225 protein-coding genes, 8 pseudogenes and 3 other annotated features (2 of these 236 only partly in view) are annotated in these 230,686 nt (G+C 32.9%); of the genes and pseudogenes, 50 read left to right on the forward strand and 183 right to left on the reverse strand.

Annotated elements, in window-relative coordinates:
- The 18 genes from AB8U03_RS00380 to mraZ form a co-directional block, all read right to left on the reverse strand.
- A protein-coding gene (locus AB8U03_RS00380) for a 5'-methylthioadenosine/adenosylhomocysteine nucleosidase (RefSeq protein WP_369702565.1) crosses the window boundary here: on the reverse strand, nucleotides 1-16 show its 5' end (the start). Its footprint begins 683 nt before the window's first position; only the first 16 of its 699 coding nucleotides appear in the window; the start codon lies at nucleotides 14-16; its stop codon lies off the left edge, out of view.
- 155 nt (nucleotides 17-171) lie between these two features.
- On the reverse strand, nucleotides 172-870 hold the full coding sequence (locus tag AB8U03_RS00385; protein WP_369702566.1) for a DivIVA domain-containing protein: 699 nt from the start codon (nucleotides 868-870) through the stop codon (nucleotides 172-174).
- 15 nt (nucleotides 871-885) lie between these two features.
- Nucleotides 886-1,662 carry a YlmH family RNA-binding protein gene (locus tag AB8U03_RS00390; protein WP_369702567.1) on the reverse strand — a complete coding sequence of 259 codons (777 nt, stop codon included), beginning with the start codon at nucleotides 1,660-1,662 and terminating at the stop codon, nucleotides 886-888.
- A 17-nt stretch (nucleotides 1,663-1,679) separates the two neighbouring features.
- The gene (locus AB8U03_RS00395) at nucleotides 1,680-1,946 is read right to left on the reverse strand and encodes a YggT family protein (RefSeq protein ID WP_369702568.1); all 267 of its coding nucleotides are present in this window, start codon (nucleotides 1,944-1,946) and stop codon (nucleotides 1,680-1,682) included.
- A 50-nt stretch (nucleotides 1,947-1,996) separates the two neighbouring features.
- Nucleotides 1,997-2,455: a cell division protein SepF gene (locus AB8U03_RS00400; protein WP_369702569.1), complete on the reverse strand. Its 459-nt coding sequence runs from the start codon at nucleotides 2,453-2,455 to the stop codon at nucleotides 1,997-1,999.
- 12 nt (nucleotides 2,456-2,467) lie between these two features.
- Nucleotides 2,468-3,133, reverse strand: coding sequence for a YggS family pyridoxal phosphate-dependent enzyme (locus AB8U03_RS00405; protein WP_369702570.1), 666 nt, complete (start codon nucleotides 3,131-3,133; stop codon nucleotides 2,468-2,470).
- 149 nt (nucleotides 3,134-3,282) lie between these two features.
- The gene (locus AB8U03_RS00410; RefSeq protein ID WP_369702571.1) at nucleotides 3,283-4,008 is read right to left on the reverse strand and encodes a DUF881 domain-containing protein; all 726 of its coding nucleotides are present in this window, start codon (nucleotides 4,006-4,008) and stop codon (nucleotides 3,283-3,285) included.
- A 10-nt stretch (nucleotides 4,009-4,018) separates the two neighbouring features.
- Nucleotides 4,019-4,360, reverse strand: a complete 342-nt coding sequence (locus tag AB8U03_RS00415; RefSeq protein WP_369702572.1) for a small basic family protein — start codon at nucleotides 4,358-4,360, stop codon at nucleotides 4,019-4,021.
- 20 nt (nucleotides 4,361-4,380) lie between these two features.
- A complete protein-coding gene (locus AB8U03_RS00420; protein WP_369702573.1) occupies nucleotides 4,381-5,103 on the reverse strand; it encodes a DUF881 domain-containing protein in 723 nt (240 codons plus the stop codon).
- Nucleotides 5,104-5,117: 14 nt separating this feature from the next.
- Entirely contained in the window at nucleotides 5,118-5,891 is a 774-nt protein-coding gene (locus AB8U03_RS00425) for a cell division protein FtsQ/DivIB (RefSeq protein WP_369702574.1), read from the reverse strand.
- A gap of 185 nt (nucleotides 5,892-6,076) precedes the next feature.
- On the reverse strand, nucleotides 6,077-7,189 hold the full coding sequence (spoVE, locus tag AB8U03_RS00430; RefSeq protein ID WP_369702996.1) for a stage V sporulation protein E: 1,113 nt from the start codon (nucleotides 7,187-7,189) through the stop codon (nucleotides 6,077-6,079).
- An 86-nt stretch (nucleotides 7,190-7,275) separates the two neighbouring features.
- Nucleotides 7,276-8,229 (reverse strand): phospho-N-acetylmuramoyl-pentapeptide-transferase, encoded by a 954-nt coding sequence (gene mraY, locus AB8U03_RS00435; protein ID WP_369702575.1) that lies wholly within the window; start codon nucleotides 8,227-8,229, stop codon nucleotides 7,276-7,278.
- Nucleotides 8,230-8,265: 36 nt separating this feature from the next.
- On the reverse strand, nucleotides 8,266-9,660 hold the full coding sequence (locus AB8U03_RS00440; protein ID WP_369702576.1) for a UDP-N-acetylmuramoyl-tripeptide--D-alanyl-D-alanine ligase: 1,395 nt from the start codon (nucleotides 9,658-9,660) through the stop codon (nucleotides 8,266-8,268).
- A 116-nt stretch (nucleotides 9,661-9,776) separates the two neighbouring features.
- A complete protein-coding gene (locus AB8U03_RS00445) occupies nucleotides 9,777-11,234 on the reverse strand; it encodes a UDP-N-acetylmuramoyl-L-alanyl-D-glutamate--2,6-diaminopimelate ligase (protein ID WP_369702577.1) in 1,458 nt (485 codons plus the stop codon).
- A gap of 147 nt (nucleotides 11,235-11,381) precedes the next feature.
- Nucleotides 11,382-13,181 (reverse strand): stage V sporulation protein D, encoded by a 1,800-nt coding sequence (locus AB8U03_RS00450; RefSeq protein ID WP_369702997.1) that lies wholly within the window; start codon nucleotides 13,179-13,181, stop codon nucleotides 11,382-11,384.
- A 51-nt stretch (nucleotides 13,182-13,232) separates the two neighbouring features.
- Nucleotides 13,233-13,721 (reverse strand): septum formation initiator family protein, encoded by a 489-nt coding sequence (locus tag AB8U03_RS00455; protein WP_369702578.1) that lies wholly within the window; start codon nucleotides 13,719-13,721, stop codon nucleotides 13,233-13,235.
- An 18-nt stretch (nucleotides 13,722-13,739) separates the two neighbouring features.
- A complete protein-coding gene (gene rsmH, locus AB8U03_RS00460; protein ID WP_369702579.1) occupies nucleotides 13,740-14,669 on the reverse strand; it encodes a 16S rRNA (cytosine(1402)-N(4))-methyltransferase RsmH in 930 nt (309 codons plus the stop codon).
- A gap of 20 nt (nucleotides 14,670-14,689) precedes the next feature.
- The gene (gene mraZ / locus AB8U03_RS00465; protein WP_369702580.1) at nucleotides 14,690-15,118 is read right to left on the reverse strand and encodes a division/cell wall cluster transcriptional repressor MraZ; all 429 of its coding nucleotides are present in this window, start codon (nucleotides 15,116-15,118) and stop codon (nucleotides 14,690-14,692) included.
- Between the two features lie 299 nt (nucleotides 15,119-15,417).
- Here mraZ and ychF point away from each other — a divergent pair, with 299 nt between their 5' ends.
- A complete protein-coding gene (ychF, locus tag AB8U03_RS00470) occupies nucleotides 15,418-16,515 on the forward strand; it encodes a redox-regulated ATPase YchF (RefSeq protein ID WP_369702581.1) in 1,098 nt (365 codons plus the stop codon).
- Nucleotides 16,516-16,588: 73 nt separating this feature from the next.
- On the opposite strand, the gene AB8U03_RS00475 is transcribed toward ychF, so the two are convergent.
- Complete coding sequence (locus tag AB8U03_RS00475) at nucleotides 16,589-18,919, reverse strand: AAA family ATPase (RefSeq protein ID WP_369702582.1); 2,331 nt, start codon at nucleotides 18,917-18,919, stop codon at nucleotides 16,589-16,591.
- A 232-nt stretch (nucleotides 18,920-19,151) separates the two neighbouring features.
- On the opposite strand from AB8U03_RS00475, the gene AB8U03_RS00480 reads away from it, so the two are divergent.
- Nucleotides 19,152-19,559, forward strand: coding sequence for a hypothetical protein (locus tag AB8U03_RS00480; RefSeq protein ID WP_369702583.1), 408 nt, complete (start codon nucleotides 19,152-19,154; stop codon nucleotides 19,557-19,559).
- A 78-nt stretch (nucleotides 19,560-19,637) separates the two neighbouring features.
- On the opposite strand, the gene AB8U03_RS00485 is transcribed toward AB8U03_RS00480, so the two are convergent.
- From AB8U03_RS00485 to AB8U03_RS00500, 4 genes are all read right to left on the reverse strand, one after another.
- Complete coding sequence (locus AB8U03_RS00485) at nucleotides 19,638-19,988, reverse strand: PqqD family peptide modification chaperone (RefSeq protein ID WP_369702584.1); 351 nt, start codon at nucleotides 19,986-19,988, stop codon at nucleotides 19,638-19,640.
- Nucleotides 19,978-21,897 carry an OPT family oligopeptide transporter gene (locus tag AB8U03_RS00490; RefSeq protein WP_369702585.1) on the reverse strand — a complete coding sequence of 640 codons (1,920 nt, stop codon included), beginning with the start codon at nucleotides 21,895-21,897 and terminating at the stop codon, nucleotides 19,978-19,980. The genes AB8U03_RS00485 and AB8U03_RS00490 overlap by 11 nt, the downstream gene beginning before the upstream one ends.
- A 163-nt stretch (nucleotides 21,898-22,060) precedes the next feature.
- Nucleotides 22,061-23,524: an aminoacyl-histidine dipeptidase gene (locus tag AB8U03_RS00495; RefSeq protein WP_369702586.1), complete on the reverse strand. Its 1,464-nt coding sequence runs from the start codon at nucleotides 23,522-23,524 to the stop codon at nucleotides 22,061-22,063.
- 337 nt (nucleotides 23,525-23,861) lie between these two features.
- Nucleotides 23,862-26,414, reverse strand: a complete 2,553-nt coding sequence (locus AB8U03_RS00500; protein ID WP_369702587.1) for a calcium-translocating P-type ATPase, PMCA-type — start codon at nucleotides 26,412-26,414, stop codon at nucleotides 23,862-23,864.
- A 278-nt stretch (nucleotides 26,415-26,692) separates the two neighbouring features.
- On the opposite strand from AB8U03_RS00500, the gene AB8U03_RS00505 reads away from it, so the two are divergent.
- On the forward strand, nucleotides 26,693-28,327 hold the full coding sequence (locus AB8U03_RS00505; RefSeq protein WP_369702588.1) for a putative manganese-dependent inorganic diphosphatase: 1,635 nt from the start codon (nucleotides 26,693-26,695) through the stop codon (nucleotides 28,325-28,327).
- A gap of 70 nt (nucleotides 28,328-28,397) precedes the next feature.
- On the opposite strand, the gene AB8U03_RS00510 is transcribed toward AB8U03_RS00505, so the two are convergent.
- The 33 genes and pseudogenes from AB8U03_RS00510 to AB8U03_RS00670 form a co-directional block, all read right to left on the reverse strand.
- Nucleotides 28,398-28,796, reverse strand: coding sequence for a hypothetical protein (locus tag AB8U03_RS00510; RefSeq protein ID WP_369702589.1), 399 nt, complete (start codon nucleotides 28,794-28,796; stop codon nucleotides 28,398-28,400).
- A gap of 82 nt (nucleotides 28,797-28,878) precedes the next feature.
- Complete coding sequence (locus AB8U03_RS00515; RefSeq protein ID WP_369702590.1) at nucleotides 28,879-29,664, reverse strand: flagellar basal-body rod protein FlgG; 786 nt, start codon at nucleotides 29,662-29,664, stop codon at nucleotides 28,879-28,881.
- 34 nt (nucleotides 29,665-29,698) lie between these two features.
- Nucleotides 29,699-30,466 carry a flagellar basal-body rod protein FlgG gene (locus AB8U03_RS00520; RefSeq protein WP_369702591.1) on the reverse strand — a complete coding sequence of 256 codons (768 nt, stop codon included), beginning with the start codon at nucleotides 30,464-30,466 and terminating at the stop codon, nucleotides 29,699-29,701.
- Nucleotides 30,467-30,662: 196 nt separating this feature from the next.
- Entirely contained in the window at nucleotides 30,663-31,148 is a 486-nt protein-coding gene (locus AB8U03_RS00525; protein WP_369702592.1) for a hypothetical protein, read from the reverse strand.
- Between the two features lie 25 nt (nucleotides 31,149-31,173).
- On the reverse strand, nucleotides 31,174-31,905 hold the full coding sequence (locus AB8U03_RS00530) for a FliA/WhiG family RNA polymerase sigma factor (protein WP_369702593.1): 732 nt from the start codon (nucleotides 31,903-31,905) through the stop codon (nucleotides 31,174-31,176).
- Nucleotides 31,906-31,908: 3 nt separating this feature from the next.
- Entirely contained in the window at nucleotides 31,909-32,580 is a 672-nt protein-coding gene (locus tag AB8U03_RS00535; protein ID WP_369702594.1) for a flagellar brake protein, read from the reverse strand.
- Nucleotides 32,581-32,594: 14 nt separating this feature from the next.
- Nucleotides 32,595-33,473, reverse strand: coding sequence for a MinD/ParA family protein (locus tag AB8U03_RS00540; RefSeq protein ID WP_369702595.1), 879 nt, complete (start codon nucleotides 33,471-33,473; stop codon nucleotides 32,595-32,597).
- Nucleotides 33,467-34,648, reverse strand: coding sequence for a flagellar biosynthesis protein FlhF (gene flhF / locus AB8U03_RS00545; protein WP_369702596.1), 1,182 nt, complete (start codon nucleotides 34,646-34,648; stop codon nucleotides 33,467-33,469). Before flhF ends, AB8U03_RS00540 begins: the two co-directional genes overlap by 7 nt.
- Nucleotides 34,648-36,663 (reverse strand): annotated as a pseudogene (gene flhA / locus AB8U03_RS00550) (flagellar biosynthesis protein FlhA). Before flhA ends, flhF begins: the two are co-directional and overlap by 1 nt.
- 55 nt (nucleotides 36,664-36,718) lie before the next feature.
- Nucleotides 36,719-38,542: a fused FliR family export protein/FlhB family type III secretion system protein gene (locus AB8U03_RS00555; RefSeq protein WP_369702597.1), complete on the reverse strand. Its 1,824-nt coding sequence runs from the start codon at nucleotides 38,540-38,542 to the stop codon at nucleotides 36,719-36,721.
- A gap of 39 nt (nucleotides 38,543-38,581) precedes the next feature.
- Nucleotides 38,582-38,851 (reverse strand): flagellar biosynthesis protein FliQ, encoded by a 270-nt coding sequence (gene fliQ / locus AB8U03_RS00560; RefSeq protein WP_369702598.1) that lies wholly within the window; start codon nucleotides 38,849-38,851, stop codon nucleotides 38,582-38,584.
- 11 nt (nucleotides 38,852-38,862) lie between these two features.
- Nucleotides 38,863-39,639, reverse strand: coding sequence for a flagellar type III secretion system pore protein FliP (fliP, locus tag AB8U03_RS00565; protein WP_369702599.1), 777 nt, complete (start codon nucleotides 39,637-39,639; stop codon nucleotides 38,863-38,865).
- Entirely contained in the window at nucleotides 39,629-40,042 is a 414-nt protein-coding gene (gene fliO, locus AB8U03_RS00570; protein WP_369702600.1) for a flagellar biosynthetic protein FliO, read from the reverse strand. The genes fliP and fliO overlap by 11 nt, the downstream gene beginning before the upstream one ends.
- Nucleotides 40,043-40,078: 36 nt before the next feature.
- Nucleotides 40,079-40,606, reverse strand: a complete 528-nt coding sequence (locus AB8U03_RS00575; protein ID WP_369702601.1) for a flagellar basal body-associated FliL family protein — start codon at nucleotides 40,604-40,606, stop codon at nucleotides 40,079-40,081.
- A 43-nt stretch (nucleotides 40,607-40,649) separates the two neighbouring features.
- Nucleotides 40,650-40,844 (reverse strand): flagellar FlbD family protein, encoded by a 195-nt coding sequence (locus tag AB8U03_RS00580; protein WP_369702602.1) that lies wholly within the window; start codon nucleotides 40,842-40,844, stop codon nucleotides 40,650-40,652.
- Between the two features lie 354 nt (nucleotides 40,845-41,198).
- Entirely contained in the window at nucleotides 41,199-42,197 is a 999-nt protein-coding gene (locus tag AB8U03_RS00585) for a flagellar hook-basal body protein (RefSeq protein WP_369702603.1), read from the reverse strand.
- A gap of 105 nt (nucleotides 42,198-42,302) precedes the next feature.
- The gene (locus AB8U03_RS00590; protein WP_369702604.1) at nucleotides 42,303-42,707 is read right to left on the reverse strand and encodes a TIGR02530 family flagellar biosynthesis protein; all 405 of its coding nucleotides are present in this window, start codon (nucleotides 42,705-42,707) and stop codon (nucleotides 42,303-42,305) included.
- A gap of 18 nt (nucleotides 42,708-42,725) precedes the next feature.
- The gene (locus tag AB8U03_RS00595; protein WP_369702605.1) at nucleotides 42,726-43,529 is read right to left on the reverse strand and encodes a flagellar hook assembly protein FlgD; all 804 of its coding nucleotides are present in this window, start codon (nucleotides 43,527-43,529) and stop codon (nucleotides 42,726-42,728) included.
- Nucleotides 43,530-43,556: 27 nt separating this feature from the next.
- Entirely contained in the window at nucleotides 43,557-45,038 is a 1,482-nt protein-coding gene (locus tag AB8U03_RS00600; protein ID WP_369702606.1) for a flagellar hook-length control protein FliK, read from the reverse strand.
- 59 nt (nucleotides 45,039-45,097) lie between these two features.
- A complete protein-coding gene (gene fliJ, locus AB8U03_RS00605) occupies nucleotides 45,098-45,535 on the reverse strand; it encodes a flagellar export protein FliJ (RefSeq protein WP_407064933.1) in 438 nt (145 codons plus the stop codon).
- Between the two features lie 16 nt (nucleotides 45,536-45,551).
- On the reverse strand, nucleotides 45,552-46,859 hold the full coding sequence (gene fliI / locus AB8U03_RS00610; RefSeq protein WP_369702608.1) for a flagellar protein export ATPase FliI: 1,308 nt from the start codon (nucleotides 46,857-46,859) through the stop codon (nucleotides 45,552-45,554).
- Between the two features lie 31 nt (nucleotides 46,860-46,890).
- On the reverse strand, nucleotides 46,891-47,658 hold the full coding sequence (locus tag AB8U03_RS00615; RefSeq protein WP_369702609.1) for a FliH/SctL family protein: 768 nt from the start codon (nucleotides 47,656-47,658) through the stop codon (nucleotides 46,891-46,893).
- On the reverse strand, nucleotides 47,642-48,658 hold the full coding sequence (gene fliG, locus AB8U03_RS00620) for a flagellar motor switch protein FliG (protein WP_369702610.1): 1,017 nt from the start codon (nucleotides 48,656-48,658) through the stop codon (nucleotides 47,642-47,644). Before fliG ends, AB8U03_RS00615 begins: the two co-directional genes overlap by 17 nt.
- 5 nt (nucleotides 48,659-48,663) lie before the next feature.
- Nucleotides 48,664-50,244, reverse strand: a complete 1,581-nt coding sequence (gene fliF / locus AB8U03_RS00625) for a flagellar basal-body MS-ring/collar protein FliF (RefSeq protein ID WP_369702611.1) — start codon at nucleotides 50,242-50,244, stop codon at nucleotides 48,664-48,666.
- A gap of 15 nt (nucleotides 50,245-50,259) precedes the next feature.
- Nucleotides 50,260-50,643, reverse strand: a complete 384-nt coding sequence (gene fliE / locus AB8U03_RS00630) for a flagellar hook-basal body complex protein FliE (protein WP_369702612.1) — start codon at nucleotides 50,641-50,643, stop codon at nucleotides 50,260-50,262.
- Nucleotides 50,644-50,660: 17 nt separating this feature from the next.
- Entirely contained in the window at nucleotides 50,661-51,092 is a 432-nt protein-coding gene (flgC, locus tag AB8U03_RS00635; RefSeq protein ID WP_369702613.1) for a flagellar basal body rod protein FlgC, read from the reverse strand.
- A gap of 11 nt (nucleotides 51,093-51,103) precedes the next feature.
- Nucleotides 51,104-51,505: a flagellar basal body rod protein FlgB gene (gene flgB / locus AB8U03_RS00640; protein ID WP_369702614.1), complete on the reverse strand. Its 402-nt coding sequence runs from the start codon at nucleotides 51,503-51,505 to the stop codon at nucleotides 51,104-51,106.
- Between the two features lie 454 nt (nucleotides 51,506-51,959).
- Nucleotides 51,960-52,817 carry a flagellin N-terminal helical domain-containing protein gene (locus tag AB8U03_RS00645; RefSeq protein WP_369702615.1) on the reverse strand — a complete coding sequence of 286 codons (858 nt, stop codon included), beginning with the start codon at nucleotides 52,815-52,817 and terminating at the stop codon, nucleotides 51,960-51,962.
- A gap of 48 nt (nucleotides 52,818-52,865) precedes the next feature.
- Nucleotides 52,866-53,339: an Ig-like domain-containing protein gene (locus AB8U03_RS00650; RefSeq protein WP_369702616.1), complete on the reverse strand. Its 474-nt coding sequence runs from the start codon at nucleotides 53,337-53,339 to the stop codon at nucleotides 52,866-52,868.
- Between the two features lie 70 nt (nucleotides 53,340-53,409).
- Entirely contained in the window at nucleotides 53,410-53,544 is a 135-nt protein-coding gene (locus tag AB8U03_RS00655; RefSeq protein ID WP_369702998.1) for a cell wall-binding repeat-containing protein, read from the reverse strand.
- Nucleotides 53,545-53,863: 319 nt separating this feature from the next.
- Complete coding sequence (locus AB8U03_RS00660) at nucleotides 53,864-54,205, reverse strand: hypothetical protein (protein WP_369702617.1); 342 nt, start codon at nucleotides 54,203-54,205, stop codon at nucleotides 53,864-53,866.
- 133 nt (nucleotides 54,206-54,338) lie between these two features.
- On the reverse strand, nucleotides 54,339-54,674 hold the full coding sequence (locus AB8U03_RS00665; protein ID WP_369702618.1) for a single-stranded DNA-binding protein: 336 nt from the start codon (nucleotides 54,672-54,674) through the stop codon (nucleotides 54,339-54,341).
- A gap of 177 nt (nucleotides 54,675-54,851) precedes the next feature.
- The gene (locus tag AB8U03_RS00670) at nucleotides 54,852-55,223 is read right to left on the reverse strand and encodes a VOC family protein (protein ID WP_369702619.1); all 372 of its coding nucleotides are present in this window, start codon (nucleotides 55,221-55,223) and stop codon (nucleotides 54,852-54,854) included.
- 235 nt (nucleotides 55,224-55,458) lie between these two features.
- Between AB8U03_RS00670 and AB8U03_RS00675 the strand changes: the two genes are divergently transcribed.
- Together AB8U03_RS00675 and AB8U03_RS00680 are read left to right on the forward strand one after the other, a co-directional pair.
- A complete protein-coding gene (locus tag AB8U03_RS00675; RefSeq protein WP_369702620.1) occupies nucleotides 55,459-56,196 on the forward strand; it encodes an MBL fold metallo-hydrolase in 738 nt (245 codons plus the stop codon).
- The gene (locus tag AB8U03_RS00680; RefSeq protein ID WP_369702621.1) at nucleotides 56,183-56,935 is read left to right on the forward strand and encodes an adenosylcobinamide amidohydrolase; all 753 of its coding nucleotides are present in this window, start codon (nucleotides 56,183-56,185) and stop codon (nucleotides 56,933-56,935) included. Before AB8U03_RS00675 ends, AB8U03_RS00680 begins: the two co-directional genes overlap by 14 nt.
- 99 nt (nucleotides 56,936-57,034) lie before the next feature.
- Here AB8U03_RS00680 and dut read toward each other — a convergent pair whose 3' ends face one another.
- A complete protein-coding gene (gene dut / locus AB8U03_RS00685; protein WP_369702622.1) occupies nucleotides 57,035-57,466 on the reverse strand; it encodes a dUTP diphosphatase in 432 nt (143 codons plus the stop codon).
- A 183-nt stretch (nucleotides 57,467-57,649) separates the two neighbouring features.
- Between dut and greA the strand changes: the two genes are divergently transcribed.
- Nucleotides 57,650-58,111 (forward strand): transcription elongation factor GreA, encoded by a 462-nt coding sequence (gene greA, locus AB8U03_RS00690; RefSeq protein ID WP_369702623.1) that lies wholly within the window; start codon nucleotides 57,650-57,652, stop codon nucleotides 58,109-58,111.
- Nucleotides 58,112-58,167: 56 nt separating this feature from the next.
- Here the strand turns inward: greA and AB8U03_RS00695 are convergent, their stop codons facing one another.
- Entirely contained in the window at nucleotides 58,168-59,547 is a 1,380-nt protein-coding gene (locus tag AB8U03_RS00695; protein ID WP_369702624.1) for a D-serine ammonia-lyase, read from the reverse strand.
- A 169-nt stretch (nucleotides 59,548-59,716) separates the two neighbouring features.
- On the opposite strand from AB8U03_RS00695, the pseudogene AB8U03_RS00700 reads away from it, so the two are divergent.
- From AB8U03_RS00700 to AB8U03_RS00710, 3 pseudogenes are all read left to right on the forward strand, one after another.
- Nucleotides 59,717-59,954: pseudogene (locus AB8U03_RS00700) on the forward strand (ABC transporter ATP-binding protein); the annotation flags it as partial.
- 25 nt (nucleotides 59,955-59,979) lie between these two features.
- Nucleotides 59,980-60,078 (forward strand): annotated as a pseudogene (locus tag AB8U03_RS00705) (ABC transporter permease); the annotation flags it as partial.
- Nucleotides 60,075-60,278 (forward strand): annotated as a pseudogene (locus AB8U03_RS00710) (winged helix-turn-helix domain-containing protein); the annotation flags it as partial. The pseudogenes AB8U03_RS00705 and AB8U03_RS00710, both read left to right, overlap by 4 nt.
- Before the next feature lie 15 nt (nucleotides 60,279-60,293).
- Here AB8U03_RS00710 and AB8U03_RS00715 read toward each other — a convergent pair.
- The 8 genes and pseudogenes from AB8U03_RS00715 to AB8U03_RS00745 all read right to left on the reverse strand — a co-directional run bounded on the left by AB8U03_RS00715 (nucleotide 60,294) and on the right by AB8U03_RS00745 (nucleotide 69,603).
- Entirely contained in the window at nucleotides 60,294-60,944 is a 651-nt protein-coding gene (locus tag AB8U03_RS00715; RefSeq protein WP_369702625.1) for a DUF3786 domain-containing protein, read from the reverse strand.
- A 455-nt stretch (nucleotides 60,945-61,399) separates the two neighbouring features.
- Complete coding sequence (locus AB8U03_RS00720) at nucleotides 61,400-62,086, reverse strand: HesA/MoeB/ThiF family protein (RefSeq protein WP_369702626.1); 687 nt, start codon at nucleotides 62,084-62,086, stop codon at nucleotides 61,400-61,402.
- 2 nt (nucleotides 62,087-62,088) lie between these two features.
- Nucleotides 62,089-62,313 carry a MoaD/ThiS family protein gene (locus tag AB8U03_RS00725; protein ID WP_369702627.1) on the reverse strand — a complete coding sequence of 75 codons (225 nt, stop codon included), beginning with the start codon at nucleotides 62,311-62,313 and terminating at the stop codon, nucleotides 62,089-62,091.
- A gap of 101 nt (nucleotides 62,314-62,414) precedes the next feature.
- Nucleotides 62,415-64,238, reverse strand: a complete 1,824-nt coding sequence (locus AB8U03_RS00730) for an aldehyde ferredoxin oxidoreductase family protein (protein WP_369702628.1) — start codon at nucleotides 64,236-64,238, stop codon at nucleotides 62,415-62,417.
- A 271-nt stretch (nucleotides 64,239-64,509) separates the two neighbouring features.
- Nucleotides 64,510-65,544 (reverse strand): annotated as a pseudogene (locus AB8U03_RS00735) (sigma-54 interaction domain-containing protein); the annotation flags it as partial.
- A gap of 156 nt (nucleotides 65,545-65,700) precedes the next feature.
- A pseudogene (locus AB8U03_RS18070) lies at nucleotides 65,701-65,874 on the reverse strand (PAS domain S-box protein); the annotation flags it as partial.
- A 579-nt stretch (nucleotides 65,875-66,453) separates the two neighbouring features.
- Nucleotides 66,454-68,364, reverse strand: coding sequence for a molybdopterin biosynthesis protein (locus AB8U03_RS00740; RefSeq protein WP_369702630.1), 1,911 nt, complete (start codon nucleotides 68,362-68,364; stop codon nucleotides 66,454-66,456).
- 12 nt (nucleotides 68,365-68,376) lie between these two features.
- On the reverse strand, nucleotides 68,377-69,603 hold the full coding sequence (locus AB8U03_RS00745; RefSeq protein ID WP_369702631.1) for a molybdopterin molybdotransferase MoeA: 1,227 nt from the start codon (nucleotides 69,601-69,603) through the stop codon (nucleotides 68,377-68,379).
- 603 nt (nucleotides 69,604-70,206) lie between these two features.
- On the opposite strand from AB8U03_RS00745, the gene fdhF (AB8U03_RS00750) reads away from it, so the two are divergent.
- The 6 genes from fdhF (AB8U03_RS00750) (at nucleotide 70,207) to AB8U03_RS00775 (ending at nucleotide 74,337) form a co-directional block, all read left to right on the forward strand.
- On the forward strand, nucleotides 70,207-72,312 hold the full coding sequence (fdhF, locus tag AB8U03_RS00750; RefSeq protein ID WP_369702632.1) for a formate dehydrogenase subunit alpha: 2,106 nt from the start codon (nucleotides 70,207-70,209) through the stop codon (nucleotides 72,310-72,312).
- A gap of 44 nt (nucleotides 72,313-72,356) precedes the next feature.
- Complete coding sequence (locus AB8U03_RS00755) at nucleotides 72,357-72,428, forward strand: iron hydrogenase small subunit (RefSeq protein WP_369702999.1); 72 nt, start codon at nucleotides 72,357-72,359, stop codon at nucleotides 72,426-72,428.
- Between the two features lie 5 nt (nucleotides 72,429-72,433).
- Nucleotides 72,434-72,952: a 4Fe-4S dicluster domain-containing protein gene (locus AB8U03_RS00760; RefSeq protein WP_369702633.1), complete on the forward strand. Its 519-nt coding sequence runs from the start codon at nucleotides 72,434-72,436 to the stop codon at nucleotides 72,950-72,952.
- A 301-nt stretch (nucleotides 72,953-73,253) separates the two neighbouring features.
- On the forward strand, nucleotides 73,254-73,439 hold the full coding sequence (locus tag AB8U03_RS00765; RefSeq protein ID WP_369702634.1) for a hypothetical protein: 186 nt from the start codon (nucleotides 73,254-73,256) through the stop codon (nucleotides 73,437-73,439).
- A 58-nt stretch (nucleotides 73,440-73,497) separates the two neighbouring features.
- On the forward strand, nucleotides 73,498-74,028 hold the full coding sequence (locus AB8U03_RS00770) for a hypothetical protein (protein ID WP_369703000.1): 531 nt from the start codon (nucleotides 73,498-73,500) through the stop codon (nucleotides 74,026-74,028).
- Nucleotides 74,029-74,175: 147 nt separating this feature from the next.
- Nucleotides 74,176-74,337 carry a UBA domain-containing protein gene (locus tag AB8U03_RS00775; RefSeq protein WP_369702635.1) on the forward strand — a complete coding sequence of 54 codons (162 nt, stop codon included), beginning with the start codon at nucleotides 74,176-74,178 and terminating at the stop codon, nucleotides 74,335-74,337.
- Nucleotides 74,338-74,523: 186 nt separating this feature from the next.
- Here AB8U03_RS00775 and AB8U03_RS00780 read toward each other — a convergent pair whose 3' ends face one another.
- Nucleotides 74,524-74,757, reverse strand: coding sequence for a M28 family peptidase (locus tag AB8U03_RS00780; protein WP_369703001.1), 234 nt, complete (start codon nucleotides 74,755-74,757; stop codon nucleotides 74,524-74,526).
- Nucleotides 74,758-75,296: 539 nt separating this feature from the next.
- Between AB8U03_RS00780 and AB8U03_RS00785 the strand changes: the two genes are divergently transcribed.
- The gene (locus AB8U03_RS00785; protein WP_369702636.1) at nucleotides 75,297-77,324 is read left to right on the forward strand and encodes a thioredoxin domain-containing protein; all 2,028 of its coding nucleotides are present in this window, start codon (nucleotides 75,297-75,299) and stop codon (nucleotides 77,322-77,324) included.
- A 72-nt stretch (nucleotides 77,325-77,396) separates the two neighbouring features.
- Here AB8U03_RS00785 and AB8U03_RS00790 read toward each other — a convergent pair whose 3' ends face one another.
- Complete coding sequence (locus AB8U03_RS00790; RefSeq protein ID WP_369702637.1) at nucleotides 77,397-77,960, reverse strand: DUF3867 domain-containing protein; 564 nt, start codon at nucleotides 77,958-77,960, stop codon at nucleotides 77,397-77,399.
- 176 nt (nucleotides 77,961-78,136) lie between these two features.
- On the opposite strand from AB8U03_RS00790, the gene AB8U03_RS00795 reads away from it, so the two are divergent.
- From AB8U03_RS00795 to AB8U03_RS00815, 5 genes are all read left to right on the forward strand, one after another.
- Nucleotides 78,137-78,649, forward strand: a complete 513-nt coding sequence (locus AB8U03_RS00795) for an RNA polymerase sigma factor (protein ID WP_369703002.1) — start codon at nucleotides 78,137-78,139, stop codon at nucleotides 78,647-78,649.
- The gene (locus AB8U03_RS00800; RefSeq protein WP_369702638.1) at nucleotides 78,646-79,104 is read left to right on the forward strand and encodes a hypothetical protein; all 459 of its coding nucleotides are present in this window, start codon (nucleotides 78,646-78,648) and stop codon (nucleotides 79,102-79,104) included. Before AB8U03_RS00795 ends, AB8U03_RS00800 begins: the two co-directional genes overlap by 4 nt.
- Entirely contained in the window at nucleotides 79,085-79,615 is a 531-nt protein-coding gene (locus AB8U03_RS00805; protein WP_369702639.1) for a hypothetical protein, read from the forward strand. Before AB8U03_RS00800 ends, AB8U03_RS00805 begins: the two co-directional genes overlap by 20 nt.
- The gene (locus AB8U03_RS00810; protein ID WP_369703003.1) at nucleotides 79,608-79,907 is read left to right on the forward strand and encodes a LiaF transmembrane domain-containing protein; all 300 of its coding nucleotides are present in this window, start codon (nucleotides 79,608-79,610) and stop codon (nucleotides 79,905-79,907) included. The genes AB8U03_RS00805 and AB8U03_RS00810 overlap by 8 nt, the downstream gene beginning before the upstream one ends.
- Nucleotides 79,908-80,009: 102 nt before the next feature.
- Nucleotides 80,010-81,281 carry a DNA recombination protein RmuC gene (locus AB8U03_RS00815; RefSeq protein ID WP_369702640.1) on the forward strand — a complete coding sequence of 424 codons (1,272 nt, stop codon included), beginning with the start codon at nucleotides 80,010-80,012 and terminating at the stop codon, nucleotides 81,279-81,281.
- Between the two features lie 51 nt (nucleotides 81,282-81,332).
- Here the strand turns inward: AB8U03_RS00815 and AB8U03_RS00820 are convergent, their stop codons facing one another.
- On the reverse strand, nucleotides 81,333-81,488 hold the full coding sequence (locus AB8U03_RS00820; protein WP_369702641.1) for a hypothetical protein: 156 nt from the start codon (nucleotides 81,486-81,488) through the stop codon (nucleotides 81,333-81,335).
- Between the two features lie 197 nt (nucleotides 81,489-81,685).
- Here AB8U03_RS00820 and AB8U03_RS00825 point away from each other — a divergent pair, with 197 nt between their 5' ends.
- Together AB8U03_RS00825 and AB8U03_RS00830 are read left to right on the forward strand one after the other, a co-directional pair.
- Nucleotides 81,686-83,380, forward strand: coding sequence for a sensor domain-containing protein (locus AB8U03_RS00825; RefSeq protein WP_369702642.1), 1,695 nt, complete (start codon nucleotides 81,686-81,688; stop codon nucleotides 83,378-83,380).
- Nucleotides 83,361-85,040, forward strand: a complete 1,680-nt coding sequence (locus AB8U03_RS00830) for a response regulator (protein ID WP_455423793.1) — start codon at nucleotides 83,361-83,363, stop codon at nucleotides 85,038-85,040. Before AB8U03_RS00825 ends, AB8U03_RS00830 begins: the two co-directional genes overlap by 20 nt.
- A gap of 48 nt (nucleotides 85,041-85,088) precedes the next feature.
- Here the strand turns inward: AB8U03_RS00830 and AB8U03_RS00835 are convergent, their stop codons facing one another.
- Nucleotides 85,089-85,730, reverse strand: coding sequence for a DUF2271 domain-containing protein (locus AB8U03_RS00835; RefSeq protein WP_369702644.1), 642 nt, complete (start codon nucleotides 85,728-85,730; stop codon nucleotides 85,089-85,091).
- Between the two features lie 75 nt (nucleotides 85,731-85,805).
- On the reverse strand, nucleotides 85,806-86,558 hold the full coding sequence (locus tag AB8U03_RS00840) for a DUF434 domain-containing protein (RefSeq protein ID WP_369702645.1): 753 nt from the start codon (nucleotides 86,556-86,558) through the stop codon (nucleotides 85,806-85,808).
- A gap of 396 nt (nucleotides 86,559-86,954) precedes the next feature.
- Between AB8U03_RS00840 and AB8U03_RS00845 the strand changes: the two genes are divergently transcribed.
- From AB8U03_RS00845 to budA, 4 genes are all read left to right on the forward strand, one after another.
- Nucleotides 86,955-88,208, forward strand: a complete 1,254-nt coding sequence (locus AB8U03_RS00845; RefSeq protein ID WP_369702646.1) for an NRAMP family divalent metal transporter — start codon at nucleotides 86,955-86,957, stop codon at nucleotides 88,206-88,208.
- Nucleotides 88,209-88,368: 160 nt separating this feature from the next.
- The gene (locus tag AB8U03_RS00850) at nucleotides 88,369-89,244 is read left to right on the forward strand and encodes a DUF6282 family protein (RefSeq protein WP_369702647.1); all 876 of its coding nucleotides are present in this window, start codon (nucleotides 88,369-88,371) and stop codon (nucleotides 89,242-89,244) included.
- A gap of 163 nt (nucleotides 89,245-89,407) precedes the next feature.
- Nucleotides 89,408-89,866 (forward strand): DUF441 domain-containing protein, encoded by a 459-nt coding sequence (locus AB8U03_RS00855; RefSeq protein WP_369702648.1) that lies wholly within the window; start codon nucleotides 89,408-89,410, stop codon nucleotides 89,864-89,866.
- A gap of 117 nt (nucleotides 89,867-89,983) precedes the next feature.
- Nucleotides 89,984-90,700, forward strand: coding sequence for an acetolactate decarboxylase (gene budA, locus AB8U03_RS00860; RefSeq protein ID WP_369702649.1), 717 nt, complete (start codon nucleotides 89,984-89,986; stop codon nucleotides 90,698-90,700).
- 75 nt (nucleotides 90,701-90,775) lie between these two features.
- On the opposite strand, the gene AB8U03_RS00865 is transcribed toward budA, so the two are convergent.
- The 6 genes and pseudogenes from AB8U03_RS00865 to AB8U03_RS00890 form a co-directional block, all read right to left on the reverse strand.
- The gene (locus AB8U03_RS00865) at nucleotides 90,776-92,803 is read right to left on the reverse strand and encodes a methyl-accepting chemotaxis protein (RefSeq protein WP_369702650.1); all 2,028 of its coding nucleotides are present in this window, start codon (nucleotides 92,801-92,803) and stop codon (nucleotides 90,776-90,778) included.
- A 339-nt stretch (nucleotides 92,804-93,142) separates the two neighbouring features.
- Nucleotides 93,143-93,385: pseudogene (locus AB8U03_RS00870) on the reverse strand (GDP-mannose 4,6-dehydratase); the annotation flags it as partial.
- The gene (locus AB8U03_RS00875; RefSeq protein WP_369702651.1) at nucleotides 93,373-93,762 is read right to left on the reverse strand and encodes a NifB/NifX family molybdenum-iron cluster-binding protein; all 390 of its coding nucleotides are present in this window, start codon (nucleotides 93,760-93,762) and stop codon (nucleotides 93,373-93,375) included. The gene AB8U03_RS00875 and the pseudogene AB8U03_RS00870, both read right to left, overlap by 13 nt.
- A gap of 171 nt (nucleotides 93,763-93,933) precedes the next feature.
- Nucleotides 93,934-94,200 carry a late competence development ComFB family protein gene (locus AB8U03_RS00880; protein WP_369702652.1) on the reverse strand — a complete coding sequence of 89 codons (267 nt, stop codon included), beginning with the start codon at nucleotides 94,198-94,200 and terminating at the stop codon, nucleotides 93,934-93,936.
- 268 nt (nucleotides 94,201-94,468) lie between these two features.
- The gene (locus AB8U03_RS00885) at nucleotides 94,469-95,176 is read right to left on the reverse strand and encodes a flavodoxin family protein (protein ID WP_369702653.1); all 708 of its coding nucleotides are present in this window, start codon (nucleotides 95,174-95,176) and stop codon (nucleotides 94,469-94,471) included.
- 12 nt (nucleotides 95,177-95,188) lie between these two features.
- Nucleotides 95,189-95,743, reverse strand: coding sequence for a PadR family transcriptional regulator (locus AB8U03_RS00890; RefSeq protein WP_369702654.1), 555 nt, complete (start codon nucleotides 95,741-95,743; stop codon nucleotides 95,189-95,191).
- 156 nt (nucleotides 95,744-95,899) lie between these two features.
- Between AB8U03_RS00890 and AB8U03_RS00895 the strand changes: the two genes are divergently transcribed.
- Together AB8U03_RS00895 and AB8U03_RS00900 are read left to right on the forward strand one after the other, a co-directional pair.
- Nucleotides 95,900-96,529 carry a YhbD family protein gene (locus AB8U03_RS00895; RefSeq protein ID WP_369702655.1) on the forward strand — a complete coding sequence of 210 codons (630 nt, stop codon included), beginning with the start codon at nucleotides 95,900-95,902 and terminating at the stop codon, nucleotides 96,527-96,529.
- Between the two features lie 18 nt (nucleotides 96,530-96,547).
- Nucleotides 96,548-97,270, forward strand: coding sequence for a polymer-forming cytoskeletal protein (locus tag AB8U03_RS00900; protein ID WP_369702656.1), 723 nt, complete (start codon nucleotides 96,548-96,550; stop codon nucleotides 97,268-97,270).
- 194 nt (nucleotides 97,271-97,464) lie between these two features.
- Here the strand turns inward: AB8U03_RS00900 and AB8U03_RS00905 are convergent, their stop codons facing one another.
- The 3 genes from AB8U03_RS00905 to AB8U03_RS00915 all read right to left on the reverse strand — a co-directional run bounded on the left by AB8U03_RS00905 (nucleotide 97,465) and on the right by AB8U03_RS00915 (nucleotide 100,554).
- The gene (locus tag AB8U03_RS00905; protein WP_369702657.1) at nucleotides 97,465-98,556 is read right to left on the reverse strand and encodes an ABC transporter substrate-binding protein; all 1,092 of its coding nucleotides are present in this window, start codon (nucleotides 98,554-98,556) and stop codon (nucleotides 97,465-97,467) included.
- A 121-nt stretch (nucleotides 98,557-98,677) separates the two neighbouring features.
- On the reverse strand, nucleotides 98,678-99,463 hold the full coding sequence (locus AB8U03_RS00910; protein WP_369702658.1) for an ABC transporter ATP-binding protein: 786 nt from the start codon (nucleotides 99,461-99,463) through the stop codon (nucleotides 98,678-98,680).
- On the reverse strand, nucleotides 99,460-100,554 hold the full coding sequence (locus tag AB8U03_RS00915) for a FecCD family ABC transporter permease (protein WP_369702659.1): 1,095 nt from the start codon (nucleotides 100,552-100,554) through the stop codon (nucleotides 99,460-99,462). The genes AB8U03_RS00910 and AB8U03_RS00915 overlap by 4 nt, the downstream gene beginning before the upstream one ends.
- Before the next feature lie 1,342 nt (nucleotides 100,555-101,896).
- Here AB8U03_RS00915 and AB8U03_RS00920 point away from each other — a divergent pair.
- From AB8U03_RS00920 to AB8U03_RS00940, 5 genes are read left to right on the forward strand one after another with little or no spacing between them, the layout of a single operon-like run.
- Nucleotides 101,897-102,817: an ABC transporter permease gene (locus tag AB8U03_RS00920; RefSeq protein WP_369702660.1), complete on the forward strand. Its 921-nt coding sequence runs from the start codon at nucleotides 101,897-101,899 to the stop codon at nucleotides 102,815-102,817.
- A gap of 11 nt (nucleotides 102,818-102,828) precedes the next feature.
- Entirely contained in the window at nucleotides 102,829-103,743 is a 915-nt protein-coding gene (locus tag AB8U03_RS00925) for an ABC transporter permease (RefSeq protein ID WP_369702661.1), read from the forward strand.
- Nucleotides 103,744-103,758: 15 nt separating this feature from the next.
- On the forward strand, nucleotides 103,759-104,778 hold the full coding sequence (locus tag AB8U03_RS00930; RefSeq protein WP_369702662.1) for an ABC transporter ATP-binding protein: 1,020 nt from the start codon (nucleotides 103,759-103,761) through the stop codon (nucleotides 104,776-104,778).
- Entirely contained in the window at nucleotides 104,768-105,754 is a 987-nt protein-coding gene (locus AB8U03_RS00935; RefSeq protein ID WP_369702663.1) for an ABC transporter ATP-binding protein, read from the forward strand. Before AB8U03_RS00930 ends, AB8U03_RS00935 begins: the two co-directional genes overlap by 11 nt.
- A 55-nt stretch (nucleotides 105,755-105,809) precedes the next feature.
- On the forward strand, nucleotides 105,810-107,459 hold the full coding sequence (locus AB8U03_RS00940; protein ID WP_369702664.1) for a peptide ABC transporter substrate-binding protein: 1,650 nt from the start codon (nucleotides 105,810-105,812) through the stop codon (nucleotides 107,457-107,459).
- A 169-nt stretch (nucleotides 107,460-107,628) separates the two neighbouring features.
- On the opposite strand, the gene AB8U03_RS00945 is transcribed toward AB8U03_RS00940, so the two are convergent.
- Together AB8U03_RS00945 and AB8U03_RS00950 are read right to left on the reverse strand one after the other, a co-directional pair.
- Nucleotides 107,629-107,751 carry a HepT-like ribonuclease domain-containing protein gene (locus AB8U03_RS00945; RefSeq protein ID WP_455423794.1) on the reverse strand — a complete coding sequence of 41 codons (123 nt, stop codon included), beginning with the start codon at nucleotides 107,749-107,751 and terminating at the stop codon, nucleotides 107,629-107,631.
- The gene (locus AB8U03_RS00950) at nucleotides 107,742-108,155 is read right to left on the reverse strand and encodes a HEPN domain-containing protein (RefSeq protein WP_369702665.1); all 414 of its coding nucleotides are present in this window, start codon (nucleotides 108,153-108,155) and stop codon (nucleotides 107,742-107,744) included. The genes AB8U03_RS00945 and AB8U03_RS00950 overlap by 10 nt, the downstream gene beginning before the upstream one ends.
- Nucleotides 108,156-108,637: 482 nt before the next feature.
- Here AB8U03_RS00950 and pepV point away from each other — a divergent pair, with 482 nt between their 5' ends.
- Nucleotides 108,638-110,029, forward strand: coding sequence for a dipeptidase PepV (gene pepV / locus AB8U03_RS00955; protein ID WP_369702666.1), 1,392 nt, complete (start codon nucleotides 108,638-108,640; stop codon nucleotides 110,027-110,029).
- A gap of 140 nt (nucleotides 110,030-110,169) precedes the next feature.
- On the opposite strand, the gene AB8U03_RS00960 is transcribed toward pepV, so the two are convergent.
- The 7 genes and pseudogenes from AB8U03_RS00960 to mntA all read right to left on the reverse strand — a co-directional run bounded on the left by AB8U03_RS00960 (nucleotide 110,170) and on the right by mntA (nucleotide 116,559).
- The gene (locus AB8U03_RS00960) at nucleotides 110,170-110,922 is read right to left on the reverse strand and encodes an IclR family transcriptional regulator (RefSeq protein ID WP_369702667.1); all 753 of its coding nucleotides are present in this window, start codon (nucleotides 110,920-110,922) and stop codon (nucleotides 110,170-110,172) included.
- 49 nt (nucleotides 110,923-110,971) lie between these two features.
- Nucleotides 110,972-112,948, reverse strand: a complete 1,977-nt coding sequence (locus AB8U03_RS00965; RefSeq protein WP_369702668.1) for a YjhG/YagF family D-xylonate dehydratase — start codon at nucleotides 112,946-112,948, stop codon at nucleotides 110,972-110,974.
- Between the two features lie 860 nt (nucleotides 112,949-113,808).
- Nucleotides 113,809-114,501, reverse strand: a complete 693-nt coding sequence (locus AB8U03_RS00970) for a GDSL-type esterase/lipase family protein (RefSeq protein ID WP_369702669.1) — start codon at nucleotides 114,499-114,501, stop codon at nucleotides 113,809-113,811.
- A gap of 425 nt (nucleotides 114,502-114,926) precedes the next feature.
- Nucleotides 114,927-115,325 (reverse strand): nucleotidyltransferase substrate binding protein, encoded by a 399-nt coding sequence (locus tag AB8U03_RS00975; RefSeq protein ID WP_369702670.1) that lies wholly within the window; start codon nucleotides 115,323-115,325, stop codon nucleotides 114,927-114,929.
- Complete coding sequence (locus tag AB8U03_RS00980; protein ID WP_369702671.1) at nucleotides 115,312-115,629, reverse strand: nucleotidyltransferase family protein; 318 nt, start codon at nucleotides 115,627-115,629, stop codon at nucleotides 115,312-115,314. The genes AB8U03_RS00975 and AB8U03_RS00980 overlap by 14 nt, the downstream gene beginning before the upstream one ends.
- A 118-nt stretch (nucleotides 115,630-115,747) precedes the next feature.
- Nucleotides 115,748-116,159, reverse strand: a pseudogene (hepT, locus tag AB8U03_RS00985) (type VII toxin-antitoxin system HepT family RNase toxin).
- Complete coding sequence (gene mntA, locus AB8U03_RS00990) at nucleotides 116,152-116,559, reverse strand: type VII toxin-antitoxin system MntA family adenylyltransferase antitoxin (RefSeq protein WP_369703004.1); 408 nt, start codon at nucleotides 116,557-116,559, stop codon at nucleotides 116,152-116,154. The pseudogene hepT and the gene mntA overlap by 8 nt, the downstream one beginning before the upstream one ends.
- A 404-nt stretch (nucleotides 116,560-116,963) precedes the next feature.
- On the opposite strand from mntA, the gene AB8U03_RS00995 reads away from it, so the two are divergent.
- From AB8U03_RS00995 to AB8U03_RS01010, 3 genes are all read left to right on the forward strand, one after another.
- Nucleotides 116,964-117,449 carry a cell wall-binding repeat-containing protein gene (locus AB8U03_RS00995; protein ID WP_369703005.1) on the forward strand — a complete coding sequence of 162 codons (486 nt, stop codon included), beginning with the start codon at nucleotides 116,964-116,966 and terminating at the stop codon, nucleotides 117,447-117,449.
- 115 nt (nucleotides 117,450-117,564) lie between these two features.
- The gene (locus AB8U03_RS01000; RefSeq protein ID WP_369703006.1) at nucleotides 117,565-117,714 is read left to right on the forward strand and encodes a cell wall-binding repeat-containing protein; all 150 of its coding nucleotides are present in this window, start codon (nucleotides 117,565-117,567) and stop codon (nucleotides 117,712-117,714) included.
- 107 nt (nucleotides 117,715-117,821) lie between these two features.
- Entirely contained in the window at nucleotides 117,822-118,511 is a 690-nt protein-coding gene (locus AB8U03_RS01010; RefSeq protein ID WP_407064931.1) for a DUF5050 domain-containing protein, read from the forward strand.
- A 225-nt stretch (nucleotides 118,512-118,736) separates the two neighbouring features.
- Here the strand turns inward: AB8U03_RS01010 and AB8U03_RS01015 are convergent.
- The 43 genes from AB8U03_RS01015 to AB8U03_RS01225 form a co-directional block, all read right to left on the reverse strand.
- A protein-coding gene (locus tag AB8U03_RS01015; RefSeq protein WP_369702672.1) for an IS5 family transposase occupies nucleotides 118,737-119,506 on the reverse strand; the annotation gives its coding sequence in 2 pieces (ribosomal slippage) (nucleotides 118,737-119,179 and nucleotides 119,179-119,506; 771 coding nt in all).
- Between the two features lie 66 nt (nucleotides 119,507-119,572).
- Nucleotides 119,573-119,797, reverse strand: a complete 225-nt coding sequence (locus AB8U03_RS01020; protein WP_369702673.1) for a type II toxin-antitoxin system HicB family antitoxin — start codon at nucleotides 119,795-119,797, stop codon at nucleotides 119,573-119,575.
- 80 nt (nucleotides 119,798-119,877) lie between these two features.
- On the reverse strand, nucleotides 119,878-120,885 hold the full coding sequence (locus AB8U03_RS01025) for a dTDP-glucose 4,6-dehydratase (RefSeq protein WP_369702674.1): 1,008 nt from the start codon (nucleotides 120,883-120,885) through the stop codon (nucleotides 119,878-119,880).
- Between the two features lie 183 nt (nucleotides 120,886-121,068).
- Entirely contained in the window at nucleotides 121,069-122,043 is a 975-nt protein-coding gene (pseG, locus tag AB8U03_RS01030) for a UDP-2,4-diacetamido-2,4,6-trideoxy-beta-L-altropyranose hydrolase (RefSeq protein ID WP_369702675.1), read from the reverse strand.
- 2 nt (nucleotides 122,044-122,045) lie between these two features.
- On the reverse strand, nucleotides 122,046-122,747 hold the full coding sequence (locus AB8U03_RS01035) for a hypothetical protein (protein ID WP_369702676.1): 702 nt from the start codon (nucleotides 122,745-122,747) through the stop codon (nucleotides 122,046-122,048).
- 267 nt (nucleotides 122,748-123,014) lie between these two features.
- Nucleotides 123,015-124,031, reverse strand: a complete 1,017-nt coding sequence (locus AB8U03_RS01040) for an SDR family NAD(P)-dependent oxidoreductase (RefSeq protein WP_369702677.1) — start codon at nucleotides 124,029-124,031, stop codon at nucleotides 123,015-123,017.
- Between the two features lie 25 nt (nucleotides 124,032-124,056).
- Nucleotides 124,057-124,902, reverse strand: a complete 846-nt coding sequence (locus AB8U03_RS01045) for a class I SAM-dependent methyltransferase (RefSeq protein WP_369702678.1) — start codon at nucleotides 124,900-124,902, stop codon at nucleotides 124,057-124,059.
- Nucleotides 124,903-125,007: 105 nt separating this feature from the next.
- Complete coding sequence (locus AB8U03_RS01050; protein ID WP_369702679.1) at nucleotides 125,008-125,751, reverse strand: crotonobetainyl-CoA--carnitine CoA-transferase; 744 nt, start codon at nucleotides 125,749-125,751, stop codon at nucleotides 125,008-125,010.
- A gap of 32 nt (nucleotides 125,752-125,783) precedes the next feature.
- The gene (pseI, locus tag AB8U03_RS01055; protein ID WP_369702680.1) at nucleotides 125,784-126,845 is read right to left on the reverse strand and encodes a pseudaminic acid synthase; all 1,062 of its coding nucleotides are present in this window, start codon (nucleotides 126,843-126,845) and stop codon (nucleotides 125,784-125,786) included.
- A gap of 90 nt (nucleotides 126,846-126,935) precedes the next feature.
- Nucleotides 126,936-127,685, reverse strand: a complete 750-nt coding sequence (locus AB8U03_RS01060; protein WP_369702681.1) for a cytidylyltransferase domain-containing protein — start codon at nucleotides 127,683-127,685, stop codon at nucleotides 126,936-126,938.
- A gap of 19 nt (nucleotides 127,686-127,704) precedes the next feature.
- Nucleotides 127,705-128,274, reverse strand: coding sequence for a GNAT family N-acetyltransferase (locus AB8U03_RS01065; protein WP_369702682.1), 570 nt, complete (start codon nucleotides 128,272-128,274; stop codon nucleotides 127,705-127,707).
- 57 nt (nucleotides 128,275-128,331) lie between these two features.
- On the reverse strand, nucleotides 128,332-128,787 hold the full coding sequence (locus tag AB8U03_RS01070) for a hotdog family protein (protein WP_369702683.1): 456 nt from the start codon (nucleotides 128,785-128,787) through the stop codon (nucleotides 128,332-128,334).
- A 1-nt stretch (nucleotide 128,788) separates the two neighbouring features.
- Nucleotides 128,789-129,013, reverse strand: coding sequence for an acyl carrier protein (locus AB8U03_RS01075; protein WP_369702684.1), 225 nt, complete (start codon nucleotides 129,011-129,013; stop codon nucleotides 128,789-128,791).
- Nucleotides 129,001-130,812: an HAD-IIIC family phosphatase gene (locus tag AB8U03_RS01080; protein ID WP_369702685.1), complete on the reverse strand. Its 1,812-nt coding sequence runs from the start codon at nucleotides 130,810-130,812 to the stop codon at nucleotides 129,001-129,003. Before AB8U03_RS01080 ends, AB8U03_RS01075 begins: the two co-directional genes overlap by 13 nt.
- 384 nt (nucleotides 130,813-131,196) lie before the next feature.
- Nucleotides 131,197-131,481, reverse strand: a complete 285-nt coding sequence (locus AB8U03_RS01085; RefSeq protein ID WP_369703008.1) for a cytidylyltransferase domain-containing protein — start codon at nucleotides 131,479-131,481, stop codon at nucleotides 131,197-131,199.
- Complete coding sequence (locus AB8U03_RS01090; protein WP_369702686.1) at nucleotides 131,472-131,744, reverse strand: cytidylyltransferase domain-containing protein; 273 nt, start codon at nucleotides 131,742-131,744, stop codon at nucleotides 131,472-131,474. Before AB8U03_RS01090 ends, AB8U03_RS01085 begins: the two co-directional genes overlap by 10 nt.
- A 14-nt stretch (nucleotides 131,745-131,758) precedes the next feature.
- Complete coding sequence (locus tag AB8U03_RS01095) at nucleotides 131,759-133,015, reverse strand: motility associated factor glycosyltransferase family protein (protein ID WP_369702687.1); 1,257 nt, start codon at nucleotides 133,013-133,015, stop codon at nucleotides 131,759-131,761.
- Nucleotides 133,016-133,034: 19 nt separating this feature from the next.
- Nucleotides 133,035-133,382: a hypothetical protein gene (locus AB8U03_RS01100; RefSeq protein ID WP_369703009.1), complete on the reverse strand. Its 348-nt coding sequence runs from the start codon at nucleotides 133,380-133,382 to the stop codon at nucleotides 133,035-133,037.
- 69 nt (nucleotides 133,383-133,451) lie between these two features.
- Nucleotides 133,452-135,242 (reverse strand): motility associated factor glycosyltransferase family protein, encoded by a 1,791-nt coding sequence (locus AB8U03_RS01105; protein WP_369702688.1) that lies wholly within the window; start codon nucleotides 135,240-135,242, stop codon nucleotides 133,452-133,454.
- 81 nt (nucleotides 135,243-135,323) lie between these two features.
- Complete coding sequence (locus AB8U03_RS01110; RefSeq protein ID WP_369702689.1) at nucleotides 135,324-136,145, reverse strand: flagellin N-terminal helical domain-containing protein; 822 nt, start codon at nucleotides 136,143-136,145, stop codon at nucleotides 135,324-135,326.
- Between the two features lie 164 nt (nucleotides 136,146-136,309).
- On the reverse strand, nucleotides 136,310-136,651 hold the full coding sequence (locus AB8U03_RS01115; RefSeq protein WP_369702690.1) for a hypothetical protein: 342 nt from the start codon (nucleotides 136,649-136,651) through the stop codon (nucleotides 136,310-136,312).
- Nucleotides 136,652-136,698: 47 nt separating this feature from the next.
- On the reverse strand, nucleotides 136,699-138,726 hold the full coding sequence (fliD, locus tag AB8U03_RS01120; protein ID WP_369702691.1) for a flagellar filament capping protein FliD: 2,028 nt from the start codon (nucleotides 138,724-138,726) through the stop codon (nucleotides 136,699-136,701).
- 43 nt (nucleotides 138,727-138,769) lie between these two features.
- Entirely contained in the window at nucleotides 138,770-139,165 is a 396-nt protein-coding gene (gene fliS / locus AB8U03_RS01125; protein ID WP_369702692.1) for a flagellar export chaperone FliS, read from the reverse strand.
- A gap of 132 nt (nucleotides 139,166-139,297) precedes the next feature.
- Nucleotides 139,298-139,600: a hypothetical protein gene (locus tag AB8U03_RS01130; protein WP_369702693.1), complete on the reverse strand. Its 303-nt coding sequence runs from the start codon at nucleotides 139,598-139,600 to the stop codon at nucleotides 139,298-139,300.
- Between the two features lie 77 nt (nucleotides 139,601-139,677).
- A complete protein-coding gene (locus AB8U03_RS01135; RefSeq protein ID WP_369702694.1) occupies nucleotides 139,678-140,064 on the reverse strand; it encodes a flagellar protein FlaG in 387 nt (128 codons plus the stop codon).
- Between the two features lie 34 nt (nucleotides 140,065-140,098).
- Nucleotides 140,099-140,314 carry a carbon storage regulator CsrA gene (gene csrA, locus AB8U03_RS01140; protein ID WP_369702695.1) on the reverse strand — a complete coding sequence of 72 codons (216 nt, stop codon included), beginning with the start codon at nucleotides 140,312-140,314 and terminating at the stop codon, nucleotides 140,099-140,101.
- Nucleotides 140,315-140,746, reverse strand: coding sequence for a flagellar assembly protein FliW (gene fliW, locus AB8U03_RS01145; protein ID WP_369703010.1), 432 nt, complete (start codon nucleotides 140,744-140,746; stop codon nucleotides 140,315-140,317).
- Nucleotides 140,747-140,883: 137 nt separating this feature from the next.
- Nucleotides 140,884-142,302 carry a flagellar hook-associated protein FlgL gene (flgL, locus tag AB8U03_RS01150; RefSeq protein WP_369702696.1) on the reverse strand — a complete coding sequence of 473 codons (1,419 nt, stop codon included), beginning with the start codon at nucleotides 142,300-142,302 and terminating at the stop codon, nucleotides 140,884-140,886.
- A 66-nt stretch (nucleotides 142,303-142,368) separates the two neighbouring features.
- Nucleotides 142,369-144,255, reverse strand: a complete 1,887-nt coding sequence (gene flgK / locus AB8U03_RS01155; protein ID WP_369702697.1) for a flagellar hook-associated protein FlgK — start codon at nucleotides 144,253-144,255, stop codon at nucleotides 142,369-142,371.
- A gap of 172 nt (nucleotides 144,256-144,427) precedes the next feature.
- Nucleotides 144,428-144,841, reverse strand: coding sequence for a flagellar protein FlgN (locus AB8U03_RS01160; protein ID WP_369702698.1), 414 nt, complete (start codon nucleotides 144,839-144,841; stop codon nucleotides 144,428-144,430).
- A gap of 35 nt (nucleotides 144,842-144,876) precedes the next feature.
- Nucleotides 144,877-145,149 (reverse strand): flagellar biosynthesis anti-sigma factor FlgM, encoded by a 273-nt coding sequence (locus AB8U03_RS01165; protein ID WP_369702699.1) that lies wholly within the window; start codon nucleotides 145,147-145,149, stop codon nucleotides 144,877-144,879.
- Between the two features lie 333 nt (nucleotides 145,150-145,482).
- On the reverse strand, nucleotides 145,483-146,667 hold the full coding sequence (gene fliY / locus AB8U03_RS01170) for a flagellar motor switch phosphatase FliY (protein ID WP_369702700.1): 1,185 nt from the start codon (nucleotides 146,665-146,667) through the stop codon (nucleotides 145,483-145,485).
- Nucleotides 146,660-147,655: a flagellar motor switch protein FliM gene (gene fliM, locus AB8U03_RS01175; protein ID WP_369702701.1), complete on the reverse strand. Its 996-nt coding sequence runs from the start codon at nucleotides 147,653-147,655 to the stop codon at nucleotides 146,660-146,662. Before fliM ends, fliY begins: the two co-directional genes overlap by 8 nt.
- 27 nt (nucleotides 147,656-147,682) lie before the next feature.
- Complete coding sequence (locus AB8U03_RS01180; protein WP_369702702.1) at nucleotides 147,683-148,084, reverse strand: chemotaxis protein CheW; 402 nt, start codon at nucleotides 148,082-148,084, stop codon at nucleotides 147,683-147,685.
- Nucleotides 148,085-148,271: 187 nt separating this feature from the next.
- A complete protein-coding gene (locus AB8U03_RS01185) occupies nucleotides 148,272-148,634 on the reverse strand; it encodes a response regulator (protein ID WP_369702703.1) in 363 nt (120 codons plus the stop codon).
- A 31-nt stretch (nucleotides 148,635-148,665) separates the two neighbouring features.
- Nucleotides 148,666-149,265 carry a chemotaxis protein CheC gene (locus AB8U03_RS01190; RefSeq protein ID WP_369702704.1) on the reverse strand — a complete coding sequence of 200 codons (600 nt, stop codon included), beginning with the start codon at nucleotides 149,263-149,265 and terminating at the stop codon, nucleotides 148,666-148,668.
- 11 nt (nucleotides 149,266-149,276) lie between these two features.
- Nucleotides 149,277-151,349, reverse strand: a complete 2,073-nt coding sequence (locus AB8U03_RS01195; RefSeq protein WP_369702705.1) for a chemotaxis protein CheW — start codon at nucleotides 151,347-151,349, stop codon at nucleotides 149,277-149,279.
- A 12-nt stretch (nucleotides 151,350-151,361) separates the two neighbouring features.
- The gene (locus AB8U03_RS01200; protein ID WP_369702706.1) at nucleotides 151,362-152,129 is read right to left on the reverse strand and encodes a CheR family methyltransferase; all 768 of its coding nucleotides are present in this window, start codon (nucleotides 152,127-152,129) and stop codon (nucleotides 151,362-151,364) included.
- Between the two features lie 4 nt (nucleotides 152,130-152,133).
- Complete coding sequence (locus AB8U03_RS01205; RefSeq protein ID WP_369702707.1) at nucleotides 152,134-153,246, reverse strand: protein-glutamate methylesterase/protein-glutamine glutaminase; 1,113 nt, start codon at nucleotides 153,244-153,246, stop codon at nucleotides 152,134-152,136.
- Nucleotides 153,247-153,268: 22 nt separating this feature from the next.
- Nucleotides 153,269-153,757 carry a chemotaxis protein CheD gene (locus tag AB8U03_RS01210; protein ID WP_369702708.1) on the reverse strand — a complete coding sequence of 163 codons (489 nt, stop codon included), beginning with the start codon at nucleotides 153,755-153,757 and terminating at the stop codon, nucleotides 153,269-153,271.
- Nucleotides 153,758-153,787: 30 nt separating this feature from the next.
- Nucleotides 153,788-154,234 (reverse strand): chemotaxis protein CheW, encoded by a 447-nt coding sequence (locus tag AB8U03_RS01215; protein ID WP_369702709.1) that lies wholly within the window; start codon nucleotides 154,232-154,234, stop codon nucleotides 153,788-153,790.
- An 83-nt stretch (nucleotides 154,235-154,317) separates the two neighbouring features.
- Nucleotides 154,318-156,267, reverse strand: coding sequence for a DUF342 domain-containing protein (locus tag AB8U03_RS01220; protein WP_369702710.1), 1,950 nt, complete (start codon nucleotides 156,265-156,267; stop codon nucleotides 154,318-154,320).
- A gap of 23 nt (nucleotides 156,268-156,290) precedes the next feature.
- Complete coding sequence (locus AB8U03_RS01225) at nucleotides 156,291-157,118, reverse strand: aminotransferase class IV (RefSeq protein WP_369703011.1); 828 nt, start codon at nucleotides 157,116-157,118, stop codon at nucleotides 156,291-156,293.
- Nucleotides 157,119-157,345: 227 nt separating this feature from the next.
- Between AB8U03_RS01225 and AB8U03_RS01230 the strand changes: the two genes are divergently transcribed.
- Nucleotides 157,346-157,990, forward strand: a complete 645-nt coding sequence (locus AB8U03_RS01230; protein WP_369702711.1) for an HAD-IB family hydrolase — start codon at nucleotides 157,346-157,348, stop codon at nucleotides 157,988-157,990.
- Nucleotides 157,991-158,100: 110 nt separating this feature from the next.
- On the opposite strand, the gene AB8U03_RS01235 is transcribed toward AB8U03_RS01230, so the two are convergent.
- From AB8U03_RS01235 to AB8U03_RS01250, 4 genes are all read right to left on the reverse strand, one after another.
- Nucleotides 158,101-158,454, reverse strand: a complete 354-nt coding sequence (locus AB8U03_RS01235; RefSeq protein WP_369702712.1) for a DUF1292 domain-containing protein — start codon at nucleotides 158,452-158,454, stop codon at nucleotides 158,101-158,103.
- A gap of 245 nt (nucleotides 158,455-158,699) precedes the next feature.
- Nucleotides 158,700-162,206 (reverse strand): pyruvate:ferredoxin (flavodoxin) oxidoreductase, encoded by a 3,507-nt coding sequence (gene nifJ, locus AB8U03_RS01240; RefSeq protein WP_369702713.1) that lies wholly within the window; start codon nucleotides 162,204-162,206, stop codon nucleotides 158,700-158,702.
- Nucleotides 162,207-162,603: 397 nt separating this feature from the next.
- Nucleotides 162,604-163,029 (reverse strand): flavodoxin, encoded by a 426-nt coding sequence (locus AB8U03_RS01245; protein WP_369702714.1) that lies wholly within the window; start codon nucleotides 163,027-163,029, stop codon nucleotides 162,604-162,606.
- 216 nt (nucleotides 163,030-163,245) lie between these two features.
- Entirely contained in the window at nucleotides 163,246-164,310 is a 1,065-nt protein-coding gene (locus tag AB8U03_RS01250) for an undecaprenyldiphospho-muramoylpentapeptide beta-N-acetylglucosaminyltransferase (protein ID WP_369702715.1), read from the reverse strand.
- Nucleotides 164,311-164,627: 317 nt separating this feature from the next.
- Between AB8U03_RS01250 and AB8U03_RS01255 the strand changes: the two genes are divergently transcribed.
- Nucleotides 164,628-165,431, forward strand: a complete 804-nt coding sequence (locus AB8U03_RS01255; protein ID WP_369702716.1) for a TrmB family transcriptional regulator — start codon at nucleotides 164,628-164,630, stop codon at nucleotides 165,429-165,431.
- Between the two features lie 102 nt (nucleotides 165,432-165,533).
- Here the strand turns inward: AB8U03_RS01255 and arcC are convergent, their stop codons facing one another.
- From arcC to AB8U03_RS01325, 14 genes are all read right to left on the reverse strand, one after another.
- The gene (gene arcC / locus AB8U03_RS01260) at nucleotides 165,534-166,505 is read right to left on the reverse strand and encodes a carbamate kinase (RefSeq protein ID WP_369702717.1); all 972 of its coding nucleotides are present in this window, start codon (nucleotides 166,503-166,505) and stop codon (nucleotides 165,534-165,536) included.
- A 49-nt stretch (nucleotides 166,506-166,554) separates the two neighbouring features.
- Nucleotides 166,555-167,976: an arginine-ornithine antiporter gene (gene arcD, locus AB8U03_RS01265; RefSeq protein ID WP_369702718.1), complete on the reverse strand. Its 1,422-nt coding sequence runs from the start codon at nucleotides 167,974-167,976 to the stop codon at nucleotides 166,555-166,557.
- Nucleotides 167,977-168,049: 73 nt separating this feature from the next.
- Nucleotides 168,050-169,051: an ornithine carbamoyltransferase gene (argF, locus tag AB8U03_RS01270; RefSeq protein WP_369702719.1), complete on the reverse strand. Its 1,002-nt coding sequence runs from the start codon at nucleotides 169,049-169,051 to the stop codon at nucleotides 168,050-168,052.
- Between the two features lie 74 nt (nucleotides 169,052-169,125).
- Nucleotides 169,126-170,394 (reverse strand): arginine deiminase, encoded by a 1,269-nt coding sequence (gene arcA, locus AB8U03_RS01275; protein WP_369702720.1) that lies wholly within the window; start codon nucleotides 170,392-170,394, stop codon nucleotides 169,126-169,128.
- Between the two features lie 603 nt (nucleotides 170,395-170,997).
- Nucleotides 170,998-171,459 (reverse strand): arginine repressor, encoded by a 462-nt coding sequence (locus tag AB8U03_RS01280; RefSeq protein ID WP_369703012.1) that lies wholly within the window; start codon nucleotides 171,457-171,459, stop codon nucleotides 170,998-171,000.
- Between the two features lie 43 nt (nucleotides 171,460-171,502).
- The gene (recJ, locus tag AB8U03_RS01285; protein ID WP_369702721.1) at nucleotides 171,503-173,281 is read right to left on the reverse strand and encodes a single-stranded-DNA-specific exonuclease RecJ; all 1,779 of its coding nucleotides are present in this window, start codon (nucleotides 173,279-173,281) and stop codon (nucleotides 171,503-171,505) included.
- Between the two features lie 71 nt (nucleotides 173,282-173,352).
- Nucleotides 173,353-174,591: a M16 family metallopeptidase gene (locus tag AB8U03_RS01290; RefSeq protein WP_369702722.1), complete on the reverse strand. Its 1,239-nt coding sequence runs from the start codon at nucleotides 174,589-174,591 to the stop codon at nucleotides 173,353-173,355.
- A gap of 53 nt (nucleotides 174,592-174,644) precedes the next feature.
- Nucleotides 174,645-175,205, reverse strand: coding sequence for a DJ-1 family glyoxalase III (locus AB8U03_RS01295; protein WP_369702723.1), 561 nt, complete (start codon nucleotides 175,203-175,205; stop codon nucleotides 174,645-174,647).
- A gap of 221 nt (nucleotides 175,206-175,426) precedes the next feature.
- The gene (glpK, locus tag AB8U03_RS01300; protein WP_369702724.1) at nucleotides 175,427-176,917 is read right to left on the reverse strand and encodes a glycerol kinase GlpK; all 1,491 of its coding nucleotides are present in this window, start codon (nucleotides 176,915-176,917) and stop codon (nucleotides 175,427-175,429) included.
- A 123-nt stretch (nucleotides 176,918-177,040) separates the two neighbouring features.
- On the reverse strand, nucleotides 177,041-177,604 hold the full coding sequence (locus AB8U03_RS01305; protein WP_369702725.1) for a glycerol-3-phosphate responsive antiterminator: 564 nt from the start codon (nucleotides 177,602-177,604) through the stop codon (nucleotides 177,041-177,043).
- A gap of 35 nt (nucleotides 177,605-177,639) precedes the next feature.
- Entirely contained in the window at nucleotides 177,640-178,347 is a 708-nt protein-coding gene (locus AB8U03_RS01310) for an MIP/aquaporin family protein (RefSeq protein ID WP_369702726.1), read from the reverse strand.
- A gap of 748 nt (nucleotides 178,348-179,095) precedes the next feature.
- On the reverse strand, nucleotides 179,096-181,960 hold the full coding sequence (locus AB8U03_RS01315) for a DNA topoisomerase IV subunit A (protein ID WP_369702727.1): 2,865 nt from the start codon (nucleotides 181,958-181,960) through the stop codon (nucleotides 179,096-179,098).
- 178 nt (nucleotides 181,961-182,138) lie between these two features.
- A complete protein-coding gene (locus AB8U03_RS01320; protein WP_369702728.1) occupies nucleotides 182,139-184,094 on the reverse strand; it encodes a DNA gyrase/topoisomerase IV subunit B in 1,956 nt (651 codons plus the stop codon).
- 377 nt (nucleotides 184,095-184,471) lie between these two features.
- On the reverse strand, nucleotides 184,472-185,560 hold the full coding sequence (locus tag AB8U03_RS01325) for a glycosyltransferase (protein ID WP_369702729.1): 1,089 nt from the start codon (nucleotides 185,558-185,560) through the stop codon (nucleotides 184,472-184,474).
- 189 nt (nucleotides 185,561-185,749) lie between these two features.
- Here AB8U03_RS01325 and AB8U03_RS01330 point away from each other — a divergent pair, with 189 nt between their 5' ends.
- From AB8U03_RS01330 to AB8U03_RS01345, 4 genes are all read left to right on the forward strand, one after another.
- Entirely contained in the window at nucleotides 185,750-186,328 is a 579-nt protein-coding gene (locus AB8U03_RS01330) for a zinc dependent phospholipase C family protein (protein ID WP_369702730.1), read from the forward strand.
- A gap of 135 nt (nucleotides 186,329-186,463) precedes the next feature.
- Nucleotides 186,464-187,339, forward strand: a complete 876-nt coding sequence (locus AB8U03_RS01335; RefSeq protein ID WP_369702731.1) for a hypothetical protein — start codon at nucleotides 186,464-186,466, stop codon at nucleotides 187,337-187,339.
- Nucleotides 187,340-187,445: 106 nt separating this feature from the next.
- Complete coding sequence (locus tag AB8U03_RS01340; protein ID WP_369702732.1) at nucleotides 187,446-188,183, forward strand: ABC transporter ATP-binding protein; 738 nt, start codon at nucleotides 187,446-187,448, stop codon at nucleotides 188,181-188,183.
- Entirely contained in the window at nucleotides 188,176-188,925 is a 750-nt protein-coding gene (locus AB8U03_RS01345; protein ID WP_369702733.1) for an ABC transporter permease, read from the forward strand. The genes AB8U03_RS01340 and AB8U03_RS01345 overlap by 8 nt, the downstream gene beginning before the upstream one ends.
- Nucleotides 188,926-188,943: 18 nt before the next feature.
- On the opposite strand, the gene AB8U03_RS01350 is transcribed toward AB8U03_RS01345, so the two are convergent.
- The 9 genes from AB8U03_RS01350 to AB8U03_RS01390 all read right to left on the reverse strand — a co-directional run bounded on the left by AB8U03_RS01350 (nucleotide 188,944) and on the right by AB8U03_RS01390 (nucleotide 196,370).
- Nucleotides 188,944-189,354: an arsenate reductase/protein-tyrosine-phosphatase family protein gene (locus AB8U03_RS01350; protein WP_369702734.1), complete on the reverse strand. Its 411-nt coding sequence runs from the start codon at nucleotides 189,352-189,354 to the stop codon at nucleotides 188,944-188,946.
- Between the two features lie 40 nt (nucleotides 189,355-189,394).
- Nucleotides 189,395-190,471 (reverse strand): ACR3 family arsenite efflux transporter, encoded by a 1,077-nt coding sequence (arsB, locus tag AB8U03_RS01355; RefSeq protein WP_369702735.1) that lies wholly within the window; start codon nucleotides 190,469-190,471, stop codon nucleotides 189,395-189,397.
- A 19-nt stretch (nucleotides 190,472-190,490) separates the two neighbouring features.
- Nucleotides 190,491-192,236 carry an arsenical pump-driving ATPase gene (arsA, locus tag AB8U03_RS01360; protein ID WP_369702736.1) on the reverse strand — a complete coding sequence of 582 codons (1,746 nt, stop codon included), beginning with the start codon at nucleotides 192,234-192,236 and terminating at the stop codon, nucleotides 190,491-190,493.
- Nucleotides 192,236-192,607 (reverse strand): arsenite efflux transporter metallochaperone ArsD, encoded by a 372-nt coding sequence (gene arsD, locus AB8U03_RS01365; RefSeq protein ID WP_369702737.1) that lies wholly within the window; start codon nucleotides 192,605-192,607, stop codon nucleotides 192,236-192,238. The genes arsA and arsD overlap by 1 nt, the downstream gene beginning before the upstream one ends.
- A 26-nt stretch (nucleotides 192,608-192,633) precedes the next feature.
- Complete coding sequence (locus tag AB8U03_RS01370) at nucleotides 192,634-192,972, reverse strand: ArsR/SmtB family transcription factor (RefSeq protein ID WP_369702738.1); 339 nt, start codon at nucleotides 192,970-192,972, stop codon at nucleotides 192,634-192,636.
- 182 nt (nucleotides 192,973-193,154) lie between these two features.
- Nucleotides 193,155-193,655 carry a GNAT family N-acetyltransferase gene (locus AB8U03_RS01375; protein WP_369702739.1) on the reverse strand — a complete coding sequence of 167 codons (501 nt, stop codon included), beginning with the start codon at nucleotides 193,653-193,655 and terminating at the stop codon, nucleotides 193,155-193,157.
- Between the two features lie 36 nt (nucleotides 193,656-193,691).
- Nucleotides 193,692-194,513, reverse strand: a complete 822-nt coding sequence (gene arsM / locus AB8U03_RS01380; protein ID WP_369702740.1) for an arsenite methyltransferase — start codon at nucleotides 194,511-194,513, stop codon at nucleotides 193,692-193,694.
- Between the two features lie 24 nt (nucleotides 194,514-194,537).
- Entirely contained in the window at nucleotides 194,538-194,984 is a 447-nt protein-coding gene (locus AB8U03_RS01385; RefSeq protein ID WP_369702741.1) for a MarR family winged helix-turn-helix transcriptional regulator, read from the reverse strand.
- A 237-nt stretch (nucleotides 194,985-195,221) separates the two neighbouring features.
- Entirely contained in the window at nucleotides 195,222-196,370 is a 1,149-nt protein-coding gene (locus AB8U03_RS01390) for a DEAD/DEAH box helicase (RefSeq protein WP_369702742.1), read from the reverse strand.
- A 427-nt stretch (nucleotides 196,371-196,797) separates the two neighbouring features.
- Here AB8U03_RS01390 and cooS point away from each other — a divergent pair, with 427 nt between their 5' ends.
- On the forward strand, nucleotides 196,798-198,678 hold the full coding sequence (gene cooS / locus AB8U03_RS01395; RefSeq protein WP_369702743.1) for an anaerobic carbon-monoxide dehydrogenase catalytic subunit: 1,881 nt from the start codon (nucleotides 196,798-196,800) through the stop codon (nucleotides 198,676-198,678).
- Nucleotides 198,679-198,800: 122 nt separating this feature from the next.
- On the opposite strand, the gene leuB is transcribed toward cooS, so the two are convergent.
- From leuB to fdhF (AB8U03_RS01470), 15 genes are all read right to left on the reverse strand, one after another.
- Entirely contained in the window at nucleotides 198,801-199,865 is a 1,065-nt protein-coding gene (gene leuB, locus AB8U03_RS01400) for a 3-isopropylmalate dehydrogenase (RefSeq protein WP_369702744.1), read from the reverse strand.
- Nucleotides 199,862-200,356 (reverse strand): 3-isopropylmalate dehydratase small subunit, encoded by a 495-nt coding sequence (gene leuD, locus AB8U03_RS01405; RefSeq protein ID WP_369702745.1) that lies wholly within the window; start codon nucleotides 200,354-200,356, stop codon nucleotides 199,862-199,864. The genes leuB and leuD overlap by 4 nt, the downstream gene beginning before the upstream one ends.
- Nucleotides 200,356-201,618, reverse strand: coding sequence for a 3-isopropylmalate dehydratase large subunit (leuC, locus tag AB8U03_RS01410; protein ID WP_369703013.1), 1,263 nt, complete (start codon nucleotides 201,616-201,618; stop codon nucleotides 200,356-200,358). The genes leuD and leuC overlap by 1 nt, the downstream gene beginning before the upstream one ends.
- Nucleotides 201,619-201,775: 157 nt before the next feature.
- Nucleotides 201,776-203,320: a 2-isopropylmalate synthase gene (locus tag AB8U03_RS01415; protein WP_369702746.1), complete on the reverse strand. Its 1,545-nt coding sequence runs from the start codon at nucleotides 203,318-203,320 to the stop codon at nucleotides 201,776-201,778.
- A 132-nt stretch (nucleotides 203,321-203,452) separates the two neighbouring features.
- Nucleotides 203,453-203,655: a binding site (T-box leader), on the reverse strand.
- A 67-nt stretch (nucleotides 203,656-203,722) separates the two neighbouring features.
- Nucleotides 203,723-203,918, reverse strand: a binding site (T-box leader).
- A 68-nt stretch (nucleotides 203,919-203,986) separates the two neighbouring features.
- Entirely contained in the window at nucleotides 203,987-205,753 is a 1,767-nt protein-coding gene (locus tag AB8U03_RS01420) for a methyl-accepting chemotaxis protein (RefSeq protein ID WP_369702747.1), read from the reverse strand.
- 365 nt (nucleotides 205,754-206,118) lie between these two features.
- Entirely contained in the window at nucleotides 206,119-206,454 is a 336-nt protein-coding gene (locus AB8U03_RS01425; RefSeq protein ID WP_369702748.1) for a cytochrome C biogenesis protein, read from the reverse strand.
- A 100-nt stretch (nucleotides 206,455-206,554) separates the two neighbouring features.
- On the reverse strand, nucleotides 206,555-207,430 hold the full coding sequence (locus AB8U03_RS01430) for an NAD(P)-dependent oxidoreductase (RefSeq protein ID WP_369702749.1): 876 nt from the start codon (nucleotides 207,428-207,430) through the stop codon (nucleotides 206,555-206,557).
- Nucleotides 207,431-207,461: 31 nt separating this feature from the next.
- Nucleotides 207,462-208,331 (reverse strand): DUF1002 domain-containing protein, encoded by an 870-nt coding sequence (locus AB8U03_RS01435; RefSeq protein WP_369702750.1) that lies wholly within the window; start codon nucleotides 208,329-208,331, stop codon nucleotides 207,462-207,464.
- Between the two features lie 317 nt (nucleotides 208,332-208,648).
- On the reverse strand, nucleotides 208,649-210,064 hold the full coding sequence (locus tag AB8U03_RS01440) for a transglutaminase domain-containing protein (RefSeq protein ID WP_369702751.1): 1,416 nt from the start codon (nucleotides 210,062-210,064) through the stop codon (nucleotides 208,649-208,651).
- Between the two features lie 20 nt (nucleotides 210,065-210,084).
- Nucleotides 210,085-210,528 (reverse strand): GNAT family N-acetyltransferase, encoded by a 444-nt coding sequence (locus AB8U03_RS01445; RefSeq protein WP_369702752.1) that lies wholly within the window; start codon nucleotides 210,526-210,528, stop codon nucleotides 210,085-210,087.
- A gap of 80 nt (nucleotides 210,529-210,608) precedes the next feature.
- Nucleotides 210,609-211,778, reverse strand: a complete 1,170-nt coding sequence (locus AB8U03_RS01450; RefSeq protein WP_369702753.1) for an ABC transporter permease — start codon at nucleotides 211,776-211,778, stop codon at nucleotides 210,609-210,611.
- Nucleotides 211,779-211,792: 14 nt separating this feature from the next.
- The gene (locus AB8U03_RS01455) at nucleotides 211,793-212,455 is read right to left on the reverse strand and encodes an ABC transporter ATP-binding protein (RefSeq protein WP_369702754.1); all 663 of its coding nucleotides are present in this window, start codon (nucleotides 212,453-212,455) and stop codon (nucleotides 211,793-211,795) included.
- Between the two features lie 50 nt (nucleotides 212,456-212,505).
- On the reverse strand, nucleotides 212,506-213,438 hold the full coding sequence (locus tag AB8U03_RS01460) for an efflux RND transporter periplasmic adaptor subunit (RefSeq protein WP_369702755.1): 933 nt from the start codon (nucleotides 213,436-213,438) through the stop codon (nucleotides 212,506-212,508).
- Between the two features lie 121 nt (nucleotides 213,439-213,559).
- A complete protein-coding gene (locus tag AB8U03_RS01465) occupies nucleotides 213,560-214,738 on the reverse strand; it encodes a cation:proton antiporter (protein ID WP_369702756.1) in 1,179 nt (392 codons plus the stop codon).
- Nucleotides 214,739-214,786: 48 nt separating this feature from the next.
- Nucleotides 214,787-214,842: a sequence feature (sodium ion sensor (DUF1646 type); this cis-regulatory element may regulate processes involved in with the transportation of sodium ions), on the reverse strand.
- 68 nt (nucleotides 214,843-214,910) lie between these two features.
- The gene (fdhF, locus tag AB8U03_RS01470; protein WP_369702757.1) at nucleotides 214,911-217,049 is read right to left on the reverse strand and encodes a formate dehydrogenase subunit alpha; all 2,139 of its coding nucleotides are present in this window, start codon (nucleotides 217,047-217,049) and stop codon (nucleotides 214,911-214,913) included.
- 192 nt (nucleotides 217,050-217,241) lie between these two features.
- On the opposite strand from fdhF (AB8U03_RS01470), the gene AB8U03_RS01475 reads away from it, so the two are divergent.
- Together AB8U03_RS01475 and AB8U03_RS01480 are read left to right on the forward strand one after the other, a co-directional pair.
- Nucleotides 217,242-218,195, forward strand: a complete 954-nt coding sequence (locus AB8U03_RS01475; RefSeq protein WP_369702758.1) for an NAD(P)-dependent oxidoreductase — start codon at nucleotides 217,242-217,244, stop codon at nucleotides 218,193-218,195.
- 110 nt (nucleotides 218,196-218,305) lie between these two features.
- Nucleotides 218,306-219,061 (forward strand): TSUP family transporter, encoded by a 756-nt coding sequence (locus tag AB8U03_RS01480; RefSeq protein ID WP_369703014.1) that lies wholly within the window; start codon nucleotides 218,306-218,308, stop codon nucleotides 219,059-219,061.
- A gap of 74 nt (nucleotides 219,062-219,135) precedes the next feature.
- On the opposite strand, the gene AB8U03_RS01485 is transcribed toward AB8U03_RS01480, so the two are convergent.
- Nucleotides 219,136-219,654 (reverse strand): nitroreductase family protein, encoded by a 519-nt coding sequence (locus AB8U03_RS01485; RefSeq protein ID WP_369702759.1) that lies wholly within the window; start codon nucleotides 219,652-219,654, stop codon nucleotides 219,136-219,138.
- Between the two features lie 179 nt (nucleotides 219,655-219,833).
- Here AB8U03_RS01485 and AB8U03_RS01490 point away from each other — a divergent pair, with 179 nt between their 5' ends.
- The gene (locus AB8U03_RS01490; protein WP_369702760.1) at nucleotides 219,834-220,403 is read left to right on the forward strand and encodes a xanthine phosphoribosyltransferase; all 570 of its coding nucleotides are present in this window, start codon (nucleotides 219,834-219,836) and stop codon (nucleotides 220,401-220,403) included.
- A gap of 97 nt (nucleotides 220,404-220,500) precedes the next feature.
- Here the strand turns inward: AB8U03_RS01490 and AB8U03_RS01495 are convergent, their stop codons facing one another.
- Together AB8U03_RS01495 and AB8U03_RS01500 are read right to left on the reverse strand one after the other, a co-directional pair.
- Nucleotides 220,501-222,348, reverse strand: coding sequence for an ABC transporter ATP-binding protein (locus tag AB8U03_RS01495; RefSeq protein ID WP_369702761.1), 1,848 nt, complete (start codon nucleotides 222,346-222,348; stop codon nucleotides 220,501-220,503).
- A 3-nt stretch (nucleotides 222,349-222,351) separates the two neighbouring features.
- On the reverse strand, nucleotides 222,352-224,076 hold the full coding sequence (locus AB8U03_RS01500) for an ABC transporter ATP-binding protein (RefSeq protein ID WP_369702762.1): 1,725 nt from the start codon (nucleotides 224,074-224,076) through the stop codon (nucleotides 222,352-222,354).
- A gap of 138 nt (nucleotides 224,077-224,214) precedes the next feature.
- Here AB8U03_RS01500 and AB8U03_RS01505 point away from each other — a divergent pair, with 138 nt between their 5' ends.
- Complete coding sequence (locus tag AB8U03_RS01505) at nucleotides 224,215-224,601, forward strand: hypothetical protein (protein ID WP_369702763.1); 387 nt, start codon at nucleotides 224,215-224,217, stop codon at nucleotides 224,599-224,601.
- Nucleotides 224,602-224,665: 64 nt separating this feature from the next.
- Nucleotides 224,666-226,189: a cardiolipin synthase gene (gene cls / locus AB8U03_RS01510; protein WP_369702764.1), complete on the forward strand. Its 1,524-nt coding sequence runs from the start codon at nucleotides 224,666-224,668 to the stop codon at nucleotides 226,187-226,189.
- Between the two features lie 59 nt (nucleotides 226,190-226,248).
- Here the strand turns inward: cls and AB8U03_RS01515 are convergent, their stop codons facing one another.
- From AB8U03_RS01515 to bioD, 6 genes are all read right to left on the reverse strand, one after another.
- Nucleotides 226,249-226,992, reverse strand: a complete 744-nt coding sequence (locus AB8U03_RS01515) for an AIR synthase related protein (protein ID WP_369702765.1) — start codon at nucleotides 226,990-226,992, stop codon at nucleotides 226,249-226,251.
- Nucleotides 226,983-227,468, reverse strand: a complete 486-nt coding sequence (locus AB8U03_RS01520; RefSeq protein WP_369702766.1) for an ECF transporter S component — start codon at nucleotides 227,466-227,468, stop codon at nucleotides 226,983-226,985. The genes AB8U03_RS01515 and AB8U03_RS01520 overlap by 10 nt, the downstream gene beginning before the upstream one ends.
- 162 nt (nucleotides 227,469-227,630) lie before the next feature.
- On the reverse strand, nucleotides 227,631-228,293 hold the full coding sequence (locus AB8U03_RS01525; protein WP_369702767.1) for a LysM peptidoglycan-binding domain-containing protein: 663 nt from the start codon (nucleotides 228,291-228,293) through the stop codon (nucleotides 227,631-227,633).
- A 223-nt stretch (nucleotides 228,294-228,516) separates the two neighbouring features.
- Nucleotides 228,517-228,885, reverse strand: coding sequence for a carboxymuconolactone decarboxylase family protein (locus tag AB8U03_RS01530; protein ID WP_369702768.1), 369 nt, complete (start codon nucleotides 228,883-228,885; stop codon nucleotides 228,517-228,519).
- Nucleotides 228,886-229,115: 230 nt separating this feature from the next.
- Entirely contained in the window at nucleotides 229,116-230,465 is a 1,350-nt protein-coding gene (gene bioA / locus AB8U03_RS01535) for an adenosylmethionine--8-amino-7-oxononanoate transaminase (protein WP_369702769.1), read from the reverse strand.
- Nucleotides 230,466-230,488: 23 nt separating this feature from the next.
- On the reverse strand, nucleotides 230,489-230,686 hold the end of the coding sequence (gene bioD / locus AB8U03_RS01540; protein ID WP_369702770.1) for a dethiobiotin synthase. It continues 528 nt past the right edge of the window; the window shows 198 of its 726 coding nt (coding positions 529-726); its start codon lies off the right edge, out of view; its stop codon occupies nucleotides 230,489-230,491.

Below are 230,686 nucleotides of genomic sequence, written 5' to 3' on the forward strand. Positions count from 1 at the left end.
TAATTCCAATAATCATAATGAATTACCTCCTTTTATTCGTAAAATTATACAGATCCGCGCATTACATATAATAGCATATATAAACCCATAACAATTGTCAACTTTTACAATTCACAATAGCTTTCTCTATACATAAACAAAAAACCCACTCTACTCTTTAGAGTGGTGTTTCTATCCTTTAATAAAAAAATTTTTAATTTCAGCCAACTCATCTTCATCTGTCAAAGTATCATCTTTGTGACTTTCTGGCTTATCTTTGTCATTACCGTCTTCTGAGTTATTTTTATCTGATTTTAAAGAAGTATCTTCACCATTTTGATCTACTTTTTCTATTTCCTTTTCCTTTATGGGAATATCTTTTTGAGAAATATCATCTAAAGAATACTCATTTAACTCATAACCTATGTCGTAATTTTTTACAAAATCCTTTTCCATGTCATCAAACATTTCCAATTGGGTTTTCATAAAATTTCTAAACTTAGTTCTAAATTTTCCAAATTCCTGCTTTACTCTCTCAAATTCATCATTAATTTGAATAACATCACTGTGAGCTTTATCTATTATCTTTTGAGCTGCATCATTTGCATTTCTCATTATAAACTCACTTTCCTTTTTAGCATTTTCCTTAGCCTGTTCAGAAGCATTCTGAGCTAATAAAAGAGTATTTTGTATGGTATTTTCCATTTTGGTATAGTGATTTATCTTATCCTCTACAGACTGAAGTTTTTCCTTTAAAAAAGAATTTTCTTTATGCAGTGACTCATAGTCCTCTGCTATCTTATCTAAAAATTCATCCACTTCATCTACATTATATCCTCTAAGACTTTTTCTAAATTCTTTATTTGTTATTTCCACAGCGTTTATCTGCATGCTTGGCACCTCAAATCAACTAAATTTTTTTACAAGAAGTTTGCACCGACCACTTCCAGTCAATCCTGTTTTTCCATCAATTTTAAACTTTCCATAACCTCTTATGGTTATTACACAATAGTCGTTTATCAATTTATCCCTCTTGCCTACAGGCAAATAGTCTAAAAGGACTCTTCCTTGCTTGATCACTTCCTCAGACTTGTTCCTAGATAAATTACAGAGAGAACTCACTAAACAGTCAATTCTAAGAGATGACACACTTAAAACGTAAGTTTTAAAACTGTAATTGGGAATTTCACTTGTAGTAATATCCATTTCATTTACTTCACAGGGGCATTTTCCTATACTATTTAAATTCATCTTTACATAATCACTTATATCTTCACAGATAGATAAATAACATAGATCCTCTTTCTTCAGTATCAAGTCTCCAAACTTTTCTCTTTTAATTCCAAGAGACATTAAACTTCCCAAATAATCTTTATGCTCTAACCTTGCAAATTTTGATTTACATTGTATTTCTACTAATTTTACAGGGTAATGTTCTATGGGTTTTTCTGAAAATGCCAGCATTCTCCTCTCAGCATCTTCAAATATACCATAATTGTAAATATTCAATTCAATTCCTTCACTTAAATCATTTAATGTTCTCCATACATTGGGTGTATAAAATTCCGGCATATATACAACCCTGTGACTTTTCACTGCTAAAACTATTTTATCATATATAGGTAATATATCATTTTCACTGCAATAACAAAATTTATTTATAAAATCATTCTTTTTTATCATCTTTTTATTTATATCCCCTAAAGTATAGAAAATACAATACCTCTTACTATGTCTATTATAAGAAAAGCTATTATAGGAGAAAAATCCAAGGCAAGTCCCGGCATAAGTTTCTGCTGAATTATCCTTCCAGGTTTCATAAGTGGTTCAGTAAATACATGTAAAAGATCTGTAAATGCATTACCTCTTCCCGGCATCACCCACGATAAAATTACATCTAATATAATAGCACCTTCCAAAAATCTAAACAAAAGAGATATTGCCACAGCTAAGGTATTGCTTATCATTTTTGCCTCCAAAAATACTTATTTTAAACATCATATATTTCTATTATTGTCTACTTCCAGCCAAATATTCCTTTTCCCGACAACTCATTTTTTAAATCACTACTAACTTCTACACTAGATGGTGAAAGTATATATACCCCTTTTTCAATCTCTTCCAAATCTCCACCTAGAGCATAACTTGCCCCCCCCATAAAATCAAGAAGCCTCTGAGCTATCCTGGTTTCAAGTCCTGTAGTATTTATAACTATAATCTTTCTGTTTTTAAGTTCATCACATATATCTGCTGCTTCCTCATAAGTAGTTGGTTTAACTATTTTCACTTTAGCCGATATGGTAGTATGTATACTTACGACTTTATTCTGTCTCTTAGAATTTACAATAGGATCTACTCCCTCAAAATCATTTACAGTTTTTCTGCCCTGCTCTTGATCTATTTCTTCTATATCTTCCTCTAAATCATCTTCAAGACCTAAAAATCCCATCATCTTATTTATCATCTTGTTGGCCATAAAAAATACCTCCTATTTATTATAATTTCTCTTTCCAAATATTCCTTCTCCAATTCTTACTAAAGTTGATCCTTCTTCAACTGCAATTTTATAATCATGAGTCATTCCCATAGATAATATATCCATACTTATATTGTTAAATTTTCTTTTTTTCAATTCATCAAAAATGGACTTCATTTTTTTAAAATAATGTCTGCAGCTTTTCTCATCACCTTGTGGAATTACAGCCATCAATCCCTTCACTTTAACACTTGTACAAGTTTCACAAGCCTCTATTAAATTTTCTAAATTTTCTACATATATGCCGGTTTTATTTTCCTCACGCCCTATATTTATCTGAATTAAAGTATTCGCAATTAATTTTTCTGATTTATAGTGTTTTTCCAGTTCATTTAGAAGCCTTATACTGTCCAAAGAGTGAATGAGATAAATCTTACCCACTATATATTTTACTTTATTTCTCTGAAGATGCCCTATTAAATGCCACCTTATGTCCTTAGGGAGAACAGGTTCTTTATCCATAAATTCCTGCACCTTGTTTTCCCCAAAATCCCTGATACCCGCATCATATGCACTTTGTATATCTTCCACAGGCTTAGTCTTTGAAACGGCCACTAAGACAACTTTTTTTTCATTTAAATTTTCCTCTATATCATTTAAATTTTCTTCAATTGACAATAATACCGTCTCCTTTATTATTAAACACAATTACACACATAATGTTATTATTCTCCATAGAAATTAAAATTCCTTCAAAAATTAATTATTTTTTTAATTATTTTAATATATACGGTACAATTTAATGGTATAATTTGTAAAAAAACAATTTAATTTTTATTTTTCATAAATTGTATCTTGTAATCTCCATTGTATGCTGGTATTTCTATCTTATTTGATTTAGTTACTTTCACCACTATTTTTCTAGTCATCAATATTTTTAAATAATTTTCATTGGATATCATATAATTATAGAGCACATCTTTATTTCCTATGGCATCAATTGAAAAAGGTGAAGCAATTTTTACTCCATTTACCCTTAAAAATGGTCCACTACAATAAATTTCAGAAGTATCTACTATCCTGTGTCCATTTATAGAAATAGCCTCCGCTCCTGCATTTTTCAAATCATTTATTACCTGTATCACATCAGTATTATGTACAAGTTTCATTTGATACTGAAAAGCATCAAGTCCATCTTCCATCACCGCATCATTTAAAAATATCTTTATTCCCTGTCCTTCTACAGCTACTTTACCAAGTTCCATATTATTCTGATTCAATTCTTGATTTATTTCAGTTACAACCTGAGTTTCATTCTGCTCATTGTCCTTATATTTATTGAGCTTATTGTAATTATCCCTGTACTGTTCGGACAGTGCTGATATTTGATTATAAAGTTGATTTTTATAGTTATATGCATCCTGATATTGCTTTGCACTTAAAAACACCCTTTTACTAGTATTTCCCTTTACAAAACTCATGTTCATAGATATCAATATACCTATAATTATAGAAGCTATAAAAACAAAAATATTGGCTTCATTGTTTTTCATTCCATTCACCTCATCGATGTGGCTTGTTCTTTTCTAATAATAGTCTCCTTATAATTGCAAAATTATCAAATATTCTTCCTCCAAAAACTATAACTGCCGCCAAATATATAGGTACCCCCAATTTGTCTCCCAAATAGGCAAGCCCTGCTGCAAGTACTGCATTTCCAAAAAACCCTGATATAAAGATATCAGCTTGAAAACTTTTTGACAGGCTAGCTCTTATAGCTCCAAACACAGAATCCAAACAGGCCAAAATTGCCACTGACATATAGGGTGAAAACTTATCTGGAATATTCACATTCCAAACCACTCCTATAATTATTCCCAATATAAGACCAATAAACGCTATCATGTTTTTATCACACCTTTAAATTATTCTTTTACAGGTTTGGCATATTCAAAATCATATGCCCTATTGTATTTTTTTATAGTTATATTATCTGACTTTTGAAATTTAACATCGCATATATTTTTTATGTCTGTAAAAACCTCTGGGAAACTCATATCACTGTATAGTAAATTTTTATCTCCTATAGCTTGTATTACTATTCTACTAGATGGTGATATTTTTTCATCATTTATGAGTATATAATTTCCTGCAGTCCTTATACCAGTTCTGGAAACAATCCTTATATCATTTATGGATATAGCTTCAGCTCCTGCAAACCTGAGTTCATTCACCAAATAAACTAAATCCTTGTCGGTTATATGATTATCAACACTGCTGTTACCCCCAAATAGATTATTATTATTAGGGGTAAGGTATACAACTATTCCAGGTCCATCTACATCTACTTCCCCTGTAAGTATTCTGGTATTCTCCAACTGCTGTAAAATATTTTTTGTAGAATCACTCTTGCTTGCCGCTGCATCCTCATAATCTTTTACTTTATTTTGAAGTTCATTTACCTTTGTTTCAAGAGCTTCCTTTTCCTTTTTATACTGTTCTATTGTCACCGTAACATCTGTATTGTTTTGATCACTTAAATTTAAAGTATTGTCCTGTTTCATTAACACTCTAAATTGATAGGCAAGCATAAATCCAAGTATGCAACACACTAAAGCAACACTAATTTGTGAGGCAAATTTACGCATTTTATTTTATCCTCCTACTTATCAATAAAAAATACAGGATTGCCATCGAATCTTACATCTATATATCCCTTAGCACCATTTAACTTTTCTTCCAATAATATATTCAACGCCTTGTTCATCTTTTCATTCATATTCCCTTCACTGCCTAGCTTTATATACATATTATTAAAATATGCTTTAATATCCAGTGAATCACTTACATCCACAGAAGTAAGTTCAGCAGGAAATTTATTATTTTCAATTATATTTCCTAAGGCAGTTATAGCTTTTATTTTTCTTTCATCTTTTTTATTATCGATAGCTTTACCTATATCCGTTTTAGTATAATCAATTCCATCCAATTTAACTAAATGCATATTATTTATATTATCTATTTTTTGAAGTAAAATACCATTTTCATCTATAACATAATACTTATTATTATTTTCACAGTAAAATACTGCCTCTCTTTCCTTAACATTTATATTTACAGTAGTAGGAAGTTTTCTGCTTATCACCACATCTTTTATATATGGATTACTTAATATACTGTTACTTGCATCTTTTAAATTAATATAAAATATATTATTTCCTATATTTATCTTAGAACTATTTACAATATCAGTGCTTAAAACATTCTTATTTCCATATACTTTAATATGCTGTATATTAAAATAAGGCATTTTTAAACAAAGTATAAAAAATAACGCTACTAAAAATACCATAAGAATAAGAGCTCTTTTTATTTTTCTTTTTTTTCGTCTCTTTAAAATCATATCATTATCTATCTTTACCGAAAAATCACCCATCTCCTACCAACTCACTTTATAATTTAAATGTAAAATACTATAAGATATATATATATTAACACTTAATAAAATTAATTTCATTAAAATAATCATTAATTTTTTATATATTTTTTCTTACAACAATATTAATCAATAAAACATTTTTCCAAATAAACATAGCATTACAAATTTTGCAATGCTATGTTTTATCCATATTCGCTTTGCCTTGATATATTCAGAAGCACTCCCATTGCTATCATGTTGATTACAAGGGAGGATCCGCCATAACTTATAAAAGGTAATGGGACACCTGTTACTGGCATAGAGCCAGTTACAACTGCAATATTTATTATGGCCTGTACTGCAATAACTGAAGTTATTCCAGTAGCTAGAAGTGTACCATAGGTATCTTTTGCTTTTATGGCAACTACAATTCCTCTCCATACAAGTACTATAAATAATATAACAATAAGTGTACATCCTATGAGCCCCAATTCTTCTCCTATAATGGAAAATATAAAATCATTATGAGGTTCAGGTATGTAATAACATTTTTGTCTTGATCTTCCAAGACCCACTCCCCATATTCCCCCTGAGCCCATGGCCAAAAGGGATTGAATTAGCTGGTATCCATTGCCTTTAGGATCAGCCCAAGGGTTCAAAAAGCTTGTAAATCTAGCCATTCTATAGGGCTCAAATATTATTCCTGCTATCCCTCCAATTGCAACTAATCCCACCACTCCAATCATATGAATAATTCTGGCCCCGGAAACATAAAGAACTATCATTGTAACTATCATTATTACAGCAGCTATACTTAAGTTTTTTTCTGCAAATACCAGACCTGCATAAAACGCAGAAACTAAAAGGTATGGAATAACTCCATAGAGCATAGTTTCTATTTTTCTTCCACCTTTTAGTTCTATACTTTTAGCCATATACAAGACTACAATATACTTTGCTATTTCAGAAGGCTGAAATCCAATAGAACCTACTCTTATCCACCTCTGAGCACCTTTAGTTGATTCAAAGGCAAATACCGCCAGCAAACATATTATAGATATTATCATAAGCAACTTTGTATATTTTTTTATATTTTTGTAATCAAACTTTATGGTAAAAAACATAAAAAATGTACCTATTATTGCCCATAATCCCTGTCTCTTCAAATAGAACATGCTATCTTGTGTACTTTTATCAAAAAACGCCTTGTAAGAACTTGCACTATAGACCATTACCACTCCAATGGCTACTAATAACATTATAGTTGAGAACAGTATAAAGTCTATAGAACCCATTTTAGTCTTTGACTTGCTAATTTTCATAAAAATCCTCCTAGATTATTACTGCTAAGGCTGACAAAAGCATAGGCTATTTCATAACTTTTTATTATTAATGTTTTCAGCTATAGAGATAGAAATCCAAATAAACACAATATTACTGTAACTATACAAAATATAGAAACCACTTTAGTCTCATGCCAGCCTGAAAGTTCAAAATGATGGTGTATCGGTGCCATTTTAAAAATTCTTTTGCCAGTAAGTTTGAAGGAAACCACCTGAAGTATAACAGATATTGTCTCCATTACATATATTCCACCAATTATTATAACCAATAACGGAAGTTTTAATATCATGGCCACTGCTGCCACAGCACCACCTAATGCCAGTGAACCTGTATCCCCCATGAAAATTCTTGCAGGAAAGGCATTATATCTTAAAAATCCTAAAAGCGCTCCTGCTAAAACTGCACAAAAAACAGCTAATGTAATGTGACCCATAGCAAAACTTACTAAAGCCAGAAAAGTCATCACCAGCAGTGTAACGGAAGTAGCCAGTCCGTCAAGACCATCTGTTAAATTTACAGCATTTGTAGTAGCCGCAAAATATACTATTATAAATGGAATATAAAATTTTCCTAAGTCCCAGGTCTTATGTGCAAAAGGTACTATTATAGATGTACCTATATAAGGATTATTGGCAGAATAACAGGCAAATATTCCAGATACGGCCAATAATAATATCATTTTCTGGTAAGCTCTAAGACCTAAATTCCTTTTTCTCACTATTTTTAAAATATCATCAATGGCTCCAATTACTCCAAATGCCACAAAAGCATACAAGACTATCATTGCCTCGTCTGAAGGATTTTTTACCAAGATTGCCATGGTTATAAAAGTTGCCAATATGAATATTATGCCTCCCATGGTTGGTGTTCCAGCTTTCTTAAGATGGCTCTTTGGACCATCTTCCCTTATGCTCTGCCCAAATTTAAACTTATGGAGAATTGGAATCAAAATAGGTCCTTCTAAAATTGCTATTAAAAATGCTATGAGAACAGAATATATTAATCTATTCATACTATATTTGCTCTAAATTAATAGAGCTTTCACCTCCTAACAACTGCTGTTTTTCTTTAGTGCTTCTGCTATAGTTTCAAACTTCATAACTCTTGAAGCTTTTACAAGTACGGTATCCCCTATTTTAATATATTTATTTAAAAGGAAATCCAGAACCTCTTCTTGTTTATTAAAAAGCATAAATTGTCCATTTTTGTTTATAGACTTAAATCCTCTCTTAAAATCCTCCGCATGATCTCCTAAAGCTATAAAAAGATCTACATTATTTTTTGCCGCATATCTTCCAACTTCTTCATGCATCTTATAGGATGCATCTCCCAGTTCCCTCATGGTTCCAAGCACCACTATCCTCCTATTGGATTTAAAGTCTTTCAAAACGTCTATTGCAGCTTCCATAGATTCTGGATTTGCATTATAGCTGTCATTTATTATATTAAATTTTTTGCCTTTAAATATTTCCATTCTCAGTGCAGTAGTTTTTATATTTTTAAATCCTCTCCTTATTTCCTCATAAGTCATATTTAAAAGTCTTCCACAGGCAACTGCCAGTAGTGAATTTACTATATTATATTTTCCCGGTAAATTCACTGCAAAACTTTCTTCAGTTTCAGTTTTATTTTCACACACTTTAAATCCAATAGAATCTTCATCTACCACCAGGTCATATGCAGAAATATCTGCAGGTTTTTCCACTCCCACTCTCTTTATAATAAATTTATCATCTTTTAACTTTTCAAGTAAATCATTATCTGAATTTATTACTAAAATATTATCTTTTGAAAAGAAATCCGTTATTTCCAATTTTGCCTTTAATATGTTTTCCCTGCTTCCCAGAATTCCTATATGCGCCCTTAGTACATTTGTTATCACTGCAATATCCGGTCTTGCAGCTTTAGCCATATTATGTATTTCTCCTTTACTGTTCATACCCATCTCCAGAACTGCCACTTCATAACTATTGTCCAATTTAAACAACATATGGGGCAGACCTATCTGGTTATTAAAATTACCTTCTGTCTTAAATACCTTAAATTTAGCACCAAGTACAGCTGCAATTATATCTTTAGTGGTAGTTTTACCGGCAGAACCTGTTATTCCTATTATCTTTACATGAAGTTTGCTTTTATAAAACTCAGCTAGATCTAAAAGAGCCCTATTACCATTTCCCACCTGAACTATAGTTGTGCCTTCATTTATTTCATCACTATTAAATCTGACTTCATCTACAATGCAAATAGCAGCCCCTTTTTCACTTGCCTGACCTGCATATTCATTACCATTAAAATTTTCTCCCTTTAGAGCAATAAATATATCTCCCTTTTTCAGCTTCCTGGTATCTGTGCACACATTTTCGTATCCATTGTATTTTCCAGGTAATATAACTTTACCTTTTACTGAATTTACTATTTCTTCAAAGCTCATATACTCCAAAGACAACACTCTCCCTTTTTTAGTTCACAATTCACAGTTTACAATTGACAATCTACAGAATTCAACAATTGTGAAATGACAGCTGTAAATTGTACATTTTCTTATATTGTGAATTGCTAATTGTGAATTGTGAATTCCCTTATAATATCTGCTACTACTTCCCTTTCATCAAAATGTATGGTTTTATCTTTAAGGATTTGATATGTCTCATGTCCTTTTCCTGCTACAACTACCACATCACCCTTATTTGCCATCTTCATAGCCTCTTTTATTGCCTCTCTTCTGTTCTCGATAACGATATAATTATGAGTTTTTACACCTGCCACTACTTCATTTATTATTGACATTGGTTCTTCTGTCCTTGGATTATCTGAAGTTATCACTGCAAAATCAGACAACTCAGTGCCTATTTTACCCATTATAGGTCTTTTGGTATTGTCCCTGTCACCGCCGCATCCAAATACACATATAAGTTTTCCCTTTGTAAATTCCCTGGCGGTTTTCAATATATTCTGAAGTCCATCGGGGGTATGTGCAAAATCCACTACCACTTCATATCCCAAATCATATGATTTAGTAACTATTTCACACCTTCCAGGTACAGACTCCATTGACTCAAGTCCCTTTTTTACAGTACTTAAATCCACCCCTTCACATAAACAGGCTGCTGCACTTCCAAGAGCATTCATGGCATTATACTTGCCTGGTATATTTAAATCTACAGGCTCTGTTTTTTCATTATAACTTATATTAAAATTTATTCCCCTTGAGTGCATATTTAAATTGCTGCCTCTAACCTCAGCCTCCCTATCTATAGCATAAGTAACTTTAGTTCCCCCTGCATCCTTATATATTCTCTCCCCATATTTATCATCTATATTTATTATAGAATTAAAAGTATTTTGAAACAAAATAAGTTTAGCCCTGTAGTAGTTTTCAAAAGTTTTGTGAAAATCCAGATGATCTCTTGTTAAATTAGTAAATATTGCCTGGGAAAATTTCACTCCATATGTTCTATCTAAATACAGTGAATGGGAGGAAGTTTCCATAACACAGTAATCCACAGCTTCATCCACCATTTCTTTAAATAACTTCTGAAGCTCCAGGGATTCCGGAGTAGTTCTATGAGAAGGTATTTTTTTGTCTCCCACGTAATTGGCTATACTTCCTATAAGTCCTACCTTATAACCTGCAGTTTCCAATATGGACTTTACCATAAATGTGGAGGTAGTCTTGCCATTGGTTCCTGTTATACCTATTATCTTCATCTTTTTAGAAGGATTATCATAATAGTTTGATGAAATAAGTGCCAGTGCTTTTCTCGTATCCTTTACCTTTATCATAGTACATTCAGGAACAGATTCCAGATTTTCACTTAATACAATTGCTGATGCTCCATTCTTAAAAGCATTATCTATATACTTGTGGCCGTCAGTAACATACCCACGGATACATACAAAAACATCTCCTGTTTTCACTTCTCTTGAATCATACTGTACTTCCCTTATGTCTAAATCATCATTTCCTCTAACAACTTCATATTCCACATTATTCAATAACTTTTTTAAATTCACAATATCAACTCCCTAGTTACAAATTATATACAAAATACACACAGTCTACACATAGTATTGGCATGCAATATCATAAATTTATAATAATATTGCATGCCGCAACTAATTTCAATTATAATTTTTAAGATGCTGTCTGTAAAGGAAATTTTAATCATTCTGGTTTTCATTCTGGGCATTGCTCTGACTGCTGGTTTGATTAGAATCCTGAGGTACTGCATCTCCCTTTATTGCAAGATAATTAAATATATCCGTAAAAACCTGTTTTGCAGTTGGTGCAGCTGTCTGTGCTGCATAGTAATTGGATGGATCCGGTTCATCTACAGAAACAAGCACTGTTACCTTAGGATCACTTGCCGGTGCCATACCTGCAAATGAAGCCACATATTTTCCAGGCTGATATCCTCCGACCCCAGCTTTTTGTGCCGTTCCAGTTTTACCTGCTATATGATAGCCACCTATAAAGGCATTCTTTCCTCCTCCTTCAGAAACCACCGTCTCCAGGTATCCCCTAAGCTGTGCTGCTTTACTTGAATCCAATATTTTTTGAGTATTAGCTTTAACATCATATGTCTTATCTACAATTTCTTTACCACTGTTTTCATCATAATGTTCTATTTGTTTCATAACATGAGGAGTAATTAGATTTCCTCCATTTGCCACTGCATTAAAAGCTTTTAAATATTGAACTGCAGTCACCGTATTAGCCTGGCCAAATGAAATAGTGGCAAGATCTACATCACTTATATCCTGTGTTTTTTTCACTATTCCCCTTGCCTCACCTGGTAAATCTATGCCGGTTTTTTGTCCAAAACCAAATTTGTGTATATAATCATTTAACTTTTCTTTTCCTATTTTCTTCCCAAGTTCCGCAAATCCCACATTACAAGAATTTTTCAATATGTCCCCAAAGCTTTGTACCCCGTGTCCTGAAGTCTTCCAACAATGTATGACCCTTTTTCCTATAGTTATACTTCCATCACATGAAAAAGTGTCATTTGGACCTACAGAATTGGTTTCCAATGCAGTTTGGGCTGTTACCACCTTAAATATGGAGCCTGGTTCAAAAGTATCACTAACTGCCCTGTTCCTCCATGTTTTTTGCAGCTCGTCATAGGATTCGCCCTTTATCCATGGATCATTTGGATTATAATCCGGCTTATTTGCCATAGCCAATATCTCTCCATTTTTAGGATTCATCACTACTATAGAAACTGCCTTTGCCTTGTAATCATTAAGAGCCTGTTCAGCCGATTTCTCCGCAAAATGCTGAATCATCTCATCTATAGTGAGAACTATATCTTTTCCATCTACAGGCTTTGTAAATTCCGAAATAGTATAAGGTAATTCCTGGCTCTTTCTATCCAGTTCTGCAATCCTGCTTCCTGGAGTTCCTGCCAATTCCTTATTGTAATAAAGTTCAACTCCAGTCAATCCTACTCCATCTGAATTGGTATGTCCCATTACCTGGGCTAAAAAATTATTGTTTGGATAATACCTCTTAGTATCCGAAGATACCAGTATACCATTCAAGTTCAGGTTTCTCACTTTATCCGCTGCTTCTTTTTCTACTCTTCTCTTTAAAGTTGCAGAACCAATTGGAAGCCCTCCCGGCAAGGTCTTATTTAATATTTTAGATACATCATTTTTGTCCATGGAAAGAATACCAGCAAGTTCCCCTGACAATTTATCTTCAGATATTTTTTTCTCTTCCATGGTTTGTTTTAAAGTATTCATATCCAGATCAACTCTGTACACATTGGCACTTACAGCTAATTCATTCCCACTTCTGTCTAAAATTTTCCCCCGCTTTGCATCAATCTTCACGTCACTTGTCCATTGAGCTACAGCCATAGATTTAAGTTCAGATGATTTATATATCATTACATAACCCATTCTACACACCAATAAAAAGAAAGCTAAAAATAGGAAACTAAAAGCAATTATCATTCTTTTTCTGATAATAACTCTATCCCTATATTCCCTCTTGTACAAAATTACTTACCTCCATATTAATTGCTTCAACTTATTTAATATCCCTTTTTGTGTTTTTATCTTATCTGTATTCACCTGATTTTTTATAATTGGTTTATTTAAATTTGTATAAACCGCATTTCCCTTATCTGGTACTACCATATTAAGTTTGCTTTCTGCATTTTTTTCTATATATTCTAGATTATCATACTTTACCAATTCTACTGTTAAATTTTCATTTTGTCTATTAATATCACTTATATTACTTTCCACTGAATTCAATTCAGTTTGCATATTATATATTACGGAATATCTATATATGAGAGTTAATCCAATTATGAAAAACACACAGATATTTAAGAGTACTTTAAGTTTCTTTTTTACCTTTTTCTGTCTACTTATATTTTTCTTTTTATGTATATTTCCATCAGTTTTTTCATAAGGCTTGTACTCTGGTTGTAAGACGGTATTGCCATTTATCATATTTTCTTCATTCATCACTATCACTTTATTCACCCCACCTAAACTTTAGAACTAAATTTTTTCAGCTGTTCTCAATTTAGAACTTTTACTTCTTGGATTCTTTTCCATTTCTTCTTGTGCAGGTATTATTGGTTTTTTATTTATAATTTTTATAACAGGTTTCTTATTACATACGCAAATGGGAAAATTCGGTGGACAAGTACATGGATTTTCTAACTTTCTAAACTTGGATTTCACTATCCTATCTTCTAATGAATGGAAGGTTATAACAGATATTCTTCCGCCCATATTCAATCTTTCCACACTATCTTCCAATGCCTTATCCAATATTTTAAGCTCTTTATTAACTTCTATGCGTATACCCTGAAAAGTTCTTTTTGCCGGATGGCCGTCCCTTTGAAACTTTAAAGGCACTGACTTTTTTATTATGTCAACTAATTGTAAAGTTGTACTTACTGGCCCCTTTTCCCTCTCTCTTACTATAGAATTTGCTATTCTATTGGCAAATTTTTCTTCACCATAGTCTTTTAGGACCCTATAGAGCTCTTCTCTTTCATATTTGTTTACCACTTCATAAGCAGAAAGAGAACTCTCCCTATTCATTCTCATATCCAGGGGGGCATCTTTCATATAGCTAAAACCCCTGTCTGGATTATCAAGTTGATAAGAAGAAACTCCAAGATCCATAAGTATACCGTCTACCTTATCTATTTTAAGTTCCTTTAAAATTTCCTCTACATAATAAAAATTACTGCAGACATACGTCACATTTTTAAATTCTTTTAAGTTTTCCTTTGCTGCATTAATTGCTGAAATATCTTCATCAATTCCCACAAGTCTTCCACTTCCAGATAATTTTTTTAATATTTCCCTTGAATGTCCTCCTCCTCCTAGTGTGCAATCTACATATGTTCCATTTTCCATAATATTTAAGCTATCTATAGTTTCCTGTAAAAGTACAGGTACATGTCTAAATTTCATAAAATATGTCCTCCATTTTGCTATATTCCAAGTTCACTCAACTGTTCTGCTATATTGTCAAAATCTATATTAGAATTATTGTATTTTTGCCAGCCTTCTCTGCTCCATATCTCCACTCTATTTGATACCCCTATACTTACTATTTCCTTATTTATACTTGCATATTCCAAAAGTGACTGTGGCATAACAATTCTTCCCTGTTTATCAGGTTCCATTTCATTTGCACCAGAGAAAAAAAATCTTACAAAAGCTCTGGCATTTTTATTAGTAAATGGAAGGCCCTTTAATTTTTCCTCCAAAACATGCCATTCGCAAAGCGGAAAAGCATAAAGACATCCATCCAACCCCTTGGTCAATATAAACTTTGCTCCTAATTCTTCCCTAAATTTAGAAGGTATAATTATTCTCTTCTTGCTATCCAGAGCATGATCATATTCACCTAAAAACATTATCGCACCTCTTATTGTTATTTCGCTCCACTTTAAACCACTTTAGACCACTAATTATTTATTCTATATTAACATAAAAATTCCTTCTTTTTTTAATGTTTTTAATATATTTTTTAAATCTATTAAACTATGAATATTTGCGATTTTTTACCATATTTCCCCATAAAAATATTTTATTACTATTAACCGATTCAGCCCGTTATTTATTGCTTTCATTGAAATAATTTTTTCTGTAGAGTATAATTTATAAAGGATTTTATATTTAGTTAATTATAATTTTAAGAAGGGAATGTACATAGATGAAACTTGGAATTGTTGGACTGCCGAATGTTGGTAAAAGTACTCTATTTAACGCAATAACAAAGGCAGGAGCAGAATCTGCTAATTATCCATTTTGCACCATAGAACCAAATATAGGAGTAGTTAGTGTACCAGATAAAAGATTAGATGTACTTGAAAGCATGTACAATTCAAAAAAAAAGGTATATACAACTATTGAATTCTATGATATAGCAGGCTTGGTAAAGGGTGCCAGTAAGGGAGAAGGCCTGGGAAATAAATTTTTATCCCATATAAGGGAAGTAGAAGCCATCGTTCATGTAGTCAGATGTTTTGAAGATGAAAATGTGGTTCATGTAGATGGCAGTGTAGATCCTATTCGTGATATTGAGACTGTAAATCTGGAACTTATATTTTCAGATTTAGAGGTTATGGACAGGAGAATAGAAAAAATATCAAAATTAGCTAAAAGTGGAGATAAGCAAGCCAAAGCTCAATATACCTTCATGTTAAAAGTAAAAGATCATTTGGAAAAGGGTAAACCTGTGCGAACTATGGAATTGACCGAAGATGAAAATGAACTTATAAGCGAATTTTTTTTGCTTACAACTAAACCGGTACTTTATGTAGCCAATATTTCCGAAGATGATTTGACTTCGGGAAATTCAGAAAACAAATTTGTAAAAAAGGTGAGAGAATATGCAAAAAGTGAAAATTCCCAGGTGATTGTTATTTCTGCTAAAATAGAAGAAGAGCTTTCTGCTTTGGATGACGATGAGAAATCAGAAATGTTAAATGAATATGGTTTAGCAGAAGCTGGTCTTGATAAATTGATCAATGCCAGTTACAAATTGCTTGGTCTTATGAGTTTTTTAACTGCAGGTGTTAAAGAAGTACGAGCTTGGACTATAAAACGTGGTACAAAAGCGCCAGAAGCTGCTGGTAAAATACATACAGACATACAAAAGGGCTTTATAAGAGCTGAAATTGTATCCTATGACAAGCTCGTCGAATGTGGTTCAGAAGCAGCTGCAAAAGAAAAAGGCTTTTATAGACTTGAGGGCAAGGATTATGTCATGCAGGACGGGGATGTAGTCAATTTCAGATTCAACGTATAACAACTTGATATGAAAATTTTTAAAAATTTTGCAGTAGATTGATACAAATGAATCTACTGCATTTTACTATTGGTTAATTTGATGCCTTTCTCTTCCTATCAGATGAATATTTTTTCAATTCCTTTTTAGCTGCACAAATTACAGTATCATAATCTGTTCCCATAAGAACCTCCACTGCATCTTTCAAATTACACATACAATATATATGAAAATTTTCTTTTACTATTTCCTGCTCAACTTCATCATTTAATACCAATCCATTTGTATTTGACTGTGGTATCAGTACCCCTTTTTCCCTTGTATTATCTAATATTTTACATATCTTGAAAAAGCCTTCTATTTTTTCATTTATCCCGCCTACAGGTTGTACTTCTCCAAATTGATTTATAGAGCCGGTTACTGCTATATTTTGCTTAATTCCTATTTTAGTAAGAGCAGATATGATACTTATAGTTTCTGCTACAGAGGCACTATCACCATCTATTTTTCCGTATGTCTGCTCAAAACTCAGATAAAAATCCACGGGTATTTTCTCATAACCCCCTATTAGACTTTTTATACAGCCTCTTAAAATATTTACAGATTTATTGTGAATTTTGCCGCTTAAATCACTTTCTTTTTGAATATCCACAATATTTCCACTTCCCTTTAAACAGGAGCAAGTTATTTTTACGGGTTTACCCAGACTAAAATAACCTGTACTAATGACAGAAAGGGCATTTACCTGACCTATTACTTTTTCCCTTACATCTATAAATATTTGACCTTCTCTATACATGTCTTTTATTTGTTTTTCCACCATCTCTTCTTCATAAGCTGCATTTAAAATATCACTTTTATCTATGATTTCCCTTCCTCCTTCAGAAACTCTATTGTCAGAGATCATCAGGATCTTTTCTAGTTTATAGTCGTCCATAAATAATTTATTTCTATCTTCAGCCTTCTTAGATAAAACCCTTGCCAGTTCCACTATTGCCTTTTCATTAACTGGATGCAGCCTATTGTTCTTGTATATAGAAAAAACTTTTTCCAGGAATATTGCCTTTGTATTTTTATCTATTTTTAAAAGGGATTTATGCTCTCCCCTTAATTTAAACATCTTCTTAAAATCTTCATCATAATTGTAAAGCAAATCATAGGTTCCATAATCTCCTATAAGTATTATCTTCTCACTGAATTTTATAGGTTCCGGTTTCAATCCACTTAAAGATAATAACTCTAAATATCCCCTGTTATAATTCAAATCAACTTTACCACTTATAATGGATTTTTTTAAATAATAATAAGCCCCCTTATTATTTAAAAGATCACTTACCCGAAGTATTAAACACCCCCCATTGGCTTTTAAAAGCGACCCTGGAGCAATAAGACTTACATCTGTAATATAATTTCCATTCTTATTTTCATATTCTATACTTCCAAGTAAATTATTTACGCTGGGATCCTCTTCGAATATTATAGGAGGTTTATCTTTTTCACTATTGTCTACCAATACATTTACTGAATATCTATAAATTATCTTCATTATATTCTCTTTGTCATCTTCATAACTTATGGAATATATTTTTTTTATTTCACTTTCTATATTGCCGCATACCTGATTTAAAAATTTTAGAGCTTCTCCATCTCCGTTAAACATTTTTAAATATTCTTCTTTAATTTCTTTTGTTTCCTCTTCATAATATTCGTCTAAAAGGAGTTTAATTCTCTCAATCTGGCTCAGTTCAATATTCTTTAATTTTTCCAATACCTTTTCCGCACTACTTTTTAACAAGCTTACTTTATTTAGTATTTCCTCCTTATCTTTCAATTTAAGTAGATCGTATTCTTCTTCATTCATCACTTTTCCTCCTTCTTTCAAAGGAATAAAGCTAAACCCACTTTCAGTAATTTTTAAACTAAACCCTTCACTCTCACACATTTCAACAACTTCATTTATCAAATCACTTCGTTTTACCTGAAGATCTTTCTCCAAAATCTCCTTTTGTTTATTTGCGGAGTCATTATAGAATTCATAAGTGAATTTAAAATATGAATTTTGTATTTTATTTAACATATATTTTAACTTTTTCCCCTTGCCTGCTGGCAAAAACAACGTTTTTGGCATTCTACCGTCTTTAATTACTATATAACATATATCCTTTAGATCACCTTTATTTCTTATAATTCTACCTATAAAATTCATAATATTTTCAAGTCTATCTTTTGAAAAGTTTTCTATAATATATACATTATATCCCTCTTTATTTATATTCAATGCAGTTTTAATTTTCTCATATATTTCTCCATATTCGGATTCAAAATTAAGTCCATCATATAGATCATCCCTATTATCAAAATTAAAATCCACATCATCCAATTCAAAATTATATATGATTTCCTCTTTAGATAGTTCTCTATTCATATTTCTCCTCCTTTTAAGTGCTTAATATAATAGTATTCTTTAAAGTCATATTTAGGAACGAATTTTAAAAATAAGTATATATATTGCCTATATGCAAACTATAATAAAAATTACTTTATATTTTAAAAACAAATATACTATGGTATAATATAATCAAATTTTTTATACGATTTCTATAGAAAATTCACACTTACTTATATCAAAATAAAGTAATAAAGGAGTTAGTATATACATGAGTTTTAAAGAAAAAATTGCGCAATATTACACAAAATCTTATTTAAAAAAATATGGTGACAGATTGACACAGGTACAAGGTACTGTAATATCTGTTAAAATAAAGAAAAAAACTATATTATGGATATTTAATAAATTGACAGTAACCCTTTTAGTAAGACCTGAGAGAAGCAGAAATATAGTGAGGTGTTCCTACCTGCGAAAAAAGTGGTTTAAAAAGCCTGAATTTATACCTGTAAATCAGGGAAACTTGGTTTTAATTCAAGGCCTTAAAGGTAAAAGAGGAAAGGAAAACAGGGAATATGTGGAGCTTATCAATATAAGGAATATGACCACTAAAAAAGACCTCGTACCTATAGAAGGTAAAGTACCTAAAGTACAGAGAAAAGTTCAACGATTTAAATAATTTACTCTAAATTCAAGCATTTTAAACTTAAGTAATGCAAATAAAGATGGCAGCTGCAATATGCTGCCATCTTCTTTATTATAAATTTGTTTTTTCTATATAGTGACAATTAACATCAATATGATTTAAAAATAGCAATAACCTTTCATAGATTGGATGAATTTTATCACCATACTTTACTTCTAGATCTTTTCCAATATCTTTTACAGTTTTATTACCATCTATTTGTAGAAACACATAACTTCCGTACTCATCCATAGTAATTTTTTTATATCCCGGGATTCTAAATTTAAGCTTTCTCAAAAACCTTTGGATATTGTGATCTTGTTTTTCAAGTATAGTCACAATATGGTCTTTATCAACTTCATATTCCAAGTTATCCTGGATTTTAAATATTATATTTAAAACTTCTTCATTGTTATTCATCATTTTTCACTTTACTTTTCAGTATAGGTATGGCGGTGGCTATTACAAGAACTATCAACATTACAAATGCCATTCCATTAGTAGCCGCAAATCCGCTTGGACCATTTCCTTTTACAATGCCTGATACTTGAAGTATTATACCAATAAGTCCTATTATAGATCCACCGGCAACAAGTCCAGATGATAAACTTACACCGTTAGAAATTTTGGCTTCTTTTTCTTTCTCAGTTTTAGAAACTTTTTCTACAAATAAACGAATGAATGCACCTATCAATATTATAGAAGTAGTAGATATAGGTAGATAAAATCCTATTGCAACTGTCATTACGGGAAGTTTTACCAAGAATAAAACAGCTCCCATAACAACACCAACAATTATCATGACCCATGGTAATTTATTTGACATTATACCTGCAGTCAACGTTGACATCAAATTAGCCTGAGGTAATGCAAAAGGTACCTTATCACCAGTCATTGCAAGCTGACTTGAAAGTAATAATATGACACCAGTAACTACTGCAACACCAACTACACTAGCTATGGCAAAATATTTTTGCATTTCATTCTTGTCACCGCCAACTATAAAAGTAACTTTTTGTGATTGACTGTAACCACCAGCTGCAGCTATGGCAGTAACTATAAATGTACCAAATAACAGTAGGGATCTGTTATCTCCAATATTTTTCCATCCCATTCCCACAAATAATAATGTCACAATAACTATAGAAGCTATAGTCATACCAGATACAGGAAGGTTTGAAGTTCCTATAGTACCAGTTAAACGACCAGAAACTATAACAAACAGCAAGGACAACAATAGTGATAAAATAGAAGCAGCTACTGCCATTAATATGTTACCACCAGATACAAGAAAACCGCCTATAAAACCTATTAATATACCACCAAGTAATATCAGGTTTTCAGCAGATGAACTGCCACTGCCCTTTGAAGACTTGGCATTAAGAGTTTCCTTTATAGAAGACCCTATAGTTGGTATAAGTTTTACAGCACTTATCAATCCGCCAGAAAGCATCATACCTGCCCCGATATATTTTACATAACTACCTGCTATATCTTTAACCTGCATAGCATTTACAGCAACATGGGGATTATTCCATACAGATGGACCACCTTGCCCTAGAGAGGTAAAATAGCCTATTAAAGGCATAATGGCAAAATTAGATAATATAGAGCCAGCAAACATAGTCAAAGATACTTCTATACCAACTATAAATCCTATACCTATTAATAGAGGGTTAACTTCAACTTCAAATTTCCATTTGTAGAAGGACTCGTTTACATAACTTATAACATTGTTAGCCACATTTAGAAATGAACTAGTTAAAACAGTTATAGCACCGCCTATTCCAAATCCAATTCCCATGTACTTGATTGATTCTTTAGCACCTTCTGAAGCAACAAGTGTTTCAGATATAGCCATTGACTCAGGATACATTAACTTACCATGTTCTTCAACTATTAAATAATTGTAAACAAGGGAAGCTATTCCTATACCAAATAGTGCTCCACCTACACCAACAACAAAACCTTCTAAGAAAGAAACTTTTGAACCTATCAAAAGGATTGCTGGTAAAACAAATATCATACCACTAGCAATAGATTCTCCACCACTTGACATACCTTGAACTAAGTTTTTACCAAGGATACCTTTTTGTTTAGCAAATATAGTTATAAATACGGAACCTAATATAGAACCAGGTATGCCGGCGGCAACTGTAAGCCCTGCTTTCATACCTGAATAAGCAGTAGATGCTGCAAATAGCACAGCCAGCAAAATACCGATTATTAACACAGCAACATTTCCACCGGATTTAGAACCACTGGAAATGTACGGGACATAATCTTTACCAGATATGCCTCCATAGGCACCTTTAGATAATTTTTTATTCATGAATAATATGTACCTCCTTTTATAGTCTTACTTAATATTTTTACAGTTATACTTAATAATTATAGCATAATTATTGTATAAATTCACTTTCCAATTTTCATAATACTTATATTGGGTATTTTCATAGTAAAACAAATATCCATTAGCAGGTGCTTTTCTCTTATTACTTAAGAGCTTTTAGTATTTCTACTAGATATTTCCATGTTCTCTGGGTGGAAGGTATACTCAGATGTTCGTCTGCAGTATGAACTCCAAACATAGTTGGTCCAAAAGATATCATATCCAGTTGTCCATTAAACTTCTCTTCAAAAAGCGCACATTCAAGTCCTGCATGAATTGCAGTTACCAAAGGCTTCTTCCCAAATAACTTTTCATAAACATCTATAAAAATTTCTCTTATTTTGGAATCGGAATTATATTTCCATTCTGGATAAGCTGATTCCGCAACTACTTTTCCATTGGTGAGATTGGCTATAGCAGTTATGGTATCAAATATATTTTCCTTTATACTTCCCACAGAACTTCTTATTGAACTTATGATTTCAACACTATTCTCCTTAGTTTGAACTATTCCTAAATTCAAGGAGCTTTCTACCAGACCTTCTATATCCATACTCATACTTTGAACTCCATTTGGAACAAGGTACAGGAAATTTATCACATTTTTTGTAGTCTCATTATTCAGGGCTTTCTTTGGCTTTTCCCCTGCAGTTTTTAAATTAACTTTTAAATCTGGATCTGCCTTCTTGAATTCCTCTTTAAAAATTTTTTCAAAACTGAAAACTTGTTCCTTCAATAAGGATTTATCCTTATTATTCACACATATAACAGTCCGTGCTTCACGGGCAATGGCATTTTGTTTTGAACCTCCATTTATGGAACTTATATTGAAATTTATTTTAGAACTCAGACCCTTAAGCAAACGAGCTAACAACTTATTTGAATTAGCTCTGCCCTTATGTATTTCTGCTCCCGAGTGACCACCTTTTAGTCCCTCAATTTCAATTACAAAAGCATCAAAATTTCTATTCATATCTTCCCAAATTATTGGAATGTTGGTTCTTGACGAACATCCACCGGCACAACTTACAAGCAACATTCCCTCTTCTTCTGAATCTATATTTATAAGTGTCTTACCAGACACATTCTTGGGATCCAGCGCCAGTGACCCATCCATTCCCGTCTCCTCAGAAGTAGTAACCACTAATTCAATTGGTGGATGAGCTATACTCTCCGATGCCAAAATTGCTAGTCCCATAGCAACTGCTATGCCATCGTCTCCTCCAAGAGTTGTACCTGTTGCATATAACATGTCATCTACTACCCTCAATTTAATTGGATCTTTCATAAAATCGTGTTCTATTCCAGATTTTTTCTCGCAAACCATATCCATGTGTCCCTGAATTATTATACCCGGACTGTTTTCATACCCCCTGGAAACCGGTTTTTTTATAATTACATTTAATGCTCTATCTTGTATAACATCCAAATTATGTTTTTTTGCAAAAGAAACCAAATAATCACTGATTTCCTTTTCATTCCCCGAGCCTCTCGGAATATTGCTAATTTCTTCAAAATACTTGAATACTTCAACAGGTTCAAGGTTTTCCAATGTTCTATCTCCCATTTATAATCTCCTCCTAACTTAAAATGTTCATTTTAAGTAAATATTTTTATAGTATTACTTAACTATATTTCAACATAAAAACAGTAAAAAATCAATACATGTAATTATTTGATTTTTCAATATCTTTGTATCTTTATTTAGCTTCATACTCTACTTTATATTAGACACATAACAATATAACAATTTACAATGAGTTTTTATTACAATTTAATAAATATCAATGGTTTTTCAACATCTAATAAAAACTATGAAAAATATTTAGGAAATTAGAATTGCTTTCAGCAATTCTAATTTCTTATTCTTCAGTTCTATCCATTGATTCCAGTACATTTCAGATTTAAGCAATATTTGACTTAAAATATAGATACAAGCTATTCATAAATGCAATTATGCCGGAGAAAAATAAAACTATGAACCACTGTGAGATAATAAGTGGTGAAGTATGAAACACCATCTGCAAAAACGGTATATAGATTGTACACAAAAGCATGGCTATAGATGTAGCAACTGCGGCTAAGAGATATATATTGGTGAATACATTTATCTGGAATATAGAATGTTTTTCAGATCTGCATTCAAATACATGTATGAGCTGAGATATTATAAGAGTACAAAGTGCCATGGTTCTTGCTGTTTCCAGTCCAAATCCCAGATATAGTCCTATTACAAAGGCAAGCACTGTACATACTCCAATAAGAGCTCCCCTTACAATGATCTTTTCACTAAGTCCTCTTGCAAATATACTTTCATTTTTAGCCCTGGGCCTTCCTTTCATTATATCCCCTTCTGGAGGATCCACTCCAAGGGCTATAGCCGGAAGTCCATCCGTCGCTAAATTTACCATGAGTATTTGTATAGGTAAAAGAGGTGTCTCCAGGGCGAATATGGAGGTCAAGAGCATGGTTAAAACCTCTCCCAAATTACAGGATAACAAATATCTTATAAATTTTCTTATATTGTCATAAATAACTCTTCCTTCTTCTACTGCAGCTACTATGGTTGTAAAATTATCATCTAGAAGTATCATGGATGATGCCTCTTTAGTTACATCCGTACCTGATATTCCCATACAGATTCCAATATCCGCTTCCTTTACTGCAGGAGCATCATTTACCCCATCTCCTGTCATAGCCACAATATTATCCTTAGCCTTAAAAGCTTTAACTATTCTAAGCTTATGTCCTGGATTAACCCTTGCAAATATAGAAACCTGCTGTATTTTACTAGAAAGTTGTCTATCACTTAGCTTGTCTAATTCCTCTCCTGTTATTACCTGAGATTGTGTTTTACATATGCCCAATTCTTTTCCAATGGCAAAAGCTGTATTTTTATGATCCCCCGTTATCATGACAGGCCTTATACCCGCCAACTTACACTTTAGCACAGCATCTTTTGCTTCTTTTCTAGGCGGATCTATAATTCCAGCTATCCCTATAAAGATCAAATTATTTTCCAGCGACTTTCCGGCAGCCACCCCACTGTCCTTGTAAGCACCGGCTATGCACCTCAAGGCATCAGAAGTCATATTCTCCACTGCCCTTAAAGCCTTATTTTTTTCACTGGAAGTAAAAAGCTTAACCTCTCCTCTATCCAATATATATTTACATCTATTTATTACCCTTTCTGGTGCTCCTTTTACATAACATACCTTTTTAGAACCTTCTTTCATTATGACAGACATCATTTTTCTGTCAGAGTCAAAAGGTATGTCATAAATTCTCTCAGCTTTGTCCATGAATTTTTTCAGAGTCTTTCCATCTTTGAAAAATGCTTTTATTAGAGCCGTTTCCGTAGGATCACCCATAAGCGCTTCTGAAATGTGAACTTTTTTTATGTCAAAATTAAAATCATTGCAATATGTAAAAGCTTTTTTCATAGTCATATTTTCAGGAAAAACCTCTCTATCAGCTTTATGCATTTTTCCGTTAAAATACAGTGCCTTTACAGTCATCTTGTTTTCAGTAAGAGTGCCTGTCTTATCACTGCAAATTACAGAAGTACATCCTAAAGTCTCCACTGCAGGTAATTTTCTAACAAGGGCATTTCTCTTTAACATCCTGGACACCCCAAGAGCCAGTGCAACAGTAACTATAGCTGCAAGTCCCTCAGGAATAGCTGCTACTGCCAAACTCACTCCAACTAAAAACATTTCATATTTATCCTGTCCCCTCCAAACACCAGTTAAAGTTACTATAATACATATGGCAATGCATATAACCACCAGTACTTTTCCCAGAGACGCCAATTTTTCCTTAAGGGGAGATCTGTCTTTTTCAATGTTCTGAAGCATACCTGCTATTTTCCCCATTTCGGTCTTCATACCCGTTTGCACTACTTTGGCTTTTCCCTTTCCTTTAATAACTATAGTCCCCATGTATACAGAATTATTTTTTCCAAAATTACTTTTTCCCACACCTTCAGATTCCCCCGTTAAAAGGGATTCATCCACCATAAAATTACCTTTAGATAATAGGATACAATCTGCAGGTACCTTGTCTCCAGACTCCAGAAATACCACATCACCTACTACCAGCTCCTGGGCATTTATAATTTTAATTTTGCCGTTTCTAAGCACCCTTGAAGTAGGGGAAGCCAATTCTTTTAAGGTTTCTAAAGATCTTTCGGTTTTAAACTCCTGTGCAAAACCCAATATGGCATTCATAATTATAATAATAAGTATGGTTATTGCATCTGCCTTTTCTCCCATAAATCCAGATATGACAGTGGCTACTATAAGAATCCAGGTTATAAAATCATTGAACTGAGAAAAAAATATTTTTACAGGAGATATTCCCTTTTTCTTTTCAATGGTATTAGGTCCATATTTTTTTAACCTTCTCTCTGCTTCAACTTGCGTCAGACCACTTTCCAGCTCTCTTTCATTAATCAATTTTATCCCTCCAAAGTATTTATTCTCTCTATGTTAATTAAATATATGCCTATTTTACATTCCATTATGACAGTTTTGAGCAAATGCACAGCTTACAATTCACAATGCACAGTTCACAATTTCTTATGGCAATCTAATGTTTATACAGTTAAATATGTGGATATAATTAATAGCTAGTGGATAATTGGTCTAAATTTTGCTATAATATTTATATTAATCCATGACAATGATTTTATATACACATATTGTTTTATACATATACTTAGGAGGAAAAATTTATGAATGATGTTGTATACATTACAGGGCATAAAAATCCAGATACAGATTCCATATGCTCTTCAATAGCTTATGCAGAATTCAAAAACAAAATGGGAGTTAATGCAATTCCCATAAGATTAGGAAATTTAAATAGGGAAACTAAATTTGTACTGGATTATTTTGAGGTTAAGCCCCAAAAACTAGTGGAAAATGTTAAGGCACAAATTTCTGATTTAAATATCGACAGTGTAAACCCTATATCCCCGGAAACATCTCTTAAAACAGCTTGGGCAATGATAAGTAAAAACAGTGTAAAAACTCTTCCTGTTGTAGATGATGATGATAAATTAATAGGTATTGCATCTCAATCCAATATAACTTCCTGTTATATGGACATATGGGATGCCAATGTAATAGAGAAAAGCGGTACTACTCTTGAAAACATACTTGATACTCTTTCCGCCAAATGCATATATGCTGCTGAAGAAAACCCTAAATTCAATGGTAAAGTCATAGTTGCTGCAATGCAGCCTGAAAGCATTGGAGAAATACTGGAAAAGGAAGATATAGTACTTTGCGGAGATAGGTTGGATGCACAAAATGTAATATTGAATTCCAGAGCTTCACTTATGATAATAACAGGTAATCATGAAGTAGATGAAAATATAATAAAAAAGGCCAAGGAAGTAAATTGTTCAATTATAATCACACCATTTGATACATTTACAGCCTCCAGATTGATACCTCAGAGCATTCCCGTAGGCTATGTTATGAAAAAGGATGACATATTGTCTTTTAAAATTTATGACTTTATAGATGATGTAAGGGATGTCATGCTTAAAACCAGGTATAGGAGCTATCCTGTAGTTGACTCTGAAAATAAGGTTATAGGAAATATTTCAAGATATCATTTAATATCTCAAAACAAGAAAAAAGTGATACTTGTAGATCACAATGAAAGATCTCAATCCGTTCGCGGTCTTGAGGATGCAGAAATACTTGAGATATTGGATCATCATAAAATAGGAGACGTACAAACCGGTTCACCTATATATTTCAGAAATGAACCAGTAGGTTGTACTGCTACCATAGTAGCTTCAAGATTTTTTGAAAATGGAATAAGACCTTCTCAAAAAATTGCAGGTCTTTTATGTGCTGCTATAATTTCGGATACTCTGTTATTTAGATCACCTACTTCTACAGATCTGGATAAGCTAATGCTAAAAAGATTATCAGCCATAGCAGGTATAGATCCTGAAGTTTTTTCTAAACAGATGTTTAAAGCGGCTTCTTCTCTTGAAGGAGAAACTCCAGATGAAATATTAAATCAGGATTTTAAGATTTTTAACATCTCCAATACAAAAATAGGGGTTGGTCAAGTTTCTACCACGGATGCGGAAGGGTTCAAAACTATAAGAAGTGATGTTGTAGCTTCTATGGAGTCCAAATGTAAAGATGAGAATTTTGATCTCATAATATTTATGGTAACCAACATACTAAAGAGCGGCTCTGAATTAATTGTTGTGGGAGAACATCAGGATATAGTTTCTAAGGCCTTCGGAATAAACCTAAATGATGGAAGTGCTTATATTCCAGGTATTCTTTCAAGGAAAAAACAAGTCATTCCACCACTTACTGCTGCCTTGTCTTCATAGAATTGCATTTTAAAAATTTGCTATAAAAGGATAAAAGACCTGGGGGAAAATACCTTCAGGTCTTTTATCCTTAATCTTCAATTTCTGACATATTCACAGTTCTTATCTTAGCTCCACATTCACTATTATCTACAAACCTTTCCTTTTTATCTATATTTTCATCTTCTGGCTCTGCATTTACGGATTCCTCTTCTTCCAGGTCTAAGTCATCCACATCATCATAAGGCTTGTAATACCCCGTCATTTCCTCTGGTTTACTATAAGGTGGTGGATATGTTGGGGGGGATGATTGCATATAATCCATTTGATACATACAATTCATGCATGGGTTTGAATTATTTAATACCATTGGGCACATTCTATACATATTAGGTGGATACATATCCTGCATAGGATAATCAACATCCCAATCATACATGTCATCTTCTCCAATATATTCATTGGAATCCATAATCGGACATCTGTACATACTATAACTCCTCCTGAAAATATTACATCTATACATTATATGTAGATACATCCCATATGTTTACATAAAAGTTTAAACACAACTATCTTTTCATGCTATTTATAAGTCCCCACATTTCATCTGAAGTTGTAAGTCCCTTGGATGCAAGTTCAAAAGACCTTTGAGCAAGTATCATATCTGTCATTTCCTGCCCCAAGTCTACATTTGACTGCTCCAGATAACCCTGAATTATATTGGCATTTCCATTCAAATTCATTTGAACATTATTTTCAGGCACATACAAATTATCCCCAATGGATCTCATAGTGTCTTGTCCCACAGTATTGTACACGTTTATTTTACCATATAATATACTACTGCCATTTATATTCATATATATCTGCCCTTTTCCATCTACGGTAAAGTTATTGTCCTTAAACACTGTACCTGAATTAAAAAGAGCGGTGCCCTCAGGAGTTAAATTTACTTCCAGCTTATTTCCATCTGCATCAACTAAATTTCCCCCTGCATCCACACTAAAATTACCTGCTCTCTCATAAGCCGATGTACCATTTGGAAGAGCAACCCTAAAAAAACCTTCTCCATCTATTGCCATATCTGTTTTCAATCCGGTTTCCCTAATGCTTCCCTGGGAGGTATCTCTAATCCATTCTGTAGTTTTTACCCCTGTTCCATTAATTGTATTTGTTCCATCTGGATTAGTGGGATATCCTGTCCTGTTTAAAGTTTCATATACCAGATCCTGAAAATTTACATCTTCCTTTTTATATCCAGCTGTATTTACATTAGCCATATTGTTGGATATGCTATCCAGCTTTTCCTGTTCTGCGTTCATGGCACTTCTACTATTCCATATAGCTCTAAGCATTACAAAACCACCCTTCTCAATTGTTCTTTAGATTTTATACTTTTCCCACTTCATTTACAAGTTTGTCTAGAGTTTCATCAATTGATTGTACTGCCTTTTGATCCGTTTCAAAACTCCTCATAGTCGTAAGTAAATCGGACATTGCATTTACTACATTTACATTGGATTTTTCCAGTGAATTTTGCCTTACTACCGCATTGGACTCCACGGGATTTGCACCTGTATATAAATTATCTCCAACTTTAGTTAAGGTATCATAATTATTAAAATCCACCGTGTAAATTTTATACCTCTGAACTCCATCTATACTTATATTTCCGTAATTATCCGAGGTTATACTCCCACCACCTACATTTATAGGACCTAGATTTCCAGTTTGAGTATCTCTGCCTATAACGTTGTTCCCTGAATCATCTACCAGCATTCCATTTACATTTACATGAAAATGCCCATCTCTAGTATAAAACTCATTCCCATCAGGTCTCTGGACAGCAAAAAAGCCTCTTCCATCTATGGCAAAATCCGTAGGTGTACCAGTAGATTCTATAGTCCCCTGAGTAAATCCAGTATTAACTGAATCTATTCCACTTCCTAAACTTATAGCTCCTATTACATTTCTTACATTTTTACCTGCAACCATTTTATCATAATTCTGCAAAAGTACATCATTAAATGGCTTTACAGCCAGGCTGTCTTCTTTAAATCCCACTGTATTTACATTGGCCAAATTATTGGTTATTACATCCTGCCTTGCCTCTTGGGTTATCATCCCTGATACTGCTGTGTAAAAACTTCTAATCATTTATTTTCACCTCCGTTATTGATTACCTTCATCTCATCAGGATATTGCATTCCCATGGATCTAGCCTTATCCTCAATTTGACTTTTACTCATTTGATACTGAATTTTAACTCCACTCATAATAAAGGTAGCTAACAAAATGCCTATACCTATACCTATCAATACCTTTCTATCACTAAAAAAATCAAAAAAGGCCTTTACTTTGTGTATAATTCTTTTATTAATAGAACCTCCCCCTTGCCAATACCAGTTTTTTTACAAATTTCATCTACAGACATATTTTTATGAAGTAAATTTCTTATTTCATCAATTCTAATATTATTGACATCCTCAGTATTAACCTTCTCAGCTTCATGCTTTTTTAACTTATCTTCATTATTGGTTTCTGAGACAGGTTTCTTAGAATTAGATTCTTTATTTACTTTCTTTCCTAATCTATCATATAAAATTATTTTATCCATGTTATTCTTATTTTCATTTTTTAAGCTTTCAATTTCTCTTTGAAGTTCAAATACCGTTTCTGCAAATTCTTTTCTTATTTTTCCAATTTCTATCTTATAATCTTCCATCTCATTTTGCTTCACATTCAATTGTCCCTGAAAAGACTTTTTCTCCTTTAAGACAGCATTTAAATTTAACGCTATTAAAATTATTCCCACTGCAATTAATATAATTGAAGCCATAAAAATTTCCTTTCTGTAAAAACCATTACTTATACATATATTTTAATTTCATCATAGCCTTTCTCAAATGCATAATTGCCCTGCCGTGGAGCTGGCATACCCTGGATTCCGACACATTTAAAATATGTCCTATTTCCTTTAATGTCAATCCTTCATAATAATATAACGTAAGGACTAAATTATCTTTCTCATTTAAAATTTCTAAAGCTTTGGCCAAATACTCTAATTTTTCTTTTTCTTCTAAACTCTTTTCAGGGCTTGGACTTTTAGTATCCTCTATAGTTCCCATGAGAGGAATATCGTCATCATCCGAAAATATTAAATCCTCCAATGATACTATAGATATATAATTTATATAATTTTCAATCTCCATCATTTCCTTTAGGGATATATTGAGTTTATTTGCTATTTCAATACTTCTGGGTTCTCTGCCCAATTCCTTCTGAAGAGATTCCACGGCCCCATTATATTTATTAAGCTTATCCATAGATCCCTTGGAAATAGGACTATTTCTTCTCAGCTCATCTATCATTGACCCTTTTATTCTTATAGATGCATAAGTAGAGAACTTCATTCCTCTATTTTTATCAAATTTGCTTATTGCATCCATTAAACCCAGCATCCCATAACTGACTAGATCTTCATACTCTATATATTTGGTTTTTCCGATTATAACTCTAGAAGCAATGTATTTTACCAGAGGAAGATATTTTTTCACTAATTCTTCTTTTATATTCAACTCATTTGCCAAAGCCATATTTTATTCCTCCTTTGCTCCTTTTTTTATATGTTCTCTCATTATCTGAAATAGCACCCTTATGATTCTCTCCCTGTTAATCTTGTCCAAATCCGTAAAAGCTAATCCAACAACAAGCTTGGAATTATCCTGGTTTCTGCTAATTCTAACTACCCTTCCCTTTATAGTTAAACTGTCATCTTCCATGGGAATGGTCACCATAATGATATCATCCATTTTCAATTCATATTTTAAGTTGTCATCTACAATTATTTTCATCCCACCACCGCTCATATCCAAAGAGCAGGCTTTAAATACATTCACTTGATTGTTTAAATTATGCAAATCCTTTTCTAAAGGTACCATGGCACAGAGTACATCTAAAATCAATGGAACCCTTACAAAATTTCTTCTCTGTACAATCTCTATTTTACTAGGTTTTTTTATCATTATTATAAGTATTTTTTCTATCTTACGTCCTATAACTACAGTGTGAAATTTATATATGTTTTTTCCTGCATAGTATATTGCATCTACTCTATCTCCTTTTTTGAGAGCTACATATCTATGATTATTTACAGGTATATTTATACCTATATGATCATCTGAAAGGTCTTGAATATTGCTCTTATAGGTTTCTCCATCTATCTCTATTTCAATCCTGCTATTAACTACAAACTCAATATTACATTTCACTTTATCCCTTCTCTCTATGAAAAAACATCAAAAATTTTTTTAAATAGATCCTGAATACCATTTCCCTTTTCAACCCTTTTATTTCCAATTAATTTGTTGGCTATAAAGTTTATATCTCTGGAAATTCTTGAATTAGGATAACTTATTAAAAATGGACTTTGCTCCCTTACAGCTTGTATAAGCCTTTTATCCTCTGACATACTCCCTAAATATTCAACGTCAATATTTAGGAATTTATTTACCACATTGTTGAATTTATTAAAGGTTTTTTTACCTTCTTCCATTCCCATGACTTTATTCATAATAACTTTTACTTTATCTTTCAATTTAAAATAACTTACAGCTTTAACCAGACTATATGCATCTGTAAGAGATGTAGGTTCTGGTGTGGTAATTACAACAACCTCTTCACAACAAGTAATAAACCCAAGCACATCTCTATTTATCCCTGCCCCTGTATCCAATATTATATAATCCAGATCTTCTAATAGAGATAGTTTCTTTATAAAATCTTGCCTTTGAGATTTTGTTATCTCATCAATCTTTGATATTCCCGTTCCACCAGGAAGTAATTTTACTCCAAAAGGCCCTGTTATAAGAATTTCCTTTATATCCTTGTTTCCAAGAATCACATCATACACGCTGTACTTTGGTAAAAATCCCATGAGCACGTGATCATTTCCCATACCCATATCCGCATCAAATATCAAAACCTTTTTTTTCATTCTCTGAAGCGCTATAGCTGTATTAACTACAAAATTACTTTTTCCAACTCCTCCTTTACCTGAGGTAACTGTTATTATTCTAGGTTTTGCAGTATACTGTACAGCATTTTTTTTTACCTTTTTATCTTCCAAAGCCAACTTTCTCAATTTTTCAGCCTGATCTAGCATATAATATCCTCTCCTAGTACAAGCTTTGTTAATTCTTCAGAACTCATAGTTTTTATATCTTCAGGTACATTTTGTCCTGTGGTGACAAAGCTTATGGGTTTTTTAGCCGATTGCAGAATATTTAATATGGAACCATAAGTACAGGTTTCATCTAGCTTTGTAATTATTATGTCATTATAATTCAGCTGACTATATCCATTTATTATTGCATCTATATCCCTGTTTTTTGTAGTACAGCTTATTACTAAATGTATATTATCTGTTTTAATTTTATCTATAAATGCCCTCAACTCTGATATCTGCATTTTATTTTTGCTATTTCTGCCTGTGGTATCTATTAAAATAGCATCACAATCTTTCATATTCTGAACAGTTTTTTCCATATCCTTTATAGTAAATACCACCTTAAATGGTATATTCATTATATCTGCATAAGTTCTCAGCTGCTCTACTGCCCCTATTCTATATGTATCTATAGTTATAAGCCCAATTTTTTTCTTTTCAATAAGGGCAAGCCTCCCTGCAAGCTTGGCAATGGTAGTGGTCTTGCCTACACCCGTAGGTCCTATCAATACCACTGCGTTGGAAAGTTCCTTATTATCCACTTTTATCATATTTTGCACTACTTCTTTTAACTTTTCTTCATCTTTCCTATCATCTTCCATAATATTTATACTGCTCAATATCTTTTTTGTTACATTCTGATTTAAATCACTGTTTTCAAGTTTTAATTGGAGCTCGCTTTTTCCAACATTTCCATAAGGGTTACTCATGATTTTATTTAACATACCCTTCATCTGTTGTACTTCTTTTATTAAATCATCATTATTTTTTTCCACTATACTATTTTCATAAAGGCTATTTGTTCTAGTAGAATTTTGTTCCAAATCAATATTCTCAGCTTTGGTATCTTTTCCATCCACATCTAATAAATTATTTTTCATACCATCGTTTACTATTTTCTTTATGGTTTTAATGCCATAATTCATATTGTCTTCTCTTTTTTTATTGTCCACGGCAGCAGTTACCTCTAGGATTTTTTTAGAAAAAAATCCTAGTATTCCCTTTTTTCTAATTTTTCTCTGACTTATAATGACGGCCTCACTGCCAAGTTCGTATTTGATCCTGGTAATAGCTTCATTCATACTATTAACTTTATATTTTTTAATAATCATTATATTGAAACCACTCCTTCAGTTTTTATCTCCACATCATTTGGTATCTCGTTTAGTGATAATACATTTACTGATGGAAATACCATCTCAATTAATCTTCTGAAAGGTGCCCTTATTTTTGGTGAAACCAAAACTATAGGCTGATTTTCATAAAAATAAACTGAGTCCAGCATTTTTCTAAGAGACTTCAATATCTTGCTTGTAATATCAGGATCTATAGCAGGAAAAGAGCCCTGCATGGATTTTTGAATATTGCTTCCTATTAATTTTTCTAGATCTTGAGACAGTGTAACTACAGTAATTTCTCCCTTGTCATCTATAAGTGAATTACATATACTTCTTCCAAGTTAAAATCGTACATATTCCGTTAATAGTTCTATATCCTTCGTATTCCTTGAATTATCCGCAAGAGATTCCATAATAGTCACCATATCTTTTATAGATACTCTTTCTCTCAAAAGATTTTGCAGCACCTTTTGGAGTTCTCCTATGGTCAATAAGTCAGGTATGAGTTCTTCCACTACAGTAGGATACTTTTCTTTAACAGAATCCACAATAAGTTTAACTTCCTGTCTCCCCAGTAGCTCATAGGAATGATTCTTAATAGTTTCCGTCAGATGGGTTACCATAACTGTAGTAGGATCCACCACAGTTAATCCTTTAATTTCTGCTTCTTCCCTTTGATCCTTATTTATCCAGATAGCTGGAAGACCAAAAGAGGGCTCAACTGTACTTATACCCTGAATGTCACTATTGGAATTAGTAGGATCCATACATAACAGCATATTTGGCATAAGCTCACCTTTAGCTACTACTGTACCCCTTATCTTTATTACATAATCATTGGTTTTAAGCTGCAAATTATCTCTGATCCTAATAGGTTGTACTACTATTCCCATTTCAATGGCACACTGCCTTCTCACTGAAGTTATCCTCTGAAGAAGATCCCCTCCTGAACTTTCATCCGCCAATGGTATTAAACCATATCCTATTTCTATTTCCATAGGTTCTACAGATATAAGGTTCATAACATTTTCAGGTTCTTTGTTTTCTATTTCAGTCATTTCCTGATTCTGCATTACTTCATGCTGAATGTTTTGTTCCCTTTCATCTTTATACAATAGGTATGCTGCTATAATACAAGCTATTGCAAGTATAAAAAATGCCATATGGGGAAGACCAGGTATCATGGCCAGAAACAAGAGTACTGCACCAGCTATGGCTATTACCTTTGGAAATCCAAATAACTGTCTTACGGCCATGGTTCCAAAATCTTCATCACTTCCAGAACGGGTGACAAGTATACCGGAGGCTGTGGAAATAAGAAGTGCCGGAAGCTGGGATACAAGCCCATCTCCTATGGTCAATTTGGTATAAGTCTGGGCAGCTTCTGAAGCACCCATACCTTTTACAACTATACCCATAATTATTCCGGCTATTATATTTATCACCACAATTACCAGGGCAGCTATGGCATCACCTTTTACAAACTTAGAAGCTCCATCCATGGCTCCGTAAAAATCCGCTTCTTTTTGAAGCTTTGCCCTTTTATCCCTTGCTCCCTTTTCATCTATCAAGCCTGAATTCAAATCTGCATCAATGCTCATCTGCTTTCCTGGCATTGCATCCAGTGTAAATCTGGCTGAAACTTCTGCAACTCTGTTGGCACCATTTGTTATTACAATAAATTGTATGATAATTATTATTAAAAATATTATTATTCCAACTACATAACTTCCACCAACTACAAATTCTCCAAAAGAATTTATAACTTCTCCTGCATAGGCATCCCTGAGTATCAGTCTTACAGAAGAAATATTAAGAGCCAATCTAAAAAGTGTAGTTATTAAAAGCAATGTGGGAAATACCGAAAATTGCAGTACTTCTGTAGTAAACATTGTCAAAAGTATTATAATTATAGACAATGTTATATTAAATGCAATTAATATATCCAGTAATTTTGCTGGAAGCGGAATTATAATCATAAATACTATCATTATAATCAACAGTGCCATAAGTATATCCACATTATCTTTTAACTTAAATCTCTTTCTGCTTCTTTCCAAAATATCACCTCATCTTGTAAACCAAGGCCAATATCTCTGCTACTGCCTGGTACATTTCCGCAGGAATTTCCCTATCAATATCCACCTCATCATACAAGAGCCTTGCAAGAGGCCGATTTTCAATTACAGGCACATCATTTTCCTTAGCTACTTTTTTTATTCTAAAAGCTACTGCATCCAATCCTTTTGCAACCACTACAGGTGCATCACTTTTGCCATCTTCATATTTAAGAGCCACAGCCACATGGGTAGGATTTGTAACTACTACTGTTGCCTTTGGGACTTGCTGCATCATCCTTCTCATACCTATTTCTCTCTGTTTTTGTTTTATCTTGTTTTTAATTTGCGGATCTCCTTCATCTTGTTTATATTCTTCTTTTATTTCCTGTTTGGACATTCTAAGATCCTTGTTATATTGAAAGTTTTGAAATATGTAATCTATAATAGCTATTATGAGCATTATCATGGTCACTCTGAAAAATATGTTCACCGTAAGTTTTGATATAGCTTTAACAACACTTTCAAAATTTAAATTACTCAATGTCATTATATATACATAATTGTCCCTTATAAATTTATACCCTACAATTCCAACTACAATTACTATAAATGTATCTTTAAAAAGCTCCATTACAGATCTCATGGAAAACATTCTCTTGAGTCCATTTACAGGATTTAATTTGGACAAGTCAGGCTTTAGGGGGTGACTTGTTACAATTCCTCTGGTCTGAAGCATATTTGCTATAACTCCCATAAGCAATATGGGGACAGCTATAGGCAGAAATATAATTCCCAATCTCCATACAGTTATAAAAGCTATTCTCTGAACACTTTCATAATTTAAAGAAGTTGTGAGATAATTATTAAAAAATGCCACCATAATATTTTTCATCTGAGAACCTACATACCCCCCCGCGATAAGTATAACCAGCGTAGAAGCTAAAAGAGTAAGCGCAAGAGCTACTTCCTTACTTTTGGCAATCTGCCCTTTTTTCCTGGCATCACTTTTTTTTCTGGGAGTAGCTTCCTCGGTTTTATCGTCAGAGGCAAATATTATGAGCAGGGGCAGTGTATGATAAAATCCTCTTATGGAATCCGGTATGGCATAAAAAGTTTTTTCCATAATCTGTAGAAATATAGGAAGTGCAAAGCAAAAGGAAGCCATACCCACCAATATTTTTATGGGAAGCCCAAGTATCATTATGTTAAGCTGGGGAACAGTTCTTGCAACAAGGGACATTGTTAAATCCGTCATCAAAATTATAAGCAGTACAGGCACTGCTATTTTTAATGCTATAGAAAAATATGTTATAAAAGCTTTTATTATAATGTTGATAGATCCCTGTCCCAAGAAAAAAGTTCCAAGCTTTATGATGCTAAAACTCTCCAGCAAGGATTTTATAAGCATATGATGGCCATCTACTGCAAGAAAAACCACCATGCCAAGCCAATACATAAGGCGTTCTAAAAGTGTAGACGTACTATTGGAATTTGGATCAAACATACTCATCATAGAAAGCCCTATTTGTAAATCCATATAACTACCTGCGATTCTAAATGCCGTAAAACACAAACTCACCAGGAACCCCAACGTGAGGCCTGCGGCAGCTTCATTTACACAATTATATATAAATGGGATGGTATTGTTTATAGTATTTACAGTGGAATAATCTATACCTGGCAAAAGTATATAAGCCATAACCAAAGTCAATCCTACTTTAACCGTATCTGGAGTACCGCTGGGAAAAAATATGGGAATCATTATAAAAAAACAAAACATCCTAATGCTTACAAGTACTAAAGCTGTAAAATACAGTGTATTTATCAAATTACTCCACTCCATAACTATTAACTATTAACTCTTAGTTTACTGAGTTATATGTGCTATATATGTAAAAATTCTTTCGGTAAAACCCACTATTTGATGAAGCATCCAAGTTGCAGTAAAAAGTCCCACTACGGCAATGGCAATAAGTTTAGGCACAAAGGTAAGTGTCTGCTCCTGTATCTGAGTGGTAGCCTGAAATATACTTATTATAAGACCTACAAGTATTGAAACTATCAGAATAGGTGCTGAAATTAAAAGTCCCGTCTGTATTGCATCTTTTATAATACCCAATACCATATTTTCACTCATCTAAATTCACCTCACGAAAAACTTATAATTAGAGATTTTACAAGTAAATACCATCCATCTACCATGACAAATAAAAGAAGCTTAAAAGGCAGTGATATCATTACCGGAGGAAGCATAAACATTCCCATGGACATAAGTACACTTGACACTACCAAATCTATTATCATAAAAGGTATATAAAGCAAAAAACCTATTTGAAAAGCAGTCTTCAATTCGCTTATCATATAAGCTGGGATCACCACATAAAGGGGTGCATTGTCTTTTGTAACCTTATAGTTTAACTTGGCATTATCCACAAACAACTTGAGATCTTTTTGTCTTGTCTGTCTCAGCATAAAATCCCTCAAAGGTTTTGCTCCCGTTTCTATGGCCTGTTCTTCAGTTATCTTATTATTCAAATAAGGCTGTATGGCCGTAGAATTTATCTTCCCGTAAACAGGTAGCATTATAAATACTGTAAGAAAAAGAGCAAGTCCTATTAATACTTGATTGGGGGGAGCCTGCTGAGTTCCCATGGCACTCCTTAAAAATCCAAATACCACTATGATTCTTACAAAGCTTGTCATCATCATTATAATTGAAGGAAGCAGTGTGAGTATTGTCAGTACTATAAGCAATTTTATATTACCTACATATTGCTGCGGTGTAGAAGCGTTATCTACAGAAACATTCACATTTGGTATTGGAAAATCAGTAGAAGCTGCTTGTACACTAAAACCTGTTAAAATAATAAAAGCAAATATCAAAACTGAAATAGTTATAATACTTTTACTGTGCTTATTGTTCATCTTTATCTTCCTTTTTTAATTTAAGTTTTTTGTCTAAAAAATTGTGGTTAGTCTTTTTCAATAAATTTTCAAGACCACTTTTTGTATATAAGTCCTTTAAATTTTTATATTCATATACATTTTTTGCGCTCTCGATTTTTGATATCTCCTCTTTAGCTAACTCACAAACTATTTCAATTCTGCCACTTGCAGATGAAACCACATATCCCTTTTCACCCATTTTTACTACAAATAGGCTGTTTTCTTTGGAAAGCTGGGTTCTTTCAAGTATATTTATATATTTGCTACCTTGAATACTTTTAAGCTTTCCTCCTCCATATTTCGCAAAAATATATATTAGAAAAATTATGAAAAGCAGTGATATAATTATTTTAAACAGCATCCACCAAAATTGTAAATCCATCTAAATTTCTCCATTTCCAATGGAATTTATATACTCTTACTGGGTCAGTATATCATCAAAGTATACATTATTTAATTTTCCCTTTTCCAGCATAGGGTTTATTTTTTGAATAATTTCCATCTTTATATTATCCATGTATTTAGGATTTATATCAGATACCTTTTTAGTTCTCAAAATATCAATAACAGCATCTCTTATCATGGGTTTTTTATCAGTAAGCTCTGCAGATAATTTTTTATCATCATACCCAAGAAATACACTTATTTTTAAATAGTTTTTTCCACCCTCATCTGCCAGATTCACTGTAAAATCACTTAAATCAAAGGTGTAGTCAGAAACAACCTGCTGCAAATAGCTTGAATTACCACCTCCTTGATTTGATACCTGTTGAGTTTGCCCTAAACTGCTGTTTTGCGAAACTGCACTTGAATTCTTACTACTGTTTTTTAAAAACTTGTTGTACCCGAAATAAGCTCCTGCACTGATTGCAATCAAAAGCAAAAGAGTTGTTAAAACTATCTTGAAACTTATTCCGCTCTTTTTTTCCACTCTGTTTTCCATCATGCTCTCTCCCTTCAAAATATTATGTAAAAAATATAGGATACTTTTATTTAAAATCTCCCCTGTATATTTTTCTCTTATAATCTATAACCCTTCTAATTATCTCATCATTGGATTCCTGTACTATGTACTTGTTTCCATTTGTGAGAGTAATGACACTTTGAGGAGTTTCCGTCAATTTTTCTATGTGATCCGCATTTATAACAAATTCCTTGTCATTTAATCCTGTAAGTTTTATCATAGAAACCTCCTTAAAAATGAAGACAGTATTTTCAATAAAACATTTTTCTCCACCTTTTTATAAATTTTAGCATCATTGGACATAAGATACAATAAAAAATTCATAAAAATAGTCTAAAATAATATATATAATTTGTTATAAATATCAAGGGTATGTAAATATATCTTTGTAGAGAAATGCTATAAATTATAATTTCAATTCAAAATTTTATCCCATGGCTGCCACCGCTAACGCCCAAACTTTTTTAAGTTGGGAATAAGCACTGCTACGCCCCTGGATAAGTTCTTCTAAGGTTCAGATGAGAAAAGCATTCCCTATGCTCAAGCTCACCTGAACCTTAGAATCACTTTATTATTATCTCTTCAAACCTATCAGGGTCTGGAGTATATCATCGTCTGTAGTTATTATCTTTCCATTTGCCTCAAAAGCTCTGCTGGCTATTATCATATCCGTAAACTGCTGTGCCAGATCTACATTTGACATCTCCAGCATACCCTGTGCTATTTTTCCATAACTTCCGCTGTTGTCATTTGTTGTATCACCTTTCCCGCTTCTCACTGTAGGCTGTCCTGAGTTTGCAGATGTGGAGTAGAGATTTCCACCCTCTTTTACAAGTCCGCCTTCATTTTGAAAGGACACCATGGCTATCTGCCCCAGGGCAGCTGTAGTTCCATCTGAAAGCTGTGCAGTTATATATCCATCTGATCCTACAGAAAAAGCTTTTACTTTTGCTGTACCTACATAATCCGGAATAGACAATGGCACCAATTTGCTTGTAACTGCATTTGCGCTGCTTGCATTGGCATCCTGGAATCCTATCGTATTCTGCGTACTAGGGTCTGAAGCATAATTTATAGTGGCATTACCCACCTGATATCCCATAACCCTGTGCCCATCCACCGTCAATAAATTTCCCTGGGTGTCCAGAAAGAAGCTTCCGTCTCTCGTATAAGAAGGATCTATATTTCCTCCTCCCAATACACCGTTAGTAATTGTAGTTCCAACACCACCAGAAGTCTGCCCTGCTACTGTACCTGTACCCACTACAAAATATCCCGTACCATCTATGGCAAAATCAAGATTTCTGTTTGTAGTAGCCATACTTCCTGTACTGAAATCCGTACTTATACCTGCTACTTTTACTCCAAGACCGCTCTGCTTTCCGTTGACTCCGCCGGTACTGTTGCTGGGAGCACTCGGATCCGAAAGATTCTGACTTATCATATCCTGAAAATTCATGCTCTGGGATTTGAATCCCGTGGTAGATGAGTTCGCTATGTTATTTCCTATTACATTTAACTTCTGTTGGTTAGCTCTAAGTCCGCTAATACCTGAATACAATGATGGTAGCATATATTTACCCTCCAATTTAAATTTAATATGTTTATTTAATATGTTTTCCCTGCTTCCTTCGCTCCACAGAGACCGGCTTCCACTAAGGTCCAGCCGATTTTACATTTACACTATTACCATACTGTCTATATTCGTAAATACATTCTCATTTCCTGAATTCTTATCAAGAGCTGTAATCACAGTCCTGTTTTTTATAGAAGTAATGAAAACTGTATCCTTATAAAGCAGTGCTGACTCACTGCATCCCTTGTTGTCAGCCCTATTTATGGCAGAATTTATATTTTTCATGTCATCTTCATTTAAATTTATATTTCTGTTCTTAAGTCTTTCTGCCGCATGATTTGATATAATAAAACCATTGGTCTTATCTATTTCACTATTAAGGGTATCTTTAAAAGATATTTTCCCCGAAGTATTTTTTGTATCATTTGTCCTGGTGCTTTTTTCATTATATATTTGAGACAAATCCTCAGCAAAGTGCAATTTGCCATTAACAACCCTATAACCCATGGATATCATACTCGTTTCTTAGGAATTTTCCACATTCAGAACTTCATCAAAATAAAAATCCTTAGTTTGTCCATCTTCTGTTTTTATGGTCACAGTTACTCCACCTGTTCCCCTAGATACAGATTGAACAACTCCACTATAATTATTTCCGCTGTCATCTTTTTCATTAATGTCAACTTTTTTGCCTATAAGGGAAGTGGCATTTAATAACATCATATTGTTGGTAGTTGGATCAAACATATCACCTAAATCGTCAACTTTTGCTATATCATCTATATTAAAAAGCTGTGTTTTGTCTGTAACATTTCCATTACTGTCTGTATCTTTACCCACTACTACATTTAGGTCTATTTCGTCACCATTTTTCACTACTCCCATTACCTGTCCGTTGGATAAATTACCCTCTGAATTTAAATCACTAAAAGTGACATACTTATTTATAAGGGAATTGGCAGTATTTAACTTATTTGAACTATTCAAATTTGCCATCTGCTGCAGTGATGAAAACTGTGCCAACTGGCTTACATATTCTGTAGAGCTTTGGGAACTGCTGTTTGTTGGATCCTGATTTGCAAGTTCTGCGGCCAGTATTTTTAAAAACATGTTTTCATCTATGTCCTGCCCTTGTTTTACTATTTTAGTGCCATTGGTAGTTCTAGTTGGATCCTGGGCGGATACAATTGAATCTGAAGAGCTTGTTGTATCATCTGTATTAGAGACACCGGACTCATCACCACTGACTGTACTAGCTGCCGAAGTTTTACTAGCTTGATTAAATAAATTGTAACTTTGATTTATTCCATTATCAATTGATACTGACATTGCCTGCCTCCTTCTGTGTAATTTAGATTAAGCCAATATGTTAACATTATTATCATAATAATAATCATCTTCAGGTACTTCTTCTTTTCCGGATATATTGTCTACAGACAGCTCCTTATTTTGCCTGCTGCTGTCCTGCTGTTGTCCTTTTTTACTTTCATCTCTAAAAAAAGTGGCATCCTCATTGTACAAATTCAAGGAAAAACTCTGAACTTTTATATCATTTGTCTGGAGCTTGTTTGACAAATCCTGTAAATTGGAATTTAAGAGATTGTAGGTATCCTTGGTGGAAGCTGTAATCGCTGCTTTAAGCTTTCCTTCTTCCATAACCAGATTTATGGTGATCTCCCCTAATTCCTTGGGATTTACCTTTACGGTTAATTCCTTAATATTGTTCACATCCATATACTTCAAAGTCTTTATTATATCGGAGTCTAAAGAACTTTTATTTATGACTAAATTTTTCAGGTTTTCTACAGTATTATCTGCATTTATACTTGAAAATTGGGACATGAAATTAGCAACTTTGGAAATCTTATCTCCAGTCCCACCTTCCATTATCTTTTTCAATGTTTCATCTTCATTGCCGGTAAAAGCTCCACTGCTCTTATCTCCAGATTTACCAGAATCATTTTGAGAGATATTTTCATCCTGGGAAACTACTATGGTATTGCTTAAATTTGCCTGACCTTCCTGATTTATATCCTGCACCTTGAATCCAGGTAAATTGACGTTCAGCTTTTCTTCTTGATTACTTAAATTCATCTGCCCTGCTAGTGCAGAATTTATCTCATTTTTAATCTTATTGTATACACTCTGTTGTAAATTTTGTTCATTGGATAGATTGGATAAAATACTGCTGCTGAGTTTTTCAGTTAATTTTTCACTGAATTCCTGGTTAGCTCCTAGCTTTTGTAAAATATCAGAAAGCTCCCCTACATTTTTCTTCACTATTTTATCCACTATGTTTTCCTCAGGCAAATTTTTGTTCTGTGCTGTATTTTCTTCTATTATTGATTGAAGATTTTTTAAAATCTCACTGCTTATTTTACTACCTATTTTATCGCTTATTTTATCTACAAGCTCATCATCAGTTCCTTTTAGATTTTCTTTATCAGGAAGCAGTATATTAATCAGATACATTAAGCTGTTTTCATCTATATCTCCTTTGGAAACCTTATCCTCTAGCTTTTTTATATCATCGTCACTAAATCCTGCCTTTTTTAAATCTTCTTTCAGCTTCTCATCTAAATTTTCTTTTTTATTTTCAATGTCCTCATTAGCAGAAACTTTATCATCAGATGATCCGCTGGATACCCTACCATGAGATATATTTTTATCTGAATTCTGGGTTTGGGAGGCTTTTGTAATATCCTGTGAAGATTTTTTTAAAGTACTTTTAAAATCACTGGAATTATCTGCCTGAGACTTAGCGGCATAAGTATCGGATGTAGTACTATTCAGATTAGCTGCGGTACTAACTGATGGTGTAAAATTTATATTTACCAACTATTTTCACCTCCCTTCCATACATATGTATTTGAAAATAACAATCTATTTTAAAATTATTATCTTGCACCTAAATTTCTAATAAATCCATAAAGAGCAAATTCATCATTTAATTTCTGTTCAATTCTGTTTTGCTCTTTCACAAAAGCTCCATATCCTTTGTCTTTTAATATCTCTACAGTTTTTCTGTCAATTTGCCTTTGTTTTAATTTGTCTCTTTTTTCATCTACAATTTTTTCTTTTTTATTTAAATCCTTGGAAGTCTCATTTATATTATAATCTAATGCATTTATGTAAATATGTGTTATCTTCTGATCTATGGCAGATGCAGGAAGAGGCCTGTTTTTATACTTGTTATAATTCTCTTCTAATTGGGTAAGCTTCTCTTTTATCTCTAGCCTTTCACTCTGGGCCTTTTGAAATTCTATTTTGCTTTCATCTTCTTTATCAATTCTCATATCCAAAAGCTTCTGTAATTTAAACTTGTATTTCATCAGTTTCTCCTCTCTTGTTCTAATTAAACATATTTCTAAGTCTATCTACACTATTCTGCAAGGTAGAATGTTCATCCATTTTTTGTTTCAAATAATCAGTTATATTGTCATAATATTTTATTGCCATGTCCACATTTTTATTATTACCCTCAACATAGGCACCTATATTTATTAAATCTTCCGAATTTCTATATGTAGATAACATATCTCTTGCAAAAGAAGCACTTTTTCTGTGCTCTTCTGTAGTTACTTCAGGCATAAGCCTGCTTATACTGGCCAATATATCTATAGCTGGATAGTGATTTTTATTGGCCAACGTCCTGGATAATACTATATGACCATCCAATATGCTTCTGACTGCATCTGCAATGGGCTCATTTAAATCATCTCCGTCTACAAGGACCGTATAAAAAGCAGTTATAGAGCCCTTATCTGACATCCCTGCTCTCTCCATAAGCCTTGGAAGTTTTGCAAATACGGAAGGAGTATATCCTTTTGTTGCCGGAGGCTCTCCAACAGCAAGTCCTATTTCTCTTTGAGCCATGGCAAACCTGGTAACAGAATCCATCATAAGTATGACTTTTTTACCTTTATCTCTAAAATATTCTGCGATAGCCGTAGCCGTAAAGGCACCCTTTAACCTAACCAGTGCAGGTTTGTCAGAAGTAGCACATACTATAATGGATTTTTTCAATCCCTCTTCTCCCAGATCCTTTTCTATAAAATCTCTTACTTCTCTTCCTCTTTCACCTATAAGGGCTATTACATTTACATCTGCTTCCGCATATCTTGCAATCATACCAAGCGTTGTACTTTTTCCTACTCCACTTCCTGCAAATATGCCAATTCTCTGTCCTTCTCCACAGGTTAAAAAACCGTCTATGGCTCGTATACCCGTAGAAATGGCATGACTAATTCTCTTTCTCTTCAATGGATTCGGCGGTTCTGCATCCAATTCATAAAAGCTGCCATCACATATTGGCTCTCCTTCAAGGGGATTGCCAAGGCCATCCAAAACCTTTCCAAACAATTCCTCTGAACATTCCACATTTAAATGTCTTCTTTCAGGTACCACCCTGCAGCCTGGAGAAATTCCAGTAAGTTCCCCAAGAGGCATCAGTATAACATCATTTTCCTTAAATCCAACAGCTTCGCAGGTAATTTTATGATTTTCCTCATTATATATAGTACATACCTCTCCTATAAAAGCCTTTATTCCTTGAACTTCTATAGTAAGTCCTATGACTTTTTTCACAGTTCCCTCCTGATATGTAAAATTAGCCTCACCTATTTTTCTATTTAACTCCCGAAAGTTTAAGTTTATCATCAAATCATCACCTTTATAATGGGGGAATCCATTATTTTACGTCCTTAAATATATCCTTTAACTTTTTTATAGCTATATCCACGGATAAAATAACCTTTCCATTATCTCTTTCTATAATCACATTGCCTTCTTCTATAGTTTCATCGGGTATTATAAATATATCTCCTTTAAAAGGTAATTGTTGCTTCCATATGTTAGCTTGTTCTCTAAACTCATCACAATATTTTTTTCTGCTCTTTATAATAAAAGTTTTAGAATTTTTGACCTGGGAGAGTGCATTAAATACCATATTGTTCAAACTACTTTTATCTTTAATTTCCCGTTTTAAAATATTTTCCACGGCATTTATTATAAATTTTTTAATTTCATCTTCCTCTTCCAAAAGATACCTGTTTCTTTCCTCCACAGAAGCTTTTAAAATAGCATCCGCCTTATTTTTTATATCTTCACCCTCAATTTTGGCCTTTTCTATATTTTTCACATATCCTTCATCATAGGCCTTTTTGAAGCCTTCATCATGTCCACTTTTTATTCCGTCTTCATAACCCTTTTTATTTGCGCTATTATATGCTTTTTCTTGAATTTCCTTAGCTTCAATATTGGCTTTGGAAAGTATCTTTTCTCTTTCTTTTGCAGCACCTTCCATCATGGTTTGTATTAAATTCTCATAATCACTCATGGATGAATTGCTGCTGTTTTTACTTTTTTGAGGAGAATGTTTTTTAAATACCGTGACTATATTTTGGGTGCCACTTTCATTTATGCTGTCACCTTTTATGATTTTATACGATGATAGCATCTTCTCCACCTCTTGCCATAACTATTTCTCCTGATTCATCCAGTCTTCTTATAATATTTACAATGCCCTGCTGGGCTTTTTCTACATCCATAAGTCTAACAGGCCCTAAGAATTCTATATCTTCCTTTAATGCTGAAGAAGCTCTCTTGGATTGATTTCTAAATATGGATTCAGCCACCTCTTCAGAGCATCCTTTAAGTGCAAGGGAAAGATCTTTTGAATCCACTTCTCTGAGCACCCTTTGAATGGATACATCATCCAATGTAACAATATCTTCAAATACAAACATAGATTCTCTGACCTTTTCTGCCAGTTCCGCATCTTCTTTTTCCAATCCTTCTGTAATATTTTTCTCAGTAGTTCTATCCACTTGATTCAATATGTCTACGATAGTCTGAACACCGCCAATTACCTTCATATCAGACTTCACTACAGAAGACAACTTATCATCAAGAACTTTTTCTATCTCCTTCACCACCATATGGGAAGTAGTACTCATTGTTGCAATTCTATAGGACACTTCAGCTTGTACACTTTCAGGAAGTGATGAAAGTATCTGCCCAGCTTTATCTGGTTGAAGATAACAAAGTATAAGAGCTATAGTCTGGGGATGTTCATCTGATATTATATTTAAAAGCTGATGAGCATCCGCCTTTCTAGCTATGGCAAATGGTCTAAATTGCTGGGTTGCTTCTGTAACCTTATCCAATATTTCAACAGCCCTTTGGCTTCCAAGAGCCTTTGACAAAAGATTTCGAGCATACTCTATGCCACCTTCCAGTAAATAATCCTTTGCCTTATTCATTTGCATGAATTCCTGAAGTATTTCCTTTTTTTGATCCGATTTTACCGAACTGATATTGGCTATTTCATAAGTTATCTTTTGTATTTCAGCTTCTGGCAATTTTTTAATTATCCCGGCAGCTGCTTCTGGTCCAAGAGTTATAAATAATATGGCAGCCTTCTGTACTCCAGTTAATTTCTGATTGTCTCTAGCCATTCTTATCACCTCTCATCTTCTGCTAACCATGATTTTATTATGTCTGCAACCTGCTCAGGTTTATTTTTAGCATATTTCTTTATTTCATTTTCCACATGAGTATCTTCATTTTCTGTTTCAAGCTCTACAGGACTAAATTTAGGTTTTTCTCTAATCTGTGTACTATCACCTACAACTTCATCTATACCCTGAGACTCAATTTCGTCATCAAACAATTCATCTTCCTCATGTTTTCTTCTCCAAAGTATCACTCCAACTATAACAGCAATTACTGCTGCTGCAATACCTCCTATAATGGCAAATAACTTGTTTCTCTGTGCCTGTTGTTCTGCTTTTTGCATGGCATCCATATCTTTCTTTGCATTATCTTGGGCCGTTGTATCAAAAGGTATACCCTCTACACTTATAGTATCTCCTCTATTGGCATCATAGCCTATAGCAGAAACTGCAAGGTTTCTTATAGAAGTGCTAGTAGCATTATCCACATTTCCATCCAATGCTATGGAAGTAGTAAGCCTTTTTACACTTCCCGGTGCCTTTACGGTTTTTTGCTCTACTTTGGATACATCATAATTTCTCGTAACCTCATTGTCGGTAGAATTACCATTATTTCCGGTAGTAGTAGTGGTATTACTCATATTATTGTCAACAGGGCTGCTGCTTGCATTATTTGTACCTCCAGTATTTGTACTGTTTACCGTATGCTCGCTTACCACCACATTTTTGGGATCATAAGTTGTAGAATCCTGTTGTACTGCATCAAAATCCAGATCAGCATTCACTCTTACCTGAACTTTACCTTTACCATATACAGCCTCCAACATACTTAAAAGCCTTTGCTCCATATCTTTTTCATATTGCTGTTGAAGCTGCTGCTGTTTTTCAGCAGGTACAGTACTATCTGCAGTACTGTCTGTACTTTGATATAAATTCTGGGATAGCAAATTCAGTTTGTCATCTATAACTTGTACATTTTGTTTAGGTATATTTTTTACGCCTCCGGATATAAGCGCCACCAATGCTTTTACCTGATCCTGGCTTAATTGCTGTCCCGGCTTTAATTTTAAAGTTACAGAAGCACTTCCCGGCTGAGTGTCTTTTACAAATTCAGTATCATCTGGAAGTACAAGATGTACTCTGGCATCTTCCACCTCTGGAAGAGATTTTATAGTTCTTTCCAATTCTCCCTGAAGTGCTCTCTGATAATTTATTTTAATCTCAGCATCCGTAGTGCCCAAATTGCTTTTATCAAATAATTCAAATCCCTGACTTCCATTGGTTAACTGCACTTCTGAAAGCACCTTCATCCTATCACTATCCACTTCATCTTTAGGTACCAAAATTGAATTTCCCTGTACTTTAACATCTACTTTGTCAGCTTGAAGTTTTTTATACACTGCTGCTGAATCGGTATCGTTCATATTTGAAAAAAGGACTGCATATTTTGTCTTTCCAAGAGATACTCCTCCAAATATAATTGCTGCTACAATCCCTACAGCTATAACTCCAAAAGCTATCTTTTTATTTTTGCCTAGTTCTTTCCACTTACCTATTAAATTTTTAAAAAGTCGTGATAGCTTACCCATCAATTAGCACTCCTTCTATAACTGTGTTCTATTCAATTCCTGATATGCATCTACAAGTTTATTTCTAATCTGCACTGCGAGTTCCAGTGACATCTTAGCCTGTTCTGTATCCAGCATAACATTATGTATATCTGTTCTATCACCTTTTACAAGTCCTTCAGTGCTGTTGTCTGCCTGTACCTGCTGACTGTTTACTTCATCCAATTTATTTTTCAGCATGGATGCAAAATCAGATATGTTATTGCTGCTTTGATCTACATTACCATTTATGCTGTCATCATTTGATATGGTATTATTTAGATTATTGTCAATTATATTACTGCCGCTTACGTTACTGCCCTGTGCAGATTTATTAAAATCAAATATGCTGCTGTCAGGTACATATTCATTTATCTTCATACGTATTGTTCCTCCCTTTATTTCCCTATTTCCAAGGCTTTTGAAAACATGCTTTTTTCTGCATCAATGGCACTTACATCTGCTTCATAGGACCTGGTAGCCACCATCATGTCTGACATTTCATTTAATATGTTTACATTAGGCATGGACACATATCCATTTGCATCTGCATCCGGGTTAGTAGGATCATATACTCTTTTAAATGGAGAAGAATCCTCAACCACACCTACAGCCTTCACACCCATGGGCACCTGTTCATATTGTCCATTTTTATTCAGCTCATTATTCAGGTTTTCCTGAAACACCGCCACTTTTCTTCTATATGGCTGTCCATTAGCCCCTCTTGTAGTTTCTGCATTAGCCATATTAGAGGCTATAGTATCCATTCTGAGCCTTTCTGCCGAAAGGCCACTGGCACTTATTCTTAAAGTATTAAAAGCTTGAATCATACTCCATCCCCCTATTTCCCATCTATTACATATTGTTTCATAGACAATCTACTATTTATCTGGGTTACAAGTGCATTGTACATGAGGGCATTAGCTGACTGATTTACCATTTCATTATCAATATCCACATTGTTTCCATCTTCCCTCATACTCGTGCTATTATCCGTTTTCACATCTACGGCACCATAATCACTGCCTATCTTCATATGTTTTTCATTATCTGTTTTAAGTTCCAAATCATCCATACTTTTTTTTAGGGATTCTTCAAAAGTAACATATTTCCTCTTATATCCCGCAGTATTTATATTAGCTATATTATCAGCCGTGGCACTGCTTCTTGCTTGGGATGCATCCAACCCCTTTTGTAATAAATTGTATACTAATTCATCATTCGGTAACTGAGATATATTCAATTTATCGTTTTCTCCTTTCTATATTATTTTATGTATTTACTTTTATAGCTATTGGTAAATTTTCTACAAAGAAAATTTATTTAATCTTATTTTATTTTTAATTAAAATTATTTTTTAACATAACCTATATTATCACAAAATTATATGTTAATGCTATAATTATATGAAATTTTTTCTAATTAATATAAATTTTTATTAATTATCAAAATTTACGATATTATAATACAATTTTCGCAAGAATATTTAGAATATTTCTCCTTTTTACCGTTAATATTATGCACCATGTATATACTATTCTATATTTCTTTATTTTCTACTACTTATGTTATACTCATGTTATATTTACGTTATTTTATATAGGAATTTGTTTATTTTGTTTTCAGCAAAAAACAACAAGGGACTTGCTTAAAAGTAGAATATATCTACTTTTAAGCAAGTCCCTTGTTGTGAAAAATCACACTCTCACATTTTCCAATATTTTCAGTACATCCTGAGGAAGTTTATTAGCCTGAGCAATCATAGCATTAGATGCCTGTACAATTATATCTTCTTTTGAATAATTAGTTATTTCTTCTGCCATATCCGCATCGCTTAAATTACTGTCGGCATCAGTCATTTGATTGGTTAAATCCTGCATATTGTAATAATTGGTTTCAAATCTGTTCTCCAGTGCACCATATTTGCTTCTAAAAGAGACAATCTTGTCTAGAGTTTTATCTATTGCACCTAATGCATCGTCTGTATTTCCGTTCAATATATCTTTTCCATTTCCACTCTTAATGGAATATAAATCTGAAATTGCGCTATCGGCACCATTGGTCAGATCAAGCTGCGGTATATCGGCACTTTCCCCTGCATTGGCTCCTATAGGCATACTTAAGGTTTTGTCCGGACTTACCTGACCTAATAATTTTAGTCCGTTGAATTCTGTCTGATCTGACATAGTACTTATTCCATCCAACATCTGATCTATTTCATTCTGTATTACATTTCTATCCGATTCAGTAGTTGTCCCACTTCCAGCTTGTAGTGTAAGCTGTCTTACCCTCTGAATCATGCTGGTAATTTCCTGAAGCCCGCCTTCTGCAGTCTGCAGCATACTCACACCATCTTGAACATTCCTGGCTGCAGATTGAAGGCCACCTATCTGCAATTTTATATTCTGACTTTGTACCATTGCACTTGGATTATCTTTTGCACTATTTAGTTTATATCCACTGGATATTCTAAGTGAATTTCCACTTTGCCTGTTTAAAGCCTGACTTTGAAGTAAATTCATGGTCAAGGCCGGCATATTATAGCTTATTCTCATAAAAATACCACTCCTCTTATTTACATTAATTGTCCTGTATAAAATTTCTTATATAACTGTCAACATAAATTTCACTTTTTTATTATACTTCTCTACAGTACCTGGGAGAGAATAATTGCTTCCACTGGATATTTGCTTGGAAATATCATCAATTTTAATGGGTATGGGTTTCACAATTAATGTGGCTGTAACTTGCTTGTCACTTACGTCTATTTTACCATACAAAATAAATTTACCCGGATTTGACGTGTTTACTTTGGACAAATTCCAACTTACAGGCACATCTTTTACAACACCTGTATCAGAAATTACGAGTACAGTGGCTCTTGGAACATATTTATCATTTTGCCATATGGTATCTGTAAAGTTATTAACATAGGATACAGATAGAGGAATTGATTTTAATGTACTTTCAAGATTATAATTTACAGCTGCACTGCCTCCAAGTATTTTCATATTGCTTACAATTTCAGATTTCAAAAAATTATAAGTCGTATTTGGTACATAATCATCTACAAACACTATAGGAGAAGCTGTTTGAGCAGCAACCGCAGAGAGGCTACCAATGAATCTGGAAAATCTTTATCAGAAGCTACATATACCGTAGCGGAGCTGCAGACAGTACATCTGGAAAGTTTTCACCATTTACTAGTACCACATAATCACTTGATTCCTTCCAGCCATCCTCACAGACTTTAGCTGCAGTTTCATATCTGTCTGTACCTATGTATCATGTATCTGTCCGTCTGAACCTGTGCATGTACTTCAGTAAAACTAAAACTTACTATAAAAGCTGCTAATATACCTGCCATCTATAATTTTTTACCTTTAAGTGCATTAAAAAATTTAATGTCTTTCATGTATATTTACATTCTCCCTTCTGGATTTCCTTATCGTTATTTCCAAAATAAACATATTTCTAATTTTATTATCGGAGGTCCCTATAGAATGCTTTAGGAAAAACTTTAATACACATTAATTATTTATACAACTCTATTTTAAACGCCAATACATATAATTAACAGCTCTTTAATAAATCATATATATCATATAGTTCTGTCATACGGCTCTATTTTTACATACATTCTAAACAATTCCAATGCTTGTTCCTCGCTTATTTGTCCGCTGTCTAAATTACGATATAATATATATAAGTTAGCATTCATACTCGGATCTGTACTTTTGGTTTCCTTCATCTTTTCAAATATTCTCTCCTTGAGAGAAATATTATTTCTATTAAGTTCTTCTTGTAAAAAATTTAATATTCTCTCCACTTCTTTTCTTGTAGACTTTTCTCTAGTACTTATTTTTATATTTTTTAATCCTGAAATCAACATATCTATACAATTTTTATCAATAAGTATTTTTTCTGACTTGTCACTTGCCATAAAGATCCCACCCCTTCTTAAATTACACTTTATTAGACAGCTTATCTTATTTTATATTTTACCAATTAAGCCAATATAATGTCAAAGGTGAAACTTATTCAAGTTTCACCTTGTTTATGAACATAATTTAAAATCAAGCTAAAGATTCCTCTTTATATTCTAAAAATTGAATTTTATCTGCATCAACAATAGTGGAAAACTTTTTGACTCCATCCTTTACATAGCTTTTAGTGCTTATTTTGCCATTTACGCCCAGGAGTCTGCCTTTTTTCAGATATGGATACAATTTGTCTCCCCTGTTGGTCCAATAGGAAATTGAAATAAAATCCGCTTCTCTCTCCCCGCTGCTGTTTAGAAAATCTTTGTTAACAGCTAAAGTAAACTTGATTACGCCTCTAACATTATTCTCCATCTTAATAATTTCTGCATCTTTAGTCAACCTTCCAATAAGAGTAACACTATTCAACACCTTTACCTCCCTGTTAGTTTTTTCTGTAATTATGTCCCCGGAAAAAGGTCTTATTCAATGTAAACTCTTATTTTCAATAACTTTTTTATATTTTATTTCATAACTACCATTTACATCATCCCCAGCTTCTTCAAAATGGGGGATGATAAACAATTCTACATCCCTGAATGAATTCTTCTAAGATTCAATGGGTAAAATTTCAGTCCAGTAACCGTCAGGATCAGCTATAAAGTAAAGACCCATCTTTTTATTTTCATAACATATACATCCCATTTTTTTATGATACTCATGTGCAGCTTTTAAATCATCCGTCCTAACAGCCATGTGAATTTCGTTGTCTCCTAGATTATAAGGCTCCCTTCTATCCTTAAGCCAGGTAAGTTCTATCTTATAATCTTTTACTCCATCTCCCATAAAAACCAGTGTAAAACTTTTATCATCTGCTTCCTTTCTTTTAACTTCTTTAAAGCCGAGAGCCTTTTTATAAAATTCTATACTCTTATCCAAATTTAATACATTTATATTGTTGTGGTCAAATACAAATTTCATAATCCATCATCCTTTCATATTTGCAATTCAAGTTCTTTATCCCATTGCTATCATAACCAATACCCAGCCCAGCTTTGTAAAATTGTGACAAACATATGATCAAATCCCACCTGAATCTAAGAATCACTTTACACAATTATATCCTATATTCTCACATATGTTAACTAAATTGTAAAAATTGTTTTTCCTTATGATATAATAAAAATAATTTAAAATTATAAGGTAGGTGAAATACATGAATAACTATAAAATTAAAATTCATTATCTGTACCACAGCGGCTTTGCCATAGAGACCTCATCACATTTTTTAATATTTGACTACTATAAGGACTCCTTTGATTCCTGCAAACACACTTTAGAAAATGGCCTTATTTCAAAGGACCTTATAAAAAATAAAAAAAATGTATTGGTTTTATGCTCTCATAGACATCCTGATCATTTTAACCCGGTTATACTAAAATGGCAGGAGGTAAATCCTGATGTAAATTATATCTTGAGCAGCGACATAAAGATTAAAAATCCTCCTGAAAATTATCACAAATTATCTCCTTATGAAAGCTTAAATTCAAACAATGTATATATAAAAGCTTATGGCTCCACAGACATAGGAATTTCATTTCTAATAAAAGTAGATGGGATTACTATATTTCACGCTGGAGATCTAAACTTATGGTACTGGAAAGAGGATTCAAGGGAAGAGCAAAAATCCGCTGAGAAAAATTTTAAAAGGGAGATAAAAAAGATAAAGGGAGAAAATATAGATTTTGCATTTTTCCCTGTGGATCCAAGGCTGGAGGAATACTACTCTTTAGGAGGAGAATATTTTATAAATGAAATTCACCCTGTGTTTTTCATACCAATGCATTTTTGGGACAATAGCTATATAACCAAAAACTTTGCAGAACTTACAAAACATTCTTCCTCAAAATGCCTTATTATAAATCATAGAGGACAGACATTTGATTTTACGTAGAAAGGATGCAAAAATGATAGATCTTAATAAAAACTTAGACTTAAATGATGCCAAGTTAGAAGTAACTGAAGATCATGTACACATTGAATTTTCAAGACCAGTGGAAATATTGAGTTCTGCTATATTAAATGGCGGTTTTACTGAGGCCAGCAATATAGTAAATATGAAAGTTCGTCAAAATAAAGATGCAGACAGCCATAAAACATTTCTTCCTCCGAAAGTTACCATTAAAGAATATATAAAATCCAAAAAATGGCATGGCAAATCTGTGGGAATGATGACTGCAGCTAACATGAAATCTTTTAGAACCTGTTCAGCAGTTCATGACAATGTAATTGTACAGAGTTTTATTACTATGGGAATATCCAATGCACGAAGAGCAGGAGATGCTGCTGACTGGAAAAGTTTTAACTCCTACAGTCCCAAGCCCGGCACTATAAATATAATTTTAGGTACAAATGCCAAATTATCCAGGGCAGCCATGGTAGAAGCCATTATGATTATTACAGAAGCAAAAACTTGCATAATGCAGGATTTCAACATATTAAGTTCTGTAAGCAAAAAGACCGCTACTGGAACAGGGACAGACTCCTGTGTGGTTTTCACAGGCACAGGTGAAAATATAGATTATTGTGGGAAACACGTTTTAATTGGTGAAATGGTGGCCAATGTAGTTTTAAAATCTTTAAGGGACTCTTTATCCGAAATAATCTCCTGGGGTAAAACACAGTGGATATAGAATTTAAAGCTCAAAGTTCAGATATCAGAATTCAAATTTGGTAGATTTTCGGTTAGTACCGAAAATCATCCTCATTTGATATTTATTCTTTCAACTTTTCTATTCCATTCCCGTAGATCCGAACCCCTTTTGGCCTCTTTCCGTATCACTTAATTCATCTACCTCTTCTATACAAACCTGCTCTACAGGTTTTACAACCATTTGAGCAATTTTCATGCCCTTTTCCACTAAAAATGGTTTCTCACCAAAATTTATCATAAGTACTTTTATTTCACCCCTGTAGCCTTCATCTACAGTTCCCGGTGAATTCAAAAGGGTAATGCCATATTTTAAGGCAAGTCCACTTCTTGGCCTAACCTGAGCTTCCGTATTTGCAGGAAGTTGAATTTTTATTCCAGTAGATACAAGCTTTCTTTCCATAGATCTTATAAGTGTTTCTTCCACTGAAAACAAGTCAAGTCCCGCATCCCCACTATGAGCATAAAATGGAATTTTTGCTTCTTCATTAATTTTCTTTACCAATAATTTCATAAGTCATACCTCATCTTTTTTTATATAGTTCCAATTCTACTAATAAAATACCACCAAAACTAATAAAAGACAAATGAAATCTAATAATATTATCCCAATCATATATAATTTCCAAATAATATATGGAAATTATATGCCATGAATGTTATTATCTATATAGCAATTATAAGAAGGTGTATGATTATGTACAATTACCTTACTGAAGAGGCCATAGATAAGTTAGAAGAGGAAATCGAACACAGGAAAGTAGTAGTTAGGCACAAAATAAATGATGGTTTAAAAGAAGCCCGTGCCCAAGGAGATCTAAGTGAGAACTTCGAATACAAGGCTGCCAAAAGGGACCGGGCTCACAATGAAAGTAGAATAAGATATTTGGAACGAATGATAAGAACTGCGAAAATAATAAAAGATACCACTTCAAAAAATCAAGTTGGAATTGGTAAAACGGTGTATTTGAAATTCTCTCAGGAAGACGAAACTGAAAAGTTTAAAATAGTAACTACCATAGAAGCAGATCCAATGAATAATAAAATAAGCATAGAATCCCCGTTAGGATCTGCAATATACAAACATGCCATAGGTGATAGTGTTACTGTAAAATCACCACAGGGCCAGTATTGTGTCAAAATTGAAAACATAGATTAAAACCATCAGTCCAATGTTATTAAATATATTTATCAATAACATCGGACTGTTTTAATCTAATTATCAGCAGATTTTTTATCTAAAATATTTTTTCCCCTTTTATAATAAGATTCCATTACATCTTTTGGAACCATACTTCCACCTGTGGCCCAGGCAATGTGGTAGGAATTATTCATTTTATCTTTCAAATTATTATCCTCTATATAATTTCTCCCAGCTTCATTCTTAAATAATTGAGCTGGACCTGAAACTCCCGCCAGTGCAGAAGGTTCCAGTGAAATATTTTCTGAATCTATCATGGTCTTTAAAAGCATATACAGCTTTTCATCCTCTACTGTATAACATCCACTCATCAGATTTTCCAAAGTTTTCCCCACAAACCCTGAAGGTCTGCTAACAGCAAGTCCGTCTGCTTCAGTAACACCGTCAATTCCAAAGTCCTGAACACATATTTTATTGTGCAAGCCTGTCATAAGTCCAAGAAGCATGCAGGGTGAATGAGTTGGTTCGGCAAAAAAACAATGAATATTGTCTTTAAACACCAGCTTTAACCCAAAAGCAACTCCTCCTGGACCGCCTCCCACTCCGCAGGGAAGGTAAACAAACAGCGGATGGTTTTCATCAATGGCAACATTAATTTTCTCCAACTGATTTTTCAGTCTGTAGGCGGCCACTGCATATCCTAAAAACAAATTAGTGGAATTTTCATCATCTACGAAATACATTTTTGGATCCAGAGATGACTGTTTTCTGGCTTCTACTATGGCTTTGCTGTAGTCCTCTTTATATTCAATTACAGTAACTCCTTTACTTCTAAGAAGATCTTTTTTCCACTGCCTGGCATCAGCTGACATATGCACATATACCTTAAATCCAAGTTTTGCACTCATTATACCAATACTCAGTCCTAAGTTCCCGGTTGATGCCACCGCAATAGAGTATTTAGAAAAAAACTCCCTGAATTTATAACTGTCAATAATTGAATAATCATCTCTTTCATTCAACATATCATTTTGCGCAGCCAGAGCTTCTGCATGTTTTAAAACTTCATAAATACCTCCTCTTGCTTTGATTGATCCTGAAATAGCAAGCTGATTGTCACATTTCAATAGCAATTGGCCCAAAATTTTCTCATTAAATATATCTTCCATCTTATTCTGCATATCAGGTATTTTAACAACTGGAGATTCTATAATTCCCTTTGTTTTTTGAGTTTCCGGAAAAACCTTTGCTATATATGGGGCAAATCTTTTCAGCCTTCTTTCTGCATCTCTTACATCCTCTTCTTTAAGTGAAATGTTTTTTACAGTTTCTTCAAATTCTTCATGCTTGGGATTTACCCATAATACCTCCTCTGTTGAAACAATCTTATTAATTAATGGAAACTGTTCTTCCCACTGTTTTATAGTTTTTCCCTGGATAATTTTATTTTCCATGATGAACCCTTCTTTCTTCAATAATCGGATAAACTTATTATAATACAAATACTATTCCTTAGAAGTAATATTCTTTGATTTTTCATTTTATCTAAACTCCACTGACAATAAAGTTTAGATTTTGTTTATAATTAGTTTAGGTAAAATAGATATATATTTTTTAAAATATAATGTGGAAGGTATGATTGATGTGAGAAACATCATAAAAAATATGTTACAAAAAAAACAACACCACCTTTTTTATCTCAAGCCACCTCATTCATGATATCGAACTGACCTGCACACGAATTGGAGTACTGTACAGTGGAAATCTCATCAATGTGAATACCACTAAAAACATATTGAGCAATTATGCTTCTCTAGAGAATTATTTTATCAGTGATATGGAAAAAAACGGAACAATTTAAGGTAACTTTAATGAATGATCAGGGTGGTTCGGGTTCAGAATTTCCGCTGTTGGTTCTTTCCATGCTCACAAACACAATACTTCCTCTTTTTATAGCACTCATTACCATAGACAGTTTTTCCGGCTGCACTATATGGCTGAAAATCCCAACAGGGTATTTAGCAGGGAGGAATTATTTGAAAATATATGGGGACTTGACTCCATAGGGGACAACGCTACCGTCACAGTACACATAAGAAGAATAAGAGAAAAGATAGAGGTTAGCCCTTCCCATCCTCAATACATAGAAACAGTTTGGGGAGCAGGGTACAGGCTAAGAAGTTGACTCAATTGATATTATTTATTTTAATATTTCTTCTGCTCTTTCAATCAATTTTTCAGCTGCCTTGGGACATAATGAGGCCAGGTCCTCTATATGGACTTGCTCTGATGCAGAAGAATCAAAGAGTATATTGGCCGAAGCTCCAAATTCTTCATCTGCCAGCCATAAAATCAAAATAACAGGTACCTTTGGAAATACGTTGAGTTGTAACCCCAAATCCCCGAAATCCACTTTTTTCCCACCCATATCAATTCCAGCTTTTAAGAATAATTCACCCTTGTTTCCAAAAAACTCTGCTAATCTTTTCATACCCCTGTCTGCAAAAAAATTGTAGGTATCCCCTACTCCCTTTATCTCCCTATAAGGTACCCATTTGTTAGACAGTTTACTATTACTACATCTGCAAAGATAGCTCATAATTAATATCTTGTCAAATAAAACATTCTTATCTTTAGAAAATGTATTATCCTTTTCATTTTTTAAACTTATATGTCCCTGAGGATATGAAATAATATACTCTCTATTAAAATAAGTTAAAATAAACTCCCCTTTTTCCGAATCATATTGTGCTCCACTTTTTTCAGCCACTTCTTCTGGATGACGTTCACCAAATTTCTTACATAAATTTTTATAGCAGATCTCATAATTATCTTCTCTAATTTCTTTCATATAAACATCCCCTTTCCCTAATATATTCCATATTTTAAAACTCATCTTATATAAATTATTATACTATACCAACAGACCTTTGGGAATAAATTCTTAAGCACTTCATCCCTTTTTATTCCAGTCCCTTCAGTATATCATCTGCATTTACATCTATCTTTACATGAGCCCATTTTTACCAACTAAATCCTCCATACTGCTGCATTTTTAATTCTTTTCTTAAGTGAATATTTAGTATTTCTAATACATTCATACTTTTTCTCCTTTTAAAAATACTTTATACTTATTATTACCAGCTATACATACATAAAAATAACGTACCTAGATTTGATTTACACAAACCCAGGTACGTTCCCTGTTAAAATCAATAGCACCTACCCTAAAATCTACAACAGCCTCTCTCTTTCTTCTCTGCACAAAAAATTTTATACCTCTATCATACAAGCCTTTATAATTCTCTACTCCAGTGGAACTATATCATACTCGGCTGCTAGAAGATCTATAAAGGCCATCTTTTTTCTTAGAAGTTCTCCTCTCCTTAAAAGAAGTTTTATCACTTCACTTGCTTCAATTGAGGCTGCTAAAGCTGGTGTGAATGATGGATTACCCATTTCCTTTTCAATTCCCTTAGATGTTTGTTTGTCCATATTATAAATCTTGTTTAAGGTATCATCCCCCGGGAATATAGTAGTAACTTGAGCATACCATCCTGCTATGGCTCCATGAACCATTGGTATATTGAGTTTTTTACAGCTGCGTTGAAGTAATAATCTTGCTGGTATGCTGTCAAGAGCATCTACTACTACATTGTGATTATTTAAAATACTGCAAGCAGTATCTTTCGTAAGCATTTTTTCTAATGCTCTTACCTTTATTAGTGGATTTACTTTTTCCATTCTAGTCTTTGCTTCTAGTGCTTTGCTAAGTCCTATGGTGTCTGTATTAGAAAGTATCTGCCTATTCAAATTAGATTCCTCAAATACATCTCCATCTACTGCAGTAATACTTCCTATCCCTATCCTTCCCAGCATCTCAATGACATAACCACCAATTCCTCCACAGCCTACAACGCAAACTTTAAAATTCTTTAAGTTATCATTTTCTTCCTCTGACAGGGTTTTCATATTTCTAACATAACGTTCCAAATTTAACCGCCTCCTACTGGTGGAAACAATGATAAGACATCATTGTCTTTAAGTTCTGTATTTGCTTTACCATCTCTACCATTTATAAGTAAAATAGCAACTTCTTCTTCATTAATATTTATCTTTTTAAATATATCCGCAGGTGTTACAGATTCGTCAAATTCTAAAAACAATTTTTTATCTCTATCTTTTCTAAAGTAAGCAAATAATCTAACTTCTATTTTCAAGCTAACACCTCCCTTGTTTAAGAAAATAGGCTTCATATACAGAAACAAGATGTGTTTTTTAATACATGAAGTCTAATCTCTAATTTATCTAGTGAAGCAAACTAAAACTTACCTACATATTCATCTAATCCTAATTTCTTTAATGTTTCTTCTGTAGGTATACCTTCTTTGCTCCATCCTCGTACTGAGTAATATTCAGGAAGAAGAACATCTAACCTATGAACTTCTCCTTTTGATGGGCCATCTGGAATAGGAGTCTTTAAAAGTCTCTTTGGTAGAGTATCTTGGCTGCTGTCTATCCCAGCTTTAAGATTAAATAGTTTCTCAAGAGTCCAAATTCTGTCTCCTGCCTCCAGCAGTGAATCTGCATCGTAAGTAGTTCCTCCAACTACTGCATTATACATATCTACATAATCTTGTATTCCTAATCCAAATGTGGTAAATATACATAATCCTAGAGAGTCGATTACAGCAGTTAAATCATGAAATAATTTGGCATAAGCTGCTTTACCTTCTAATGCAAATCTATCAAGCTTTTCTGGATAACCTAATATTTCAGGATTAATCATATATCCTTTAATATGGCATCCTCCTCTGTTGTTAACTGCGTAAGTAATACCATGTCCCTGTATTCCTCTAGGATCATAAGCTGGAAGTTCCTGTTTTTTTACCGTCATGGAATATTCTGTTGCATCATAGGACTCACAAAGTCTATAGGAACCATCTGACATCTTGTCTCCAAATCCTTCCTTATACACCATCTTCTTTATCCAGCCAACCATAGATTTTGTATCACCCCATTTGAGAGACAAATTATCTCCAGCTATTTCTTCATCTTTTATGATTCCTCTCTGATAAAGTTCCATAGCTGCAGCAATTGTTGCACCACAACTAATGGTATCAACTCCATATTCATTGCACAACATATTTGCTTCATTTATAGCATCTAAATCATAGGAATCACAATCAGAACCAAAACACCACAGTGTTTCATATTCAGGTCCACCACATTCAGTACCGTCTTTTAATCTAACCCATCTTCCACAACCTATAGGACAGCTGTAGCAAGGATTTTTCCTTACTAGTTGGTTAGCAGTGAGAGTTTCTCCACTTATTTTATCTGCTTGATCAGTATAAGATCCCTGGAAGTTTTTTATTGGATGTACCCCATTTTCATTTATTATATTAACTAATATAGCTGTACCATAAGTTGGTAAACCTTGTCCAGCTACCGGATCATTTTTTAGTATTTTCATTTTTTCCATACAAACTTGTTTTACTTTTTCTTTATCAGCTAAATCTACTTTTCCAGTTCCTTTAACTACAATAGCCTTTAAGTTTTTAGATCCCATAACTGCACCAACACCACCTCTTGCTGCAGTTCTATCCACATCATTCATAACTGCAGCCATAAGAGACAATTTTTCACCAGCTGGTCCGATACATAATACTTTTGATTTGTTTTCAGTAATTTTTTGTAATTCCTTTGTAGTTTCTGATGTAACTTTTCCCCAAAGCTGTGATGCATCCTTAATTTCTACCTTATCATCTACTATTTCAATATAAACTGGTAAATCAGCTTTATCTTCTACTATTATCATATCCCATCCAGCTTTTTTTAAGTCCACTCCCCATTTTCCACCTGAATTTGAAATTGCTATAGTTCCTGTAAGAGGTGCTTTAGTAACTACCATAAATCTTCCACTAGTTGGCACTGGAGCTCCAGTTAATGGACCTGTTACAATTATAAATTTATTTTCTGGAGATAATGCATCTATTTTAGGATCTATTTCATCAAATAAAGTTTTAACACCCAATCCCCTGCATCCTATGAACTTTTTAGCTTTATCTAAATCTAAATTTTCTGACTTACAAGTCCTCTCTTTTAAATTGATTCTTAATACTTTACCATTATAACCGTACATTAAAAATCCTCCCAAAAATATATTTGTATAGATTGTTAACTCTATAACTGAACTTATATAATTTATAAACTCGGAATTACTCATTGATCACTGAGGTATATCAGATATAAAATTTATAATCTGATGTTGTAATTGGTTTAGCTATAATGTTAACGATCTATACATGTAGCAAGAACTGCGCCAAATATTTTTACCTATGCCAATCATACTCATTTCGCCATTTTAGGTCTCATGTAAACGATTATTGTTCCAAAGAGGATCCGCAGCAGTGTTACATTTTGGAATTGTGCTCCAATGTGGAACAGTAAATATTATATTTCTTGATTTTTCTGTAAAGAGTGTTCCTTCCTATACCCATAGCCTTGGCAGCTAAAGTGACATTTCCCTTAAACTTTTTTATTACATTTTCTATATGTACTTTTTCTAAATTCTCGAGGTTCATATTAAGCATAAAATCTTCATCATAGTATATATTATAACTGCCTCCTCTTTTGCGCTCTTTATATGAGCTTTCTGTCTCAATAACACTCTCATCTACATGCTCAATATTTATGAAAAATTCAATAACATTTTCTAATTCTCTTATGTTTCCAGGCCAATCATATTGTACTAATTTATCCATTTGAGCATCATTAATTTCCACTTTTCTTTTATTTAATTTTTTGCTTATTCTATTCATATAATAGTCAATTAATAGACAAATGTCGTCTTTTCTATCCCTTAAAGGAGGAAGATGAATAGGAAGAACATTTAATCTATAAAATAAATCTCTTCTAAAATTTCTATTTTCAACTTCCTCCTTCAAATTTTTATTTGCAGCTGCAATTATTCTAACATTTATGGGTGTTTGCTTGTATCCCCCGATCCTTACAATTATTTCTTCTTCTATAACTCTTAATAGCTTTACCTGCATTTCAACAGACATTTCACCTATTTCATCTAAAAAGATAGTTCCATCATTTGCCATTTCAAATTTGCCTGGATTTCCTCCCTTTTTAGCTCCTGTAAAAGCACCTTCCTCATATCCAAAAAGTTCAGACTCTATAAGTTTTTCCGGGATTGCACCACAATTAACAGCCATAAAAACATTTTCTTTTCTATCACTGTAATTGTGTATAGCCTGAGCAAAAATTTCCTTTCCTGTACCACTTTCTCCTGTTATTAATATAGTAGACTTACTATTAGCTATCTTTTTAGAATACTCTATTATATTTAAAAAGTTTTTATTTTTTCCTATTATTTTGTCAAAAGTATATATTGCCCTACTTTTTAACCGCTTTTCTTCTAATTTTCTTTCCTTTTTTATTTTTTTAAAAACAACTATGATTATGCTATCATCCATTTTTTCTGTGTATAATGCATATATACTTAAATTTAATTTAAGTATATTGTTAATAGATTTTATGCTAGTTTCTATATTCTCTCGAATATTTGTATTATCCATTATATTACTCCAGTTATCTACCATATCTTGAATATTCATATCCATTATCGACTTTCGACTATATCCAGTAATTTGTAGTAAACCAGTGTTTACAAATTTAATTTTCCCATAGATATTACAAATTATAATACCTTCAGAAATAGATTCAATAAATCCTTCAAAGCTTTGTTTACTAGTATTGAGGTTTATCATAACAATTGAATTTCATCTCCTGACTTTATCCAACCAGAACTTAATACTCTTGCAAATATAATTTCTTTTAGCATAATACAGCCTCGTAAATTTCTTATTTTGCAGCCTTATAACATTCTTTGTCTACCTGAGTCACTTCTAAAATTACTTCTCCAACTTTGATTTTTTCCCCAAGAGGAATTAGAAAATTCGTTGTACGAACAATCTATCTATGAATGTTCATCATCCAATTTACCTAGAAAATCCTCCTTCATAAATAATTATGTTAAAATATTTATAAAGCATAAATTGTGCCAGATATAATTATAAAAAAACACTTAATAACCAACAACATATACAATGTACTGATTATCAAGTGTTCATAGTAAATGAATCAATAATATTTTTTTGTTTCATACCAAAACGTTCAAATAATAAGCAATATATTTATCTATATCACCAAAATGTTCAAAAAAGATACAATATCATCATTTTATCTTAAAAAAATGGCCAAATAACAAACAATAATATTTTTTATCTTTAAAAAATGTTCGAATATAGAGCAATTAACCTATAATTCAGGATTTGCTTACTTATTAACTACTTAATTAGTACTATTTTTCCCATATTTGGGTACTCATATCCTCCAAGTCTGTCTAATTCTTTTAAAAATGTATCGCTCTTCATAACATCAATCAATTCTTTAATTGTTTCCATTTTTAAATATTCTTCAGGTACTGCAAAATCGTATTCTTCATTGCATACTGGAATAAAATCAAGTCCCATTATTTTTGCTGCTGAATATATCCCAAGGCCACAATCTACATCTCCACTAGCCACTGCTGCTGCTACAGACAGATGGGTAAATTCTTCTCTTTCATATCCATTAATATCGTTTGGTGAAATATTTAACTCTCTTAAATAATAGTCTAACAGTAATCTTGTTCCTGCTCCCCTTTGCCTATTTACAAATCGGACACCTTTTTTTGATATATCTGAAATTTGCTTAAGTCCCAATGGATTTCCCTTTTGGACCATAAGGCCTTGGATTCTATTTACTACTTTTATTATAGCTATATTTTTATCTTTTAAGTATTTATTAATATAGGAAATATTGTACTCTCCGCTTTCCATATCCAATAGATGAATTGGGGCAATATGTGCTTCTTCATTTTTTAACGCCATTATTCCACCCATACTTCCAACATGAGCTGAAGACAAATAATAATCAGGATTTTTTACATGGAGTAAGTTAGAAAGTACATCTAATATAGGATCGTGACTGCCTATGCACACAATGGTATTTTTAATTTCATCTATATTTTTCATAAGGCTTATTTGCACTTTAGTTCCAGCTTCCATACCTTCTACGTTTTGTGGAACTTCTAATATTCCATCTGCCATTACCAGAGACATGGTAGCTCCTGCTCCCCTTGAAAGTGGTGTGGCAATAAGTTTATCTTCTACATATCCCAATTTGATTCTTACAAATTCTAAATATTTTAGAGAAGACATAATTCTTCTTGATAAAATTGCTTCTACCGTTTGTTCTTTTTGCTGGTTCATTCCCTGATATTCTTCTATAATTTTTTTAAGGACTTTATCCATTATAAAATAGGCTGAGACTGGATATCCAGGAATTCCAAGCACTGGTTTATTCTTAACTTTTCCCATAATAACAGGTTTCCCTGGCTTTATAGATACACCATGCACATAAACTTCTCCTAAATCAGATATAACGTCACTTGTATAATCTTCTCTTCCTGCAGAAGAACCTGCATTTATTACGACTATATCACATTTTGAAGCAGCCTTTTCTAAAGTTTCTTTTAATATTTCATAGTTATCTTTTACTATACCGTATCTCTTTGGTATTCCCCCATATTCGATTACCTGTGCACTAAATACCCTTGAATTAAAATCAATTATATCTCCAACTTTGAGATCCGTTCCCGGATCAACTAATTCAGTACCTGTTGGAATAATGCCTACCAAAGGCTTTTTATAAACTTCAATAATATTTACCCCTCCAGCTAACATCGCACCTATATCTACCGGCCTTACAACATGACCAGAAGGTACAATAAGCTGGCTTTCAACTATATCTTCACCTAATGGCCTTATATGCTGCCAAGGCGCTGCACTTTTATATATTTTAATTCTATTTTCATCTATTTTTACTATGTCTTCTACCATTATTACACAGTCATATTCTTTAGGAATTGGATCTCCCGTATCTACCAGTAAATAATTTTTTCCTTCTTCTAATATAATAGGTTTTTTTTCAGAAGCTCCTATAGTACTTGAGCTCTGAAGCGCAATGCCGTCCATAGCAGAACAATTATAAAATGGGGAGGATATTTTTGAATAAACTGCTTCTGAAGTAACTCTCCCCAGACATTCATCTGTGCTTACTGACTCCTTATTTAAAAAAGAAGATTTTATATTATCGAAATATTTTTTTAGCGCTTCTTTTAACTCATAATTTAATAAATATACTTTTTGTGTCATAAAAAATCACCCCTAAAATTTATAAACATATACTTTTTGATTTTCAGAAATTCCTTCTACGTTTTTATCAATCTTTATATAACCCCATGCCTTCGTAAATCCACTTATAGTCGCTGATTTAGTCAAAACAGGTACAGCTGTATATTCACCTTCCATATTATCTATAATAACTGGAAGATATTCTTCTCTTCCTTTAGCTTTATGATAATTTGTACTGAATTTGCAAGGAATAGGATATTCTATTTCTTGTAAATTCATCATTGTATGAAGAACATATCTAACCAATATTCCATAAACTACAGCACAAGAAAGTGGATGACCAGGGAGTCCAAATATAGGTTTATCTTTTACCCTACCAAGTATAGTAGGCTTACCGGGTTTTATGGATATTCCATGAAAAAGCATTCCGGGATTTCCAAGTTCCTCAATAACCTTTGCAGTTTCATCTTTCTTTCCTACGGAACTGCCTCCAGATACAAGTACTATATCACATTCGTCTAAAGCTTTTTTAACAGTTTCAAATAATGTTTTATAATTATCTTTAATTACTCCATACAGTATAGGTTGTCCACCATCTTCAATAACTGAAGAATAAATAAGATATGAATTAATATCCCTAATTTCACCAGGACGCGGCTGTTTTTCAGGTGCAACAATTTCATCCCCTGTGGAAATTATTCCAACTCTCGGCTTACAAAATACAGGTATTTGGGTAATTCCTAAGTTTGACATCATACCTACGCTGTAAGGTGAAAAAAGTGTTCCGCGTTTAAGCACACTTTCACCTAGTTCCACATCCTCGTCCTCATTTAATACATTTTCGCCAAATGAAATCGATTTATTAGCAAGTATAGTTGCATCATCCATTTTATCAGTATATTCGATCATAATAACACTATCAGCTTCCTTTGGAAGCATTCCCCCAGTAGGTATATAAATACATTCTCCTGGAAATTCTAAGGATTCAACAGGCATTTCACCCATTTTAACTTCTCCTCTTAAATTAAGTATAGAAGGCATGCTTTCACTAGCACCCTGAAGATCTTTAAATTTAACAGCATATCCATCTACCATAGATCTTTTAAAACCTGGTATATTTGAAGATGATATAATATCCCTAGATAATATTCTGCCATTGCATTCCTTAATATCTACTAATTCTGACTCTAAATTTAATTGAAAATTAGAATCTATAATACGTTTTGCTTCTTCTACAGATACTACATTATAAAGATTCATAATAACCTCCCATTTGATATACTTAAAGATATGTTAGTAAATACTTAATTTTAATACAATTAAGTATTTATATTATTATACATCCAATTATTTTAATTTTATATAATTTCGCATAAAATATATATGGTAATTCCATCTTCGTTATATATTTAGACTAATTATAATAATAATGTTCAATTTGTTACAGTTTACAGTAAATTAATTTTATGATAAAGTTACATTAGAATGTGATTCAATAAGGATTAATAAAGTTTTGAATATTATAGATTTAAGTACTATAGAAATATATGATTCATGAAATCATTTTCACTTAGATTGTTTTATGCTATAATATTTATAGGAATAATTTCCACTAAATTACGATATTTTAATATTTTTAGCTAATTGCATCATATTATTTTCAAAATAAATTTACTATACTAAACCATTAAAGATTTTTATTTTTTTAATGGTTTAAATCATATTATTATATGGTAAGCGTAGGTAAAAAATTTTAATTTAATTAAAAAGAAACATCCTAGATTTTAGGCATAATATTAAATTGTGTGGAAGTACACGCAAAAGGCTGAAATGCCCAAGCTTAAAGAAAGGAGTGTACAAAGTATGAAAAGTATACTAACTACTTGTCCTTATTGTGGAACAGGCTGCACCTTTTTCTTAAATGTAAAAGGTGGAAAAATTGTTAGTGTAACCCCAGATGATGATGTGAATTCAGTAAACCAAGGTAAACTTTGCTCAAAAGGACGTTTTGGTTTTGATTTCGTACATCATAAAGACCGCTTAACTAATCCTTTGATTAGAAAAGAAGGCAAACTGGTTGAAGTTACCTGGGGAGAAGCAATTGATTTTATTGTTTCTAAAATCAAAAAAACTTTAAAAGAATATGGTTCTGACAGTATGGCAGCTTTTAGCTCAGCACGATGTACTAATGAGGAAAATTATCTTATGCAAAAATTAATGCGTGCAGTGATTGGTACCAATAACGTCGACCACTGTGCTCGTTTGTGACACGCTCCTACAGTGTCTGGTCTAGGCACAGCATTTGGCAGTGGAGCAATGACAAACTCAATACACGAACTTGATGAAATGAGACCTAAAGATGCTATTTTTGCTATTGGTACAAACACTACAGAATGCCATCCTATAATTGGTGTTAAAATGTTCAAGGCTAAAGAACGCGGTACTAAGTTAGTAGTGGCTGATCCCCGCAAAACTGATATGGCATTACATGCTGACGTTTGGCTGCGACTTAAGCCAGGTACAGATGTAGCACTTTTAAATGGAATGTCAAATGTCATACTTACAGAAGGTTTGGCTGATGAAGAATTTATTGCTAAAAGAACTGAAAATTTTGAAGTTTTCAAAACAGTTGCAATGAAATTCACCCCAGAGTATACAGCCAACATAACACATGTACCAGCGGAAAAAATACGGGAGGCAGCAAGAATTATTGCTAAGGCTGATAATACTGCTTATTACTATACCATGGGTATTACACAGCATACTACAGGTGTTGATAATGTACTGTCTGTAACTAATTTGGCCATGCTTACTGGTAATATGGGTAGAGCTAAAACAGGTGTTAACCCTCTTCGTGGTCAAAATAATGTACAAGGTGCATGCGACATGGGAGCTCTTCCTAATGTCTATACTGGATACCAGTCAGTAACTAATCCTGATGCGAAAGCAAAATTTGAAAAAGCATGGAATGCAAAATTAAGTGATAAAGTTGGACTTACTATTCCATCTATTTTGAATGCAATTGCAAAGGATAAGATCAAAATGCTGTATGTATTTGGTGAAAATCCAATGCGCAGTGATCCTGATATAAATCATGTGGAACACTGTCTAAAACATTTGGACTGTTTGATTGTTCAAGATATCTTCTTAACTGAAACAGCTGAAATTGCTGATGTTGTTCTTCCAGGTGTATCCTATGCTGAAAAAGACGGAACTTTTACTAGCACTGATCGTACAGTCCAGCGTATTCGTAAGGCTGTAGAGCCAATAGGTAACAGCCTTCCAGATTGGGAAATATTGAGAAATATTATGAAGGCAATGGATTATCCAGCAAATTATAGTTCTCCTGAAGATATATTTGATGAAATGAGATCTTTGACAGCAAGCTATGCTGGTATTACTTATAAACGACTGGAGAAAGGTGGCATTACATGGCCATGTCCTAATGAAAGTCACCCTGGCACACCTATTTTGCATGTAGGTAAGTTTTCTCGAGGTTTGGGTAAGTTTTCTCCAATTGAGTATCGAGAACCTGCCGAACTTCCTGATAAAGAATATCCACTGATGCTGACTACTGGACGTGTTGTTGCTCACTATCATACAGGGACTATGACGCGGCGTAGTTGGGGATTAAATGGTGTGGAACCTGAAGGATTTTTAGAAATTAACCCTGAGGATGCAAAAAATCTTAATATTGAAGACGGTGATGAAATTACTGCAGCAACACGACGCGGATCGTTAATTACAAAAGCACTAGTAACAACCAGAGTACCAGTCGGGCTAACGTTTATTACTTTCCACTTTACCGAGAGTCCAGGTAATATTTTGACTAACAGTGCAGGAGATCCTATTACTGAGACACCCGAACTTAAAGTTTGTTCCGTAAAAGTAAAGAAATTAGATTTCTCAGATTTCGGATGTCAAAAGCGCAAGATTTTTCGTAAAAAAAATATGTGTAAAGAAGCTTAAAGATCAATTATTTTATAGCCAAAAAAACATATGGAATCCAGAAAATTTATAAAGAATTTCCGGTAGAAGATGATATTCATCATTTGCTCCATACCACATATACCCCAAGGAGGTAATTATATTGAATACCTTTGTTGTTGCAAATCCTAATAAATGCATTGGATGTAGGTCTTGTGAAATTGCCTGTGCAGTTGCACATTTAGATATTAGTGTGGTTGCTGCAGGATCTGCAGGTGTTCCTTTTTCACCTCGTATCAATCTAGTACGGGCAGAAAAAGCTACCGTGCCGATACAATGCAGGCAATGTGATGATTCACCTTGTGCAACTGTTTGCCCAGTGGGTGCAATTGTTCATCAAGAAAATAAGATTGTTGTAAAAACAGAATTATGTATTGGATGTAAAATATGTATACTTGCTTGCCCATTTGGTGCTATGGATATGGTTCCACAATACAAAAATAGCCATAAACAGACACAGAACTTAAGTGTAATTTCTAAAGAAGGAAATCAGAATAAGGAAGTTATGGCAGCACATAAATGCAATTTGTGCACGGGAAGACCTGAAGGTCCAGCTTGTGTAGAAGTTTGTCCAGCTGATGCCTTCGTCATAGTTAATCCCGAAGTTACAAGTTATAAATGACAGTATTAAAAATAAGCACTGATCCAGTACTTTAGGAGTTGCTAGAAAATAAAATCATATAAAAATGAAATCGGTTTTGGGCAAACGTACCTAGATTTAAGTAAATCGAATCTAGGTACGTTATCGTATAAAGGATTTCTAAGTTTGATACAAATCATAATTAAGATTATAAAGGCGTTATCTTTTAAGAAAAATCGTTATCCAGGGATGTAGTCGCTCTTTACTATCACTTTGAATAAAATAGGAGTATTAGAGCGGGTAGTCATCGGATAAATAAATATATCGGAAAGGTAGGAATAAAATGGAAAAGGATATTATATTGGGAATTATAGAGAGCCACTGCAAAATACAACAGGATAAGAAATGTCTAGCATGTTCTGATACTTATAAAATAGCAGAAAAATTAAAAATAAATGTTTCGGATATAGGAAAGCTATGCAATGAGAATGGAATAAAAATCATAGGTTGTCAGCTTGGTTGCTTTTAAAGCAATAATTGATAGAGAGGTGAGCAAAATAGTGACTAGGAAGCATAATATCCCCAATATGATTTTAATTGGTTCAACTGCTAGAAATAGTGGAAAAACTACTCTTGCTATTTCAATAATAAATAAATATAAATTAATTAGACCAGTGGTAGCACTAAAAGTAACGACCATTCAGGATAAAAATGGAAAATGCATACATGGAGGAGAAGGCTGCGGGGTGTGTTCAAGCTTAAAAGGAAATTTTGAGATAACGGAGGAGTTAAATTTATCCAGCAATAAAGATACTTCTCTATTATTAGCTGCAGGAGCAGAGAATGTTTACTGGTTAAAAACATTGAAGAATAATATATACGAAGGATTTAAAGAATTTATTACCCAAATACCTGAAAATGCTCTTATAGTATGTGAATCAAATAGCTTGCGAAAAGTTGTTAATCCAGGTGTTTTCGTTATGATAAAAAATACCCAAGACAGTCAAATGAGAAAGTCAGCAAGTGAGGTTATAGATCAAGCTGATATAATTATAGAAAATAATTTTAATGATAATTTTGAAAAAGTAATAAAAAAAATAGACAATATAATTAATTGATGAATGTAGTAGTTGCGTAAAAAAATTTGTGTAACTAATTTCTAATGAAATTCTAATCTTTCACTAATTGTCTTCCAATTATTCCCCATTACTATATAGACATAAAGAAAATTCATTATTGAAGAATAGTTATGGTGAGGAATTAAAATGACAATTTCAATTGAACAGATTGATTCATTAAGAAAAAGAGCAAATGTAAATTATAAAAAAGCTAAGGAGGAACTTGAAAAATGTAACGGTGATTTGGTAGAGGCACTTCTATATTTGGAAGAACAGAACAAAATCAAGCCTGGTTATGATTTTTCGTAAAGCAGGCTTAAATTTTCCTCTGTTCGAGAACATCCATAGATTTATATGAAATGAAGTAGAGGACTTTTACAAGTGAACTGTCAGTTAAAAATATACTCCTAATTTTATGAATTTTCCCAAGTTGATAGTAGCCTTAGATTTTTTAATACAATTTACCCAATAGAAAATTTATATCAATGGAGTATATTATATATATTGTGATGTAATCTGTTCAACAAATGCATGACTTCCTACTGTGGCTTCTTCTTCCCCGTTAAAAGCACAAAAAATTATATCTTCATCAAAAGGTTTTTGTTTAGCTTTTTCTTGTAATCCATTGGCTATTTTTATTAAGGCAGATACACCAGAATCATTATCCAAAGCACCTCTAATAAGTTTTCCGTCTACATATCCTAAATGGTCAAAATGGACTGATACTATTCCCTCTGTATTTTGTCAATACTTTTGATACTGATTTATGATAACAGTTTACGCCAGTGGTGGCGGTAGTGGTTCAGCCGCTGTTTATATTTTCCACTGTAAATTTATTACTTTTTATATCATACTTGCAGATAAACCGTTCATTTTTATAACCCACTAACATTATATTATATTTTTCTAGTAAGTCCCACACATGGAAACTATATCTGCTGTCCTCTGCCATGTCCCTTCTATACTGATTCAATAACGACTCATTAATTTTAAAGCTACCTTTTATATATTCATTTAATAACTTTACAATATCTAATTGGTTCTGTAAAACTTTTCTTTATGCTCAAAGACTATTTCATGTATAACAGACCATCTAGTCGTATCTATAATGAAGTCCTCTAATGCACAATAAGGTAACTCCATGTCCAAAGAAAAGAGAGAGCCGATTAAAAAAGTCAGCTCTCTTTCTTTGTTATCATATTTTTAGGGAGTGAAAACACGTTATCTGGTTATACTATATTTATAACTATTTAAAAGGAGGTGGTCTTGTGAACCCAACAAGTACACCCAATAGATTAATAAATGAAAAATCTCCTTATCTGCTTCAACACGCTTACAATCCTGTAAACTGGTATCCCTGGGGTGAAGAAGCTTTTACAAAAGCCAGAGAGGAAGATAAGCCTATATTTCTCAGCATAGGTTATTCCACCTGTCACTGGTGTCACGTATTTTCCAGGGAAAGTTTTGAAGACAAGGATGTATCTGAAATATTAAACAATAATTTTGTTTCCATAAAAGTTGATAGAGAAGAAAGACCTGATATCGACAATGTTTACATGAAAGCCTGTCAGCTTCTTACAGGCAGCGGTGGATGGCCGCTTACAATTATCATGACTTCGGATCAAAAACCCTTTTTTGCGGGAACCTATTTCCCAAAAGATGATATAGGTGAGACTTTAGGTCTGACAAGTATCTTAAAATACCTGTCCACGGCATGGAAAGATAGTAGATCCCAACTTTTACAGGCCGGTAATTCTATAATGAATTCAATAGCTGAATCAAATAAAACTCCTGTAAAAGGACCTTCAAGAGATATACTGGAAAAAGCTTTTTCTGAATTCAAGCATAATTTTGATAATCTATATGGAGGATTTGGTGGTTCTCCAAAGTTTCCCACTCCCCATAATTTACTCTTTCTTCTAAGATATTTCTACATGACTAAAGATGATTTTGCACTTGAAATGGTAGAAAAAACATTGGACTGCATGCAAAAAGGCGGCATATACGATCATATAGGTTATGGATTCAGCCGTTATTCTGTAGATAGAAAATGGCTCGTACCACACTTTGAAAAAATGCTGTATGACAATGCACTTCTTACTATAGCCTATGTAGAAGCTTTTCAGATAACAGGCAACAAGAAATATTCTGAAACTGCAGAGGATATACTGACTTATATTTTAAGAGACATGACTTCAAAAGAAGGTGGATTTTATTCTTCAGAAGATGCAGATTCTGAAGGCGAAGAAGGTAAATTTTATATATGGTCCATGAAAGAAATAAAAGAAGTATTGGGGGAAGAAAATGGAGATAAATTCTGTCATTACTTTAACGTAACACCTTCAGGCAATTTTGATGGTAAAAACATACTTAATTTAATTAACTCTCCTATTCCAGAGGGAGATGTACAATTTATAAAAAGCTGTAGAAAAAAATTGTTTAGTCATAGGGAAAGCAGAGTACATCCACATAAAGATGATAAAATTTTAACTTCCTGGAATGGACTCATGATTGCAGCTATGTCTATAGCCGGGAGAGTTTTAAACAATAAAAAGTACACTATGGCGGCAAAAAATGCAGCCGATTTTATCTTTAAAAAATTAATTGGGAAAAAGGGACGTTTACTGGCACGCTACCGTAAAGGAGAATCTTCTCTTTCCGGCTATTTGGATGATTATGCCTTTCTAATATGGGGATTGATAGAATTATATGAATCAACTTATAATCCGGAATACCTGGAAAAAGCTTTGGATCTAAATGAAGATCTGTTTAAATTTTTTTGGGATGAAAAAAACGGAGGTTTTTTCCTGTACGGCAACGACAGCGAACAATTGATCATAAGGCCAAAAGAAATATACGATGGTGCTCTTCCCTCCGGTAATTCCGCAGCCGCATTAAATCTGCTGAGACTGTCACATTTGACTACGAGCTATGAATTTGAAGATAAAATTCGGCAGTTATTTAAAAATTTTGCTGATGAAGTAAATGGTTTTCCCATGGCATATTCCTTTTTACTATGCGGGCTGTTGTTTTCCAAACATCCCACTAGACAAATTATTGTATCAGTTGGTGATAATACTGAGGATACCAAAAAAGCAGTAGCTATAATAAATAAAAAGTATAATCCATTTTCCATTTCACTTTTATACTCTCATCTAAATGAAAATTTAGTAAATATTATTCCCTCCATTAAGGATTACCTTGCTATTAGAGGAAAAACCACTGTGTATATTTGTGAAAACTTTACCTGTCAAAAACCTATTACAGATATAAATCTGCTGGAAAAGATGTTGTAAATACTTAAAATAATAAAAATATAAAAACCCTGCATATAAAAATATATCACTGCAGGGCTATTGCCCTTGCAATCAATATTCAAAAGTTCCCACATTTTCGCACAGGGATATCTGAAGCTTTTTATCTTTTACTACCTTTTTATAAGAGCATAAAAATTCATTCAACTCTGGATCCTGTAAATTTATTTTTCCCTGACTTTTTAAAATAACTTTTTCCTCATTTATAAATACGATGAGATCATTTAAAGAGCTTTTTATATTATATGTAATCATGGCGACCCTTCCTATGCTCTCCTTATATTTTTCCTGAAAACTCAATGTTTTTCTCAAGGTTTCATAATCAGGGCTTTTATCTAAATGTGGCATCTTAATTCCCATGCTGTTCATCTGTTTTTCTATATCTTCCATATTAAATCCATATCTTTTCATAAGTTCCTTTTGAATGTTAAATAATTTTTCCTGGGATATATTGTTCTTTTCCATATATTCCTGAATATCTTTATAAAAATCTGCCATGGAAAGCTTCCCTTGAGACATATCATAGGAAAGTTCATACACATAATCCTCAAATTTTTCCACATCTTTCTCTCTTGCCTTGTTCTTAATATCATTAAATTTCACAATTCTATCACTCATAAAAATTCCTCCTCATAAAATACTTTAATATATGAACTAAAACCTTTTATATATTAATCTTATCAAAATTCACAATATAATACTATAAATTCACATAAAATATACAACTTGTAATTTAATATTGAAGTGTTTTTTATTTCTAAATCGTTATATTAAATGTAAGGCTAAAAAAGGTGGTGATGATTATTCAAAGGGAACAGTTTGAAAATTACATAAATCAATATGGACGTTTAATCATTACTATCTGCTTATCTTTTACAAAAAATTATTTTGATGCGGAGGATCTAGCACAACAGACATTTTTATCCGCCTATAAAAACATTGAAAAATTTCATGGAGAAAATTTCAAAGCCTGGCTGACCACAATTGCAGCCAACAAATGCAAGGATTATATTAAAAGCCCTGTGAGGAAAGTAGGCACCTTATCCAAGGAAGATTATGAATGCCTAAAGGATCCCCAAAATTCACCAGAAGACATTACCATGAACAAGTATACGGAAAATGACATATATAACCTATGCAATAGATTAAAAGAACCTTATAGAACTGTGGCTGTAAATTATTTTTTCAGAAACATTAAGCTTTCTGACATGGCCAGGGATACAGGTGAAAATTTAAAAACTTTACGAACACGTCTATACAGAGCAAAAAAACTACTCAAAGTCTTATGGAAGGAGAGGTTTTTATGAATAAAATACTATTTGATAAAAATGGACACTTAACGGAGTCAGCATTAAAAGTCCTTAAAGAAAATTCTTTAAAAAATGATGAGTTTTTCTCAATATTAGAGCATATTTCTCACTGTGAAAAATGTTCTGCTAATTTTGCAGACAGCTTTAACAACAATGAACTTGCCAGGATTCCATTAGGTTTTGAGGAGGAAGTAAAAAGTAAGATAACAAGAAAGCAAAAAAATAATACTCAATTTTTCTTTTATTCCCTGAAAGTTTCCATTGCAGCCTGCATGGCGCTTATGATTGTCTTTTCCGGTACATTAAATTTTATTGCAAACACAAGAATAAAAACCATGGAGATTGCCCCCCCAAATTTAAGTATAATAAATTCAATCAATAATGGACTTGGTAATTTTTCCAACAAAATAATCAATATGGAGGTATTTAATAATGAGAATAAAAAGAGGTAATTTTTTAACATTTATTTTTTCCCTTTTACCAGGGGCAGGTCATATGTATATAGGTTTTATGAAGATGGGAATATCATTTATGTCCATGTTTTTCTTTATAATATTTATTTCGACTTGGCTTCACATAGGCCCACTGTTGTTTTTTTTGCCACTGATTTGGTTCTATTCCTTTTTTGACTGCATGAACAAACAGTATCTGCCAGATGAAGAATTTTCACTTTTAGAAGATAATTATTTATTTTCTTTTGACAAACTTATGACCCTAGACAAAGATTTATTTAAAAGGCGCAGATTGTTTGTAGGGATATTGCTGCTTCTACTGGGGATTTATTTAATATGGATTAATATTATGCGCATTCTAGTAAGTTATATTCCAAATGCACTATACAATGTTATAAATAACCTGACAGCAATTGCTCCCCAGATAATTGTAGGAATATCAATAATCATAGTTGGTATAAAGCTTATTGCAGGTAAAAAAAGGGAGAGTGATAGTGATGATAATGCTTAAAAACCGCAGAGTAGGTACGCTTACCGCCGGTATAATATTGGTCATATTTGGAGTACTGTTTTTACTCCGTCTAATATTTCCAAATGTAAATTATCTTATAATAATATCCTTATGGCCCCTTATATTAATTTTTTTAGGCATTGAAATCATTGCAGCCTACATAATAAATGAAGAGGAAAAAATAAAATACGATACCGGTGCAATAATTCTCACAATAATTCTATCATTATTTGCAATGGGTATGGCTGGTGTGGAATTTATGATGGCTCACTATTCACAGTTTAAAATATGATTTTAAACTGTGAATGCAATATATTAAATCCATGAAATCTATTTATTTTCCAACGAAACAATATTATAATAAATACAACAGTTTGTTACTTGGAGGGGTTTTATGGAAATTGTTACTGTAATACTTATAATAATAAATGTGTTGTTAACGTCTATATTAATACTTAAAAGAAATGCCAATACAGATTCAAAAAATATTTCAGATCTATATAGATCCATAAAGGACATTTTTATAAATATAAACTCTACGATAAAGGATGAATTTTCAAGGAACAGACAGGAAACCAGTTCCTCAAGGACTGAAAGTAATATTGAACTTTCCAATACTCTTAAAAATATTTCTGATATACAAAAAAATCAACTTGACAGTTTTTCCAAACAGCTTTTATCCCTTACAAACTCTAATGAAGAAAAGCTCAACAAAATGAGGGAAACAATTGAGACAAGAATTTTAGGACTACAAAATGAAAACAGCAAAAAACTTGATGAGATGAGAAATCTGGTTGATGAAAAACTCAATGAATCTCTTGATAAAAAACTTACAACTTCTTTTTCTTCAATAAGTCAAAGGCTTGAAATTCTCTATAAACAGCTTGGTGAAATAGGAAGTCTTGCAAATGGTGTCAATGATTTGAAAAGAGCTCTTACAAATATAAAAGTAAGGGGAACATTCGGAGAAATTCAGCTGCATTCCATACTTGATGACATTTTAACAAAAGAACAGTATGAAACAAATGTGGCAACCAAAAGTGGGAGTAACGAAAGAGTTGAATTTGCCATTAAAATTCCATCAAAAGATAAAAAAAGCTCATATATATATCTTCCCATAGATTCAAAATTCCCCCAGGAGGATTATCAAAAATTATTAGATGCTGAGGAAGAAGGAAATAAGCTATTGGTGGAACAATCAAAAAAAGCTTTGATTACCAGGATAAAGTCTGAGGCTCAGGATGTAAACAAGAAATATTTGGATCCTCCAAATACAACTGATTTTGGTATTATTTTTCTTCCTACAGAAAGCCTTTATTCGGAAGTGGTGAAGGAAGCCGGTTTAATGGAACAGCTGCAAAAAAATCTTAAGATTATAATAACTGGACCATCTACAATATCAGCTTTTTTAAATAGTCTTCAGATGGGCTTCAGGACCCTGGCAATCGAAAAACGTTCCAGTGAAGTCTGGGAATTACTAGGTGCTGTTAAAACTCAATTTTCAAAATTTGGTGATATTCTTGAAAAAACCCAGAAAAAACTTCAAGAAGCAAGCAATACCATAGAAACAGCTTCAAGGAAATCCAGAACCATAGAAAGAAAATTAAGATCCGTTGAAGAATTGCCCATAGATAAAAGCACCACTATATTAAAAGAAGAAGAATGATTTAAGCTGTTTAATATTACTATTTTATTAACTGTGCAACCCTGTCCTTATCTAAATTTGAGCTTTGAGAATACAGTGCTTCAGTGGCATTTTCAAGAATAATATTGGAATGTTTATACTAGTGGTTTCTTCTAATCTATTATTCTTTTTACCATGTATATTCATTATCTTATTTTTACTAATCACATTTGAAACAAGGTTAATCATTTTCTCTTTTCTCCCTTCCATTTAATTTTATTATCGTGTACTATAAAATAATCCTTAATATTTTAAAGATACCTAATTTTTATTCAAATAAGGATGATATAATATATTATAATAAATTTATTTGTATTAAATGTAGATAATAAAGTATTTTCCCCCTAGCCTTCAATATTAATTTGTCAAACTGAAAGGAGGTCAATATGTATATTTATAATGAAGGAAATGAACAAATCTATTTAAGAGCCTTAAAGGGAGCTGATATAGCAATTTGGGAGTGGAACATGGAAAATAACACATTATTTCTGTCCAATAATTTTACAAATATAATTGAACATACTGGAATAGATTTTAAGGATCTATGGGATTTTATTCAAAAAACTGCTGTTGAACCTGATAAGGTAAGTGCCAAAAATGATCTTGTTTTTTTTATCAATGGAAATACCTCCATATATAAAAGCGAGTTTAGGATTTCAACCAATAATGGGAAAATCAAGTCCATCCTTATTAAAGGAAAGGCCATCAAGAATCCACAGGGTAAGATCAGGTTGATATCCGGATCAATAAATGATATTACTGAAAAAAAATCATTGGAGGAGCATATTAATTATCTGGCATATTATGATTCTTTAACAGGTCTTCCAAATAGATTTTTGTTTGTAAATGATCTCAGGACAGCTTTAATAAATTCTCAGAATGGCTCATTAATATTTATGGATATTGATGACTTCAAACTGGTTAATGATACTTTTGGGCATGATTATGGAGATCTGTTATTGGTAATTTTCTCTCAACTGATAAATTCATGTATAAAAGACCTGGGAAAATTATATCGTTTAAGCGGAGATGAATTTATAATACTCATCAATAAATATAATTCTTACAATAAATTATCAGAATTATGCTATCATATATTTAATTATTTAAAAAAACCATTTGAAGTTAAGGGTGACAAGATATATATAACCATAAGTATGGGTATTACATTATTTCCAGAGGACAGCCATGATATAAATGAATTATACAAATACGCTGATTTAGCACTATACCATTCAAAAATTAATGGTAAAAGCACTTTTACTTTTTTTCAGCATGAAATATTTAATTCATATCGCAGAAAGGTCAATATAGAACAGGAACTTAAAAATGCTGTAAAAAACAATGAATTCCATATGCTATATCAACCACAGGTAGATATCATAAAAAACCAAATAATAGGATTTGAATCTCTATTAAGGTGGCAAAACGCCAAACTTGGATTTGTTTCTCCAGCAGAGTTTATACCCATAGCGGAAATGACAGGAAATATTGTAGAAATAGGTGATTGGGTATTAAATTCCGTATGTAAAACCATTTATGAGATGAAATTAAAAGGTCATGAATTGAAAAAAATATCAGTAAACGTTTCTCCTATTCAACTAAAAAAAGTTGGTTTTGCAGATAAATTTGTAAATATATATAAAAAATATGGCATTTCACCTTCCCAACTTGAAATTGAAATAACAGAAGGTACATTGATTGATTTATTTTCATACAAGATTAAAACAATAAATGAGCTTCTGAAAAAAGGGGTTAAAGTTTCTATAGATGATTTCGGAACCGGCTATTCTTCACTTAATTATTTAACTGTTCTGCCTATAAGTACAATAAAAATAGATAAATCTTTCATTGATAATATCTATCATCAAAAAAATAAAGTTATAATAAATTGCATGGTTAATTTATCAAAATCATTGAACTATGAAATAATTGCTGAGGGAGTAGAAACAAAAGAACAGCTGGATTTGCTCTCTGAAACCGGATGTAATATAATTCAGGGATATTATTTCAGCAAACCACTTACTATAAATGAAGTTGAAAAAACTTTAATGAAAAAAGATGGCTTTGGAGGAGTTTAAATTGGGAAAACCAACAAACAACAATACTCAGGACAGCTTTATAATAAGCAAAAATGCATTTGAAAACTCTAAAAACATAATATTATTGGTTAGTTTAAAAGGTAAAATACTATATGCCAATAAAAAAGCAGTGAAATGTTATGGATATTCAAAAACGGAATTACTATCAATGAGTATATTTGACTTAAGAGCTTCAGATAAAGCAAATTATATAAATGTACAACTTGAAAGAGCAAAAGCTGAAAAAATAGAATTTCAAACTATACATTACAGAAAAAACGGTTCAAGCCTTCCTGTTGAAGTATCCTATATTAAGATTCAGTCAAATTCAAAGATATTATTTTTAACCGTAATAAATGATATTACAATTAGAGCAAAGAAAGAGCAGGAACTAAAAAATAAATATGAAGAACTTTCTTCTATATATGAGGAACTGGCAGCTACAGAAGAGGAACTAAGAACTAATTATGAGGAATTGAGCAAAGCTAAATTACAGGCAGAAAAAGCTAAAATAGAAGCAGAAAGTGCAAACAAAGCCAAAAGTCAATTTCTGGCCAATATGAGCCATGAAATCAGGACTCCATTAAATGGTATTATAGGAGCTATTGAATTACTGGGATTAATGAAGTTAAAAAAGGATGAAAAAGCATATATTGAAATATTGAGGGATTCATCAAAACACCTATTAGATATAATAAACAATATTCTAGATATATCTAAAATAGAATCCGGAAATATCGATCTTTGTATAAAAGTATTTAATTTCAAAAATATGATAGATATATTTATAAGAGAAGTTTCATCTGCCTGCAAAAAGAAAAACATAGAGTTTACTTATTTTATAGATTCACTTATACCTTATAAAATGGCTGGTGATGAATTAAAATTAAAACAGGTATTGATAAATCTATTCAATAATTCGCTTAAATTTACAAATAGGGGTAGAATAATTTTCAGGGTTACACTGATATCCCAGATAAATGAAAAAATAATTCTTAAGTTCTCCATAGAGGATACGGGTATTGGGATCAAGAATGAATTTAAGCAGGAAATTTTCAAGAAATTTTCTCAGCAGGATATATCGTATAACAAGGATTATGCAGGTACCGGTCTTGGACTTTCAATATCAAAAGAACTGGTAAAAATCATGAATGGGGACATATGGTTTGAAAGCACAGAAAATTTTGGAAGCACCTTTTATTTTACATCGGAGTTTTTACTGGATTTTAGTGAACCAGCTAATAAATTTTCTGCTAATTCAGATATAGCTATTACGGTATCACCAGAAAAAATAAATAAAACCATTCTGATAGTTGAAGACAACGATATAAATATGCAGATAACACGTGATATGATAAAAAATTTAAGGTATAGTTATATATGTGCATATACTGGAAAACAAGCACTGGAATTTTTGGGGAATACTGCTGTGGATTTAATACTTATGGATATACAGATGCCAGAATTAAATGGACTTGAAACCACAAGAATAATCAGGAAAAATGAAGTTCATACTAAAAATCACATACCTATAGTGGCAATGACCGCATATAGCATGTCAGGTGACAGAGAAATGTGCATTGGAAATGGTATGGATGACTACATTGCAAAACCTTTTTCAATACACATATTAAAAAACACCATAAAAAAGTTCTTATGATAATAGGAAATAGGTTGCCAAAAGCAGTCTATTCCCTATCCAATATTTTTAGTTTTTGGGTGTAAATACAGCAGATACATTTTCTATTAAATCGCCTTGGCTTTTAGCATTTTTAGGAACATATTCAGCTCTTGCCGTAGATTCACTCCTATTATTTCCAACTTCAATTTGACCTTTCCATATAACCCTGTTTTCCCAGTAGATATTTCCCTCCACAAAATAAAAATATTTTCCTGGCTTTATAGCTTTTCCATTCTTATCCGTACAATCCCAGGTAAGATCAATTACTCCCGGTTTTTGTGTTGCACCACTGACAGAATCCACTTCACTTTTTGAGGCATTTTTCCAATTGGATTTTTTAATCCATTCAGGAAGAGCTTGTTGTCTTTCGGAATATCCTCCTGTAGCTACAAATTTAGTGGCATAAATAGATCTTACGTAATTGCCCTTTTCATCCTCTATCCATACAGCTAACTGGTTGCTGGCCAATTTAGGTATTTTGCTGAGGTTATATTGGATTTTTACAGATCCAGGCCCCTGCTCAGATGTGCCTTTTTTACTATTTGTAGAAGCTTCATTAGTTTGTGAAGTATTTTTTTGTGAATTTATATTATTCTTTGCGCCACATCCACTTAATAATACAAATAATGCTACAACTAAAACCATGATTCTAGATTTATCTTTTCTCATTTCAAATCCACCTCTTACAATAATATAACTTTACATCAATATTTTATCACATTTGTTCAAACTTAAACATAATACCTACTGTATATCATAAAGACTATCTTTATATTTACCGCTTAAATTTATTATATAAGCACCTGGTATGTGGTCCTCTATAATAATCCTGGCAAAATTACACCAGCTAGAACACTCATCAAGTATTATGGAATCACTTGTTATTATCCCCTCTTTTTTATATAAAAAAGAATCCACTGCATCCATAAGGTTTACTTCTACATAAGTATTCCAATTTATGGAATGTTCCAATATGAACTTTTTTAATCTCCCCGAATTTGATACACCTCTGTCAAGTAAAAAGTTAGCACTGCAAACATGAATGTCATCAAGTTCTTTTCCTATTGCATCTAATGCATACTGAGTTTTATCAATAATGCCATAAGTGCCTCTAAGTCCTGCTAAGTCCCTAAAAGCACCATCATTACACAGTATTACAGGTGCTCCTGAAAGTGCCGTCTCCAATGTAATAATCAAATTAAACCCATCTATATACAAAGAGTTGTTTTTTAATGAATCCGGACAGATACACTTTTCTTTTCTTATTTTGATTTTTTTATCCGATGCAGTTGAACGCCTGAGGGCATCTCTCTGTCTGGAAGAAAACTGATAATGATTTCCCACCATTTCTAAAACAGAACGCCCGTTATAACCTCTGTCAAGAAGCCATTTTATTTCTTGTTGAGCTTTTTGAAGCTTTAAAACAGCCTCTTTTGAAAACCATCTGCCATCTTGCGGATCAATTCCCCTGTTGACTATCTTTAATTTTTTACACATTATTATATCCCCTACAATGAACATAGACATGATTCATCAATATCTATTTTACCCTATTTATTAAGGTGAATGTGTTTAATTTTAATATTATTCTATCTTATTTTCCTCAAAGGCATGTTATAATTAAAAAGTGTATTTTTATAAAAGATTATGAAAAGTACTATTTTCCTGTTGTAGAAAATAATTGAAAAAATAAATATTTGGTAGTATACTGTATGTATTTAATGAAATCGATTTCTACAGTATGAAAATGCAAGCTGAAATTTTTTGAGTTTTGCTAAATCAACATAAAGTACTTTTTAAACTTAACAAGATGGGAGAGGCGCTATGAAAGATAGATAACTAGTATTTTTTATTATGAGATTCTTAAAAGTATAAAGATAAGGGGGGCTATAAATGTCTGACAATAAAAATCAAAATAGTCTTGCTAAAAAAGTTACAGATGAAAAGACAAAAAAAAGTATATTATGGGGTGCCACATTTTTTACTGCAACAACATCAACAGTTGGTGCTGGATTTCTAACCCAGACAGCTCAATTTGCTCAAGATTATAAATTGTCACTTATTTTAGTAATTATCATGGTGTTTGCCATAAATATTTTCACACAAATTAACGTGTGGCGTATACTATGTGTTTCAAAGTTAAAAGCACAAGACATTGCAAATAAAATTGTACCTGGTCTGGGATATCTAATTTCCTTCCTAATATTATTAGGAGCCATAGCCTTCAATATAGGCAACATTGGCGGCACAGCCCTGGGATTCAGCATCTTGTTTGGAATTAATTTTAAAGCAGGATATTATCTAGCCGGTATTGCAGCTATAGTTATATTTTTATCTAAAAATATAGGTAGAGCATTAGATCAATTTTCTAAAGTAATAGGTATCATCATGATATTCGTTATTTTCTATATGACTATAGTAGTTCTCCATGGTAATGCAACAAGTACCACATTGACTTTGAATTACGGAACTGTATTTCCAAAGAATCCATCCACTTTGTTGTTTCCAACTATCACTTTAATGGGAGGAACAATAGGAGGTTTTATCTTATTCTCCGGAATGCATCGTTTGATAGATGCAGGAATTGATGGCGAAGAAAATCTAAAGGGAGTTGAAGGATCTGCCATTTCTACAGTAGCCATTACAACAGTTATCAGAATTATGCTGTTTCTAGTTACTTTAGGTGTGGTGGCCAGAGGTATAAAACTTGACCCAAGCAATCCGGCAGCATCAGCTTTTAAATATGGCGCTGGAAATCTGGGGTATATGTTTTTTGGAGTGGCTATTTTGTGTGCGGCAGTTACATCAGTTGTAGGAGCTTCTTATACCACAATTTCTTTTTTTAAAACACTGAATCCTTTTGTAAATAAGCATGAAAGAATACTTACAAGTATTATAATTGCTATTTCCACATTTATAATGACCATATTAGGTAAACCTGCTAAATTACTCATAGTTGCAGGATCCTTGAACGGTCTGATCATTCCCATAATGCTTATTATGATTCTGATAGCATCCAGAAGAAGGGATATTGTAGGGGATTATAAGCATCCAAAATGGCTATTTGTAGTTGGTATTGTTATAGTTGTAATTACCTCTTATGCAGGTATAGAATCATTAACTAACATTAAGGCACTATTTATGTAAATATAAAGTATACAAGCTTCAAGCTGCTAGGTTTATTCTAGTTGTAAAAGCTATTCAGAATAAAAAATATTGAAAACAATATTTTAATGGTATATAATTGCTTGCTAAAGACAAAATGATTTAAAAAATATTATTAATATAAGGAGAGGTGCGTCAAGATATGAAATGTGAGACTAATGGGTTAAAGGGAATACCTGACTTGAATATGAAATGTGATGATAATGCATTAAGAGGAGTAATTGATATGCATATTCACACATTTCCCGACATTAAGGAAAGACGTTTAGATGATATAGAGCTTGCAAAAGAAGCAAAAAGAGTAGGGGTACAAGCTATCGTAATAAAATCTCATGTTGTACCTACTATGGACAGGGCAGCAATTGCAGAAAAAGCAGTACCAGGAGTCCATGTATTTGGCGGCATTACTTTAAATACACAGGTAGGAGGATTGAATCCTGCAGCAGTCCAAAACGCTATTTCAATGAATGCAAAAATTATATGGCTGCCTACAGAATTTTCGGCAAACGACAGAAAACAAAAGGGAAAATCAGATGGCATCGAGGTATTAGAAAATGGAACAGTTGTACCGGAACTTATTGAGATTTTAAAAATGATAGCAGAAAAGGATGTAATCATGGCCACTGCACATCTATCACCCTATGAGACAAGAGTAGTGGTAGAGAAAGCAAAGGAATTAGGAGTTAAAAAAATTGTTGTCACTCATCCAGAATGGCCTTCAGTAAATATGGGTTTAGATGACCAGAAAGCCCTGTCCAAATATGGTGTATATTTTGAAAGATGTTACGCAAGAGTAGTCAATGGAAAATGGGTAAAAAATTTAACAATGAATTTAAAAGCTATTGAAGCCATTGGCTATGAATCTACAATTGTATCAACAGATGCAGGACAAGTTGAGAATCCACTATGGAGTGAAGAACTGCTTGATTATATATTGTTCTTACATAAATCCGGCTTATCTGATAAAGCTATTGATAAAATGACAAAAGAATATCCTTCAAAATTATTGGGTCTTTAATAATTATAATTGGAATGAGTATAGATTTGTATAAAAATCTATACTCATTTTCATTATTTGAGTTAATGTAAATCAACATATTTTTTAACTTATAGTAAATTGACTTAATTGTCACTCATAATACAATATCATGGATCATATATTAGTTGAGGAGATGATTATATTGGAATCAACTGTTATATTAATTATAATATTAGCAGCTGCAGTTATTGGGAAAGCCAATTCTGTAGCCACAGCTACCTGTATACTTTTACTTTTAAAACTTTTAAATATTGATAAATATATATTCCCATCACTAGAAGAAAACGGTGTTTTTTGGGGAATAGTCATACTTGTCGCTTCTATCTTAATTCCAATAGCAAATGGGAATGTAAAATACATAAATATTAAAAGCGTATTTACATCATGGCTTGGAATATTTGCTCTTGCAGTATCCCTTTTCACCACCTATTTAAGCGGTCTAGGGATGCAATATCTGACTGTACAAGGTCACAGTGAAGTCATGCCAGCTTTAATATTAGGTGCAATAATTGCAGCGGCATTCTTAGGGGGAGTTCCCGTAGGTCCACTGATAACCTCTGGAATAATTGCATTGGGATTAAAAATTTTTCACAAAACTTAAATGTAAAAGTCCACTTCTTCAGCATCAACGTTTCCTAACATAACTTTCTGTGCCAGATCTCTCATTTTTAAAAGTTTAGACTCCATAATATGATATAATTATCTTGAGGTGAGTATAATGGATGAATCAAAGGTTCCAAACCATATATATCAAATGTCCACAATAAATGCATTGGTTTCAGGGTTGTATGATGGATGCATCTCATTAAATAAACTTCTTCAAAAGGGCAACTTTGGAATAGGTACTTTTAAGGGCTTAGATGGCGAATTGACTCTATTAAATGGTGATTTTTATAGAACCAGACCCGACGGAAGTGTTTATAAATGTATAAAAAATGTATCCGTTCCATTTGCTGTGGTTACTGAATTTGAAAAATATGACATATGCAATATAAAAGATTGTAACTGCTATGATGATATAAAGAAAAAACTTGATAACCTTATAGAAAGTAAAAATATATTTTATGCTTTTTATATGAAGGGTACATTTAAACATATGAAAACAAAAACCGTAGTAAAGCAAGAATTGCCCTATAAACCTATGGTGGATGCTATTAAAGATCAACATGTTTTTGAATATAAAGACATTGAAGGAGATGTAGTTGGGTTTAGATGTCCCTCATTTGTTGAAGGACTCAATGTACCTGGATATCATTTTCATTTTATAAGCAGGGATAAAAGGGTAGGCGGACATATAAGTGATTTTTCAATCAAAAATGCAGATATTCTTATACAAAAATGTTCCTGCTTCAGAATGGAACTTCCAGATAATAAATACTTTTACAACATGGATATTACAGATAGAAACAGTGAAATAAAAAAAGTGGAGAAATAGAATAAATGGGGTCTGACCCCCCTCATCCCCCATTTAGACTTAATAGGAGAAATGGTATCTGACCCCACAACACACTTAAGCTACATTAAATTTTTTAACGGAATCTGACATACCTTTTGTCATATTACTTAATTTATCAGCAGAAGATGAAATTTCCTCTGTAGATGCACTCATCTCTTCAGAAGTAGCTGATATCTCTTGTGTTGAAGCTGATATCTGTTCTGCCACAGATGATGCACTTTCAAGCTTTTCAACTATCTTATTTTTTTCACTGTCAATTTTAGAAGCTGAATTATGCACTTCATTCACTTTAGAATTTACAGTCTTGACAGCCTTGGCGATATCTCTAAAAGCTTCAATAGAAACTCCAACGGCATCTATTTGTTTACTTAATTCCTCATTCATCAGTCCTGTAGATTGTACCATCAATTTTGTATCACCAGATATGTTTCCTATTAAAATGCTTATATTTTTAGCAGATTTTTTAGATTGTTCGGCCAATTCTCCTATTTCATTTGCAACTACAGCAAAACCTTTCCCTGCCTCTCCAACTCTGGCAGATTCTATTGAGGCATTTAAAGCCAGAAGGTTGGTCTGATCCGCTATGTCGTTTATAATATCTATAATACTGTTTATCTGTTTTATACCCTTATCCAAATTATTAATCTTTTTCAAAAAATCTTTAAATGAACTACTGACATCGTTAATTGAACCTTTTACAATTTTCATCTTATCATTACTATTCACAGACATTCCATTTATATCTCCAATATTTTTATACACTTCCTGTATGGATTCCACAATATTTTCAATTTCCACTGCAAAATCATTTACTATTGAATTGATTTTTACCAAATCCTCTGCTTGAGATTCAGCTCCCTTAGCTACCTCCTGTATGGAGTCTGCTACATTTTGTGAAGAAGATGCCATTTCCTCTGAAACTGAAGATAAATTGATGGATTGTTCTTCTACATCTGTAGAATTATTTTTCACATTTTTAATTATATCAGATAAATTTTGAATCATCTTGTTAAAACCAATACTTAACTTTCCTATTTCATCATTTCTTGATATGTCCGACCTTACAGTAATGTCCCCTTCGGATGCCTTATCCATTAAAGCCAGTAATTTTCCAAGAGGCACAGTAATGCTTGAAGAAAACTTTAATCCAATTAAAATAGCCAGCAATACTGTAATTACTCCAATTATACAGTTTATAAATAAAATATTTCTCGTGTCTTCATTAACCTCACTCATACTCTGTGACGTAGCTAAGATCCATCTGACACCTGGTATTACAACATATCCTGATAATCTTTCATCTCCATTATATTTATATAGTTGCACATCACTTTCAACATTTTGCCCATTTTTTATTTTATCAGCCACCTGCTTTATGATACTGTTCTCCACCGGTTTTAATATTTTATTTTTATCCGGATGAGACAACATTATACCCTTATTGTCCACCATATAGACATATCCTGTAGAACCAAATTTTATCTTAGATAGACTTTTAGTAAAAAAGTCAGTATAAACAGTGTCACCCACAACAGCTATAACCTTTCCATTTTCATCTTTTACCGGAGCTGTAAAAACAACCACAGGTTTTTTATTTATTTTTGAAAGTATAGTATCACTTACATATTCTTTACCTGACATTGCCTCTTTAAAATAGTCTCTATTGCTCAAATCCACTTTTATATTGTCTGGATTGCTATCACAAATCACTATACCATCAGGATCAATTAAAGAAAGGTGTTCATGATTTTGAAGCCGTTTAAATTTTTTTTCCAATATTAAATCAGCAGGACTTTTATCATAACCATAAGCATTCAGAAAATCCTGACGGCTTCCCTGCTGTCTTTCTTTAGCCGCATCTATAATCTCATTCTCCTGTGACAGCATATATACCTGATCTTGTTCATTTTTTACAATATCACTTATATGATTTGAAACCAGACTTGCACTTATGGACATATTACTCTTGCTTTTTTTTAGCATTGATCTGGAATTCCAAAAATAAACTGCTGAACTTATAATAACTACTGGAATGATTACTATAAGCAGTATAAACAACGGCATCTTTTTTCTAATATCCATATTACTACCCCCGTCTTTCCATGACTTAGATTAAATTATTTACTACAAATTTTACGATGAAAATAGATCTTGAGCCAATATTTTTTACTTAAATCAAACAGACTGTTGATATTTTTTCACGTAATATTAATTATAATTTTTATTAATGGTGCTTGAAAAATTTAGTCACATCACCCCTATCTTTACAATTTAATTTATTATCGTATAATAATGGACAATCTTTAAAGGACTTAAGTTCAGAAAATTTCACAATTCTTCAACTCAAGTCCTTGCAGAAGTTATTTTTTTAATATTTTTTTACTGTTTTTTCATGTGAATTTACATCCCTAGGGCAATTTTCTACTTCAAAAGCTTAGTTTCCTCTATCTGCTTTCTAGTTTCTTCAATACCCTGTTCCAGTGTATACTTAGGTTCCCATCCAATGAGCCTTTTAGCTTTAGAATAATCACATTTAAGTTTCATAATTTCACTTTGATGAATGCGCTTTACATGATTTATTTTAACCTTATTATTGCTTATAATATCTGCAAGTTCATTTATAGTAACATCTCTTCCTGTACCTGCATTTACTATTTGTGATGACTGCAGCTGTGCTCATGTTCACCGCAGTCATGACTGTTATCATGATGGTGATTGCACTCTATATTAGGATTGTAATTGAGCTTTCCTGCAATATAATCTTTTACAGCTTTATCTGCACTACCAGCAACCCCACCAAAAAGTTGAATACCGTTTTCAACAAGAGCATTTTTGGCACCGCCGCCGATGCCTCCGCAGATCAATATGGAAACTTTTAGAGATTTAAGTATAGTTACTAATGCACCGTGTCCTCTGCCGTCTGTAGAAACAGTTCTGCTGTCAACAATTTCATTGTTGGTCACCTCGTAAATTTTCAATACTTTAGTATGACCGAAATGTTGAAATACCTGTCCGTTTTCATAAGGTACTGAAATAATCATGGTTTTTCTCCTCCTATATTTATATATGGCGAGTATATAGCATGGTTTGTGTTAAGCAATTTTTTACTGCTAATCACAGCATTTAATCTCATTATTTGCTTACAAACAACTGCTTTTTATTATTTAGAACATTGTCTTAGAGAAACGTAATTTATAAGGCTGATAAAATTTTTAACAGTGATGCAATGGATTTTTAGATACAATATTTATGGCTAAAGCTATTTCCTTTACTATATTTGTATTAAATTCCTCTGAAAGCTGGTTTATCTTAGTATATAATAGTCCTTTTTCACTGGATATATATTTGGGTGGGAGATTATTAAGTACTATAGCTTTTATGTCATCCATGCATTTAGGGCATTTACAAATATCATCATAATTTTCTAATATCTTAGGCATTAATTTATCTACTATATCCTCCATATAGTTTTTAATCAATTATCTCACCTCTTCATTCTTAGTTTCTAAAAGTATTTTTTAAGTTGTTCTACCCTATCCATGGAATCAACCTCCCTTTGAGCAGAATATTTCGTGTGGCAGGCTATACTTTATTATTTAATCTTTAACCCTACTGCTTTATTATAATCCATATCACTCATCCTTTTCCATAACAAAATTTATCCCATGGCTATCATTGCTAAGATCTCCCACTTTTGCAGAGAATTATAGAAGAGCAGCTAATTAACTGCTCCTTTTTCAGCTGCAGCTATGATTTCTTTTTCCAGCTGATATTCGCAGCACTTACGTAGATTCGAGTATTTATGATATCCCTGTCAAGCACAGACTGCGTGTCAACATTTATATGTCCCTGGTTTACCACTTCCTCTCCCGCATCTTCCAATGCCACAAAGAAAGAAGAGTACAATTTTTTCAATATTTTATTTTCAGAAACAGACTCCAATATTCCTCCCTTGTCGCATAAAATTGAAGCGGCAAGCTCTCCACCTGTCATAACCTTGAAGGTTTCCAAAAGTCCTGAAAAATTATATTTCCCAGGGAAACCACAATTTGAAATGAGCACTGTACGGGTAGAATTTTCACCAAACCGCCTAGGATGGGTATATATTTTACCATTTTTAACTATCCTGCTGCTATTTAATGGAAGCATACGATCCATAAAATCCTTCATTATGCCGGTTACAGTAAAATAATACAGCGGAGTGGCATAAACCATTATGTCAGATTGCACTATCTTTTCAAGAAGCTCTTTCATATCATCTTCATGAATACATTTTCCAGGAGTTTTTGTCCAGCAGGTAAAGCACCCTGTACAATGATTTATCTTCTTATCTTTTAAATAAATTGTCTCCACATCTGCCCCTGCCCTGCTGCACCCTTTTAAAAAAGGTTTCAAAACCACCTCCGTATTTCCATTTTTCCCTCTCGGACTTCCATTAACGGCTAGAACTTTCATACAACATCCTCCTCACTCCATGGATTTTAATATTTCAATCGTATCTTCACACCATTTTATTTTTCCCTCTGAATCATTGATTCCAAAATTAAGGGTAATAAGCCACAATGATAAATTATTATCACCTATTTTCTCCCTGTTTTGCTTCAAGTAGTTTTCAACCTCTCTGTAATGTTTGAGATGAAATTCACATTCACTTTTAATCCTGCTTACCTTCTCTATAATATTCTGAACAGGTATATTCTTTGACCAGAATATCTTTAAAAGAAGCTCAGATCTTAAAGGTTCCTGCTCAGCTGGAAGCATAAGCCACTTTCTGAGCTCTTCTCTACCTTTTTTTGTTATGGAATACACATTTTTAGAAGGTCTTCCCTGTGACTGCTCAACCTTCTTTGTTATGAGTTCCTCTTTCTCCATTTTCTGAAGTACAGGATATATATGTCCATAGTTTTCATTCCAAAAATGGCTTATGGAGGAATCACAAAATTTCTTAATGTCATACCCTGAACCGGACATTATACTTAGAACTCCCAAAAGAGCATATTTGGTCTTATTTACTTTTGCCAATCAACTTCACCTCTATTTTTTTATATATCATTGTGATATATTATTTTAATTATTATATCACAGTGATATATAAAGTCAATTATAAATTTTCTTGACTGCATAACAATGTTATGTTACACTGATTTTATTCAAGAAGTTATTGAGGAGAATGAGGCCATGGAAGAAGAAAATTTAATTTCTAAAAAAGATTTACTAAAACTAATGGATATTTCCTATGGACAACTATACAGATGGAAAAGAAAAAAGTTGATACCAGAGGAATGGTTCATAAAAAGATCAAGTTTTACAGGACAAGAAACATTTTTTCCAAAGAATAAAATATTGGATAGAATAAAAAAAATTAAGAACTTTAAAGATGGTGTATCTTTAGATGAACTCGCGGATATTTTTTCTCCAACTTTTTTTGAAATATTTCTAGAAGAAAAAGATATGTTGAACCAGAACATTGTTTCAAAGCAGACAATATCTCTGTACAAGAGTATGCATAAAAAAATAACTGGATTTTATTTTAATCAGATTTTATTTATGACTATTACAGACAAGTTCATAAAATCGGGTAAAACAAGTTTGGAAGAAGCTAAATTGATACTTGATACTTTGGAGAAAAACTATGAAAATTTTGACGGTAAATATTTTGATGTAGTACTTATAAGAAAACTTGGCATAGGAATATGTCTTCTTATGAGGATACCGAATGAAATATATATTGAAGATGAAGCAGTTCTCGTATTAAAAATAAATACTGGAGAATGTGTGGAAAAATTAAAATCTAAATTGATATTATAAATGAGAGGGAGTATTAAAATGGAGAATAAATTATCGGATATGAAAATCTCTGGATCAGGATCAATAAGCGGCGGAAGTTATAATGAAGTAAAAATCAGCGGTTCAGTTAAAATAGATGGGGATATAAATTGTAATTATTATAAATGTTCAGGCTCTTCCACTGCAAAGGGAAATGTAAAATCCAGGATAATTGGGATCAGCGGCAGCACTAAAATATGCGGAAACCTTGATTCAGAAGAAATGTCTGTAAGTGGCTCTTCCCATATACTAGGTTATGTAACTGCCAAAAAAGTTAAGGTAAGTGGTTCAACACATATAGAAAATAATTTAAATACTGAAGATGTGCAAATATCAGGTTCAATATCCATAAATGGTGACTGTGAAGCAGAAAATTTTAATATAAGGGGAAATTTTAATATAGGTGGATTATTGAATGCAGATGATATAGATGTAGAAATGTATGGAAAATGCAGAGCCAAAGAAATAGGTGGCGAAAATATACAGGTAAAAGCAGGATCAAGCAATTTTTTTATTAAAATGATAAATTTGTTCTCCAATTATGCAAGACTTGTAACAGATGTAATTGAGGGAGACGATATTTATCTTGAAAATACAGATTCCAAAATAGTAAGAGGAAATAATGTTGTAATAGGACCCAATTGTAATATTGAAAGAGTTGAATATAGAAACACGGTGGATATAGGGGAAAATTCCAAAACCCTTTGCAAAAAGATAGATTAGAGAAGTGATTTACACAGATAATCATGACCATCAATTAGCTATAAGACTAACTGATGGTCAATTCAATCATTCCAATTCTTGCTCATAACCCTTCAATGCATAAAATTCCGATGCAGCTTTATTTTTAAATTCTCGCATAGAAATTAATTAATGCGCAACCTGCCGGAAAGATTTATGAGACAAAGTCGAACTTTCTAGTCGGGAGCTTGTCCGTTTAAAATTTTATTTGCTTCTTCACTTGTAAGATTGTAATTTAAGAAAGATTTATAGAAATTTTGTGTCTCTTTTACCATGTCCAAATCTCTAAATTCATTAGGATGCAAAGTTTTTGACGCCCATTGTATTTGAAGAGCCTCTTCTGCGCCATATCTATCCCATAAAAATGCTCCTGTAGGATTTATGTATACCTTTTTATTTTTAACAGCATTTATCTGACTCCAGACTGAATTATTAGAAAGCTTGTTTATTTCAGAAACAGCACTTTTTCTGTCATCAGTTGTATTGCTTCCAACTATTATAACATCTGGGTTCCATTTAAGTATCTGTTCCATAGATGCATCCTTCATATTGCCGTCTATGTCAGAAGCTGCTACATTAACACCACCAGCGGCTTTTATCCAGGAATCTATTATAGTATTGCGCCCATCTACTGTAAGTGGTGAAAAAGATATTATATGTAATACCCTTGGCTTTTGTCCATCGGGAATTTTAGAAGTTCTATCTGTTACCATTTTCAATTTGCTATCTAAATAAGAATTATAATCATCTGCTTTCTTTACAGAATCGCCTCCAAGAATTTCCCCTGTCAATTTGACAACCTTTTTCATACTGTCAAAATCAGTATAATTCAATTGAACAGCAGGTACTCCTAATTCTGTCAATTTATTTTTTATTTTAGAATTTGTAGGCATAAATATGATATCAGGTTTTTTGTTTAAGAGCTGTTCCGTATTTACCGTAGAATTTGTAAATACAGTAGTTGCATTTTTCATATGAGGATTAACTTTATAGAGCCATGGCACTGATTTTGGAGTAGAAATAGTGGCCACTATTTTATCTCCTGCGCCAAGCATAGTTATCATTTCGTTGTGAGCTGGCCATGAATCTGCTATTTTATTTATCTTATCTGGAATCTTTACCTTTTGCCCTACGGAATCTGTAATTATCCTTTCTTTAGGTTTTTGGCTGTCTGAACTTGTACTGCTCTGTCCGCATCCTGCCAGCAGAAAAACTGCTGAAAATACAGCCACAGCCAAACTTCTTAATTTCCCCTTGTTCTTTAACATAATCTCCCACATCCTTATTAAAAATATATATTTTAATTATAGCACCCCTGAAATATCAAATGGATATTGATTCAAGAAGCACAAGAATTAATCAAACCTAACAACAAAGATATCTGCCATATTAATCTTCCATTAATGGCAAACAAGTTTTGATTTCATATCCATTATACAAGCTTGCAGTTATAATTTTTACATTCACGCCGTAAGCTTCTTTAAGATTCTTTTCAGTAACAATATCATCTGCATTTCCCACACTGAATTTATTACCTTTTTGCAAAAGAGCTACTTGAGTAGAGCACAAAAATGCATGATCAGGAAAGTGAGAGGTCATTATAATTGTCAGTCCCTTTTTAGCAAGCTTTGAAATTTGCCTTAGCACTCTTATCTGGTTTCCAAAATCCAAATTGGAAGTTGGCTCGTCCATAATAAGAATATCCGGCTCCTGGGTAAGTGCCCTTGCAATTAGAACCATTTGTCTCTCACCTCCACTTATCTCAGTATAGATTTTATCCTTAAGATAGCTTATCCCAAGCATTTCTATATTGTTTTCTGAAATTTCTATATCTTTACGACTTGGAGATCCCATTGTCCCAATATGAGCTGTCCTTCCCATGACAACCACATCTCTAACTGTAAATGGAAATGGAGTAGTATGAGCCTGAGGTACATAACCTATAGCCTTTGCCAATTTTTTTCTATTCCAATTACTTATATTTTCATTATCTATTCGTATTTCACCTGATTTTAATTTTAAGAATCTTAAAATAGCTTTAAAAAGGGTGGTTTTTCCTGCGCCATTAGGGCCAAGAATACATAGTACTTCTCCAGATTTTACAGTTAAAGATATTCCACTTACTATAGTTTTTGCTCCATATCCACAGGATAAATTCTTTATATTCAAAATCATATCCAACCTCTTCTCCCTTTTACAAGTAAATATATGAAAAATGGTGCCCCTATTAAAGATGTAAGTATTCCAAGCGGAATTTCGGTAGTAAATATTCCCCTTGCTATATCATCAACCAGAAGTAAATATATACTTCCTATGAGCATGGATGCAGGCAGTGCCACTTTATAATTAGGCCCCACAATCATCCTTGCTAAATGTGGTATTATGAGTCCTACCCATCCGATTATTCCTCCTATAGACACAGATGCAGCTGTAACCAAAGTAGAACAAACTATTACGATAGCCCTCATCTTATATGTATTTATACCAAGAGAACTTGCCTCCTCGTCTCCAAAAGAAAGTACATTTAAATTCCACCTTAAAATAAGCAGTGGACCCAGGCCAATAATCATTGGAACAATTATAATCAAAACATCACGCACAGTCACAGTAGAAAGTCCTCCCATAAGCCAGAATGTTATTTCCGGAAGCTTGTTCTCCGGATCACCCACATATTTAATTATAGATATAAAAGCCTGGCAAAGACTTGCTATAACCATACCAGTAAGTATAAGACTTAATACCGAACCCTCTCCTCCTCGATTTATTGCCGAATTAATACCCAATGTAACAAGTACTGCTGCTAGTCCAAATATAAATGATATAATCTGGACTTCTATAGAGCTAAAAGAAAATAAAAGACCTATAGCTGCACCAAGACCGGCTCCTCCCGATGCTCCAAGTATGTCTGGAGCTACCATTGGATTTCTAAATAATCCCTGATAAGCCGATCCAGCTGCAGAAAGGGCACAACCTATAAGCATGGCTGCAAAAATTCTAGGCATCCTGACCTTAAATATTACATTTTCTACATTAGGCCCATAGGCCGTGGCAGCTCCTGTTATTTTAGCATAAAATACATTTATAATTTCAGAAATTGGTAATGTGTAACTGCCAATAGTAAAAGAAAATAAAAATACAATTATAAGCAACATTAAAAATGTCCAGTTTGCATAAAATCTTTTATTATTTGATTTAGTTTTCTCTTTTATCGTATTTTTTCCTATTTTTATAATCTTTTCTAAAGAAAGATCTAAATCTTCTTTCATTAGTATTCGCACCCTCTTTTTATAATATAATTAACCTTAAGCTTAATTCTAAGTTCTCCATTTATATGAACGTTTTCAAAAGCCTTAACTTATATATTACCCAACAGGATTCCTCCTGAATATGACCCTGTCGATTTTGACAACATGCTCTTTTACGAAATATAGATAATAATTTTATAAGAGATTTGAAAAATTTAGAATTATTTTCCTTAATATAAGCTTTGATACCTGTAATATCAGTAATTATATCTTTGAAAATGTAGGATTTAATTGTTGCCAAATGAGTTCAGTGATATGACTAAGTAATTAAAAATCTATGACACTACGTAACATTATATAACATAATGTTATATAACACAACAGTTCTAAGATATATTTATACAAATTCTGTGCATAATTACATTTTACAGGATATTTATTTAGTATGGTCTTGAAGGAATGGTTCTCAACGTCTGGACAGCTGACTCAATCTGCCCCGGATTATTCAATTTACTAGAGAATTACTTATATCTATTTTACCATCTTACTGGAAATGTTGATATTAATTTTTTAATTTTCGTACATCCTGCCGGGGAGGTCTTGGAATGGTATACATCTGTAATGCTGGGGGTCATGACAAAATGGTCAATGCAGAATCCGGTGCTATTATCCTGATACCTATATTGAAAAAACTCACTGCACTCTGCTGAAATATCTTCATTGCCTTTTTAGCACTGTATCTTCTACTTTATTATAATCCATATCACTCATTCCTTAAAAGGGTTCTATTCTGAGGAATGCTTCCCCAGATATGATCACTTTTTTAAAACACAGTTACCCGTTTATTGACTTAATAGTAATTTTATGGTATTATTATAAAAATATAAAATTGCAAGTTGAATTTTGTGTTTATTCATCAGGTAATTTTAAGCTGAATGTTTTATACATATCGTTTTAGGTCGGGGAATCCAAATCTTGCTTTTTAAAAATCAATAATTTCTCTTAAAAGATAGGGTGGTGATTTCTCTATCCGACATTATACCTTTATTGGCATTACGCTATATTTAATATGTGCTGGAGTTTTTCTATGCATAAATTTTGTTAGTAATTAACTAACAAAATGAGTTGAATTAATATTATTGCTTACACTTGAAATACATTGTGATAAATATTGCAAATATAGAAAACTTACAATCAAGTGATTCTTGAGTTCATATGGAGTTTGCCCATAAGAAATGCTTCTCGTATCTGAACTTTAGAAGAACTCATCCAGATGTGCAACAGTGCTTATCCCCACTTTACAAAGATGGGGGGTATTAGCAATGGCAGCCATCGGATAAAATACATAATTGGGGGTTAGAAAATGCCAAAATATATTTTAAAAAGATTGATTTACAGTATTATTACAATCTGGATAGTAATATCAATAACTTTTTTACTAATGCATTTGATTCCAGGCGGTCCTTTTGATGATGAAAAAAAACTTCCACCACAGATTAAAGCTAATCTAGAAGAAAAATTCGGATTAGACAAGCCACTCAGTATACAGTACACTGCATATCTAGATGATGTACTACATGGTGATCTTGGTCCGTCCATGAGATATGAAGGTAAAACTGTAAATGAGGTAATATTTCAATCATTTCCTGTATCCGCTAGAGTAGGATTACTAGCCATACTTTTTGCATTAATATTCGGCCTGCTTATGGGAATAACCGCTGCCCTGCATCAGGGAAAGTGGCATGACAGCCTAGCAATGCTCATATCAACTATAGGAGTAACTGTTCCCAACTTTGTAATGGCTACTTTCTTTATTTATTTTTTTGCGGTTAAATTAGGTTGGTTTCCAGCAGTGGGATTGGACAGTCCTTCAAGTTATGTACTCCCGTCTATTGCTCTTGGCGCATATTCCATGTCATTTATAGCCAGGCTATCAAGATCCAGTTTACTTGAGGTAATAAGACAGGATTATATAAAAGTAGCAAAGGCAAAAGGTCTATCTCAAAACAGAATAATATATAAACATGCCTTAAAAAATTCTCTCATACCCATAGTTACCTATATTGGTCCATTATTTGCCGGAATACTTACTGGAAGTTTTGTAGTTGAAAACTTATTTGGAATACCCGGTCTTGGAAGAGATTTTGTCCAAAGTATATATAACAGAGATTATACTACTATATTAGGTATCACTATATTTTATAGTGCATTTTTAATACTATGTAATTTAATTGTAGATATATTATACGTTATTATTGATCCAAGAATAAAACTTGAATCCTAGGAGGTTAGGGTATGGAATTACTAAAAAGTGAGTTTGAAAAAGTATCAAAAAAGGAAAAGGAATCAGAAACCCTAATAAGACCAACCATGTCTTATTGGCAGGATGTATGGAGAAGGTTAAAGCTCAATAAACTGGCTATGGCTGGTTTAATATTTGTAATTTTTATCACTCTGCTGGCTCTATTGGGTCCAATATTTTCAAAATATAATTATTATAGTCAGAATTTAAATGGAGCAAATTTGCCGCCAAGCGGTGCTCACTGGTTCGGCACAGATAAATTTGGAAGGGATGTTTTTATAAGAATATTATACGGAGCAAGAATTTCTCTTACTGTAGGTTATGTTGCAAGTTTATTGGACATAATAATTGGAATATTATACGGAGGAATAGCAGGTTATTTTGGCGGAAAAATAGATAACATAATGATGAGAATAGTGGATATTCTATACTCTATTCCCATGACAATTTATGTAATACTTTTTATGGTGGTATTTGGTGCTGGGCTCAAAAGCATAATAATAGCTTTGGCAGTTGCATTCTGGCTTACCATGGCAAGAATAGTAAGGGGGGAGATAATGTCATTAAAACAGCAGGAATTTGTTCTTGCTGCAAAAACCCTTGGGGCGTCCTCTGCCAGGATAATTTTTAAACATCTGATTCCAAACTGTTTGGGTCCAATAATTGTAACTCTAACCCTCTCAGTTCCAGAGGCTATATTTACAGAATCATTTCTAAGTTTCATAGGACTTGGTGTATCAGCCCCAATGGCCTCCTGGGGAACTTTGGCCTCTGATGCTCTAGATGGCTTCCAATTGTATCCACTTCAATTGTTCTTCCCATCTATAGCCATATGTTTAACTATGCTTGCATTTAATTTATTAGGTGATGGATTAAGAGATTCTCTAGATCCTAAAATGAAAAAATAATAGGGGGATATGTAAATGGATAGATTACTTGACGTAAATGATCTGCACACATCTTTCCAGACTTATCTAGGTGAGGTAAAAGCAGTGAGAGGAGTATCCTTTCATCTTGATAAAGGTGAAGCTCTAGGAATAGTTGGAGAATCCGGAAGTGGAAAAAGCATAACCATGATGTCAATTATGAAGCTTCTCCCGGAAAATGGGAAAATAACGGCAGCTAATATAAAATTTTCAGATAGAGATTTAACAAAATTAAGTGATAAAGAAATGGAAAGTATAAGAGGAAATGATATTGGAATGATTTTTCAGGATCCTATGACTTCCTTGGATCCTGTTTTTAAAATAGGCTCTCAATTAGAGGAACCACTCATAAAACATAAACATATAAGCAAAGAAGATGCAAAGGAAAAAGTTATTGAAATGTTAAAATTGGTTGGAATATCTAGTGCTGAAAAGAGAATAAACCAATATCCCCATGAATTCTCAGGTGGTATGAGACAAAGAGCAATGATAGCTATGGCATTAATTTGCAATCCAAAACTTTTAATTGCAGACGAGCCTACTACAGCTCTTGATGTAACAATACAGGCACAAATACTTGAGCTCATGAAGGATTTAAAAACCAAATTGGGTATGTCTATAATTTTAATAACACATGATCTCGGCGTTGTAGCTGATCTATGCAGCAGAATAGATGTAATGTATGGTGGAATGATTATTGAAAGAGGAACCACAAGGGACATATTCTATAATTCAAAACATCCATATACATGGGGCCTTTTAAAAAGTATACCAAATCCCCAGGAAGATATAAAGCAAAGACTTAGACCAATAGATGGGACTCCACCAGATCTATTAAAACCCCCGATCGGTTGTCCTTTTTCTCCAAGATGCGAATATGCCATGAAAATATGTTTGAATAGGATGCCAGAAGCTTTTAAAATAGATGATAACCATTTTTCTTCCTGCTGGCTTAACCATCCAAATGCACCTAAAATAGATAAAATAAGCGGAGGAGATATAAAAAATGGGAAATAATAAACCACTTATTGAAATAAAAAATCTTAAAAAGTACTTTCCTGCAAAAAAGTCATTCTTTGGAAAAGTAACAAGCAATGTCAAAGCAGTAGACAACATATCTTTTACCATAAACAAGGGGGAAACTCTAGGGTTAGTTGGAGAATCCGGATGCGGTAAAACCACTACAGGAAGAACTATAATCAAATTATACGAGCCAACCGACGGACAGATAATATACAATGGTACAGATATATCCAAGCTTTCTAGCAGCAAAATGCTACCCTACAGGAGAAAAATGCAGATGATATTTCAGGATCCATATGCATCTCTTGATTCAAGAATGACAGTAGGTGACATAATAGGAGAATCCATAGATATTCACAATTTAATGAAGGGCAGAGAAAGACATGATAGAATTCAATATCTTTTAAATAAGGTAGGATTAAATAAAGACCATGCAAGCAGGTATCCACATGAATTTTCAGGTGGACAAAGGCAGAGAATAGGTATAGCAAGGGCTCTTGCAGTTGAACCTGAATTTATAGTATGTGATGAACCCATATCCGCTCTGGATGTATCAATTCAGGCACAGGTAGTAAACATGCTTGAAGATCTTCAGGATGATTTGGATCTTACATATTTGTTCATAGCCCACGATCTATCCATGGTAAAACATATATCCACAAAAATTGGAGTAATGTACCTTGGAAAAATGTTAGAGATGGCGGAGAGCAATGAATTATACAAAAACCCTCTTCATCCCTATACCAAGGCACTGTTATCGGCGATACCAGTGCCTGATCCTGATATGTCAGCTAAAAATAAGAGAATAATGCTTGAGGGAGAAACCCCTTCTCCAATAGATCCTCCACCAGGCTGTAGGTTCAGGGACAGATGTAGATATGCCATGAAAAGATGTTCTGAGAAGAATCCTGAATTAAAGGACATGGGTGATGGCCACTGTGTGGCTTGCTGTCTGTATGATGATATATAGATGTTTATATTGCATAAACATATTATATACTAAAATTTTTTTAGGGAGGGCTATTATGTTAAAGAATAAGTTTAAAATTCTAGCAGTTGCAATGTCACTTACATTTGTAGGCTCATTGTTTGTTGGCTGTGGAAATTCCAAAAGCGGCACAAGCTCAAATGGTAAAAGCACTATAAAAGTAAATATTGGTGCTGAACCCAGGACAATTGATCCCGGATTGAACAATTCAGTTGAAGGCGCCCAGGTAATTTGTAATGCTTTTGAAGGCTTGACAAATTTAGATAAAAATGAGAAACCAATACCTGGCGTTGCAGAAAAATGGGATATATCAAGCAATGGGCTTACTTATACTTTCCATTTGAGGAAAAACGCAAAATGGTCTGATGGAAAAGCTGTTACTGCAAAAGATTTCGAATATGCATGGAAAAGAGCTCTGAATCCAAAAACTGCTTCTCAATATGCATATCAGTTATTCTATTTAAAAAATGGTGAAGCTTATAATGAGGGCAAATCCAAAGAAGATCAGGTAGGTGTTACTGCTAAAGATGATTATACACTGGTAGCTACACTTGAAAACCCTACCCCTTATTTCTTGTCACTTACATCTTTCCCTACTTATGATCCTGTAAGGAAAGACGCAGTTGAAAAAAATCCAACTAGTTGGGCTACAAAACCAGATACTTATATATCAGATGGTCCATACAAGCTGGTTGAATACAAATCAAAAGACAGTTTGAACTTTGAAAAAAATTCCGATTACTGGAACAGCAAAAACATAAAGATAGATAGAATAGAATTCAAAACTCTAGAAAATGCAAGCAGCTATTATGCGGCATTCAAGACAGGAGAACTGGACTTAATCGATAAACCACCTGCTACAGAAACTCCTAATCTGTTAAAGAATGGGACGGCAAAAGCCTATCCGTATTTAGCAACCTATTACTACGATATGAATTTATCACCACAGGCTAAAAGCATCAATCCTGATGCAGCTAAAGCACTAAGTGATATAAGAGTTAGAAAGGCATTGAATTTGGCTATAGACAGAACTTCTATAACTAAAGAAGTGACAAAATCCGGTGAAATACCTGCTACCTCCTTTGTACCTAAGGGTACCAGTGATTCAAACGGAGAGGAATTTACAAATAAAGAATATCTTCCAAAAACTGCAGATATACCACAGGCTAAAAAACTGCTGGCTGAAGCTGGTTATCCTGGTGGAAAGGGATTCCCTCAAATGGAAATACTATATAACACAATGCAGGGACATCAGAATATAGCACAGGCAATTCAGGACATGTGGAAAAAGAATTTAGGAATAAATGTCACCCTCAAAAATGTTGAGAGAAAAGTTCATCTGGCTCAACTTCAAAACCACCAGTTTATGCTGGGTAGAGATGGCTGGACAGCTGATTATAATGATGCCATGACATTCCTTGATATGTTCACAACTGGAAATGGTAACAATATGACAGGATATTCAAATACTAAATATGATCAGCTGATAGCCCAGGCTAAAGCAGAACCTGATAAGGCTAAGAGAGCTAGTTTAATGCATCAGGCAGAAGATCAACTGATGATTGATTTACCAATAATACCAATCTACTACTACACTGAAGTTGTATGCATGAATCCAAAGCTTAAAGATGCCCATATATCAAATTTAGGTTTCTTTATTTTCAGGGATGCACATCTTGATAAATAATTGATAATAATATTGTTTTACCTTCAGACATACTATAATATCTAATATATTCACATTTATGCAAGCTAATCCATAAAGTTAAAATAAATTATTAAAATATTATAGGATAAACATGCATTGCACACGCAAATATATGTTTATCCTATAATTTTCTTTCTCAGTGAGCTTGCTACTTAAGGTTAAGCATTAGCTTGGAAAACCCTTTTAAATCATCTATATGATTTTCAATTATAGCCCTCACTATGTCTAAATTCACAGTTTGATAATCATGGACAGCTATATTTATCCGCACATTGATGAAATTCTTTCCTGATTGAATAATTTACTGACTTCATTACATATTGAAAGAATTTTATCTGAATCCAATAACTCTAAAATATTGCCATCATAACTTTCAAGAGAGCAAAGATAAGCATTAAATATTGGATCAAGGGATCTTATTTCGTCATCCAGGAATGAAGGAACATTAACAACCATTTCTGCACTATCCACAAGATATCCGTAAGTATGCCCCTTAGGCATTACACCATATAAATTGCAGAGAGCAACCAGATAGCATTCAAGCGCCATCGAAGCTATATTAAATATAATAACAGAATCCTTACCTTCACGCAAAAACTGCTCTGCTCTGTGGTGAAAGCCCTTGGCACTTTTGTAACTTTCTTTAAAATCTTCCAGATTTATTTTACTGTCCATTATTACGATCCTCCCTAAATAAATTTTACAGTCATTCGCTTATATTTTTAAATATATCCGTGCTATTTTATCACAAATATTTTTATACTATTTTTTTGATTATATTGTATCATTTATTCATTGTCAACATTTTTATTAGCTACTTGTCAATTAAATTTATATAGCACGACAGATCTGCTTACTGTAAAATTAAAGCATATGTCCTGCGGATTTTTTCAAATTTAACAGTTCACAAAAACACCTATTTCTAGGGATTTAATCTTTTACATTTTCCTATTTTGTCAGAAAATTAGATAAAATTTATCATGCAGAACAAGTTTATTCAATAAAAAATTCAAGTATATTGAAAAAAGATAGAAAAGGGTCTACAATAATCTTATGAGATAAATTATGTAAAAAACAACAATATAACATTTACATACTTAAAATAATAAAATTGAGATTACTCTTTATAAAGGGCATCAAGAATAGGAGGAATATAAATGGAATTTAACAAAAAAATTGATGAAATGAAAGAAGAGTTGGTTAAGGCAACTCAAGAAGTAGTTAAAATCAAAAGTACTCAGGATGACGGAAAAGCAGGTATGCCTTTCGGCGAAGGCGTTGGAAAAACGCTGGACAAGGCTCTTGAAATTGCAGCTGACCTTGGATTCGACACATATAAAGAAGAAGATGGATACTATGGATATGCAGAATATGGTGAGGGAAAAGATTATGTAGCAGTTCTGGGACATATGGATGTGGTACCGGAAGGAGATAATTGGATTCACCCACCTTATGGGGCAGAAATTCATGAAGGCAAGATTTTTGGAAGAGGTACTTTGGACGATAAAGGGCCAACAATTGCAGCTCTTTTTGGATTAAAGGCTATAAAGGATCTTAAAATACCACTTTCAAAAAAAGTTAGGGTTATTTTTGGAACGAATGAAGAGACAGGAAGTTCCGAAATGCATGTTTATAATAAAAAAGAAAAGGCGCCAGTATCCGGATTTACACCAGATGCCATGTATCCACTTATAAATGCTGAAAAGGGTATAAGAAGATTTCACGTTGTTAAAAAATTAAGTCCTTGTAATTGCGGAATTGCAATCAAATCATTAAAAGGCGGAATAAGACCTAACATGGTTCCTGATAAATGTGAAACTGTAATAGTTACAAAAGATACAGAAAATATTGTTAAAGCAGTAAAGGAATTTGCAGATAAAAAAGGCTATAATATGAAAGCTGAAATTGTAAACGATAATGTAGTTTTACACTTATTTGGAGTGGGAGCTCATGGAAGTATGCCTGAATTAGGTAAAAATGCTGTAATGCAGACTTTTGACTTCTTAGGAACTGTTGCAAAGGGATCTTGTCCTCTTGCAGACTATATAAACTTCTTCAATAAATATATTGGATTTGAAACAGAAGGTACTTCGCTTGGAATAGCTTGTGAAGATGAACCATCAGGAAAATTATCGCTGAATGTAGGAGTTGCCGAAATCAATGAAGAAATGGCAAATTTATGGATAGATATAAGATATCCTGTTACTATGAAAGGTGAAAAAATAATGGACACCCTTTCCAAGAAATTTGGGGAATGCGGTGCAAAAATAGAAAGAGTAGAAGCTGATGAACCTCTTTATTTCCCGGAAGATAGTAAATTGGTTAAAGTTCTTCTCAAGGTTTATACTGAGCAGACGGGTAAGGAAGGAAAAGCTTATGGAATAGGCGGAGGAACTTATGCCAAGGAACTTCCAAATATAATTGGGTTTGGACCAATATTCCCTGGAAAACCAGATCTTGACCATCAGGCTAATGAATATATTGAAATCGAAGATCTAATAATGAATGCTAAAATATATGCTCATACAATATATGAACTTGCAAAATAGTTAGGGATGTGGTACTAGGTATACATTTGTGTGAAAACTAAATCTATACCCATTAGGAAATGTCAGTGGATTTGTGTAAAAACCAAATCTACTGACATTTTTTCCTGCTTATTTCATCTCCGAATTTATCCAATTGAGATTTAACCAAAATTAACAGAATCAATTTTTTCTTTTGCTTTTAACAATAATTCAACTGCCAGTTTATTTTTTTCCTCAGTAGCTCGAAAGGTTGGAATACTTATACTAACAGCTCCCATAATTCTCCCCTTTGAAGTTAAAGGGACAGCATAACATCGTAAAAATTTTGTCACTTCCTCAACCTCTAATGCCACATTAGTTTCTCTAATTTTCTTTAATTGATTTTCTAAAACATTAAAATCCGTTATAGTATTTTTCGTAATGGCCTTTAAGCCATCAGGATAAAGTGATTTTATTTCTTCAATCTTGTGTTGACTTAATAGAGCTTTTCCTAAAGCTGTACAATACGCCGGTATTCGTTTTCCTACACGGGAAATAAGGCGGATATCCATATCTTTTACAGGATCCTCTTTTAATACATATAGTACATTGTTTCCGTCAAGAACCCCCATTTGACAGGTTTCATCAATATTACCTACAATATCCTTCATTATTTTTTGTATAAACTCTATCATATATTTATTTCGTGAATAAAGAGATGTCCCGATACAAAAAGCAGAAATTCCAATTGAATATTTTAAAGAATTTTTTTCAAGAGAAACAAAGTTACGTTCCAACATTGTCTGCATAATAGGATAAAGAGTACTTTTAGGTACATTAATTGCTTCAGAAATCTCCGTTAAGGTTAACTTTTTAGGACTGATTGACAAAAAATTTAATATATTTAAAACTCTTTCCGTTGGTTTATGTGTCATATTACACCCACCATTCCAATTTTTATAAAAATTTATTACATAAAAATAATTATTGTTGTTTAGCCAGTGCTTTTTTACCTTCTTCAAGAACTTCAATAATTTTGTCTACATCATATACGCTTCCGCTCCAAGTTCCGCCACTAACGGATTGAAGTGCCGCCCATAATCTTGTATCATCTGGAAGATTTGAATCAGGTTTAAGATCCGGATGGGGTTCACGTGCTTCTAGTACTTTAGCTGCTTCTTCATAAGAAAGTTTTTTATCCTCAGTCCCAATAAAATTAATTGATCCCTCAAGCTTATTGGTGTCAACTATGATTTCAATAATATCACCATCACGCAATTTTCCCAGAGGACCTCCTGCCAATGCCTCAGGTCCTACATGTCCAAAACAAGCACCTGTAGAAACACCGGAAAAACGTGCATCTGTAATCAGGGAAACATGCTTACCAAAAGGTAATTGTTTTAAAGCAGAGGTTAACTGATATGTTTCTTCCATTCCTGTTCCCATTGGACCTCCGCCCATGACAACCATTATGTCTCCAGCTTTAATCCTTCCAACATCTTTAAGTGCTTTAATAGCTGACTTTTCGGAAGTGAAAACTTTAACCTTTCCAGTATGTCTAAATACTCCATCATCATCTATGACAGATGGATTAATAGCTGTTGATTTTACTACCGAGCCTTCAGGAGCAATGTTCCCTACAGGGAAAGTTACCGTTGATGTTAACCCTCTTTCTTTTGCCTTACTTTGGCTCATTATAATTTCATCAGGATTAACTCCATCCACTTCAATCAAACGTTTTCTACATTGTGTACGTCTTTCAGATTTTTCCCACCAATCAAGGTTAGCTCCAAGTGTTTCTCCTTTAACAGTAAGAACATCTTCATGCAGCAGTCCCAGTTTTCTCAAATGAAGCATAACTTCAGGAACTCCTCCTGCTAAAAATGCACAGACTGTTGGGTAATTAATCGGTCCAATAGGAAGAACACTTACTAAACGAGGCACTTTCTTATTAATTCTTGCCCAGTCTTTCACAGTAGGAATTTTGCAATTGGCAGCATGTGCAATTGCCGGCAGATGAAGAAGCAAGTTGGTTGATCCTCCGAAAGCAGCATGAACCACCATGGCATTTTCAATTGCCTTATCTGTAATAATATCCTTGGTGGTTATTCCATTGTCATCCATATCTAAAACTGCCTTGGCTGACTGCTTAGCAATTTCTTCCCATATCGGCTGACCTGAAGGTGCTAAAGCAGAGTGAGGCAATGCTATTCCCAATGCTTCAGCGATAACTTGGGAAGTACCAGCTGTTCCCAGAAACTGACATCCGCCACCAGCAGAAGCACAAGCTTTACATCCCAGTCTTAAAGCATTCTCTAATGAAATTTCATTATTGGCAAATCTGACCCCAATAGTTTGAATAGTTCCTGCATCTTCCCCTTCTACAGGTTGAAGCGTTGCACCACCAGGGACAATAATAGTTGGCAGATCATGCATAGATGCTAGTGCCATCATCATGGAAGGCAGGCCTTTATCACATGAAGCCACTCCAATGACTGCCCGGCGTGTTGGCAGTGAGCGAATTAAACGTCGAAGTACTATTGCCGCATCATTACGATAAGGTAGAGAATCAAACATTCCTGTTGTACCCTGGCTACGTCCGTCACACGGATCCGTCACGTATGCAGCATAAGGAACACCTCCCAGTTTTTTGATTTCTTCAGATGCTGCTCTTACTTGTAATCCTAATTCAAAGTGGCCTGTATGTAATCCCAATGCAATTGGAGTGCCGTCATTATCACGAATTCCACCTTGATTACTAAGTATTAATACATCCCCGCCCAAGAGTTTAGATGGTTCCCATCCCATACCAGCATTTAAAGTCATTCCGAATATATTGCCGCTGGGTAAAGTTCTCAATAGTTCGGGGGTAAGTGGAAGTGAACCATCCGGCCCTTCTGCATGAGTGTGGATCTCATATAATGATGTTTCTTCTTTGTCGTAAATCGATTTCAATGACATAACTAATCCTTCCTCTCTATAATTTAAAATTATTTTGATAGTTTAATTAACAAAGCATGTTGGTCAAATAGTAATTTTTAAGAAATTACAGGAGTTAAAAATTTAGCTTTTTTCACGTATTATCTCTCCTTTAATAAAAATCAGATTAGATTCAAAGTGTATTTTGCAATTGACTATATAATTTTGCACATATAGACAATTTAATAATTTGTGAATATATTTCTTTTCCATTTAATTCGTATATACGAATTAAATTTGTTTATACGAATTATATAATTAATATTATCACAATTTTTTATCATGTCAAGGTAGTAATCCAGTATTTCTCGTAAAAATTAAAAATATTTATGAGGTTTTTTATTGTAGTTATGAATAGGAGTAAATTTTTTCTCAGAAGTTTAGCACAAAAAAATTTTTTAAAGCATTAATCTGTTAATCAATAACGATTTGGATTATTATAAGAAAAGTTATAAATTATGATTTTTACTGGAAATTATTACAGAAAAAATTTGCAAAGCAAAAGCACCCTTTTTATAATAGGCTGCCTAAAACTAACTTAAAAGGTATGTTATTGTCAATTAAAGTTGGCAAAAGTACCATCTATATAATTAAAAAAATTGTTCAAATTTAGGTAAATAAAATATATGGGAGCAGAGTATCCTGTAATAAATATCCTATGGAAATGGAGTTTGATTTTAGCTATTACGGAACTTAATATAAATTCAAAAAATGTAGAGATTGTTATTTTGACAATTTTAAATTTATGCTAATCATCTTAGTAGCAATTTGCCGCACCATTGAGCCATTAATTGACTTATATCCAAATTTCAATAAAATTCAAGATATATTTACACTATTTATCAATAGACATATTGATAAATTTGTTGCTTCCATATTAAGTATCCCCGACCATTTAAATGTGTTCCGTCATAAGTATATTTGCTTGATAATTTATTATCTTTTACAAACTTGTCAAACAAATCGATATATATAATTTTATTGCCACTTAATTTTCGCAATTCTTCATTTAAGAATTTAACATCTCTGTTGGATCTAATGTTATTGTTGGGCAAAATACTTTCAACATAAATGGTTGTATCTGGAGAATCCATTCTTATTTCATTTAAAATCTGTTTATAGTTGTCTAATATATATGATGGCTCTTTCTTATGTAAAACATCATTAATTCCTATCATCAAAAATATTTTTTCAGGATGTCCCCTGGTGATTGTGTTCAACCTATTTAGGATACCATTTGTAGTATCCCCGTCAATACCTCTATTTTTTATATTGGGGTTATTAAATAACTCTTCCCATTCGGATCTATTTGTAATACTGTCTCCTAAAAATACAATGTCTCCACTCTTTATATTTAAAGTTTCAAATTGACTTTGTTTTGCTAAATAGTATGTATTTTTTATGATATTCCTATTTACATTCTCTCTTTGTAAAATCTGTGTTCTATGACTTTTATAAATTGCATGTATACCAGAAAATATAAAAAATATATTCAATAGTACAGATATAAAGCATATAATATTCTTTTTTCTCATCTTCAGCCTCCATATTAATTGCAGTGTTTAAGAGAAATCATTTTTTATAGTATATCTAATATGCAAGCAATTGTCCAACATGAAAATTAAAATTAATTTTCTTTACCCATATGACAGCACACCTCAATGCGACCTTCCGATCATTGCCTCAACCAATTCACTATTTTCCACTTTATAAATTATTATTTTGTTGTCTCTCACTGTACTACTGACATCCAGAATTTAGCACCTTCAGCTTCACCAATCCATATACCTAAAATATCTTTATACCCTTTCATATCAAGTGTATTGTTTAAAACAAATTAAATATTTGTTTTAACTCACTATATTTTTATATAATAAAAAACAGCCTTATAAGGCTGAAAATGTCAGAACAATGTTTTAAGTTCATCGCTGGTTTCTATAAAAATGTCTTTCAAAATATTCTAACTTAAAATTGTTTCAAATTTTACGACAAGCATATTTAGCAATTTTATATGACGAGTTTTTATATTATTGAATATTTCCAAGGCAAGTTTTTCATCATACACATGAGAAGTTCTATTTCTGTCAAGCATCATAGTTATCCAATCATCTCCATCTGTAATAAGTCCCTGTTTAAATGCCAATCTTATAGTACTTCTTGGACTTGCAGCACCTTCTATACCCTCATATTCCAGATAGGATTTCATGAATTTCCAGCTAAGTTCAAATGTAAATTCAAACCTCTGGATAACTGCATCAACTAAAATATCACTGTTATCTTCCAATTCACTTGCTTCTTTCAATCTAAAAAAAGCTTTTTTAAAGTCTCTGAATCTCTCTATAACTCTATCTGGCAACATAAATTTCAATTCCCTCTTTCTCTATATTATTTCTCAATTCTTTTTTTGATATATTTTTCATATTTAATAAATCAAAAGTAAAAGCTGTATTCAGTTCATTTAATTCATCACAAATAAAATTAAAATCTCTAAATGTCATATTACTTCCTGAAACAGCTATGTCTATATCAGAATTATACTTGTAATCTCCTCTTGCCCTGGAACCAAAAATAACTGCCCGCTCTACACCTTTGGATTTCGAAAATATGCCTTGAATTTGTATTAACAATTCTTTTTTTATCCCCAATTTTTCTTCAAGTTTCAAAGAATCACCTCACTTAATTTTCTCTTACTTATTTCATCTCCAAATTTGCTTAAAAGTGCATACAGCATACTTATGCAATCAAGCTTTGTCTGCCTGTCTTCTATGTTTTTTGTCAGTTCTACTTACTGTAAAATTGAAGCATATGTTCTGCGAATTTTTTCAAATCATATATGTGCTTTTCAATTATTTCCTTCACTATAGACAGATTTACAGTCGGATAATCATGTACTGCTATATTTCTAAATCCAACCATAGATTTTAAATTATTCATAAGCTCCTTATCTATAATATTATTTTGAAATAATACTTCAAATGCATCCCTGCTATTTTGTGGAATACCAAGTTTTTTTTTCGGAAACTATATGCATTGCCAAATCTATAGAAGCCTCACAGGCCCTTTGAATATTTAAAATTATAGAATCCTGTTTAGTATAATTTTTCAAATTTTCAAGGTTATTTTTATATTCTTCATTTATCCTATTTATACATCTTTCAATAACAGATATTTTGTTCAATATCGCATCATTCATATACATGTCCTCTCTTTTTTATATTTTTTAATATTATTTCTCTCTCTTCATTTAATATAGCATAATCTTTAAATGCATACATTTCAAAATAAGCCCTTCTTTTATTATCACTGCAGTATATATGTTCGCCTTTAGCTATTACCTGAACTTTAAATACAGTAGATGCTTTTTTTAAATCAATCAAATCAACATCTCTTTTTAATATATCTGCAAGTTTTTGTGACAACATAAATATTTCGTAGTCAGAAGTTTCAATATCACTAATAAATGCAATGTCAATGTCACTATCTCCTCTAAATATTCCATTTACACTTGAACCAAATAAGTATATCAAATATGGTTTTATATTTTCTATAAGAAATGATATTATCTTATCTATACTGTCTTTATCTATATTCAATGAATTCACCTCACTTATAAAATACAAATTTCTGTCCTTCCACTTTATTATAATCCATATCACTCATCTCTTTCCATAATAAAATTTATATTTTTATTATGGGCATAAAAGGATTGGTCTATTCAAACGTTTGTTCTCAATTTATTCATCACCTCCCAGAGTCTTTTGTGTCACTCCACTATATCCCACTTAATCCTTATGTTCCATATTTAAATACTTTAAATGAAATGTTAATATACTGTTAACTGTCAATTTTACAGTTCAAATAATTTATAAGGCGGATTTCATTAGAATGCTAAAAATGACTAAACTTTTAAGCTGTATACTAGGTTTTTTAATACTAAGCATTTCATCTGCGTGCCTTCCAAATTAACATAGTTTTAGCTTCATCTAAAATTACTAGGATTTATGGAAATGACAGATATAAAACAAGCATGGAAATATTAAATTCCGGATGGGAAACATCAAAAAATCTTGTACTAGCTAGTGGTGAAGATTATCCTGATGCACTGTGCTCTGTTCCATTGGCAAAGAAGCTATCCGCACCAGTTCTCTTAACAACAAAATCAGAAATAAGCAATGAAGTAATCAATAAAATAATTCAATTGAAAGTGGAAAACCTATTTATCATTGGCGGTGAAGGAAGTATCTCAAAAAATGTTGAAGATACTTTAAAGAGAGAAACCAATGTAAATATTGTAAGGCTATTTGGAATCACAAGGTATGAAACTTCCATGGCAGTGGCCAAATATATGTACTCCAATTTTAATATGAACAAGGAGATTGTAGTTACATCAGGTTTAGGTTTTGCTGATTCCATATCAGTTGCTCCCATAGCAGCTCAAAAAGATATGCCAATCTTATTGACTGATAAATACCTTTTCAGATAATAGTAAGGACTTTCTGAATAAAAATAGTATTATAAAAACTTATATAATTGGCGGCTCCGAAGTCATCAGTGAAAATGTTGCTAAGAATTATCCTTCACCAGAAAGAATTTGGAGAATAGATAGATATGAAACAAATTTAAATATTATAAATCACTTCAACAGCGATGATATAAATAAAATTTACGTAGCTTCAGGAGAAAACTTTCCGGATTCACTGTCCGGTGCAGCGGTGCAGCTCTTGCCGGAAAAGATTCCTCTTTTATAGTTCTAACTCCAACTTCCCCGAATAATGCAACAAGAAGTCTTGTTTACAATGTCTGGAGAAAAGATTCCAGTACAAGCAATGTGATAATTTTAGGTGGAATATATGTAGTGTCAGATGATGTTGTGAAACAACTTACAACAAAAGAGCTGGACTTTACCGGTAATATAATCAATGGAGCATTAGTTTCCTACAATAATGGCAACACATATTACTACAATCCACAGGATGATACATATCATCAGTTAAGTGCTGATAATACAACAGATGGAACTAGGGAAGAACATGTGGATTTAAATATAAAAGACCCCTATATCGTAGACCACGGCTATCCTTTCTGCATAAAAGATGGTCGGATATATATGAGTATTACCGAAATATCTGCTTCTCCTCCTAATAAGCCTGAATTTATAATGGCAAATCTTGATGGAAGTGATATAAAGATAATTAAAGAAGATAATTTGTCAAGATTTCAACCTGTAGACAATTGGATTTATTACAGTGATTCCAATGGTATTCATAAGATAAAAAATGATGGAAGTGAAGACACTTTATTGACTACATTTCATTATACTAATAATGAAATGTACAGTATAAATGTATTTAATGATTATATATATTATACACTTACGTCTTTTAATGAGGAAGGTAAAAGTAATGACGGACTCTATCGGATGAATCTAGATGGCAGTAATATAATAAAAATTTCTGATAAAGCAACTGATTATTTGTTTGCTGTCCCTGGTTGGATTTACTTTTATAAAAACAGTCAGGTATTAAAAGTAAAAATTGATGCTTAAAATTTCACGATTATCATTATGAAAATAATTTTTTAGAAGATGGAAATAGTTTCTATCAGACAATCAAATGGCTATGGGGGTTTTCTTCATAGCCATTTGATTCACCTACTTTTACTATCTGCCACTCTAATCTGTATTAAAGAGCATAACGATTTTCTTAAATAACCTTAGAAAAAACTTTTACAGTATTAACTAGGGTGTGTCTGAAAACAATGTAGCAATAGACTACTTAGACAAAATAAAAATAGCAGCAATATAAACAAAAGCAAGGAAAGAATCAGCAAGCTTGTCACAACGAGTTGCAATTCTTCTAAAATGTTTGATTTTATTAAAGAAACATTCTACTAAATGACGTTCTTTATACAGCCACCAGTCACAATCCCACGGGTTTTTTGCATTGGATTTTGGTGGAATAGTATATGAGGCCTTCTTGGAAGTAATATATTCTCTAATTTCGTTTGTACCGTATGCTTTATCTGCCAAGATATTGCTATCTTTTATATCAATGTTGGAAAGAACATCTACAGCCTGTGTACTGTCGTGTAAATTACCAGATGATAATTGAAAATAGATTGGATTACCAAGCCCGTCAACAACTGCATGAATTTTTATGGTATGTCCACCACGGCTTAGTCCAATATGCTGTTTTGTTTCGATATTTATAGCCCCTTTTTAGCACCAGCACTATGCTGGTGAGCTTTTATACATGTTGAGTCAATGCTTAAATTTTCATAATCTGCCTCTGAGGTTAATTCTCTAAAAATTGTTAATAAAGTACCATCATTACGCCACTTACAAAAACGACTGTATACAGTCTTCCATGAACCAAAGCGTTCTGGCAAATCACGCCATGCTGCACCACTTCTTGCAATCCATAGTATGGCATTAAATATAAGTCGGTTATCTTTTGGAGGTCGTCCTGTTTTTGCTATTGGAATTAAGTTTTTTATTTGATCCCATTGTTCATCTGATATTTCATAACGCTTTTGTGCCATATTTGCAACCTCCGAGTTTTTTGTTTTATTTTACCTAAAACTCGATTTTTGCACAATATTTAGTTTTCAGACACGATCTAATATGGCCACTTGATCTTTCTTTAATTCTATTTTATTAATTTTAGTAGCTTCAGGTATGTCAACTTTATCTTGATATAAATCAAATAAACATAATTTTAACGCATCCTCTGCCATTATATATGCTTCCTCTAACGTTTCTCCATAGGTTATTATTTCTTCAAAATCAGGAAAACTTACATTATAATCATTTTCCCCCATAGTAGTTACCACTGCAGGAAAAACATATATATTCTTATATAATAATTATTAAAAATTCTTTCAACGCTTTCATTTTATCCAAAACTCTAAAATTACTTTAAAAGTTTGGTTCCCATAATCCACTTTCTAGTTTCCTTTAATCCCTGCTGAAGAGTATATTTAGGTTCCCATCCAATAAGCCTTTTTGCCTTAGAATAATTACACTTCAATTTCATTATTTCACTTTGCGGGTGAATGTGTTTTACATGATTTATCTTTACTTTGTTATGAACTATAATATCTGCAAGTTCATTTATAGTAACATCTCTTCCTGTACCTGCGTTTACTACTTGACCATTTACTTTTTCCGAATATCCTGAGGCAACTATAAAGTCAGCACAGTCTTTTACATAGAGAAGATCTCTCGTCTGCTCGCCAGAACCGTATATATTTATATTCCTGCCGTGTAGCACATTATTTATAAATATGGCCACAACTCCACCTTCCCCTCCAGTTTTCTGAAAAGGTCCATAAGTATTAAATGGCCTTATTACAACAGTTGGAAGTCTATAGGCATTATAATATGAAAGTACCATATTTTCAGCAGCTATCTTGCTGCCGCCATAAGGCGAAACAGGTTTCACAGGATGATTTTCAGGAATTCCTTCATTCCCAGATACATCATATACCATACACGTACTCATAAAAACCACTTTACAAGGATAAGTATCCTCTTTGGAATCAAGAATCCAGCCGTTTCCATCTGTTCTGCCATTTTTCCCAAACATCTGCATCTTGGCCCTTTCAAGTATATTGAAAGTTCCAACTACATCATTGAAAAAAGTAGTCTCCGGATCATCAATGCTATCTTGGACATTTATTGAAGCTGCGAGATGATATATTATATCAAACTTATCTTTAAACACTTCATCTAACTTGCTTTTATCTCTTATATCTCCACCTATAAATTTAAAATTGGAATTGTTTTTAAATTCTTCTATATTTTCAAGTCTCCCATTGGACAGATTATCCATCACTGTAATTGAATGATTTTCACTTAACAATTGTTTTACAACCCAGCGGCCTATAAATCCTGCCCCTCCTGTTACAAGTATATTCATATACAATCAACCTCCTTAGATTTATATATAATTTATTGAGAATGTATCTAAATTACTACAATCCATTAGTTAAATATTACTTGTCTGTAATTCTGTTTGCATTAGGCAATATATGTAATATCCTTTTTAATTCCAAAAATAGACTGCCAAATTGGCAATCCATTCAATAAAACTATATGAATACTAATTTCTAAATTTACTGTTTAAAAAATCAGCTATCCTTTTGGCACCACATCCATCTATAATCTTTTGCCCCTTAATAGATCTTTGTTGTCTCAAAGTACAATCATTACATAAAGCAATCAGCCTATTTTTGAATTCACTTTCATTTAAACTGCTGTACCACCCCAGACTTTCCACCATATTCATATCACTTAATTTTTTGGATATACTGAATTGGTTATTAGCAATTACAACACTTAGACAAGGTACTCCACCGGCAAGAAATTCATATATACTGCTACCGGAAGCAGATACAGCCAAATCACATTTCTGCATTACATCTGCCATATTTGCATGAAAATAAAATGTCACATTATAAAAACTTATATTCTCAAAATATTTTATGTTCTTAAAAGAAGGCCCTATAATGACATGAAAGTTAAACTTTAGATCCGTTATCCAATTGGTAATAGCTTTGGTAAACTCAACAGGATCTGACCCTCCCATTGTTATCATTATATCCTTAACCTGCCTATTAATGTGCTTTCGTGGTATATTTCTAAATTCATTCCTTAGCATAAGATATTTTAATCCAAGCAATTTATATTTTTGCTTATAAATAAAATCATCTGCATTTATATTCTGATTTACAACCAAATCTACAGGATAATCAAAAGAATTTACATCATCTATATAAGCTGTATGTTTTACAAATTTTTTTGTAGCAATAAAATATTTCTCATTCACATCATAGCTGTCAGTTATAAGCACATCTGCATTTAAATTTGGCAACACCGCTAAAACGGTATCTTTAAAAGCATATACCTTAAATCCATTTTTCTCTATTTGAATTATTCCACTTTTATTTTCTATGCTATCCTTACATATATAAGATACTTCATTTTTTAGTGATAGTTCCTTTGCAAGCACCAGGGTCCTCATTATATGACCCATACCTATTTTAGTACCGCCTTCTGCCCTAATGGCTATTTTCAAATTCAGCCTACCTCCTTTATACTATCTTTAAATTCAGTACAATGGAGAAAAGTTTTTACTACCTGCTGAGATTTACTATTATTCATATAAATAAGAGCAAGAATGAAATTATACTCCAGTGAACTCAAGTAATATCTTTTATACTTTTCTATTATCACAGTTTCACTAAACTTATTCAAATTTAAAAGTGCATAACCATAACTTTCAACTAAATCTTCTGCATATTCATAATTGAAATTATCTACAGATAGAATAGACCTTTTAAAATATAAAACAGCTTTCTTATAATTCTTTTCTAAAAAATAGCTTTTGCCAAGCTGATAATTAATATAGGGATCTTTCTGATCTTTTATAAGTTCTTCTTTTAACATTAATATATTTCTATAGATTTTGTTTGTCCTTTTTAAAACTTCCCTAAAATACCCTATATGATCTATTGTAATATCAATGTTTGAAGTATCATAATTTATTTTATTTTTACGAACCACTTGTTCATGTATTGTTCCTGAATAACAAAAACTATTTTTATTAAACAACCTGCTGATTCTCTCAATATACCTTCTTTTACCATAACTATGCTCATATTCGTTGACTTTCTTTAATCTTCCAACTTTAGACTGATTGTCACTACAATTACAAAATTCAAGTATGGAATTTCTGTCAAATTGCTTCACTATTTCATCTGCATCCAGTACTAAAACCATTCATTATTAGCTCTTGATATTGAGAAATTCCTTGCTTTTGAAAAATCATTACACCAATTATAATCAAACAGCCTATCTGTATACTTAAGTGCTATATGCCTGGTCTTATCAGTAGAACCTGTATCTAATCTACAACTATAATTTCATCTACGAGATTTTTTATGCTGCTGAAACACATATTCAAGGATTTTTCTTCATTTTTAACTATCATACATAATGAAATCATATACTTTTCATCTATTAAAAATATTTTACTATTATTCTATTCTAAATAAGATTTTCACTGGATAAAAGCCTCCTTACTTCTTCCTTGGTTATAGGTACAGTATCAGATGAATTATAACTTCCTGCCTTGACCTTTTTTTCTGACTTATAATATCCATTCAATTCATCCGTATAAGTATTAGGTATAACTGCATACATACTTCCTAAATCATAAGCAATTTGTGATTCTTCATAAGTCATAAGCTCTTCAAATTTTCTCTCACCTGCCCTTAATCCTATATTTTCTACATTTACACTACTTAAATCAATATGAAGCTTTTTACAGGTTTCCTCAATTACAACTTCTGCTAAATCAAATAATCTTATAACAGGCATCTTGAGTACAAATGCTTCTCCACCATGAGATTTCTCAGCTGCATCAATTATGAGTGAAACAGCCTGGTATAATGTCATCATAAACCTGGTCATATTTTTGTCCGTAACGGTTATATTTCCCCTTTCAATTATCTGTTTCTTGAAAAGCGGAATAACTGACCCGCGAGAACCCATGACATTTCCAAACCTAACTGCTGTAAATCTTGTCCTAACCTTTCCCTTACTGAAATTAGCTGCCTGTACTAATTTTTCAGCCAAAAGCTTGGTAGCCCCGTAGGTATTGGTAGGATTTATAGCTTTATCAGAACTTGTAAAAAGTACAGAATCCACATTATTGTATACAGCAGCTTTTATAACATTTTCCATTCCCTGCACATTTGTTTTAATAGCCTCGGTTGGATTGTATTCGCAAGAAGGTACATGTTTCATGGCAGCAAGATTGAATACTATATCTATTCCATTCATCGCCCTTTCAACTCTGTCATAATCTCTAACGTCACCTATCAAATATCTGAACTGTGATATATGGTCAAGTTCTTTTTCCATTATAAATTGCTTGTACTCATCTCTGCTGAAAATTCTTATAACATTAGGTTTTTGAGTCAATAATTCTTTTGCAAGCCCTCTACCTATGCTTCCCGTTCCACCTATTATAAGAATATTTTTATCCGTATAGTATCCCAATTTTATCCTCCAAATTATATTTGGTTTAATTTAATATACCATAAATAATTATATTTCTTCCAATTCCTATATTACAGAAAGAATTATATAATTTCCTTCTTAAATTATTGGTAATTGATAATTCTAATTTTTTCCGTTCTTCATGGCATATTTTACCTATATTTCTATTTTTTATATAATCTTTACCCATAAATATAAATAATTCCATTGGAAAATCTACAGTTTTATTAATAATTCTAAATCCATAAAATTCTAGTATATTCGTTAAAGATTCAAGATTAAAATAATTTATATGATCAGGTATAGCAACCCAATATTTACCTTTATTAAAATTTTTACATAATTCCAATTGCAATTTATTAAAATCATTAGGAACTTTTATACGAATAATTCCTTTTTTGTTTAGCATTTTTTTGCATATTTCAATAGCCTTTAATGGATCTATTAAATGTTCCAATACGTTTGTTAAGTTAATAATATCAAATTTTCTATCATTGCTTTCAAAATCATATATACTACAATTCTCAATTTTTAATCCTATATTTTTACTTTTTTTGCAAGCTATTAGTGAAGGTTCTATTCCAAATGTATCATAACCTTTTTCTTTCATATAACTTAAAAATTTACCCATTCCACAACCTATATCTAACAATTTACCCTCTAATAAATATTCATTAAATATATCATATGCATCTTTATATTCTGTTTTTTGAAGCCAAATAGTATCCTCATCGTCAACTTTATTATTAATATTCTGAGTTGCTTTATAATAATCTTTCACATAGAAATTGTTTAATTCATCTCTTGAAGGAATAGGATTTAATTTTCTATATCCAAATTTTTTATTATAAATAACCTTATACTCTTCCATTATATTTCTCCCAACATATTAATTATTATATTAAAAAATTTATTTTTACAAATGTATTTAATTTCCTATTATAAATTTATCACCAAAATTATTTCATAAAATCTTTCATTCTATAACAATATATGATTGTAAAGGACTTAAAGTTGATCTCCGAATTCTATACTTATTAAGTCCAAAAACTTCTTTCAAAGCTAAAGTCTCGCCCTGAAAATTATGATAATTTAATTCATCAAACCCTATTATACTACCTTTTGTTAAATGGTCTTTTATAGCTTCTAAGCATTCTTTAGTAGGTCTATATATATCAAAATCAAAATATGCAAGTGCAATAATAGTTTGGGGATTATCCTTTAAATATTTATATATAGTTTCAGTAGCATCCCCTTCTACCAATTCATATTTTTTTATATGTGAGATTGGACTTTCACTCTCATGGTGATCAAGTATTTTTTTAAGATATTTTTTATAATTATCTGTAACAGAATAAGCTCCTTCAACAATTACATTGGCCTTTCCATCTTTATCATCCAATGACTTAAAACCATTAAATGTATCAAAGCCTATAATCTTTCTATTATAATTAAACGGTTCATACATACCTCTAAAAGATTCAAATAAAGCCAAATTTTGACCCCACCTTACACCAAATTCAATCACTACTCCATGAGTATTAATAATTTTTTTATATAATTCATTCATAAATAATATTCTAGATAAATTTTGCCTGCTTATAAATAATCCTAAATTATTCATAAGTTCATCATCAGGTATTGGGCAAGACTTAAACATATTTAAAAATTTACTTCTATTAGAAATCTCTTCATTATTTGAATTACTGTCTACTATCATAATTAACATCTTCCTCTACGTATATATAAATTTCAATAAATATTTTCAATTAATTCCCACTTTAACGGAGTCCCTTTCTCAATATCACATCTTGCCTTTCTACCAAGTACATCATAGATATATTTGGGTTCTATTCCAAAACTAGGTCTTATACTTCTCACATTGTCTTCTGTAAACATTTCTCCTGCCTTCATATCTCTAACCACAAAAAGACTCCTGGAATGTTCCCTACTCTTAATTTGTTTTTCCGTAAGTTCATAACTCACACTTCCAAGGGCCTTTTCCATATCCCTTATATCCTTCACCATCTGACAAAATTCCTTCGGTTCCATGGAAAAAGCTGAGTCGGGACCTCCCGCCGCTCTATCAAGGGTGAAGTGCCTTTCCACCACTTTTGCCCCCAGTGCCACAGCTCCCAGAGATACCGTGTGTCCTAGAGTATGGTCAGATATACCAACCAATGTATTAAAAGTGTTCTGCATATTGGGTATTGTCTTCAAATTTATATCTTCCAGCGAAGAGGGATATTCAGATGTGCATTTTAAAAGTATTACATCATTGTTACCTGCTTTTCTGCAAGCATCCAGAGCTTCCTGGATATCTCCAAGTCTTGCTATACCTGTAGATATTATAACAGGCTTTCCCCTTGAAGCCACATACTCTACAAAGGGTATGTCCGTAATCTCAAAGGAAGCTATTTTGTAGGCAGGTACCTTTATTTTTTCCAGAAAGTCCACAGCAGATCTGTCAAAAGGTGACGAAAAACATATCAAGCCTTCATCTTCTGCTATTTTCTTCAGTTTCGGCTGCCAGTCCCATGGAGTATACGCCTTCTGGTAAAGCTTATAAAGTGTTGTGCCATCCCATATGGTGCCCTGTTTTATCTGGAAATACTGGTTGTCACAGTCCAGCGTTATGGTATCAGGGGTATAGGTCTGAAGTTTGACTGCATCCGCCCCTGACTTTTTTGCTTCTTTTACAAGCTTGACTGCATTATTAAAATTCTGGAGGTGGTTTGCAGAAAGTTCTGCAATTATAAAAGCGGAACTGCTACTGTCAATTATCTTATCTTTTATTCTTAAATTTCGGTTCATAAATCCTCCGTATTATACCTTAATTTGTTATTTATATGTATATTATCGTAGATATATAAAAAAACTTAGACATAGATCTAAGTTTTTACACTATTTTTGAATAACATTTGAATTTATAGTTGATATTTCAGGATTTTCGTCTAAATACTCCACTATTTGTCTTGAAGACACATATTCATCCCTAAAACGTTTATATATATTCTCTACCAATTTGAAATCCTCCATAGTATCCACACACAGCCTGTAATTTTTGTTATATAAATCACTTCCGTATACATGTCCTACTTTAAATTCATTGGGATGCTTGTACATATAATATGTAACATGCTCCTTATACATGTTAATGGCTGTTCCATCTGACTCATTGGCTTCCATACCGCAGACAATATTGTATATCCTGTCCAGCGATTCCTTGGTGAATATCTCCACATCAAATCCCCTTATAAAACTGTCAGGTACATCCAGCCTGACATAATCATAATCATTCATTTTAAAATAGGTTACAACATGGTCCACTATATCTGGATCTATAAATGGACAATCACCTGTAATCCTTATTATTATATCTCCTTCATATATATTAGCAGTATCTCTATATCTTTTAAGTACATTAGATTCATCTCCTCTAAACACATTATATCCATCATTTTGGACTATATTTACTAAGGGATTTTCTCTCACTTTATCTGAGGTTGCAAGTACAATTTTATCTATATACTTGCTCTCACTTAACCTATCCAATGTATATAGTATCATAGGTTTTCCAAGTATAGATCTTATAACTTTTCCAGGCAATCTTTCAGAACCCATACGTGCCTGAACTATGCAAAGTATTTTCATATGTATTCCTTTCTCAAAATTATATTTCACCTATTTTATCTAATGGTAAAATAAAATTTATAATTCCTTCAATTTTATTTTTTTTATTTTCCCACATTTCCTTATTTATCTGTTGATAATATATATTAAATATCTTGTCCTGAGTTTTTATTACCTTATTCAAACCCCTAAAGCCAAATTTTGAATGGAGATTAATCACTTTTTTATTTGATACTTTACTTCTACAAAATATATACTTTACTTTTAATTTATTAAATCCATAATTTAATACTGAATATTCCAATATTACACCAAGCCCACCATTTACAAATTTTTTATCAATTAAATAATAACCGAATTCTAATGAAGTATTTTCATGAAAAATATCAAGGCTTACTACACCAACAGGATTATTATCATAAGAACATACATAAACTCTCTTATCATTTCTAATGCTTAGATTTCGCAAAAAGTTCTTGTGATCTTCTTCTGATATAATATCAGAAAAAAACATTTTTTCCCTTACAAAATCTTGATTACGCCAATCTCTTAGCTTATTCTTATAATTTATGTCTAAATCTAAAATATTTTTATAATTGATTAATTTCATTATACAATTCCTCTTTCAAAAAATAAATTATATTTTCAGTTAAATAATTTGCATTTTTTATTTTATAGAATTAAAATTATCAAATATAATCTGAACAATGCCTTTGCCTGTAAATATAAGTTCATCACTATTTCTATACATTTTAGTTTCTATCACTAAAAATTTAGTTGATTCTATTTTATTTATAACTTTTCCTACTATTTTTACAGTATCACCTATATAAAAGGCTCTTCTAAAATTTGATTCCTGTTTTATGCATATAGAAGTGCCTCCGGGAAGATATTCACCATAAAGTCTCGATAAAAAACCATTTAACATAAATCCATAACCTATCACATCATCATAATTAGTACGTTTGGCTATAAATTTATCGTTGTGTACAGGACTAAAATCCTCAAATAAGTCTCGAAATTTTACATGTCTATTCATATCGATATTTTCATAGAATTCAACTTTATCTCCAACTTTTATCTCATCAAAATTCTTGTCATTGCATAAATGTCTTTCTCCCATACTATTCTGCCTTTCTCATAACAATTTGTTCAAGTACCTTATAGGAATCTGCAGATTCCATCTCTTTCATGGTGAGCTTAACATTCAATTTACTTTCTATCTCAGAGACAATGAGAAGATGGTTAAAAGAATCCCATTCTTCACAATTATCTCTTGTAAGATTTTCATCCACTCTGTCAATATCTACACAAAGTACATCAGCTACAATAGTTCTTAGTTTTTCCACTGCATCCATCCCCCTTGTTCATTCAATTTTACATCAATATAATCTGGATAATCTATATCTTTACTAAAATCATATATATATTCCTTTATACCATTTTGCCTATGTTTTTTCACAAAACTATACTTGTCATATAGCTCTTCAACCAGCTTATTTTTAGCTGTTGGCATGAATTCACCTTTTATAAATTTTACACCATTTTCCTTTGCCATATCAATTATTATCTTAATTATTACATCTTCTATCCGCCTTCCAATAACCCTGCAGCTCATAAGAAAAGTATCTATTGACCACGTATTTTTAGATATATTTATTATAACTGCAGCAACTATCCCATTATCTGAGAATTTATCCTTTACCCTGAAAGATATCACTTTGTAATTATCGCTGTCCATAAACTTTTTAATATCTTCCTCAAAATACCTTCTAGTAGTCAAGTTAAATTGATTCGTCTTCTGCGTCATCTGGGAAACTCGTGGAATATTGGAATAATCATCTACATAAAATTCTATTTTCATTTTTAGTGCCTTTAAATAATCATCAATAGAATAAAAACTCTTTTTCATTTCACTGCGCTTCCTCTGATAGTAATATTGCTTTGATTTTTCCATATCCTCTTTAGTAAGCTGAAAGGTGTTAAAATCATCCATATTTTTCAAGACATCAACATACTGTTCAGGATCACTCGGAAGGCAAATGGAATGTACCTGTGGTATGGAAGTCTGCACCATATCAATATTAACCGGATCGTCATCTATAAACATAATACTATCAAGCCCTATATTTATTTCTTTAGCAATTTCATTCAAATTACTTACTTTATTCTGCCAATTTATCCTTACAGATGCAAAATTTTTTTCCTTAAGCACCATATATGGATTATTTTTTATAACTTCCATGGCATCCTCATAGTTATTCTTACTGTTTAAGGCAAGAATAACTCCCCTTTTGTTTAATGCCAGCAAATACTCTTGAAATTCGTAAAAAGGTCTTCCCTCAGGTGTTGGACCAAGCTTTATACCATCTGCACCGACTTCGCCTATAATTCCACCCCAAAGTGTATTATCCAAATCCAGCACTATACATTTTCTAGTAAGAGACATCATAGGTTTTATATATTTCATATATTCATCACAAAGATATGGAATACAATCAAATTTTAATTTTACATCTGCAAGATAGTACATCTTATTATCACATAAATTAGCTTTTCCAAATTTACTGCAAAATGCATCATAATCAAATATATAAGTTACAGTATCTTTCTTATAGTACTCTCTTAATTTACAATTTAATTTTTCAATAGATTCAATAAATCCAAAATCTTGTTTTTCATCTAAGATTCCAAAAGGTGAATAAATTGGAACCTCAAAATTATGAACTATTATTTTAGTCTTCAGCCTAGATTTTATACTCTCTATGAGCTGCTGAATATAAGTAAATTTTTCATTTATCAACTCAATTCTACCATTGTCATCTATTTTATCAGGAATAAAATAAAAATCTCCTAATATAGACTGTATGTCAACAAATAATATAGTTAAATCCGGATTGAACTTATAGAATTCACTATTTTCATTTATTATATCCTGAGCATATTGACAATAACCACACTCATAAAATCCAACATTGATACCTTCACTGCAACATTTAGATATTAAAGTTTCCTTTAAAAATTTTGTAGTAAAACTAGACAGAAAAGCAATCTTAATCTTTTTGCTACACTTTTCCAAGATGCCATTTTTTTGAATATTCCTATATTCATTTATATAACAATTTATAGCCTTATTGTTTAAATTCATATTCCTATCTCCATAAATATTTAATAGACGTTTTTAAAACTTATTACATTTGAATTAGCAATTTATTAGCAATAACTAAAGAAATAAAACTTGAAACTAAAATTCCTGAGGCTGTTCTTTTTTTAAATATTATTGTTTTTGCATATTATTCATCAAAATGTATTGAATCTCTGTCTCCGCTTAGTTTTAAAACTGCTCCATTATATCTTCAGTTATCTTATTTTTAATTGAAGCTTTTTCACCTAATTTATATATTTCTTTCTCTCCCTATATAATTTATAAAACATAAAAAACAGCTATATACTTCATATCTGTTATTAAGAAATTAATTCATATACAAATATTAAAATGAATAGCTACAAAGTTCGTAATAAAAAATCATGCTCATGAATTCAAAAACTTTGTTCTTTTCTCTAAATAGATTATATTTTCTTTATATTTCTTAGTTGTTTCTTTGAAAGTTCTTTTCAACAAACTAAAACTAAACACCTCCGTATCCAATCCTCTTGGATATGTCCTATCTATAGTATTACTTACATAATCATACTTATCCTTATTATTAATATAATATTGTATAATTTTTTCAGTAATCTCACTATCAATAAGAGGACAATCACTGGTAACTCTTACTACAACATCTGATTTATTTTCTTTAGCAGCTAATAATATCTAGATAATACATGTTCTTCTGAACCTCTAAAATATCCAACCAAAGATTTTTTAGCAATTTCAGCTATAATATCATCCTGTTTCTTAGTTGTTGTTGCAATTACTATTTTATCTATGTTTTTTACTCTTTTTAATCTATCAATAACATTCTCAAGCACCGTTTTTCCACAAATATTTTTAAGTACTTTGCCTGGTAATCTTGTGGAACCTGTCCTTGCCTGCATTATGCATACTACATTATTATAATTTTTTTCTATATTCATTATGATATCCTTTCTTAAAAATAAAAAGTCATTTTATTTACCCATTCTTCAAAAGACATTTCTTCTGTACCTTCTATTCTTGCGCCTTTACTACAATTTACAAACCTTACAGAATTATTATCCTGGATTTCTCTTTCTATAGAATATTTAAAATTCATATATCCTGATGTAGTATATAACATTTTACCATCTACACTTTTAACCCTTTTATATAAAGTTTTATCCTGCTGAATACTATTATTAATATATAATTCTTTATAAATTTCATTAAAACCTTCTGTATGACTTTTATCATTTAGGAAAGCCAGATCCTGCCCTAATAAAGCAATATCTTTAGCCCCCAATTTCACTGCAATATCAATAGCTGCCATGGCTACAGTTTTACCTGTATTTATTATAACTTTACTTTCACGTGTGTAATCATTGAAAAAAATATATTTAGGACCATTATAGCTAGATACTGCCCACCTTGAAGCTGTATTTAAAAAGCATAATGGAATATCCAGATTTTCAAAACCTTTTATCTGATACTTAACAATTTCTTGACAATCTATTAAAAATATAGCATCTGGTTTTATTCCCTTATTCATTAAAGTTCTAAGAGAACTACCTGCACAAAATATTTTTACAAGGTGTTGATATTTTTTTAAAACATCTAAATTATAATCTAAAGATGGTCCTGAAGCTGCAATTACTATAGGTTTATTGTCTGAACAATATTTTTTTAGTAACTCATCAATACATGGACATTTTCTGTTTAAATTAACTTTGATGTTTTCTCTCATTATAGTTGCCATCTTCCCTATACCTATTTTAGCTATATCATAATTTTTAAATATCTGCTTTAAATAATTATACCTCTCAGAAAGAACTTTCAGAGAAGGTTTATATATTATGATATCTTCCACATCATCAATTGCTCTCACAAATTTTCCCATGATTTCATGAGAATATCCTAAGTTTAATCTAATTCTATTATCACTTTTTATATCTTCATATAATTTTAATTTATCCGCTAATTTAGTTATTTCATCATCAACATCAAATACATATAACTTACTATTCCTATCCATAAGTTTCATCATAGCCTTAATATGATAGGCAAAAGCTGCACCATATAAAACTATGATTTTATTTTTTAATAATGCACTATTATTCATAGCAAATATGTTGGCTTCTTTATAAGGATCATATTTACTGTGCAATAATACTCCATCAACATATATTGATTTCGCTCCTATTTTGCTATTAATTATATCTAATTTTCTCATTAACCTAATATCCTCAAAATTATGATTTAATACTTTTTTTAATAATAATATGCATATTTTCAAGTGATGGAATTATTTCATATTCAAATAAATCTCCTATTAATACATAATCTTCATTCTCAATAGCTTCTACTACCTCATTTAATTTCTTATTGAATTCAAATAGATCTATTTCTCCTTTTTGAATATCTTTAGTAAGAGTTACAACTTGAACTATCCACTGCAATCCATCAATAACTAAAGGAATGATTTGCAATGCACTATTTTCTTCTCCACTTTGAAATTTTTCAACTGCAGAAGATATTCCACTTTTTAAATTATCCATATATTCATCTGCTGTTTTTAATGCCTCATTTTTTTCATTTATAACATCCATAAATACACCTCTTTATTATTACACCCATCTATCATATAATCGTAATTCATATTATTTTCTTTAAAATTTTTCTATAGATGCTTCAAATAGTGGGATTGCAAAATTTATTCCCTTTTCAATATTTTCATATAGTATTTTATACTTTTTAGCTATCTTCTTTCCTTTGTCGATTTCTTTATCTTCAGAGAACACAATCATATCTTTTCTATACATAGTTTCTAATATCACAGGTTCTAATAAATCATTTATCAAGATAAATTCATCACAATTTTTCTGTATAAATCTATCAAGCTTATCTAATTCATCCATGGTCTTATTTATGTTTATATTTGAATTTTCATTATAATATAAATATAAATTATCTATAAATTTTTTATCTTTTTTTATCTTTTTTATCATATATTCTAAACTTTTTTTATTATTTAAAAGAAATTCTTTTATCTTTTTTCCATCAAGTCTATTTTCTTCACTATCCATTATACTTTTTAATATTCGTTTATCTTTCCCATTTTTCCCATAAACTTTGCCAGAATCTTTTAATGGCATCACCTGAGTGCCCCTTATGTTTGCCCCACCCTCAGTACTGTTTATAAAAGTAATATCTTTATTATACTCTATAAAATCCTCCAGCTTTTCTCTAAACAAATTGAATACACTGTCAGTTTTTATCTTATTTCCATATATATCGTCAGTTAAAGTATACTTTTCTTCCAATTTATAATCTTTGATTTCATCGCCAAAACTAGCAGCCCCAGCATGAAATTTATCATCTGTATACGCCAAATCCTGTCCAATAAATATTATTGTACTGCATCCTATATAAGCTGCAAAGGATGTACAGATATGGGCAACAGATCCCCCCTGATAGAGGCTGTCTATTTTTTTACATAAAAATTCACTTAGTTTTGTATTATGAAGAAATAAAATTTTAGGCCCCTTATAACTATTAATAACCTTGTAGTTAGATGCTTCATGAAAAACCATTGGTATATTAAGGTTAATACAATCTTTAATAAATTCATAATTTATATCAAGTGCATCTAAAATGCATACAAAATCAGGGAAAACACCTATTTTTAAAAGTCCTTTTAAATTTCTAAGTCCTGAAATAAGTATAAAATTTTTCTGTAGTTGTTTTAATTGATCTATATTTTTCTCAAGTGACGGACCCGCTGATATTACTATGGCAGTCATCCCTTCATATATTTTTTTTAAATTATTTATAGGTATGGAATTGGATATGCAGTACATATTTTTTATAGTTGAATAAAAAATAGATCTTGAAATTGATAAACTAGTATTGAACTCTATTAACAAATTACTTCTAACCTTATTTAAACAGTGGAAAAATTCAATACATTCAGCTGAAAATATTTTATCATAACCTGCATATACAATTGGTGTCATATTATATAGATCATTAATTTTAATAAAGCTGTATAAAAAATTTTCAAGTCCTTTTTCAAAATGAGTTAAGTAAATCCTTTCATCACTCAATAAATTACAATAATCTTCATCTAAAAATAGCTTTATTATCTCCAAACTAGGTTCTACAATTAAGATTCTATTTTCATCTTTTACACTTTCAAGCAATGGTTTTATATATTCCCCTGCTCCAAGTCCAAAAATTATTATCAAATTTTGGGAGTTAATATTAACAAGTTTGTCTAAAATGTTATTTATATCCCTGTTAACATTATATTTACTTCCTATGTAGATGTATTTATCACCTTTCTTGAATCTAATAATTTTTTTACTGTCTTTGCTGAATTCTATTCTACAATTATCATAGCTTAAACTTGATTTTAATCTGTGTATATAATTCACAGTATTTTCAGTTATACAATTCATAAATTACCCTCTCCAAAAGCAATAATTAACTGTTTATAAAATAAAGAGTAGATAAAATCTACTCTTTATTTTATAAATAAATTATCTTAAAAGCTGAAGCACCTGTTGTGGCTGTTGATTTGCCTGATAAAGCATAGCTTGAGCAGCCTGGGAAAGAATATTATCCTTTGAGTACTCGGACATCTGTGATGCCATATCAACATCTCTAATTCTGGATTCCGCAGTAGTTAAATTTTCTGATGCAACTCCAAGATTATTTATTGTATGTTCCAACCTGTTCTGATAAGCACCAAGTTTAGATCTTTCACCAGAAACCGTATTAATTGCAGTGTTTATTGTAGTTATCATTGAAGTCAAGGATGCAGCACTTTTTGTATTATCTATTGAAATAGCACCCACTGCCAATGCACTAACATTCATAGTAGCTATAGTTAATGATATTGTCTGATTAGCATTAGCTCCAATTTGGAAAATCATACCGCTAGCAGTTCCATCTAACAGGTTCTTAGTATTAAATTGAGTAGTACTGGCTATTCTGTTTATTTCATTTTTAAGTTGAGTTATTTCTTTACCTATCTGATCTCTATCAGTAGATACATTTGTATCATTTGTTGCCTGTACTGTAAGTGTTCTCATTCTTTGAAGAATTGCAGTAGTCTCATTTAATGCACCTTCAGCTGTCTGTATAAGTGATATACCATCCTGGGCATTTGTTGAAGCTTGATTTAGACCATTTATCTGTCCTCTCATCTTTTCAGATATTGCAAGCCCTGCTGCATCGTCTGCTGCAGTATTGATTCTAAGTCCTGAAGATAACTTCTGCATTGCCTTGCTGGCATTATTAGAATTGATGTTCATATTTCTTAAAGCATTGTTTGCCATAAGATTGTGATTTATTATCATGTTTATTCCTCCTTGATTTTTGTACTGGACATCCTTGTCCAAATTTTTATTTATAATTAAGCTTTGCAGCCAATTATCAAAGCCTAAAGTTCAAAATCATTATTTCCTATTTTTGAACCTTACATTTCATTTATCGCTTACCTATAATTAAACTTTATACTTTTTTATATTTTTTTACTGAATATTTTTGCCGAATTTTCTAAATTTCCATATGCGCTGCTGGCAGCCTTATTTTTTGATATATCTTTCAACTTTTTCTTTATTAAAAAAGCTTTCTTTTTCATAAGTTCTTGTGTTGCATCTTCAATTTCTTTTATGTTAAGCTTCTCATAAACTCCCTTGGCTTCATCGTTTTTATCAGTTCTAGAAAGCAGTTCATTTAAAATACACTGTCTTCTCTGCATTTCACCTTGAAGTGAGTCAAAATCATCTATCTTAAGTAGCCTTATAATATCAGCTGTACAATTTTTGTAATCCGATAGTATTTCTTCAATGGTTTTTCTCATACTAAAATCCCCTTTATATGGTTGTAATAATATCAACAATATTTAGATTAGCCGAGATACATTGAGAGGGATGACTGCTGTGCATTTAACTGTTCCATAGCCGTTTCCAGCTGTGTAAACTGATCATAATATTTAGTCTGATCATTGTTCATCTGGTCTGTCAAATTATTTATAAGCAGTTGCTGCTGATATATTTGATCTGGAAGAGTCCCTGTTCCAGCCCCCCCTGATATACTGTAGTCATCTTGAAGGTTTGCATATTTTGTAAGCGTACCACTGTTATAAGTACTTCCTATTACTCCTACATTATTATTGATTATTTGGCTTATTCTCTGAAATATTCCAGATTGATTAAAATTAGTAGTAGGATCTGTACTATCAGATGTAGTTGTGAAGAGTTTCATTATTTCATCTGCATGATTAGTAAGCGCATTTGTAAATTGCTGGTCATCAGTAATACTGAGCTTTGCTCCCTGTGTGTAATCATTTGAAGTATCAATTCCTATAGCATTTGAACCTATGCTTCCAAAATAAAGTGTTGATACACTTTTACCACTGCTGTCTAAAACAGGAGCATTAAATGCATTTGTAAGATCATTCAAAAGACTTTCTAAATTATCGTCATTTTCAAGTATGCCCTGTTTTGCTTTTGTTTCCCAGTTTGTTATATCAGTAGCACTCATACTACTCTTCTGTGCATCTGTAAGAGGTTGATAATTATAATCCTTTCTTTCGCTTAGCTTGTCCTGTATTTCACCTACCAAATTATTGTATTTATCTATAAAATTTGAAATCAAGTCGTGTACTTTTGAAGTATCCTGGGTAACAGATATACTAGTAGGATTGCCCGGCAGAGTTATTCCCGTGACACTATAGCTAATACCATTTACAATAAAATTATTCGAGGACTCTGTCAAAGTTGTAGCTGTCGATGATCCTGGTGGAGTTATTGAAACCAAGGCATCCTTTCCTTGAGATGAAGCTGCTGATGATCCTACTGCAGGCAACCCCAATGCAGACAACAACCTTCCTCCGGTACTATCTCCAGTTATTGATAAATTTGATATACTTCCTGTAGACGTAGTCTGCAGAATAAATTTACCTGTTATATCATCAAAACTTCCAGTTACAGTTCCTCCTGTAGCATTTTTAATAGCTGTAATTAGATCATTTAAAGTAGCTGTGCCATTGGTATTATCAACGCTTACAGATGTATTTTTACCATTATAACTTAAATTTAAAGTGAGATTAGTATTTAAACTTGAATCCAAGGAAGTTAAATCTGTAGTTAAAGAAGCTGCAGTTAAATTTGTATTTAAACTTGTTATATCGGTTACTCCACTAGCTGTTATTTGCACTTTGCTACTAGTTAATGGAGTAAATTTTATATAGTCATTCTTTCCATCATTTACATATGAAACTGAAACCTTACCACTTAAACCTGTATTTTGACTTATCTGATTATTAATATATGATGCTAAATCTGATACTGTAGTCCCAGTAAATCCCGATAGATCTAGAGGACTCGCATCAGCTGTCCCATCTACACTAAAATTTATAGTTTTACCAGCACCTTTCCAATTATTAATATCAGTAACCTGAAATTCAGTATTTAAACTAGTAGTACTGCTTATACTTGCAGCTTGTGCTAGCTGGCTTACTGATATTTTATAAATCCCTGATGATGCAGTTGCTGCTGCTTTTGCAGTAGCTGTAGTAGGATCTCCACTGGTTGCTGTCATATTATCATAACTTCCCGAAGACAGCAGATAATTAGCACTGTTAGTTATATCAAAATATGCACTCTGCAGATCTTTTACATCTGTTATTATGCTCTGATAGGCTTCCTGTTTCCACTGAATTAACTGCTGCTGCTGCTTTACCTGATCTATTTTAGTCTGATCTGATGTGAGCATCTTCTTTACCATAGAATCTACATCAAGTCCTGTATTAAGTCCTGTGATTCTCAGCATATTTCCGCCGCCGGCACCGGTTGCACCTATTGGCATGCTGCTCGCTGTACTGGTTGTAGTACCTGCCATATTTATTCCTCCTTCTTTCAATTCACAATTCATAATTCACTTTATCAATGCACATTTTACAGTTCACAATGCATAATTACTTTTTCACTATACCTGTTCTAGAAATTTTGTATGCCTGTTCCCATGTATCTCTTACATTCTCTATCAACGGAATTACTTCATCCATTATTGCTGCATCTTTTTTTATATTGGCATCCATAAGTCTTCTAACTATAAAGTCATATACTGCCATAAGAGACTGTCCCCAATTTCCTGCTTTTTCAACATCTAACGTTGCCATTAATTCATAAAAAATATTTTCAGTTTTTACTATATTCTCATGGGCTATTTTTATATTCTTATCCAATAATCCCTGTTTACCTATCTTGGCAAATTTAACTGCACCATCCACCAGCATTAAAAGCAGCTGATCCTTTGAGGCATAGTTTACACTGTTTGTCTTGTAGGTATTATAAGCATTAGCCGTGTACATGTTAACACCACCTTTTTTTAAAGATCAAAGTTCAAATATCAAATATCAGATTTGGTTGATTTTCGGTGTATACCGAAAATCTTCATTATCTGTTATTTGTTCTTTATTCTCTATTCTTTTCTCTTTGTTCTTTTATTTCCTCACGTCCAGTATTGTTCCTCTCTTATCATCTCTTGATATAATTTCTCCTTCTTCTTTGAAGGCTTTCACCTCTACTTCCTCCACTTTACTTGCCTGAACTAATACATGCTTTTTATTTTTTTCCTGTTTATATTTACTGAGCTCTGAACCAAAATTTCCCTGACTGTTTTTTCCTTTATCCCTGTAATCTTTGTTTATTAAAATCTCTCTTTTGTTATGGATTTTGTTAGTGCTTGTAGTTTCTTTTACTCTTCGCCTAACTTCAGGGTCTATTTTATTTAACCTAAATTCCATAATAACACCCCTTTTACTCAATTCACAATTCACAGTTCACAATGTACAATTATATTTTACAATCATGCACTGCATAATCATACTTTTTCATCCATAAAAAATCCAGATAATTCACAGAATTTTTGAATCATATCTATTAATTTTTTCGGAGGTACTTCCAGTAGAACCTTATTGGTATTATCGTCTACTACCTGCACAACTATATCTTTGAATTTTCCATAAATCTCAAATTTTAAATGAGTCTGAGCTTCATCCATAATTTTGTTTGCCTGGTTCACTGCGTCTTTTGCATTGTTAACAACTGTATTTTTTTGTTCTTTATCCTTCGCTACCGAGCTCTGTGATAACCCGGTACCCGAATTATTGTTTATCACAGCTTTATCTCCAGAAATTTCAGTAATTCCACTAGATGTACTTAAATCTAAAGGCATCTGTCCTCCTTGACCCATACCTGTAACTTCCATGCTAAACACCTCTTTATTGGATTTATAAATAAATCTATTTTTTCAATTTTTTAAGCAGACTCATATCTGAAGCTGCTGCACTTTTATTTTCTTTTTCCACCTCATCATACAATTCTTTTCTCAGTATAGTTATATCCCTTGGAGCTGATATAGAAAGCTTCACCGTACCTTCTTCTATTTTTGAAACGGTTATTTCTATGTTGTCACCAATTAGAAATGATTCCCCTTTTTTTCTGCTTATAACCAGCAATCAGACTCCCTCCTTAAAAATTGGGTATTTTATTGAATACTCCTGATTATCCAGTATTATTTGTTCCCCAATTTTTTTATTTATATTTATAACCAGTGGAGCTTTTAGATTTGCCGTTATATTTTCAATTTTTGAACTGAGGGTTACCGTATTTAACACAAGCACATCTTTTTGGCTGTTTATATGAAGCTCTTTAATTTTATTGTCATCCAATTTAAATTCATAATCTTTTACTACATTAAATGGTGAAATCAGTACAAGTCCTATAGCTAAATCTTCAATAGATTGGAGTATATAAAATAATTCATTTTCCTCTGCGGGAAATATAATGTACTTTTTTAAATGTTCCAATCCGGGAATGCCCTTTTTAAAAGCTATTATATCTTTTTCCTCATAATTTCTTACACCATTATACTTTGTCTTTAATTCCATCATTATCACCCTTGCTCAAATATCAAAGTTCAAAGTACAAATATCAATTTTGGTGGATTTTCGGTATATGCCGAAAATCTTCATTATTTGTTCTTTGTTCTCTGTTCTTTTCTCTTTATTTTCTGTTCTCTGTTCTTTTACTTAATATAATCCATAAGCGTAGGCTGCATTATTTTACCTCCGGTCTGCAGGCAGGCCTGATAAATTGTTATCATAGTAGAATATTCTATAGTCTTTTCCGTTATATCTATATCTTCTGTCTTTGAAAGTATATCAGTCATGTCCACCTTTGAAGAAGAGTTTTGACTTGACAGTCCATCCATTCTCTTTTCCTTTGCACCTATCTGTGAATCCACTTTCATTATCTGTTTTGAAGCTGCATCCATATCTGTAAGATCCTGATTTGTAAGCTGTTTTGTTGCTTCATCCTTATTGTCCACCCATGCATAATAATGAGCTGTTCCATCTGAATCTGGTATATTTATCGCATCCGGATCACCTGATACAACCGCAGTGGTACCATCAGCTCTTTTGTCGGACAAAACCTGACCTGCCAAATGATGTTCTATCCTGTCCATAAGTGCAGGTATATTATCGCCTGTACCAGTCCCATAGTTCATTACATCCACTGCATTTGCATTGTAATCCAGGACAACCCCCTGGGATACTTCTATATTCTTTTCAGCTCCTATATTTTCTACAGACATATTTGAAAGTTGCTGTCCAACAGCTCCTGACAAATCAGGTGTAATACCAGTGGAATCTATTTTTATAATATCACTGCTGTTTACAGCTATAAATTTTATATTTCCATCATTAGTCTTTACCACATTTACTTTGTCCTGCAATCCAGAAGTAGATTTTTGTATTTGGGTATTCAGATCCTTTACTACATCATCTATATTTGAATCCGATCCACTTATAGTTATAGGTGTTTGAGCAACCCCATTCAAATTAAAAGTTATAGTACTACTACCCGTTGTCCAATTACCTATATCAAACCCACTTGAAACCACATCTGGAAGATAATTTACTGCATTTCCGTCCTTATCTGCATACTCTATTTTGACACAGCCATCATATTTATCTGTACTGCGAGTTATATCATAAGTTGAAGTGCTTACGGGTTTTGACAATCCTGCAGTACCTCCAAATATATATTCTCCCTTGAAATTCGTATTTAAAATCTGTGCCAGCTGGGATACCTCTTGATTTACTTCATCATTGATCTTGTCCCTTTCATCTTGGGTATATGCTGCATTGCCGCCCTCCTCCAAATTGTTTCTTATATTTCCAATTACAGTATTCAGCTGAACAAGTGCCGTATCCGTAGTCTGCATCCATCCCTGTGCAGCTTTTATATTTGTAGCATACTGATCGTTGTAATCTATAGAACTTTGAAGCTGCATTGCCCTCTGTACATTTACCGGATCATCAGAAGGCTTTGAAAAGTTCTTCATTGAAGACATCTGCTTCTGAATTTTACTTAAATTTGTAAGATTTCTCTGCATATCAGATAAAAAATTATTTGACAACAATTTGTTCGTTACTCTCAAAATGTTACCTCCTTTTTCAAAGTTCAAATATTCATTATTTGTTATTTATACTTTGAACTTTGTTCTTTACTTCTTCAGTCCATTTATCACTACATCCAGCAGGTCATCTATAGTTGATATCATCTTGGCATTTGCCTGATAGGCATGCTGGAACTGTATAAGATTTGTCATCTCTTCATCTATGGAAACTCCTGAAACCGACTCTCTTGACTGGGTATAGCTGGCAAGCTGTGTGGCTTCAGTGCTAACCTGTTGTTTTGCTTCCTGCTCATTCATTCCCACTTTATTGACCAAATCATCAAAATAGTTGTCAATAGTTGAGCCTCCAGTTGCACTTCCTACGGAATACACATTGTTCAAATTGCCATTTGGTGAAAATAAACTTCCAATTAAATCTTTTCTGTCCGAACTTGTGCTTACACTCTGTATGTTCATAAGACTGTTTGCCAGCTGTGCTATAGCTATAGCTCTGTTTCCATCAGTACTGTCGTTGAGTGAATTTCCATTTGAATCATATTTGGTAGCAGCTTTTATCTTAGAAGGATCATTTAAAATAGCTACATTTATAGTTATATTCTGTGCGTTTATATTATTTTCATCTTCTTCAGTATAAGTTGAGGATTCAGGTTTTGCATTTACAAAGAAATTATTTATGCCGCCCTCTGGAGAACCACTGTTGTCTGCGACCCAGCTGCTGCTCTGGCTTATTATGGCATTTACGGAAAGTGCCAGTGACTTTGCAAATTTATTGAGTGAATCCTGATAATCATCTACATTCTGCTGGACTGACATATATCCCTTAAGCTCACCTGTAGGTGGTTTGAAAAGTGCCAGATTGCTGAAATCTACAGGAGAAGCCTCAGAACCAGTATCCTGCCCGTCAAGTTTTATTCCACTACTATTAATCACATTGTTTCCATCAGTATCTTGTGTAACATTATAAGCCATGCCCGTGCTATCAGCCCAAAGCACCCTGCTTTCGTCCAGTTCCTTTGCCTGGGCTGATGTCATATTTACAGTTAAGGTAACTTTATTATCATCTGTAAGGGTGTCACCTTTCTTGTAATATACCACAGTATATTTCCCATCTCCAGTAGTATTATCTTCTGTGGGAGTTATACTTGTTACATAGGAAAAAGTGGCTACATCAGGGCTGTCCTGATTATTGGACTGAATTATATTAAGAGGTTTCCCGTCGGTTCCAAGTGGTGCAGCACCATTGTCATTGCCAACTGAGGCGTCATTTGAAGTGGTCACATCAATTCCATCCAGATCCCTTTGCGTAACGTTTATTCCAAATTCACTGCTGAGATTGTCCAAAAGCAAATCCCTGCTGTCCATGAGATCATTGGGGTTCTGACCTGATATTTTTACATCTTTTATCTGCTGATTTAATTTGGATATTTGAGACAGCATGCTGTTTATACTGACTACCACATTTTTTATCTCGGTATTTGTATTGCTTTTAATACTTGTAAGCTGAGAATATGTACTGTTTATACTATTTGTCAGCTGGTAAGCCTGCTGTGCAACAGTACTGGTATTTTGGGGAGAATTGGATAAATCCTGCCATGAATTAAAAAACTGCTGTATAAGTGAAGAAAGCCCATTATCCGTCGGTTCGTTTAGTGCATTTTCCACCTGTGTAAGATATTTGTCCTTAGCTGTATATTGTCCGCTTACTCCCATCTGTATTCTAACTTGATAGTCCAAAAAAGTATCCCTTATTCTATCTATGGAGGCTACTGTAACTCCTGTACCAAGCTGTCCCGCTGCTGCAGCATTGTTCATGCTTGGCATGGTATAAGGTGTAGTAGTTACCATATCCGCCCTCTGCCTGGAATAACCTTCCGTATTTGCATTTGCTATATTGTGGGAGGTTACATTTATGGCAGTTTGTTGTGAAAAAAGCCCGCTTTTTGCTGTATTGAATATTGAAAATAATCCTGGCATTTAATCAACTCCTTCTTATAAACAAAGATCTAAGAGCAAAGATCGGAGTTCAAATATCAAAGTTCAAATATGGTTGATTTTTGATTTTCGGTATATACCGAAAATCTTCATTATTTGTTCTTTTTTCTCTGTTCTTTTTTCTTTGCACTTTGTTCTTTTCTCTTTCTCTCTACTATCTGTTTTTCCCCAATGCATTGTAGGTTCTAACCGCACCTGCACTTGCTGGGCTGATGGCCCTGAGCATCTGATTTGTAAAACCAAGCCATTGTTTTATAAGTGCCTGGTTTGTATCTTTTTGAAATTGCACTTTTTCCAGCAATTCCACTATATTATCGTATGTCCTTTTCATATTCTCATCCTTTGCCTCTACTATAACTTCCCTCATGGCCTTGTTTTTAGTTATCTTTCTTCTTTCCACTTCCCAAAAAGCCACAGTCTTGCTTTTCTCCTCCAGTACCTTTACTATTTTGTCCAGTTTAAAGACTTCTCTTTTTATAAGGTACTGGTTTTGCTCGTCTAAAGCCTGCAGCAGCTCTTTTAAAACTGAATACTCACTATTCATTATATTCATCAACTGCAGTGACATAAAATTTCACCTCCATAGACCTATATGGAAACATATCATATTTTTCCCTTCATGGCATCCAAGATTTTAGATGCCACTAATTTTTTATCCACATTATAAGTACCGCTTCCCACGGCTTTTTTTATGTTTTCAATTTTATCCTTAGAACTTATGAACTTATCTTCAGGAGAATAAGAGCTTAAACTTTTTCCTGTAGATGAAATTTCAATGGAATCTTTCACACCTATATTTTTAGTTATTCCATGTTCCCTTTTATTCCCTCCGTAAATATTCAATACTTGATTCAGACTGATCCCATTAATTTTCATATTAATACACTCCCTTAAATTAATAGATTCAAATGTTCCTTCTTACTTATTATTAGTATTATCGGGTATATGTATTTAAGGTTTATACTTTCAATAAAAGATAAATAGGTTAATTTAAAGGCAAAGTCCCTTTAAATTCCCACTTTAACGCATATATCAATTTAATTATATTCTTAATTAAAAGAAGCATTCTTAGAGAATGACCTCGTGAAAAAATTAGACAATCCAGGTTCTGAGCCCAGATTGTCTAATTTACTTTTTTTACCACGGGGTCTGACCCGATACCATTTTTTACCACAGGGTCAGACCCCAGATTGTCCAAGATTGTCTCTTTTATCTCAAGGATCTGATTCTCTCCTCGTTGCTTACAATGCCTGTTATCCTGACTCCAAAATTTTCATCCACCACTACAACTTCACCATAAGCTATCTTCTTTCCATTTACCAGTATCTCCACCGGTTCTTCCGCCAGCTTATCCAGTTCTATTAGTGATCCTGTACCCAAATTTAATACATCCTTGATATTTTTTTTGGTTCTTCCAAGTACAACGGATATTTCAAGAGGTACATCCAATATCAAATCTATATTTTTAGGCACAGTTTCAACAGCTTTAGGTTTGCCAAGAGGTTGAAAGGCTGCCTTCTGCACCGGTACCTGCTGCTTGTTTGCACTTGTTTCTATAGGTTTTTCATTTATACTGTTGTGGGCCTGGGTCGCTGAAGGAGACGCTGCTGCAGCTTGTGAGACAGAAGGATTTGAATCTGCTTCACCCTTATTCTCTGAAACTTCAGGTTCAGCAGCAGCGGCCTCTTCCTCATTTTCCTGACCCATCATTATGGAAACCACCTTTTTTGCAGTTTCTACGGGAAACAGCTGCATTATATGGCTGTCCACTAAATTACCTATTTTAAGTGAAAAGGATACTTTAACCACAGGCTCCTCTTCACTTATTCCCTCGGACAGCGGCTTTGTAAGATCATCCCATATCTTGGATGAAGGCGGTGATATATTTACCTCCCTCATAAACATAGTTGCCATGGAAGTAGCTGCAGAACCTATCATCTGGTTCATAGCCTCAGATACTGCACTTATTTCTATTTCACTGAGTTCGGACTTTTTATCCTCTCCCTTGCCGTCACCGCCCATCATAAGGCTTGCTATAACCGCTGCATCCGTCATCTTCATCACAAGAAGATTTTCACCTATTATTCCTTTAGTATATTTAACTTCCAGTGCGATATTTGGGACTTCAAATTCATCTTTTAATTTTTTCAAGGTGGTTAAAGTTACCACAGGAGTAGTTATGTTCACCTGCTGGTTTATTATTGTAGAAAGTGCTGTGGATGCAGATCCCATAGATATATTTCCTATTTCACCCAGCAAATCTTTTTGTACATCTGATAATTCAGTTGTATCCTGAGAGTCTGTTTCTAACGCCGGATCAGTTTTATCTTTTTTATCTTCTCCCCCATTTAAAAGTGCATCTATTTCTTCCTGTGAAAGAAACCCATTACTCATAATTTTCCACATCCTTACTTATAATATCTAGTATCTCAATGCCCATGTTCTTCCCTATTACACCAGGCTTGCCATAACAATATACCTTATTTTCTACCATTAACTTCACGGGACTTTTAACGCTTTCGTTTAGAGACACTACGTCTCCTATATTTAATTTCAAAAATTCTTCCACTGTAAGGCTGGCAGTTCCAAGTAAAGCCGAAAGCTGCATCTCCACTATATTTAACCTTTTTCTAAGCTTCTCTTTAGACTCATTTACTATATCTTCATCACTGTCTTGAAACCAATACTGTACCACCAGCCTGTCCAGTACTTTTTCTATACTCAAATAGGGGATGCATATATTTATGAAAGTATTACTTTTCCCCATTTCTACAGAAAAAGTTATGAGAGCAACGGGATCGTTAGGTGCAAGAGTCTGATTTAATGCCGGATTTGTTTCAATTCCCTCTACTTCTGTTTCCACTGGCATTACATCTTCCCAGGCCAACTTTAAATTTGATATAAGCCCTGTATTCACCACTTTTATAATATTTTTATCTATATCCGTAAATTCCCTGACCTTGTATTTTCCTGCTCCCCTACCCCCCAGAAGCAAATCTATAACTTCAAATACAAATTGAGGGTTTATTTCAAATAGTACTGAACCACTTAAAGGCGGCATTTTAAATATAGTCAATATAGTAGGATTCGGCACAGAGTGAATAAACTCTTCATAGGTTATCTGCTGAACTGATTCTAATTTTACTTTTACATTGCTTCTCACCTGAGCAGTCAAGTAGTTTGAAATTATCCTGGCATAATTGTCATGAATAAGTTCGAGAGTTCTTATATGATCTTTAGAAAATTTCTGGGGGCTTCTAAAATCATAAGGTTTTATCTTCTGCTTTTCCTCTTCCTTAGGCACTTCATCAGGAGTAAGTTCCCCTGCAGACAAGGCAGCTAAAAGGGCATCTATCTCATTCTGTGATAATACATCTGCCATTCTCTTCCCTCATTTCTTGTGAAAATTCTAATTTGAAAGAAGTTTGTCTATATCGATCAGTGTAACTATTCTATCTTCAAGATTTATTATTCCTTCTATATAGGCTCTTTTTCTCTCATCATTTATCTTTTCAATAATATTTTCTTCTAAATCCAAAACTTCATCTACCTGATCTACAGTTATACCTACCAGTTCATCTTCCATTTCAAGTATAATTATATTACTTTCACTTTTATCACTCTTTGGAATATCCATTAAAAGATTTATGTCTAAAAGTGATATTACATTTCCCCTTAAGTTTATAAGTCCTTTTATATACGCTGGTGCCTTTGGAACTTTTGTTATCTCCATGGCATCATTTATACTCTGGACTTTAGCTGTTTCTACAGCAAATTGCTCATTATTCAATCCAAATATAACAACCTGCATATTTACACCTCCATGTGCATACGGGTACACAAACTATGTACTTATAAGCTGGAATATCAAAGCCACAGTTTTATACATCTTTTTAACAAGATTCAACCACAAATTCAATACTACTCAAATATTTCGTTATAAATTACCTTACCTTTATATTGGTTACAAAATTTTTAACTCACGATTTTTCATTTTACTATGAATTTACAACTTTGTTTATTGCCTCAAGAACTCTGTCCGGCTGGAATGGTTTTACAATAAAGTCTCTTGCTCCAGCTTTTATTGCATCCATAACCATGGTTTGCTGTCCCATTGCTGAACACATTATTATTTTGGCACTTGGATCCAGAGCTTTTATTGCCTTTACAGCCTCAATACCATCCATATCCGGCATTGTTATATCCATAGTGACTACATCAGGTCTTTCCTTTTTATATAATTCCACAGCTTTTATTCCGTTGTTTGCTTCTCCTATTATTTCAAATCCATTTTTTTCCAGTATGTCCTTTATCATCATTCTCATAAAAGCAGCGTCATCCACAATTAATATTTTAGCCATTTTTTTCCCTCCAAATTATATACTACTGTTATTATCCTATTCCTAAAGCATTTAAAATTTTCTCAAGGGAGCCGGGCATGGGGATATAATAAAAATGTCCGCTCACCTTGGAGTTGTTTTGCATAAGCAATGTTTCTATATCAAGGACATAGTCATCAAATTGTCCTGATTCTATAAATGTAGTTGAAAGTATTGCCCCCAGCATGTCGCAGGTAACTGCAGGTACTGAAGGTACAACATATAACCCTGTAAATTTAGACATGGAATTCATATAGGAACTAGCTATTATATTGCCCACTTCACATACAACTGAATTTCCCATGTCGTCCAGATAATCTTTTTTTTCGCCCGTAAGCATATAAGTGAGATCCAGTGCAGTATTTTTTTCAAATATAAAAAGTATATTTCCAGGTGCATCACCTAGTATTCTGACTATTACACCTACAACTATTTCATCTCCACCTATACTCTGGAAGATATCCTCAAAAGGCACTATGTTTATGGAAGGCACTGTCATATCGACTTTTTTATTTAAAAGCTGGGAAAGAGCTGTTGCAGCATTTCCTGTACCTATATTGCCTACTTCTTTCAGTGCATCCAATTGTATAGGAGTAAGCTCCTTATAATTCATAATTATCCTCCTTATACCAGGGATGCAACATCTAATATAAGCGTTACAAGTCCATCACCAAGTATTGTTGCCCCCATGTATTCTTTTAGATTCTGCAGTGTTTTTCCAAGAGGCTTTATAACAATTTCTCTCTGTCCCAAAAGTGAATCCACCATGAGCCCTACAGTTTTTTCTCCCACTTTAACTATAACTATATAATTTTTCTTACTATCTGATCTTTCAATTCCAAGTTTATCATATAATCTAATAAGCGGTATCACATTTCCATTATATATTATAACTTCACGGTTGTTTGTTATTTTAATAAGATCATCGCTGTAATCTATAACCCTGTCTACATAGCCAAGAGATATCGCCATGGTTTCATTCCCTGCTCCTATAAGCAGTACCTGAATTATCTGCAGTGTAAGAGGAAGCTTTATTATAAAGGTGGAACCCTTTCCCTCTTCGCTTATAAGATCCACAGTGCCTCCAAGAGAGGATATCTTGGTCTTGACTACATCCATGCCGACTCCTCTGCCTGAGATATCAGTTACTTCCTTATTAGTGCTGAATCCCTGCATGAATATGAGATTTTTTATATCATTATCCGACATTCCATCAGTATTTATACCCATATCCTCCGCTTTTTCCTTTACCCTGTCTACAGGTATTCCACTTCCATCGTCTTCTACTTTTATAACTGCCTTGGTTCCTTCCTGGTAGGCAATAAGTTTTATTTTTCCAACAGGATCTTTTCCCTTTGAAATTCTCTCTTCCTTGGATTCTACGCCATGATCCGCTGCATTTCTAATCAAGTGAATCAGCGGCTCTCCTATCTCATCTATTACTGTCCTGTCAAGTTCTGTATCCGCTCCTTGAATTATAAGTTCCATTTCTTTATCCAATTCTACGGATAAATCCCTTATCATCCTGGGGAACCTGTTAAATACTGTATCCAGAGGAAGCATTCTGATTTTCATGACTAAATCCTGGAGATCAGAAGTGGTTCTTGCCACTTGCTCCAATGTTTCATTCAGCTCAGTCAATTTGTAATTACTGCTGATTTGCTCAAGTCTTGTCCTGTTTATAACCAGTTCAGATACCATATTCATAAACTTGTCAAGTCTTTCAAGGTCTACTCTTACGGATTGGTGAATTTTCTTATGGTTTTCTTTCTTTACAGGCTTTTTATCCTCTTTTTTTCTGGTTCCTGAAGCTGCAGGTTTATGACTTATATTGCTGCTTTGTTCAGCCTGGACTTTGACTTTAGCTCTTATCTCAGCTTCATTGGATGCATTTGCCTGCATCTTCTTTGCTTTTACAGATTTTATATCTACACTTTTTAAATCCACCTTTTCTACTTCAGATACATTAATCAATGTGTCATAAACTTTCTTTTCATCACTTTTAGTCAAAAAGATAAGTTGTATTTCAAATTCAAAGTTTTCATTTTCTATATCCTCTGCACTTGGAATTGACTTTATTATTTCTCCCATTTCTTCAAGATTCTTAAATATAAGAAAAGCTCTGGCTGATTTCAGCAGGGTACTTTCACTAAGATCAATCTTTATTTCATAAGCATTAAATCCCTTATCCCCTGCCTGTTTAACTACATTTATATCATATTCATTCAAGTTTACAGAAGAACTCTCTATATCTTTAACTTTTACTTCATTATCTTCTTTGGTGACAGCATGATTTTGTACAGCAGATTCCTCCTGCGGGTTTCCTGAAATTTTTTCCAGTTGATCTATAATTTCCTCAATGGGTACTTCTTCATCTACTCCTTCTTCTATATTTTTTATCATTTGCTCAAGGGTATCCAGACATTTAAATAAGACTGTAACTACATCTTGAGTGACTTTAAGCTGTCCGTCTCTAAATTCAGATAATACATCCTCCATTTTATGGGTAAGTTCTGCTACTTTGTTGAATCCCATAGTAGCTGCCATTCCCTTTATGGTATGTGCAACTCTAAAAATTTCATTCACCTTATCTATGTTATCTGGTTCTTGTTCAAGCTGAAGCAGTGAATCATTTAATGTCTGCAAATTATCCATTGCTTCCTCCAGAAACATAGACATATATTGTGATGTATCCATTTCTTTCCCTCCTTATAGCTTTCTGTACATAAAGGTAGATGCCTTTTCAAAATCATAATCCTTATAATTGTATATGCTTTCAGTGGCTCCAACAAATAATAATCCTCCTTTTTTCAAGGATTCACTGAACTTTTTATATATTTTATCTTTTATATCCTGATTAAAATATATCACCACATTCCTACATATTATCAAATCAAAATTATTTTCATAGTTATCCAGTATCAAGTCATGCTTTTTGAATGTAACCAAATTCTTTATTTTATCACTTATAATATATTTATCGTCTTTTACTGTAAAATACTTATTTAAATATTCCTTTTTTACATTTTTTATTTCCGATAAAACATATTCACCTTTTTTAGCTCTTTCAATTATAGTATTGTCTATATCCGTTGCTATTACCTTATGTCTTCCCATAGGGCTCAATTCATTTAAATACATGGCAACTGAATATGGCTCAGCTCCAATTGAACAAGCTGCACTCCATATTTTTAAAGAATTATTTTTAGAAAGCAGTTCCTCTTTCAGTTTGACTTTAAGTTCTTCAAATATTTCAGGATTTCTAAAAAACTCAGATACATTTATAGTTATAAAATCAAGAAATTTCTGTCTCTGCATGCTGTCCGCCTTTAAAAGCGCTATATACTCCTCTATGGTCTTTACTCCAACCCTAGACATGAGGCTGTTTATTCGTCTATGCAGCTGATTTGGTTTATATGCGGATAAATTTATGTTGAATTCCCTTAAAACCCACTGCTCAAAATAATCCATATCCATAAGTCTACCTCCTACCAAGCCTTATTATTTTTAATATTTCACTTGCTATTTTATCTATTGGCAGAACCATATCCACTTTGCCGGTAGCATAAGTTGCTTTAGGCATGCCATAAATGGTACAGGTTGACTCATCTTCTGATATGGTAACACCACCATTTTTCTTGATTTCTACAGTTCCATCTGCTCCATCTCTCCCCATGCCAGTTAAAACAACACTTATTATATTCTCTCCGTATACCCTGGAGGCAGATATAAATAATTTATCCACTGCAGGTCTTACGCCCCAAATGGCAGGTTCCACATTTAGATGTATCTTTTTATCTCTCCAAACTTCCATGTGAAATCCACCTTGAGCTATGTAAACAGTATTATTTTCTACATTTGTACCATCCTGTGCCTCCACTACTTTTATTTTGGAATTGGAATCAAGTCTTTCTGCAAAAGCCCTGGTAAATCCTACTGGCATATGCTGTACTACAAATACAGGCACTCCTATATTTTCAGGGAATTCCGTTATGACTGAATACAATGCCTTAGGTCCCCCCGTAGATGCCCCTATTACCACAGCATCTATATTTTTCCTTGTGTCCATTTTATAGTCTTCCGCATCTTCAGCATTTATCTTTATATAATTAGCAGCACCAATTTCTTCACGGCTTTTATTTCTATGTATTATGTGGGAGAACTTTTGCATCTTAGTTATATTTCCATAGGCGGCCTTTATTTTTTTTATCAATTCAATTCTCACTTTGTCTATATCCAGGGATATGGTACCGGAAGGCTTGGGCAAAAAATCAAACGCTCCTGCTTCAAGACATTCCATAGTAAGTTTTGTACCTTCTTTGGAAATACTGCTTAAAACTATTACAGGTACGTTTATATCTCTTTTTTTCAATTCACCAAGGGCCGTTATGCCATCCATCTTTGGCATTTCCACATCCAGAGTTATTATATCAGGCATATTTTTCCTGAAATTCAAGGAGAGCTTATTTAAAAGATCCTCACCATTTCTCGCAGTACCTATAACCTCTATAGAAGAATCATTATCTATCATATCCGAGATTATTTTTCTCATGAGTGCAGAATCATCTACTACTAAAACTTTAATTTTCTCCAAAGTGCTATCACTCCATTAATCTTTAAATTTCTTTTATCCCTATACCCACTGTTTTTATTTTAACCACTCCATCAGAGGTATCAAATATCATGGTTCTTCCCTTATTGCCTCCCAAATCTTCCGCCAATATTGAAATAGAATACTTTTTTAATATATTTTTTACAGCAATACCATTTCTATTGCCTATATCCATAATCATGCTTTTATCCGAAAAGTTGAACATGGACGCTCCCCCTGCTATTTTTGCCCTTAAATTTCTCCTGTTTACACCTAATTTCTCTAATTTTTCTATAAGCAGTGGAACAGCTAAATCAGCAAATTTCAAGGGATTCTTCGCACTGCTGAATTGAGTACTGTCTGGAAGCATTATATGTGCCAGTCCTCCTATATTTATTCTACTGTCATACAGTGCTATACCCACGCAGGAACCCAACCCAATGGTTATAATTTTGTCCGGGGAACTAGCAGTATTCATATCTGCTATTCCTACCTTTATCTCTTTTATCTCCATAAGTATGCAACCTTTCAATTTAAATTAAAATCATATGAGTTCCTTTTCCTCTTCTGTCAATATTTTCGTCAAATTTAAAAATATTATTATCTTTTCATCTATTTTAATAAGTCCCTTAATGTATCTTTTTGATATCCCCGCTACTATTTCCGGAGGTACTTCTATATTATCGGTCTTCACATCTTTTACTTCAGATACAACATCAACTATTATACCTATTTTATTGCCATCTTGCTTTGTGACTATAATTTTAGCCTGATCTTCTTTTTGATGAGAGTTAAGTCCAAATTTTTTAGTAAGGGATATTATGGGAAGAATATTCCCCTCATAGTTTATGACTCCTTCCACAAAATCAGGCGAATCAGGCAGCTTTGTAGTTTCCTCATATCCTAAAATTCTCTCTATCTCCATAATATCCGTGGCATAATATTCTCCATCTATACTAAATATCAATACTTTTATTTCCTTGTTGTCCATTTAAAAATCCTCCTTATTATTGCATAATTATAATACAAATAAACTTAATACAGCATGAGCCTACTAAGTTTAAATTGAGATCTCTACAAAACAAATTTATCTACTACTATAAGCCCTTCCTTCAAGTAAGCATGTACATTCTTACTTGGAGAGTCTAAAATCATTTCCTTGTTTCCCACCTTGAACACAGTATTGTGATAAGCCACATCAGCCCATATATCACCATGACTTTCCACTTGAAGTATTGTAGATACTCCTGCAGTACTTCCCACGGTCTTACACTTGATTCCTATTTTGGATTTCAAAATTCCTCCCCTTGCCACACTTCTCTCGTTTAAAAATTCAATAAAGCCATTGCCTGTAATATTTGATATATACTCTCCTCTTCCTGTCATTATTATATCGCCGGAACTTTTTATATCTGAATCCTGGCAATAAGATATATTTACATTTACAGGAAGTGCGAGTGTATCCTTAAATTCTTTTATTTTATCCTTGACTTTATCCATTAATTCATTTAATTCCGAATAATTTTCTATGCTTATGGGCCCCATCCCCATAAGTTTTGTTCTTATCAACTCAATTATTTCATTTTTTTCGCTTTCATTATCCTGCATATTTAAATCTGCAATTACATTTATACTCAATTTCAAAATGACTTTAAATTTACTTTCCAATAATATTTTTATTATTTCTCCATCCTTTTTATCACGGCCAAGCAAATTGTAGCTTTTTATTTCTTTTACCACATCAATTAATTTAGTCAAGTTTTTGTTTAATTTTTCAAGATGTTCCACAGCATTGATCTTTTTTACATTATCTCCCCCGCCGCATATTTTTGATGCAACAACGCTGCCACCCACAGATATATTGCCTGTTGCATTTATACTCGCCCTTTCCACTTCCTTATCTATAACAAGGTCATTTCCACACTCTACTTCCATTCCTTCTTTTACACTTCCGTGTATAACTATATCTCCCATAAACCTTATACTTCCTGTGCTTAAATCCACATCACCACTGATTTCATGAACTTGATGAACATAAAAAGTATTTCCCTTTACGGAAGGTTTACCATCAATAGCTGCTTCCACTGTATTTTCATCTTTAATAGTACATCCCATTCCCACTTTAAGCTTCAGACGTTTTCCCTTTTTATGCTTTAATATCTTGCCATTTACATCGTATCCATTTTCACCCTGGGTTCCTTCATGTCTTAATGCAATTATATCTCCCTTTTTTACTGAATTTACGACTCCTATGCTTTTAAAGTCTACATTGCCTCCCAGATCTTCCTTCAGATCCGCAAAAGTTTTAAACTTTGACTCTATCAAATCATCCTGTCCATTTACGGGTTCTTTTCCCCTTGCTACAAGTACTTTTTCACTGATTTCTACAACTTTTTTCAAATTTTCTTCTATTATACCATAAACTACTTTATTATTGGATAATTCTTCTTTAATTTCTTTTACAGTATATCTAGTTGGAGATATGCTCTTTAATATTTGAGTTTTCAAACTCAATTTTGGGCTTTCCTCCATGTCTTTCAATGCATATTCATTTTTAGATGTATATTTGATTTCTGCATAGGCCTTCATCTTGTCATCGGAAACATATATATTCAATTCCCTTTTCGGATCATTTTCAGTAAAGATTACTTTTATGTCACTGCGGTCAAAAACTTCACATTTATTTTCAACTTCAACCCCATCTACAAAAATTGATATATTATTACTTTTATAAATTACTGCAGGTTTTCCTTCTACTACAGGATCTTTTACAATTATCTTACCATTCAGCACTTTAGCAGTACCGTTATTTTCATTTATTTTTAAGTTATTATCTTTATCCACGGCTGGTGCCAGGTTTTTCTCACCATCATCCCAAAAAACTTCTATTATTGTTTTCTTTTTAAAAAACGATTTTTTTTGCTTCAAAATCTTATATTTCAACTTGTCCTTTGGCTTATGTAATTCATAACTTGCAGATTTCAAACAATCTTCCAATGAAATTCCCTGAAATATCTTTTTCATTATTTTCCCCCCAATAATAAAGGTTATATTTCTTCAAAATTCCGTATGTCATTTTTTACCTCTTCATCATATGCCTTCATTATTTTAATCAAGATTTTATTATTTGAAGAATTAAATTGAATATTTCCCACTGTTTTCACAGGCAGCACTTTTGGTGAAGTACCAGATATAAAAATTGCATCAACTTTATCTATATTCTTGTAATTCACATTTTCCTCCAGCACTTTTAATCCCAACTTAGTGCAGATCCCTATTATAATATTTCTGGTAGTTCCCGGCAGTACTTCTTTAAGAGGTGCTGTTATAACCTTTTCATTCTTTATCATAAATATATTGGACTTACTTCCTTCAGTTATATTTCCGTTGTTATCCACAAGTATTGCTTCAAATATATTGCTTTCTTTTATTTTTTTATCCACCTCGGTTCTAAATTTCTGGTTTATAACTTTGGCATTTGGATTTTCCCTTTCAATCTGAAAAAAATCAGTATGGACTCCCATTTTATAATCATTTAAAGATGGATAATGATGTTTTACAAAATACGCCAAAAACTTATTGTTTTTGCAAAAATTAAATATAAGTTTTACATTTCCCTCATAAGTTTCATTTATATGTGTCAACTGAAGTATGCTGTCTACGATCTCTTTTCTGGTAAGCCACAGCTTTAAATTAGTAACTTTAGAGGAATTATCCAATCTATCTAAATGTGCTTTTAGAAATAAGGGTTTTCCATCTATTATACGAATCACTTCATATAAGGATTTTCCATTTTCAAGTATATCATCTCTAAATTTTTCTCTACTTCTCACTTCATCATTATACAAAAAAAAGTTATTAAAACATTCACTCATCATAAACTCCCTCTTAAAATCTTATAATAAAATTTAATTAAATATTAATATTAATTATATTTTATCATTATCTAGAATAATTTCCTATATTATTTCAACTCCTTATTTACATTATGGCAATAATTTGTTCATATACAATCAATTATCTTTTCAATAAAGATATTCATATGATATTATTATAGAAAAGAATAAAGTTGAAAGCTTAAGGAACAGATGGGGTGATTTATTTGACAAAGCTTGCTATATTCGATGTGGATTTCACTTTAACCAGACGGGAAACCCTAATGGAATTTTACATATTCATGGTAAAAAAGAATCCAAGACTCATAGTATATGCACCATTTAGCATTATTTCGGCTTTTTTATTTGTAATAAAATTATTTACTGCAAAAAAAGCCAAGGAAAATTTTATTGCCTTTATAAATGGAATAGACGAGGAGGAAATGAAATGCCTGACAGCAGAATTCTATGAAAAAAGAATGTGCAAAATATTTTATAAGGATGGTTTAGATACCATGAAAAGATTAAAGGAGGAAGGTTGCAAAGTATATCTAATTTCTGCCTCTGCAGAATTTTATCTAAAAGAACTGTACAAAATAAAAGAGGTGGATAAGGTAATAGGCACCATATTTTCAATTAAAGATGGAAAACACCATAATAAAATCATAGGCAGGAACTGTAAAGGTGAAGAAAAAGTGAGAAGACTTATGGAGTCTTTAAAAAAAGATGATCTAGAGGTTGATTTCAAAAACTCATATATGTTCTCTGATTCCCTGTCAGATTTGCCTTTATTCAATATTGTGGGGAATCCATATCTTATAAATTACAAGAAAAAAAATGCTCATGATATCAAGGTACTCAACTGGAAGTGATTATTAGAGGGAAAAGAATAAAGAACAGAGAATGAGGATTTTCGGTATATACCGAAAATCTACCAAACTTGTTCTTTGATATTTATTCTTTATTCTTTGTTCTTTTAACTTTACTCTTGTTCCAACTGTTCATAATAAGCTGAAACTTCTTCAAATTCTCCTTCTTCAGGAATAACAAGTTCCCCTGCTTCTCCTTCGCCTTCCACTTTAAATAAATATACGGATTTATTTTGTGGATTTTGAACTATGGCATATTCATTGCCTTTAAATTCAAATCCATCAACTACTTCACATGGAACTACGTTTCCATTTTCATCTTCTAAATCTACAATTAATGCTTCATGATCTCCACAGTCGTCACATCCACAGCCGCAATCATGAACCATTTCACTTTCACCACAATTACAAGTTTCTACTTCATCATCGCAATTACAGTTATGTCCATTCAAATTTTCTTCATTCATAATCTATACCCGGCATTCACCTTTAAGGCGGATATCCTATCAATTTATAACCTAATCTCAAAACTTTCATCTATCCGGCTATAATTTTTAGTCATACTCTTACCGGGATATTCACCTCCTTTTTTATTGTTATGTTCTAATTTTAACCTTAATTCCAATATAATAAAAGCTTTTTTGAAAAATATTTTATTTTAATACTTAATAAAAATGCCGGGCAGCTGAGCTGCCTGGCACTTTAATTTCAATTATTGTTCATTTGCTAGCTTTTTATATCCTTCAATTCTTGTAAATGCATCACTCTTAGTCTTTGCAAATAAAGCATCTGCTTGCTCTGGGAATTGTTTAGCAAGTGAAGAGTATCTAACCTCACCCATTAAGAATTCCTTAAAGTCTGCAGTTGGTTCCTTGGAATCCAAGCTAAATGATTTCTTACCCTCTGCTTTTAATTCCGGGTTATACCTGTAAAGCGCCCAGTATCCACAATCAACAGCTTTTTTAGCTTCTCTTTGGCTCTTGCCCATTCCAGCTTTTAATCCATGATTTATACATGGAGCATAAGCTATTACAAGTGATGGTCCTTTATAAGCTTCTGCTTCTTTGATTGCCTTCAGAGCCTGATTCTTGTCTGATCCCATGGAAATCTGAGCTACATATACATATCCGTAAGTCATAGCCATCATTCCAAGATCCTTTTTCTTTGTCTTCTTACCACTTGCTGCAAATTTTGCTACAGCTGCTGTAGGAGTTGATTTTGAAGACTGTCCGCCTGTATTTGAATAAACTTCTGTATCAAGTACAAGTACATTTACATCTTCACCTGAGGCTAAAACATGGTCTAATCCACCATATCCTATATCGTAAGCCCATCCGTCTCCACCAACTATCCAGTGGGATCTCTTGATCAAGAAATCCTTGTTTTCATAGATTTCATTTAATACAGGGTCATTTCCCTTTTCTTTTTCAAGTAAAGCTATTATTTTGTCAGCTTTTTCTCTTGTACCTTCACCGTTGTCTACATTTTCAATCCAATCTTCAAAAGCAGCTTTTAATTCTCCGCTTAAGTTACCTTTTAAAGCTTCTTTTATACTTAACTCAAGTCTTTCTCTTGTCTGTTTTACTCCGAGGAACATACCCAATCCATATTCAGCATTATCCTCAAATAATGAGTTAGCCCAAGATGGACCATGTCCTCTGTAATTAGTTGTGTATGGAGTTGTCGGTGCTGAAGCTCCCCAAATTGATGAACATCCTGTAGCATTTGATATCATCATTCTGTCACCAAATAACTGGGTTACAAGTTTAACATAAGGAGTTTCTCCACATCCTGCACAGGCTCCTGAGAACTCAAGTAACGGCTGCTCGAACTGGCTTCCCTTTACATTGAATTTATTCATTGGATTATCTTTATGAGATACTGACATAGCATAATCCCAAGCATCTGATTTATATAATTGAGTATCCAGTGGCTTCATAATAAGAGCCTTTTCTTTTGCTGGACATACATCGGCACAATTTCCACATCCTTGACAATCATATGGTGAAACAGCCATTGTAAATTTAAGTCCCTTTGCTCCATTTGCATCTTTAGCTTCAAATCCCACAGGAGCTTTAGCTAATTCTTCTTCAGTTGTAAGAACAGGTCTTATAGCTGCATGAGGGCATACAAACGAACACTGGTTACATTGTATACATTTATCCACTTGCCATTCTGGAACAGATATAGCTATTCCTCTCTTCTCATAAGCTGCAGTTCCTGCTGGGAATGTACCATCTTCCATTCCAACAAAAGTGCTTACTGGAAGTTTGTCTCCATCTTGTCTGTTCATAGGATCAGCTATTTTTGAAATAAATTCAGGAACATCTTTTACTGCTGCCGCTTCCTCTTCTGCATCTTTCCATGAAGCTGGTATATCTATCTTGACTACAGATTGAACACCCTTATCTATAGCTGCATTGTTCATGTCAACAACTTTTTGTCCTTTTTTACCATAAGATGTTACAACTGCTTCTTTTAAATATTTAACAGCATCCTGTACTGGTATAATATCCGCAATTTTAAAGAAAGCAGCCTGGCATATCATGTTTATTCTTCCGCCAAGTCCAATTTCCTGAGCTATTTTAACAGCATTTAATGTATAGAATTCAACGTCGTTATTTGCTATATATTTTTTCATTGAAGCTGGTAATTCCTTTTCAAGTTCTTCTGGAGTCCAGATTGTATTTAATAAGAATTTACCACCTTTTTTAAGTCCTTCAAGTACATTGTATTTATGAACATAGGACTGGTTGTGTACAGCAATGAAATCAGCTTTGTCTATAAGATATGGTGATTTTATTGCTGATTTACCAAATCTTAAATGAGAAACTGTTATACCGCCGGATTTTTTGGAGTCATATGCAAAATATCCTTGAGCATACATATCTGTATGATCTCCTATGATCTTTATAGCACTTTTGTTTGCTCCTACAGTACCATCGGATCCAAGTCCCCAGAATTTACAAGCTGTAGTTCCTGCTGGAGTTGTATTTATATCTTTTCCTACTTTTAAAGACGTGTTTGTAACATCATCAACTATGCTTATTGTAAATCCATTCTTTGGAGCATCTGCCTTTAAGTTTTCAAACACTGGAAGAATGTGTGATGGTAACGTATCCTTGGAACCTAATCCATATCTTCCTCCAACTATAACTGGTTGTCCATCTTTCCCATAGAATGCATTTTTAACATCCAGGTAAAGAGGTTCTCCAATTGATCCAGGTTCTTTTGTTCTATCCAAAACTGCAATCTTTTTAACAGTCTTTGGTATATATTTAAAGAAATGCTCTATTGAAAATGGTCTGTACAAATGAACTGTAAGCAATCCAACTTTTTCACCCTTGCCGGTTAAATAATCGATTACTTCTTCTATGGTTTCACATACAGAACCCATAGCTATTATAATTCTATCTGCATCTTTTGCACCGTAATAATTAAACAGGTGATATTCTCTTCCTGTAAGTTTATTTATTTCCTTCATATAATTTTCAACTATTTCAGGAAGTGCATCATAATATTTATTAGGTGCCTCTCTTTCCTGAAAATATATGTCCGGGTTTTGAGCTGTACCACGAGTTACTGGATGATCCGGATTTAAAGCTCTTCTTCTAAAAGCATTTACGGCATCCATATCAACTAATTTTGCCAAATCTTCATATTCCAACAACTCAATTTTTTGAATTTCATGGGAAGTTCTGAATCCATCAAAAAAGTTTACAAACGGAACTCTTCCCTTTATTGCTGACAGATGTGCTACTGCAGCAAGATCCATAACCTGCTGTACTGAACTTTCTGCAAGCATGGCAAAACCTGTCTGCCTTGCTGCCATGACATCCTGGTGATCACCAAATATATTAAGTGAGTTAGCTGCAACTGCTCTAGCTGTTACCTGGAATACTCCCGGCAATAATTCACCTGCAATCTTATACATATTAGGTATCATAAGTAATAATCCCTGAGATGCAGTATAAGTAGTTGTAAGTGCTCCTGCCTGAAGTGAACCATGTACGGCTCCAGCTGCCCCTGCCTCTGATTGCATTTCCATAACTTTCACTTGCTGTCCAAAAATATTCTTTTTACCTTGAGCCACCCATTCATCCACATGTTCTGCCATTGGAGATGATGGAGTTATTGGATAAATAGCTGCCACATCAGTAAATGCATAGGAAATATAAGCTGCTGCTGTATTTCCATCCATAGTTTTCTTTTTACTCATAAAAATTCCTCTCCTTTTTAGTATTGTAAATTTTAAGTATAAATGATTGTACTTTTTTTAGTTTTTAATACTGATACAGTAATTATATCACAATTAGTACAGCAATTATACTACAAGCAAAAATTTTAATTAAAAAGTACAAAAAATATTTAGTTGTAATTTATTATGTTTTACAATTTTACTATACCTCAAAACGCAAAAATTTTAAATACATAAAGTAATTTTTTTAAAATTTTAAAGCTAATAATTATTTCAGATCCATATAATTCAGATGATAAAAACTATACTACAGATGCAATTTTTTTAAAATACAGTTGCATTTTGAACCCATAAATCAAAAAAGATCATTCACTATTAATATAAATAATCCCTTTGCTTGTCACATCTTTATATGTTTTTATTTTACGAGCAATTTACCTAATTCCCCGGCTTTTTGCAATTGTTCGTTACTAGGTGCCTCTTTAACTGCCAGTTCTCCTACCACCTTGAATCCGTAATCTTCTACAATTTTTTTCCAATTTTTCAAAAAAGCTCCTTCATCCCAGCCATATGATCCAAATAATACAGCTTTTTTCCCCTGTATAGGAAGAAGTTTAAATTCTTTAATAAACGGAGCCATATAATCCTGTTCTATTTTATTGTTATCAAGAGACGGGCTTCCAAAGGCCACAGCATCTGCAGAAGTTACATCTTCCACTTTGGCATCCTGTACATGTTTTATTGTTACTTTTGCTCCTTCGCTTTCTGCTCCTTTGGCAATTTTATCTGCCATCACTTCTACATTCCCACCATTACTCCAATATATTACGGCTACGTTTTTCATATAATATCTCCACCTTTCAATTTTATACAATTTTTCACTTGGATACACTGTTGAATAAATTCCATTTTATTCAACAGTGTATTGTGCCAGTATATATGTATATTTCTACATATTCCCCGTTTTTCCTTCTAAAAATAAAAATAAAAATATTTTTTTCACAAAGTACTTTACTATCTTAAAGTGTAAAGTTCTCATCTGAGCCTAAGAATTGCTTGATTAATTACCATATTTTTCTATCAAATTTATAATTTTGCTTACCCCATGACGGGCGGGACTTGTCTTCATGTTGTTTATGTATTTATCCCTTGATGTATAGAGCTCTTCAATCTTATCCAAAAATACCTTTTGTGTCATTTTCTCCTCCTGCAGTACCATGCTGTATCCGCTTTTTTCAAAAGAAGCTGCATTTAAAATCTGATCACCTCTGCTTGACGTTTTAGAAAGTGGTATAAGCAAATTTGGCTTTTTAAGTGCAAGTAATTCAAATATAACATTTGCACCTGCCCTGGATACAACTATATCTGCTGCATTCATTATATGGGGAAGTTCCCTGTTCAGATATTCAAATTGGATATATCCTTTTCGCATGTTCAGAGCCTTATCTACATTTCCCTTCCCGCATATGTGCACTATATTAAATACTCTCAAAAGCTCATTTAAAGAATTTCTCACTGTATTGTTTATAAATACGGAACCAAGGCTTCCACCTATTATAAGAAGAATTGGCTTTTCATTTTCAAATCCGCATAATCTTCTTCCCATTATTCTGCTTCCATCTAAAAGTTCCTGTCTTATTGGTGTCCCCGTAAGGACAGCATCATGCCCTTTTATACTTTTCAGGGATTCAGGAAATGTAACACAAATCTTTGTACAATAAGGTGCAGATAATTTGTTTGCAAGCCCAGGCGTCATATCCGATTCATGGATAATAACGGGTATTTTATTTAAATGTGCAGCAATAACCACTGGTACTGACACAAATCCTCCTTTTGAAAACACTATATTGGGTCTTTCTTTTTTCATTATGAGTACAGCCTGGAATATTCCCCTCAATACTCTAAAAGGATCCGTGAAGTTTTTCACATCAAAATACCTTCTCAATTTTCCACTTGAAATGACATGATATTTTATTTTTTCATCTTCTATTATTTTTCTCTCAATTCCATTTTTAGTTCCTATATATTGTATTTCATATCCCAGCTCTTTTAATTTAGGGACCAAAGCAAGATTAGGTGTAACATGCCCGGCAGAACCTCCACCCGTCAGTATTATTTTTTTCAAAATATATTTCCTCCCTGTAAATTTATGTTCATAATTTCAATTCAACATCTTAACATAAAATAAATAAAGTATACATTTTTCCATCCTTTAACTTCATTATAGTAATTATTTTTCATTTACACAACTGAAGATAATATATATTTATAAATTAAAATTTATAAATATGTATATTAAAATTAATTCTGTAAAGTCCCTAAATCGCCGTTTTCTATATGTAAGCTTACCTAATTATTATTACAAACAGTAATGACATTTTTAGCACAAATGTGTATAATAATAAATAAATATTTATTACTGATATTATGGAGGTTAATTTAATGGAATTAAAAAATGAACTTATTTCTAAACTGGTTAAAGTAGGATTAAATAAATATGAGGCCATGATATACTTAACTTTATTACAAAGCCAGGAAATTACAGCTTACGAAGCAAGTAAACGTTCAGGTGTACCTCAATCAAAAGTATATGATACCATAAAATCACTTTTAAATAAAAATATAATCACTAAAAATGGATTAAATCCTTCTAAATATATAGCTATATCTTTAGCAGAATTTTTAAACATTTATAAGAATGATACTAATTCTACAATAGATTATCTTCAAAATAATATTAATAATATAAAAGATCTTGCATCTATAAATTATTTATGGCATTTTGATGATACAGAACAAATCAAGACAAAAATTAAATCTATGCTGAAAAATGCTAAAAAATCAATATACTTAGACATTTGGAATACAGATTACAATTATTTTTATAAAGATCTATTGGATGCTAAAAAGAGAGGCATTAAAATGGTTTCCGTACTTTACGGTAAAGTTAACGAAATAGGAGAAGTCTTTTATCATGAAATGGATGGAATGGAAGAAGATGCAGCATTAAATGGAAGATGGTTAAGCCTAGTTGTAGATCATAATGAATGCTTATTTTCCATATTTCAAAATTCCGACACCAGTTATTGTATATGGACACAAAACAAACCTTTTATGCTTGTTACCGAATGTTTTATAACCCATGATATATTTATTTCTCAGATATACTCAAAACATAAAAAAGAATTGGACCAAGAATTTGGACCAAATTTAAAGAAAATAAGAGATAGTCTAGAAATAGGATAGTATAAATTTAAGGAACATTTCTTTTTTTATAATATAAATCATCAAACCAAATAAAGAAACGTTCCCATAAATACAATCTATAATTTAACAAAATTTAATCTCTTATTTAACACTAGAGCACAATACTCTTTTATCTGATGCTTTTATTACTGTACCACTTTTTCCGTTTAATGCCTCTTTAGCTTTATCAAGGGATGCTATTATAGCTTTTCTTCCTTCTTTGGAAGAAACAAATCTCATAGTAGCTTTGACTTTAGGAAGCATGCTTCCTGATGCAAACTGATTTTCCCTTATATACTTTTCTCCTTCTTCCATTGTCATACTATCCAGATTAATTTGATTTGGCTTGCCAAAATTAATTGCAACTTTATCTACTGCAGTTAAAATCATAAGTACATCAGCATTTAAATCTTCCGCAAGTTTTTCTGCTGCAAAGTCCTTATCTATAACAGCTGCTACTCCCTCTAATTCATTTTTCCCACTTTCAACTACAGGTACTCCACCGCCTCCAACAGTAACAAGTATTTGTCCATCATCAAACAGCTTTTTAATGGTATCAATTTCAACTATTTTCTTAGGCTCCGGCGATGCTACAACTCTTCTATATCCTCTTCCTGCATCTTCTTTCATATTATAGCCTTTTTCATCAATAAGTTTCTCTGCATCTTCTTTAGTATAAAAAGACCCAATTGGCTTTGTGGGATTTTTAAACCCCTCATCATCTTCGTCTACAACAACTTGCGTAATTACAGAGGTAACTGATTTATCTATTCCTCTTTTTTGCAATTCACACCTCAGTGCCTGCTGAATATGGTATCCTATCATACCCTGACTCATAGCCCCGCACAAATCAAAGGGCATAGCTGGCGTTACCTTGTTGGCATATTCATTTTGCATAACTATCCTTCCCACTTGTGGTCCATTTCCGTGGACAATTACAATTTGATGCCCTTCTTCAATCATATCTGCCAGACAAATTGATGTATACTTTATTACTTCTAATTGTGCTTCAGCTGTAGCTGGCACTCCTTCTTTCTGCAATGCATTTCCGCCTAAAGCTACCACTATCTTCATTATTACTCCTCCTAAAATCAAATATGCTATTCATTTTGGTAAATTTAAATTATCCTATTGCCAGCTTACCTGTCATCAGCATGACAAATGCACTAATACCTACAACTAAAAAAATCATTGCTATTACTTTTTCATATGATAAAAGCCCAAATTTGCTGTCTTGACCTTTTTCCTTCTTTGATATTACAAATGGAATTATACCTATTGCATAAAGTATAGTTACAAGCAAAATATATTTAACTCCAGCTGCATACACTAGCCATGCGGTATATATACTTGCAATAGATGCAAATATAATATTTAATCCTCTTGCTTTTCCGTTTTTATCATTGATTTCAACCTTTAATCCAAATAATGCACTAAACAAGTAAGGAATCAATATAGCCGAACTAGCAATTGAATATAAAATTTGATAAGTGCCGCTGGAAAATAACGTCAATACAAGTGAGATTTCCACTAATATAGCAGTAATCAATAGTGAATTAGCTGGAGATCCATGTTTGTTTTCTTTAGTAAATATTTTTGGGAATACACCATCTTTTGCTGCTATATACGGAATTTCAGCTGCCAAAAGTGTCCACCCTAGGGTTGCACCAAGTAAAGAAATTATTAAGCCCAAATTTATTACAATTGCTCCCCATTTACCAACAGCGCTTTCGAGTACATATGCCATTGATGGTGTATCCAATTTAGAAATACCTACCCTGTTCATTATTCCTAAAGATAAAACGGTTATCAAAACATATATTATTAACGTTCCCACTAATCCTATAATAGTAGCTTTTCCTATATCACTTCTATTTTTAGCTCTACCTGAAACCACCACAGCCCCTTCAATCCCTATAAATACCCATAAAGTCACCAACATGGTACTTTTGACTTGATTCATAATACTACCCAGACTTGGAGTGGAATTCCCCCAGAAATCCAAAGTAAATATATTTACTTTAAACACAATAATGGCTGCAATTATAAATATGAATATTGGGACTAATTTTGCAATTGTAGTTATTACATTAACTATGGCTGCCTCTTTGATTCCCTTTAATATCAAAGCTTGAATAAGCCATATAATAATAGATGCCGCAATAACAGATACTAAATTATTTCCTTTACCAAATATAGGACAAAAATATCCAATAGCTCCAAACATCATTACCAAATAAGATACATTTCCAAGCAGTGCACTTAACCAATACCCCCAAGCTGAATTGAAACCTATGTAATCTCCAAATCCGGCTTTAGCATAACTATATATTCCACCATTTAAATCCGGTCTTTTCATTGAAAGATTCTGATATACAAAAGCTAATGCTATCATACCAATTCCAGTAATTATCCATCCTATAATGATTGCTCCAGCACTAGCTCCATTGGCCATATCAGCTGGTAAAGAAAATGCTCCCCCTCCGATCATTGAACCAATAACTAATGCTATAAGTGAAAATAATCCCAATTTATTATCTTCCACAAACAAAACCTCCTAAATTATCTTACAAACTATATTGTCATTGAAATGGCAATATAGTTTGTAAATTATTTTATTAATCTCCCAAAGTGGCAACCATGACAGCTTTTATTGTATGCATTCTATTTTCAGCTTCATCAAATACCACAGAATATTTGCTTTCAAAAACTTCATCTGTAACTTCCATTTCTTCCAATCCGAATTTCTCATACATTTGTTTTCCCACTTTAGTCTTTAAGTCATGGAAAGAAGGAAGGCAATGTTCAAATATAACTTTTTCATTTTCTGTTTTCTTTATCATATCCATGTTGATTTGATAAGGCTTTAATAATTTTATTCTCTTTTCCCAAACTTCATCTGGTTCACCCATTGATACCCAGACATCAGTATAAAGAACATCTGCATTTTTTACTCCACTTGCTATATCATCAGTTATTGTTATTTTGGCTCCACTCTTTACTGCTTCTTCTTTACATCTATTCAGCAATTCTTCTGCAGGGAACAATTCCTTTGGTGATACTATTCTAAAGTCCATTCCCATTTTGGAAGCACCAATCATAAGTGCATTTGCAACATTATTTCTTCCATCTCCAGCATAAACAAATACCATCTTGTTATATGGTTTATTTAAATGTTCACCAGCTGTTAAAAAATCAGCTAAAACTTGTGTGGGATGATCTGCATCTGTTAATCCATTCCAAACAGGAACTCCTGAATATTTTGCCAAATCTTCAACAGTTTTTTGCGCATATCCCCTGTATTCTATACCGTCATACATTTTTCCTAAAACTCTTGCTGTATCGGGAATGGATTCTTTCTTTCCCATTTGACTTCCTGTTGGTCCGAGATAAGTAACATAAGCTCCCTGATCCTGTGCAGCAACCTGAAATGAACATCTTGTTCTTGTAGAATCTTTTTCAAATAAAAGGACTACATTTTTTCCCTTTAATGTCTGTCTTTCATTTCCTAGATACTTGGCTCTTTTTAAATCTTTAGCAAGATCAAGCATAAAATTTATTTCCTTTTGTGAAAAATCCATTAATGTTAAAAAACTTCTATTTCTTAAATTAAATCCCATATCAATTTCTCCTTATCTTTATACTTATTTTATTTCATCTTATTATTGCAATTATAATTATCATAATTATAGAATTATAAATCTTCTCTCCAAAATGGCATGCTCATACATCTTGGGCCACCTCTTCCTCTCGATAACTCTGATGATGGAATAATATTAAGTTTTATTCCATACTCTTTCAGCAATTTATTTGTTACATGATTCCTTGAATAAACTACTACTTCACCTGGAGCAATGGCCAGTGTATTAGAACCATCATTCCACTGCTCTCTTGCTGCATGTATTCTATCGCCGCCGCCGCATCTTATCAATGTGATCTTTCTGTCAAGATATTTTTCTAATATTTTTTGAAGCTCGATATTTTGTTTTACTACATTCAGTCCATTTGCTCTGCTATCATTCCTCGTTATTTCATAAACCACTAGAGGGCCTTCAATTTCAGGATGAACAGTAAATTTATCATAATCAACCATTGTAAAAACAGTATCTAGATGCATAAAAGCCCTCGATACAGGAATTTGAAATGCCAAAATAGTTTTAAAATTGCTTTTCTTAAGAAACAATCTTTTACAAACTTTTTCTATTGAAGCTGAATCTGTCCTCTGTGAAATTCCAATGGCTAAAGTTGTATCATTTAATATCAGTTCATCTCCACCTTCTAGTGATGTGTCTTCATCTCTGTCAAACCATAAGGGAATATTACAATCTTTGAATCTAGGGTGGTTTTTAAATATGTATTTGGCAAATATAGTTTCTCTATTTCTGGTTTCAGTTCTCATGTGATTCAGTGTAATACCATTTCCTATAGTTGCAAATGGATCTCTTGTAAAATAAAGATTTGGCATTGGATCACATAAGAAAGGATATGAATCATTCACTTGGTCATAAAGAGATATCCTATTATAGTCATTTAGCTCTTCTTTTCTAACTCCTGCCATCATTTTATTTATCATTTTTCTATTGGAAAATCCCAAGAAATATTCTGTAAGTGCTTCTTTCAGCATGTCACTTTCTACCTTGGCTTCATCAATAAATTGACTTATAAACTGAAGTTTAACCTCTGCGTCTTCAAGTGATTCTGCTGCTAGATCTTCCAAATATAAAACCTCTGCTCCTTTTCTTCTCAAAATATCAGCAAAAGCATCATGCTCCTGTCGTGCTATCTTTAAATAAGGAATATCATCAAATAGCAGCCTATTTAACAAATCAGGAGTAAGGTTTTCTATTTCTTCACCTGGTCTGTGCAATAGAACTGTCTTTAATCTTCCTATTTCAGAATTGACATTTAAACCTTTTTTTAGTTTTCCTGAGTGAGAATTGTCACTTAAAACTTTGGTTTCCATATTGTTTTTTCCTCCCCATATAATAATTGATAATTTTTTTATCTAAAGGGTACCGCTAACACTCCCAGCTTGGTAAAGTGAGTAATAAGCACTGCTACGCCTCTGGATAAATTATTCTAAGGTTCAGGTAAAAAGCATTCTCCTTATAAGCAAACTCCACCTTAACCTAAGAATCACTTGATATCTTAACGTTTGCACAATCAAAACCTGCGTTATGATACTTGTCCCATTCTATAGGTCTGATTTTAAAAACATAAATATAATTATTGAATTAAAGCATTATAATCAGCATTTATATCTAACGCAATTTTAACGATAAATACTGGTATGACTGCCTTTGGTTTAGTAACCCTCTGGGTGGTTACTACGTTTATTAGTATATGTTATCTCAATAATCTTGTCAATGACTATTTTTCTCTTTTTCTTTATTTTTAGACATAATTATACAGTCATTTTGAATGTTTATTATAGGTTAAAATATTAACTAGCATTTTTATGGCATCTTTCCAGAAAATTTTTTTATAAATATCCAAAAAAAAATTCAAAAAAATAAAGAAGCAGATGACTTTATGTAAAATCCACTTCTTATAAACAATTACTTATTTAATCTTTATGTCTATAAATCATTTTTTTTATTTTTCCCGTTACATTCATTGCCGTTTCCTCATCTATTGCAATCATAAATACAGTATTATTGCCAGCCACAGTACCTAATATCCCATGAAAGATTGAAGAATCTGCAGCTTCTGCTGCAGCTTTAGCCGAACCCGATATCGTTTTTATTATAATAAGATTTTTTACATTTTCCACGGTTGTAATCGTTTGTGATAATATATTTACAATCTTATCCGGCAAAAATTTTCCCATATAATTAATACTAGAATATTTATATCTTCCATCCTTGGACAACACTTTTATAAGTTTTAATTCTTTTATGTCCCTTGAAACAGTAGCCTGAGTTACATCTATTCCGCAAGCTCTAAGTTCTTCCACCAATTCTTCCTGTGTTTCTATATCTTTCAACCTGATAATATCAAGTATTTTTGCATGTCTTGTAATTTTCACATCCATAATTTTCACATTCCTTCTCATCAAAAATATTATATTATTAAGAAGTCAATCTAAAATCTCTTATTATAATCTGGATATTTTTATTTCCATTAAATTCATTAATAGATGGTGAAAATACAAAGTCCATTTTCACGTTGTGAAAATCATTGTTTAAAATTTTATTTCCCTCTTTATTTCCATAAGTGTCCAATATTAATTTCTTAAATTTTTCACCCCCATTAAAATCTACAGCATCAATTTTTTTCAAACTATTTTTTAATCGGCAAAATAATTTTAATACGTTTTTATCCTTTCCTAAAAAATACACCTTAAACACATCTATATTCTTTTCACCAAAAACGGGTGCAGAATTTCCCTTTCCGAAGGGCTGTAATTTTTCTATATCCTCCAATACATTAAATGATATATCTTCCAGTGGAAGTCTTTTATCTATTCTAATTCTAGGTATTATATCTTCATCCGTGAGCTTACAATTTTCATTTAGTTTTCTCCTAAGTTTGTCTATATTTTGAGTGTCTATGGACAATCCTGCTGCCAGAGGATGCCCTCCAAACTTGTTCATTAATTCCTTACATTTTGAAAGCTCCTCAAACATATTATAACCATCGATAGATCTCCCTGACCCCTTGGATTGTTTCTCACTTTTTGTTATTACTATAGAAGGCACATTATATTTCTCTTTAAGTCTCCCTGCAACTATACCCGCTATGCTTTCATGTATGTTATCTTTATATACTACAAGTACTTTATCTTTCTTTAAATCAGAATTTTCCACTTCATCCACCACTGCATTCAAACTGTCACTGGTCATATGCTGTCTTTGTATGTTCAGTTCATGAAGTTTTTTAGCAAGTTTCTCTGCCCTGATTGAATCCCTGCACAATAAAAGTTCCAATGCAACAGATGCACTATCCAATCGTCCCGTAGCATTTATGCAAGGTCCTATAATAAAACCTACATGATAAGAATTTATAATTTTTCCTTCCAACAAGGTCTCCTTTATAAGTGCCTTTATACCCAGATTTTCAGTACTGTTAATCATTTCAAGACCATTTTTGGCTATGATTCTATTTTCTCCTATTAAGTCTACCACATCACATATAGTCCCTATAGCTGCATATTCTATAAATTTATAGGCTTCTTCTTCCTTTATGCCAAACTTTTTATAAAGTACCTGAATAAATTTAAAAGCTACTCCTGCACCACAGAGCTGTTTAAAGCCATATGTACATTCCTTCTGTTTTGGATCTATAACAGCATCTGCTTCAGGTATTAAAAAATTTTTTTCACCATTTTCCAAATCACTAAAAGGTATATCGTGGTGATCCGTAACTACTACAGTCATCTCAAGTTCTTTTGCTCTTTTAACCTGATCTATGGCTGAAATGCCATTATCACAAGTTATTATAACTTCAATTCCCTCATTTTTTAATTGTTCCACACTGTTAATATTTATACCATACCCTTCGGTAATCCTGTTGGGAATATGATACTTTACTTTTGCACCGCATCTTAAAAGTCCGCAATATAGTATATAAGTGCTTATCACTCCATCCACATCGTAATCGCCATATACAGCTATATTTTTATTTTTCTTTATGGACCTGTATATTATATCGGTGCCCTTTTCCATATCTTTCATAAGCATTGGATTCAAAAGCTTATGTATTGACGGATTTATAAAACTTTCTATTTCCCTCTCATTAGTTATCCCTCTATTGGCAAGAATCTGTGCTGTAATTTCACTTATTCCTGATCTTTTAGAAATAGCCTTTATATCTTTTCTGCATCTTCTCAGCATCCATTTTGCACTCAACAAACCACCACCCTTTTTCAATGCACAATGCACTTTTTTCAATTCACAATTTTTCAGTTCACAGCTTAAGTTTATGGTGCTTTCAGGATCTGTATAGAAGGATCTTTTATGACTTTTTTTATGGTTTCAATTATATTATCTTCCTGAATTTCATCCAGCTGTTCTGCTTCATATGAATTGCAATGATCATTAAATCTATTATACATAAGTTCCCATTCTATAACCTCTTTGCAGAACTCAATGGACTTTTCCCTTTTAATTTCTTTTTTCAGTTTCAGGCTTGAGCTGAGTTTTTTTATTTTGTCACTGCTGAAATATCCTCTTGAATTTTTCAATTCATTTATCATATCATCTATTATATCAAGTGCCCTATCTACATTTTCAGGTAAGGTGCTCATTTTTATGGAAAAAAGTTTTATACCTCTTTCATCCTTGATACTGCTTCCCACATCATAGGCAATACCTTCTTCAGTTCTTATTTTACTGAATAACATGCTGCTGGTTCCCTGTCCAAAAGCAGTATTAAACAAGCTAAGTGCTTTAAATTCCCTATAATTTAAATTATGGATATCAAATACATACTGAATTTTTGCGCCAATTATACCTGGCATTTTTTCTACAAATACACCTGTATTATTTTTTTCATATAATGGTGTTTTATCTCTACCACCTTTTATAAACTCTTTTCTCCACTTTCCAAAATACTTGTTTATCACAGTAACTATATTATCAAAATCCAGAGAAGAACAAAAACACATAGCACAGTTTTCAGGAGAATAAAAGGTATCATAAAATTTTTTTATTTCCTCTAGTGTAATTGCCCCTACGCTGCTTCTGTTTCCTATTATAAGTTCTCTTATCCTTCTTCCATTAAAGGAATTTTTAAAAAGGGTGTCCTCACAGTGCTGATATACATCATCTTCCCAGTCCCTGAGCTCTTGAAGTATTATATCCATTTCTTCTTTAAAACCCATCTTTGGGAAAACTGGATTTAAAAGCACATCACTGTAGAGTTCAACTGCCCTTTTAAAATCTGCCGAAAAACAGGTTCCATAGTATATGGTATAAGGATAATTTGTCATGGCATTTTCAAAACCAAATATACTGTCAAATTCATCATTTATCTGCTTTTCATTTCTAATCTTGGTTCCTTTGGATATAACATGCTCCAGAGCATGAGCCGTACCCAGGTCAAATTGTGTACCTTCTTCTAAAGCTCCGGCATTAAATCCAATGCACAGGGAAGTGATTTTTCCCGGTCTATACTGATATAGCAAATTTATTCCATTATCCAGCACACATCTTTTCACGTCTTATCCTCTCTTTCCATCAAACGATTCTTGGGTTCAGTGGGATCAAGATTTTAAGACATTACCAGATTTAAAAGCATATCTTTTTTTAAATTTTCTACAGTATTTTTATCCGTAAGATTTTCTAAAATTTCAAAAGCAAAGTATATAGCTGTAGCCGGGCCCCTGCTGGTTATTATGTTCCCATCCTGGACTACAATTTCCCTGCTGTAATTAACCGGTTCCAAATCCGCTTCAAATCCAGGATAGCAAGTTACCTTTTTGCCTTCAATTATTCCTGCTTTTTTTAATACTATGGGACCTGCACATATGGCCGCCACTATTTTATTTTCATCATTGAATTTCTTTACCAGACTTATGACTTTACCATCATCCCTAAGATTTGCCGCACCGGGCATACCTCCTGGTATTATAAGTACATCATATTTATCTATATCTGTGTCTTCAAGCAAACTATTGGCTTTTATATGTATTTCATGACATCCAGCTACATCTTTATCGGAATTTATAGAACAGGTTATACAGTGTATTCCCCCTCTTCTCAAGACATCTACGCAAGTAAGTGCTTCTACTTCTTCAAAGCCCCTGGCAAGTAAAACTATTGCCTTTTTCATAATATATCACCTCTAATAGATTATACCATAAATTTTTTCCATGCCCACTTATCTTAATACTTCTCATAGCAAATTTGTAAATTTTTAAATATACTGATAAAAAGATCCTAAGGTGAATAAGAATATCACTCTAGGATCTTGAAATCAAATATATTATATCTAAGTTACTATTCTGTAATCCTAGACAAATTTTCCACAAACTCAACATTGGGACTCTGTAATTATTTTGCCCATCCCATGGATCTCTTTACAGCCTCATGCCATCCATCTAAAAGTTTAGTCCTTTTCTCTTCGGGCATATCTGGTTGAAATGTTCTGGATATAGCCCAATTTTTAGCTACTTCTTCTCTGTCACTCCAATATCCAACTGCAATACCAGCCAGATAAGCTGCGCCTAATGCGGTTGTCTCTATAACTTCAGGTCTGTCAACTTGAACGTTTAAAATGTCTGACTGAAATTTCATCAAGAAATTATTAGCACAAGCTCCACCATCTACTTTTAAAGCTTTAAGAGCAATTCCTGAATCTTCTTCCATAGCCTTTAGTACATCATAAGTCTGATATGCAAGGGATTCAACTGTAGCCCTTATGAAATGTTCCTTTTTAGTTCCCCTGGTGATTCCAACCATAGTACCTCTTGCATAAGCATCCCAGTAAGGCGCTCCCAATCCTACAAATGCTGGAACCAGATATACTCCACCAGTATCATCTACATCCAGGCAGTATCTTTCAGATTCCGGGGCTGTTTTTATCATTCTAAGCTCATCCCTAATCCACTGTATTGCTGCTCCACCTACAAATATACTTCCTTCAAGTGCATATTCAACCTTGCCATCTATTCCAACTGCTATAGTTGTTAAAAGTCCATTTTTGGATTCTACTGCCTTTTCTCCAGTATTCATAAGCAGGAAGCATCCTGTACCATAAGTATTTTTTGCAGTTCCCGGTTGGAAACAAGTCTGACCGAATAGAGCTGCCTGCTGATCTCCAGCATCTCCTGCTATTGGAATATTTACTCCAAACAAACTCTTGTCAGTCTCACCGTAAACGCAGCTGGATGGTTTTACTTCCGGCAGCATTGATTCAGGTATATCAAGCATATCTAAAAGATCTTTATCCCACTTTAACTCATGGATATTAAAAAGCATAGTTCTGGATGCATTGGTGTAATCAGTTACATGAACCTTGCCTTTAGTTAAATTCCAAATAAGCCAGGTATCCACATTTCCAAAAGCCAGATTTCCTTTATCTGCCTCTTTTCTTGCACCAGGCACATTATCTAAAATCCATTTTATTTTTGTAGCTGAGAAATATGCATCTAAAATCAATCCGGTCTTTTCTTTTATCATTTTATCTAGACCTTTAGCTCTTATTTCATCACACATACCAGCAGTTCTCCTGCACTGCCATACTATGGCATTATAAATTGGAAGTCCTGTCCTTTTGTCCCATACTATAGTGGTTTCCCTTTGATTAGTTATTCCTATAGCTTCAATATCTTCAGCTTTTATATTTTCCCTCAGGAGTGCCTCTGTTGCCACTCCAAATTGAGTTGCCCATATCTCTGTTGGATCATGTTCTACCCACCCGTTTTCCGGATAAATTTGCTTAAACTCTTTTTGAGCTACACTTACTGGTAGTCCCTGTTTATTAAATAATATACACCTGGAACTAGTTGTCCCCTGATCCAATGCCATAATATATTTTGCCATTTTACATCCTCCTTTATAATTTAGGTGAATCAAAATTTTATACAATACAAACCATGGAATTTCAAGACTCTTATTGCTTGCAGTTTTTGCACAACTTGAAATTCCATAGTTATATTACTTAATTTATAAATCCCACAATTTATGTGTAGTTGTGGATATAGCTATAGCTCCTGTAGATAGAGAATCCATGACATCTTTCTTTTCTTTTATAAGTCCGCCTGCTATTATGGGCACCTTAATTGCCTTTTCAAAAACGCTTATTATTTTGCTTGCTATTCCCGGCAACACTTCCACTGCATCAGGATTAGTTTCATGTATGTTTTTTATTCCTGTTTTAAGAGAAAGTGAATCCAATATAAACACTCTCTGTATTGTATATAAGTCCAATTGATTTGCATATTTGATATTAGAGGATTTAGTACTTATTATTCCATCTGGCCTGGCATATTCTTTTATATACTTTATTCCGGCAGCATCTCCTCTTAATCCTTCTATCAAATCAACATGTATGAATATAAATTTACTGTTTTTTCTCAATATATCACATATATGTGATATATTGAGTATATCTCCATAAAGTACAAACACTATGGCAGCCCTGCTTAAAACAGCTTTTTCCAAATCTTCATTATTTCTTATAGCTGCCACAATTGGATTCTCTATCAATTCTTCTTTGAGTCTAAGCATTAAAAAAACTTCCTTTTAATCAATTTAAACGGTTATTATAAGAATAACGCTGCAAATAGTAGTGCTCCAGCCATTCCCCCTGCTATTGGACCAAATACCGGAACCCAGGCATATGACCAATCTGAATCTCCCTTTCCTGCTATAGGAAGTATGGCATGTGCAATTCTTGGTGACAAATCCCTGGCTGGATTCATTGCATATCCGGTAGGACCACCAACAGCACAACCTAAAACAAAGATAATTGCACTTACAACAACAATGGCACCCATACCATCTGCAGTTTTAACCGTACCTATTGCAGCTAAACTAAATACTAAAGTAGCTGTAGCCAAAAACTCTGTTAAAAAGTTTGCAGGATAATTTCTTATAGCTGGTGCTGTACAGAATATTCCAAGCTTTGCAGCCTTATCCTCTGTCTCTGCCCAGTGAGGTAAATAAGTAAGCCAGACAAGTATACCTCCAACTACACCACCTAACATTTGAGCTACAATATATCCCGGAACTTCTGCCCATGGAAATTTACCGATAACAGCCAGTCCTATGGTAAGTGCAGGATTGAACTGATTGCTGAAATTCTGGAATATAAATGCAGGGACTCCCACTGCAATACCCCAGCCAGCAGCTATAACTATCCATCCGGCATTTTGACCCTTACTTTTGGCAAGAGTACAGTTGGCACATACTCCGTCTCCTAGATAAACCAGCAAAGCGGTTCCAACAAATTCTGCTAATAAATGTGACATGATATTATTCCCCCTAACTTCATAATTATGTTAATTTAAATTAACAATCAATATAAATATAAATTAATAATTCTAAAGGCATAGTGAATCGATTACAGTGTGAAATCCTAAACCCACCCACAAAAGGGCCTACTCAAAAGAAGCCAAATATTTTGACTTTTTAAAAGCGGCTCTCCTCTCTCTGCCTTTTATTAATATATTCTGTGATGGTGTCCTCATTATATCTACCTCTTTCTTGTTGTCTATCCTGTTCTTTTTTGAATATTATTATCTTGTTTTTGTGTTAAGTTTTCGGATGATGATTTTCTAATTCTGTTTAATTGTTCCTGATTAAAATATCTAAAATCCACTTTTTTCCTGATTTCCTCTTACAATAACGGTTACAGGATTTTAACCAATTTCACTTTATACCATATATTTAATTATACATTACTTTTATCTATTATTTTGCAAATTATTGCTTAATTTAATACCTATATTAACTATTCAAATTTGTATTTTTTATATCTATTTATGTACTTTTTTTACATCTAGATTTAAGCCTGAACTCCAGGGGAGGATAATTTTAATCCTAAAATTACTGTTATAGTATAGAAAAAGAGTCTACTCAAAAGAAGCCAAATACATTGACTCTTTAAAAGCGGCTCTCTTTTCTCTGCCTTTTATTTAATATACATATATTATAATACACTAATAACAATATTACAATATACTTCTAAATTATCGTCATTTTTGCTAATGAATATTTTTAATATACCTCTATAATCTTATCATCCAAAGTCATTAAAATTACATTTTTACCCTTGCCGGCCCTATTTTGAAGAGAGATATCCCTTACTTTTATTTTTACTTTATTTCCCTTTGATGAAATCAAATTTAAAGTACAATTCATTTTATTCTCACTGTCAATGATCAAAGAGCGTATTACCTCATTATCTTCCTTTAAATTCATGCCCATTACTCCTGAAGCCAATTTTCCCATGATGCTCACAGCACTTCCCCTAAATTTTATTGCCATGCCGGCATCGCTTATTAAAAGTATTTGAAGCTTTTCAATTTTACTGTACTCTACATTTATTAAAAAATCTCCCTTATCCTTAAATTTATATGCTGTATCCCATAAATTTATATCTTTAAATTCCGTTAAAAGTGTCTTTTTGACCATGCCATATCTAGAAAAAAAGTACATATATCCGGAATTGAAATCTTCTATGGAAATGACTTTAAGTATACTGTCAACGTCTATGTCTCCCATAAGTTTTGTAATGTTTATTCCACACTTATCTATATTTTGAAGCATAAAAGCAGGCATGGAAAAAACCTTTCCGTCAGCAGTAAACATAAGTATAGTGCACTTTGCATTTGTGAGTACATTTTTATATGCTCTCCCCACATTTGAAGCTTTAATTATTCCAGATTTATTCAAATTTATGTAAAAATTTTTATATTCATCCGAATCTGCCAATTCAACCTTTGATATTTTATCTCCCTTTGGTAATGTAAAAAGTCCGTTAGTGACTATATTTCTATCTTCTGTAGTTATTTTTGGTACTTTTAACTTAAAATTAAGACCTATCTTTGTAGTCACATTTATAAAGTCTATTTGTGAATTTCTATCCATGAGCTTTACGTCTGTAAGTTCTTCCCCTTTTTTTAATTTCAATGCCATAAGCTTAGTATAATTTGTAATAAAGGATTCCATTTTTGTTTTCTTTATTCCACCCGTAGTTGTAAAAAATATAAAATCTTGTTTTGACTTTAGATTTTTTATACTGTACACTGCAATTATATTTTCTTTGGACAGATCAAGGCTTCTTATTAAATTATCAAGCTTTTCGCCTTTTTCTTTCCACTTGAATTCAGGAATATCCCCTCCCTTTATGTTATATACATTACCCTTATCCGTAAAAAACATAATTGTATCTTTTGTATTGGAGTTTATTAAGTACTTATTAAAATCTCCTTCTCTATATTTTATATCTTCAATTTGCCCATTAGACCGACTATAGCTTTTTGTGGAAACTCTTTTTATAAAAGCTTCATTGGACATGGTAATAATTATATCTTCTTCCAGCATAAGCTCTTCTTCATCTATTCTTGCTTTTTCGTCTTCTTCTATAATGGAGGTTTTTCTATCATCACCGTATTTTTCGCCAATTTCTATCAATTCCTTTTTTACAACTTTCAAAACTTCCGCTTCACTGCTCAGTATCCTTGTAAGCCTTTTTATTGTTTTTAAAAGATTTTTATGTTCTTTCTCAAAAGATACTATTTCAAGTCCTGTAAGTCTATATAACATGAGTTCCAATATGGCCTGTGCCTGTGGATTTGTAAATTGAAATTTTTCCATAAGATTTGAAGCAGCATCTTTCTTGGATTTGGAACTTCTTATGGTTTTTATAATTTCATCCATTATGCCTATGGCCTTTATAAATCCTTCTACAATATGAAATCTGGAATTTGCTGCATCCAGTTCTCTTTTAGTTCTTCTTCTTACAATTTCCTTCTGATAATCCACATAGTAATTCAATATAGTTTTAAGTCCCATGGTTTCAGGTTTTCCATTAGCCAAGGCCACCATATTAAATGATACGTTACATTGTAAATCCGTTTTTTTAAACAGATATTTTAGAATTTTCTTCACCAGATTTACATCAGCTGACCTTTTAAATTCTATTACTGCCCTTATACCTCTTCTATCCGACTCATCTCTTATATCAGATATGGGTTCAAATACCTTTGCATGTTTTTTATCTGCAGTCATTTCAGAAATGATCTGAAGTAATTTGGCCTTGCTCCTCCTATAGGGAAATTCTGTTATAACTATGGCCAGTTTTCCACTATCCAGCTTTTCTATAGAAGTTTTAGCCCTTAAGGTAACTCTTCCTTCACCTGTTTTATAAGCGGAGATAAGAGATTTCTTTCCTATTATTATTCCTCCTGTAGGCAAATCAGGACCTTTAATATAACCCATAAGATCCTCAGTGCTTATATTGGGATTATCAATATATGCTGCTGCAGCTCCAATTACTTCCTTCAAATTATGCGGCGGAATATTAGTTGCAAGCCCTACAGCTATTCCAAAAGCTCCATTTACAAGCAGATTGGGATATCTTGCCGGAAGGACTTCAGGTTCCTTTTCCGAACCTGAATAATTATCCACCATATTCACCACATCTTTTTCTATATCCTTCATCATTTCCATGGCAATAGGAGTAAGACGTGCTTCTGTATAACGCATGGCTGCAGCACTATCACCATCCTGGCTCCCCCAATTGCCATGCCCGTCTATAAGAGGCATTCTAGTTGTAAAATTTTGAGCCAATATTACCATGGCATCATATACAGAAGTATCACCATGAGGATGATATTTTCCCAATATGTCTCCTACTATTCTGGCAGACTTATAATAGGGTTTATCCGGAAATGCCTTTAACATGTAACTTCCATATATTATTCTTCTGTGTACAGGTTTTAACCCATCTCTCACATCAGGAAGTGCCCTGTCTTTTGCCACTTCCACTGCATAGGGAAGATAATTATCTGGCATAGCTTCTTCTATTGGAATTTTTATTATGTTGTTGTCTTTTGGAATTACTACTTTGGTTGCCAAGTAAATTCACTCCTAATCTTTTTCAATTGACAATCCTTTTCTAATTCACAATGCACAGTGTACAATGCACAGTTAATGAGGATTTTTTTGCAAAAAATCTATATTATAGATTTTCTAAAGTGCAGCGAAAGAAAATCCTCCATAAATTGTGAATTATGAATTATCAATTGTGAATTGTCTAAAATTGTGCGTACTTATACATGTACTTTTTTCTAGGTGCCACTACATCTCCCATAAGCAGAGATATCATTTTTTCCGCCTTAACAGCATCATCTATAGTTATCTGCTGGAGAGTCCTGCTCTCAGGGTTCAAGGTAGTTTGCCAAAGCTGATCAGGATTCATCTCGCCTAAACCTTTGTATCTCTGAATAAGTGCACCAGAACCCACTTCTTTTTTTGCTTCTAAAAGCTGTCCATCACTATAAGCATACCTGGTTACATCCTTTCCCCTGCTCTGCTTATAAACTTTGTAAAGAGGTGGAAGTGCTATATACAAGTGGGCATTTGAAATAAGTTCCCTCATATACCTATATATATAAGTCATCCACAATGCCCTTATATGGTACCCATCTACATCAGCATCACTTAATATTATAATCTTATTATATCTCAAATCCTCCTCCCTGTAATTTTCAAGCATTCCTGTACCGATAGCCGTATTGAATATTTTTAACTCTTCGCTTCCCAGTACATTTTCCAGTTTCTGCTTTTCCGTATTCATTATTTTGCCCTTAGACGGCATTATGGTCTGAAAGCGCCTGTCCCGTGCCTGCTTCGCAGATCCCCCTGCAGAATCACCTTCCACCACTATAAATTCACATTTTGATGAATCTTTCAGGGTACATACTGCAATTTTCCCAGCAAGAGGTGCAGCCCCTTTTCCTATTTTCTTTTTTTCTGCATCGTTTATCTTTTTTATTTTTTCCCTTCTTGCCGCAGCGTTAATGGCATTATTTATTATAACAGAAGCCATGCTTTTATTGTCTTCTATCCATTCAGAAAGTTTAGTATAGGAAAGATCATTCATCATAGTATAAGCTTCTGTATTTCCCAATTTAGTCTTGGTCTGCCCCTCAAATATTGGGTTATTTATTCTTATTTTAACTATGGCGGTCATTCCTTCCCTCAAATCATCTCCCTCAAATTCCCTGTCTTTTTCCTTTAATAAATTCAGCTTTTTCGCCCATTCCTTAAATGCCCTGGTCATACCGGTTTTAAATCCACTTTCATGGGTTCCGGATTCTGTAGTTGGAATATTGTTTACATAACTTGCTATATGATAAGTGGTGGAATCAGTAAATTGAATACACACCTCCCCATCCATGTCCATATCTCCAATATGTCTTTCTCCTTCAAATAATATAGGATTTTTATGAAGAGGTGTCTTGCTCTCGTTTAAATATTCTATAAAATCCAGGAGTCCTCTTTCCGAATGATATTCCTTCTGTATCTTATTTCCATCCCAATTGCATATGAATTTTAAAGTTATGCCTTTATTTTGAAAAGCTAATTCTCTCAGTCTTTCCTCTATTACATCCAGTTTGAAATCAACTGTGGAAAATACCCTTTCATCCGGCATAAAAGTCACCTTAGTACCCGTTTCCCTAGTGTTTCCTTTTACTTCAAGATCAGTTACAGGCGTTCCCGGCATATCTTTTTTAATCAGTTTGTCATAAGAATACTCAAATCTCTGTGCATATATATGTCCATTTTGTTTAACTTCCACTTCCATCCACCTGGATAAAGCATTTACTACCGCTGCCCCTACACCATGAAGTCCTCCAGAGGTCTTATAAACCTCATTATTAAATTTTCCTCCCGTATGAAGTTGAGTAAATACCATTTCCACCCCATTTATTTTTTTTACAGGATGAATACCTGTAGGAATGCCCCTGCCATTATCTATTACAGACACACTTCCATCTTCATTTAGTATTACGCAAGCTCTATCTCCAAATCCATTTGAAATTTCATCTATGGAATTATCCAATATTTCCCATATGCAATGATGAAGACCTCTACTTCCCGTAGAACCTATATACATACCGGGTCTAATCCGCACTGGCTCTAGTTTTTCCAGGGAGGTTAGAGAATTCACATCATAAACATCACTTTTTGTAGTTATATTTTTCATTTATTTTCCTCCAAAATTATGCCATATAATTTACCCTTTGCTTTTTCATATAGTATTCCAATAACAAACAGTAAATTCCTTCTTGCTTCTTAAAATCAATTCCCTCTAAAATTCAAAAAAGCCTTCTGAAATTATTAAAGAAGGTATATAACTGAAGTTTAAACTTCAAAATTATTATATATATATAAGTCCAATTATGCAAATTTGCTATAATAGAGGATCATCATATCGGCTTATTAAATTTTCGTCAGGAGATGTGATTAAGATACTTTTAAAATGGAAATAAAGCATATGGTGATTACATTATATTTCTCTAAACCACATGCTTTATTATTTTCACATTTCTGTATATTTATATCTTATAATAAACAAACGGGTTATTCTAATTTAAACACCCAATTTCTTTGAACTTTAAAGCTTCCGAAAAATAACATTAAATCTACAATAATTTTTATAAACACTTCACCTTGATGAATTTGATTATAAATTAATGAAACTCCTAAAGCTGATAGAAGCATCTGGACTGTTGCCAATATATAATATCTGATTATTGAATTTCTATTAGTGTTTTGGAGGCAAAAAACAGTTTTATTGTTTATGATGTAATTGAAAGCAGAAGAAATAATTCTTGAACCTATAGTGGACAAAATTATAAAATAACCAGGTATTAATATTAAAAATAATTTTGTTAATACAATGAATGAAGACATATCAACAAAGAATGAAGCAAAGGACGAAAATATAAATTTTAAAAAAACCACATAAATTCTAATTGAATCCAATAATGGATTAAAATGAGAAGATTTGTTTTTTTCAATGTAGATTGTTTTGATTGCAACCTCTTTAATATAGATGTCTCTTTGGCTGCATTCAAGCAGCACATTCATCTCAAATTCATATTTTTCACCACTTACTTTTAGCATAAATGGTAAATAATTATACGGTATTCCTCTAAGCCCGGTTTGCGTATCGGAAATATTGATACCTGAAAAGAAAGTAAATATTTTAGCAGTTATTAGATTTCCAAACCAACTTCTAAATGGCATTCCTTTATTAAAATTTCGGGTTCCCAAGATTAAACTATGCTGATTTTCTTTTAAGCATTTTGCAACTTTAATAATATCTTCACATTTATGCTGGCCATCCGCATCCACTGTAATTAAGCCTATAAATTTTTTATAATTATTTAAAAAATAATTGACACCTGTTTTAAGAGCTCTTCCTTTTCCCAAATTTACAGCATGTTCTATAACATTACATTGAGAAAATTTTTTAATGTTTTTAAAAATGTAGCTGCATTGTTTTTTTGAACCATCATCTACAACAATAATATTTTCTACTCCAAGTTCAATAAGCTCTTTAATAAGAATTACTAATTTATCATCCGGATTAAAAGCTGGAATTAATATTGCAATGTTTTGAAATAGGTGTATGGTACTAGGGAAATATTTTTTTTCACTTATCATCTCATTTTCCCCCTTCAAAGTTCATGAACATTTAAATATATAAACTTCAATATAACTGAGTACTATGTTATCTATTATCTATAAGCAAAATTAAAATCAGGTTAAAAAATATTTAACTAAGCATTTTTTAACCTGATTTTAATTTTCCATGTGGATAATATATAGCAGGATAGGAAGGTGGATTTTACAATGATAACAAATACTCATATATTAATTTCTAACATTATATATAATTATTGTTTAAAAAAATTGAATATCAAATTGAATAAATGGAATTTTGCATATGGTAATATAAAACCAGATTTTGTAAAGGACAAATCTAAGCACTGCCATTGTATAAATGAAAGTATAAATATAGTACGTGAATATTCTCAGCAATTGATTGATAATAAAATGTCAATCAAAAAGTATTCCATTACTTTAGGTATGATATGCCATTTTATTTGTGACTATTTTTGCTTGTACCATACAGAAAGATATAAAAATAAAAATCTTTTTCAACACTTGATATATGAAATATCACTTCATTTCATTTTTATAAAACTCTTAATATGTGGACAACTCAAAATTATTATAAATGAGAATATCTCCAAAAAAGACATAACATCAGTAATAACTGATATGTACGAAAAGTATGACAAAGAGAATAAGTCCTTTATGAATGACATAATTTATGCAATTTCAGCGGCAATAATGGTTACAGAATCAATAGTGAATCGGGAGTGCTTTAAATATAATTATAGTGGAAATAATAAAATGATATCTTGACCTATACTTTTAATCAAGAAGAAAAATTTAAGAATCAATTAAGGCTATTTTAATGTAATCTTAATGATAGAATATTATGATTAATAAAAAATTACGTATATTTTCTAAACTTTATAATAACTTGGAGGATCAAAAATGAATAAAAAATTTGTTGTAATGGTAACTAGTTTAGTGATTGGCGGAACTCTGCTTTTTGGGACTGCCTATGCTAATGCTTCACAGCTATCTGGTTATGAGGCTTATAAAGCAGCTATAAAAGATACTAAAGATTTAAAAAATGCAACTGCAGACTTAAAAGTATCTGTATATGATAATGGTACTGATATAGCAGATACGAGTACTAATGTTAAAATCAATCTAACTTCCAATGCCTTAAGTGAAGTAACTACGGAAAAAGCAGGCAATGAAAATCAAACCTTCAACATATACAGGCAGGATGGAAAAAATGTTTCTAAGTCAAGCACTAGTGATGTATACAACGTTAGAGAAAATAAAACCAAAAACACCAACAAAAATCATGAAACTGAGAATCCTGAAATAGCTAAAAGTGTAGAAACTGTAGTTGATACTTTAGTAGGCAATATGAAGAATAATGTATCTGTAACTGACAACAATGATGGTACTAAAAAAGCATCTATAAATTTAAATGAAAATGATGTAACTCCATTAACAAATGCTTTAGCATCAATAGCTATAATTAAAAGCAGCGATGAACCCGTTGATACTGGAAAAATTGGAGAAATCAATTTTAAAAACGTGTTTCCACAACTTCAAAGTAATATAAAAATCAAGAATGTAAAAATAACTGGAGATATAAACAAAAATGATGTTCTTGATAATCAAGTTGCTAAAGTGGATTTGACTGGTATAGATGCTCAAGGAAAAACTCATGACATTACTATAAATGCCACTTTAGATTTATCAAATATTAACAGCACAACTCCAGATACTGTTGATTTGACTGGAAAACAGGTGAAAAATATAACTCAACAATTCAGAGAAAGAGATTAATAATTAAATTTTGATTTAGAATAATAAGGAAAAATAAATTCTATAAAAAATTGAGCAAGTTTATATCTTGCTCAATTTTTAGTATTAATCATGGAGAGGAAATAATATGGAAAAAATTTTAGAAGTAAATAGCTTAACTAAATTCTACAAAAATGGTAGAGGTATAAAAGATATAAGCTTTGACATTTACAAAGGAGATATATTTGGTTTTCTTGGACCAAATGGTGCAGGTAAAACTACAGTTATGAAGTCAATTACGGGATTGAATATGTTCAAAAGTGGAAAGGTTAAAATCTTAGGTTTTAATATAAAAACTCAATTTGAAAAAGCTCTGGAAAAAGTGGGGGCAATTATTGAGACAGCCGATGCTTATGAATATATGAGCGCATATAACAATTTAAAAATAGCCTCTAGATTTTATAGTGATATTAAAAAATCTGATATAGATAAAATGCTTGATGTAGTTGAGTTAAAAGAATTTAAAAACGAGAAAGTATCTAAATTTTCTTTAGGGATGAAGCAAAGATTAGCACTGGCTTTAGCACTTTTATCTAAACCTGAATTGGTAATCTTAGATGAGCCTACCAATGGATTAGATATAGAAGGTACAGTACAAATGCGGAACTTAATAATTAAATTAGCTGATAATAAACAAACAACATTTTTTATATCCAGCCATCTAGTACACGAAATAGAAATTATATGTAATAAAGTGGCTATAATTTATAAGGGTGAACTTATAAATTCTGGAGAAAAAGTCACTAATATAAAAAAAAGATATGCCTCCTTAGAAGATTTCTATATGAGCGAGATAAATAAGAGGAGGCATCAATCTAATGAATAAGCTTAAAGCAAATATTGTAAATGAACTTCAAAAACTTTTCTCAAAGAAAAAAATAGTAGTATTTTTAGTAGTTACAGCCCTTATATGTTTTTTGTCAGCATTTTTTGTTTCAGCCATTCAATCCAAAATTCTATTCATCGCTTTAAATTCATTGAGTTTTCCTCTGATGACTTTAAGCATATTCACTAATGTATTTTTGCCTTTATTTATATTTATGGCAGTGTCAGAATTATTTTCAGGTGAATTTGGAGATAAATCCTTGAAATTAATTCTTTTAAGGCCTATAAGCAGGCTAAAAATTTTCATTTCTAAAAATATCGCAGTAGCTATTTATATTATCGTGAATTTATTGGTTGTTCTTATTGTATCTATGATCTCTACGATATCTTTAAATCAAGGTCCCATGGTCCAAGGTATCTTACAAATTATCTTTGCCTATTTTATAGATATAATCCCAGCAGTGGTTTTAGCAATATTTGCAGCTTTTATAGCACAGTTTTTTAAAAGCAGCAGCAGTGCCTTGATTACATGTATTTTATCTTTTGTTGGAATCAAAATATTATCCTTATTTATAAAAGGGATGAATAATGTCATTTTTACATCTTATTTAAACTGGTATTCAATGTGGTCAGCAGGAAGTTCTGGTTTTGTTAAAAATATTAATACTCTTTTTATGATGTTGTCATATATATTAATCTTCTTTACAATTGGCTACTATTTATTTGATAAAAAAGAAGTATAATTTACATTATCCAGTGGATTAGAATTTGATTTCTCCATTTTTTATTTCATTTGCTAAATCTTTTACCTTTTTCTCAATTATTTTTGCCGTTTTAGCAAATTCCACATTACCCTTTCCCGTCGGATCTTTAATTCCCCAGTCTTCCTCGTATTTAGATGGTAAGAATGGACATGCAACATTGCAGCCCATTTTTATCACTATATCTATTTCAGGTAAATCATCAATCAACTTAACATGCTGAATTTCATTCATATCAATATTGTACAGTTTTCTGATAGTTTTGACTGCGTCCTCATTTATCTGTGATTTTATTTCAGTACCGGCTGAATATGAATCGAATACTTCACTTCCATATAATTTTCCTATAGCCTCAGCCATCTGTGATCTGCAGGAATTGTGGACACATATAAAAGCCACTTTTGGTTTCATTTTTTCCTCCTCTGAGGGGTCAGACCCCATGCTTGTTTTTTTACTTATTTTCCATTTTTTGTAACGGGGTCAGACCCCAATCTTTCCATCTTTTTCTCCAATGCAGTGCTACATTTACAAGGCCTATCATTACAGGCACTTCAATTAACGGTCCTATTACCGCTGTAAAAGCTTCCTTTGACTCTATTCCAAATACAGCAACGGCTACAGCTATGGCAAGTTCAAAGTTATTGCTCGCAGCAGTAAATGAAAGTGTAGCTGTCTTTTTATAGTCTATACCTGATTTATAACTTATAAAAAATGAAACTGAAAACATAACTGCAAAATAGATTACAAGTGGTATGGCAATCCTAACTACATCTAAAGGTAATTCTATAATATACTTTCCCTTAAAAGTAAACATTACAACAATAGTGAACAACAATGCTATCAAAGCCAGCGGACTTATTTTAGGTATAAACTTTTTTGTATACCACTCAGTGCCCATTTTAGGTTCCAGCAATAATCTGGTTAACATTCCAAGTGCAAAAGGAATACCGAGGTAGACTGCAACGGATGAAGCAATTTTTCCCATGGAAATATCTACACTGTATCCGGTAAGCCCAAACCAGGTTGGAAGTACCGTTATAAATATATAGGCGTATATGGAATAAAATATAACCTGGAATATGGAGTTAAATGCTACCAGTGCAGCTGCATATTCTGTATCACCATCTGCAAGGCTGTTCCATATGATGACCATGGCAATACATCTGGCAAGGCCAATGAGAATAAGACCTGTCATATATGCAGGATAAGCATGTAGAAATATTACTGCAAGTGCAAACATGAGTATAGGTCCTATTATCCAGTTCTGAATAAGTGATAGAGATAATACCTTGGGATTTTTAAATACCTTGCCAAGTTCTCTATAGTTCACTTTGGCAAGGGGCGGATACATCATTACAATAAGCCCTATTGCAATTGGAATAGATGTAGTTCCAACAGACAAACTGGACAGTCCTCTTGATATGCCCGGCACTCCCCAGCCAAGTAAAATTCCTGCAAACATGGCGGTAAATATCCACAGTGTCAAATAACGATCAAGCAATGATAGTCTAGATGGTTTGCTTTTCATAATATACCTCCTATTTTCTTTAATTTAATAAATCAAACAATTTTTTGCCTTTAACCTCTTCTGCTTTCCATTCTATTAATGCAAAATTTCCATTGGAAATTTCACTTATCTTATTTATCCATGGTATTTCATTGCTTGCTTTAGCTTTGAGTATACTATTTGTAGTATTAGCTGCATACATACTTGAATTTATAACCCACCATTTACTTGCAATTCCCGCACGTTTCAGATCCGCTTCAAGACGCATGGATTCGTAAACTGGAGTATCTTCAGCCAAAGTCACAATAATAACCTCCGTATCATGGGAATTTTTAAGCTTTGGTAAAAGCTCCTTCACCGATTGGGGTGTGTTGCCTTCGGAACGCTGTATTTCCCTATTGTAGCTCTGGGTGGAATCCAGTAAAAGAAGAGTATGTCCTGTGGGGGCAGTATCTATCACCACAACTTCATCTTTAGACTTTTCCACTATTTCTGCAAAAGCTCTGAATACAGCTATCTCCTGGGTGCAGGGGGACCTAAGATCCTCTTTAATATATGCTATGTCATCTTCATTCATGGTCTCTCTTACCTTGCTCAATACTTCTTCCCTATACTTTTTCAGCTCTTCTTTTTCATCAATTTGGCTTAATGTAATTCCACAGTCTTTATCTAAAACAAATTTTAGATGCGCTGCCGGGTCAGTGGTAGTTAAATGAACTCTTTTACCTTTTTTAGAAAGTCCCAGTGCAATGGCAGCTGCAATGGTAGTCTTGCCTACTCCGCCTTTTCCCATAGTAAATATTACTTTTTTGTCTGTATTGTACAACTCATCAATTATATCCTTTAACTTAAATACTTTATTTGCATTTAACTTTACACTGCTGTATTCAATATTATCCTCTTTTAGAAATGCCCTTATATTTTTAAGCCCTGTTATATTGTATGGTCTAAGTGGTATTTCATAGGTTTGAAGATCTTTTAAGCTTTTAGGTGAACTCTCCAAAGCATTCCTCTGTTTTGAGTAAATTGCATCTGAAATATTGTCATCATGAATTCCAAGAACTCCATTGATTATTAGTATTTGATTGTTTATTCCTATATCCTCAAGTTCTTTAGATGCTCTCTCTGCCTCTTTTAAAGGGGTAATTTCAGGTCGTGATACAAGTATTAGAGTAGTTTCCATTTTATCCGATAAAGTTATAACTGCATTTTTATACAATTCTTTTTTATCCTCAAGTCCTGATAACTGCCCCAGACATGAAGCCCCATGAATGCTTTCACCAATAAAATCACTCCAGGCTGAAGGCAGCTGAAGCATTCTCAGTGTATGGCCCGTTGGTGCTGTATCAAATATTATATGATCGAATTCTTTTTCTATATTTTCATCAGTGATAAAATTTGAAAACTCATTAAAAGCAGCTATTTCAACAGTGCAGGAACCAGAAAGCTGTTCTTCCATATTTTTAACAGCTGCTTCCGGCAGTTTGCCACGATATGGAGCTATCACACTTTCCCTGTACTCTGCAGCTGCTTCCTCAGGATTTAGATTTGCAACTATTAAATTCGGTACCTCTTTAATCTTAACACCCTTATTATTAAGCTCTGTACTGAATACATCCTGTAGATTAGAAGCTGGATCCGTACTTATAAGCATTATCTTCTTCCCCTGGTCTGCAAGGGCAACTGCAGTGGCGCAGGCAGCTGAAGTCTTGCCCACACCACCCTTGCCAGTAAAAAACAAATACTTAGTCAAATTTATATTATCGGGATTAAATTTTTTAAACATTAACAGCATCCCCCACTGCAGTCACAGCCCCTAGACTTAATTTTCAGTCCAGTTTTCAAATAGTCTTCTGATATATCAAGGAATTTGCAGAACTCTTTATTTGTGGGATATGCTTTTGTCTTTACTATTGCATTGTCCACCATAGTTACCGGCAGTACATCCGTACCTTCCCTATTTAATATTTCATTAATAATCTTGTTGTCAACAAATATCTGCGGATTACCTGTTAAATTATATCTCTCAATTGCAACACCTTTTTTGTTAAGATTATCAATAACAGTAGAAACTCTCAGCAATTCCGGATCTATGGAAGGTCCACATACACCTGTAGAACAACACATTGCCGGATCAAAAATTATCATTTTTTTCATATAAATCTCTCCTCCATAATACAAATTTATTCTTCATTATCAGTTTCACATAAACCGGTGCTTTGGCATTTGCAGATACATTCTTCTGTATCTGTCATGATATTCATTAAAAACAACACCAGCTTATTTGCATTAGTATTATCCAATGAATAGTGACTCCATACTCCTTCTTTTCTGCATTTAACAAGCTTACAATCCATCAGCACTTTCATGTGGTGGGATAAGGTGGGCTGCGTAAAATTAAAGTTTTCCAGTAAATCACAGGCACATTTTTCGCCACAGGAAAGTATATCAATAATTCTTAATCTGTTTTGATCAGACAATGCCTTGAATATTTTTGCGTTTAGTTCATAATCCAAATTCATAAAGTCACCTCTTATATAGATAATGGTCTATATAAACAATATAGACCATTATCTATATAGTGTCAATATAATTATTTTACTTATTAAAAAATAGACTATCATATATATAATAGTCTATGTAGTAACACTTTATCTGTTACTCAATTAATATAAACATTAAAAATAATTTTTATTATATATATTTAATTTATTCCCACTAACTTGCTTCTACGTTCCATCAAAATTACATCATGCCATATTCCATTTCTCATTTTACCTAGTTTTTCTCTTACTCCTATTTCTCTAAAACCACATTTTTTATGAAGTGCTATACTTGCTGAATTTTCTCTTATAATTGCAGATTGTAATGTCCAAAATCCATTTTTTTCTGATATTTTGATTAAATTTTCTAACAGCACTGTTCCTATACCTTGTCCTCTGCTATTTTTACATATATATATGCTAACTTCTGCAACTCCGGCATAGACACATCTACTTGAAGTTGGACTTAAAGCCGCCCACCCCAATATTTTATTATCCAAAATAGCTTCCAATCTGCACGAACTGATATGGCTAGTATTCCAATTCTCCCAAGTGGGAATTTCTGTTTGAAATGTAGCTTTATTCGTATTAATACCTTCTAGATAAATTTCCGCTATATCATTCCAATCTGACTTGGTAATTTCTTTAATCCTACAATTCATTTTATCAATACCCCTATTTTACATCAAATTTTTATTTTAAAGTTTATATGCTTTTACATATGCACCTGCGAATGCTCCATCAATAAGATCTAAATCAATGTCTTTTACCGCCTCATCAAGATATTTGTTTTTTAGAAAAGTTTCTTCTATAATTGATTTAGTGTAAATGTGTACTGATTTTACTTCAATATTCTTAAATCCTACTTTTTCAAGAATACTCCCGTATTCTTGAATATTAAGAGTTCCGCCCAGACAGCCACACCACATTCCTGCTTTTTCTCTTAAATCTAAAGGAATATACTTCATAGTAATAATGTCTGCAATAGCAAGACGTCCACCGTTTTTCAAGACCCTGTATGCTTCTGACAAAGCTTTTTCTTTATTATCTGATAAATTAATTACACAGTTTGACATAATAACATCAATGGTTTCACTTTGAAGAGGTATATCCTCAATAAAACCTTTTAGAAACTCAACATTTGTTACACCCATTTTTTCTTTATTTTTATTAGCAAGCTCTAACATTTCATCAGTCATATCTAAGCCATAAACTTTTCCAGTTGATCCAACATATTTTGAGGACATAAGTACGTTAATGCCACCACCGCTTCCTAGATCAAGTACAGTTTCACCTTCCTTCAGTTCTGCAAATAGTACAGGGTTTGCACAGCCTAAAGATGCTTCCACTGCTTCTTTTGGCAAATCGTTTAAATTTTCCCCTTCATAAATAAGTGAAGATTTGCTTATATCACCACAACAAGAAGATGTTGAACAGCAGTTATTTCCCACTCCACTATTAACTTTCTTTGCAATTTTACCATAATATTTTTTTACCTTATTTTTTACATCAGATTTCATTTATATCGTTCTCCCTTCATTTTATTATTTACAGCATTCATTTTTGCTAATAGCGTCAACAAGCATTTCTATACTCTCCATTATCTGTCCTTGTTTATTTTCAGGTATAAAATTATAAATTTTTTTAAAGTATAAATTCATCCCTTCCTCAATACCTTTAAAAATTTTCATACCACTTTCAGTAAGTGATATAGTTACATATCTTCTGTCCTGCGGATCAATATCTCGTTTTACTAACTCGTTAGCAACAAGGTTATTTACAGTTCTGCTCATTGTACTATTTTTAAGATTTAATAATTGAGCCAGTTCATTTAATGAAATATTTTCTGCACGCCCTATCTCTACTAAGGCATGACATTGAGTCATTGTTATTCCACAACACACAATTTCGCTTTCGCTCAATATTCCCAGCTTTCTTTCAAGTGTTCTAATCATTTCTCGTAATTGCTTTGGTTTATCTATATCGTTCATAAATAATTACCTCCTACAATTATTGTATCATAAAATAATTAGAATATACAACTATCATTTAATTTTAACTTGTTTCCAGTGCTGTAGATTTTGTTTCAAAGAAACTTACTCTGGAAACTGATCAAAGTATCAGCATTTACAATCTTTTTCTAAGAACTTTTAAAAAAATGACCCCTGTGACTTTTTTATCACTGAGATCATTTAACCAAAATTACTTTTTATCAAAGAACTTTCTAACTATCTACGTTTTATTATTTTTCCATTATACATATCCTTCAAATCAATTTTTATATTAAATGTCCTTTCATATTTCTTCACCAGATGCTGTTCTTTATTTGTGATTAGGCATATGGAAGTACCTTCCTTACCAGCTCTTGCAGTTCTTCCTGATCTATGTAAATAATTATCAGCTTCCTCCGGTATATCATAGCTGAAAATATAATCTACATCTTCTATATCCAGCCCTCTGGCTGCTATGTCCGAAGCCACTAACAAATTGATTTTACCTGATTTAAAATCCTGTAAAGCTTTTTTACGTACTTCTTTGTCTGCAGTTCCATATATGGCTTCTGCTTTTAATTTATGGTATTTTAATTTTTCCGTAAGTATTTCTATTTCATCCGGTTTATTTACAAATACAATAGCTCTTTCAGGATTTAATATATGCACAAGTTTCCTTAAAATCAATACTTTATCTCTTCTCTCACATATAAAACACATATGTTTTATATGTTCATTTATAGAAGTTTTTTGTTCATTTTTTATAAAATTGTAATTCTTCATCAAATCCCTTGATATATCTAAAGTTCTATCATCTATAGTGGCTGAAAAAAACATCAATTGTCTTTCCTTTAATGTAGTTTTTATTATAGCTTTAACATCATTTATGTTATTTTTATCCAGAAGTTTATCCGCTTCATCCACCACAATGGTTTTAACATTATGAGATTTCAGTTTTTTCATTTTAATAAGTTGAAGTATTCTTCCTGTAGAACCAACTACTATATGAGGTTTTTCCTTTTTTAAATTTTCTACCTGCCTTTTTATATTTACATTTCCTATTACAGCTTCAGATCTAACGGGAACATCTGAATTACAAGCCAGGGTTTTTATCACATTATGCACTTGAATGGCAAGTTCATGTGTAGGAACAAGTATATATGCCTGAACATCTTTACTGTCACAGTGTATTTTTTGAAATATAGGTGCAATATAAGCTAAGGTTTTTCCACTTCCTGTTTCTGATTCTACTACTATGTCTTTGCCTGAAAGGGCCTCCGGTATTGCCTTGCATTGTATTTCAGCAGCATATTGAATACCCTCCTTTTTCAGTCCCCCTGTTATGTTTTCATTTATACCCAATTCATTAAACAAAATTTTTGTCATGTATTTTTTACTCCTTTTTATTTACTGATAATTCTACTCTAACTTTTTTTGATGGCAATTTTGCTTGGAACTTTTAATAGCTTTTCACTTTGTCTCTCTTATTATATCAATATAAATAAATTTTTAGGCAAATTAAAATTATTACTTTTTAAATTTTTTCATGTATTATATTGACAAAGAATTTGAAAAGGTTTATATTATAAGCAATTGATAAAAATTATTTGTAAGTTACATATACTTAAAAATAAAAAATATTATATAAGTATTCTTAAATATTATTTAAAATCATTGTAAAAATCAATTCTAAACCATTCTAATAAATTATAATTATTCCACACTATTTTAAATTGTATCATATACTATTTGCATTTAATGATTTTTAATGATTTAAAAGTATACTTAAATAGTATATTTTGGAGGGTTAATTATGTCAAATAACAAAATTTGTGAATCAGCAGATAAAGTACTTGAAAATTTTATAAGTTCTCTAGATGGTGTGGAAACTTCCCACCATAGAGTAAATAGCCAGAAAATCAAATGTAGTTTTGGCCAGCTTGGAGTATGTTGTAAATTGTGTGCCAACGGTCCCTGTAGAATTACCCCGAAATCTCCCAGAGGAGTATGTGGCGCTACCGCAGATACTATAGTGGCAAGAAATTTTCTAAGAGCTGTAGCTGCAGGTAGTGGCTGTTATATTCATATAGTAGAAAATACAGCCAGAAACTTAAGATCCATTGGTGAAACCCATGGAAAAATAAAAGGAATAAACACACTCAACAGCTTGGCGGAGAAACTTGGTATAAGAGAATCTGATCTACACAAAAAGGCTGTATTAGTAGCTGATATTGTATTAAAAGATTTATATAAACCGAAGTTTGAAAAAATGGAAATTGTAAATAAACTTGCCTATGGACCTAGACTGGAAAACTGGAAGAAGCTAAATATAATGCCGGGTGGTGCAAAATCAGAAGTTTTTGACGGTGTAGTAAAAACTTCCACAAACTTAAACAGTGACCCTATAGACATGCTTTTAAACTGTTTGAGACTTGGAATATCCACCGGAATTTATGGACTCACCCTTACCAATTTATTAAATGACATAATTTTAGGCGAACCTGCTATAAGACCTGCAAAGGTTGGTTTTAAAGTTGTAGATACTGATTATATAAATTTGATGATAACCGGCCACCAGCAGTCCATAATCGCCCATCTTGAAGAAGAACTTACAAAACCCCAGGTTGTAAAAAAGGCCCAGGCAGTTGGTGCTAAAGGCTTCAAATTGGTAGGCTGCACTTGCGTAGGTCAAGATCTACAATTGAGAGGCAAATACTACTCTGATGTTTTTTCAGGTCATGTGGGAAATAACTTCACAAGTGAAGCCCTAATAGCTACAGGAGGTATAGACGCCATAGTATCCGAATTCAACTGCACTCTTCCTGGTATTGAACCAATAGCTGATAAATTCATGGTTAAAACCATATGTTTGGACGATGTCAGTAAAAAATCCAATGCAGAATATGTAGAATATTCCTTTGAAGATAGAGAAAAAATAAGCAATCACATTATAGACAAGGCCATTGAAAGTTATAAAAAGAGAAGACCTAAAATTAAAATGAACATTCCAAGAAATCACGGCTTTGACGATGTAATAACCGGTGTAAGTGAAACTTCACTGAAATCATTTTTAGGTGGAAGCTGGAAACCACTGGTGGATCTGATTGCCGCAGGTAAAATAAAAGGTGTAGCTGGAATAGTAGGTTGTTCAAATCTAACGGCTAAAGGACATGATGTATTTACGGTAGAACTTACAAAGGAGCTTATAAAGAGAAATATAATTGTTCTTTCTGCAGGTTGTTCAAGTGGTGGTCTTGAAAATGTAGGACTCATGTCCCCTAAAGCTGCAGAACTTGCAGGAGATAGTTTAAAAGAAGTGTGCACAAGCCTTGGAATACCACCTGTACTAAACTTTGGTCCATGTCTTGCCATTGGAAGACTTGAAATTGTGGCAAAAGAACTGGCAGAATACCTAAAAATAGATATTCCGCAGCTGCCACTTGTACTTTCCGCACCTCAATGGCTTGAAGAACAGGCTCTGGCAGATGGAAGTTTCGGGCTTGCACTTGGACTTCCCCTTCACCTTGCCATATCTCCCTTTATAGGCGGAAGTAAAGTTGTAACAAAAGTTCTAACTGAAGATATGGAAAATCTAACAGGCGGCAGACTCATAGTAGAAGATGATGTGATAAAAGCTGCAGACAAATTAGAAAAAATCATACTTGCAAAGAGAAAAGGTTTAGGACTTAATTAAAACTTAAATGCAGTTTTTCGGGGGTCAGACCCCATGCTTGTTTATTTACTTATTTACCATTTTTTGTAATGGGGTCTGACCCCTTAACAAAAATTTGCAGAGCTTTTGAGCCCTGCAAATTTTTATATGTTTTTAATTATTAGGTTTCCCATTTCCTCTGTTCCCACAGTTTTTGCACCTTCTACGGCAATATCCAAAGTCCTATAGCCTCCTTTGAGAACTTTTGATATTGCATCTTTTATATTTTCTGCAGGAATTTCCATATTAAAACTGTATTTAAGCATCATGGCCACACTCATAATTGTTCCAATTGGATTTGCCTTATCCTGTCCTGCAATGTCCGGTGCCGATCCATGAACTGGTTCATAGAGTCCGAAGGAATCACCTCTCACACTGGCAGAAGGCAGCATTCCAAGGGATCCTGTAAGCATTGAAGCTTCGTCACTTAAAATATCTCCAAACATATTTTCAGTTAAAATAACGTCAAACTGCTTAGGATCTCTTATGAGCTGCATTGCGGCATTGTCCACATACATATAATTAACTTCCACATCTTCATATTCAGCTGCAATTTTTTCCACAACTTTTCTCCAGAGTTTAGAACTTTCAAGTACATTGGCCTTATCTACCAAAGTAAGTCTTTTATTCCTCTTCCTTGCGATTTCAAAAGATTTTCTGGCGATTCTATCTATCTCAAAACTGGAATAGCTTATGGTATCCCAGGCTTTTTGACCCCCTTTTATATCTATTGTGTTTTTTTCTCCAAAATAAGCTCCCCCTATTAATTCTCTGACTATCATTATATTAAGTCCTCCACCCAATACTTCAGCTTTTAAATTTGATGATGATATAAGTTCTGGAAATAATATAGCCGGTCTTAAATTTGCAAATACCCCGAGAGCCTTTCTTATGCCCAAAAGTCCAGCTTCAGGTCGTAAATTGCTTGGCAGCTTATCCCATTTAGGCCCCCCTACTGCCCCTAAAAGTACTGCTTCACTGCTTTTACAAATTTCTACAGTTTCTTTCGGCAGCGGAGTCCCCTTCCTATCCAATGCACTCCCCCCTAAAAGTACATCTTCATATTCAAAATCAAAATTATATTTATGAGCAACAGTCTCAAGTACTTTTTTCCCCTGTACAATTATCTCATTTCCAATTCCATCCCCAGGTATAACAGCTATTTTCACTTGTTTGACACTTCCTTTTTAACGTAATTTATAAGCCCATCTGAATCTATGATTTTTTGCATGAATTCTGGAAACGGAGCAGCCTTATAGGTTTTCCCTTTTGTAATATTTTTTATGACACCTGTAGTTACATTTACAGATATTTTATCCCCCTCTTCTATATTCTCTGATGCTTCCTTACATTCCATTATTGGAAGGCCTATATTTATAGAATTTCTGAAGAAAATCCTTCCAAAGCTTTCTGCAATTACACATCCTATTCCTGCAGCCTTAATGGCTATAGGTGCATGTTCTCTTGAAGATCCACATCCAAAATTTTTTTCTGCTACAATTATGGATTTTTCCTGAGCTTTTTCACTGAATTCCCTATCCAAATCCTCCATACAATGAGATGCCAGCTCTTTCGGATCACTTGTATTTAAATATCTGGCCGGTATTATCACATCTGTATTTACATTATCTCCGTATTTTATTGCTTTTCCTTCTATCATTATTCCACCTCCTCTGGTGATGAAATTCTTCCAGTTATTGCGGATGCTGCAGCTACTGCCGGACTAGACAGATAGACTTCACTTTCCGGATCTCCCATTCTTCCTACAAAATTTCTGTTTGTAGTGGATATCGCTCTCTCTCCTTTAGCAAGTATGCCCATATATCCTCCAAGACATGGGCCGCAAGTAGGAGTGCTCACTACTGCCCCTGCTTTTATAAATATTTCAACAAGTCCTTCTTTCACAGCCTGGAGATAGATATTCTGAGTTGCAGGAATTATAATTGCTCTGATGTTTTTATTTATCTTTTTACCTTTCAATACTCTGGCTGCTATTCTTAAATCACTTATCCTGCCATTTGTACAGGAGCCTATAACCACTTGATCTATAGTTACATCTCCAACTTCATCAATTGTTCTTGTATTATCAGGAAGATGAGGGAAGGAAACTGTTGGTCTTATAGTAGATAAATCAATTTCTATGGTTTTCTCATATACGGCATCATCATCTGCAGTGTATATATTGTATTTTTTTGTTGAATGTTCTTTCATATACTCAATGGTCTTTTCATCCACTTCAAAAATACCATTCTTAGCTCCAGCTTCAATAGCCATATTAGTAATGGTGAACCTATCATCCATTGACAGCTCGCTTACTCCCTCTCCTGTAAACTCCATGGATTTATAAAGGGCTCCATCCACTCCTATTTTGCCTATAATATGAAGAATAACGTCTTTTCCGCTTACCCATGGTGCCAGCCTGCCCTCTAATACAAATTTAATTGCCCCGGGTGCCTTGAACCATGCTTCCCCGGTAGCCATACCGGCTGCCATATCCGTACTTCCCACTCCTGTGGAAAAAGCCCCAAGTGCACCATAAGTACAAGTATGTGAATCCGCTCCTATAATTGCTTCTCCTGCAACTACAAGTCCTTTTTCCGGAAGTAATGCATGTTCAATTCCCATCTGTCCTACTTCAAAATAATTTTCTATATTTTTAGCTCTTGCAAATTTTCTGACACAATTGCACTGTTCCGCGGATTTTATATCTTTAGCCGGTGAAAAATGATCCAGTACAATTGCAATCTTCTTCTTATCAAAAACCTCATCCAATCCTGTTTTATTAAATTCTGTTATAGCTACAGGTGTCGTTATATCATTTCCTAAAACTAAATCCAGCTTGCAATTAATCAGCTGACCTGCCTTTACATTATCCATTCCAGCATGAGAAGCTAGTATTTTCTGTGTCATGGTCATTCCCATGAAAACCACCCCTATCAAAATTTTATTTGAAATCTACCGTTGCCAACACCACCAGAGATAAGCACTGCTACGCCCCTGGACAAGTTCTTCCAGGATTCAGGTGCGAAAAAGCATTCCTTATGAGCAGCCTCCACCTGAATCTAAGAATCGCTTAACATTAATATGCTGCGCTTTTTTCTAAACAATCCATATGGTATGCGTAGTACAGCTTATTTATAGCATTTATAAAGGCTATCCCACTGGCTTCTATAATATCAGTACTAACTCCTTTAGATGAAAATATTCTATCCTCTTTTTTAATTTTCACAGTAACTTCTCCCAATGCATCTTTTCCACTGCCCACAGATTTAATAAAATAATCATCCAAGACAACTTTTATACCTGTAGCTTTTTCAATGGCCTTAAAGGTAGCATCTACCGGTCCATCTCCACAGGAGGCCTCCCTTATGATCTTTCCATTATACCCTATTTCCACAGTGGAAGTTGACATTACTGCATTTCCTGTGGAAACCTGATAATTTTCCAGTTTAAATACCTCAGGTACGTGGAATATTTCATTTTTCACAAGACTTTCTATATCTTCATCTGACACCTGCTTTTTCTTATCCGCCAAATCCTTGAATTTCTTGAAAATCTCATCTGTCTTGTCACTGCTTAAGCCCTCATATCCAAGCTCCATTAAATGCTGAAGGAAAGCATGTCTTCCTGAATGTTTTCCAAGTACTATAATACTTTTTTTCAATCCCACTGATTCCGGAGTCATAATTTCATAGGTTTCTCTGCAATTTAATACTCCATGCTGGTGTATACCTGACTCATGTGCAAAAGCATTTACTCCTACCACTGCCTTATTGCTTTGAACATGCACCCCTGTTATATGGCTTACAAGTCCACTGGTCTTAATTATTTCCTCCGTTACAATATCCGTATGACAGTTAAAATAGTTCGATCTGGTTTTAATAGCCATGACAATTTCCTCTAAAGCAGCATTTCCTGCCCTCTCCCCTAAGCCATTTACAGCACACTCTATTTGAGCCGCACCATTTTCAATAGCTGCCAGGGAGTTTGCCACGGCCATGCCCAGGTCATCATGACAGTGAACACTTATAATTGCTCTGTCTATATTTGGTACATTATTCTTGATACCTTTTATAAATGCACCAAACTGACTTGGAGTGGAATATCCCACTGTATCTGGTATATTTATTATATCTGCACCGGCATCTATGGCAGCCTCAACCACCTTATACAAAAATTCCGGATTACTCCTTGTGGCATCTTCCGGTGAAAATTCCACACTTGGACATAAGCTTTTAGCATATTTTACTGTATCCACTGCTTTTTTTAGAACTTCTTCTGGTTCCATTTTCAATTTGTATTTCATATGAAGATCCGAGGTTGCAATAAAAACGTGGATTCTAGGTTTTTTAGCATATTTTAAAGCTTCCCATGCACAGCTTATATCTTTATTTACAGCCCTGGCAAGTCCTACTATAACAGGATTTTGTATATTCTCGGCAATAGCTTTTACTGCTTCGAAATCCCCGTTGGAGGCTGCTGGAAATCCAGCTTCTATAACATCCACATTTAATTTTTCAAGTTGTCTTGCAATAGTCACCTTATCATTCTTATTCAGGCTTACCTTTGGAGTTTGTTCTCCATCCCGCAGTGTAGTATCGAATATATATATTTTATTTGTCATAATAATATTCCTCCATTCTATTTTCCATAATTCGCTGGTTTCTATTTAATTTTTTATTTATATAAAACAAGTTTTCACTGGCCAGTTAAAAACTTCTTCCTTCACTTTTAAATACACAAAAAACAGACTCCTCTATGGGGCGAGAAGTCTGTTCGCGGTGCCACCCAATTTTTTACTCAATTCAATAACGGTTTTTATACCGATAAAGCTTACTGTTATTTCAGCTTACAGCTCCAGGGTGAGTTCAACATATATCCATTTACAGGTTTTCACCATTACCACCTGCTCTCTTTAAAATAAACATTATATTTACTACTCCCTATCACGGCCTGTATATTTTCATTTTTAAAAATCAACACTTGCAATTATTTCCATAAGGTTAATATAAAAAAACAGATCTCTCTATGGGGCGAGAAATCTGTTCGCGGTACCACCCAATTTTTACTCAATTCATTAACGGCATCTGCCGACACAGCCTACTATTATTTCAGCCTGCAACTCCAGGGCGAGTTCAATATGTAATATTTACGGTTTTCCACCTTCTCCCGCTCTCTTTAAAATATACATCATATCTACTAATCCCTATCCAAGTTTTTTATTAACTATAAATATGATAATAAGTATATTATAGTTCAAACTTATTGTCAATAGTTATTTTAAAATTTATTATAAAGAAAACTTATTTAACTTTTCCTTCAGATCTTTCGAAGATTGTCCTAATTCTTTGGCCAGTTCTTTAACATCTCTCATTTTTTCTTTTACCTCGGAAGTTGAGGCCGTTATCTCTTCTGATGAAGCGGATATTTCTTCAGTAACCGAGAGTATTGAATCCATTGATGAATTCACCACATCCTTGTTTTTATACACCTGGCTTATTTTATCTACATTTTTTTCAATAATGGGAGGCATGCTTTTTATAAATTCAATTACCCTGCCCAAAGTTTGCTTTGTGTTATTTATAGTAGCTATCTGAGACTGTGCAGCTTTTCCATAAACCTCCACACTGCTTACCGAAATATTTATACTGCCCATTAGATCTTTTATAAGCGAATTTATCTGTTTAACCGAATTGGAAGTCTCATTGGACAATTCCTTGATTTGATCTGCTACTACGGCAAATCCTTTTCCAGCTTCCCCTGCCCTGGCAGATTCTATAGAAGCATTAAGTGAAAGTAAATTTATTTCATTTGAGATCTCCTCTATAGTACTTACTATACCTACTATATCATTGGATTTATTTATTAACTGCTTTATATTATCATTTGTCTCCTTGGCTGCAGTTATATTTTCCGAATTTTTGTTTTCCAGTTCTGTAAGTATATCTATGATATTTGAATTCAGTTTACCTGCCTGTGAAGCTCCATCTTCCATGGTGATACTATTCGCTTTAACTTCATCTACATTTTCCGATAAAATATTCATATTTTCAACGCTGTTTTGCATATCTTTCGCCGAATTGTTTATAGCGGAAGATATTTCTTCCATAGCTTCTTTTATTCCATTGGAATTTTCAAATGTAGCTGTAGTGGATGAATTTATAAGCTCTACTTTTTCATCTATAACAGTGGACAACTGCTTTATATTTATCAATAAATTCCTTATTTCGTCTATCATCTTGTTAAATACTCTGCCAATGTATCCTATTTCATCTTTACTATTCACATTGACCTTTACAGATGATATATTACCTTCTGCTGCCATGCTCATAGAATTTATTATCTGGCTCAGTGGATTCACCTTCTTATTCATAAGTCTCCTTATAAATAATATGGAAATCAATAATATAATTACAGATATTGTACAGATAATAAGCAAAATTTTATAAACAGGTTTGTAAAAATCCTCATCATAACATCCTACATTTATGTACCAATCCCAGGGTTCAAAATATGCCACTGCATTTACCTTAGGCCTTTCACGGGTTTCCCCAGGGTTTTTCCAGTTAAAATGCACTATTCCTCCATCTTTAGGATTCCTGGCTTCATCCATTATAAGCTGTATCAATTTATTTCCATCTGAGTCTTCAACCTTGGATATGTCTTCTCCCTCTTTATAGGGATGCATCTCCTCTATTCCCTTGCTGTTGATTGCATACATATATGCCCCTATGTTTAATTCCAATTTTGAATTAAGTCCCCTTGTTTTTCCATCAGCTTGTTTTGGATTCAGCATCTGGCTTCTAAATATCTCCTGTGCCTCCGGTCTTGTGAGCTTTTTCTTTTGTACCTGTTTTTCCAGGGTATTCATCATAGCAAGTCCCATTTGAATTCTATTTTTTATAGCAGTTTGTCCTAATTCAGTCAATGCATTTTTTGCGCTAAAAAAGGCAACAGTTCCTATAAGAGCTACAGAAAAAACAATTAATATGAAGAACTGTAAATAAGATCGAAAAAAGCTTTTGCTTAATTCATTGTTTTTTAAATTTTTTTTCATAACAATCTCCCTTAGGTGTAAATATAAATTTGAATATTTAAAATTTATGAAAATTATATAGCTTTTATATAAAATTATATAATTTCCCAAATAATTAACCGATTATATATTATTACAAAACATGATAAAAATCAACAATTTGCAGAAATCTGAATCATATTTATTAAAATTCCCCTATAAAAATACTTTATTTTGAATTACTTTTACCGATTTTCAGCTTTTTTTGATTCAATTTTTTGGCTATACTCATAAAATAGGAGCCTGTTCTTTTTCTAGCATCCTACCTTCTGCATACTGAGAATAACCTCCAATGCCAATCCTTGAATATGTAAAGGTTATCAGCCATTTCAAAATCCATACAACTTTTAATAATCTGTAAAATTACTGAGATGAATTACATTTATAACAGGTTCCTCGTAAGGGTGGACCTGTTTTATAGTACTCACAGCTTTTTCTATAATATCACTTTTGCAGCAAAATTCTATTTTACACTCTGTTTCCCTGCTGACCTTTCCAATGTTACCTAAAAATGGATTTGCTCCTTCTAATGGACGCCAGTATCCTGTAACTTTTGATACAGACATGCAGTTGTCATAATTCCCCCCAATACTAAGGGCTCCAATGGAATTCAAGCTTCTTCTCAGTATGTCAACATAATTTTCCGGTATAAATATCTCTACTTTAAAAATTTCATATTTCAACAACAATCACCTCTGTTTAATTTTTCACAAATATTTTTAAATTGACGAATCCAAACAAGCTCTTGCTGGGATTCGTCAATTGCGGCAATACAAATAAATACTATTTATCTATTAGTTTATACAGAACCTGTGTGCCGCAGTCACCTTTACCTTCTTTCTCCAATTCATCATACAGCGATTTTGAAAGTTTCAGTGCCGGAGTTTCCAGATTCATATCCTTGGCTTCGCTTAAAGCTATGTTCATATCCTTTATAAAGTGTTTTACATAAAACCCAGGTTCAAAATCTCCCTTTATCATTCTAGGAGCCAGATTGCTTAGAGACCAGCTGGCGGCAGCTCCCGTCTCTATACTTTTAAGAACCCTTTCAGGATCCAGTCCGGATTTCTCTGCATATGCAATTGTTTCACACACTCCCATCATATTTCCGGCTATGGCTATTTGGTTACACATTTTAGTATGTTGTCCTGATCCTGCTTTACCCTGCCATACTATATTTTTTCCCATAAGCTTAAAAATAGGAAGAACTTTTTCAAATATTTCCTTGTCTCCCCCAACCATAATGGAGAGGGCACCATTTTTAGCACCTACATCTCCACCTGAAACAGGAGCATCTAGAGAATATACACCCTTCTTTTTAGCTTCATTATATATTTTTTTTGCAAGAGAAGGTTTGGATGTGGTCATATCCACTACAATTCCATCTTTTCTTATATTTTCAAGTACGCCATCTTTTCCCAGATAAACTTCTTCTACATCTTTAGGATATCCCACTATGGAAATGACAATATCCGCTTCTTTTGCAACATCTGCCGGTGTATCTCTCCACTTTGCCCCATTTGCAATGAGATTATCGCCTTTAGATTTTGTCCTGTTATAAACCAGTAAATCATAACCTCCTCTTAAAATATTGGAAGCCATACTGTTTCCCATTACTCCTAATCCAATAAATCCTATAATTGGTTTATCATTTTTCATAAAATAATCCCACCTTTGTTTGATTTAGATTTTAAAAAAGATTTGAAAAAAATTCTTGGATTGCATTTATTATCTTGGTAAAAAATCCCTGTGTCTGTTGACTTGACAGATTTCCCTTTAATTGATCCGCCACACTGCTCAGCTGTCCCTTTATATCTCCGAAATTCAAATTCAATCCATTTATTTTTGTCATAAGGGAAGTTATTTTGTCAATATCACCAGTGCTCAGGTTTAAATTGTAATTGTTAGTTACATTTTCAACTATCTGCCTTACTCCCTCTTCTGTCTTAGGCTTTTCTTTAACTACCTGGGTTTTTATATCATTTATAAGTCCTGCAGCTTTATCCTTCCCTATTTTATCCCCCAAATTTCCTGTAGTCATCAATTCATCATTTGCAGCTTCCTTTTTATCTTCATCAATTTTATTTCCGCTGCTGCTGCTTTCAAAGCCCTTTAAAATTCCAGTAAGTGCTGCAGTTCCAGACACATTGAAAGGAGCTGACACTTTTACATTTGCATTTTTTATACCTGCTGTTATAAGTGCATTTTTTATCATACTGCTGCTTACCCAGTATATATTATTGGTAGTTACATTTAAACCTCCGCTTGAAGTTGGTTCCACATATGAACTGGATATGGATTTAGTTCCTATTTGTTCACTGGTTGCAACATTTCCCAGGTATTTTCTCTCCTCATCTATATTCACTTCTATTACATTTACATCCTGCCTGGTAACTCCAAAGTATTTAAGCATATCATCTTTTTGCTGTTCTGTAAGATCCCCACCTAAAGTTACAACTTTGTAAGCATCTGCATGAACTCTGGTATTGCCAAAAGATGAAAATAAGCTCAGAGCCATAAGCATTATTATGAATTTACTAAAAATTGTTTTAAGTTTCATAATTTAAAACTCCTTTTTAATTAGTTTTATAAAGTGATTCTTAAGTACGGTTGAATTTACCCATAAGAAATGTTTTTCGTGCCGCACCTTAGAAGAACTTATTCAGGGTCACATCGCTTATCATTCCCAACTTTAAAAAAGCTGGAGGTGTCAGCAATAGTAGCCATGGTATAAATATTAAAATATCTATCATTAAATATAATATACTATATTTATCAATAAAAGAAGTATAAAATTAATATATAAAAAATAGAGCTGCTTCAATAGGAATTGTAAAAATACTATATACAGTAATTTAAGGGGGATTATCCCCCTTATTAAGTTCTTGAAATTGTAAAGTATTCTGCACCTGTAATTTCATCCGAGTAATTGGATATATTGTAGTCACCTGAAATTTTATACTGATCTATTATCTGCCTTAAGGCCTTTGGAACATCATAGATCTCTGAATTATAGTTTAATATCTTAATACTCATGTACTGCTGCTTTTTAATTAAACTATTCTTCAATAGATTGTAAAAATCATTATAATTATTTACAGCCTTTATATCATTGCCGTATGCATCTTTTTCAACTACATTTAAATTATCAAAGCTGTAATCCGTACTATTGCACTGAGGATATTTTGATTTGTCCCATATATGATTTTTTGCAAGTTGATTGTCTGTTATGTTAAAGTATGAATGGGAGATCAAATGAGAACCGTCACTTGTAACAGGGTCATCCCAGGTAGAATCAAGTTCATAATATTTTCCTTGAATTTTTACTATATTCCAGGCATGATCCACCCAGCCATCTCCATCATTTGCCTTTCCTATTACCATTTGACACTCTATGCCAGCTGCTGTAAGGAGCCTGTCCATTGCATCCGCATAACCCTGGCAAACACCAACTCCATTTATTAAAATTCCATAGGCTGTATATGAATCATCAGGAAGGTTCACACTCCTGTCATAATCAGCATTATTTACCACATAATCGTGAAGTGCAAGTTCTTTTTGATAATCTTTCATCCCGGAATTTGTAATGTTATTTACTATTTCAGAAGCCTTATCCTGTAATTCACTTTCCTTTTTTATCAAGTTTTGTTTTGTATCGCTGTATTTGAAATTAATACTCATTTTTACAGGATTAGTGCCCTGAAGATTTGCCCCTGCACTTAAATACCAATCACGCAAATTAGGATTATCATCTAATACATCATCTATGACATTTAGGTCATAAGTATTTTTATCATAATTGCTTATATTTAAAACCAGAGTATCTTTATAATTTGAAAGAGCTTCTTTCAAAGCATTATAATATTGTGTATAATTTTGTACTGAAACTTCGTTCTCAGAAACATCTTCATTTACTGTAAAATTATATTTTACTCCTTGACCCAATTGTTGCCCATTGGTGGATTTTAAATTATCATCTACTACCAAGACATAATTTTTACCAGGCACATATGAATTTTGAGGAGAAATTTTTACTGAGTTAGGTTCTGTATTTACAATATTAATCTGAACAGGCTGATTGTTGTCCTGTTCATACACCTTAATAGAACTTTCAGCTAAATTCACATCCACATTTCTATTAAAAGTAATAGTCCATGTCTTACTCTTGTCCACACTAGCAATGGCACCATTATTCCAAACTTTATAATTTTCTGCTGCATAACAATTCCTGCCATAGAATAATACTGACAGCATCAGCAGAGTTAATACAATTTTATATAATTTTTTTGACATAATACCTCTCCGCAAAATCACTATTTTTTAATTTCATATACCAGATAATAAGTTTCATCCATACCTAATGATTTATAAGTGTTTTTTGCCTTCTCATTGTTTTTTTCCACATAAAGTCTTAAGCTATATACATTATTATCTGAATCTGCAACAGACTTTACATGTTTAAATAATTTTTTATATATACCTTGTCCTCTATAATTCTTATTTACATAAACACTTTGTATCCACCAATAATTTGCATTTCTCCAGTCACTCCATTCTTTAGTAAGCATCATCTGTCCCACTACCATACCATCTTTTTCATATACAAAATAAGCTCCATTTTTATCATCCAGTAAGGCCTTTTCCACGCCTTTTTTTAATATGTTTTTATCAAGTCCTAAATTTTCCGTTTCTTTAGCCAAATTGTAATTATACTCTACAATTGTATCCAGATCACTTAATTTCCCTTTTCTTATCATTTGAGCACCTCCTATAGATTAATATGTAATAACTAATTATATTACATATTAATACTATAAGTATATATACCTTTCTTAATTTATTCAAATCGCAGGGCATCTATTGGTTTTAGGTTTGAAGCCTTATAAGCTGGAAATATTCCAAATACAATTCCCACTATCAGTGAAAAAGAAAAGGACACTGCAATCACCGGTAATGAAAAAACTACTGATATTCCAGATATTGAGATGATTTTTCCTATACAAAGTCCAAATAATACACCTGCTACACCTCCCAATGAACTCAATACCAGTGATTCAATTAAAAATTGAATCAATATATCTTTCTTGGATCCCCCAAGAGCTTTTCTGATACCTATTTCCTTGGTACGTTCCGATACAGACACCAGCATAACATTCATCACTCCTATTCCCCCTACAATCAGGGATATAGCTGCTATTCCTCCTAATAGATAAGTCATAGTGTGGGTTATGGAGCTCATAGTATCCAGCAATTGTTTTTGACTTGTCACCCTGTCTGAACTCGTGGTATTGGATTTAAAATAGTTTAATAAATATTGATTTACCTCATTGGTTACGAGATCCACATTTTCATCTCCAGAAGATTTAATATAGACGCTCTGAACATTTCTAGTTCCTGCAAGTTCTATAGATGTTGTAGCTGGAACAATTACCATGTCATCTGTATTGTTTCCCATAGAATTTCCCTGAGTTTTTAATACTCCCACCACTTTATATGTACTTCCATCTATATCTATATCTTTTTTCACAGGATCGGTAAACCCGTACAACTGCTGTGCTATATCAGATCCTAAAATTGCAACTTTATTCCTGTAATCCACATCCAGATCCGCTATAAACCTGCCTTCTGAAATATTCATATTTCTCACATCAAGAAAATTCGAGGTAGTACCTGTTACAGTTGTATTTTCCGATTGTTTGTTTACTTTAACAGAAGCATTTGTGGAAATAACAGGCGCAACCTTATCTACCCCTTGAATCTTTTCAATACTTTTTACATTATCCAGTGTGAATTGTTTATTTCCGTTTGCAGAAGTATTTGCCATAATAAGATTGGTTCCAAGAGATTGAACCTGGGAAGTTATTTGCTCTGTAGAACCGCTGCCCATTCCCACAAGTATTATTACTGAAGAAATTCCTATAATAATTCCTATCATAGTGAGAATAGATCTTAATTTATTACTTTTTATATTTTTTATAGCCAGCTTCACTGTCTGAAAAAATTTCATTCAATCTCCCCTCCTTAAGAACACAACTTGCCGTCTTCCATGGTAATAATTCTCTTAGCTCGCTTTGCAACTTTTAAATCATGGGTTATCAGTATAACTGTTTGTCCGCTATCATTCATTTTCGCTATCATCTGCATAATCTCACTGCTTGTCTTGCTATCAAGTGCACCGGTAGGTTCATCTGCCAGTATAACCCTGGGATTTCCGACTAATGCCCTGGCAATGGCAACTCTTTGCTGCTGTCCTCCTGAAAGTTGATTTGGCCTGTGATATTCCCTATTTTCCAGTCCTACCCTATTGAGGCATCCAAGTGAAAGTTCTCTAGCTTTTTTCTCAGGCATTCCCCTATATAAAAGGGGGACCTCCACATTTTCCACTGCATTTAATTTTGAAAGTAAATTAAAACTTTGAAATATAAATCCTATTTCTTTATTCCTGATTTCCGTAAGCCCGGATTCCTTCAATTTACTTATATCCGTATCATCAAATATGTATTTTCCGGAATCACACACATCCAGACAGCCCAGTATATTCATAAGAGTTGATTTTCCTGAACCTGACGGACCTACAATTGACACAAATTCCCCTTCATCTATATTCAGATTAATATTATCAAGAGCTTTTATTGTAGTATCTCCCATAGTATAAGATTTGCACAAATTACAAATATTTATCATAGCACTTCTCCTCTCCGCTATAAACTATGAACTGTGAATTAAATAAAAGCTCACTTTGACTGTCTGCCTCCCTGAGCCTGTTTACCTGACCCAGTGTTTCCCATCATACGGAATCCATTTCTTCCATTTGTATTAGAAGAATTTTGAGCAGTACTTTGAGTCTGGGGTAATTGCACTTGCTCTCCTTCTGTAAGGCCGCTGACTATCTCCACCATTGTCCCATTACTAATACCCGTTTTAACTTCTTTAAACTTTGTTTTTCCTTTTTCGTCACTTGTTATAACATATTTTTTATCACCGGAATCTTTTATGGCCTCTATTGGTACTGCTAGTACATTTTCTTTAGAAGCTGTTGCTATTGAAGCTTCAGTAGACATTCCCACTTTTATGTCGTGTATTTCATCAAAAGATATGGTTACATTAAAGTTGGAGACTCCGTTTGTATACTCCCCCTGCTGGCTTATATCTTTTACAGTACCTGTAAATTTCACATCTGGAAATGCATTGACTTTTATATCCGCTTTCTGTCCAACTTTCAAATTTGGTAAATCCGTTTCATCTACAGATACCACAGTATAGAAATTTTTATTGTCAAACATGTTTAAAAGCTGCTGATCCGCATTTATACTATCTCCTGGACTTACATACACATCACTGATAATTCCATCATAAGGAGCTGTTATAGGAGCACTTCCATTTTGGAAGGTAACAAGCTCATCTCCTGCATTTACCGCTTGATCCTTGCTGACAAGTACAGAAGCTACAGTATCCCTGTACTGTGATTTAATAACATCACTTTCGGCTGATAAGACACTGCCTGATCCTGAAACAGTACTCTTAATGTTTGTAATAGAGGCTTTTGACCTTGAAAACTGTGATGACTTGCTTTTTGATGCTGCTCTGGCTGTAATGTTTTTATAAGTTACTATACCTAAAATTCCGATTATAGCCACCGCTATTACACCAATAGTTATTTTTTTCATAATTATCTACCCTTTCTGCAATTTTAATATATAACCACCTATACAACATAATTTAAAACAACTATGACACAATACTGTTACAAATCAATTAACATTTTAAGTCAAATTTATGAATATTTTTTTAACTTTTAAAAGATGCTTTATGGGAGAAAGATATTTTAAGTAAAGCAGGAGTGATAATGGTAGTAAGTATTACAACTATCAAAGTTGGAAGAAATATTTTCTCTGATATTATATTGTTTTGAAGCCCTATATTTGCTGTAATTATAGCAACCTCGCCTCTTGAAACCATACCCACACCAATTTGGATAGACTCTGCCCTGCTCATTTTCAAAGCCCTTGCAGCACAGCCACAGCCCACTATTTTGCCCATTACAGCGGCTATAAACATAACAAATGCAATAAAAACAACTTCTAGATTTAACCCTCTGAGATTTGCTTCAATACCTACGCTTGCAAAAAATACAAGAGATAAAAATCCTGAGGATATTGCCTTTATATTTCTCTCAAGATAAGCTCTATGTGAAATATTTGAAAGTACAAGGCCACATATATATGTACCTGTAATAGCCGCTATACCCATGGATTCAGCTATATATGCCCCCAAAAATGCAAATGCCAGTGAAAATATAAGAATTTCCTTTCCTGGTTTTATTCTGCCAAGGAATTTATTTATATATTTAGGCAAATACATTGTTCCCAGTATGGAAAATCCACAAAATAAAATTGCCTTTATAAGAACAAAAATAATGGTCATGCTTCCTGAAGGCGATGTTTCCGAACCAGATGTCTGTGCCACTGCAATCACCACAGATATAAGTATAAGACCTAATATATCATCTATTACAGCAGCCCCCAAAATATTTGTTCCCACCCTTGTATTTAATTTACCCAGTTCCTTAAGTGTTTCTACAGTGATACTAACACTTGTTGCAGTTAAAATTACTCCTATAAATATATTTTCCAAAAAATTGCTGAAGAATATATAGGCACTTAAAGTACCTAAAATAAATGGTAAAACAATTCCCGCAACTGCAATTATAAATGAAGATAATCCTGCCTTTTTAAATTCTTCAATATTAGTTTCAATGCCGACTAAAAACATAAGTATTATTACTCCAAGATTAGAAAGCAATTTTATATTGTCATTATATTGAATGATATTTAGAGCAATAGGTCCAAGTATTATACCAGCAATAAGCTCCCCCAATACTTCAGGCATTTTTAATTTTCTGGCAATTATTCCTCCTGTCTTTGTAAATATAAGAATCAATGAAATATCCAACAGTGTTTTCTCCATGATACACTTCCTTTTTTTAACTAAAAAAAGGGTGGAAAGTTCTAAAAGAACTTTCCACCCCAAAAGTCATATTTATCTTGAAAACAAATAAAATTTGTCCAACCGAAACACAATTATTTTTAACTCAATTAATGTTATATTATCATAATCATAGTAATTGTTCAACATTTCATTAATTTAAAGCTCCCATTTTTTTGCGGAGATTTTTATATGTTTCTTTTAATTGTTCCTCTGCTTTATCCTGATCCCCTATGGGTTCCACCTTTATTGCACAGTATTTGTATTCAGGAGTTTTTGATATGGGATCCAGGTTATCTACAGTAAGCTCATTGCATGCACCTATCCACCACTGATAAGTCATATATGTTGACCCTTTCATTACCCTGTCCGTAACATACGCCCTTGTAATTACAGATCCTCTCCTTGAAGATGCCCTTACCAACTGTCCATCTTTTATATTCAAGTTTTCTGCATCCTCAGGACTCATCTGTATCCTTCCAGGCTCATCTTCAAGCTGCTGAAGTGCACGGCAGTTTCCTGTCATGGTTCTCACTGAATAATGACCTATCTCCCTTACCGTACATAAGCTGAGTGGATACTCACTGTCCGGTGATTCCTGGGTAGGCCTCCATTCAGATGCAAATAAAATGCCCTTTTTACTTGGAGTGCTGAACTCATTATTTTCATATAGATAAGGAGTACCAGGATGATCTTCCGAAGGGCAAGGCCATAGCACCCCATCCAGGCTTTCTACCTTCTCATAAGTTGCACCTGCAAATTTAGGACAAAGTCCTATAAGTTCATCCCATATTTCTTTTGTATTATCATAGTGCATTTCATATCCCATAGCTGAAGATATCTCACAAATTATCTGCCAATCGTGCTTAACATCACCACTTGGTTCAACTGCCTTGTTAAATTTTTGAAATCCCCTGTCCGCACAGCTGTATACGCCTTCATGTTCACCCCAGGAAGTTGCAGGTAATATTACATCTGCGCGCAAAGTTGTTTTATTCATAAATATATCCTGAACCACTAAGAATTCCAATTCATCTAAAGCTTTTTTAAGATCATTTGAATTTGGATCGCTTTGAATAGAATCCTCTCCCATAATATAGTATGCTTTTAGTTTATGATTTTGAAGTACCAATTGAGGGACCTCAGTTATATGGTATCCTATTTTATCTGGAAGTTTTTCAACTCCCCATGCTTTTTCAAATTTCTTCCTTACATTTTCATCCGTTACACTTTGATATCCAGGAAAAACATTGGGAAGTGCACCCATGTCACAGGCGCCCTGTACATTATTTTGACCTCTTACAGGTCCTATTCCTACACTTGGTCTTCCATAATTTCCTGTAAGCAGAGCAAGTGAAGCCAATCCTTTCACCACATCCACAGCTTGACCAAATTGACATACCCCCATACCATAAAGTATCATAGGATTTTTAGCGGCGGCATACATTTTCATGGCCTTTTTTATCTTTTCTGCTGGGACTCTTGATATTTTCTCTACATATTCAGGTGTGTATTTTTTTAATACTTTACTGTATTCTTCAAAACCCTCCGTATATTTTTCAACATACTCTTTATTATACAAGCCCTCATTTATAAGAACATTTGCAAAACCGTTTACAAGAGCCATATTGGTACCGCCTTTTAGCGTAAGCCATAGATCTGAAATTCTTACACTTTCCGTTATTCTGGGATCAACAACAACTATCTTTGCACCTTTTTCCCTTGCCTTTACTACTCTTCTTGCAACTATAGGATGGGACTCCGCCGGATTATAACCAAAAATAAAAATCAAATCTGCATTGTCAATTTCAGGAATGCTATTGGACATGGCGCCATTACCAAGTACGCTAGCAAGCCCTGCTACAGATGGCGCATGACAGACTCTAGCACAATTATCCACATTATTTGTTCCTATAACTGCTCTCATAAATTTCTGCATAATATAATTTGCTTCATTGCCCGGACCCCTGGAACAGCCTGTACCCATTATTGAATCAGCACCATACTTATTTTTTATTTCCGTAAGTTTTTCAGAAGTATATTTTATAGCTTCTTCCCAGCTGACTTCTGCTAAATCCCCATTTTTCCTTATCATAGGTTTTTTTATTCGTGAAGTCAATATTTTGGGATCATTTAAAAAATCCCATCCATAATAGCCTTTAAGGCACAAGCTCCCTTCATTAGTTCTGCCCAATGCAGGTTCCGCCCTTTTAATCTTGCCATCTTCAACAATCAAATACAGTCTGCAACCAGCACCACAGTAAGGACAAACAGTTAAAACTTTACTCTCCATAATAATTACCCCATTTTAATTATATTTTTATATAAATATCTATTATAATAGTATCACTAAGTGGTGTATTATTTCAATTATTAATAGATCTTATTTTATTATGAAATACCATTGCACCTTATTAATAATTTGACATGGACTTTTACAAAAGTTATACTAAATTTAAAATATCTTATAACATGGAGGATAAGCATGAAAAACACAGTATTTTTAAACTCTGAAAAGATAAATTTTGATAATAAAATTGACTTTTCAAAGTTAAGTGAGTTTACTAAAGTTACATTATATAATAGCAGTACTGAAGATGAAATTCTTAAAAGGGTTGAAAATCAAAATATTGTTGTAACTAAAGAGCTTCCTTTAAACGGAAACTTAATATCCAAATTTCCACCTTCTGTAGAACTTATCTGTGAAGCTGGTACAGGTTATAACAATATAGATACAAAAACTGCCGGTGAAAAAAACATCATGGTTTGTAATGTGCCCGGTTACAGTACAGATGCCGTAGCCCAGCTTGCCATAACTTTCATATTGAATTTATGTTCATCTCTTGTTCTGCAGCAAGTCATGTTAAATGAAAAGGATTTTGATAATTTTACCAGGGATCTCCAAGTATCTCATTCTGAAATAAAAGGCAAAATCCTTGGAGTAATTGGCGCAGGTGCCATAGGTCAGCGGGTAATAAAAACAGCTTTAAATCTGGGTATGAAAGTTTTAGTATACAACAGAAGTTTAAAACCAATTGCAAATGTAAAATTTGTTACTTTGGAAGAACTGTTAGGTAACAGTGACTTTGTAACAATTCATTGTCCTCTTACAGAAAATACAAAATATCTCATAGATAAAGATAAATTAAAACTTATGAAATCTTCTTCCTTTATTATAAACACCGCAAGAGGTCCTATAATAAATGAAAAAGATCTAATAGAAGCATTACATAATAAGACAATTGCAGGTGCAGCCCTTGACGTTCAGGAACATGAACCATTTGATTTAAATAATCCTCTGTTTTCAATGAGAAATGTTATCTTAACTCCACACATAGGCTGCAAATGTATTGAAACAAGACAGAGACTTGTAGAACTTTTAGGCAATAATATTAAAGCTTTTATAAATAAAAATCCGATTAATTCAGTGAACAGTTAATAGCTGTTCACCTTTTTATTTTTTAAGTTGCTTTTTAAAGTATAGAGTTCTATACTTTAAAAAGTGTTTATAATTGACAATTTAAATTCTTTATGGGTGGTGGTGTTATGATGACAATAAAAATCACATTATTGTGTATCGCAGCATTCTTTGCTGCATTTGTAGATTCCATAGCAGGCGGAGGAGGTATAATAAGCCTTCCGGCCTTTTTGATGACAGGCATTTCTCCTCATATGGCACTGGGCACAAATAAATTTTCATCAACCTGTGCCTCTTTTACCAGTTCAATGAAATTTGCACAATCTGGTAAGGTAGATTTTAAAATATTAAGATTTCTAGCGCCTTTTACTTTGGTGGGTTCTATAATAGGTGCCCATACTATGTTAAATATTGATGCTAAATATCTAAACACTATAGTTTTAATACTCCTACTTATGGTAAGCGCCTATAGTATATTTTCTAAAAATGTTGGGATGGAAGATAAATTTACAGGATTAAAGAAAAAGCTTGTATTTCTTGGTATTTTATTGGCTTTTAGTCTAGGCTTTTATGATGGTTTCTTTGGCCCGGGCACAGGTTCCTTTTTAATATTCGGACTCATATATATTTTTAATTTTGATTTTGTGCGTGCCAGTGGAAATGCCAAAGTTTTAAACTTTACAAGCAATATATCCTCTTTGGCAGTGTTTTTAATTAATGGACAAATTGATTATAGACTTGGAATACCTGCAGCCATTTCCATGGTTATAGGTTCTAGATTAGGTGCAAAGACAGCTCTTTTAAAAGGTTCAAAGCTTATAAAACCAATATTTATAACCATATCTTTATGTCTGGCTGTAAAAATACTTTATGGAATTGTAAAATAATTCAATGTGAACTGTGTATAACTAAAAAACCCCAGAAGGGGGTTTTTTATTAAATTAAAATATTCAGGTCATAATCAAAAGCTTTCATTATATACCCATTTTTCCAGAGGCTTACGTTCAGTGCTGTGCCTATCCGGTGATGCAGGCCGCCCTTTTGCATATCCCACACCTATAATGCTGACTGGCTCCACATTATCTGGTATGTTGAATTCATCTTTAATTGCCTTGGGATCCAGATAACCTACCCAGATAGTGCCTAGTCCCAGTTCCTCTGCCTGAAGTACAATATGAGTACCTACTATTCCGGCATCTATATCTCCAATATCTTTACTGTCAAAAGGCCTTTTCCATGACTGATTACGATCTACGCATATAATTATAGCCAATGGGGCTCCATAAACATTTGCCCCCTTTTTGAGTTTTTCAAGATTTCTTTCCGTTTTAACTACAATAAGCCTTTGAGGTTGGATATTTCCGGCTGTAGGTGCTACCCTAGCTGCCTCTAATATTTGGGAGAGCTTCTCATCTTCTACTTTTTCATTCTCATATTTACGAACAGAATAACGCTTTTTGCTAAGCTGTAAAAAATCCATTTAAATCACTCCTTATATAATATGGTATATATATATTATATTCCTAAATTATGTATTTTCAAATATTAACACTGGTTGAAGTTGTAAACTATATTATATATAATAAGTATTATTCCTCTATTCAACATTTAAGTATTTCTATATAAACAATAAAAATAATCATATAAGGTGGTATAGCAATGGACTCATTAAAAAAAAGAATCTTGAAAGATGGGCTTGTAATTGACAAAAATATTTTAAAGGTAGATTCCTTTTTAAATCATCAAGTGGACTTAAGCTTAATGTATGAAATAGGCACCTATTTTAAGAATCACTTTGAAGAAACCAGGCCCACAAAAATATTTACAGTTGAAAGTTCGGGAATTGCCCCTGCAGCCATGACGGCGCTTCAGATGAAACTTCCTATGGTGATATTAAAAAAAGAAGCTTCAAAAATTTTAAATGACAATTTATATCAGACTATTATACACTCATTTACTAAATCCATAGATTATAATTTGACTTTATCCAAAAAATACATTACTGCGAAAGACAGAATTTTAATTATAGATGATTTTCTAGCCAAAGGAGAAGCCGCTTCAGGAGCTATACGTCTGGTTGAATCCGCTGGGGCTGAAGTTTCAGGCATAGGTATAGTTATTGAAAAATCCTTTCAGCCAGGGAGAAAACTGCTGGAAGCAAAAGGATATAGAGTTTATTCCCTAGCTCGAATCAGCAGTTTGGAACAAAATTGCATAAAGTTTTGTTAAACTAAAAATACATATATTATTATTTCAAGGATAAGAGAATTACTGAAATCTATCCTTGAAATATAAAGCAGTTCCAAAATGCTGCCCAAAACTGTTATTATTTTAACTTAATCAGTTGATTATAATACATATTGTAATATACACCTTTTTTATTTATCAACTCATTATGATTTCCCATTTCTACTATTCTGCCATCATCTATCACCATTATAATATCTGAATATTTAATGGTATTAAGTCTGTGCGCAATGATAAAACTAGTCCTATTCTCCATAAGCTTCAACATGGCCTCTTGTATTTTAATCTCTGTCCTTGTATCTATATTACTTGTAGCTTCATCCAGAATAAGTATGGAGGGATTTGAAAGTACAGCTCTTGCTATAGATATAATCTGCCTTTCACCTTGACTTAGATTGCTTCCTCCCTCCTGGACAATGGTATCATATCCTCCAGGGAGTTTTTCAATAAATTGATCCGCACCTACTGATTCTGCAACCTTTTTTACCTGAAAATAATCTGCAGCCAGTTTTCCATATCTAATATTTTCAAATATGGTTCCTGTAAAAAGGTAGGTATCCTGCAGAACTATGCCAAAGCATTTTCTAAGGCTGTCTCTGGTGTAATCCCTGATATCCACATCATCAATATAAATCTTTCCGCTGGACACATCATAAAATCTATTGAGAAGATTTACAATGGTGGTTTTGCCTGCTCCCGTAGGCCCAACCAAGGCCACACTGGTACCCGGCTTTATTTCGAAACTTATATTTTTTAATATTTCAACATCTTCTCTATATCCAAAGCACACATTTTCGAAGACAATATGACCTCTGGCATTTTCAAGTATTTTTGCCCCGGCTGTATCTTTTAATTCCTCTTTTTCATCCAATATGTCAAATACCCTTTCTGCACCTGCTACTGCCGACTGAAGAGTATTAAATATACTGGCTATACTATTTAGAGGCCTTGTAAACTGTCTTGAATAGCTTAAAAAACTAGCTATGATCCCCACAGTTATAATATTCTTCAGGGCTAAAATTCCGCCTACTCCAGCTACCGCAGCAAAACCTATATTATTTATAACATTCATAAGTGGCATTAAAAAACCGGACAAAACTTGAGCTTTTAATCCCACCTTGCATAGTCTATGATTTATTCCACTAAATTCTTCTATGATTTTTTGTTCATGATTAAAAGCTTTTACTACTTGAAGCCCCGATATAGCCTCTTCTATATGCCCATTTAATTTTCCAAGTTCTATTTGCTGAGCTTTAAATAACGGACTTGTATTTTTTGTTATACTTTTGGTAAGTAAAAACACCAGGGGAACTGTAATAAGGCTTACAAAAGTTAAAATTGGGCTTAAAATAAGCATCATCACAAAAGATCCCAATACTGTCACTAATGCCGACATAAGCTGGGTAGTGGATTGTGATATGGTAGAACTTACATTTTCTATATCATTGGTGAGCCTGCTCATTATCTCTCCATGAGTATTTTTATCAAAAAAAGATATGGGAAGCTTCTGGAGTTTATCAAATAAATTTTTTCTAAGTCCTATAATTATTTTCTGAGCTGTTCCTGCCATAAGCCAGCCTTGAAAAAAAGTCAGTATACCATCTAGTATATATGTGAATAAAAGTAGTGCAGCCATTGTAAACAGCAGATTAAAGTCTACTTCGTCCTTTAATTTGGACATGGCATCAATAGATTTTCCTATAAAATAAGGTCCTAAAAGTGATACTATGGAATCCAGTATTACAAACATAAAAATTATAATTAAAAGTTTTCTTTCATTCCCAAAATATTTCCACAACCTAAATAGGGTTTTCTTAAAATTTCTGGGTTTTTCAACTGGCTTGATATTTCCCCTTCCTCTTAAACCTCTTCTTGGGCCAAACGGCATTCTTATACTGCTCCTATTATATTTGAATTTTTGTTCCATATATCATACTTTCCCCTTTCCAACCTGGGATAAAAAGATATCTTTATATACCTGGCAGCTTTTTATAAGATCTTCATGGCTTCCCATACCTGCCAATTTCCCATCATTGAGAACAATTATCTTGTCTGCGGATATTACAGATGATATTTTTTGGGCAATTATTATACAGGTCAGATAATTTGAATACTTTTTCAGTTTTTTTCTGATTCTAGTTTCCGTAGCTGCATCTACAGCACTGGTACAGTCATCCAGTATTAATATGGTAGGCCTTTTAACAAGTGCTCTTGCTATAGAAACCCTCTGTTTCTGACCTCCTGAAAAATTTACTCCGCCCTGACCAAGTCTTGTATCATACTTTTCTGGAAACTTTGAAATAAATTCATTTACTTCTGCAATTTCAGCAGCTTCTTTAACCTCTTCCAGAGAAGCACCTTCTTTTCCCCATCTTATATTCTCCAGTACACTTCCTGTAAACAGTATTGTTTCCTGAGGCACCAGGGCTATTCTATCCCTTAACATCTTCTCATCCATATCTTTTATATCCACTCCGTCAATTTTTATAATTCCAGAAGTAACATTATAAAACCTGGGAATTAAATTTACCAAGGTGCTTTTGCCTGAACCTGTGGCCCCTATAATCCCCACTGTTTCCCCTGGAATGCAGGTAAAACTGATATCTTCAATAACTTTATGACCATTGGCATAAGAAAAATTTACATTTTCAAATTCTATTTTTCCTCTTCCCTTAAATTTCAAAACGCCTCTATCTGAATCACTGCTGTTTTTTTCTTCGAATATTTCAGAAATTCTATTTGCGGAAGCCTTGGATCTTACAAATGTATTAAAAACTGCAGATATAATCATAATTGAATACAATATCTGGGTCATGTAATTTGTAAATGCAATTATCTGCCCCACTTTCATATTTCCGCTATTGACATATAAGCCTCCGATCCAAAGTACAGATACTATTCCCACATTTACAACCAAGTTTATACCTGGAGAAAATATGGACATCACCTGCATTGCCCTGGTAGACAATGCACCCAATTCTTCATTGGAGGTTTTAAACCTTTTATTTTCATAATCGGATCTGTTAAATGCCTTTACAACCCTTACTCCAGACAAGAATTCCCTCATTACGGAATTCACCCTGTCCAGGGCCTGCTGCACCTTTATAAAATAGGGATATCCAATACTCATATTTAAAAATATAAGTATAACTACAATTAATATTACAACAAAAATTATTGATGAAAGGCGCAAATTTAACCTGGAGGCCATAATAATACTTCCAATACATATTATAGGTGCCTTTACAGCTATCCTCATAAGGCCATTTACAAAGTTCTGAATTTGAGTTACATCATTTGTAAGTCTGGTTATAAGAGAACTTCTTTCAAATTTATCAATACTCTCGAAAGAAAAACTTTGAACCTTTTTAAATAAATCCTCTCTCAGTTCTGCGCTAAAATTCTGTGATACAGTTCCAGATAATATATTTCGGCCCGAGGCACCAACAGCCCCTATGGCTGTAATTCCGAGCATCAGCAAACCTTTTTTTACTATATAATCCATATTTTTATCTGCAACACCTATATCAACTATCTTTGACATTATAGTAGGCTGCATCAAATCACACAATGCTTCCACTGTAAGACATATTATTGCAAGGGAAAATCCTTTCCAATACTTATCCACATATTTTTTCATATATTTCAACCACATGCACCCCTAAAACTTATTTCATTAAAAATATATTTAAAATTATTATAAATCAAACCTAAATTATGTTATATAATATTACTATATCATATAACACTGGTATAATAGCAATATAAAGCTTAATTTACAGGAGTGATAAATTTGAATAAATACTTAAATAAGATTTCCTACTATTTTAGAAATAGCTATGGCATTGATAAACTTTCAACCCATCTTTATATAGCTGGATTTATATTTTCTTTATTTAGGCGCAGTGCCACCTTTGGCTTAGTATGCATAGTATATTCTACCTGGAGATGCCTTTCAAAAAACAAATACAGGAGACACAGGGAACTGGAAGCTTATGAAAATTTTATTTCTCCCCTGACTAGATGGTTTAAGGGATATAAAAGTTCAATTGACAACCACAGATATTACAAAATATTCAAATGTCCAAATTGCTCCCAGAAAATGAGAGTACCAAAACACAAGGGCAGGATAACCATAACCTGTAAAAACTGTGGAACTACTTTCAAGGGAAAATCATAAAATCTCTAAAATTCAAATCATTTAACTGGTTTGTCAACTAAAAATATAAGAGCAGGTGCTGTAATTGGGTGAAAGAAAAATATTTGTTTCAATTTTAAAATTCATAATGTTTATGTTCTGGCTGATATTTCAGTTTATAGCTATAGCACTTATATACAATATATTCAACATATTTTTCATATACTATTTCGTGTTTTTTGAAATTGTGAGTGCTATTTCTGTAATCCATCTAAACTATAAGGATAAAAATACATCTTATAAAATCAGTTGGATAGCATTAATACTATTGATTCCAATAGTAGGAGTTATTATTTATATCTTGTCCAGAGTTGGAATAAAGCGTAATTTTAATAAAATAAATAAAATAGAACTGGGTGAAAAAATATTTCCTGAAGAAAATCAATCCATGTTGTCACTGTTAAAAAAAGAAAACAAAACCCGCTATAACGAAACGAGGCTTATTAAAAATATAAGCGGGTACGGCACTTATTTCAATACAAAAATCATTTATTTTTCTTCTGGAGAAAGTATGTACAAAAAGTTCCTGGAGGAATTAAAAAAAGCGGATAAATTCATATTCCTTGAATACTTTATAATTTCAAAAGGCAATATGTGGGATGAAATTTTTGAAATATTAAAAGATAAAGCATGCAGTGGAGTTGAGGTGAGAATTTTAGTGGATTATATAGGTTCACTATTTGTCCTTCCAAAAGATTTTGAAAAGTCCCTGAGAGAAAACAATATAAAATTTAAAATTTTTAACCCTATAAAAATATTATTGAATGTGATGCTGAATTACAGGGATCACAGAAAAATGACAATAATTGACGGAAAAGTTGCCTTCACTGGAGGAATGAATATAGGTGATGAATATATAAATTCCTATAGAAAATATGGCTATTGGAAGGACATGGGAATATGTTTGAAGGGAGATGCAGTTTACAGTTTTACATCCATGTTCTTAAGGATGTGGCAGTCAATAACAAAGAAAAAAGAAGCCTTTAAAAAATACCAGTTCAAAACCAGGTTTGAAAAATATACGGGTGTTGTAGTCCCGTACAACAGCAGTCCTGAAGAGCATGACGATATAGCCGAAAATGTATACCTGAGCATTATAAACAGCGCCAAGAATTACATTTATATTACAACTCCCTACTTGATAATAGGGTATGAAATGGTATTGGCGCTTTCCCTGGCTGCCCAAAGGGGGGTTGATGTAAGAATAATAACTCCCTTTATACCTGATAAAAAGGCAGTACAAGTTCTTACAAGATCCCATTATGACAAACTGCTGGATTCAGGGGTAAAGATATATGAATACACACCTGGATTTATTCATGGGAAAATCTTTATTTCCGATGGAGAATGTGCCGTGGTTGGAACTATAAACATGGACTACAGGAGTTTGTATCTGCATTTTGAATGTGCAGCCTATATGTATGATGTCCCCATAATAGATGATATTTACAACGACTTTGTAAACACCATGAGTGTGTGCAGAAAAATAGAAAAGGAAGCCTGGGAAAAAAGATGCTTTTTAAAAAAGATTCTGGAATCCATTTTAAGGATGTTTGCTCCATTAGCATAATGAATTCTGCTGATGAGGTTCCCCTATTGTCCATAAACATCTGCATATTTTAAAAATTCTTATGATTTTAAATACCCTATAATGGTTACTCCTGATATATTTGCCAGTATATCCTCAATACCTCCCAAATCCACTGCTGCAATTACCGAGGTTTCCGGTCCTCCTGACTTTTCAATATCTATGCTGCACTTGTTTTCCATATAAAGTTTTAAGTTATTGTTTACTGCAAGCTGCCCTGCTTCATAGGCTATTCCTTTAGAGCCCACTGGAACTATTTCATATACAAAATCATTGTGCAATAATTTATATACTGTTTCATAATTCACTATTTCTTCATCACCTTCAAGATTTATTTCATCTCCCACTTTGGGTATGCCTACACTTATTATCACCGCTTCCCCTTTTATGCTGTTTACTTTTAAACTCTCAGTAACTGCTATACCTACAGCAGTTACTCCCAGCGCTGTAGAAGAGGTTTCAAAATTCTCCTCGGTACTGCCTGTGAGCACCACATCCCTGATATCTGCCTCTCTTAACTCCTCTTTTATTCCCTTAATTATCTCTAAACCCGTATTATTCATCTCATTGCAAATGGTATTTGTAATAGTAATGACCTCTGCCCCCGAGCAAATCACTTCTAATAAGACAACTCTGGCCGTTAACTTGCCCACGTAAAAAGGAGGTACGTTAAGTACATCCCCCTTTTTACCTCCAATACCTCCACAGCTGTCACAAGCTATAATCATAGTTCTTTTTTCATCCAAAGTTATTAAACTTAAATCCCTTATTTTTTTTACTTCCATAGCTTTATACTCCTTGGTAAAAACTTATATACAACATGTGCTATTAAAATATTCAATGCAGCCGCTAATATCAGCAGAGGAAGCATTGCCAATACAGCCCTGCCCATTATTGGTATGAGCATAAGCACTGATAATGGACCGTTTATTAAAATTCCCACTATGCTTGACATAATTATTGATATAATTTCATTTGACCTTGAAAAAAATTTATATGTGATTCCAAATAAAAGCATGGTAAGTGCCATATCCACCATAATGATCATATGTATGGGCAGACTAAGTGGAAATCCACTGATAGCTGCTGTGAGCAGATGTCCAATTGCTCCTATCAGTGCTCCATATAAAGGCCCCAGTATCAATGTACCCAGAAATCCAGCCATAGAGTCAAAGGCTATACTTCCTGCAATTTTTATATTTGCCCCTACAAAACTCATAGCTATAAAAAGTGCTATTATAACCAACTTTCTCGTTTTCATAATTTTATCATCCCCTTTTCAATTTTTGTAAAATATTATCTTTAGACACAATAGTCATACTGATGACTATTCTGCTTTTATTATAATTGAAATGGATTAAAAATGCACTGGTTTTTAAATTAGCCAATGCATAAATTTCATAAGTATATTCAAGAGGTTTGATTAAGTTATAGGAACCCGGTATGCAAAAGAATGCCATACTCCAAAGTTATCCCTCACATTTATACCCCTTTGACCTCCTGATGCTGCGTCAGTGTAATAAGGATAACTTCTTCCTTCCGTATAATGTCCTACATGGTCGCCGGAAAAAGTTACAGGTACGGCATCAAAACGTATTTGTTCACTGGTTACCGTGGAAACAGTTGTTGTCCGTGTTGAATTCCCATAATTTGATTCATGGGTTTGCTGAACACTGCTTTCGGGTTTCAACATATCAATATCCTCCTGCATGAATGATATTGTTTCCTGGCAATTTGTATTGGATCCTGAACCTGCCAAGGGTATGCATAAACGCTGTCCAACCCTTAGATAATTTGGATCCACACCCGGATTTGCATCCAGAATGCTTCTCACACTTACATTGTATTCCTGTGCAATTTTGTATAGAGTATCCCCTGACTGAATTATTCTAGGGGTATAATTTGGTGGACAAGACGGCATACATATAACCTGGCCCACTCTCAAGTAATATGGATTTATTCCAGGGTTTGCTGCAATTATTCTCTGCAGGCTGACTTCCAGTCTTTGTGATATGCTGTATAAAGTATCCCCTGGTTGTATAGTATAGGTATAATGATTTACAGGGCACTGTCTATAGTATGGCATAAGAAATTTTCCCTTTCTGCATCTATTATTATATAAGGATTCCTAAGTTTAAATGGTTCTAAAGACTCCAATTAAAACAAAGAACTCCATTTCACCCTATATATTATGCTGTAAAAATTTATTTCGTTACCACACAAAGTTGCAATACCTGCATTTCTATACTTTTTAGTTATTAGCGGTACGAAAAGCATTTTTTACGGGCAAACTCCACCGCATCCAAGAATCACTTGAGTTCCTGGGATCTGTTCTCTGCTGCCTTTATTGCCTCAACACCTGTTTTGCATAAAGTATTCACACCTTTCACAATTGTTACAATTACAAAGGCTTCCACTAATTCTTCCATGGTTAACCCTGCTTCTATGGATGCCACGGCATGTGCTTTTGCACCACTTACTTCATCATCCAGACTATCCAGTATTGTAAAAATCAGTTCTCTTGTCTTTTTAGGTAAATGTCCTTTTTGGACTGATTCACGCATTTTTAAATATCCTTTTAATCCATCCGGAGAATATTTAGAAAGTATCTCCGAAAAAGGTGGATTCCATTTTAATTCATCCTTATAATAATCAAGTATATTTTCAAAATCATCCATAATTAAATCAACCCCCAATTTTGTTATATTAATTTATGATTTCAACTTATTCCCATAAGAAATTATATCACATCTTAAGTGTTCTTTTTATAAAAGTTCATCACTTTTACCTTTTTGTAATTGGAATAATGTTTCATAATCCATAATTAGGGGATAGTATAAACATCCGGGGTCTGGAGACAAAGTCCCCAGTACTATGCCCCTTCGTTTAGTATTTCATTGTATATTTATTAATGTAATCCAAAGTATTCAGCAATACTTTCAAAACATTTGTCTACCATAAATTCTATATCATTTTTTTCGATGACATAGGGAGGCATAAAATACAGCGTATCTCCCACCGGCCTTAGAAGGAGTCCTTTTTTTAAAGCTATTTTATATATTCCATAACCTACCCTGTCTTTCCAGTCAAAACACTCCTTGGTTTTTTTATCTTTAACCAGTTCTATAGCTGTTATCATTCCCAGCTGGCGGACATCTCCTACACAATCAAGATTTTTTGCTTTTTTAGTTGTCAATTCGCCAATCAACCTGGATTTTTCAATATTTTTTTCAATTATATTCTCATCTTTAAATATTTTAAGACTCTCGCAGGCTGCAGCACAGGCCATTGCATTACCTGCATAGGTATGGCTGTGTATGAAAGTCTTCAGTTTAACATAATCATCATAAAAAGCATTGTATATTTTTTCTGTAGTTACAACTGCAGACATAGGCATATAGCCTGCACTGATGCCCTTGGATAAACACATTATGTCCGGACTTATATCTGCATGATTGCATGCGAACATCTTTCCTGTTCTTCCAAAACCAACGGCTATTTCATCGGCAATTAAAATAATATCATAGTAGTCACAGGCTTTTCTAAGTTTTTTTAAATACACAGGGGAATACATTTTCATGCCTGCTGCTCCCTGAATCATGGGCTCTATAATTACAGCACAGAGCTCATCATGATGAAGAGCAAGTGATTTTTCCATATGTCCAAAGCACTGGGCACTGCAGCTGTGTCTCTCTTTTCCATACTCACACCTATAGCAGTCAGGGCCCTGAACCCTGATGGTATCTATGAGAAGGGGCTTATAAATTTTACTATAGAGATCCAGATCACCTACAGATAAAGCACCTATTGTTTCTCCATGATAAGCACCGGTTATTGCGGCAAATCTGATTTTTTTAGATTTTCCAATCTGCTGATAATACTGAAAGCTCATTTTTAAAGCTATTTCCACTGCTGAGGATCCATTATCAGAAAAGAATACCTTGGATAATCCCTGTGGAGTAATTTCAACAAGCCTCTCTGAAAATTCAACAGCGGTTTTATTGGAAAAGTGTGCAAAAATCACGTGTTCAATCTGGCTTAATTGTCTTTCAATTGCTTTATTAATTCTGGGATTACTATGTCCAAATATATTTGTCCACCATGAACTTATGCAATCCAAATACGAGTTGCCATATATATCATATAAATAACACCCCTTACCTTTTTCTATTATAATTGGTGGCAATTTTTCACAATCTTTCATCTGAGTACATGGATGCCATATGTACTTTAAATCTTTTTTTTCAAGTTCTTCCATATTTCTCACCAACCTATAAGATTTTATATTACTTTCATACAATCAATTATTTTTCTTGAATCAAATACCTTTTCAGATTTCCTTTTTACATCTTCCATAAATTCATCCGATTTTGTATTTATAAAAGGCATGATCCCAAGTATAGGAATATTTGCCATCTTTTCAATCATCCTTATATTGTCATTGCAGAGCATGTTGTCCTCATATCCGTTTATTATAAT

It is taken from the genome of Clostridium moutaii, assembly GCF_041205085.1.
Classification (GTDB): Bacteria; Bacillota; Clostridia; order Clostridiales; family Clostridiaceae; genus Clostridium_B; species Clostridium_B moutaii.

Bases quoted from the DNA above. Each gene is read 5' to 3' on its own strand.
- AB8U03_RS00490 (WP_369702585.1), bottom strand. From the start codon at position 21,897: ATGAATAAAAAATTATCTAAAGGTGCCTATGGAGGCATATCTGGTAAA.
- AB8U03_RS01445 (WP_369702752.1), bottom strand. From the start codon at position 210,528: ATGATAAGAAAAGGGAAATTAAGTGATCTGGATACAATTGTAGAGTAT.
- dut (WP_369702622.1), bottom strand. From the start codon at position 57,466: ATGAAATTATTGGTAAAGAAAATTAATGAAGAAGCAAAAATTCCATTT.
- pepV (WP_369702666.1), top strand. From the start codon at position 108,638: ATGGAATTTAACAAAAAAATTGATGAAATGAAAGAAGAGTTGGTTAAG.
- AB8U03_RS01190 (WP_369702704.1), bottom strand. From the start codon at position 149,265: ATGAATTATAAGGAGCTTACTCCTATACAATTGGATGCACTGAAAGAA.
- fliQ (WP_369702598.1), bottom strand. From the start codon at position 38,851: ATGAGTGAAAATATGGTATTGGGTATTATAAAAGATGCAATACAGACG.
- AB8U03_RS01460 (WP_369702755.1), bottom strand. From the start codon at position 213,438: ATGAAAAAAATAACTATTGGTGTAATAGCGGTGGCTATAATCGGAATT.
- AB8U03_RS01350 (WP_369702734.1), bottom strand. From the start codon at position 189,354: ATGAAACCAAAAGTGGCTTTTATATGTGTCCACAATTCCTGCAGATCA.
- AB8U03_RS00845 (WP_369702646.1), top strand. From the start codon at position 86,955: ATGTCTGACAATAAAAATCAAAATAGTCTTGCTAAAAAAGTTACAGAT.
- AB8U03_RS01485 (WP_369702759.1), bottom strand. From the start codon at position 219,654: ATGGATTTTTTACAGCTTAGCAAAAAGCGTTATTCTGTTCGTAAATAT.
- AB8U03_RS01525 (WP_369702767.1), bottom strand. From the start codon at position 228,293: ATGCCATACTATAGACAGTGCCCTGTAAATCATTATACCTATACTATA.
- AB8U03_RS01050 (WP_369702679.1), bottom strand. From the start codon at position 125,751: ATGATAGTAGACAGTAATTCAAATAATGAAGAGATTTCTAATAGAAGT.
- AB8U03_RS01335 (WP_369702731.1), top strand. From the start codon at position 186,464: ATGAATAAAAAATTTGTTGTAATGGTAACTAGTTTAGTGATTGGCGGA.
- AB8U03_RS01045 (WP_369702678.1), bottom strand. From the start codon at position 124,902: ATGGAAGAGTATAAGGTTATTTATAATAAAAAATTTGGATATAGAAAA.
- AB8U03_RS01065 (WP_369702682.1), bottom strand. From the start codon at position 128,274: ATGAAATTAATCAATTATAAAAATATTTTAGATTTAGACATAAATTAT.
- AB8U03_RS00475 (WP_369702582.1), bottom strand. From the start codon at position 18,919: ATGAATAGAGAACTATCTAAAGAGGAAATCATATATAATTTTGAATTG.
- AB8U03_RS01210 (WP_369702708.1), bottom strand. From the start codon at position 153,757: ATGGAGATAAAAGAGATAAAGGTAGGAATAGCAGATATGAATACTGCT.
- AB8U03_RS01070 (WP_369702683.1), bottom strand. From the start codon at position 128,787: ATGGGAGAAAGACATTTATGCAATGACAAGAATTTTGATGAGATAAAA.
- AB8U03_RS00770 (WP_369703000.1), top strand. From the start codon at position 73,498: ATGATTTTAATTGGTTCAACTGCTAGAAATAGTGGAAAAACTACTCTT.
- AB8U03_RS01060 (WP_369702681.1), bottom strand. From the start codon at position 127,685: ATGAAAATACTTTGCATAGTTCAGGCACGTATGGGTTCTGAAAGATTG.
- AB8U03_RS01450 (WP_369702753.1), bottom strand. From the start codon at position 211,778: ATGAAATTTTTTCAGACAGTGAAGCTGGCTATAAAAAATATAAAAAGT.
- AB8U03_RS01185 (WP_369702703.1), bottom strand. From the start codon at position 148,634: ATGGCTAAAATATTAATTGTGGATGACGCTGCTTTTATGAGAATGATG.
- flhF (WP_369702596.1), bottom strand. From the start codon at position 34,648: ATGATTATTAAAAAATATAAAGTTAATAGTATGAATGAAGCTATTACC.
- AB8U03_RS01375 (WP_369702739.1), bottom strand. From the start codon at position 193,655: ATGAATTGTAGGATTAAAGAAATTACCAAGTCAGATTGGAATGATATA.
- AB8U03_RS01135 (WP_369702694.1), bottom strand. From the start codon at position 140,064: ATGGAAGTTACAGGTATGGGTCAAGGAGGACAGATGCCTTTAGATTTA.
- AB8U03_RS01345 (WP_369702733.1), top strand. From the start codon at position 188,176: ATGAATAAGCTTAAAGCAAATATTGTAAATGAACTTCAAAAACTTTTC.
- AB8U03_RS01165 (WP_369702699.1), bottom strand. From the start codon at position 145,149: ATGAAAATTAATGGGATCAGTCTGAATCAAGTATTGAATATTTACGGA.
- AB8U03_RS00645 (WP_369702615.1), bottom strand. From the start codon at position 52,817: ATGAGAATAAGCTATAATATGCCGGCCTTGACCATGAATTTACTTCAA.
- AB8U03_RS00820 (WP_369702641.1), bottom strand. From the start codon at position 81,488: ATGATTAACCTTGTTTCAAATGTGATTAGTAAAAATAAGATAATGAAT.
- AB8U03_RS00965 (WP_369702668.1), bottom strand. From the start codon at position 112,948: ATGTCATTGAAATCGATTTACGACAAAGAAGAAACATCATTATATGAG.
- AB8U03_RS00385 (WP_369702566.1), bottom strand. From the start codon at position 870: ATGCAGATAAACGCTGTGGAAATAACAAATAAAGAATTTAGAAAAAGT.
- AB8U03_RS01390 (WP_369702742.1), bottom strand. From the start codon at position 196,370: ATGACAAAAATTTTGTTTAATGAATTGGGTATAAATGAAAACATAACA.
- AB8U03_RS00740 (WP_369702630.1), bottom strand. From the start codon at position 68,364: ATGACACAAAAAGTATATTTATTAAATTATGAGTTAAAAGAAGCGCTA.
- AB8U03_RS01435 (WP_369702750.1), bottom strand. From the start codon at position 208,331: ATGAAACTTAAAACAATTTTTAGTAAATTCATAATAATGCTTATGGCT.
- AB8U03_RS00590 (WP_369702604.1), bottom strand. From the start codon at position 42,707: ATGGGTTATAGGGTTGTTAATGGCAAATTGCACTTTGCTGAGGATTTG.
- AB8U03_RS01475 (WP_369702758.1), top strand. From the start codon at position 217,242: ATGAAAAACACAGTATTTTTAAACTCTGAAAAGATAAATTTTGATAAT.
- AB8U03_RS00660 (WP_369702617.1), bottom strand. From the start codon at position 54,205: ATGGCAAGTGACAAGTCAGAAAAAATACTTATTGATAAAAATTGTATA.
- AB8U03_RS01025 (WP_369702674.1), bottom strand. From the start codon at position 120,885: ATGAATATACTTGTAACAGGAGGGGCAGGATTTATAGGCCGCTGGGTT.
- arsB (WP_369702735.1), bottom strand. From the start codon at position 190,471: ATGAAAAGCAAACCATCTAGACTATCATTGCTTGATCGTTATTTGACA.
- AB8U03_RS01340 (WP_369702732.1), top strand. From the start codon at position 187,446: ATGGAAAAAATTTTAGAAGTAAATAGCTTAACTAAATTCTACAAAAAT.
- fliE (WP_369702612.1), bottom strand. From the start codon at position 50,643: ATGAAGATAAATGAATATGTACCTGACAGCAGCATATTTGATTTTAAT.
- AB8U03_RS01385 (WP_369702741.1), bottom strand. From the start codon at position 194,984: ATGAACGATATAGATAAACCAAAGCAATTACGAGAAATGATTAGAACA.
- AB8U03_RS01530 (WP_369702768.1), bottom strand. From the start codon at position 228,885: ATGGATGATTTTGAAAATATACTTGATTATTATAAGGATGAATTAAAA.
- AB8U03_RS00840 (WP_369702645.1), bottom strand. From the start codon at position 86,558: ATGTGTAAAAAATTAAAGATAGTCAACAGGGGAATTGATCCGCAAGAT.
- AB8U03_RS00935 (WP_369702663.1), top strand. From the start codon at position 104,768: ATGGGAAATAATAAACCACTTATTGAAATAAAAAATCTTAAAAAGTAC.
- AB8U03_RS01520 (WP_369702766.1), bottom strand. From the start codon at position 227,468: ATGAAAACGAGAAAGTTGGTTATAATAGCACTTTTTATAGCTATGAGT.
- AB8U03_RS01220 (WP_369702710.1), bottom strand. From the start codon at position 156,267: ATGAAAAAGATATTTCAGGGAATTTCATTGGAAGATTGTTTGAAATCT.
- AB8U03_RS00495 (WP_369702586.1), bottom strand. From the start codon at position 23,524: ATGGGAGATAGAACATTGGAAAACCTTGAACCTGTTGAAGTATTCAAG.
- AB8U03_RS01090 (WP_369702686.1), bottom strand. From the start codon at position 131,744: ATGAATATAGAAAAAAATTATAATAATGTAGTATGCATAATGCAGGCA.
- AB8U03_RS00805 (WP_369702639.1), top strand. From the start codon at position 79,085: ATGAGAATAAAAAGAGGTAATTTTTTAACATTTATTTTTTCCCTTTTA.
- AB8U03_RS01490 (WP_369702760.1), top strand. From the start codon at position 219,834: ATGGACTCATTAAAAAAAAGAATCTTGAAAGATGGGCTTGTAATTGAC.
- AB8U03_RS01200 (WP_369702706.1), bottom strand. From the start codon at position 152,129: ATGGATATGGATTATTTTGAGCAGTGGGTTTTAAGGGAATTCAACATA.
- arsD (WP_369702737.1), bottom strand. From the start codon at position 192,607: ATGAAAAAAATGATAATTTTTGATCCGGCAATGTGTTGTTCTACAGGT.
- AB8U03_RS00450 (WP_369702997.1), bottom strand. From the start codon at position 13,181: ATGATAATTGCTTTTAGTTTCCTATTTTTAGCTTTCTTTTTATTGGTG.
- AB8U03_RS00925 (WP_369702661.1), top strand. From the start codon at position 102,829: ATGGAATTACTAAAAAGTGAGTTTGAAAAAGTATCAAAAAAGGAAAAG.
- AB8U03_RS01095 (WP_369702687.1), bottom strand. From the start codon at position 133,015: ATGAGAAAATTAGATATAATTAATAGCAAAATAGGAGCGAAATCAATA.
- AB8U03_RS01160 (WP_369702698.1), bottom strand. From the start codon at position 144,841: ATGTCACTGCAGTTGATGAATATAATGAATAGTGAGTATTCAGTTTTA.
- AB8U03_RS00875 (WP_369702651.1), bottom strand. From the start codon at position 93,762: ATGATTATTTCAGTACCTTATGAAAACGGACAGGTATTTCAACATTTC.
- AB8U03_RS01180 (WP_369702702.1), bottom strand. From the start codon at position 148,084: ATGCAGGTTGTTATATTTGGATTGAATAATGAGCAATTTGCTGTAGAA.
- argF (WP_369702719.1), bottom strand. From the start codon at position 169,051: ATGGGATTTAATTTAAGAAATAGAAGTTTTTTAACATTAATGGATTTT.
- cooS (WP_369702743.1), top strand. From the start codon at position 196,798: ATGTCAAATAACAAAATTTGTGAATCAGCAGATAAAGTACTTGAAAAT.
- AB8U03_RS01430 (WP_369702749.1), bottom strand. From the start codon at position 207,430: ATGAAAAATGATAAACCAATTATAGGATTTATTGGATTAGGAGTAATG.
- AB8U03_RS00975 (WP_369702670.1), bottom strand. From the start codon at position 115,325: ATGTTGCCAGATAGAGTTATAGAGAGATTCAGAGACTTTAAAAAAGCT.
- pseI (WP_369702680.1), bottom strand. From the start codon at position 126,845: ATGAACCGAAATTTAAGAATAAAAGATAAGATAATTGACAGTAGCAGT.
- AB8U03_RS00510 (WP_369702589.1), bottom strand. From the start codon at position 28,796: ATGTACAGATGTCCGATTATGGATTCCAATGAATATATTGGAGAAGAT.
- flgC (WP_369702613.1), bottom strand. From the start codon at position 51,092: ATGATTCAAGCTTTTAATACTTTAAGAATAAGTGCCAGTGGCCTTTCG.
- AB8U03_RS00835 (WP_369702644.1), bottom strand. From the start codon at position 85,730: ATGAGAAAAGATAAATCTAGAATCATGGTTTTAGTTGTAGCATTATTT.
- AB8U03_RS00585 (WP_369702603.1), bottom strand. From the start codon at position 42,197: ATGCTACCATCATTGTATTCAGGTATTAGCGGACTTAGAGCTAACCAA.
- AB8U03_RS00715 (WP_369702625.1), bottom strand. From the start codon at position 60,944: ATGAAAGAAATTAGAGAAGATAATTATGAGATCTGCTATAAAAATTTA.
- leuC (WP_369703013.1), bottom strand. From the start codon at position 201,618: ATGGGAATGACCATGACACAGAAAATACTAGCTTCTCATGCTGGAATG.
- AB8U03_RS01465 (WP_369702756.1), bottom strand. From the start codon at position 214,738: ATGGAGAAAACACTGTTGGATATTTCATTGATTCTTATATTTACAAAG.
- AB8U03_RS00530 (WP_369702593.1), bottom strand. From the start codon at position 31,905: ATGGCTTTGGCAAATGAGTTGAATATAAAAGAAGAATTAGTGAAAAAA.
- AB8U03_RS00960 (WP_369702667.1), bottom strand. From the start codon at position 110,922: ATGACACATAAACCAACGGAAAGAGTTTTAAATATATTAAATTTTTTG.
- AB8U03_RS00390 (WP_369702567.1), bottom strand. From the start codon at position 1,662: ATGATAAAAAAGAATGATTTTATAAATAAATTTTGTTATTGCAGTGAA.
- fliW (WP_369703010.1), bottom strand. From the start codon at position 140,746: ATGGAATTAAAGACAAAGTATAATGGTGTAAGAAATTATGAGGAAAAA.
- AB8U03_RS00485 (WP_369702584.1), bottom strand. From the start codon at position 19,988: ATGATGAATAACAATGAAGAAGTTTTAAATATAATATTTAAAATCCAG.
- fliS (WP_369702692.1), bottom strand. From the start codon at position 139,165: ATGTACACGGCTAATGCTTATAATACCTACAAGACAAACAGTGTAAAC.
- AB8U03_RS00810 (WP_369703003.1), top strand. From the start codon at position 79,608: ATGCTTAAAAACCGCAGAGTAGGTACGCTTACCGCCGGTATAATATTG.
- AB8U03_RS00505 (WP_369702588.1), top strand. From the start codon at position 26,693: ATGAATGATGTTGTATACATTACAGGGCATAAAAATCCAGATACAGAT.
- AB8U03_RS00525 (WP_369702592.1), bottom strand. From the start codon at position 31,148: ATGGCTTCAATTATATTAATTGCAGTGGGAATAATTTTAATAGCGTTA.
- fliM (WP_369702701.1), bottom strand. From the start codon at position 147,655: ATGGCAGATGTATTATCACAGAATGAGATAGATGCCCTTTTAGCTGCC.
- AB8U03_RS00900 (WP_369702656.1), top strand. From the start codon at position 96,548: ATGGAGAATAAATTATCGGATATGAAAATCTCTGGATCAGGATCAATA.
- greA (WP_369702623.1), top strand. From the start codon at position 57,650: ATGTACAATTACCTTACTGAAGAGGCCATAGATAAGTTAGAAGAGGAA.
- leuD (WP_369702745.1), bottom strand. From the start codon at position 200,356: ATGATAGAAGGAAAAGCAATAAAATACGGAGATAATGTAAATACAGAT.
- AB8U03_RS01035 (WP_369702676.1), bottom strand. From the start codon at position 122,747: ATGGTTTTAGTACTGGATGCAGATGAAATAGTGAAGCAATTTGACAGA.
- AB8U03_RS00850 (WP_369702647.1), top strand. From the start codon at position 88,369: ATGAAATGTGAGACTAATGGGTTAAAGGGAATACCTGACTTGAATATG.
- AB8U03_RS00885 (WP_369702653.1), bottom strand. From the start codon at position 95,176: ATGAAAGTTCTAGCCGTTAATGGAAGTCCGAGAGGGAAAAATGGAAAT.
- AB8U03_RS00915 (WP_369702659.1), bottom strand. From the start codon at position 100,554: ATGAAAGAAGATTTAGATCTTTCTTTAGAAAAGATTATAAAAATAGGA.
- mraY (WP_369702575.1), bottom strand. From the start codon at position 8,229: ATGAATAGATTAATATATTCTGTTCTCATAGCATTTTTAATAGCAATT.
- AB8U03_RS00540 (WP_369702595.1), bottom strand. From the start codon at position 33,473: ATGCTAGATCAGGCTGAAAAATTGAGAAAGTTGGCTTTGGAAGATAAA.
- AB8U03_RS00940 (WP_369702664.1), top strand. From the start codon at position 105,810: ATGTTAAAGAATAAGTTTAAAATTCTAGCAGTTGCAATGTCACTTACA.
- AB8U03_RS00800 (WP_369702638.1), top strand. From the start codon at position 78,646: ATGAATAAAATACTATTTGATAAAAATGGACACTTAACGGAGTCAGCA.
- AB8U03_RS01500 (WP_369702762.1), bottom strand. From the start codon at position 224,076: ATGTGGTTGAAATATATGAAAAAATATGTGGATAAGTATTGGAAAGGA.
- fdhF (WP_369702757.1), bottom strand. From the start codon at position 217,049: ATGGAGAGTAAAGTTTTAACTGTTTGTCCTTACTGTGGTGCTGGTTGC.
- ychF (WP_369702581.1), top strand. From the start codon at position 15,418: ATGAAACTTGGAATTGTTGGACTGCCGAATGTTGGTAAAAGTACTCTA.
- AB8U03_RS00615 (WP_369702609.1), bottom strand. From the start codon at position 47,658: ATGCTATCATCGTATAAAATCATAAAAGGTGACAGCATAAATGAAAGT.
- AB8U03_RS00910 (WP_369702658.1), bottom strand. From the start codon at position 99,463: ATGATTTTGAATATAAAGAATTTATCCTGTGGATATGGAGCAAAAACT.
- AB8U03_RS00575 (WP_369702601.1), bottom strand. From the start codon at position 40,606: ATGATGGAAAACAGAGTGGAAAAAAAGAGCGGAATAAGTTTCAAGATA.
- AB8U03_RS01110 (WP_369702689.1), bottom strand. From the start codon at position 136,145: ATGATAATAAATCACAATCTTATGGCAAACAATGCTTTAAGAAATATG.
- fliP (WP_369702599.1), bottom strand. From the start codon at position 39,639: ATGAACAATAAGCACAGTAAAAGTATTATAACTATTTCAGTTTTGATA.
- fliY (WP_369702700.1), bottom strand. From the start codon at position 146,667: ATGAGTAATGGGTTTCTTTCACAGGAAGAAATAGATGCACTTTTAAAT.
- AB8U03_RS01415 (WP_369702746.1), bottom strand. From the start codon at position 203,320: ATGACAAATAAAATATATATATTCGATACTACACTGCGGGATGGAGAA.
- AB8U03_RS00790 (WP_369702637.1), bottom strand. From the start codon at position 77,960: ATGAGTGATAGAATTGTGAAATTTAATGATATTAAGAACAAGGCAAGA.
- AB8U03_RS01130 (WP_369702693.1), bottom strand. From the start codon at position 139,600: ATGGAATTTAGGTTAAATAAAATAGACCCTGAAGTTAGGCGAAGAGTA.
- arsM (WP_369702740.1), bottom strand. From the start codon at position 194,513: ATGAAATCTGATGTAAAAAATAAGGTAAAAAAATATTATGGTAAAATT.
- AB8U03_RS00670 (WP_369702619.1), bottom strand. From the start codon at position 55,223: ATGAAATTTGTATTTGACCACAACAATATAAATGTATTAAATTTGGAT.
- AB8U03_RS01305 (WP_369702725.1), bottom strand. From the start codon at position 177,604: ATGCTTAGACTCAAAGAAGAATTGATAGAGAATCCAATTGTGGCAGCT.
- AB8U03_RS01235 (WP_369702712.1), bottom strand. From the start codon at position 158,454: ATGAATGAAGAAAATTTGAATGGACATAACTGTAATTGCGATGATGAA.
- AB8U03_RS00815 (WP_369702640.1), top strand. From the start codon at position 80,010: ATGGAAATTGTTACTGTAATACTTATAATAATAAATGTGTTGTTAACG.
- AB8U03_RS00730 (WP_369702628.1), bottom strand. From the start codon at position 64,238: ATGTACGGTTATAATGGTAAAGTATTAAGAATCAATTTAAAAGAGAGG.
- arcA (WP_369702720.1), bottom strand. From the start codon at position 170,394: ATGGAAACCAAAGTTTTAAGTGACAATTCTCACTCAGGAAAACTAAAA.
- AB8U03_RS01295 (WP_369702723.1), bottom strand. From the start codon at position 175,205: ATGAAAAAGGCAATAGTTTTACTTGCCAGGGGCTTTGAAGAAGTAGAA.
- flgK (WP_369702697.1), bottom strand. From the start codon at position 144,255: ATGCCAGGATTATTTTCAATATTCAATACAGCAAAAAGCGGGCTTTTT.
- AB8U03_RS00595 (WP_369702605.1), bottom strand. From the start codon at position 43,529: ATGTCAGTATCAATTGATAATGGAATAAATCAAAGTTACAATTTATTT.
- rsmH (WP_369702579.1), bottom strand. From the start codon at position 14,669: ATGAAATTTAGACATGTACCTGTACTTTTACAGGAAACTATAGATAGC.
- AB8U03_RS00695 (WP_369702624.1), bottom strand. From the start codon at position 59,547: ATGGAAAATAAAATTATCCAGGGAAAAACTATAAAACAGTGGGAAGAA.
- AB8U03_RS01455 (WP_369702754.1), bottom strand. From the start codon at position 212,455: ATGATAAATATTTGTAATTTGTGCAAATCTTATACTATGGGAGATACT.
- AB8U03_RS00395 (WP_369702568.1), bottom strand. From the start codon at position 1,946: ATGATAAGCAATACCTTAGCTGTGGCAATATCTCTTTTGTTTAGATTT.
- arsA (WP_369702736.1), bottom strand. From the start codon at position 192,236: ATGTTTAAAAAATTTAATCCCGATAATATAAATTTGACTAAGTATTTG.
- AB8U03_RS01420 (WP_369702747.1), bottom strand. From the start codon at position 205,753: ATGAAAAAAAATTTAAAAAACAATGAATTAAGCAAAAGCTTTTTTCGA.
- AB8U03_RS01255 (WP_369702716.1), top strand. From the start codon at position 164,628: ATGGAATTAAAAAATGAACTTATTTCTAAACTGGTTAAAGTAGGATTA.
- mraZ (WP_369702580.1), bottom strand. From the start codon at position 15,118: ATGTTTTTAGGTGAATATGATCATGCTCTGGATAGCAAGAAGAGAATA.
- glpK (WP_369702724.1), bottom strand. From the start codon at position 176,917: ATGGCAAAATATATTATGGCATTGGATCAGGGGACAACTAGTTCCAGG.
- AB8U03_RS01080 (WP_369702685.1), bottom strand. From the start codon at position 130,812: ATGAATTTAAACAATAAGGCTATAAATTGTTATATAAATGAATATAGG.
- AB8U03_RS00905 (WP_369702657.1), bottom strand. From the start codon at position 98,556: ATGTTAAAGAACAAGGGGAAATTAAGAAGTTTGGCTGTGGCTGTATTT.
- AB8U03_RS00400 (WP_369702569.1), bottom strand. From the start codon at position 2,455: ATGGCCAACAAGATGATAAATAAGATGATGGGATTTTTAGGTCTTGAA.
- fliO (WP_369702600.1), bottom strand. From the start codon at position 40,042: ATGGATTTACAATTTTGGTGGATGCTGTTTAAAATAATTATATCACTG.
- AB8U03_RS00865 (WP_369702650.1), bottom strand. From the start codon at position 92,803: ATGGATATTAGAAAAAAGATGCCGTTGTTTATACTGCTTATAGTAATC.
- AB8U03_RS01225 (WP_369703011.1), bottom strand. From the start codon at position 157,118: ATGAGTGAATGTTTTAATAACTTTTTTTTGTATAATGATGAAGTGAGA.
- AB8U03_RS00765 (WP_369702634.1), top strand. From the start codon at position 73,254: ATGGAAAAGGATATTATATTGGGAATTATAGAGAGCCACTGCAAAATA.
- bioA (WP_369702769.1), bottom strand. From the start codon at position 230,465: ATGGAAGAACTTGAAAAAAAAGATTTAAAGTACATATGGCATCCATGT.
- nifJ (WP_369702713.1), bottom strand. From the start codon at position 162,206: ATGAGTAAAAAGAAAACTATGGATGGAAATACAGCAGCAGCTTATATT.
- AB8U03_RS01115 (WP_369702690.1), bottom strand. From the start codon at position 136,651: ATGAGAAAAACCATTGAAGAAATACTATCGGATTACAAAAATTGTACA.
- AB8U03_RS00745 (WP_369702631.1), bottom strand. From the start codon at position 69,603: ATGAATCTTTATAATGTAGTATCTGTAGAAGAAGCAAAACGTATTATA.
- AB8U03_RS01330 (WP_369702730.1), top strand. From the start codon at position 185,750: ATGATAACAAATACTCATATATTAATTTCTAACATTATATATAATTAT.
- AB8U03_RS00415 (WP_369702572.1), bottom strand. From the start codon at position 4,360: ATGATAGCGTTTATTGGTCTTATATTGGGAATAATTATAGGAGTGGTT.
- fliG (WP_369702610.1), bottom strand. From the start codon at position 48,658: ATGGCTAGAGACAATCAGAAATTAACTGGAGTACAGAAGGCTGCCATA.
- arcC (WP_369702717.1), bottom strand. From the start codon at position 166,505: ATGAAGATAGTGGTAGCTTTAGGCGGAAATGCATTGCAGAAAGAAGGA.
- AB8U03_RS01320 (WP_369702728.1), bottom strand. From the start codon at position 184,094: ATGAAAAATATAACTACAAAAAGTGATGTTTATGATGTGAATTCTCTA.
- AB8U03_RS01480 (WP_369703014.1), top strand. From the start codon at position 218,306: ATGACAATAAAAATCACATTATTGTGTATCGCAGCATTCTTTGCTGCA.
- AB8U03_RS00420 (WP_369702573.1), bottom strand. From the start codon at position 5,103: ATGCGTAAATTTGCCTCACAAATTAGTGTTGCTTTAGTGTGTTGCATA.
- AB8U03_RS00970 (WP_369702669.1), bottom strand. From the start codon at position 114,501: ATGAGAAAAAAGAATATTATATGCTTTATATCTGTACTATTGAATATA.
- AB8U03_RS01440 (WP_369702751.1), bottom strand. From the start codon at position 210,064: ATGTCAAAAAAATTATATAAAATTGTATTAACTCTGCTGATGCTGTCA.
- AB8U03_RS00520 (WP_369702591.1), bottom strand. From the start codon at position 30,466: ATGATTAGAAGTTTTTACACAGCAGTATCAGGGATGATAACCCAAGAG.
- AB8U03_RS01105 (WP_369702688.1), bottom strand. From the start codon at position 135,242: ATGAATTGTATAACTGAAAATACTGTGAATTATATACACAGATTAAAA.
- AB8U03_RS00830 (WP_455423793.1), top strand. From the start codon at position 83,361: ATGGCTTTGGAGGAGTTTAAATTGGGAAAACCAACAAACAACAATACT.
- AB8U03_RS00410 (WP_369702571.1), bottom strand. From the start codon at position 4,008: ATGAAAAACAATGAAGCCAATATTTTTGTTTTTATAGCTTCTATAATT.
- AB8U03_RS00825 (WP_369702642.1), top strand. From the start codon at position 81,686: ATGTATATTTATAATGAAGGAAATGAACAAATCTATTTAAGAGCCTTA.
- fliD (WP_369702691.1), bottom strand. From the start codon at position 138,726: ATGAATTGTGAATTGAAAGAAGGAGGAATAAATATGGCAGGTACTACA.
- AB8U03_RS00930 (WP_369702662.1), top strand. From the start codon at position 103,759: ATGGATAGATTACTTGACGTAAATGATCTGCACACATCTTTCCAGACT.
- AB8U03_RS00480 (WP_369702583.1), top strand. From the start codon at position 19,152: ATGAGTTTTAAAGAAAAAATTGCGCAATATTACACAAAATCTTATTTA.
- fliF (WP_369702611.1), bottom strand. From the start codon at position 50,244: ATGGGTAAGCTATCACGACTTTTTAAAAATTTAATAGGTAAGTGGAAA.
- AB8U03_RS01215 (WP_369702709.1), bottom strand. From the start codon at position 154,234: ATGGACAACAAGGAAATAAAAGTATTGATATTTAGTATAGATGGAGAA.
- fliI (WP_369702608.1), bottom strand. From the start codon at position 46,859: ATGATAAACTTAAACTTTCGGGAGTTAAATAGAAAAATAGGTGAGGCT.
- AB8U03_RS01515 (WP_369702765.1), bottom strand. From the start codon at position 226,992: ATGGAAGTAAAAAAAATAAGGGATTTAAGTTTAATAACTTTGGATGAA.
- AB8U03_RS00580 (WP_369702602.1), bottom strand. From the start codon at position 40,844: ATGATAAAACTTACAGGATTAAATGACAAGGAATTTGTTATAAATGCG.
- AB8U03_RS00895 (WP_369702655.1), top strand. From the start codon at position 95,900: ATGGAAGAAGAAAATTTAATTTCTAAAAAAGATTTACTAAAACTAATG.
- budA (WP_369702649.1), top strand. From the start codon at position 89,984: ATGGATGAATCAAAGGTTCCAAACCATATATATCAAATGTCCACAATA.
- AB8U03_RS00515 (WP_369702590.1), bottom strand. From the start codon at position 29,664: ATGCTTAGAGCTATATGGAATAGTAGAAGTGCCATGAACGCAGAACAG.
- AB8U03_RS00920 (WP_369702660.1), top strand. From the start codon at position 101,897: ATGCCAAAATATATTTTAAAAAGATTGATTTACAGTATTATTACAATC.
- AB8U03_RS01195 (WP_369702705.1), bottom strand. From the start codon at position 151,349: ATGGATACATCACAATATATGTCTATGTTTCTGGAGGAAGCAATGGAT.
- AB8U03_RS00775 (WP_369702635.1), top strand. From the start codon at position 74,176: ATGACAATTTCAATTGAACAGATTGATTCATTAAGAAAAAGAGCAAAT.
- AB8U03_RS01370 (WP_369702738.1), bottom strand. From the start codon at position 192,972: ATGAATTTGGATTATGAACTAAACGCAAAAATATTCAAGGCATTGTCT.
- AB8U03_RS00950 (WP_369702665.1), bottom strand. From the start codon at position 108,155: ATGGACAGTAAAATAAATCTGGAAGATTTTAAAGAAAGTTACAAAAGT.
- AB8U03_RS01245 (WP_369702714.1), bottom strand. From the start codon at position 163,029: ATGAAAAACGTAGCCGTAATATATTGGAGTAATGGTGGGAATGTAGAA.
- AB8U03_RS01495 (WP_369702761.1), bottom strand. From the start codon at position 222,348: ATGGAACAAAAATTCAAATATAATAGGAGCAGTATAAGAATGCCGTTT.
- AB8U03_RS01325 (WP_369702729.1), bottom strand. From the start codon at position 185,560: ATGATAAGTGAAAAAAAATATTTCCCTAGTACCATACACCTATTTCAA.
- AB8U03_RS00425 (WP_369702574.1), bottom strand. From the start codon at position 5,891: ATGGGTGATTTTTCGGTAAAGATAGATAATGATATGATTTTAAAGAGA.
- AB8U03_RS01310 (WP_369702726.1), bottom strand. From the start codon at position 178,347: ATGTCACATTTATTAGCAGAATTTGTTGGAACCGCTTTGCTGGTTTAT.
- AB8U03_RS00675 (WP_369702620.1), top strand. From the start codon at position 55,459: ATGAATAACTATAAAATTAAAATTCATTATCTGTACCACAGCGGCTTT.